The following is a 225,499-nucleotide window of genomic DNA, read 5'->3' as shown; positions in this document are numbered from 1 at the left end:
CCTACGGCGCGCACATCGCCACCGAGCTGGGCTACGGCCTCGCCGATCGGGAGTGGACAGTCCTGTCCGGTGGCGCGTTCGGCATCGACGCCGCGGCGCATCGCGGGGCGTTGACAGCGGGCGGGCGCACCGTCGCCGTGCTCGCCTGCGGCGTGGACCGCCCGTACCCGATGGGCAACGCCGCGCTGTTCGACCGCATCGCCGACACCGGCCTGCTGGTGAGCGAGTGGATTCCCGGCGCGGAGCCGCTGCGCCCACGATTCCTCATCCGCAACCGGGTCATCGCCGCGGCGACGAACGGCACGGTGCTGGTCGAGGCCGCCGCCCGCAGCGGCGCCACCCAGACGCTCAACCGGGCGCTCGGCCTGCACCGCCCGGCGATGGTGGTGCCGGGCCCGGTGACCTCGGCGATGTCCGTCGGCGGGCACGAGGTGCTGCGGGAACACCCACGGGCCCGGCTGGTCACGAACGTCGCGCACGTGCTGGAGGAGGTGGGGCGCATCGGGTACGACCTGGCCCCGCCCGCCCGGGCCCCCGAACGTCCACGGGACCGGCTCGACGAGGAGGCCACCCAGGTGCTGGAGGCGCTGCCGCGCCGCCGGGCGCTGGACCTGGAGAGCGTCGCGGCACGCGCCGGCGTGGACCTGCGCACCGCCATGCGCAAGCTGTCCATGCTGGAGGAACTGGCGATGGTGGTACGCCGCGACGACGGCTACGCGCTCGCACCCCCACCGGCCGCCCGCACGTGACCGCCTCAGTCGCCCTCGAACCGGATCTCGGCGTCGCGGCGCTCGGCACATCGGCGGACGAGCCGGGCCAGCCGGTGCACGTGGTCGACCTCCGCCTGCGCCCGGGCCACCTCGGCCAGGCACCGCAGCTCGGCGAGCAGGTGCGGCATCCGCTCGGTGCCCACTGTCAGCTCACCGAGCGGGTCGACGCGGTCCAGCAGCGGGGTCCGGCCACCGCCGCGCACACGCTTGAGCAGGTCGAGCAGCAGATCCTGCGGATCCGCCACGACCTCGATCGAGACGTACGCGGGCCGGCGACGGCTGTCGCCCGCCGACACCTGCCGGTAGAGGACGGCGTCCACTCCCACTCTCGGCCCTCCTCGTAGCGGCGTCACCGACGCGGGGACGCGTTCGTCTGATCGCGGCCGGATCGACCTCCGTCGGGGCCGGTCCGGGCCACGCTGCCCGCCGGTCGCCGCACCGGAGCGTGCCGCAGCATGAGTTTCCCCTGTCCAGACCCGCTTTTGCCACCCCACTCAGCGCGTCGGCGGGTAATCCACGCCGGGAAGAAGCGGACGGCAGTGGCGGACGGCACAACGCACGGGCGACGGCCCGGCCCACCGCGAGGACGGAAACGGTAGCCGGGCGGCACGGCGAGCGGCGGGGCGGCGGCACGGCGAACGTGGGCGCTCCGGCCTTACGCTGGGGCGGTGATCGCTGTCCGCCACCGCCGCCGCGACCGGGTGCGCCCGGACCGGACGCCGCGATGAGTCAGCGGCGGCGTGGCACGCGGGACGCGCACGAGGAGCTGCCCGCGTCGATGCGCGAGGCGGTGGACGACTTCGCCGACCACCTGTCACGGGTGCGCAACCGCTCCGTCCACACCGTCCGGGCGTACGTCACGGACCTCGTGTCGCTGCTGGATCACGCCGTCCGGATGGGCTGCGCCGACCTGCCGGAGCTGGACCTGGCAATGGTGCGTAGCTGGCTGGCGAAGCAGCGGACCATGGGCGCGGCCCGGACGACCATGGCGCGGCGTGCCGCCTCGGTCCGCACGTTCAGCGCCTGGGCGCACCGGACCGGCCTGCTCGCCGACGACGTGGCCGCGCCGCTGGCCAGCCCCCGGGCCCGGCGGGAACTGCCCACAGTGCTGCGGGCCGACCAGGCCGCCGTCCTGATGGAGGCGGCCCGGCCCGCGGACGCCCCGCAGCCCGTGGAGACGGCGGGTGCGGACACACCCGCTGCGGTGCTGCTGCGTGACCGGCTGCTGCTGGAGCTGCTCTACGGCACCGGGGTACGCGTCAGCGAGGCGTGCGGCCTGGACGTCACCGACGTCGACCAGGCCCGCCGGGTGGTACGCGTGCTGGGTAAGGGCGGGCGGGAACGCTCGGTGCCCTACGGGGTGCCGGCCCAGCGGGCGCTCGACACCTGGCTGCGCGACGGCCGGCCCGTTCTGCTGACCCCGGGCTCGGGCCGGGCGCTGCTGCTCGGGGCTCGGGGCGGACGGCTCAACCCGACCACGGCGCGACGGATCGTGTCCGGCTGGGCCGGTGCCGCGGGGGTGCCGCGGGTGACGCCGCACGGGCTGCGCCACTCCGCCGCGACGCACCTGCTCGAAGGGGGCGCGGACCTGCGGGCCGTGCAGGAGTTGCTGGGGCACTCGTCGCTCGCCAGCACCCAGATCTACACGCACGTCTCGGTGGAGCGGCTCCGCGCCGCGTACCGCCAGGCGCACCCCCGCGCCTGACCGCAGAAAGCGTCGGTGGAACGTCATGGGTGTCCGCGGGGCCGGGAGACACCCATGACGTTCCACCCGAGCGGGCGAATCCGGCCGGGGCATGATCCATCCCGGGCTAGGATCGGTGGATGACGGTGCCGCAGCCGCCCGAGCCGATTCCCGGGGCTCGGCTGCTCTTCTCCCTCGATCCCTCCGTCAGTCACCTCAACCACGGCTCGTTCGGCGCCGTACCGATCGCCGTGCAGCGCGCCCAGCAGCGCCTGCGCGACGAGATGGAGGCCAACCCGCTGCGGTTCTTCACGCAGGGCCTGGTCGACCGGATCGCCCACGCACGGCGGCACCTGGCCGCGTTCCTCGGCGCCGACCCGGACGGCACCACGCTCGTCGGCAACGCCACCGCTGGCGCGGCCGTGGTGCTGCAGTCGCTGGCCCTGCGCCCCGGCGACGAGATCGTGACCACCGACCACGGGTACGGCGCGGTGGCGCTGTCCGTCGCCCGGGAGTGCGCCCGCACCGGTGCGGTGTCCCGCACCCTGCCGGTGCCGTTGACCACCACCGACGAGGAGGTGGTCGAGATCATCCGCGACGGGCTGCGCCCCGGGCGCACCAGGCTGCTGATCGTCGACCAGCTCACCTCGCCGACCGCCCGGCTGTTCCCCACCGCGGCGATCGTCGCGGTGGCCCGGGAGCAGGGCGTGCCGGTACTGGTCGACGCCGCCCACGCACCGGGCATGCTGCCGGCCACCGTCGCCTCCGTCGGCGCCGACTTCTGGGTCGGCAACCTGCACAAGTGGGCGTACGCGCCACGCGGCACCGCCGCGCTCGTGGTGGCCCCGCAATGGCGGGAGAGGATCCAGCCGCTCGTCGTCTCGTGGGAGCAGGACAGCGGCTTCCCGGTCCGGGTCGAGTGGCAGGCGACGCTCGACTACACCGGCTGGCTGGCCGCCCCGGTGGGCCTGTTCACGTTGCGCAGCCTCGGCGTGGACCGGGTACGCGCACACAACGCGGCGCTGGCCGCGTACGGGCAACGGGTCGTCGGGGACGCACTCGGTGTGGCGCCCGAGCGGCTGCCGGAGCCCGGCGGGCCTGCGGTCGCCATGCGGCTCGTGCCGCTGCCGCCCGGTGTCGCGACGACGCTCGACGCGGCCCGGGAGCTGCGGACCCGGATCGCCGAACGGCTCTCCGCCGAGGTGTCGATCGCCGGCTGGAACGGGCGCGGCTACCTGCGGCTGTGCGGCCAGGTCTACAACACCCCCGACGAGTACGACCGGCTGGCCGTCCGGCTGCCCACGCTGCTCGCCCAGGGCTGAGCGATACACCCGATCACCCGGCGGGGACGGGGTGCAGCGGGAGCAGCCGGACCCGACCGAGCCCGAGCAGGGCCAGCGGGTCGAGATATTCGGTGTCGCGTCGCAGTCCCCAGTGCAGGCAGGCCGCCCCGGCGCAGCCCTGATGCCCGGCGAGCAGGTCGCCGACCGGCGCGCCGGCGGCCACCGGCGTGCCGGCGGTGAGCCGGGAGCGGACCGGTTCGTATGTGGTGCGCAGCCCGTCGGAGTGGCCGACGGTGAGCACCGGCCGGCCCGCGACGATGCCGGCGAACAGGACGGTCCCGGCGCCGGCAGCCAGCACCGGCGCGCCGGGAGCGGCGGCGAGGTCGACGCCCCGGTGCCCGGACAGCCAGGGCTGCGGCGGCGGGTCGAACCGCCGCACCACCCGCGGCGCACCCGTCAGCGGCCACCGGAACCGCCCGCCGGGCGCACCCCGAAGTCCCGCAGCCGATCCGCCCGCCGCCGAAGCCCCGGAGCCCGGGACAGCCGCAGGAGACCCCGGCAACGGCCGGACCGAGGACGACAGCGCCGCCCGGGACGGCACGGAGACACCCGGCAGGCAGACGACGAGGCACAACACCACCAGCCCGGCCCTGCCCGCTACAGAGATCGAGGAACGCACGCCGACCACCCTGCCGCCCCGGGCACCGTCCCGCGAACCCCACCCGGCCGCCCTGTGGACGGCGCACCGCCTGTGGACGAGCGCCGAAATCGGGGCCGATCTGCTAGGCCCTGGACGCCTATGCTGGCCGGGTGACGAAGGACTGGTACGCCTGGCACAGCGACTACGACCAGCCCGAGTCCGCACTGGCGCGGCGGCTCGCCGAGGTGCGGCAGCGTGTCTCCGACGCCCTCGACGCGGCGCCGCCCGGTCCGCTGCGCGCGCTGAGCCTCTGCGCGGGTCAGGGGCGCGACCTGATCCCGGTGCTGGCCGCCCACCCCCGGGGGCGCGACGTGACCGCCCGCCTGGTCGAGCTGGACCCACGAAACGCCGATCCGGCCCGCCGCGCCGCCGCCGACGCGGGGCTCACCGGCGTGGAGGTGGTGACCGGGGACGCCTCGCTGACCGACCGCTACGCCGATCTGGCCCCGGCGGATCTGGTACTGGTCTGCGGCATCTTCGGCAACATCGGCGACGACGACATCCGGGCCACGGTGCGGCACTGCGCCTCGCTCTGCGCCACCGGCGGCACCGTGCTGTGGACGCGGCACCGGCGCGAGCCGGACCTGGTGCCGGTCATCTGCGAGTGGTTCGCCGAGGAGGGCTTCGAGCCGGTCGCTGTGGGCAGCCCGGCCGACGGTGTGGGCGTCGGCGCGCACCGCTTCACCGGCACGCCGCGCCCGCTGGCGCCGGGGGTGCGGATGTTCACGTTCGTGGGCTACGACGTGCTGGAGCGGACGGAGCAGGAATGACCACAGTGGACGATGTCAGTCTGCCCTCCCGGGTGGCCGGGCCGGACGAGGCGATCAGCGTCGAGGAGCTTCAGCTCGCCGCGCGCAACCACGGCATCCCACTGGAGGCCCTGCGGTACGACGTGACCCCGGCGGGCCTGCACTATCTGCTCATCCACTACGACATCCCGGACGTCGACCCGGCCGCGTACGCGCTGGGCGTGTCCGGCGCGGTCGAGCGTCCACTGCGGCTGGACCTGTCGGCGCTGCGCGAACGGCCCCGGGTGACCCACCGCGTGACGCTGGAGTGCGCCGGTAACGGCCGGGCGCTGCTGCGTCCCCGCCCGGTCAGCCAGCCCTGGCTGGTGGAGGCGGTGGGCAACGCCGAGTGGACCGGTACGCCGCTGGCGCCGCTGCTGCGCGAGGCCGGCATGTCCGGCGACGCGGTCGACGTGGTGTTCACCGGCGCGGACCACGGGGTGGAGCGCGGTGTCGAGCAGGACTACCAGCGGGCGCTGCCGGTGGCCGACGCGCTGCGCGAGGAGGTGCTGCTGGCGTACGAGATGAACGGCGCTCCCCTGCTGCCGCAGCACGGGGCGCCGCTGCGCCTGATCGTGCCCGGGTGGTACGGCATGGCACACGTGAAGTGGCTGCGCGACATCACTGTGACGACTGAGCCGTTCGACGGCTACCAGAACGCGGTGGCCTACCGGCTGCGGCGCGACGCCGACGACCCGGGCGTGCCGGTGACCCGGATCGAGCCGCGCGCGCTGGTGCGTCCGCCCGGCTTCCCGGACTTCATGTCCCGCACCCGGGTGCTTCGTCCGGGACAGTGCACTCTGGACGGTCGGGCCTGGTCCGGCCACGCGCCGGTGACCTCGGTCGAGGTGACGGTGGACGGCGGCGAGACGTGGACACCGGCGCTCCTCGACGAGCCGGCCGCCGGCGAGTGGGCGTGGCGCCGCTGGTCCGTGAGCTGGACGGCGACGCCGGGGCGCTACGTGCTCGGCGCCCGGGCGACCGACGCCTCGGGGCGCACCCAGCCGGTCGAGCAGCCGTGGAACCGGGGCGGGTTCGCGAACAACCTGGTGCAGCGGGTCGAGGTGGTCGTGCCGGCGGAGTGAGCCGGGGGCGTTGCGCCGCCTGCGGTCAGCTCCCGAATCCGGAATCTGCGGGAAGCGAGATGTCGGGCTTTTCGAGCTCTTCCACATTGACGTCCTTGAACGTCATCACTCGCACATTCTTGACGAAACGGGCAGGACGGTACATGTCCCACACCCAGGCGTCGTGCATCTCGACCTCGAAGTAGACCTCGCCGTCGGAGTTGCGCACGTGCAGGTCGACCTGGTTGGCCAGGTAGAAACGGCGCTCGGTCTCCACCACGTAGGAGAACTGGCGGACGATGTCCCGGTACTCCCGGTAGAGCTGCAGCTCCATCTCGGTCTCGTACTTCTCGAGATCTTCCGCGCTCATCGCACTCCGCCTTCCATGACCACATCTTCCCCCACCGACGCCGGAGGTCGCGGCTGCTCGCCCAACGCCACGCCGACGGTACCCCCTGACACGCCGCAGCGCCCCATCGGCTCGTCCGGGCGGCCGGCGAACGCGCCGGGCGACAGCCCTGGCAGCCCGGCCACGGGCTCGGATGGCGCCCCGTCGGCGCCGGCACCCGCCGGACGGCGGGCGCGGGGAGGCCGGCCGTCCCGCCCGGAGACGGCGGCCACGTTCACGTACGAGAAGCGGTGTTCCCGGCAGGGCCCGAGCGCGCGCAGCGCGGCGCTGTGCTCGGCGGTGATGTAGCCCTTGTGCTCGGCGAACCCGTAGCCGGGGAACCGCCCGTCCAGCTCCACCATGATCCGGTCCCGGGTGACCTTCGCCAGCACGCTCGCCGCCGCCACACACGCGGCCACCCGGTCGCCCTTCCAGACCGCCAGGCCCGGCACGTCCAGCCCGTCGACGCCGAAGCCGTCGGTCAGCACGTACTCGGGGCGGGTGGTGAGCGAGGCGAGCGCCCGGCGCATCGCGGCGAGGTTGCACACGTGCAGTCCGCGCGCGTCGACCTCCTCGGCCGGGATGACGACCACGGCGTACGCCAGGGCCCGTGCCACCACCTCGTCGTGGACGCGCTCGCGGGCGGCGGCGGTGAGCAGCTTCGAGTCGGCCAGTTCGTCGATCTCACCACGCCGGCCCTCGGGCAGGATCGCGGCGGCGGCCACGAGCGGCCCGGCGCAGGCGCCGCGACCGGCCTCGTCGGCGCCCGCCACGTGCCGGAAGCCGCGCCGTTGCAGGGCCCGCTCCAGCGCGTAGAGGCCGCCGTCGCGGCGGACCACGGTGCGCGGCGGGGTCAGCACGCGCCACCTCCGGTCAGTACGGCGCCGAGCCGGCCGGGCAGGTCCGGCGGGTAGTAGCGCTCGGTGCAGGCGGCCAGCTCGGCGACCGGCCACCAGCGGTGCCCGTGCACGCTCGCCCGCTCGACGTCGTTGAAGCCCGCGGTGTCGACCTCCCAGCCCGGCACCCGGACCAGGTAGAACTGCTGCTCCTGGCGGTACCAGACGCCATCGAACGGGAACTCGACGATGTCCGACCAGACCGGCGTGCCCAGCTCGGCCGGGGCCAGCCGCAGACCGGTCTCCTCGGCCAGTTCCCGGGCGGCGCCGTCGGCCGGGGCCTCCCCCGGCTCCAGCCCGCCGCCGGGCGTGAACCAGTAGCGGTGGCCCGGCCGGGCCGGATCACTGCCCTCGAACAGCAGCACCCGGTCGGACGCGTCAACCAGCAGCACCCGGGCCGCGCGACGAGGGGTGTAGACGGTCACCGGACCAGCCTGCCAGACGCCTGTGACGAACGACCACGCCCTCCCGCCGCCGACGCCGGGCCGGCGTGCCGGAGCGTGGCGCGGACCCGCTCAGGGATTGGGGATCCCGTCGAACTGCTCGGGCACGGTGAGCCAGGTCGCACGGCTGACCGGCCAGAAGATGGTGAACGCCCGGCCGACGACCTCGCCCTCGGGGATGGTGGCGACGTTGATGTCCTCGCCCGACTGCTGCCAGTGCTCGAGCGAGTCGCCGGACGCCTCCCGGTGGTCGCCCATGACCCACAGGCGCCCCTTCGGCACGGTGATGTCGAAGTCCTGGTCGGCGGGCTTGTTGCCGGGGAAGATGAACGGCTCGTCGATCGGCTTGCCGTTGATGATCAGCCGTTCCTGGCCGCCGGTGCGGTCGCAGCAGACCACGTGATCGCCGCCGACGCCGATGACCCGCTTGATGAAGTCCTCGCCGTCGGGGTTGCCGCTCCACTCGGTGGGGGCCTTGAAGACGATCACCTCGCCCCGGTGCGGCGACCGGAAGTCGTAGACCAGCTTGTTGACAAGCACCCGATCGTCGATCTTGAGGGTGTTCTCCATGGACGGCGACGGGATGAAGAAGGTCTGCAGCACGAAGGCACGCACCAGCACCGCGACCAGGATCGCCACGCCCAGGAGGATGGGCAGCTCCTTCCAGAAGGAGCTGCGGGGCTTCTCGGTCTGCTCGTCGATCACGGGAGGAGCCTACGTCGCCCGGTGCGGCGCGGTCGCCCCGAACCCGCCAGAACGGTGAGCGTCGCCGCGACCGGAAGGATCAGGACGACTCCGCCCACCGGGTCGGGATCGACCGGGACCGGCCCGGCCGGCGCGGCCTCCGCGCGCGGCACGCTGGTGAACGTCTCCGGTACGGGCAGTGTGGTCCACCGCTGCGACGGCCAGACGATCATGAAGGCGCGGCCGACCACGTTCTCGATCGGCACCGGCCCCTGACATCGGGCGTCCTGCGAGACGAGCCGGTGGTCACCCATCACGAAGATCTGCCCCGGCGGCACCACCACCTCGGTGAACTGCCGCGACCGGCACTCCTTGGGGTTCGGCGGCAGGTCGACCGGGGAATCTTCGGAGACGTACGCCTGCTCGTCCAGCGGCACCCCGTTGACCACCACCCGGCCGTCGTCGCAGCACCAGATCTTGTCGCCCGGTACGCCGATGACGCGCTTGATGAAGTCCTTCTCGCCAGGGCGGCTGACGCCCACCAGGTCGCCGAGCGTACGGCCGACCCGGCCGGCGAAGTTCGTCGGCGGCGCGGGCGCCTCCTGGGCGACCCAGCGGTCGGTGCCCCGGAACACCACCACCTCGCCGCGGACCGGGTCGCGGACGTCGTAGACGACCTTGTTGACGAGCACCCGGTCGCCGACGAGCAGCGTGTCCTCCATCGACCCGGAGGGGATGAAGAACGCCTGGAGCAGGAAGGTGCGGATCAGCACCGCGAGGCAGAACGCCACGATCAGCAGCAGCGGCAGCTCCTGCCAGAGCGGCATCTGGCGGCGGCCACGCCGGGCTCGCCGGCGCCAGGGATCGACGGCACCGTCCTCGTCAACCATCTGCACCATGCCACTCTCCGGTCCGCGGAAACGACACTACCGCCCGGGAGTCCCCTCGGAGACCCCACGGGCGGTAGTGGACCGTTTCGCACCGTCCGGTCGCGCCCGTACCGACCAGAGTAATGCGATCCGGTCGATACGACATCCGCGCAGCTCGGGCGGCGTGGCGAACGAAAGTCAGTTCGCCGGCTGCTTCTCCCGCAGCTCCTTGATCTTGGCCTTCTTGCCGCGCAGCTCACGCAGGTAGTAGAGCTTGGCGCGACGCACGTCACCGCGGGTCACGACCTCGATCCGGTCGATGCCGGGGCCGTTGAGCGGGTAGGTCCGCTCGACGCCGACGCCGAAGCTGACCTTGCGGACCGAGAAGGTCTCGCGCAGACCGTCACCCTGGCGGCGGATGACGACGCCCTGGAAGATCTGGACCCGGGACCGGTTGCCCTCGACGACTCGCGCGTGCACCTTGACGGTGTCACCGGCACGGAAGTCGGGCAGGTCGGTACGCTTCGACTGGGCGTCAAGGGCGTCCAGGATGTTCATCGCTGCGTCCTCGTGAGGCTCACGGCGCATCGTCAGTCGATGCGCGAACGGGTGATTCTGACCCCCGGGTGGTGACCGGCGAGGCCGGCCCCGGTCGAGGGTCCTCGCAACCACCCACGGCGTGGACGGATGCGGCAACCCCTCTACTTTGCCACATGCTCCGGTGGCGAGGAAAATCCGCCCCGGTCCAGCGCCGCCCGGTCCCGCTTGTCGAGCGTCTCCGGGGGCAGCGCGCCGATCATGTCGGGGCGGCGCTGCGCCGTGCGCAGCAGCGACTCGTCGCGCCGCCAGCGGTCGATCCGGGCGTGGTCGCCGGAGCGCAGCACCTCGGGCACGTCCAGCCCGCGCCAGCTCGCCGGCTTCGTGTAGAGCGGGGCCTCCAGCAGGCCGTGCGCGTGCGACTCCTCGTCCAGCGAGCCGGCGTTGCCGAGCACACCGGGCAGCAGCCGGGTGACCGCCTCCAGGATCACCAGCACGGCCACCTCGCCGCCGAAGAGCACGTAGTCGCCGAGGGAGACCTCGGTCACCGGCATCCGGGTCGCGGCGTGGTCCAGCACCCGCTGGTCGATGCCCTCGTACCGGCCGCAGGCGAACAGCAGGTGCGACTCGGCGGCCAGCTCGTGCGCAAGGGCCTGGGTGAACGGGACGCCCGCGGGCGACGGCACGAGCAGCCGGGGCAGCGTGTGCCCGTCCGGGCTCAGCTCGTCCGGCGCCAGCGCGTCCAGCGCCTCGCCCCACGGCTCCGGCCGCATGACCATGCCGGGACCGCCGCCGTAGGGCGTGTCGTCGACGGTGCGGTGCACGTCGTGGGTCCAGGTCCGCAGATCGTGTACGGCCAGCCGCAGCGTGCCGTTCGCGCGGGCCTTGCCGATCAGCGACAGGTCCAGCGGGGCGAAGTACTCGGGGAAGATCGACACGATGTCGACGCGCATGCGGTGGGCTCCAGCTAGAGGTCGAGCAGGCCACCGGGCAGGTCGACGACGACGCGACCGCCGGCCAGATCCACCTCGGGCACTATCGCCTTGACGAACGGGACCAGCGCGGTACGCCCCTCGGGCCGCCGCAACACCAGCATGTCGGACGCGGGCGCGTGGTCGATGCGGGCCACCTCGCCCACGTGCTCCCCGTCCCGGGTGACCACGGCGAGGCCGACCAGCTGGTGGTCGTGGAACTCCTCCGGGTCCTCCGGCGGGGCCACGTCGGCGCTGTCCACGCCGAGCAGCGTGTTGCGCAGCGCCTCGGCGACGTCGCGCCCCAGCACGCCCTCGAACACGACGAGCAGGCGGCCCTGATGCCAGCGGGCCGACTCGACGGTGAGCGTCGGCGGCACCCGCCAGGCGCCGGGCTCCGACGGGGTCACCCCCGGCTCGGTGGTCAACACCGAACCGGGGGCGAACCGTGCTTCGGGCTCATCGGTGCGCACTTCCACGGTGACCTCACCGCGGATGCCGTGCGGCTTGCCGATCCGGCCGACGACGAGAAGCATCAGTACGAGTCGACGATGTCGACGCGTACCCCACGCCCGCCGATGGAGCCGATCACCTGGCGCAGCGCCTTGGCGGTCCGGCCGGACCGCCCGATCACCGTGCCGAGGTCCTCGGGGTGCACGCGGACTTCGAGGCGCTTGCCCCGACGGGAGTCGACCATGCGCACCCGGACGTCGTCCGGGTGGTCGACGATGCCCTTGACCAGGTGCTCCAGGGCGGGACGCAGTGCCATGTCAGGCCTGCTCGCCGGACTCGGCACTGGCCTGCTCCTCGGCCTTGGGGGCCTCGGCCTTCGGCTCCTCCGCCTTGGCGGCGGCCTTCTTGGCCGGCTTGGCCGGGGTGTCCGCCACGCCGGCGGCGGCCTTCGCCTCGGCCTCGTACGCCGCCTTGCGGTCGGCCCGCTCGGGGGCGACCTTCAGCGGCGGCGGCGCGGGCAGGCCCTTGAACTTCTGCCAGTCACCGGTCAGCTCCAGCAGGCGCTGCACGGCCTCGCTCGGCTGGGCGCCGACCGAGAGCCAGTACTGGACCCGCTCCGACTTGACCTCGATCACCGAAGGGTCTTCCTTCGGCTGGTACACACCGACGAACTCGATCGCGCGACCGTCACGCTTGGTACGCGAGTCGGCGATGACGATACGGTACTGCGGGTTGCGGATCTTGCCCATCCGCAGGAGCCGGATCTTTACGGCCACAGTTGTTTCGCTCCTGTTGCGATCTCACCGGCCCGTACGGGCGGTGTGGCGGGTGAGCGCCGACCGGCACAGTGGGGTTTGGGCCGGAGACTGCTCGGTGAACTGGCGACGCGCCCGGGTTAGAGGGCGCCGGACGCGCGCCGGATACCAGCGACCCATTCTGCCAGATCCGGCCCCGAACACTCACACCGGACCCGGGCACCACGCCCGGGGCGGGCCGGGTCGTGACGGAGGACACCGGTTCAGCGCACCGGCGGGCGGTCCCACCCGGGCGGAAATTCGTTCGGTACGTCCCATTCCGCGGGTGGGGTGAAGTCGCACCAGGTGCCGTCGAACGGGAACTCCCCCGCCTCGGCGATCCGGATCACCCGCTCGCCCTCGGCGCGTACCGCCTTCTCGTCGGTCACCCAGTAGTGCTCCGGGAACGCCAGCCGCTCGGCGAACTCGTCCTCGTCCTTCCACTCCCAGCTCAGGTCCGGGTGGACCACGACGTCGAGGTCCTGGTCGATCATGTCGACGCCGGCCACCGCGCTGTCGTCCCAGCGGACGCCGGGCTCCTCCAGGTTCACGTACCAGTTCTGGAAGCGGCCGTCGGCGTCACGGAACCACCAGACCGAGTGGGCCGCGCCGGTGGGCAGGAACTTCAGCACCGGCGGGCCGTTCCACCGCCCCCGGGAGAGCCGGTAGGACGACGTCACCCACTCGGCGAACGGCACGGCGCGCATGCCCAGGCCGGCCGCTGTCACCTCGTACGCGACGGGCGTGCCCCGGGGCACCCAGAGCAGCAGCCCGCGCTCGTCGTCGGAGACCACGCGGGCCGACCGGACCCAGCCGATCCGGCCGTGCCGGACGTTCCGGTGCATGATCAGCCGCCCCGGCTCGAACCGCACACTCACCCCCGCCGTCGTGTTAACAAGGGCCCCCGCCTATGCAGAATGCGTTAAGAGGGGGCCCTTCCTTACACCTCAGTACGCGCGGGCGAGGATCGCCACCAGGTCGGGCTCGTCCTCCGAGTCCGGCACCGAGCCGTCGGCGCGCACCAGGCAGCGGACCGTCACGCCCTGGCCGTTCGCCTCGGCCTCACCCTCGACGCCGACCGCCGACCACGGCACCCGCGCCCAGCCGGTGGCGGACGCCTCGATCGCCTCGGCCAGCGTCGACACCTCGACGGTGCGGGACCGGCGGAACTCCAGCGCCTGGTCGTGCAGCGCCCGTTGGTCGGCCTCCAGCGCGGCCACCACCGCGCCGACCAAGTCGGCGACCGGCGTCGGGGCCTTCGAGCCGTCCGTACGCCGGACCACGACCGCGTTGCCGGCGGCCAGGTCACGCGGGCCGACCTCGACGCGGACCGGGTAGCCGCGCAGCTCGGCGTCGACGGCGCGGCGGCCGAACGCGGTGTCGGTGCGGTCGTCCAGCGCCACCCGCACCCCGGCGTCACGCAGCGCGTCGTGGAGCTTCCGGGCCGCCTCGGCAGGGCCGCCCGGGCCCTCGCCGTCCTTGACGACCATCACGTACGCCTGGACCGGCGCCAGCTTCGGCGGCACCCGCAGCCCGTTGTCGTCGCCGTGGCACATGATCAGGCCGCCGAGCATCCGGGTGGACGTGCCCCAGGAGGTCGTCCACGCGTGTTCCCGGCCACCCTCGGCCGAGGAGTAGCTGATGTCGAACGCCTTGGCGAAGTTCTGGCCCAGCTCGTGGCTGGTGCCCAGCTGCAGCGCCTTGCCGTCGCCCATCATGCCCTCGCACGTGTACGTGGCGGTGGCGCCGGCGAAGCGCTCCCGGGCGGTCTTCAGGCCGACCACCACCGGGATGCCGAGCACGTTGACCATCAGGTCCTCGTACGCCTCGTGCAGGATCCGCCGCGCGTAGGCGCGCGCGTCCTCGCGGGTGGCGTGCGCGGTGTGCCCCTCCTGCCAGAGGAACTCGCTGGTACGCAGGAAGATCCGCGGGCGCAGCTCCCACCGGACCACGTTGGCCCACTGGTTGAGCAGCAGCGGCAGGTCGCGGTACGAGTCGATCCACTTGGCCATGAACTCGCCGATGACCGTCTCGCTCGTGGGGCGCACCACCACCGGCTCGGCGAGCTGCTTGCCGCCACCGTGCGTGACCACCGCCAGCTCCGGCGAGAAGCCCTCGACGTGCTCGGCCTCCCGCTTGAGGTAGCTCTCCGGGATGAACAGCGGGAAGTACGCGTTCTCCGCGCCCGCCGCCTTGATCCGGGCGTCCATCTCGGCCTGCATCCGCTCCCAGATGGCGTAGCCGGCCGGTCGGATCACCATGGTCCCCCGGACCGGGCCGTTGTCGGCCAGCTTCGCCTTGGCGATCAGGTCCTGGTACCAGCGGGGAAAGTCCTCCGCACGGGGAGTGAGCACGCGTGCCATGACCGCACATCCTATGCGTCCCGTGACGGGCCGGCGCAGCCGGGCGCGCCCCCCACTACCATCTGCCGTCATGCTCCTCCCCACCCCCGACCCGGCGCCGGTCCTGGCCCCGCTCGCCGCCCGCTGGGTGGCCTGGGTGGCCGCCCACCGCCAGCCGGTCAACCCGCTCAAGGACACCACCGGCCGGCACGGCGGGCGTCACCAGCCCGACGACGTGTGGTTCCTCGCGGGCACGCAGGGCGGCGGGGTCGCCCGGCGTTGCGTGGTGCCGGCGGGCCGCCCCCTGTTCTTCCCGGCGATCTGCTGCTGGCGGGTCGGCCGCCGGGACGACCCGGTCCCGCCGATGCCCCATGCCGAAGGGCACGCCGAGCTGGACGGGGTCGCGGTGCCGGTGCACCCGGCGGGCTCACCCGCCTCGTTCCCGGTGCGGGGGTTCTTCAACAACGTCGTCACCGCGTGGCCGTGGCCGGTACACGTCTCCTGCTGGGGCCTGTGGGGCCTGGTGCCGCCGCCCGCGCCGGGGACGCACCACCTGACCTTCGGCGGCCACGACGGCGGGCCGTTCCGGGTCGAGGCGGAGTACGAACTCGTGGTGCGCTGAGCGGCGACCGTAGACTTCGATCATCATGCCTAAGCCGAGGAACGTCACGCCGGTGCGTGGCACGATCGTCGACGCCGCACGGTCGCTGACCGTCACGACGGGTTGGGCCGGGGTCCGGATGGGTGCGGTCGCGAGCGCGGCCGGGGTGAGCCGGCAGACGGTCTACAACGAGTTCGGCACCAAGGCGGGCCTGGGCGAGGCGCTGGCCCGGCACGAGGTGGACCGGTTCGTCGGCCAGGTCCGGTCCGCGCTGGACGAGCACGACTCCGACGTGCGTGCGGCCGCGTACGCGGCGATCCACCGCACCCTCGCCTCGGCCGCCGAGAACCCGCTGGTGAGGGCGGTCCTGACCAGCACGCCGGGCGGCTCGGAGGAGCTGTTGCCCTATCTGACCACCCGGTCCGAGCTGGTGCTCGCCGAGGCCGCGAGGGCGCTGCTGGAGTGGACCGGTGAACGCCTGCCCGACGCCGACCCGGCGGCCCTGGCGTTCGCGGCGGACAGCGTCGTACGCCTGGTGGTGAGCCACATCGTGCTGCCCGGCGGCCCGGTCGACGAGACCGCCGACCGGCTGGCCGGCCTGGCGGTCCGCCTGTTCCTGACGGCGGCCACGACCCGCTAGGCCGGCCGACGGCGGCAATCGGCCAGCGGACGGCCGGCCCGTCAGCGGACGACGCGGCCGCGCAGCACGATCCGGCTGGGTGCCCGGACCACGCGCAGGTCGCGGCGCGGATCCTCGGGGTAGACCACCAGGTCGGCGAGGCCGCCCTCGACCAGCCCGGGGAAGCCGAGCCACTCCCGGGCCCGCCAGGAGGCGGCGGCGAGCACGTCCGGGGCGGACATGCCGGCCTGCTCGTGCAGCAGCATCATCTCCTCGGCCGCGAGCCCGTGGTCGATGCCGCCGCCCGCGTCGGTCCCGACGTAGATCGGCACGCCCGCCTCGTGCGCGGCGCGCACCACCTCGGGGAAGCGGTCGCGTAGCGCGAGCATGTGGTCGGCGTACCCGGGGAACTTGGGCCGGGCCTGCTCCGCGATGTGACCGAACGTCCGAATGTTGATCATCGTGGGGACCAGCGCGGTGCCCTGCCGGGCCATCAGGTCGATCAGGTCGAGGCTCAGCCCGGTGCCGTGCTCCACCGAGTCCACCCCGGCCCGCACCATGATCTCCACGGCCGACTCGGAGAACGTGTGCACCGCCGCGCGTACCCCGGCGGCGTGTGCGGCGGCGACCGCCGCGGTCATGGTGTCGGCGTCCCAGGCCGGCGCCAGGTCGCCCACTCCCCTGTCGATCCAGTCGCCGACCAGCTTGACCCAGCCGTTGCCGGCCGCGGCCTGCGCGGCCACCGCCGCGGCGACCTCCGCCGCGCCGACCTCCACGCCGATGTCGCGCAGGTAGCGCTTCGGCGGGGCGACGTGGCGGCCCGCGCGGGCCAGTCGCGGCAGGTCCGGCTCGTCCTCCAGTTCGGGGTACGGGTACGGCGACCCGGCGTCCCGGATCGCCAGCACGCCCGCGTCCCGGTCGGTCCGGGCCAGCTCTCGCGCCTGGTCGAGGGAGGTGATCGGGCTGCCGCCGCGGGCGATGCCGATGTGGCAGTGCGCGTCGGTCAGGCCGGGCAGCACGAAGCCGCCGTCGGCCACCGTCTCGGCGCCGGGCACCGGTTCGAATGTGACCCGGTCGCCGACCAGCCAGACCTCCCGGACCTCGTCGTCGGGAAGGAACACACCGCGCACGTGCAGAGCAGCCATGTGCACAGTCCTACCCGATCAGTCCTCCTCGCCGGCGAGCAGGTCGTCGCGGCGCGCGGTCAGCGCCGGCAGGTCGACCGAGACCTTCCAGGGCCGCTCGGTGACGAACAGGTCCTCGGCCTGACTGACCTGCTTGTACTCGCGATTGGCGCCGAGCACGTACTCGGTCAGCGTGATCTTCTCCTTGACCGGGTCGAGCACCCAGTAGGAGCGGACACCGGCGTGCGCGTAGACCCTGGCCTTGTCGTACATGTCGCGGAAGGTGGAGGTCGGCGAGATGACCTCGACGGCGAGCACAGCGTCCTCGACCGGCAACGGGCTCCGGTTGGCGTTACCCCGCACGACCGCGACGACGTCCGGCCGAGGCTCGTTACGGCGGTCGACCCGCATCGACAGATCGATCCCGACCTGGTACTCCTTCGGGCAGTTCACGCGGAGCGCGAGCAGCAACTCGACGCACATGTCCTGGTGCAGCAGAGTGGGCGACGGCACGATCAACCTTCCGTTGATCAGTTCGTACGGAAGGTCCTTGGGCAGCTCGCCCAGGTCGTCGACCGTCCACTCGTGCCGCTCCGGCAGGATCGGGGCCGCGGTCATTGACATCTCCTTCCAGGGGGCGGCATCACTTTAAGAGACAGCGATGTCGCCCACCGTCACCGACACGCTAGCGAGGGCCCTTGTCGCCGCCCTTGCCCAGCTTGTTGAAGTCGATCTTCGGGAGCTTGAAGCCCGGCGGCAGGCCCTGCCCACCGGCCAGGTCGCCCGGGTCCAGGCCCGGCGGCAGCTGCGGCATCCCGCCCGGGAAGCCGCCCGGCATCCCGGCGCCGGTACGCGGCCGTCCGCCGCCCTTGGTGCCCTTACGCTTGTTCTTCGGCGACTTGGTCGCCTTGCGCCGGCCACCGCCGGGCAGGCCCATCATGCCGCCCATCTGCTTCATCATCTTCTGCGCGTCGGTGAAGCGGTTGAGCAGCTGGTTGACGTCCATGACGGTGACGCCGGAGCCGTTCGCGATCCGGGCCCGGCGGGAGCCGTTGATGATCTTCGGGTTGGTGCGCTCGGCCGGGGTCATCGACCTGATGATCGCGGTGACCCGGTCGAAGTGCTTGTCGTCCAGCTCGGCGAGCTGGTCCTTCATCTGCCCCATGCCCGGCATCATGGCCAGCACGTTGGCGATCGGGCCCATCCGCCGGACCGCGATGAGCTGATCGAGGAAGTCCTCCAGCGTGAAGGTCTCCCCGCCCATCAGCTTGGCGGTCATCTTCTCCTTCTGATCGGAGTCGAAGGCCGCCTCGGCCTGCTCGATCAGGGTGAGGACGTCGCCCATGCCGAGGATCCGGCTGGCCATCCGGTCCGGGTGGAAGACGTCGAAGTCCTCCAGCTTCTCGCCGGTGGAGGCGAAGAGGATCGGCTGGCCGGTCACCTCGCGGACGGAGAGCGCGGCGCCACCGCGGGCGTCGCCGTCGAGCTTGGACAGCACCACGCCGGTGATGCCGACGCCGTCGCGGAACGCCTCGGCGGTGCGCACCGCGTCCTGGCCGACCATCGCGTCGATGACGAAGATGACCTCGTCGGGCTGGACCGCGTCGCGGATGTTCGCGGCCTGCTGCATCATCTCGGTGTCGATACCGAGCCGGCCGGCGGTGTCGACGATGACGATGTCCCGGGCGGCGCGGCGGGCGTGCTCGATCGAGTCGCGGGCCACCTGCACCGGGTCACCGACGCCGTTGCCGGGCGCCGGGGCGTACACCTCGACCCCGGCCCGGCCACCGAGCACCTGGAGCTGCCCGACGGCGTTGGGACGCTGGAGGTCGGCGGCGACGAGCAGCGGCTGGTGGCCCTGGCCCTTGAGCCAGCGGGCCAGCTTGCCGGCGAGCGTGGTCTTACCGGAACCCTGGAGGCCGGCCAGCATGATCACGGTCGGCGGGTGCTTGGCGAACTGGAGCCGCCGTCCCTCGCCGCCGAGGACCTTGATCAGCTCCTCGTTGACGATCTTGACGATCTGCTGAGCCGGGTTGAGCGCCTGGGAGACCTCGGCGCCGCGCGCCCGCTCCTTGACGTTCGCGATGAAGCCCTTGACCACCGGCAGGGCGACGTCGGCCTCCAGCAACGCCATCCGGATCTCGCGCGCGGTGGCGTCGATGTCGGCGTCGGTGAGCCGGCCCTTGCCGCGTAGCTTGGTGAAGATCCCGGACAGGCGGTCACTCAAGGTGTCAAACACGCGAACATCCCGTTTGTCGTTTTCGGCGGGCACATGCTGCCGGGCCGGTGGTCCAGCCCACCGTTAGGGTAGCCCGCCGCCCGCACCCCCGCTCCGGCCCGGCCGTCCACGGGCCCGCACCGCTCGTCGGCGGGGTGTTAACAGGGGCCCCTTCCTCTACCGGAGGCGTTAACAGGGGGCCCTTCCTTACACGGAGCCCAGCACGGCGGCCTCGATCCGCGCCCGTTCCTCGTCCGGGGGCCAGCCGCCGACCAGGTAGAACGCGTCCACCACGTCGCCGCCGAGCGTCGAGATCCGGGCCGCCCGCACCTGGGCGCCGGCCTCGTCCAGCGCGCAGGTCACCCGGTACAGCAGCCCGGCCGCGTCGGCGGCCCGCAACTCCAGCAGGACCGCGTCGGTGGCCGCCTCCCGGTGCCACACCACCCGGGGTGCGGCGCCCTGGCTGCGGGCGGCCAGCGCCCGGCCACGCAGCCGCTGGATGACCGAGACGTCGCCGCCGACCGCGCGGCGCAGGTCGGCGCTGAGCGCGATCGGGTCCGGGGCCAGCCCGTAGCGCGGCTGCACCCGGCACTCGACAAGGGCCCGGCCGTCGACTGTGGCGGCGTCCGCGGAGATCACCTCCAGGCGGTGCAGCGCCAGGCACCCGGCCACCGTCGCGAGCAGCCCGCGCCGATCGGCGGCGGCGACCGACACCCGATCCTCCCGCAGGTGTACGACAGGCAGCGGCCCGGCCACGAGCACCGGGTCCGGGGCCGGCGGGGCGGGCACCACGCCGGTGTCCAGCGTGGTCCGCACCCGGCTCACCAACTCGGCGATCAGCCGGCCCTTCCAGCCGGACCAGGCGGCCGGGCCGGTGGCGGCGGCGTCGGCGCGAACCAGGGCGTGCAGCAGTTCCAGCGTGCCGGTGTCACCGACGCGCTCGGCGACCCCGGCGACGGTCTTCGGGTCGGACAGGTCGCGCCGGGTCGCCACGTCGGGCAGCAGCAGGTGCAGCCGGACCAGCGTCCCGATGAGCGCCGCCTCGTCCGGCGGCAGCCCGATCCGGGTGGCGACCGCCTCGGCCAGCGGCGCACCGACCACGGAGTGGTCGCCTTCCAGCCCCTTGCCGATGTCGTGCAGGAACGCGCCGAGCAGCAGCAGGTCGGGGCGTTCCACGTCGCGGGTGTGCCGGCTGGCCTCGTACGCGGTCTGCACCAGGTGCCGGTCGAGCGTGAACCGGTGCACCGGGTTGTGCTGGGGCAGGCTGCGCATCCGGGTCCACTCGGGCAGCCAGCGGTCGATCAGCCCGTACCTGTCGCAGGTCTCCCAGGCGGGCACCAGGCCGGGACCGGCGCCGAGCAGGGTGATCAGCGCGGCGCGGGCCGCGGGCGGCCAGGGCGCGGGCAGCGGCGGGCAGTACGCGGCCAGCCACTCGCAGGTGGCGCGCGCGATCGGCAGCCGGGTGGTGGCGGCAGCGGCGGCCACGCGCAGCGACAGGCTCGGGTCGGGGCGGGCGCCGATGGCGGTGCGGGCGAGCACCAGTTCCCCGTCCTGCTCCACCACGTCCCGGGCGACCGGGCGGCGCAGCGGACGGCCGGGGGCGGCGCGGTGCCGGCCGGAGCGGAGCCGGTCGGCGGCCCGCCAGGCGTCGTCGAGGGCGTGGCTGACCGTGCGGGCGTCACCGGCGACCAGCCGCAGCAGCGCGTCGCCGTCCTCGGCGCCGAGCAGCCGCGCCACGCCGTCGCGTTCCTGGGCGACCAGGCGGTCACCCCGGCGGCCCACCTGCTGGTGCAGCGCGTCGCGGGTGTCGAGCAGCCGCCGGTGTGCCGCGTACACGGCCGGGCGGAGCGCGTCGGTGACCCCGGCGGTGGCGATGGCGCGCAGGATGCCCACGTCGCGCAGCCCGCCGGCCGCCTCCTTGAGGTCGCCTTCGAGCAGGAACGCCAGTTCGCCGTGCGTCTCCCAGCGCGCGGCGGTGATCTCGCGAAGGCCGGGGAGCTGGCGGATCGCGGTCCGCCGCCAGTGGTCGGCGGCGGTGCGGGCGAGCTGGTCGGTGAGCGCCGGGTCGCCCGCCATGTGCCGCGCGTCGAGCAGTCCGAGGGCGACTTTGACGTCGTCCTGGGCCACCGACAGCGCCTCGGCGACGGTACGCACCGAGTGGTCCAACCGCAGCCCGGCGTCCCAGATCGGGTACCACAGGGACGCGGCCAGCTCGTCGATGCCGGGCACCCCGGCGTGCAGCAGCACCAGGTCGAGGTCGCCGTAGGGGGCGCACTGGCGGCGGCCCAGCCCGCCCACCGCGACGAGCGCCACCCCGTCCCGGTCCGGGAAGGCCCGGCGCAGCCAGGCGTCGAGCGCGTCGGCCCGCGCGGTCCGGGCCGCCGCGCCGATGCCCGCGGGAACGCCGGCGACCTCGTTGACCACCGCCGGCCCCCCGGAGGGGCCGGTGGCGGTGGTCAACGAGGTCACGTCGGCGGATCCGGCGCTCAGAGGGCGTCGAGCCCGCGCTCGCCGGTACGCACCCGGACGACCTCCTCGACGCCGGTCACCCAGACCTTGCCGTCGCCGATCTTGCCGGTCCGTGCGGCGCCGACGATCGCGTCCACGATCTTGTCGACGTCCATCTCGTCGGTGAGCACCTCGACCCGGATCTTGGGCAGGAACTCGACCGTGTACTCGGCACCCCGGTAGACCTCGGTGTGCCCCTTCTGCCGGCCGTAGCCCTGGACCTCGCTGACGGTCAGCCCGGCCACGCCGAGCGCGTGCAGGGCCTCCTTCACCGCGTCCAGCTGGTACGGCTTGATGACCGCGGTCACCAGCTTCATGTCCAACCCCTCCATCCCAGGAACGTTAACCGGCGACCTTCTCGCTTACCGGCGCGGACTCGTCGGCCTCGACGGCGGGCTCCGAAGCCGGCTTGCCGGCGCCGATCCCGGCCATCGCGAACGCGCCACCGCTGCTGCCCGTGGTGGGCGACAGGTCGTAGCCGCTCTCGGCGTGCTCGGCGATGTCGATGCCGTCGACCTCGGCCTCGGCGGAGACCCGGAAGCCGATCGTCTTGTCGATCACGAAGCCCAGGACGAAGGCGACCACGAAGGAGTAGACGGTCACGATCAGCGCGCTGATCGCCTGCTTGCCGAGCAGCGTGGCGTCGCCGCCGACGAACAGGCCGTCGGTCTCCACCAGCGAGCTGACCGACGCGGTGCCGAACAGGCCGATCCAGAGGCAGCCGATCCAGCCGCCGACGAAGTGCACGCCGACCACGTCGAGCGAGTCGTCGTAGCCGAGGCGGTACTTCAGGCCGACCGCGAGGGCGCAGACCGCGCCGGCCACCACACCCAGCAGCACCGCTGCGGCCGGGGTGATGAACGCACAGGCCGGGGTGATGGCGACCAGACCGGCGATGGCGCCGGAGGAGGCACCGACCAGGGTCGGCCTGCCGTCGCGCACCCACTCCACCACGATCCAGCCGAGCAGCGCCGCGGCGGTGGCGACCTGGGTGTTGATGAACGCCAGCGCGGTGACCCCGTCGGCGGTCAGCTCGGAGCCGGCGTTGAAGCCGAACCAGCCGAACCACAGCAGCGCGGCGCCGAGGGCGACCATCGGGACGTTGTGCGGCTTCATGCTCTCGCGCGGCCAGCCGACCCGCTTGCCGAGCACCAGCACCAGCGCGAGGGCCGCGGCACCGGCGTTGATGTGCACGGCGGTACCACCGGCGAAGTCGAGCGCGCCGATGTCGCCGCCGATCAGCCCGCCGCCCCAGACCATGTGGGCGACCGGGAAGTAGACCAGGGTGGCCCAGCCGAACGCGAACAGCAGCCAGCCGGCGAACTTCGCCCGGTCGGACAGCGCGCCGCTGATCAGCGCCACGGTGATGATCGCGAACATCATCTGGAAGGCGATGAAGACGTAGATCGGGATGCCCGTCTCGCCCCACAGGTCGTTCTCGCCGACGAAGGTCTTGGTGCCCAGGTACTGACCCAGGTCACCCCAGAACTTGCCGCCCTCGCCGAAGGCGACGGTGAAGCCGTAGAAAAGCCACAGGATGCTGACGAGCCCGATGGACGAGAAGCTCATCATCATCATGTTCAGAACGCCCTTGGACCGGTTCAGGCCGCCGTAGAACAGCGCGAGACCGGGGGTCATGAGCAGCACGAGGGCAGTCGAGACAAGCAACCAGGCAGTGTTCCCGGTGTCGATCTCCACGCTGCCTCCTCTCGTTGTCGTATTCCTCCCTCCGACTGAAGACCTGGCAGCATCGCCCGTCAGCCGGTTGCGCGGAAGCTTTGTCGCCGGCTGTTTCCTTCAGCGACACCGCGCGATTTCCGACGCGTGACGGGTTGTTTCCGGCGTGTGAAGAACGCCGATCTTGCTCAGCGGAGCGCGGCCTCCAGCTGGTGCCGCTCGTAGTCGAGCAGCCGCAGGTCGCGCATGGGACGACGCAGGTGACCCTTGTGGACGATCCGGACGAACGCCGGCTCACCGGCCGCGGCCATCCGCCGGATGCCCTCGACGTGGTCGACGATGCGCTTGCGGATGGTCCGGATGAGGCGGTGCCGGTCGCGCGGGATCAGCCCGTACGCGTCGGCGAACAGCCGCAGCCGGCGCGCCCGGTCCGGGTGCTTCCAGCCGAGCGTTATCGAGTCGCGGTCGGAGAAGATCGGCACCCAGGTCCAGGCCGCGTACGCCACGTCGTAGATGCGGGCACCCGGCGAGGCGAGGTCGAAGTCGATCAGACCCAGCGTGCCGTCCGGCCGCCAGATCACGTTGTGCGGCGCGGCGTCGTGATGGCAGATGACCTCGGTGTCCGGCGGGGGCGGCCCGAACGAGCGCCAGACCGCGCCGGGCGGCGGGGTGAAGCCGTATTGCGCGTCGTGGAACATCCGCAGCATGGTGGCCACCGTGACCAGGGCCTCGTCGGTCACCCAGTGCGGGGCCAGCGGGTACTCCCCGCACTCCCCCTCCAGGTACGACAGGACCTCCCGGTTGCGCTCGTCCATGCCGAGCGCCCGGGGAGCGCCGGTGAAGCCGACGTACTCCAGGTGGCGCAGCAGCGCGTGCACGGAGGGCGTCCACGGGCCGGCGTTGCGCCGGACCGTGTCTCCCACACGGACCACGGTGCTCACGTTCCCGCCGTGCAGCGGGATCTCCTGCGAAGTCACGTACGGTCTCCCGAGGCGTGGCGACGGGTGGCTGGGGTCGCGCCACCCCGCGTAGGCGCGATCGTCAGTCGTCACGGGAGAGGCTACGCGTCCCGGGCGAGCGGCTCGGTGCCGAGCAGCGCGTCGACGAACTGTGCCGGGTCGAACGGGGCGAGGTCGTCCTTGCCCTCGCCGAGGCCGACGAGCTTGACCGGGATGCCGAGCTTGCGCTGCACGGCGATCACGATGCCGCCCTTCGCCGTGCCGTCGAGCTTGGTCAGCACCACGCCGGTGACGTTCACCGCCTCGGTGAAGACCCGCGCCTGCTCCAGCCCGTTCTGGCCGGTGGTGGCGTCGAGGATCAGCAGTGTCTCGTCGATCGGGCCGTGCTTCTCCACCACCCGCTTGACCTTGCCCAGCTCGTCCATCAGGCCGACCTTGTTCTGCAGCCGGCCGGCGGTGTCGATGAGCACCGTGTCCACGCCGGTGTCGATGCCGCGCTTGACCGCGTCGAACGCGACGCTCGCCGGGTCGGCGGCCTCGGGCCCGCGGACCGTCTCGGCGCCCACCCGGCCGCCCCAGGTCTCCAGCTGGTCGGCGGCGGCGGCCCGGAACGTGTCGGCCGCGCCGAGCAGCACGCTGCGGCCGTCCGCGACGAGCACCCGCGCGATCTTGCCGCAGGTGGTGGTCTTGCCGGCGCCGTTGACGCCGACCACGAGCACCACCGCCGGGACGCCCTCCTTCGGCGCGGTGCGCAGCGAGCGGTCCAGCGTCGGGTCGAGCGCGTTCACCAGCTCGGCGGCGAGCAGCGCCCGCAGTTCGTCACCGGTACGGGTGCCGAGCACCCGGGTCCGCTCGCGCAGCCGGTCGACGATCTCCCGGGTGGCGTCGATGCCGACGTCGGCGGTGATCAGGCTGTCCTCGATCTCCTCCCAGGTGTCCTCGTCCAGCCGGTCGCGGCTGAGCAGGCCGAGCAGGCCCTTGCCGAAGACGTTCTGCGAGCGGGACAGCCGCGACCGCAGCCGGACCAGCCGGCCGGCGGTCGGCTCCGGCACCTCGACCGGGGGCGCCTCGACCGGAGGGGCGGGCGGCGCCTCGACCACCACGCCGGTGGTGAGTTCCGCCTCCGGGGCCTCGACCGGCGGGCCGGCCAGGTCCTCCTCCGTCCGGGTGTCGACCTCCGTGCGCGGCAGCGGCGGCTGCGGGCGCCGGCGCAGCCGGGGCACCACGAGGCTCAGGCCGCCGATGATCAGCACGCCGAGCAGGGCGAGAGCGACGAGGAGGTATTCCGTCATGCCCGAAATCCTGTCAGATGGCGGCGACGGCGTCCCACTCACCGCCTCGGCACGCGAACAACCTGCGGGTACGCTCGCACCGGAAGGCGTACCGCAACCGCCGGCCGGGTAGGGAACAGCCGAAACGATCTTGTCGGAGGTGGATGTCGTGCCCGGTTCCCGCCTGCTCATCGGCCCGTTGCTGCGCCGGGTCGTCGACACGCGGGCGACCGTCTGGGTGGAGACCAGCTCGCCCGCCGTGGTCACCGTCCGCACGGCCGACGGCGCCACCGGCAGCGCGCCCACCTTCTCCGCGTACGACCACCACTACGCGATCGTCGTGGTGACCGGGCTCACCCCGGACAGCGCCACGACGTACGAGGTGCTGATCGACGACGAGGTGGCGTGGCCGCTGCCGGACTCGTCGTTCCCGCCCAGCGTGATCCGGACCCGCGCGCTCGACGACGCCGACCAGCCGGTGCGCCTGCTGTTCGGCTCCTGCCGGGAGACCACCCAGCACTCCACCGCGCGCAAGCTGCCGCCGGACGCGCTGGACGCGTACGCCCGGCGGGTGATGGCCGCGCCCGAGCAGGCCGTGCTGCCCGACCTGCTGGTGCTGCTCGGCGACCAGGTGTACGCGGACGAGACCTCGCCCACCGTGCGGCGGCTGCTCAAGCGGCGCCGGAAGCGGCCGAAGGACGCCCCGGCGACGCAGGTGGTCAGCTTCGACGAGTACACGAAGCTCTATCTGGAGTCGTGGCGCGACCCGGAGATCCGCTGGCTGCTCTCCACCGTGCCGAGCGTGATGATCTTCGACGACCACGAGGTGATCGACGACTGGAACACCTCGCAGTCGTGGCGCGCGGACATGCGCGAGCAGCCGTGGTGGGCCGAGCGGATCCGCAGCGGCCTCGCCTCCTACTGGGTCTACCAGCACCTGGGCAACCTGAGCCCGGACGAGATCGCCGCCGACCCGGTGTACGCGAAGGTGATCGCCGCCGAGGACGCCACCGGTGTGCTGCACGAGTTCGGCGAGCGGGTCGACAAGGAGGCCGACCTGGCGCACGACACCGAGCGCTGGCGGGCCGTGCAGTACCAGTGGAGCTACGCGCTGGACCTGGGCCGCACCCGCCTGGTCATGCTGGACAACCGGTCCAGCCGGGTGCTGCTGCCCGGCAGCCGGGCGATGCTGCCGCCGGGCGAGTGGTCGTGGTTCCTCGACCAGGCGCACGGCGAGTACGACCATCTGGTGGTGGGCAGCTCGCTGCCGTGGCTGCTGCCGCCGGGTATCCACCACGTCGAGGCGTGGAACGAGCGCCTGGCCGACTCCAGCCGGCAGTGGGTGGCCCGGCTCTCCGAGCAGATCCGCCGGGCCCTGGACCTGGAGCACTGGGCGGCGTTCCGGCGCTCGTTCGAGGCGCTGGGCGAGCTGTTCGCGCGGCTGGGCAGCGGCACCGCGCCGCGCACCGGGGCGCGGGTGGGCGCCGGGCCGGCGTACGCGCGACCGGCGTCGATCAGCGTGCTCTCCGGCGACGTGCACCACTCGTACGTGGCGCGGGCCCGCTTCGCCGACCGCGACGTCCGCACGCCCGTGCACCAGCTCACCTGTTCGCCGATCCACAACCAGGTGCCCGCCGGCATGCGACCGCTGATGACGCTGGGCTGGAATCCGGGGCCGGCCGGGGCAACCCGGGCGCTGGCGCGTTCGGCCGGGGTACGCCGCCCGCCGGTGCGCTGGCGGAAGCTGGCCGGGCCCTATTTCGGCAACGCGGTGGCCACGCTGACCCACCAGGGGCGCAAGGCGGCCGTGGTGATCGAGGGCACGACCAGCGACGGCGAGCTGCGGCCGGTGGCGCACCAGCAACTCAGCGACGGGGACTGAGTACCCTCTGAGCGTGGACGAGACGCTGCGCGCCGTGGAGCACGAGTTGACCGCGTTGCTGCGCAGGGGCCGGGCGTTGTCCTGGGAGATCGCCCGCGAGGTCCACCCGAACCTGGAGCCCAACGCGTACGGCCTGCTGCTCTGGCTGCGCCGCTCCGGCTCGATCCGGCTCACCGACCTGGCCGCGAAGCTGGGCATCGGCAAGGGCACGCTCAGCCGCCAGATCGGCGGTCTGGAGGCGCTGGGCCTGGTCAGCCGCGACCCGGACCCGACCGACCGGCGGGCGGCCCAGCTCAGCCTGACCGACGAGGGCACCCGGCGGTTCGACGCGGCCCGGGCGGCCCGACTCGGACAGATACGACGTTCGCTGGAAAGCTGGCCGCAAGAGGACGTGGCGGCCTTCGCCCGGCTGATGCACCGCTTCAACGAGTCGTTCTAGCCCCCGGCGGGAGGGAACAATCCCGGCCCGGCCCTGGTTGTTGCTCAAGGCAACGACTTCGGTTGCCCGAGGCAACCTTCTCCCCCATACGGAGGCAACCCACGATGACCCAGGCGACCGCGCCCGTGCGGGCGACCGCCGTCGACATGTCCCACCGGCAGATCCTGGAGGCGCTCTCCGGCCTGCTGCTGGGCATGTTCGTCGCGATCCTCTCCTCCACCGTCGTCTCCAACGCGCTGCCACGGATCATCACCGACCTGCGCGGCGGCCAGTCCGCGTACACCTGGGTGGTCACCTCGACGCTGCTCGCGACCACCGCGACCACGCCCATCTGGGGCAAGCTGTCCGACCTGTTCAGCAAGAAGCTGCTGGTCCAGATCTCCCTGGTGGTGTTCGTGCTGGGCTCGGTGCTCGCCGGGCAGGCACAGACCACCGGCGAGCTGATCGCCTGCCGGGTGGTGCAGGGCGTCGGCGCGGGCGGCCTCACCGCCCTCGCCCAGGTGATCATGGCGACGATGATCGCCCCGCGCGAGCGCGGCCGGTACAGCGGCTACCTCGGCGCGGTGATGGCAGTCGGCACCATCGGCGGCCCGCTGATCGGCGGCGTGATCGTGGACACCTCCTGGCTCGGCTGGCGCTGGTGCTTCTACGTCGGCGTGCCGTTCGCCGTGCTCGCACTGATCGTGCTCCAGCGGACGCTGCGCCTGCCGGTAGTCAAGCGCGAGGTGAAGATCGACTGGTGGGGCGCCACGCTCATCACCGCAGCCGTCTCGCTGCTGCTGGTCTGGATCACCCTGGCCGGTGACCGGTACGACTGGATCTCCTGGACCAGCGGCGCGATGGTGGCCGGTGCGGCGGTGCTCGGCGTGCTCGCCGCCCGGGTCGAGACGCGTGCCGCGGAGCCGATGATCCCGCCGCACCTGTTCCGCAACCGCACCATCACGCTCGCCGTGATCGCCAGCATCGCGGTCGGCGTCGGCATGTTCGGCGCCTCGGTGTTCCTCGGGCAGTACTTCCAGATCAGCCGCGGCGCCAGCCCCACCATGTCCGGCCTGATGACGCTTCCCATGATCGGCGGCCTGCTGGTCTCCTCGACGGTGGTCGGCCGGATCATCACCGCCACCGGCCGCTGGAAGAGCTGGCTGGTCATCGGCTCGGTGCTGCTCACCGCCGGCTTCGCGCTGATGGGCACCATGCGCGCGGACACCCCGTACTGGCGTCTCGCCGTGTTCATGGCGCTGATCGGCCTCGGCGTCGGCATGAGCATGCAGAACCTGGTGCTCGCCGTGCAGAACACGGTCCGCCCGGACGAGCTGGGCGCCGCCAGCTCGGTGGTGGCGTTCTTCCGCAGCCTCGGCGGCGCGATCGGCGTGAGCGCGCTCGGCGCGGTGCTCGGACACCGGGTCACCGGCTACCTGGCCGACGGCCTGAGCCGCCTCGGCGTCCCGGCCTCCGGGTCCGGTGGCGGCGGGCTGCCGGACGTGCACACGCTCCCCGGCCCGGTCCGCACTGTGGTCGAGGCCGCGTACGGGCACGCCGCCGGTGACATCTTCCTGGCCGCCGCCCCGTTCGGGCTGCTCGCCCTGATCGCCGTGGTCCTCATCCGGGAGGTGCCGCTGCGCCGCAGCAACGCCGAGCCGGTCCCCGCCGTGCGGGAGACGGCCGAGGTCGTCCCGGCCGGAACGAAGGACTGACGATGGACGCCGCGGAACGCGAACGGTACGGCCCGCGGACCCGTCCGCTGCCCTACGAACGGGGTACGGACGGGCCACGGGTGGTGCTCGTCGGCGTGGACGGCAGCCGCACCTCGATGCGTGCCGCCGCGTACGCCGCCGGACTGGCCCGGCGGCAGGGCGCCACGCTCGTGGCGGTGTTCGTCAGCTCGCCGGCCACCTACAGCGCGATGCTCTCCGGCGTGGTGGCCGGGGCGGTCCAGCAGACCCACGACGAGCTGGCCGACGAGCTGCGCGCCGAGTGCCGACGCGGGGCCGAGGAACTGGACCTGCCGGTGACGTTCCTGTGCCGGCGCGGCGACGCCTACACCGAGCTGTGCCGGGCCGCCGACGAGCACCGGGCCGACATGGTGGTGGTCGGCTCGTCCGAGCAGGCCGGGCACAAGCTGGTCGGTTCGGTCGCCACCCGGCTGGTGCGTACCGGCCGCTGGCCCGTCATCGTGGTGCCCTGAGGGTGTAAGGAAGGGCCCCCCGTTAACGCCTCGCGTTGTACAGGGGGCCCCTCTTAACATCTGCGCCCATGACCTGGACCGTTCCTGAGATCGACCGCCGCCACGAGCCCTACGTCGCCGACGAGCGCACCATGCTCGAAGGCTGGCTCGACCACCATCGCGACACCCTGGTGCACAAGTGTGCCGGGCTGACCGCCGAGCAACTGCGTACCCGAAGCGTGGAGCCCTCCGGGCTGACGCTGCTCGGCCTCGTCCGGCACATGGCCGACGTGGAGCGCTGGTGGTTCCGCGTCCGCGCCACCGGCCAGGAGCTGCCCGACCTCTACGACTACGACGCCGACCCGGACGCGGACCTCAACCATGTCGCCGACGCCGACCCGGCCGAGGCGTTCGCCACGCTGCGCGCCGAGATCGAGGCGGCCCGGGCGGCAGTGGCCGGCCTGCCGCTGGAGCACACCTTCCACCACCGCCGGGGCGACGCCACGCACGAGATCAGCCTCCGCTGGGTGTACGTCCACATGATCGAGGAGTACGCCCGGCACAACGGCCACGCCGACCTGATCCGGGAACGCATCGACGGCGTCACCGGCGCCTGACCCGGCTCAGTACGCCAGCGCCGCCCGCAGGTAGCGCAGGTCGGCCGGGCCGCTCCACCGGTGCGCGGACAGGCCGGCCACCCGGGCGCCCGCCACCGCGCGGTCCTCGTCGTCGACGAACAGCACCCGCCCCGGCGGCGTCCCCAGCGCCTCGCAGGCGGCCTGGAAGTACTCCTTGGCCGGCTTGTGCACCCCGACGACCGAGGAGTTCACGATCACGTCCAGCTCGCCGGTCAGGTCCAGCGCGGCCAGGTCGGCGTCGAGCAGGTCGGTGGCGTTCGTGCCCAGCCCGACCCGGATGCCGCCCGCCCGCACCTCGCGGATGAACGCCAGCACGTCCGGGTCGACCTCGCCGCGGTAGCTCTGCCACTCCTGGACCGCGGCGCGGGCCCGGTCCGCGCCGACCACGGGGGTCAGCGCGTCGGCCACGCTCACCATCCACTGGGCGTGGCTGACCTGGCCGGTCAGCACCGGCTGGAGCAGCCCCCAGGACATCGCGATCTCACCGAGGACCCCCTCGGTCAGCCCGTACTCCCGCTCGACGCCGGCGGCCACCGCCGGATCCCAGCGGCGCAGCACGCCGTCGAAGTCCACCAGGAGCGCCGTGGCGCGTTCCCGACTCACTCGCTCGTCACCTGTTCCTCGTCGTCGGCCCGGTTGAGCCGCTGGCTGATCACCTGGGTCACGCCGGCGCGCATGGTCACCCCGTAGAGCGCGTCGGCGATCTCCATGGTCCGCTTCTGGTGCGTGATCACGATCAGCTGGCTCTTCTCCCGCAACTGTGCCAGCAGCGTGATCAGGCGGCCCAGGTTCACGTCGTCGAGCGCCGCCTCCACCTCGTCCATGATGTAGAACGGGCTGGGCCGAGCGCGGAAGATCGCCACGAGCATCGCCACCGCGGTGAGCGACCGCTCCCCGCCGGAGAGCAGCGAGAGCCGCTTGATCTTCTTGCCCGGCGGACGGGCCTCGACCTCGACACCGGTGGTGAGCAGGTCCTCCGGGTCGGTGAGCACCAGCCGGCCCTCGCCGCCGGGGAACAGCACCGTGAAGACCTGCTCGAACTCCCGGGCCGTGTCCTCGAACGCGCTGGCGAAGACCTCGAGGATCCGGTCGTCCACGTCCTTGACCACGGTGAGCAGGTCGCGCCGGGTCGCCTTGAGATCCTCCAGCTGCTCGGAGAGGAACTTGAAGCGCTCCTCCAGCGCGGCGAACTCCTCCAGCGCCAGCGGGTTCACCTTGCCCAGCAGGGCGAGTTCCCGCTCCGCCTTCGCGGCCCGCTTCTCCTGCACCGGGCGCTCGTAGCGCACCGGGTCCGGCACCGGACGGCCGTCTTTCTCGGCCAGCGCCACGTCCGCGTCGGTGGGCGGGACCGGCCGGTCCGGGCCGTACTCGGCGACGAGCGTGGCCACGTCGAGGCCGAAGTCCTCGGCGGCCTTCGCCTCCAACTGCTCGATGCGCATCCGCTGCTCGGCGCGGGCCACCTCGTCACGGTGCACCTGGCTGGTGAGCCGTTCCAGCTCGGCGGCGAGGCGCTTGGCCGCGCCGCGTACCTCGGACAGCTCGGCCTCGCGGGCGGCGCGTTCGCGGGCGACGGCGTCGCGGTGCTCCTCGGCCCGGGCGATCGAGACGGTGAGCCGGCTCAGCGCCTCCCGGGCGCCGCCGACCACGGCCCGGGCGATCTGGGCCCCGCGGGTGCGGGCCGCGCGGCGGGCGGCGGCGCGCTCCCGCGCCGCCCGCTCGGCGGTGGCCTGCCGGGCCAGCGAGTCGGCCCGCCCGGCGATCGAGGCCACCCGCTCCTCGGCGGTACGCACGGCGAGCCGGACCTCCATCTCGTTCTGCCGCGCCTGCGGCACCATGGCGGCGAGCTGGTCGCGTTCCTCGGTGGACGGTTCGGCGTCGATCGGGGTCGCCTCGGCCAGCCGCAGCCGTTCCTCCAGCTCGGCGAGCGCGGCGAGATCCCGTTCCCGGGCCGCCTCGGCGCGGGAACGGGACTCGCCCAGCCGGTCGGTCTCCGCCTTGGCCGAGCGGGCGGCGGCGCCCAGTTCGGCGAGGCGGCGCGCGGCGGCGTTGCGGTGGCTCTCCGCCTCCCGCTTGGCGGCGGCGGCGTGCTGCACGGCCTCCTTGGCGGTGGCCACCTCGGCGCGCGCCTCGGCCAGTTGCTCCCGCAGCTCGGCGGCGGTGCGTTCGGCGGTGGCCCGGTTGGCCCGCGCCTCCTCGACGGCGGCCTGCACCTCGATGAAGCTGGGCGCCTTGGCCGACCCGCCCGCAGCCGCGTACGCGCCGACCACGTCGCCGTCCGGGGTGACCGCGCGCAGCTCCGGGTTCGCCGCGACGAGCGCGGACGCGGCGGCCAGGTCGTCGACGAGCGCCACGTCGCGCAGCGCCCGGTGCACGGCGGGGCGGATCGCGGCCGAGCACTCCACCAGGTCGGGGGCCCAGCGGGTGCCCTCGGGCAGCTTCGGGCGCAGCGCGTCGGCGGAGCCGTCCATGCCCGGTCCGGCGGGGCTGCCGACGAGCAGCCCGGCCCGCCCGGCGTCGGAGATCTTGAGCAGCCGCATCGCCTCGACCGCCTCGTCCACGCCGCTGACCGCCACCGCGTCGGCCAGGCCGCCCAGCGCGGCGGCGAGCGCCGCCTCGTCGCCGGGGGCGACGGTGAGCAGCCCGGCGAGGCTGCCGAGCAGGCCGGGCACCTGGTCGGCGCGGGCCAGCAGCTCACCGGCACCGTCCTTGCGGCGCAGGCCCATGGCGAGCGCCTCCTCGCGGGCCTTCCAGGTGGCGGCGTCCTTCTCGGCGGCGCGCTCCCCGTCGGTCAGGCTGCGCACCGCCGCCTGGGCCCGCTCGTGCACGGCCACCGCCTCGTCGTGCCGGGCGTCCAGGTCGGCGTTGTCCCGGTCGGCCTCTGTGGACTGCTCGGCGACCGCGTCCAGGTCGGCCTGCGCCTTCTCGGCGCGGCCCAGCGCGTCGGTGTGCGCGGCGGCGAGCCGTTCGATCTCCTCACCGGCGCTCGTGGTCCGCGCGCGGGCGGAGTTGACCTGGCCGGTGAGGCGGGCCAGCCCTTCGCGCCGGTCGGCGATCGCCTTCGCGGCGGCGACCAGCTCCCGCTCTGCGGCGGCGAGCTGGCGTTCCAGCTCCTGTCGGTGCTCGACCGCCTCGGCCAGGCGGATCTGGTCCTCGGTGAGCGCGGCGCGCAGTTCCTCCTCCTGCTCGCGGATCCGCCGCGACTCCGCCTCCAGCTGCTCCGGGTCGCGCCCGGGGCGCTCGTCGTCGCCGGCGGCGCTGAGATGACGCAGCCGCTCCCGGGCCAACTGCTCGATCGAGCGGAACCGCTCCTGGAGCGCGGAGAGGCGGTACCAGGTGTCCTGCGCCGCCGCGAGCAGCGGGGCGTCCTCGGCCAGCGCCGCCTCCAGCTCGCCGAGGCGGCCCTGCACCTCGCCGTGCTCGGCCTCGATCAGCTCGCGCCGCTCGCGCAGCGCGGTCTCGTCGGCGATCTCCTTGTCCAGCGTGGTCCGCAGCGTGTGCAGGTCGTCGGCGAGCAGCCGCAGCCGGGCGTCGCGCAGGTTGGCCTGGATCGCGGCGGCGCGGCGGGCCACCTCGGCCTGCCGGCCCAGCGGCTTGAGCTGGCGGCGCAGCTCGGCGGTGAGGTCGGTCAGGCGGTTGAGATTCACTTGCATCGCGTCGAGCTTCCGCAGCGCCTTCTCCTTGCGCTTGCGGTGCTTGAGGACGCCCGCCGCCTCCTCGATGAACGCCCGCCGGTCCTCCGGCTTGGCGTGCAGCATGCCGTCGAGCCGGCCCTGCCCGACGATGATGTGCATCTCGCGGCCGATGCCGGAGTCGGACAGCAACTCCTGGATGTCCAGCAGGCGGCAGGAGTCGCCGTTGATCTCGTACTCGCTCTCGCCGGACCGGAACATCCGGCGGGTGATGGAGACCTCGGTGTACTCGATCGGCAGCGCGCCGTCGGTGTTGTCGATGGTGAGGGTGACCTCGGCCCGGCCCAGCGGCGCCCGCCCGGCGGTGCCGGCGAAGATGACGTCCTCCATCTTGCCGCCACGCAGCGCCTTCGCGCCCTGCTCGCCGAGCACCCAGGCGATGGCGTCGACGACGTTGGACTTGCCGGAGCCGTTCGGGCCCACCACGCAGGTGATCCCGGGCTCCAGCTTCAACGTCGTGGCAGAGGCGAAGGACTTGAAGCCCTTCACCGTCAGGCTCTTGAGATGCACCTTCTCGATCCTCGTCCGGTGGCCGCCGTACCGTCGCCGGCTGCGCGGACCTGGTGAACCCGCAGACTAACCCGGGACCGCGACGTCGCCGCGACGCGACCCACCCGACGCCCGCGGTGTCCGTTTTCCGCCCGGCCGTCGCGGAGGGAACGGAAATGCATGATCACAATTACCGGGCGCAATTCCGGGCGGTTCGCAAGATCGAGAATTACGGCGGGAACCACGAAAAGGGGTACGCACATGGCTGCGCGCCGGCACTTGAGTGTCGGCGCGCTTTTCGGTGTGGTGCGATTCAGTTTTCCGGCGACTGGAGATCAGGTCAGCGCGGGCTCGGCAAGACGGAGGAGGTCGTCGGCCTCCGCCGCTGCCGCCGCGAGCCGATCGTTGTCGGCACGCAGACGCGTGATCTCGAACTCCAGTGCCTGAACCCTGGCACGCAGACGGGTGACCTCGTCGAGCAGACGCCGGTCGGGCGCTGCACTTACGTGGCCGTAGAGGGCCTTCGCCATGCTGAACTCCTTGATGTGCGCTGCCGGAAAGGCCGGCCAACGCGCGCCCATGATGTTCGCGGCTGCCATTCCCGTTGCATCGGGGCATGACTGGGCGCGACTGGCGACACCTACATATTGAGCCGAAAACCCCTCCGGCGTCAAGTTGACCAAGGCCGTAGATCATCTCCACGTCGGCCGGTCCACTCGTCAGGGGGCTGCCAGAAGGCGCGGACACGCTCTGTCCGGACGCCTTTACTGTACGCCCGGAACGCGCGAACGCCGCACCCTCCGAGCCCGCTTCGCCTTAACTCTTTCTTAGCCACGTTGCCGCAGCTCCGGACGCGCCCGTAGCGTCACCCCGGCCCGCAACCGACCCGTGGAGGGGACAGGCGTGTACCGCTGGAACGACCCGATCGACCCGGAGGGCACCGCCCGACGCCCCGAGCAGCCGACCGACGAGGGTCCGGCGTGGCTCAGCGACCGGCCCGAGCCGCGGTCGTCGTACCTGTTCGGCGACGGTACACAGCAGCCGCCCCGCGACCGCTGGAACGGCGAGGAGCAGCCCACCGCCGCGTGGCAGGGCGAGCAGCCCGCGTGGCAGGGCCGGCAACAGCCGGCGGTGTGGCAGGGCCAGGAACAGCCCACCGCCTGGCACGGTCACGAGCAGCCGGCCGCCTGGCACGGTCACGAGCAGCCGGCCGGCGGCTGGGAGCAGCCCACCGCGACCTGGCAGCCGGCCACCGACACCCCGGCCGACGAGCGGCGGCGCCCGAAGCGGCGCCTGTCCCGGCCGCTCGTGATCGGCGGGGCCGCCGCCGCGGCGACGCTCGTGGTGAGCCTCGGCGTGGGCGCCGTCCTGCTGCCCGGCGGCGACCAGGGCACGAAGCGCACCTCCGCCGACGCGCCGGTGGCCGCCGCGCCGCAGGGGCCCGAGGGCACCGAGGAGGCGCCCGCCGACGTGCTCGCCCCGGAGCCGGCCAGCCCGTCCGCCGTACCGACCACCGCCGCGCCGAGCCCGACGAAGAAGGCCACGCCGAAGCCGAGCCGCAGCACCGCGCCGTCACGGCAGCAGGAGCGCAGCAGCGCCCCGGGCGGCGGCTCGTCGAGCGGCGGCACCGGGGGCACCGGCACCAAGGCCGCCGCCACGACCGGGCTCAGCGCCGAACTCCAGCAGGTCGTCACGATCGTGAACCAGGAGCGGGCCAAGGCCGGCTGCAAGGCACTGACCGTGAACGCCAAGCTGAACCTGGCCGCCCAGCGGCACAGCCAGAACCAGGCCGACCACAAGAAGATGGACCACACGGGCAGCGACGGCAGTCAGCCCTGGGACCGGGTCAAGGCCGCCGGTTACTCGTACAGCATGGTGGGCGAGAACGTGGCCTGGAACTACCAGACCCCGGCCGCGGTCATGGAGGGCTGGATGAACTCCGAGGGCCACCGGAAGAACATCCTCAACTGCTCGTACACCCAGATCGGGGTGGGCGTGGCGCGCAGCAACGGGCCGTACTGGACGCAGGTCTTCGCCACCCCGCGCTGACCGCGCGTCGTGACCGACCCGGCGCTCGTTGACCCATCGGGGGCGGCGCCGGGCCGCCCGCGTCCGGGGAGCTGTCGATGCGGATCCGGCCGGTGTGGGCCGTGCCGCGCCCCCGGCCGGCCCGCGTCCGCCGACGTGGTCCGCGCCGGGGCGTGGCGCTCGCGCTGACCGCCCTGCTGCTGGTCCCGGTGCCGGCCTGCCGCCGGCCGATCACCCCGCCCGGCGCACCGACGCCCTGGCCGGCCGCGCAGGCCGACAGCTGGCGGTGGCAGTGGCAGCTCACCACGCCGGTGGAGGTCGCTGTCGACGCCGACGTCTTCCTCCTCGACCCGGTGGCGGCCACCTCGGCCGAGACCGCCGCGCTGCGCGGGCGGGGCCGCCGGCTGGTCTGCCACGTCCGGGTCGGCACGTACGCCGCCGATGACCCGGACGCCACCCGCTTCCCCGCCGCCGTGCGCGGCGCCGCGGTGCCGGGGCGGCCGGGGAGCCGGTTCCTGGACGTACGGCGCTGGGACGCGCTCGCGCCGGTGCTGGCCGACCGGTTCCGGCTGTGCCGCGGCAAGGGCTTCGGCGCGGTGGCCCTGGCCGACGCGGACGGCTACCGGCACCGCACCGGCTTCCCGCTGGACTTCGACGACCAGCTGCTGTTCAACCGCCGGCTGGCCGGGCTGGCCCGCGAGCTGAGCCTCTCCCCCGGCCTGGTCGACGACGTGACACAGGTGGCCGCGCTGGCCCCCGACTTCGACTTCGCGGTCAACCAGGAGTGCGTACGCCGCCGCCAGTGCGCGAAGCTACTGCCGTTCGTCGACGCCGGCAAGCCCGTCTTCCACGTCGAGTACACCGGCGAGCCGGCGGACTTCTGCGTCACCTCGGTCGGCTACGGCTTCGCCTCGATCCGCAAGGATCGGACGCTGGACGCCTGGCGGGAGCCGTGCGCGCTGCCGTGACGCCTCGGCGTGTTCCGCGCTCAGCGGGGTGGCCAGGTCCTCCGGCGGCCTGCCCTCGGCCTCGACGCAGCCTCCCGGCCGGGCAGAAGTACGGAAGCCGTATGCCTGAGAGTCATGATTATGACTCCCAGGCATACCCGCCACATGTGGATGCCGTCTCGGCGGGCGGCACGGGCCGGACCGGGTGTCGAGCCACCCCGGCCGGCCGGGTCAGCGGGCGCCGACCAGCTCCGGCGCCGGTGCGGGCGGCGGCTCGACCGCCGGGGCGGCGGTACGGCGGCGCATGAAGCGCGGCGCCCACCAGTTCGCGTCGCCCAGCAGCGTCATCACCGAGGGCAGCACGACCGCGCGGATGATCGTGGCGTCCAGCAGGATCGCCGCCGCCAGGCCGATGCCGAGCTGCTTGAAGTCGATCATGCTGAGCGTGGCGAAGATGGAGAACACCGCCACCATCACCACCGCCGCGCTGGTCACCACACCGGCCGAGGAGGTGATGCCGTGCGCCACCGCCTCCCGGTTGGGCATGCCCCGGTCGACCGCCTCGCGGATCCGGCTGACCACGAAGACGTGGTAGTCCATGGACAGTCCGAACAGCACCACGAACAGGAACAGCGGCAGCCAGGTGACGATCGCGTCCATCGAGGTGAAGCCGAGCAGCCCCTCCGCCCAGGTGCTCTGGAAGACCAGCACCAGCAGCCCGTACGCGGCGCCGGCGGAGAGCAGGTTCAGCACGATCGAGGTCAGCGCCACCACCACCGACCGGAACGTCCACGCCATCACCAGGAACGTCAGCGCCAGCACGAACGCCGCGACGACCGGCAGCTTCGCCCAGATGTGTGCGGCGTAGTCCTCGCTGGCGGCCACGCCGCCGCCGACCGCGTACTCCACGCCCGGGATGCCGCCGAGCGTGGCGGGCACCAGGTCCTCGCGCAGCTCGTGCAACGACCGGGACGCCTCGTCGGAGCGGCTGGCGTGCGGCGTGGCCACCTCCAGCACCGACACCCGCCGGTCCGCCGACACCTGGATCTCCGGGCCGTCCCCCTCGGCCGGCGCGAAGAGCGGGTCGGCGGCGGTACGGCCGGCCAGGTCGGTGAGCGCGGCCCGCACCCGGTCGGCCTGCTCGGCGGGCGCCCGCACGGCCACCGTGTGGCTGGTGCCGTTGCTCGGGAACGCGGCGGTGAGCCGGTCGTACGCCTGCATGGCGGCGGTGGTGCGTGGCACGTCCTCCGCGCCGGGGAACTTCAGCTTCATGCCGAGCGCGGGCGCGGCGAGCGCGAGCAGCAGCGCGACCGAGATCAGCAGCGTGGCCACCGGCGCGCGCAGCGCCGGCTTGAGCACCGCCGGCCAGAACCGGGGCCGGGCCGGCTGCCCGTCCCGCCCGTCACGCGGGGCGGTGAGGCGCCACAGCAGCGGCACCCGCGGCCGGTCCACCCAGCGGCCCAGCTTCGCCAGCAGCGCCGGCAGCACGGTGAGCGAGCCGATCACCGCGACCGCCACCACCAGGATCGAGCCGACCGCCAGCGAGGAGAAGATCGCGTCCTGGGCGAGCAGCAGACCGCCCATCGAGATGATCACGGCGGTGCCGGAGACCACCACGGCGTGCCCGGAGGTCTCCGCCGCGATCTCCACCGCGTCCAGGCCGGACCGGCCCTTCGCCCGTTCCTCCCGTTCCCGCCGCACGTAGAACAGCGAGTAGTCCACGCCGACCGCCATGCCGATCAGCAGGATGACGCTGGCCGTGGTGTCGGTGGCCGGCACCAGGTGCGAGGCGAGTGTGGACAGACCCATCGCCGCGGCCACCGAGGAGAGCGCCAGCAGCACCGGCACCCCGGCGGCGATCAGCGCGCCGAACGCGATGATCAGGATGGCCAGCGTCACCGGCAGGCTGAGCAGCTCGGCGCGCTTGAAGTCCTTGCCGAGCGTGTCGTCGAGCGCCTTGTCGATGGACGGGCCGCCGACCTGCTCCACCCGCAGTCGCGGGTGCGCGTCCTGCACCTTCGCGGTGGTGTCCCGCAGCGGCTGCACCCGGTCGCCGGCGGTGCCCGGGTCGCCGGACATGGTGATCGGCACCAGCAGCGCGCTGCCGTCGCGCGACGGCATCGGCGTACCGATCGAGGCCACGCCGTCGACCTGCCGCAGCCGGTCCGCCGCGTCCTGCGCCGCGGCCTTCGCCGCGGCCTGGTCGAGCGAGCTCGAGCGGGCGGTGATCAGCACGTTCTCGGTCGCCGGCCGGTCGAACCCGCCACTGTCGACGATCAGCTGTGCCTGTCCGAACTCGCCGATCGCCTGATCCTCGTCGGTCGCCTCGTTCAGCCCGGCGGCGCTGCCGCCCACGAAACACACCGCCACGAAGACCACCCACAACGCGATCGCGCGCCACGGATGCTCCGCACTCCACCGTGCCAGCCGCACAGTAACCGGTCGCCTGCCCATGTCCCGGGTTCCACCCTCCTGATGCCGGCCCTGTGCCGACCCCAGATGACGCTAGGCAGCAGGCGGGGCCCCGGCATCGGGGAACGGCCCCCGCTCGTCCCCGATCCGGCGGGAGCGGTCCGAGCGGCCGGAACCGGCCGCGCGGACCGGGCGGAAAAGGGCATCTCCGGGTACGCTCCGGCGCGTCTCCGGGGACCGTCCGGCGATGCACACCGGTGCAACCCCGAACCGGCTCGGGGTCATCCCCGGAGGGTGCCCCTGGGCCGGGGCTGGCATCGCGGGCAGCTGTAGGAGGAGCGGTTCATGAACGCCTCCCGCCGGATCGGCGCGCCGCAGCGCGGGCAGGGCTCCCCCTCCCGGCCGTACGCGTTCAGCGACCTGTCGAAGTAGCCGCTCTCGCCGTTGACGTTGACGTACAGCTCGTCGAAGCTGGTGCCGCCCTGCTTGATCGCCTCGGCGAGCACGTCCCGGACGTGCCCGAGCAGGCGCAGCGCGGCCGGACGGGTGAGCGCGTCGGCCGGGCGGGTGCCGTGCAGCTTCGCCCGCCACAGTGCCTCGTCGGCGTAGATGTTGCCCACCCCGGAGATCAGCGTCTGGTCGAGCAACGCGCGTTTGATCTCCGTACGCCTGCGGCGCAACGCCGCCACGAACGCCTCGTCCGAGAACTCCGGGTCCATCGGATCGCGCGCGATGTGGGCGATCTCGGCGGGCAGCTCCGCCCCACCGGCGGACACGGACAGCCCGCCGAACGTGCGCTGGTCGACGAAGCGCAGCTCCGGCCCGTCGTCGGCGAACCGGAACCGGACCCGCAGGTGCAGCTCGTCGGCCGCGCCGACCGGCTGCAACAGCAGCTGGCCGGACATGCCGAGGTGGCCGATCACCGCGTCGCCGCTGTCCAGCGGCAGCCAGAGGTACTTGCCCCGGCGCCGCACGCCGGTGACCGTCCGGCCGGCGAGCACGTCGGCGAAGTGCGCGCCACCGGGCGCGTGCCGGCGAACCGCCCGGGGGTGGCGCACCTCGACGGCGGCGATCCGCCGGCCGATCACCCACTGCGCCAGCCCCTGCCGGACGGTCTCGACCTCGGGCAGCTCAGGCACGGCCGGCGCCCGCCTCGACGTCCGCCGCCTCGTCCCGGGCCGCGGCCTCGGCCCGCGCCGCCGCCTCGGCCTCGGCCTGCTCGTTCAGCGTCCGCCAGGCCGACTCGGCCGCGCGCTGCTCGGCCTCCTTCTTGCTGCGTCCCTCCGCGCCGCCGTAGCGGTTCCCGGCGACCACCACCCAGGCGGTGAACGTCTTGAGGTGATCCGGCCCGGTGCCCTCGATCCGGTACTCGGGCACGCCGAGCCCCAGCGCGGCGGTCAGCTCCTGGAGGCTGGTCTTCCAGTCCAGCGCCGCGCCCCGGCCCGCCGACTCGGCCATCAGCGGGTCGAACAGCCGGTGGATGACGATGGCCGCGGTGTCCAGGCCGTACTGGAGGTAGATCGCGCCCAGCAGCGCCTCCAGCGTGTCGGCCAGGATGCTCGCCTTGTCCCGTCCGCCGGTGGCCTCCTCGCCCTTGCCCAGCAGCAGGTACGCGCCCAGCCCGTCCGGGCCCAGGCCACGCGCCACGTCGGCGAGCGCCCGCATGTTGACCACGCTGGCGCGCAGCTTCGCCAGCTGCCCCTCGGGCAGGTCGGGGTGGTTGTGGAACAACGCGGTGGTGATCACCACGCCGAGGACCGAGTCGCCCAGGAACTCCAGCCGCTCGTTGGTGGGCAGGCCGCCGTTCTCGTACGCGTACGAGCGGTGGGTCAGCGCGCGTTCCAGCAGTTCCGGGTCGAGCGACACCCCGAAGGCCGCCTCCAGGTGGCCGACGGGAGCACGCCGCCGCTTGTCGTTGGTCATGGTGCTACCTCGGTGTCGTGTCGGTCAGGTGCGAGATCGTGCGGGATGCCGGCGAGCAGCGTGCGGACCGTCCCGGCGGCGTCGCGGCGCCACAGGTGGGCGGCCAGCGCGATACCGGAGGCGACGTCCTCGGAACCGGCCGCGCCGTGGCACACGACCACGGTGCCGCCCACCCCGAGCAGGGCCGCGGCACGCGGGGCGCCACCGCGCGACGGCGGGCCGCCGGCCATGGCGTACGCGCCCTCGATGGCCTTGAGCAGGACGTTTCCGGTGAAGCCGTCGGTCACCACGACGTCGGCGCGGGCGCCGAGCGAGATGTCGTACCCCTCGACCAGGCCGACGTAGCGGCCGTCGCAGGGCAGCGGCGCGGCGGCGAGCGCGGGCGCGGCGACCCGGCGCAGCCGGTCGCCCTTGCCGGTCTCGTGGCCGACGGAGAGCAACCCGACGCGGGGTGCGGTGACGGCGTGTGCCACCGACGCGTAGGCGGCGCCGAGGAGGGCGTGCCGGGCCAGCGTGGCGGGGCCGGGTTCGAGCGTGCCGCCGACGTCGAGCAGCACCACAGGTCCCTCGACGGCGGGCAGCGTGGCGGCGAGCGCGGGGCGGCGGATCCCGGTCCAGCGGCCCAGGCCGAGCGCGGCGGCGGTGACAGTGGCGCCGGTCGAGCCGGCCGAGACGACCGCGTCGGCGAGCCCGTCGCGGACGGCCTGCACGGCGGTGCGCACCGTGCTCTCGCCACGGGCGGCGGTGGGGTGGTCGGCCATGCCGACGGCGGTCCGCACCGGGCGGACCGTGACCCGGGCGCGCTGGGCCGGTTCGAGCGCGCCGATCAGCTCGTCGGCCACCTCGATCGGGCCGACGAGCATCAGGTGCAGGGCGGGGTCCGTGCGTACCGCTCGCAGAGCGCCGTCAACCACGACGGCGGGAGCATCGTCCCCGCCGAGGAGGTCGACGGCGATCCGCGCGGTGCCCGGCTCCGACGGTCCGCCGGCCGGAAGCCGGTCGGCGGCGCAGGGAGCCGGGGCACCGGGCGAGAGCCTTGGTGCGCGCGTCACCCGACCGGTGGTCGGGGACGTCACTCGGCAGCCGCGTCAGACCTCGAGGACCTGACGACCGTTGTAGGTGCCGCAGACGGAGCAGGCGGCGTGCGGCAGCTTGGCCGACTTGCACTGCGGGCAGGCCACGGTCGCCACCACCGAGGCCTTCCAGTTCGCCCGGCGGGCGCGGGTGTTGCTGCGCGACATCTTGCGCTTGGGGACGGCCACGGTTCTTACTCCTCTGTACGGGTCAGTTGCGTCAGGCTCGCCCAACGCGGGTCGACCTGCTGATGGCTGTGGTCGGCCGGCAGATCGTCCCAGTGCACCCCACACTCGGGGCACAGCCCTGGGCAGTCCTCCCGGCAGAGCGGGTTGGTCGGCAGTGCCAGCACCACCGCGTCCCGCAACGCCGGCTCCAGGTCGATCAGATCGCCCTGCATCCGGCCCACCTCGTCGGTGTCGGTCGTGTCGTCCGTGGCGCTGTTCTCGTACGCGTACAGCTCCTGGATCGTCACGGCCAACGAGTCGTCGATCTCGCGCAGGCAGCGCCCGCACTCGCCCTTGACGGGACCGGTGACGGTCCCGGAGACGAGCACGCCCTCGGACACCGACTCCAACCTCAGGTCGAGGTCGAGGTCCGCGCCCTCCGGCACGCCGATCAACTCCACGCCGAGGTCCGCCGGTGCCGGCACGACCCGCTTGTGCGTACGCAACGCACCAGGTCGGCGCGGCAGTTCCCTCGTGTCGAGGACCAGCGGCGACCTGGGGTCGAGTGTGCTTGGCGAGTGTTTGGGCATAGTCAGACTCCGGCCGTCGAGAGGCCGACAAAGAAGGTTACCTGCCAGACGGGCGAACCGTCGAACCGGGGGTTCACCTCCGGCCCGACGGCAGCCGGCTGTCGGCGACCGGCCCGCGCGCCGCTCAGAAGGGTAGCGGGCGGTCCGCCTCGTCCCCGCCGAAGGTGCCGATCTCGCGCAGCGCGTGCATCTTGTCCCGGCCGCGCTCTATCGAGGCCAGCGCCCGGGTGAGGAACTGCTCGAAGTTGGCCAGCGCGGTGTCGACGTAGTCGTCCACCTCCTCGCGGAGGCGCTGCGCCTCGGCCCGCGCCTCGGCGATGATCCGCGCGCCCTCGTGCTCGGCCGAGACGGTGATCTCGTTCACCGAGACCAGCCGGGCGTGTTCCGCCTCACCCTCGCTGATGATCCGGTCGGCCTCGCGCTTGCCGGCCTCCATGATCTTGTCCCGCTCCTCCAGCAGCGCGGCGGCGCGCCGCAGGTCGGCGGGGAGCTCCGCGCGCAACTCGTCGAGCACGGCGATCATCTCGCCCCGGTCGACCATGCAGTTGTTGCGCGACATCGGGACGGAGCGGGCCTGCTCCACCATGGCGATCAGTTCGTCGATGCGATCGAGCGGGTCCACCGGTACCTCACTCCTGTCTTCGTCGGCCGCCCTCCATCATGCGGCCTGCGCCCGGTCTCGGCGCTGCCACACATCATGTCGCGCCCGAGCCACAAGCACCCCACCCGCCCCACCCGGCGCGTCGTCCTCCCCGCCCATCGCCCTCGCCCCCGTCGCCCGCCCCCGTCGCCCGCCCCCGTCGATCTTGCACTTTCGGCCCGGCGCTCGCCCCTTACGGGAGGAATGTCCGGGCCGAAAGTGCAAGATCGCGTGGGCGGGGGGTGGGGGTGGGTGGGGTCAGGGGCGGAGGCGAGCGGAGAGCTGCTCGCGGACCAGGTCGGGGACGTGTGCGGAGATGTCGCCGCCCCACTTCGCCACGTCCTTGATCAGGCTGGACGAGATGAACGAGTAGAGCGGGTTGGTCGGCATGAACAGGGTCTCCACGCCGGCCAGGCCGATGTTCATCTGGGCCATCTGCAGCTCGTAGTCGAAGTCGCTCACCGCACGCAGGCCCTTGATCAGCACACTCGCCTGCTGCGCGCGGCAGAAGTCGACAAGCAGGCCGCGGAACGACTCCACCCGCACGTTGTCGTACGAGGCGGTGACCTCCTGGAGCATGGTGATCCGCTCCTCGACCGTGAACAGGCCCTGCTTGGACTGGTTGACCAGCACTCCGACGATCACCTCGTCGAAGAGCCGGCTGGCCCGGCCGATGATGTCGAGGTGTCCGTTGGTGACCGGGTCGAACGAGCCCGGGCAGACCGCACGTCTCATGATCGGCGACCGTACCAAAGAGTGGTCTCGCCGTAACGCCTGCTGCGCTCCGGAGTGACACCTTCCACCCACGTGACCGGTCCGGTACGGCTGGACCGCTCGACGATCACCAGGGCGTCCGGGGCGAGCCAGCCGCCGTCGACGAGCGCGGCCAGATTCGCGGTGATCTCGGAGTCCGGCACCGCGTACGGCGGATCGGCGAAGACCACGTCGTACGGCTCCCCGTCCGGGCCGGCCGCCAGCACGGTGGCGACCTTGCCGGTGACCAGGCGCGCGGCCGGCGCGGCGCGGAGCGCGGCGATGTTCTCCCGGATCACCCGGGCGGCCCGCGCGTCGGACTCGACGAGCAGCACGTGGGCCGCGCCCCGGGACAGCGCCTCCAGGCCGACCGCGCCGGAACCGGCGTACAGGTCGGCGAAGCGTGTCCCGTCCAGGTCGACGTGCGAGTCCACGGCGCTGAACAGCGCCTCCCGCACACGGTCGGAGGTGGGCCGGGTGCCGGCACCCGGTGGCGCGGCGATCCGCCGGCCGCCGAGCGTGCCGGCCACGATCCGGGTCACCGTCGCTCCCTGCGCATGCCCCGACGCTACGCGACGCCGCGAGGCGGGCACGACGTACCCGGCGCGTCGTGGTGGCCCGTCGCCGCCGGATCCGCTTCACCGCCTGACCCGCACCGAGGGCGCGTCGACCACCCGGCCGGCGCGAGCCTGGGCACGCCACGCGCGTGCCGCTGCCCCGCGACGGCGCCGGCCCGCCGTCAGCCCTTCTCCAGGTATTCGGCGCGTTCCTCGTCGACGAGCGCGGCGACCGACGCCGCCAGCGCCGGGTGCCGGGACAGATCCGGATCGTCCTCGACCAGTTCGATCGCCTCGGCCCGCGCGTCGCGGATCAGCTCGGCGTCGCGTCTCAGCGACAGCAGCCGCAGGTGCGAGCGGCGGCCGGACTGGGTCGCGCCCAGCACGTCACCCTCCCGGCGCTGTTCCAGATCGAGTTCGGCCAGCTTGAAGCCGTCGGTGGTGGAGGCGACCGCGTCCAGCCGCTCCCGCGCCGACGAACCCTCGACCGCCTCGGTGACCAGCAGGCACAGACCGGCGGCCGAGCCCCGGCCGACCCGGCCGCGCAACTGGTGCAGCTGGGAGACACCGAACCGGTCGGCGTCCAGCACGATCATCACCGTCGCGTTCGGCACGTTCACGCCGACCTCGACCACAGTGGTCGCCACCAGCACGTCCAGCTTGCCGTCGGCGAACGCGCGCATCACCGCGTCCTTCTCGTCCGCCGGCAGCCGGCCGTGCAGCACCCCGATCCGCAGCCCGTGCAGCGGACCCTCGGCCAGCAGCGGGGCCACCTCGGTCACCGCCAGCGGCGGGCGCCGGCCGTTGTCGTCCTCTCGCGGCGCCTCCTCGTCCGACACCGGCCCTTCTCCGATGCGCGGGCACACCACGTACGCCTGGTGGCCCTTGGTGACCTCCTCGCGCAACCGGCGCCAGGCCCGGTCGAGGAACGCCGGCTTCTCGGCCGCCGGGACCACGTGCGAGGCGATCGGCGAGCGGCCCTGCGGAAGCTGGGACAGCGTGGAGGTCTCCAGATCGCCGTAGACGGTCATGGCGACGGTGCGCGGGATCGGGGTCGCGGTCATCACCAGCACGTGCGGCGGCTGCTCGGCCTTGGCGCGCAGCGCGTCGCGTTGCTCGACACCGAAGCGGTGCTGCTCGTCCACCACCACCAGGCCGAGGTCGTGGAAGTCGACGCCCTCGTAGAGCAGGGCGTGCGTGCCGAGCACGATGCCGGCGCGGCCCTCGGCCACCTCGGCCAGCGCCCGGCGCCGGGCCGCCGCGCCGAGCGAGCCGGTGATCAGCTCCACCCGTGTGGCGTCGTCGGCGGCGCCCAGCTCACCGGCCCGGCCGAGCGGCCCGAGCAGGTCGAGGATGCCCCTGTGGTGCTGGGCGGCGAGCACCTCGGTCGGCGCGAGCAGCGCGGCCTGCCCACCGGCGTCGACCACCTGGAGCATGGCGCGCAGCGCCACCACCGTCTTGCCGGAGCCCACCTCGCCCTGGAGCAGCCGGTGCATCGGGTGTGCCCGGGTCAGGTCGGCGGCGATCTCCCGCCCGACGACCTGCTGGCCGGAGGTCAGCTCGTACGGCAGCCGGGCGTCGAACGCGTCGAGCAGGCCGCCGGCCTTCGCCGGGCGGGCCCGTCCCGGCGACGCCGCCGCCCGGTGCTTGCGCTGCACCAGCGTGAGCTGCACGGCGAACGCCTCGTCCCACTTCAGCCGGCGGCGGGCCCGGTAGAGCGCCTCCTTGCTGGTCGGGCGGTGGATCTCGCGCAGCGCGGTGCCGATGTCGGCGAGGTTGCGGGTGGCCCGCACGGTGGCCGGCAACGGGTCCTCCGGCGGGGTGAACGTGTCGAGCACGACGCGGACGCAGCGGGCGATCACCCAGGTCGGCACCGCCGCCGCAGCCGGATAGACCGGGATCATTGCCCCGGCGAACTCCTCGACCTCCTCGTTTGCGGCCGCCTCGCCCTCGCCACCCTCGCCGAGCAGGACGTACTCCGGGCCGTTGAGCTGCCGCTTGCCCCGGAACTCGGTCACCTTGCCGGCGAACAGCCCCCACCGGCCGGGCCGCAGCTCCCGCTCCCGCCACGCCTGGTTGCCGAAGAACGTGCAGGTGAGCACGCCGCCGGAGCCGTCGCCGACGGTCACCTCCAGCAGGTTGCCGCGCCGCTGGCGCATCGGGCGCACGGCGGTGCGCTGCACCTGGGCGAGCACTGTGACCTGCTCCCCCACGTCGAGCGAGCGGATGTCGGTGTGCTCGCCGCGCTCGTCGTACCGGCGCGGGAAGTGGTAGATCAGGTCGCCCGCGGTGTGCAGGTCGAGGTGCCCGGCCAGCGCCTTCGCGGTGCGCTCGCCGACCAGCTTCTTCAGCGGCGTGTCGACAGTGGCCGCTTCACCAGTCATTCGACCCCCACCAGGAGCGGATAGTGCGGCTGACCGCCCTCGTACGCCTGCACCTCGACGAACGGCCACGCCCCCTCGACGTGCGCGCGGACCCGGTCGGCCAGCCCGGCCGGAGCGTCAGCGCCGCAGAGCAGCGTGACCAGCTCACCGCCGCCGCCGAGCATCCGGTCCACCACTGCGGTGCAGGTGTCGACCAGATCCTGCCCGATCAGGTGCACCTCGCCCTCGACCAGGGCCAGCACGTCGCCCGGGCGGGCCGGGCCGGCGACGGTGAGCGCCTCCCGGGCGGCGTGGCAGACCTCGGCGTACCGGCAGGCGCCGGCCGCCTCGGCCATCGCGATCACGTCGTCCTCGAACCGCCGCTTCGGATCACGCACGGCCAGCGCCGCGAGCGCCTGCACCGGCGAGCGGGTCGGCACCACGCTCACCTTCACGCCGAGGCCGTGCGCCTCCCTGGCCGCCGCGCTCGCCACCGACTGGGTGTTCGGGTCGTTCGGGAGCACCACCACCCGGGCGGCGCCGGTGGCCCGGATCGCGTCGAGCAGCTCGCCGGTGGACGGGTTGGCGGGCACCACCACGGCGCCCTCGGCCGCGAACAGCTCCGCGATGCCCGCGCCCGTGGCCACCACCACGGCGGCCCGCCCCTCGGGCAGCGGCGCCCGCGGTCCGGGCGCCGGGGCGGCCTGGTCGGCGAAGCGGGTCACGTTGATCCGGTGCGGGCGGCCGGCGACCACGCCCGCCTCGACCGCCGCCCCGATGTCGTTGACGTGCACGTGGACGTTCCAGGTGCCGGCGCCGTCGCCGACGATCGCGAGTGAGTCACCGAGCGCGTCCAGCTCGGCGCGCAGCCGGGCCACCGCCTCGTCGGTGGCGTCGAGCAGATACTGCACCTCGTAGGCGTACGCGTCGGAGCCGCTCTCCCGCACGGCGGTGGCCGGCGCGCGGCGGGTGGGCGGCTCGGACGCCGGCTGCGCCAGGCTCTCCCCGGTGATCACCTCGACCAGCGCGTCCAGCAGCAGGCACAGGCCGCGCCCGCCGGCGTCGACCACGCCCGCGCGGGCCAGCTCCGGCAACTGCTCGGGGGTACGCGCCAGCGCGTGCGCCGCCGCCTCGGCGGCGGCCCGGGCCACGGCGCGCAGGTCGTCGGTGTCCGCCCGGCGGGCGGCGTGCGCCGCGGCGGAGACCACGCTCAGCAGCGTGCCCTCGACCGGCCGGGCGACGGCGGCGTAGGCGGCGGTGGTGGCGTCGGACAGGGCGTCGGCGAGCTGTCGCCCGCGCACCGCGGGCACGGCGGCGAGCGTGTCGGCGAGGCCACGCAGGATCTGCGAGAGGATCACCCCGGAGTTGCCGCGCGCCCCGAGCAGCGCGCCCCGGGCCATCAGCCGCAGCGCGTGGCCGTGCGGGGTGTGCCCGTCGTCGGGAAGCGTGCCGAGGTCCATGGCCAGGGCCTGCTGGGCCGAGGTGAGCGTGAGCACCAGGTTGGTGCCGGTGTCGCCGTCGGGCACCGGGTAGACGTTCAGGTCGTCGATCTCGCCCTGGTGGGTGCGGAGGGCGGCCAGCCCGCTCGCGCACCAGCGGCGTACCGCTGCGGCGTCGAGGGTCTCCAGCACGTCGGGAAGCCTACTGGCGCGCACCGACACGCGCCGGGGTCGTCCACCGCGTGTCCGCCCCGGCGGACGGCCCGGCCGGGACGCCGGTACGCTGGGTGGGCTCGCGAAAGGGCCGGTTGGGCGTACCGACTGTCATCGGGTAACCTGACCAGGTTGCCCGGGCAGCGCCTGGCGGCGACCTCATGAACGTTTCAATCCCAGGAGTATCCCGTGGCTAGCGTGTGCGACGTCTGTGGCAAGGGGCCGGGCTTCGGCCACAACGTGTCCCACTCGCACCGGCGGACCAACCGCCGCTGGAACCCGAACATCCAGTCGGTGCGTACCCCGGCCGGTGGCGGCACCACCAAGAAGTTGCAGGTCTGCACCTCGTGCATCAAGGCCGGCAAGGTCACCCGCGCCTGACGCGGTAGCGCCACCGGAACATCGTCGGTCGCCGGCGGATCCCTTCGGGGTCCGCCGGCTTCTGTCGTGTCCGGCGACCGCCGTGCCCACCGGCCCGGTATCGGCCGACCCGCCCCCGCACCCCTGACCGACCGTACGGCGACCGCCTCGATCCGGCCGGTTAGGGTGCTGCTGCGCCGGCCGTCCCGTTCCGGCGCGAGCCGTGGGGAGGGTGACCGGTGGACCTCGATCTGGGTCGCGAGCAACTGGTGGTGGTGGGCGCGTCGTTCGGCTCGCTGAGCTGGTTCGACCAGGAGCTGCCGCCCGGCAGCGTGGTGCTGGTCGAGGAGCCGGACGTGATCGCCCGCCGCGACCTGGCCCGGTTCGCCGAGCGGCTGCCGATGATCGGGCGCCTCGTCGCCGCCGAGTACCAGACCGGCTTCGACCCCGACGCCCTGCTCGCCCGCGAGCCCGGCCTCGCCGACGCCCGGCTGGTCCTGCCCGGCCTGGAGTACGCGGTCGGCGCCACCGCCCGGCTCGCCGAGCGGCTCGGCCTCCCCGGCGCCGGAGTCGAGGCCGCCGACGTCTTCTCCGACAAGCACCGGATGCGGCTGCTCGCCGACCGGATCGGGCTCGCGAACCCGGCGTACGAGCTGGTCGACGACCCGGCGCGGGCGGTGGAGTTCGCGCGGGCGCACGGCGGCCGGTGCGTGCTCAAGCCCACCCGCCGCTCCGGCAGCCTGGGCGTGCAGCTGATCACCGACCCGGCCGAGGTGCCGGCCCGCTGGGCGGCAAGCGCCACCCCGCCCGACCCGGCCGAGGCGACCGAGCGCGGCCTGCCCACCGGCGTGCTGGTCGAGGAACTGCTGGTCGGCTCCGAGCACAGCGTGGAGCTGCTGGTGGCCGAGGGCGACGTGGTCTTCGCAAACGTCACCGACAAGCGGATCGCCGGTGGCCGGTACCCGGTCGAGACCGGCCACACCGTGCCGTCCGCGCTGCCCGCCGCCGCGCACGACGCGCTGCGCGCCGCCGCGGTACGCCTCGCCGAGGCGGCCGGCTTCCGCAGCGGCATGCTGCACAGCGAGTGGATCCTGGTCGACGGCGTCCCGACGCTCGTGGAGTGCGCGGCCCGGATGCCCGGCGACATGATCACCGCGCTCATCTCGATCGCCTACGAGCGGGACGTCATCGAGGCGTACCTGCGGATCCTGCGCGGCGAACGGCCGGCGCTGCCGGCGCGGGCCAGCGGTGCGGCGGCGATCGAGTTCCTGATCGCGCCGCCCGGCCGGGTCACCGCCGTGGACGGCCGGCGCGACGCGCTGCGCGTGCCGGGCGTGCTCGACGTGCGGGTGGAGACGAAGGTCGGTCAGACAGTGCCGGAGCTGCTCTCCTCGGCGCACCGCAGCGGGCACCTGATGGCCTGGGGCGCGACACCGGACGAGGCGGCGGACGCCGCCCGCCGCGCCGCCGGGACGATCCGCATCTCGGTGGACTAGAGGATACGGCCGTACGACAGGCAGCCCGGGGCGTCCTTGTAGAAGCCGAAGTTCGGGATCCGCTCGTAGCCGGCCGAGGTGTACATGGCGATCGCCTCGGGCTGCTTGTCGCCGCACTCCAGCACGATCCGCTTGCGGCCGTGGTCGCGGGCGGACCGCTCGACCGCGGCGAGCACCGAGCGGGCCACGCCCCGGCCCCGGGCTGCCGGGTCGGTGTACATCCGCTTCATCTCGGCCGTGTCGCCGTCCTCGCCGTGGCTGCGCCAGCCGCCGCAGCCCACCGGCCGCCCGTCCAGGTAGGCGACGAGGAACGCGCCGTCCGGCGGGGTGAACTCGGCCGCGTCGACGGGGGTCTCGTCGCCGCTGCCGCCGTACCGGGCGCCGAGGTCGGCCAAAGCCGCCCGGATCAGCGCCCGCGACTCGGGCGCGTCGAAGCGCCGCTCCCGGATCTCGATCTCGCTCACCGTGCCAGGTTACGACCGCCACCGGCCCGGCTTCGGGCGGCCGGCCCGGGGTCGGACGCAGATCACTCCGGCCCGCTGGTCCGCCGCGCGACCCGCTGGCCCGCCGTCCGGCGGCCGTACCCGCTAGTCCGCCGTCCGGCGGCCGTACCAGCTAGTCCGCCGTCCGGCGGCCGTACCAGCTAGTCCGCCGTCCGGCGGAAGTGGTCCCAGCCGCGCGGGCCGCTGTAGGCGCCGCCGTCGACGGTGACACCGGCGCCGTCCGCCACCCGCCCGACCGGCCGCCAGCCGTCGGGCAGCGCGGCGTCCGCCGGGAAGGTCGCCGCCAGCGCGTGGTCCTCGCCGCCGGCCAGGATCCAGGTGTACGGGTCGACGCCGAGCGCCTGCGCCGCGTCCCGCATCTGCCGGGGCACCTCGAACGCGTCGCGGTTCAGGTCGATCGCCACGCCGCTGGCGGTCGCCACGTGCCCGAGGTCGGCCAGCAACCCGTCCGACACGTCGATCATGGCGGTGGCCCCCGCCGCTGCGGCAGCCGGTCCGGCGGCGTACGGCACCTCGGGGCGGCGGAACGCCTCGACCAGCAGCCGGGGCGTGCGGAAACCCCGGGACAGCACCGTGTAGCCGGCCGCCGACCAGCCGGTGCGCCCGGCCAGCGCCACCACGTCGCCGGGGCGGGCGCCGGAGCGGACCACCGGGTCGCGGCCGGCCAGGTCGCCGAGCGCCGTCACCGCGATGGTGAGCGTCGGGCTGCCGGACATGTCCCCGCCGACCACGCTCGCGCCGACCAGTGCCGCCTCCGCGCCCAGCCCGTCGGCCAGTTCCTCGGCCCAGGCCGGGTCCAGCTCGGCCGGCATGCAGAGCGCGACGAGCAGCGCGGTCGGGGTGGCGCCCATGGCGGCGATGTCGGCGAGGTTGGCCGCCGCCGCCCGGTGCCCCACGTCCCGCGCCGACGACCAGTCCCGGCGGAAGTGCCGCCCCTCCACCAGCACGTCGGTCGAGGCGACCACCCGCCGGTCCGGCGCGGCCACCACCGCGCCGTCGTCGCCGGGGCCGAGCAGGCAGTTCCGTCCCTGCGCCAGCCGGGCGGTCACCCGGCCGATCAGGCCGAACTCGCCGACATCAGTGACAGTCATTCCGTCCCCTCGCTCCGCTGCGTCGTTCCGCACGTTCCACCCCTACCCGTACCGGCGTGTGCTCGCTCACCGCGTCCGACCGGCAACCGATAGGGATCACAGCCGCTCAGTACGGTAGTTTCACCCTTCGGGTCGCCCGGAGGCGACGGACGGAGGTCGAGTCGTGGTACAGGCGTACATCCTCATCCAGACCGAGGTCGGCCGGGCGCGTGACGTGGCCGGTCTGATCGCGGATCTGGCCGGCGTGGTACGGGTCGACGCCGTCACCGGGCCGTACGACGTGGTGGTGCTCACCGAGGCGAACACCGTCGACGAGCTCGGCAAACTCATCGTCAGCAACGTGCAGATGGTGCCCGGCATCACCCGCACGCTCACGTGTTCGGTGGTGCGGCTGTAAGTGGACGAGAAGGACACCTCCTCTCCCCGCCGGGACGGCGGCACCCGCCGTGCCGCGCTCTGGGCCACACTCGTCGCGGTGCCGGTGACCGTGGCGGTGGCCGCGTTCACGTTCGCCAAGCTGGCCCCGGAGTCGCCGGAGGCCGAGCCGAGCGCGTCGGCGAGCCCTCGGGCGCAGTCCAGCGCGCCGGTCGAGATGCCCGCTCCGGCGCTGGCCGAGCGCCCGACAGTGCTCTGCCGGGCCCTGATGTCGCAGCTTCCGGACCGCGTGCGTGACCTGCCGCAGCGCCCCGTCACCGCGGGCCCGGAGCAGAACGCCGCGTACGGCGATCCGGCGCTGACCGTTGCGTGCGGCGGCAGCCCGGCGCAGTTCCCGCCCACCGACGAGGTGTGGACTGTCAACAAGGTCTGCTGGCACGCGGCCGAGGAGGCCGACGCCACGGTGCTGACCACCGTCGACCGGGAGACCCCGATCCGGGTCCGGGTACCGAAGTCGTACGAGCCGCCGCTGCAGTGGGTGACCTCGATCTCCGACACGATCGTCAGCTCGGTCCCCTCGGCGAAGCAGGCCCCCTCGGGCTGCTCCGCCTGACGCCCGCCGGCCGGCCGGCGGCCGGCGCGGCGGGACAGGCGGTCAGCGGCCGGTGTGGCGGTGCAGGGCGGTACGGATCAGCCGGTTCACCAGCTTCGGGTACTCCAGCCCGCTGGCCGACCACATCCTCGGGAACATCGACGTCGGGGTGAAGCCCGGCATCGTGTTGATCTCGTTGAGGTAGACGTCCATCTGCGGGGTGACGAAGAAGTCGACCCGGGCCAGGCCGGAGCAGTCCAGGGCCGTGAAGGCCCGGGTGGCGTAGTCGCGCACCTGCCGGGCCACCGGCTCGGGCAGGTCGGCCGGTACGTCGTACTCGCAGACCTCGTCGGCGAAGATGTACTTGGCCTCGAAGTCGTACCAGTCGCGGTCGCCGATCATCCGCACCTCGGCGAGCACCGATGCCTCAGGTGCGCCACCGGCTTCGCCCTCCAGCACGCCGCACTCGATCTCGCGGCCCACCACGGCGCCCTCGACGAGCACCTTGCTGTCGATCTCGCGGGCGGTGACGAGCGCGGCGTCCAGGTCGGCCCAGTCGTCGACCTTGGTGATGCCGAACGAGGAGCCGGCCCGGGAGGGCTTGACGAAGACGGGCAGCCCCAGGCGCTCCTTGTCCTCCTCGCTGAGCGACATGCCGGCGCGCAGCACCGCGTACGGGCCGACCGGGATGCCCTCGGCGGCGCAGAGCTTCTTGGTGAACTCCTTGTCCATGGCGGCGGCGGAGGCGAAGACGTTCGCGCCGACGTAGGGGATGTCGGCCATCTCCAGCATCCCCTGGATCGTGCCGTCCTCGCCGTACGCGCCGTGCAGCACCGGGAACACCACGTCCACGTCGGCCAGTGCCACCGGCCCCTGGGCGGGGTCGAGCACCATCAGGCCGCCGACGGCGGGGTCGGCGCGCAGCACCAGTTCGGCGCCGGAGCCGGCGGTGATCTCGGGCAGTTTGCGGTCGGCGATGGCGAGCCGGCTCGGGTCGCCGCTGGCGAGCACCCACTGGCCCTGCCGGGTGATGCCGACCGGGACCACCTCGAACTCGTCCGGGTCGAGGGCGGCCAGCACGCTGCCCGCGCTGACGCAGGAGATGCCGTGTTCGGGGCTGCGGCCGCCGAAGACGATCGCCACGCGGGTCTTACCTGGGGTGGTCATTGTCACCTCATCGTTCGCGACTGCGGCTGGCCGTGCTCGCCGGTGGCGCTCACCCGACTGACCTTACTGTGCGTTGCCGCAAGCGGTGGCCGTTACCCGGGGAGACACGGAGTCGCGTGGCAAACGGTCAGGGTGACATATACGGGGAGTAACGGAACGGTGGTGCTCAGCAGGCCGGATGCCGGGGCCGGCGGCCGACCGCGATGACCTTCACCCGCTGCCGTCCGGCCCGCACCATGCCCAGCGCCATGAACGCGCCGGCGATCCGGTCGGCCGCCTCCCGGCTGCTCGCGCCGACCACCTGACGGCGGCGCTCGGGGCTGGTCCGTTCGTCGCGCCACATGCCTTGGCGCACGTCGGTGAGGACCACGAGGAACCTGGTCATCGCGGCACCCCTCCCCGTCTCGTGGACCGGCAGGGCACGCGACGGCCGGATCGTGGGGGAGTAAGAATCCGACCGCCGCGCGCCCCATCCCCTCCGGTCGCTCACCACCACCGTCGCCACGACAACCGGCGGTGAGGACGCCGTCACACATTGACATGTTTATGAGCATGAATGCAACTCTCATCGACTTTCTCTCACGCCCGCATTCCCAAGAGATGTGCGATCATCGATGCATGGCGCCGAAAACCGCCCGGGCCCGACGGCTCGGCATCGCCCTGCGAACCCACCGCGAGGCCGCCGGGCTCACCCTGGAGGCCGCGGCCGACGAGATCAACAGCACCCGGAGCACGCTGTCCCGTTACGAGAACGCCCAGACGCCAGTCAGTCCCGCCACCGTGCGCGCGCTGCTGACCAGTTACGGCGTCGGCCCGGCCGACATCGCCGCGGCGGTGGAACTCGCGAAGGACGCCCGCAAGCCGGGCTGGTGGGTGTCCTACTCGTACCTGCTGGACCGCCGCACCATCGACTTCATCGCGCTGGAGGCGGAGGCCACCGGCATCGCGAACTTCGAGCCGTCGGTGGTGCCCGGCCTGCTCCAGACCGCCGACTACATCCGCGGCGTGATGCGCGGCGGGCCGCACACACTCAGCGACGAGCAGGTGGAGCAGCGGGTCCGGCTACGGCTGGACCGCCAGCAGCGGCTCTCCGGCGCCGAGCCGCCGATCCTCGACGCCATCATCGACGAGGCCGCGCTGCTGCGCCCGGTCGGTGACCGCTCGGTCATGTCCGGCCAGCTCCGGCATCTGCTCAAGACGACCGAGCTGCCGAACGTGACGGTGCAGGTGATCCCGCTGGCCGCCGGCTACCACCGGGGCACCCGGGGATCACTGCACATCCTGGAGTTCGCCGACCCGGCGGATCCGATCATCGCCTCGGTGGAGACCGTCGCCGGGCAGATGATCCTGGACCGGCCGGGTGACCTGCGTACCTGCGTCAAGATCATGGAGCATCTGCGGACCGTGGCGCTGAGCCCGGCGGCCAGCCGGGACCAGCTCCTCCGCCTGGAACGAGAGGTGACCAGATGAACGGCACGAACCGCGTCGCACCGGCGCCGGCCGGCTGGCGCAAGAGCAGCCACAGCGGCGACGAGGGCGCCTGCGTGGAGATGGCCCCGCTGACCGGCGCGGTGGCGGTCCGCGACTCGAAGGATCCGGCCGGCCCGGTGCTGGTGTTCCCGCCGCACGCCTGGGCCGCGTTCACCGCCGCGCCGCCGCGCGCCTGAGCGGCCCGGCCTCAGCCGAGCGGGGCGGCGGCGGTGAGGGTGCCGCGTACCGCCTCCAGCGCCGCGATGGCCACCCCGCGCGCCCCGGCCATGTCCCGGTCCGGCACCAGCGCGAAGGTGGCCACCGCCCGCTGCTCCTCCCGGAGCACCGTGTGCTCGGCGACCGTGGCGAGGAACCAGTCCCGGAACTCCGGCGCCGCCTCCACCACACCGCCGCCGACGAAGTACGCGTGCGGATCGGTGAAGTTGGCCGCGATGGTGAACAGCCGGCCCAGCGCCTTGGCCTGCTGGGTGAACACCAGGCGGGCCAGCGGGTCGCCCCGCTCGCCGTAGCCGCGCAGCAGCTTCGCCGCCCGGTCCGGCTCCTCCGCCGCGAGCGGATGCTCCGGGTGCCGGGCCAGCCAGTACGGCAGCAGGTTACGCCGGATCGCGGTGAGCGAGGCGACGCTCTCCGCGTCCCCGGTGAAGCCGCAGGCGCAGACCGGCGCCGCCTGGTCCGGCTCGACCAGGCCGTCCAGCGGGATGTGCACGTGCCCGAACTCGCCGGCCATGCCGGCCGCGCCGCCGACCACCCGGCCGGACTCCACCACGCCGCCGCCCAGCCCGGTGCCGACGATCGCCGACACCGACGACCGGGCCATCGCCTCGGCGCCGAAGTGCACGTGGTGGGCGTAGAGCGCGGCGGCGTTGCCGTCGTTCGCGTACACCACCGGCAGGCCGAGCCGCCGCTCCAGCGCGCTGCGCACGTCGAAGCCCCGCCAGGCGGGCTGGGAGAAGTTCGTCGAGCCGCGCGAGGAGATGACGCCGGTGGCGCTGGCCGGGCCGGGCGTGTCCAGCCCGACCGCGCGGACCAGGTCACGCGGCACACCGGTGTGCGCCAGCACGCCGTCGAACGCCCGCGCCAGCGCCTCCACCGCCGCCTCCGGGCCGGCGCCGACCTCGCTCGGGATCTCCAGTAGCCCGTCCACCAGGAACCGGCCGTCGACGGTCAGCACCGTGGCGTTGTCACTCGTGCCCCCGTTGTCCAGCCCCACCACCACCGGCACCCCTGCGCTGCCCACCGCCACCGCCTCCCGCCGCGCCTGACCCGAGGCTAGTTCCCGCCCGGGCCACCCGCCACGCCCCCGCGCGGACTCCCCGTGGCGGTCAGCCGGGACGGCGGGCGGTGACCGCCGTGGCCTCCCACTCCTCGTCGCGTACCACGTCCGGGTCGAGCCCGGCGGCGGTGAACACGGCGCACAGTTCCGGGGCCTGCGCGACGCTCGTCTCGACCACGACGTGCCCGCCCGGGGCGAGCCATTCGGCCGCGCCGGAGGCGACCCGGCGCAACACGGCCAGGCCGTCCGCGCCGCCGTCAAGGGCCACCGGCGCCTCGTACAGGCGTGCCTCGGCCGGCAGCGAGGACACCGCGGCGGTCGGCACATACGGCGCGTTCGCCACCACCAGGTCCAGCCGCCCACGCCGGCCGGCCGGCAGCGCGTCGAACAGGTCGCCCTGGTAGACCGGGACACCGAGTGGTTCGAGGTTGCGCCGGGCGCAGGCCACCGCCACCGGGTCGATGTCGGCGGCGGCCAGCCAGCGGGGCGCGAGCCGCTCGTGCAGCACCACCGCGGCGGCACCGGAGCCGCAGCACAGGTCGAGCACCGCCGGCGCCGGCCCGGCCAGCGCCGCCGCCGCGTCGACCAGCAGCGCGGTACGACCCCGCGGCACGAAGACCCCCGGGTGTACGGCGATCCGCCGGCCGCAGAACTCGGCCCAGCCGAGCAGGTGCTCCAACGGCAGGCCGGCGACGCGACGGTCGACCAGCCGGGTCAACGCCTGCGCCGAGTCGGCGGCGGCGATCAGCAGGTCCGCCTCGTCCTCGGCGAAGACGCAGCCTGCGGCGCGCAACCGCCGGACGAGGGCCGGACGATCGGAGGTGAACACGGTGGATGCCATGGCAAGCCTTTCGGGAAGCGCTCGTCGGCGCCCCCGGCGTCGCCTCAGCCCCGAGGCGACGCGGACTCGAAGGGAGCGCCGGTCCTCTGCTTGTGGATCGGACTCACCTCCTCGGGTCGGGGCCGCACGGGCCGTGGCTGCCCGTCACGATAGCCCAGCGGCCGGTACGCCGTCAGCCCGCCGCGTCCAGCGCGGCGGTCACGTCGGCGAGCAGGTCGGCGGTGTCCTCGACGCCGCAGGAGAACCGTACGAAACCCGGTGTGGTGGCGTCGCCCCACTGGGCCCGCCGGTCGGCAGTGGTGTGCAGCCCGCCGAACGAGGTCGCGGCGGCCACCAGCCGGGACGCGCCGAGGAAGCGGGCCACCCGGCCCTCGTCGCCCAGGTCGAACGAGAGCACGCCCGGCACGCGCCGCATCTGTGCCGACGCGACCGGGTACGCCGGGTCGTCCGGCCGGCCGGGCCACCGCACGCCGGTGACGTCCGGGCGGGCCGCGAGCACGTCGGCCAGCGCCCCCGCGTTCGCGGTCTGCCGGGCCAGCCGCAGGTCCAGCGTGGCCAGTGACCGGTGGGCGAGCCAGCAGTCGAACGCACCCGGCACCCCGCCGGTGGCGTTGCGCCAGGTGGTCGCCGCGTCCCGCAGCCCGGCGTCCCGGGTGGCCAGGTAGCCCAGCAGCAGGTCCGAGTGACCGGTCAGCGCCTTGGTGCCGGAGGCGACCACCACGTCCGCGCCGAGCTCCAGCGGGCGCTGCCCGAGCGGCGTGGCGGTGGTGTTGTCCACCGCCACCAGCGCGCCGGCGGTGCGCGCGGCACCGGCCACCGCCGCGACGTCGACGACGTCCAGGCCGGGGTTCGCCGGGGTCTCCAGCAGGACCAGCCGCACACCCTCGAGCGACGGGTACGGCCCGGCGGTCGGCACGAGCACCACGCGTACGCCGAGCCGTTCCAGGGTGTCCGAGGCGAACGAGCGCACCGCGTAGTAGCCGTCGGCGGGCAGCAGCACGGTGTCGCCGGGGCGCAGCACTGTCAGCAGCAGCCCGGTGACGGCGGCCTGCCCGCTGGCGAAGACGCGGCAGTCGCCGCCCTCCAGCTCGCCGATCGCCGTCTCCAGCAGCCGCCGGGTGGGGTTGTCCGGCCGCCCGTACCCGTCCGCCGTCGCCGACGGGCCGCGCTGCGGATCCAGGTGGTACGGCGCGGCGAAGACCGGGCCGGGCAGGAACGGCTGCCCCGGTACGGCGTCCGGCAGGCCGGCGTGCACGCTGCGCGTCCCGTCACCCCAGTGCTCGCTGCTCATCCCGGCTCCGCTCACTCGTACGACTCCGGCTTGGCGGTACGGCTCATCAGCGCGTCCACCGCCAGGCGCGGATCCATCCCCTCGTGACAGATCCGCTCGATCTGCTCGGTGATCGGCATCTCCACCCCGTGCGCCCGGGCCAGGTCGCGGATGGCCAGGCAGCTCTTGACGCCCTCGGCGGTCTGCCGGGTGGCCGCCTGGGCCTGCTCCAGCGTCTCCCCCCGGCCCAGGTGCTCGCCGAAGGTGCGGTTGCGGGCCATCGGCGACGAGCAGGAGGCGACCAGGTCACCCATGCCGGCCAGCCCGGCGAACGTGATCGGGTCGGCGCCGAGCGCCACGCCCAGCCGGGCGGTCTCGGCCAGGCCGCGGGTCATCAGCATGGCCCGGGTGTTGTCGCCGAAGCCCATCGCGGTGGCGATGCCGTACGCCAGCGCGATCACGTTCTTCACCGCGCCGCCCAGCTCGCAGCCGATCACGTCGTCGTTCGTGTACGGGCGGAAGTACGGGGTGCGGATGGACGCCTGCACCAGCGCGGTCCGCCGGCTGTCGGTGCCCGCGACCACAGTGGCGGCCGGCTGCTCGGCGGCGATCTCCGGAGCCAGGTTGGGCCCGGAGACGACCACCACCCGGTCTGCGGGCACCCCGGCGGTCTCCGTGATCACCTGGCTCATCCGCTTGGTGGTGCCCAGCTCGATGCCCTTCATCAGCGACACGAGCGTGGCGTCCGGCGCCAGGTACGGCGTCCAGTCGGCGAGGTTGCCGCGCAGCGTCTGCGAGGGCACCGACAGCACCACCACCTCGGCGCCCTCGATCGCCTCGGCCGCGTCGCCGGTGGCGGTCACCCGCTCCGGCAGCCGGATCCCCGGCAGGTACTCCGGGTTGTGCCGCCCGGTCCGGATCGCCTCGGCCACGGCGACCCGGCGGGCCAGGACCGTGACGTCCCGCCCGGCGTCGGCGAGGATCTTGGCGAACGCGGTCCCCCAGGAACCGGCGCCCAGCACGGCGACGTGCCCGCTCATTCGGTGACCTCCCGGGTGCCGGTGCGGGCGGGCCGCTGCCAGAGCGGCGGTGGCGTGCCGCCGCGGATCTCCGCGACCAGATCCCGGATGCGCAGCATGATGGTGTCCGTCATCTCCTCCAGGATCGGCCGGGTCGGCGTGGCGCCGGCCCAGGGGCTCAGGTCCACCGGCGGTCCGGCGATCACCGTCACCGGGGTACGCGGACGCAGCCCGAACCGGGCCGTACGCGGGTCGAACATCCGTTCCGGGCCGACCATGGCGATCGGGACCACCGGGGCGGCGGTGGCCAGCGCCAGCCGGGCCGCGCCGGTCTTGCCCTTCATCGGCCACAGGTCCGGCTCGCGGGTGGTGGTGCCCTCCGGGTAGATCACCACCGCGCCCCCCTCGGCCAGCGCGGCGACCAGCTTGTCCAGCGACTTGACCGCCTCGACGGTGCCGCGCTCGACCGGGATCTGCTGGCACCGGTGCAGGATCCCGCCGACCACCGGCACCCGGAACACGCTCGCCTTGCCGAGGAAGCGCGGCCAGCGCCCGGCGTCGTAGATGTAGTGCGCGACCACCAGCGGGTCGGCGTGCGAGATGTGGTTGGGCACGAGGATCACGCCGCCGTCGTGGCGCAGGTGCTCCATGCCCCGCCAGGTGCGCCGGGTCCAGACCGTCATCAGCGGTTTCACCAGCACCACGGCGAGTCGTCGCCAGAACCCCAGCCTCCGCCGTGCCACTGTGCCTCCTCGATCCGCCCACGCGCCCCGGCACAGAATCATGCCTGTTCGCCCCCGCTGCGGCCAGTGCGGGTACCGGCGCTCTCCGCTGGCAGGATGGTCGGCGTGTCTGAGGCCCGCTGGACCGTGGTGACGCCGGTGAAGCGCCTGGCAGCGGCGAAGAGCCGGCTGCGGGGCGCGCTGCCCGGCGTACCCCATGAGGAGCTGGCCCTGGCCCTGGCGGCCGACACGCTGCGCGCGGTGCGGGCGTGCCCGGCGGTCGCCGGGGTGCTCGTGGTCACCGACGACCCGTTGGTGGGCGCGGTGGCGGGCGCGGCCGGCGCCCGCGTCGTCGGCGACCCCGGCGGCGGGCTGAACGCGGCGTTGCGGCACGGCGCGGCAGTGGCCGGGCCGCGCGCCGCCGTGGCCGGCCTGACCGCCGACCTGCCGGCGCTGCGACCGGCCGACCTGGCCGCCGCGCTGCGGGCCACCCAGGGGGTACGCGGGTTCGTGGCGGACGCCCCCGGCGCGGGCACGGTGCTGCTCGCCGCGCCGGCCGGGGTGCCGCTGGCGCCGGAGTTCGGGCCGGGCTCGGCCGCCGCGCACGCGGCGAGCGGGGCACTGCCGCTGGCCGGTGACTGGCCCAGCCTGCGCCGGGACGTGGACACCCCGGCCGACCTGGCCGACGCCGCCGGGCTGGGCGTGGGGCCGCGCACCGCGGCGCTGCTGGACCGGGTCGCCGGAGCGTTCCGGTACGGTGCTGGCATGCAGGGCACGGTGGCGACCTACGACGCGTCGACCCGCAGCGGTGTGCTGCTGCTCGACGACGGCACCGAACTGGCGTTCCCGGCCCGCGCGTTCGACGCCTCCGGGTTGCGGCTGCTCCGATTGGGGCAGCGTGTCCGGATCGAGCGGGACGCCGACGGCGAGGTGATCCGGGTGACCTTGCCGACGATGGCGTGAACAACCTGGCCCGAGTTCATTTTCCGTTCACCCTCTTCGGGGAATCATGAGGTGGTGAGCACCCCTCGCGAGCACCCCGACGGTCCGCCGCCGATCCTCGACCCCGGCACGCCCCGCAACGGCCACCCCACCCGGGGCCCGGACGGGCGGTTCCGCCAGACCCGGCCCCCGGAGGAGCGCCTCGGCGCCGACCCGGACGCGGCCGGCGCGACCGGGCTGGACGAGCCGCTCGACCCGGTCGAGGGCCCGGCCGACGAGTCCGACGCCGCCCCGCCGGCCGTGCCGCCGCTGCCGGAGGACCGCTTCCTCAACCGGGAGCTGTCCTGGCTCGACTTCAACGCCCGGGTGCTGGCGCTCGCCGAGGACCCGCGCACCCCGCTGCTGGAACGGGCGAAGTTCCTGGCCATCTTCGCCAGCAACCTGGACGAGTTCTACATGGTCCGGGTGGCCGGGTTGAAGCGGCGGCTCTCCGCCGGCCTGCCGGTACGCGGCGGTGACCGGCTGCCGCTGCGCACCCAGCTCGAACTGATCACCGAGAAGGCGGCCGGGCTGGTCGCCCGGCACGCCGCCTGCCTGGTCGACGACGTGCTGCCGAAGCTCGCCGCCGAGGACATCCGTATCCTGCGCTGGAGCGACCTGGACGACGCCGAGCGGGAGCGGCTGCGCACCTGGTTCCGGGAGCACATCTTCCCGGTGCTCACCCCGCTGGCCGTCGACCCGGCGCACCCGTTCCCGTACATCTCCGGCCGGTCGCTGAACCTGGCCGTGTCGGTACGCGACCCGGACGGCGGCCCGGAGCTGTTCGCCCGGGTCAAGGTGCCGAACAACGTGCCCCGGTTCGTCCGGGTGCACCGCGACCAGCCGGGCGTGCGGTTCCTGCCGGTCGAGGACCTGATCTCGGTGCACCTGGGCCAGTTGTTCTCCGGCATGCAGGTGGTCGAGTGCCACCTGTTCCGGGTGACCCGCAACGCCGAGGTGGAGGTGGACGAGGACCGCGACGAGGACCTGCTCCAGGCGCTGGAACGGGAACTGGCCCGGCGCCGGTTCGGCCCGCCGGTACGCCTGGAGGTGGCCGCCTCCATCTCCGACCACATGCTGGAGCTGCTGGTCCGCGAGCTGGACATGGACGGCCACGACGTGCTGCGGGTGCGGGGCCTGCTCGACCTCTCCGCGCTCTGGCAGCTCTACGGTGAGGCCGACCGGCCCGACCTGAAGGACCCGCCGTTCGTGCCGGCCACCCATCCGCGGCTGGCCGAGGGCGAGGTACCGCGCAGCGTCTTCGCCACACTGCGCGACGGCGACGTGCTTGTGCACCACCCGTACCACTCGTTCGCCACCAGCGTGCAGCGCTTCGTCGAGCAGGCGGCGGCCGACCCGAACGTGCTCGCCATCAAGCAGACGCTCTACCGCACCAGCGGCGACTCCCCCATCGTGGACGCGCTCGTCGACGCCGCCGCCGCCGGCAAGCAGGTGGTGGTGCTGGTGGAGCTGAAGGCGCGCTTCGACGAGGTGGCGAACATCGGCTGGGCGCGCACGCTGGAACGGGCCGGCTGCCATGTGGTGTACGGCCTGGTGGGGCTCAAGACGCACTGCAAGACCGCACTGGTGGTACGCCAGGAGGGCAACCAGATCCGCCGCTACTGCCACATCGGCACCGGCAACTACCACCCGAAGACGGCCCGGCTCTACGAGGACTTCGGCATGCTCACCGCCGACCCGGAGATCGGCGCCGACCTGACCGACCTGTTCAACGTGCTCACCGGCTACAGCCGGCAGACCGCGTTCCGGCGGCTGCTGGTGGCGCCGCAGGGCATCCGCAGCGGCCTGATCGAGCGCATCGACAGGGAGATCGAACACGTCCGGCTGGGCATGCCGGGGCTGGTGCAGTTCAAGGTGAACTCCCTGGTGGACGAGGAGATCACCGACGCGCTCTACCGCGCGTCGCGGGCCGGCGTGCACGTGGACCTGCTGATCCGGGGCATGTGCACGCTGCGGCCGGGTGTGCCGGGGCTGTCGGAGAACATCCGGGTCCGTTCGATCCTCGGCCGGTTCCTGGAACACTCCCGGATCTTCCGGTTCGGCAACAACGGCGACGCCGAGTTCTGGATGGGCTCGGCCGACCTGATGCACCGCAACCTGGACCGCCGGGTGGAGGCGCTGGTGCAGGTGAGCGACCCGGTGGCCCGGGCGGAACTGGACCACGTCCTCACCGCCGCGTTCGATCCCGACGTGGACGCGTTCGAGCTGGCCCCGGACGGCACCTGGCACCGCCGTACCGGGGACGGCCACACACCGCTCACCCACCTGCAGGATCTGTTGCTGCGCCGGGTCGGCGGACGGGCGGACTGAGCGGGCCGTGGCGCGTGGCGGGCGGGCATACGGTGAGCGGGTGAGCGACGGCGAACCGGTACGGATCCGGGCCGCGGGCGGCGTGGTGTGGCGCCCGGGTCCGGCCGGCGTCGAGGTGTGCCTGGTGCACCGCCCCCGGTACGGCGACTGGTCGCTGCCGAAGGGCAAGCTGGACCGCGGCGAGCACCCGCTCGTGGCCGCCGTCCGGGAGGTGGCCGAGGAGACCGACGTACGCGCCGTGCCGCAGGCACGCCTGCCCACGGTCCGCTACCGCAGCGAGGGCCACGCCAAGGCGGTCGACTACTGGTCCATGCGGGCCGTCGGCACCGGCGGTTTCCAGCCCGGCACCGAGGTCGACGACGTGGCCTGGTTCCCGGTCGACGACGCGGTACGCCGCGTCAGCTACCCGCACGACGCCGAGGTGATCGCCGCGTTCGCGCCGCTGCCGCCGGTCACCGCGACGGTGCTGCTGGTCCGGCACGCGCACGCCGGCAAGCGCGGCACCTGGACCGGCCCGGACCACGGCCGCCCGCTGGACGAGCAGGGCTGGGCGCAGGCGCGGGCGCTGGTCCCGCTGGTCGCGCTGGTCCGCCCGGCGCACCTGTTCTCCGCCTCGGCCCGGCGTTGCGTGCAGACGCTGGACCCGGCGGCGGCCCGGCTGGACCTGCCGATCGAGGTCTGCGGCGACTTCGACGAGCCGGTGCCGGGCCAGCAGGCCGAGGAGTGCGCGCTGGCGGCCGCGGCGCGGCTGACCGCGCTGGCGCAGGCCGCCGGGACGGTGGCGGTGTGCAGCCAGGGCAAGGTGATCCCGGGCGCGCTGGAACGGCTCACCGGCCGCGTGGACGACGACTTCACCACCGCCAAGGGCGGCGGCTGGCTGCTGCCGTTCGCCGGTGACCGGCTGGTCCTCCCCGACCGGTTGTGAGACCTGCCGCGGCCGGCGCCGGTGGTGGCGGCCCTCAGGGCAGCGTGACGGTGAGCGTCACCGGGAGGTGGTCGCTGGCCTCGGTGCGCGGTGCGCGTACCTCGGTGGCGGTCAGGCCCGGCGAGACGAAGACGTGGTCGATCTGGGTGCGCGGATCGTCGGCCGGGCTGGTCCGCAACGGCCGGGCCGGCCCCAGCGCGTCCACCAGACCCGCGCGGGTGAACTCGGCGAACGCCGGGTCGTCCGGCTCGGTGTTCAGGTCGCCGCCGAGCACCAGTGGACGGCCGTTCGCGTACCGGCCGGCGAACGCGGCCACCTCGCCCGCCTGCTCGACCGGATCCCGGCCGGGCGGCGGTTGCAGGTGCGTGGCCACCACTGCCAGTTCCCGGCCGCCGAGGTCGAGCGTGACGCCGAGCGCCTGCGCACCGGTCGGCGCACCGTGCGCGGTCAGCCGCCGGGTCTGCCCGGAGCGCGCCGGGAAGCGGCTGAGCACCGCGTCGCCCCAGACCGGGTCGGCGGCGGGCGCGAAGACGTACGGCATCCCCAGCCGCCCGGCCAGCGACGCCAGCGTGTCGTGGCCGCCGTTGAGCCACCAGCCCCGGTCGACCTCGCTGAGCAGGATCACGTCCGCGCCGCGCAGTTCCCGGGCCACCGCGTCCAGGTCCAGCCGGCCGTCCAGGCCGAATCCCATCCGGATGTTGTACGCGGCGACCCGCACCGCCGCCGGGGTGGTGGCGGCCCGGGCGGTGGTGGGCGGCACGTGCAGCGTGGCGGCGAGCCCGGCCAGCGCCGTCAGGCCGCCCAGGGCCGCCACCCGGGCCGTGGTGGGCAGCGCCGGGGCGGATGACGTCACGCCGGGCCGGAGGGACGCGCCGACCGCCACCAGAGCCACCAGGACGGCCGTGGCGACCGGTGCCCACCCGTTGGGGTACCCCAGGTCGTAGGCGGCGTAGTAGGCCACCGTGGCCACCGCGAACACCAGCATCCCGAGCGCCGCCGCCCGCCCGCGCCGCGCCCCCGCCCGCCCGTCGTCGGCGGCCCGGTCGTCGTCGGCGGCCGAGTCGGTGAGCGCCAGGCAGCCGCCGAGGCCGGCGGCGGTGAGCAGGTACGCCGGGACGAGACGCCCGGCCACGAACAGCACCGAACCGGCGAGCAGCGCCAGCGGCCACACCACCCGGGCCAGGCGCATCGGTGCCCGGAACAACGCCGTCGCCAGGAACAGCAGCACCGCGAGCGCGCCCGGCAGGGCGCCGTTGCCGGGGCGGGCCAGGCCGGGGAAGTCGGGCGATCCGCCACCGGCGGCGGCGCTCCACAGCGCCGGGACGAGCGCCACCTGGCCGGCCAGCAACAGCGCCGGCCCGCACAGCAGCCAGGCCCGGCGGCCCGGGGTGGGCGCGCGCGGCCCGGCGTCGCCGTCCACCACATCCGCCGCCGGGGCGGCCGTCCGCTCCCCGTCGCTCACATCCGCCGGCGCGGCCGTCCGCTCCCCGTCCCTCACGTCCGCCGGCGCGGCCGTCCGCTCCCCGTCCCTCACGTCCGCCGGCGCGGCCGTCCGCTCGCGCCGCGCCGCAGTGGACGCGGCCAGGAACGCCGACACCAGCAGGACGCTCAGGCTCCAGCCGAGCGTCCCGCCGCGCCACACCAGATCCTCGGTGCCCAGCAGGGCGTGGCCGACGGCGTTGCCGGCCAGACCGAGCGCCAGCCCGGCAACCGGTCGCGCTGCCGACGCGGCGACAGCGGCGAGCCAGACCAGGCCGGCGAGCAGTCCGGCGCAGGCCAGCCAGAGTTGGGCCGGGCCGCCCGGTTGCGCGGTGAGCGCCAGCCGGGCCGCCGCCAGCACACCCGCGGCGACGAGTCCGACCGGGCCGGCGCCGACGCGGCGTACGAGCGTGGGCGCGGCGAGGGCCAGCAGGAACCAGCCGAGCGCGAACGCGCCGAGCAGCTCGGCGGGCGTCTCGGCGGCCCGCCCGAACAGGGTGATGACCGACGGCAGCCAGACTCGCAGCACGTCCAGCAGAACCGCGATACCGAGCGCGAGCGTGAGGGTGGAGAGGTGACGGTGCCGCACGGGCGCCTCTTCTCGTGACCGACGGGGGTTTTCGGCACGGCGATTCTGCGGCGCGCGACGGCGGGTGGTCAACGCGTACCCGTGCGAAAGGGCGCCCACCGCGAACGGTGGGCGCCCTTTGCCGGGTCGTCCGGTCAGCGCCGGGTGGCGGCCTTCTTGGCCGGCGCCTTCTTCGCGGGGGCCTTCTTCGCCGCCGTCGTCTTCTTGGCCGTGGCGGACTTCGCCGCGGTCGTCTTCTTGGCGGCGGTGGTCTTCTTCGCCGCGGTGGTCTTCTTCGCCGCGGTGGACTTCGCCGCCGTGGTCTTCTTCGCCGCCGTGGTCTTGGTCGCGGCGGCCTTCTTCGCCGGCGCGGCCTTCTTGGTCGCGGTGGTCTTGGTGGCCTTCGCCGCCGTGGTCTTCTTCGCGGCGCCGGTGGTCTTCGCCGCCGTCGCCTTGGCGGCCCCGGTGGTCTTCTTCGCGGCGGCGGTGTCCTTCGGCACCTTGCCGCTGGCCACCATCTCCTTGAAGCCCGCGCCGGCCCGGAACGTCGGGACGGAGGTCTTCTTGACCTTCACCGCCTCGCCGGTTCGCGGATTGCGCGCTGTTCGGGCTCCCCGGACGCGCTTCTCGAACGCTCCGAAACCGGTGATCGCCACCTTCTCGCCCTTGGTGACCGCCGCCTGGACCTCAGCGAGAACCGCGTCGAGCGCGGCCGTCGCCGTCTTCCGGTCCCCCAGGCGAACGGCGAGCGCCTCGATGAGCTCGGCCTTGTTCACGACTTCCTCCCGATTGTGCAACTGACTCGACGCGAGCCATTCTGCGCGCACGGTATGCCCTGTGCTGCCTGGACACAAACATTCGGTGGAAAAAAGCCCTTGTGTCGCAACGGATTCGCCCCCACCGGATACACCGGTGGGGGCGAGAAGCCGTCTGCGGTCAGGCTACCGACGGCAGGAACGACGGCCGGGACGCCTCGAAGGCACTGATCTCGGCCTGGTGCCGGAGGGTGAGTCCAATGTCATCCAAGCCCTCCATCAACCGCCAGCGGCTGTGGTCGTCCAGCGGGAAGGCCCAGGTGGCGTCCCCGGCGCGGACCTGGCGGGCGGCGAGGTCGACAGTGATCGGAGTGCTCGGCTCCGATTCCACGAGGCCCCACAGTTCCTCGACGGCTTTCAATTCCAGCTCTACCGGAAGGAGTCCTTCCTTGAGCGCGTTGCCCCGGAAGATGTCGCCGAAGCGAGGCGAGATGACGGCCCGGAAGCCCCAGTCCCGCAGCGCCCAGACGGCATGCTCCCGGGAGGATCCGGTGCCGAACTCGGGACCGGCGATCAGAATCGACGCGCCCGAATGAGCCGAATCGTTGAGCACGAATGCCGGGTCCTCCCGCCACGCGCTGAACAGCCCGTCGGCGAAACCGGTCCGGGTCACCCGCTTGAGGTACACCGCCGGGATGATCTGGTCGGTGTCCACGTTGGATCGGCGCAGCGGCACGGCCGTGCCGGTGTGGGTGGTGAACTTGTCCATCTCTCGGCTGCCCTTCTACAGGTCGGCGGGAGCGGCCAGGCGGCCGACCACCGCGGTGGCGGCGGCGACCGGCGGGGACACCAGGTGCGTACGCCCGCCCCGGCCCTGCCGTCCCTCGAAGTTGCGGTTGGAGGTCGAGGCGGAGCGCTGGCCCGGCTTCAGGGTGTCCGGGTTCATGCCCAGGCACATCGAGCATCCGGCGAAGCGCCACTCGGCGCCGGCGTCGGTGAAGACCTTGTCCAGCCCCTCGATCTCGGCCGCCTCCCGGACCGCGGCGGAGCCGGGGACCACGAGCATGCGTACGCCCTCGGCGACCCGCCGCCCGCGCAGCACCTCGGCGGCGGCCCGCAGGTCCTCCAGGCGGCCGTTGGTGCAGGAGCCGACGAACACCACGTCCACCGCGAGGTCGCGCAGCGGCGTGCCCGGGGTGAGGTCCATGTACTCCAGGGCCCGCCGGGCGGCTACCTGCTCCGGCTCCGTGACGAAGTCCTCCGGGCTCGGCACGGCGGCGCCCAGCGGCACGCCCTGCCCGGGGTTGGTGCCCCAGGTGACGAACGGCGTGATCCGGCTCGCGTCCAGCGTGACCTCGGTGTCGAAGGTCGCGCCCTCGTCGGTGGGCAGCGTCCGCCAGTACTCCAGCGCCGCGTCCCAGTCGTCGCCCTGGGGAGCGTTGGGCCGCCCCTTCAGGTACGCGAACGTGGTCTCGTCCGGCGCGATCATGCCGGCCTTGGCGCCCCACTCGATGGACATGTTCGCGATCGTCATCCGCCCCTCCATCGAGAGGTCGCGGATCGCCTCGCCCCGGTACTCGACGATGTGTCCGCGCCCGCCGCCGGTGCCGACCTGCGCGATCAGCGCGAGCACCAGGTCCTTGGCGGTGACGCCGGGCGCCAGCTCGCCGACGACGTTCACGGCCATGGTCTTCGGGCGGGCCTGGGGCAGCGTCTGCGTGGCCAGGACGTGTTCGACCTCACTGGTGCCGATGCCGAACGCCAGCGCCCCGAACGCGCCGTGGGTGGCGGTGTGCGAGTCGCCGCAGACGATCGTCATGCCGGGCTGGGTGAGGCCCAGCTGCGGGCCGATGACGTGCACGATGCCCTGGTTCTCGTCGCCCAGCGGGTGCAGGCGGATGCCGAACTCGGCGCAGTTGCGGCGCAGCGTCTCGATCTGGGTGCGGGAGGTGGGGTCCGCGATCGTGAGCAGGTCGCCGCGCCGGGAGCGGAACGCCGGGTCGTCGTACCCGGTCGGGGTGTTGTGGTCCTCGGTCGCGATCGTCAGGTCGGTACGGCGGACCCCGCGCCCGGCCAGACGCAGCCCGTCGAACGCCTGCGGGCTGGTCACCTCGTGCAGCAGGTGCAGGTCGATGAAGAGCAGGTCCGGCTCGCCGTCGGCGGAGCGGACCACGTGTGCGTCCCAGACCTTCTCGGCCAGGGTCCTCGGTTGAGTGACTCCCACCATCTGGACATCCTAAATTCTGGGAGGTAAATTTCGGCTTGTGGGACACAGTATGAGCGGTGTCGGCGTTCTCGACAAGGCGGTGGTCATCCTGGCCGCCTGCGTCGACGGCGCCAGCCTGGCCGAACTCGTTGAACGCACCAAGCTGCCCCGGGCCACCGCGCACCGGCTGGCACAGGCGCTGGAGATCCACCGGATGCTCGTCCGGGACACCCAGGGGCGCTGGCGCCCGGGTCCACGCCTGGGCGAGTTGGCGAACGCGGCCCCGGACGTGCTGCTGACCGCCGCCGAGCCGCTGCTCGCCGCGCTACGGGACGCCACCGGCGAAAGCGCCCAGCTCTACCTGCGCCGCGCCGACGAGCGGATCTGCGTGGCCGCCGCCGAGCGCGCCAGCGGCCTGCGGGACACCGTCCCGGTCGGCTCGGTGCTGCCGATGACAGCCGGTTCGGCGGCGCAAATCCTGCTGGCCTGGGAGCCCCCGGAGGCGGTCATGCCGCTGCTCCCCCGCTCCAAGTTCACCGGCCGCACGCTGGCCGAGGTGCGGCGGCGTGGCTGGGCCCAGAGCGTCGCCGAGCGGGAGGCGGGTGTGGCGAGCGTCTCAGCGCCGATCCGCGACCGCACCGGCCGGGTGATCGCCGCGATCAGCATCTCCGGCCCGATCGAGCGCCTCGGCCGCCGCCCCGGCGAACGCCACGCCATGGCCGTCGTCCGGGCCGGCCAGCGCCTCTCCGGCCTCTAACCCCGGCTGCCCGGCTGCCCGGCTGCGAGATCTTGGTACGAAACGGCCCCTGGAGGGGCTGTTCAGTCCCTGGAGGGGCCGTTTCGTACCAAGATCTTCGCTTGCCCGGAACGGCGACACGCCCACCCCTCCCCCCGCCCCTGATCAAGGAGTTTGCGGCGTATCGGGGCGGCAAGGGTGACCCAAACTCCTTGATCACCGGGGGGAGGGCCGGGGCGGGGCCGGGGCGGGCGGGGGTGGGAATGCGGAACGGCCCGCCTCGCTCGACGCGAGACGGGCCGTTCGATGACGTAGCCCCGACCGGATTCGAACCGGCGCTACCGCCTTGAGAGGGCGGCGTCCTGGGCCGCTAGACGACGGGGCCAGGCACTTTTCGTGCTTCACCGCCCTGCCGGGCGGCGTGGCAGTAGTCTAGCGGCATCCGTCCGGCGTCACGCGGAGGGGGTCACCCCCTTGCGCACGGGGGCCGGACAGCAGAAAGCCCGCCCCGGACAACGGGACGGGCTGTCGGTGCTGTAGCCCCGACCGGATTCGAACCGGCGCTACCGCCTTGAGAGGGCGGCGTCCTGGGCCGCTAGACGACGGGGCCAGAACCTTCATTGCACTCCGCCAGCGGTGAGCTGCCGGAATCCAGCGTCCGAGGGTTCTTGCGAACCCTCGGTTGCGCTGGGGTACCAGGACTCGAACCTAGACTAACTGAACCAGAATCAGTCGGGCTGCCAATTACCCCATACCCCATTGGCCCCTTGCGGCGCCGGGAATGAACTTTACCCTCCCGGTGCCGACAGGCCAAATCCAACCCCTCGAACCCCATCTGACCAGCGGAAACGAGGCATCGGACCGAATCAGGCGACCGGGACGACAGGGTTGCTGAGCTCCCCGATCCCCTGGATCCGCACGGTGACCGTATCCCCCTCGGTGAGCGGGCTAACCCCCGCCGGCGTGCCGGTCAGGACCACGTCGCCGGGCAGCAGCGTCATCACGTGCGAGATGTACGACACCAGCCCCGGTACGTCGAACACCATGTCCTTGGTCCGGCCGATCTGGCGTACCTCCATCTCCTCCGGGTTGCGGCCCACCTCACAGCGGATCTCCAGATCGCTGACGTCGAGCCCGGTGGTGATCCACGGCCCGATCGGGCAGAACGAGTCGAAGCCCTTGGCGCGGGTCCACTGCCCGTCGGAACGCTGGAGGTCCCGCGCGGTGACGTCGTTGGCGCAGGTGTAGCCGAAGATGGCCCGTTCGGCGGCGGCCCGGTCGGCCCGGCGGGCGCCCGGGGCGCCGATCACCACGGCGAGTTCCGCCTCGTGCTCGACCTGCTTGGAGAAGATCGGCAGACGGATGGCGTCGCGTGGGCCGATCACCGAGGTGGACGGCTTGAGGAAGAGCAGCGGCTCCTTCGGCACCTCGCTGCCGTGTTCGGCGGCGTGTTCGGCGTAGTTGCGGCCGACACACACCACCTTGCTGGGCAGGATCGGCGACAGCAGCCGGACGTCGGAGAGCGCCCAGCGGGCGCCGGAGAACTGGATCTGTCCGAACGGGTGGCCCTCGATCTCGGCGATGGTCAGGCCCTGCGGCCCGGCCTCCGGCTCGCCCTCGACGACCCCGAACGACATTCCCTTGGCATGAGCGAAACGAGCGATACGCACCCGGCCAATCTATCCCCGCCCGGCCGCAGCCCGGCGGACACCGGCAGGCGGCGTGCCCGGCCGCCGCGCGGCCCACCCGCACCGGCAGCCGCCGGCCTCCACACGGCGACGTCGCGGCAGGGTACGCGCGATCGCGCCGGACGGGGCGGGAATGGCGGCTTCGTACCCGCCCGGCGGTCCCCGGCCCATAGCTTCGGGTCCGGAGGTTCGTTGGTATGCCTGCATCGAGACGACACCACAGGGCCCTGGCAGTGTTCGTGAACTGCCTCGGCGTCATCGCCGCCGTACCGGCGCTGTCCCCGGCGACGCCCCGCGCGGCCGCCGCCCCCGCCCATCCGGCCCCGCCCGCGGCGGTCATCCCCGGTGCCGCGGCCACCCCGATCCCGACCGGCGTGCCGGCGGTGCCCCCGGCGGTGCCGACCACCGGCCCGGCGCAGGTCCGGCCGACGATGCCCCCGGTAAGCGTGGCGGTGGGCGCGTCGGGTACCCCGGCGCCGGGGTACCGGATCGAGGTCCGCAACGCCGGCACGGCACCCGTCGACACGATGGTCCGGCAGGAGTTGCCGAACGGGTCGCGGGCCACCGCTGTGACAGGCGGTGGCCGGGCCAGCCGGCCCGCCGGGGCGAGCGCCGGTGAGGTGACCTGGCGGCTGCGGCTGCCGGCCAAGAGCACCACCACGGTGCACACCGCGCTGTCGGTTCCCGGCCAGGGCCGGTCGGTGACCGCGCCCACCTGCGTCTACGGCACGGACGGCACCCGCCCGTTCGACTGCGCCACGGCGACCTGGGTGGGGGCCGCGACGGCTCCGGCGGCCCAGATCACCGCCGCCCCGGCCTGGCGGCGGCCGCCCGTGCTGCTCGCCGCGTTCACCGCGCTGCTGGTGGTCACCGCCGGCGTGCTGTGGTGGGCCGTGCGGCGCCGCCGGCGCGCGGCGGCGGGAAGCGCCGCGCCCGGCGTCATGGTCCGCGGCGGGACGACACCTGCCGGGGGTACGCCCGGAGGCGGCGCGACACCCACCGGCGCCCCCGGAGGCGGTGCCCGCCACACCGGCGTCGTGCCCGGCCTCGGCATACCCGGCGAAAGCGGGCCGGGCCAGGCCGGATCGGCCCAAGGCGGACCGGGTCAAGGCATGCCGGGTCAGGGCGGACCGACCCAAGGCGGACCGACCCAAGGCATGCCGGGTCAGGGCATGCCGGGTCAGGGCATGCCGGGTCAGGGCGGACCGGGTCAGGGCATGCCGGCCCGAGGCGGTCCGGGTCGAGGGCCGGTCGAGCGGGGCACCGTCTATCCGCGGACGTCCGTACCGTCGCCCGCGAGCCGCCGTCGGAGGCCGCCGGTCTGGCTCGTGGTCGGCGTGGCCGCGGCCGTGCTCGCGGGTGTGGTCGGCGCGGCGGCCTGGTCGGCCACGCAGCGGGTGGCCGCGATGGACACCACCAAGCAGCCGACGAGCGGCGCGTGGGTGGGCACCAGCGTCACCGGCGCGCTGGGCCAGCCACTGCGCGAGAACGCGTTCGAGTTCACCGTCTACCGGCTGAGCTGCGGCGCCGACGTGCTGCCTCCGGCGCCCGGTGGCGGCCGGCCGTGCCTGGCCACGATCGGGGTGCGCAACCTCACGTCCGAGGACCAGACGTGGCACGGGCAGTTGCAGCGCGCGTACCTGCCGAGCGGGAACTGGGTGGCCGCCGACGAGGACGCGACCCGGGTGGCGAACCTGGGCCGGGACGTCTTCACCCAGCCGGTGGCAGCCGGGCGGCGGGTGCTGCTGCCGCTGGTGTTCACCATGCGTGGGGACGAGCCGCCGAAGCGGCTGGAGCTGCGCAGCGGCGTCTTCTCCGCGGGCGTGCGGGTGGACGTGACGTGATCCGGGCACGGGCGGCGGTCGTACCCTGGGGTGTGTGACCGCCGCCCTCGCCCCCGCACTCGACCGGGCCGACTGGCAGGCCCGCCGGCAGGCCCACGAGGCGCGGGTGGACGCCTGGCTGACGCCGCACCTGGCCCGCCGTCGCACCGGGGTGAAGCACCCGGTGGAGGACTTCCTGTTCACCTACTACTCGCACCGCCCGGCGCAGTTGCGCCGCTGGCACCCGGGTGCGGGCGTGGTGCTGCGCGACGCCGAACCGGCCGCCTTCGGCCCGGACTACACAGCGGGCGCCGCCGGGCTCACCCTGGACACCGACCGGGTACGCGCGCGCCGCGCCGAGTCGATCGCCTGGATCCGTACGCTGCTCGCGGCGACCGCCGCACGCCCGGCGCACTTCGGCTGTTTCGGCATGCACGAGTGGGCGATGGTCTACCGGCAGACTCAGGAGCAGGTGCGGCACAACGCCTGGCCGCTCCGGCTGAGCCCGGCGGCGACGGCGGCTGTGGTCTCCGAGCGCGGCGTGCGGTGCAGCCACTTCGACGCGTTCCGCTTCTTCACCGCGCCGGCCCGGCCGCTGAACGTGCTCCAGCCGACCCGGGAGGGTCAGCACGCGCTGGAGCAGCCGGGCTGTCTGCACGCCAACATGGATCTCTACAAGTGGGCCTACAAGCTGTCGCCGCTGGTCCCGTCGGAGCTGGTGGCTGACTGTTTCGCGCTGGCCCGGGAGATCCGGGCGCTGGACATGCGGGCCAGCCCGTACGACTTGGCCGATCTGGGCTACCCGCCGGTGCGGGTGGAGACGCCGGAGGGCCGGGCCGAGTACGCCGCCGCCCAGCGCGAATTCGCCGAGCGGGCCGCCGGGTTGCGGGCCCGGCTGCTGGCCGCGCTGGACCGCGCGACGCCGGCCGACCACCGCTGAGCGCGGGGCCGGCCGGCGCGGCCGGTCAGTTCGCGGCGCAGGTCACCGTCGGCGCCGGGTTCGGGGCGGCACCGTCGGCCAGGAACCCGAACGTGGTCTGGGCGGCCGGGGCCAGGGCGCCGTTCCAGCTCGCGTTCCGGGCGGTCACAGTGGTTCCGGTCTGCGTCACGTCGGCGCTCCACGCCTGGCTGATCCGCTGGCCGCCGGCGAGCGGGAAGCGCACGGTCCAGCCGGCGATCGGCGCGGTGCCGTCGTTGCGCACGGTCACCTCCCCCTGGAATCCGCCCGGCCACTGGCCGGCGAGGCGCCAGGTGGCGGTGCAGCCGCCGGGCGTCGACGTCGGGCCCACGGTGGGCGACGGGCTGAGGCTGAGGCTGACGGTCGGCAACGGCGTGGGGCTCGTTGTCGGGCCGGGCGTGGTGCGGCCGAGCGCGGCGACCAGCGCGGGGTACCACCTGTCGGACATCTTCTGGTCCCCGGCCGCGTTGGGGTGCACTCCGTCGTAGGTGTCGGTGGCGGTGCTGAACCCGGTCCACTGGTCGACGACCACGATCGGTGAGGCGGCTGTGGTCTTCCCGGCCGCCCAGCCGTCGATCAGCGCGTTGAGCGCCACGGTCCGCTGGCCGCACTCGGGGCAGCTCGCCGGGTTCATCGGGATGATCTTCGCGACCAGCACTGTCGTGGCCGGGTTGGCGGCGCGCATCTGGTCCACCAGTTTCGAGTACGCGGCCAGGATCGTGGCGGGCGCGATGTTGCTCCACACGTCGTTGGTGCCGAAGTGCATGAGCACGACGTCCGGGCGGGTGGCGGCCAGCCAGCCGGGCAGCAGGTTCTGGTTCGCCACGTTCGTCGCGAGGTAGCCGCCGTGGCCCTCGTTGTCGCCGTCGTAGGGCACGCCGCAGCCCTGCGGCCCGAGCGTGCCGACGAAGTCGACGTCGGTGTGGCCGGTGGACTGGAGGCGGTTCCAGAGCAGCGCCCGCCAGCAGCCGGGCGACCCGGTGATGGAGTCGCCGAGCGGCATGACGCGGATCGGGGTGGCCGCCGCGGCGGCCGGGGGCGGGGTGGCGGTGAGGGCGAGGCCGAGGGCGAGGACCGGCAGCAGCGCGGCGAGTGCGGTCAGCGCGGCGCGCAGGGGGTTTCGGGACATGCGGAAGGGACTCCTGTCACTGTGACGTGGTGGTCGGTGACGGCCCTGACGCTCCCATACGCATTGAAGTGCTTCGACGCCTTCGGCTCAACCCTCCGGGTGGCCCCGGTGCTCGTTCCACTCCGGGGCGAGAATCGACATGACCGTGGCGTCCACCCAGTCGTCGCCGTCGCGCAGCACCTGCCGCAGCGTCCCCTCGGCGACGAAACCCACCTTCTCGTAGGCACGCCGGGCGCGCGGGTTGAACGCGAACACCTCCAGGCCGATGCGGTGCAGGCCGAGCTGTTCGAAGCCGTACCCGACGACGAGCCGGACCGCCTCGGTGCCGAGGCCGCGGTCGCGGCCGCCGGGCCCGATCAGCGTGCGGAAGTTGCAGCTGGCGTTGGCCCGGTCCCACTCGTTGAGCACCACCTCTCCGACGCAGGTGCCGCTCACCCGGTCCACCACCGCGAGGTCGAGCCGGTCGCCCTGGCTGTTGCGGGTGCCGTACCAGGCGCGCAGCCGGGACGGCTCGAACGTCTCGCCGGCCGGGCTGCCGGTCAGCCGGGCCACCTCCGGGTCGGCCAGGATCTCGGCGAGCGCCGGCAGGTCGTCGTCGTGGAACGGGCGCAGCACCACGCGCTCGCCGGTGAGCGTGGGCTTGACGGAGAAGTCGATCACGGAGCGGAATTCTCCGGGCGGCGTGCGCGACGGCTCAACCGGATTTCGGTCAGTCGCCGTCCACCCGGCGGTCGCGTTTGCGCTGGGACTGACGTTTCTTCTCGGCCAGGCGGCGTTCCTTGGCGCCGCGCGACGGGCGGGTCGGCCGGCGCGCCTTCGGCGGCGGGGCGACCGCGTCGCGCAGCAGCGCGGCCATCCGCTCGCGGGCCGCCTCCCGGTTGGCCAGTTGCGCGCGGTGTTCGCTGGCTGTCACCGTCAGCACACCGCCGACCAGGCGGCCGGCCAGCCGGGCCAGCGCCCGTTCCCGCAGCGCCTCCGGCACGCTCGGCGAGCCGCCCAGGTCGAAGCTCAGCTCCACCCGCGAGTCGGTGGTGTTGACTCCCTGCCCGCCGGGCCCGGATGACCGGGAGAACCGTTCCCGCAGTTCGGCTGCGGGCAGCACGAGCCGGTCGGTCACCCGCAGTCCGTCGTCCACGCCCCGAGGCTAGCGCCCGGCGCGGTGACTCGGGGTGGGGGTGGCGCTCGGCGTGGGACCGGCCCGCTCCTCGCCGCCGCCGGCCGCCGCGTACGCGGCCGCGCCGAAGAGCAGCAGGGCGATCACGGCGAGCTTGACTGCCACGCCCCGGATCGCCAGCCAGGCGTTGCGCCGGGCGGTGGGGACGGTGGTCCGGGCCGTCCGGTAGTCCGTCCAGCCACGCTTCGCACGCGCGTAGGACGCGCCGACTCCGGCGCCGATGATCAGGCCCACCAGGAGGAGGGCCGCGATGACAGCTTGCTCCACCTCCGCCAGTATCCATACTCAGCGTAATATTTCTATGCTCGGATGATTTCGCGCCGGATATCCGACACTTCGTACCGATCTTGCACTGCTTGTGCAGGTCAGCGCGGGCGGCGGGCCGCCCGCGCGGGCGGCTCAGCCACCCCGGCCGATGATGGTGTCGGCGGTCTGCTGGACCTGGTCGATCGGGATGGCGAAACCGATGCCGATCGAGCCGCTGCCGTCGATGGTCGCGATCGCCGTGTTCACGCCGACCACCTCACCGCGCGCGTTCACCAGCGGCCCACCGGAGTTGCCCGGGTTGATCGAGGCGTCGGTCTGCACCGCCGTGTGCCGGCCGTTGCCGATCCGCACCTGCCGGTCCAGGGCACTGACGATGCCCGCGGTGACGGTCCCGGCCAGCCCGAGCGGCGACCCGACCGCCAGCACCGGCTCCCCGACCCTCGTCGAGTTCGCCTTCGCGAGCGGCAACGGCGGCAGCCCGGCCGACGCGGGCACCTTCAGCACCGCGAGGTCGCTGCCCGGCTCCCGGCCCACCACCTCGGCCGGGAAGCGCCGCCCGTCCGAGGTCTCCACAGTCACCGCGCCGGCGCCGCCCCGGGCCAGGATGTGGTCGTTGGTGACGATGTGCTGCTCGTTGTCGATGGCGAACCCGGAGCCGGACGCGGACGCGCCGGAGCGGCCCCCCACCATCACCGAGACCACCCCGGGCACCGTCTTGCCGGCGGCGGTGACCAGTTCGGCCGGCACCGGCGCGGCGGACGCCGCCGCCGGTCCCGGCGCGCCCCGGTCGGCCGCCCAGGTGCCGGCCGCCGCGCCGGAGACGGTGGAGAGCGCCACCACCGCCGCCACGCTCAGCAACCGGTGCCGGAGGCTCCGCCGCCCGGCCTCCGGCCCGCCCCCGGGTACGTCCCGGTAGCCGCGCCCGTCCGGGTCCAGCTCCGGCGAGACGAACCACGGGCCGCGTGGCTCGCCGAGTCCGGTCTGCACTGCCATGCCTGGCTCCTCACGTGTCGTGCGGTAGTGGTGTGCGGGTCAGGGCAGCCGGGAGAACCACCGCAGCGAGCCGGCCGCGGCGCCCATCGCCAGGACCAGTCCGAGGCCGATGAAGCGGGCCGAGACGTCCTGCCGCTCGGTGCGGTAGCCCACCGAGGTGCCGATGTCCTCGTAGACGTCCTTCAGCTCGGCGCTGGTGGACGCCTCGTGGAAGCCGCCGCCTGTCGCCTCGGCGACCGCCCGCAGCGTCTGGCCGTCCACCGGCACCTGGATCGCCCGGCCTCCCCTGTCGACCGAGCCACCGGGCGTGCCGAAGGAGATGGTGTGCACCGGCACCTTCGCGGCGACCGCCTGGTCGGCGGCCTCCATCGGGTCCATGCCGGAGGTGTTCGCGCCGTCGGAGAGGATGATGATCCGGGCCGGCGGCGGGTCCTTGGCGGCGGTGGCGTCCAGGCTCTTGACCGCGCCGAGCGAGGTGCTGATCGCCTCGCCGATGGCGGTGCCCTGCACGCCGGTGATGCCCTCGGCCAGCCGCCCGATGCCGTCGTGCAGCGCCTCCCGGTCGGTGCTCGGCGGCACCAGCACCGCCGCGCTGCCGGCGAACGCGACGAGGCCGACGTTGAACTCGTCGGGCAGCCCGTCGACGAACCGCCGGCCCGCCTCCTTGGCCGCCGTCAACCGGTCCGGGTCCACGTCACCGGCGAGCATCGAGGTGGAGACGTCCACCGCGACCATCACCGTGGCCCGCTCCCGGGGCACCCGCACCTCCGCCTCGGGCCGGGCGAACCCGACCACGAGCAGCGCCAGCATGGCGAGGAACAGGCCCGCCGGGACGTGCCGCCGCCAGGCCGGGCGGCGCGGTGCGACCCGGTCGAGCAGGCGCAGGTTGGTGAAGCGCACCGCGTACCGGCTCTGCCGCCGTTGCAGCACCAGGTAGCCGGCGACCAGGGCGACGACGGCGAGCAACAGCCAGAGGCGGGCGGGTGACTGCCAGGTCATGCGACACCTCCGCGGGCCGCGGCCGGCACGGTGGCCAGCCGGCGCTGCTCGTGCACGTACCGGACGACGTCCGCGCACCAGTCCCGGTCGGTGCGCAGCGCCAGGTGGGTGGCGCCGGCCCGGCGCAGCGTGCGGCGTACCTGGTCGCGCTGCTCGGCGGCGGCGTGCGCGTACCGCTCGCGCAGGGCCGGGTCGCCGGTCCACACCTCGCGGTGCCGGCCGCTCTCCGGGTCGACCAGCGTGACCAGGCCGACGTCCGGCAGCTCCAGCTCACGCGGGTCGGTCACCTCGACCGCGAGCACCTGATGCCGGACCGCGAGGCGGCGCAGCGCCGCGGCCCAGGGCGGCGGCGCGGCGTCCGGGTCGTCGGGCAGCTCGTCGAGGAAGTCGGAGACGATCACCACGAGACCGCGCCGGGTGGCCACGCGCTGGAGGCCGTCCAGCCCGTCGACCAGGCCCGGCGCCGCGTCCGTCCGGCCCGCGCCGGCCGCGCCGACGCCGTCGGAGTCCGGCAACTCGCCGGTACGCGGGGCGCCGAGCAGCGCGCGGAGCAGCCCGAGCAGATGGGTACGCCCGCTGCGGGCCGGGAACCGGCGCAGCCCGTCCGGGGTGAGCACCTGGGCGCCGAGCCGGTTGCCGACTCCGGCGGTGAGGAAGCCGATCGCCGCCACGGCGGCCACCGCGAGTTCCCGTTTGTCCAGCGTGGACGTCCCGTACTCCATGCTGGGGCTGGCGTCGACGAGCAGCCAGGTGGTCAGTTCCCGGTCCGCGTCGACCTCCCGTACGTGCGGAACCGTGGTCCGGGCGGTGACCGCCCAGTCCATCCGGCGTACCTCGTCCTCACCGGGCCGGTACTCGCGGCTGCCGGCCGCCTCACTGCCGGGACCGGGCAGCAGGCCGCGATAACGGCCGTGCAGCAGGCCGTCGAGCCGCCGGGTCACAGTCAGCTCCAGCCGGCGCAGCCGCTGGTCCGGGGCGAGATCGGCGAGCCCGGGCTCGGCCGCGCCGGTCATGCCGCCGCCAGGTCGGACACCGTCTCCGTGGGCCCGTTCACCAGCCGGGGCGGCGGCACCGCCTCGATCACCCGGCGCACCACGTCCTCGCCGGAGATCCCGTCGGCGATGGCGTCGAAGGAGAGCACGAGCCGGTGCGCCAGCACGTCCACAGCCAGTTCCCTGATGTCCTCGGGGAGCACGTAGTCCCGGCCGTGGATGAGCGCCTGGGCGCGGGCGGCGGCGACCAGGCCGAGCGTGGCCCGGGGGCTGGCCCCGTACGCCAGCAGGGGCACGACGTCGGCCAGGCCGAAGCGCTGCGGGTCGCGGGTGGCGAGGATGAGGCGGACCACGTACTCGGCGAGCGCGTGGTGGACGAAGACGTCGGTGGCGCGGCGCTGGAGGTCGCGCAGCCGGACCGGATCGAGCACGGTACGCGCGGTGGGTCGCGCGGTGCTCATCCGGTAGAGGATGGCCAGCTCGTCGGCGTCGCTCGGGTAGTCGACCACGACCTTCATCAGGAAGCGGTCGCGCTGTGCCTCGGGGAGCTGGTAGACGCCCTCGGACTCGATCGGGTTCTGGGTGGCCAGGACCAGGAACGGGTCCGGCACCGGCCAGCTCCGGCCGGCGATGGAGACCTGCCGTTCGGCCATCGCCTCGAGCAGCGCCGACTGCACCTTGGCCGGGGCCCTGTTGATCTCGTCGGCGAGCACCAGGTTCGCCATGATCGGCCCCAGCTCCACGTCGAACTGTTCGGTGGAGGCGCGGTAGATGCGCGTGCCGACGATGTCGGAGGGAACCAGGTCGGGGGTGAACTGGATGCGGGAGAACGTGCCACCGACCACTGTGGCGAGCGTCTGCGCCGCCAGCGTCTTCGCCACCCCCGGTACGCCCTCCAGCAGGCAGTGCCCGTCGGCGATCAGGGCGGTGAGCAGGCGGTCGACGAGCCGATCCTGCCCGACGATCACGCGTTTGACCTCGGCGAGGGTCTGTTCCAGCTCGACGCCGCTCGCGTCGGCATCGACCGGGCTGGGCACGCTGGCGCGGGTGTCCGAGATGTCCGTCACGGTGCTTGCTTCCCGTGCCGGACCGGCGACAAACGTCGGATTATCGGCCCCTGGGCGGTGGTCGCCGGGCCGGACCGGCAGCATCTCCCCAGCCGGGGCGCAACGGCACGAACCGGCGCGGCACCGGCCGGACCGGCACGGAACACACCGGCCCCCGCCGGAGCGGGGGCCGGTGCGGGGTGGGGCCTGTCAGTTGGCGATGACCAGGTGGAACGGCCGGTCCGCGGCACCGCCGGTGGAGTTGCGCGTCTGCACGAAGACCGCGTTCGGGGTCAGCGTGCGGGGCGCGACCGACACCTCACCGGCCGGCGGCACGTTCGCCGTGTCGTTGGTGCCGATGGTCGCCACGTACGCCTTGGCGGACACGTTGTAGTCCAGCAGCACCTGGTACTGCCCGGGGGACACCCCGGTGCCCGGGGCGAACCGGAACGCGGACACCACGTTGCCGGAGTGCTGCAGCAGCGTCCCGTTGGCCGCGACGACGGCCCAGGCGACCTGCCCGGCGGCGGGCGGGGCCAGGGTGGCCCGCATGGCGGTGCGGGCGGCCTGCCGCTCGACGGCGGTCACCGGCGGCTGCGCCGTGGCGTGCCGGACGCCGGGCTGCGGCTGCGGCTTCGCCTCCGGCTGGGCGGCCGCGGCGATCCCGCCACCGGCCAGGCTGAGCGACAGCGCGGCGAGCGCCACCACCGTCGCCTTTCGCTTGAAGAATGTGGCCATGAGTTCTCCCTTGGTAGGCCGTGGTGATACGGCGACTGCGCGCGTCGAATTGCGGATCATCGGGATTCCGCCGGGAGCGCACCGCTTGTGAGCTGGCCTTACTGCAGAGAGTCGCGACATCTCAATCAGGTGGGACCTAGCACCGGAAAATGCGGGGGGTCAATAGCGTCATTGCGTGTCCGAGCCACGGGAAAGATGCGCAAAATTGCGAGGAACAATTCGCGAAATTGTTTCGGAGGGCGTCGCGCCGGCGTCGCCCCGGGTAGTCTGACCGCCATGATCACCATGTCGGGGCCGCCTCGGGGCGGACGCCCGGCCACTGCCGCGTGCTGGCTCGCTGTCGCGCCGGTCGCCGCGTGGGCGCTGATCCGCCTGACCGGGCTGGAACGCGGTCCGCTGGTCCAGGCGATCGCCTTCACGCCGTACGTGGCCGCCACGGCCCCGGTGGTGGCGCTGGCGGCGCTCGCCCTGCGGCGACGTGCCCCGGCGGCGGTAGCGGTGCTGGCCGCGCTGGCGCTGATCGGCGCGGTGGCGCCCCGCGCGATACCCGGCGACCGGCCCGCCGCAGACGGGCCGACGGTACGTCTGCTCACCGCCAACCTGCGCCTCGGCTCGGCCGATGCGGCCGCACTGGTGGACCTGGTCCGCACGCGGCGGGTGGACGTGCTCACGGTGCAGGAACTCACCCCGCCGCTGGCCGCCGAGCTGGACCGGCTCGGCCTGGCCACGCTGCTGCCGCACCGGTCGTCGAACCCGGAGGTCGGCTCGACCGGCTCGGGCGTCTACGCCCGCCACCCGCTGCGCGACGGCGGTCACCGCCGCAACCAGGGCTTCTTCTTCACCCAGGCGTACGCGACTGTGGCGGTGCCCGGTGCGCCGCCGCTTCGCGTGGAGTCCGCGCACCCGGCCGCGCCGTACGCCCTCGACGTGGTCCCGGACTGGTGGACCGACCAGCGCGCCCAGCCACCGGCCACCCCCGACGGCGGGCTGAGCGTGCTGGCCGGGGACTTCAACGCCACGCTCGACCACGCGGCGCTGCGGAACCTGATCGCCACCGGCTACACCGACGCGGCGGACGCGGCCGGAGCCGGGTTCGGCGGCACCTGGGGCCCGTACGACGGCGACCCGATCCCCCCGATCACCATCGACCACGTCCTGGTGGACCGGCGCGTCGCGGTGGTCGCCGCCGGCACCTTTCCGGTGCCCGGCAGTGACCACCGCGCGCTGCTGGCCGAGCTGCGCCTGCCGGCCGGCTGAGTCAGGCGGCCGTACCGCCCGCCACCCGGGACCGGTCCAGGCCGTAGGTGAGCGCGTCGACGAGCGCGTGCCAGCTCGCCTCCACCACGTTCGGGTGCACGCCCACTGTGGTCCAGTCCCGCCCGACGCCGGCGGTCTCCACGAGCACCCGGGTGACCGCGCCGGTGCCGTGGGTGCCCTCCAGGATGCGCACCTTGTAGTCGGCCAGCTCGAACTCGCGCAGCTCCGGGTAGTGCCGGGCCAGGCCCACGCGCAGCGCCTCGTCCAGCGCGTTCACCGGACCGTTGCCCTCGGCGGTGGCGATCACCCGCTCGCCGCGTACCCGGATCTTCACCGTCGCCTCGGAGACCACCGCGCCGTCCTCGCGGTGCTCGACGATCACCCGGTACGACTCCAGCGCGAACGGCCGGGCCGGCGCGGCATCGGGCAGCTCGGAGCGGACCAGCAGCTCGAACGAGGCGTCGGCGGCCTCGAACGACCAGCCGTCGGCCTCCAGCTCCTTGACCCGCCGGGTGACCTGGGACAGAGCGTCCGGATGGCCGGCCAGGTCCAGACCGAGCTCGCGGCTCTTGAGCTCGATGCTGGCCCGGCCGGCCATCTCGGTCACCAGGATCCGCATGTCGTTGCCCACCACAGCGGGTTCCACGTGGTTGTAGAGCAACGGGTCGACCTTGATCGCGCTCGCGTGCAGCCCCGCCTTGTGAGCGAAGGCGGCGGCCCCGACGTAGGCCTGGTGGGTGTCGGGGGCGATGTTGGCGATCTCGGCGATGGCGTGCGAGACCCGCACCATCTGTTCCAGGCAGCCCTCCGGTAGGACGGGCATGCCCAGCTTGAGCTGGAGGTTGGCGACGATCGCGAAGATGTCGGCGTTGCCGGGGCGCTCGCCGTACCCGTTGGCGGTGCCCTGCACGTGCCGGACGCCCGCCTCGACTGCGGCGATCGTGTTGGCGACCGCGCAGGCGGTGTCGTTCTGCGCGTGCATGCCGAGCAGTTCCGGCGCGATCCCGGTCCGCGCCACCAGTCCCTCGATCACGGCGGTGACCTGCGACGGCAGCATGCCGCCGTTGGTGTCGCAGAGCACGAACCGCTCGGCGCCGGCGGCCAGGGCGGTCTCCGCCACCGCTGTGGTGTAGCCGGGATCGAACCGGAACCCGTCGAAGCAGTGCTCCCCGTCGACGAAGACGCGCCGCCCCTGCGCCACCAGGTGCGACACGGTGTCGCGGATCATGGCGAGGTTCTCCTCGGCGGTGGTGCGCAGCGCGCGCTCCACGTGCCGCAGGTCCGCCTTGGCGACCAGGGCGACGGCCGGGGTCTGCGCGTCGAGCAGGCCGCGCACCTGCGGGTCGTCCTCGACGGCGAGGCCGGCCTTGCGGGTGGCGCCGAAGGCGACCAGGATCGCGTGCCGCAGCTTCAGTTCGGTGCGGGCGCGGCGGAAGAACTCGGTGTCCTTCGGCACCGCGCCCGGCCAGCCGCCCTCGATGAAGCCGACTCCGAGGTCGTCCAGCAGGCGGGCGACCGCCAGCTTGTCGACCACCGAGTACGTGAGCCCTTCGCGCTGCGCGCCGTCACGCAGCGTCGTGTCGTACACCTGGAACGTCATCGGAGTCCTCTTCTCGTGCCCTGGGGAGCAAACAAAAAGACCCCCCGCGGGATGCGGGAGGTCTGCGCGCTCGGCGAGGGAGAGCCGGCGCGCTAGCTGCTAATGATCAGGACGAAGCTGGTCACGACACGTACTCTGCCACCCCACCCCGGTTTTTGGGAGGCCTAACCCATATTTCGGGACGACGACCCGGCCGGTGATCACCTTCACACCCGGCGACGCCCGCCACGAGCACGAACCGCGCTCCGGAAGAATCTTGAACTGATCCAGTTACTGGCCCGGCGGTATCGCCGGGCCACGCTCAAGGAGGACCCGTGCTCACTGTCGGTGACCACTTCCCCGAGTACGAACTCACCGCCTGCGTGTCGCTCGACGCCGACAAGGCGTTCGAGACGATCAACCACAAGTCCCACGAGGGCCAGTGGCGAGTCGTGTTCTTCTGGCCGAAGGACTTCACCTTCGTCTGCCCGACCGAGATCGCCGAGTTCGGCCGCCTCAACGGCGAGTTCGCCGACCGCGACGCCCAGGTGCTCGGCGTCTCCGTCGACAACGAGTTCGTCCACTACGCCTGGCGCAAGGACCACCCGGACCTGCGCGAGCTGCCCTTCCCGATGCTCAGCGACATCAAGCGTGAGCTGACCTCCGCCTGCGGCGTGCTCGGCTCCGACGGTGTCGCCCAGCGGGCCACCTTCATCGTGGACCCGAACAACGAGATCCAGTTCGTCATGGTGACCGCCGGTTCGGTCGGCCGCAACGTCTCCGAGGTGCTGCGGGTACTCGACGCGCTCCAGACCGACGAGCTGTGCCCGTGCAACTGGAACTCCGGTGGCGCGACGCTCGACGCCAACGCGCTCCTCGCCGGCGCCGGGGCCTGACCATGGGTCTGGACGCGATCAAGGCGGGCCTGCCGGAGTACGCCAAGGACATCCGGCTCAACCTCGGCTCCACCATCACCACCTCGACGCTGAAGCCGGAGCAGGCCTGGGGCACCGCCCTGGCCTGCGCGGTGGCGGCCCGCAACCCGGTGGTGCTGCGGGAGATCGCCGCCGAGGCGGCCGGTCACCTCACGCCCGAGGCGGTCACGGCGGCCAAGGGCGCGGCCGCGGTGATGGCGATGAACAACGTCTACTACCGGGCCAAGCACCTGATCGGCGACGAGCAGTACGCGTCGCTGCCGGCCCGGCTGCGGATGCAGATCATCGCCCGGCCCGGCGTGGAGAAGACCGACTTCGAGCTGTGGTGCCTCGCCGTCTCGGCGATCACCGGCTGCGGCGTCTGCCTGGAGTCGCACGAGAAGACGCTGCGCGCCGCCGGGTTCAGCCGTGAGCAGGTGCACGAGGGGCTGCGGATCGCCGCCGTCGTACACGCCGCCGCGGTGACCCTGGACGCGGAGGCCGCCCTGGCCTGACCCACCGGCCCGCGCGGCCCGACCGGTCACCGCGCGGCTGACGGCCCGAGGGTCCGGCGTCACCACCGTGGCGCCGGCCCCTCGGCGTCGGCGGGTCGGCCGCCGGCGGGTTGGCGCCCGGACAGGGTGGGTAACCGTCCCGACTGACGACGGCGCCGCGACGGCCGCGGCCCTGGGGACGGGAGGCGGCACATGGACGGACTGGACCCACGCAGCACGCACGGCGGCACCGAGCCGATCCTCGACGACGGCCGGGGCGCGGTCGCCGGGGGCGCTCCGGCGGGCGCCTTCGACCCGTGGCGCTACCGCGACGAGGCGGGCGTCGCGAGCGCCGACCTGACCGGCTACAAGGTCGAGGCCACCGACGGCGCCATCGGCAAGATCGACCGGGCGAGCCACGAGGTGGACGACAGCTACCTGGTCGTGGACACCGGGCCGTGGATCTTCGGCAAGAAGGTGATGCTCCCGGCCGGCACCGTGAACCACGTCGACCACGACGCCCGCACCGTGCACGTCGACCGGGAGAAGGACCAGATCAAGGCCGCCCCGGAGTACGACGAGTCCAGCCACGCCGACCCGGGCTACCGGGACCGGCTCGGCGGCTACTACGGCGAGAGCCACTCGGCGCTGCCGCCGGACGTACCGCCGCGCATCTGACAGCTCGGCGACGGCCGGCGGGGACGTGCTGACGCCCGCCGGCCGTTACCGTGTCGGGTGTGGACGCCCCGCAGAGCCCCTTCCCCACCCTGTTCAACTTCCGCGACGTCGGTGGGTACGCCGCTCGCGACGGGCGCACCGTGCGTCGCGGCCGCCTCTACCGCTCCGACTCGCTGCACCGCATCGACGAGACCGACCGGAGCGCGTTCACCGCGCTCGGCATCCGCACGGTGATCGACCTGCGCCGGCCGTCAGAGGTGGAACGCGACGGCCGGGTGCCCGCCTACGACGGGCTGGCCTACCGGCACATCCACCCCGAGCACGCCGACTGGGGCGCGAAGCGGTTCGGTGACTCCGGCGTCAGCCTGGCCCGCTACCTGGCCGACCGGTACGCCGACCTGGCACGCACCGGCACGGCGGGGCTCGCCGAGGCGGTCGGGCTGATCGCCGACAGCGCCAACGCGCCGGTGGTGGTGCACTGCGTCGCCGGGAAGGACCGCACCGGCATCGTCTGCGCGCTCACGCTCTCCGTGCTCGGGGTGCCCGACGAGGACGTGGTGGCCGACTACGCGCTCAGCACCGCCGCGTCGCGGCGCTTCACCGAATGGGTCCGCGCCACGCTGCCGGACGCGGAGGAACCACCGCCGCCGTTCCTGGAGTCACCGGCCGAGACGATGGAGCTGTTCCTCGCCGAGTTGCGCACCGGCTACGGCTCCGTCGAGGGCTACCTGGCCCACGCCGGCGTCACCGAGACGCAGCTGGAGTCCCTCCGCACCCACCTGCTGGACTGACCGCCGCGCCGCCCCGACCCTGCCCAGCGGTGATCAAGGAGTTGGTGTCCTCGTCCGCGCCGGAACCGGACGCAAACTCCTTGATCACCGCGGGAGGACAGTCAGAGGACGCGGGTGACCCAGCCGTGCCGGTCCTCGGCGCGGCCGCGCTGGATGTCCACCAGCTTCTGCCGCAACGCCGTGGTGGCCCGGCCCGGCTCGCCGCCGCCGATGAGGAACTCGCCGTCCGGGAAGCGCACGCCGCCGATCGGGGTGATCACGGCGGCGGTGCCGCAGGCGAACACCTCACGCAGCCGCCCGCTCGCGGCGTCCGCCTGCCAGTCGTCGAAGCTGACCGGCGCCTCCCGCACCTCGTGCCCGGCCTCGGCGGCCAGGGTGAGGATCGCGTCGCGGGTGATGCCCGGCAGGATCGTGCCGCCCAGCGGCGGGGTGACGATGCTGCCGTCGTCGTAGACGAAGAAGACGTTCATGCCGCCCAGCTCGTCGACGTACCGCCGCTGCACCGCGTCCAGGAACACCACCTGGTCGCAGCCCGCCTCGATCGCCTCGGCCTGCGCCGCCAGCGAGGCGGCGTAGTTGCCGCCGCACTTGGCCGCGCCGGTGCCGCCGGGCGCGGCCCGGGTGTAGTCCGGCGAGACCCACACCGTCACCGGCTTCACGCCGCCGGCGAAGTACGCGCCGGCCGGCGAGGCGATCACGCAGTAGAGGTATTCGTTCGCCGGGCGGACGCCGAGGAACACCTCGCTGGCGAACATGAACGGACGCAGGTAGAGGCTGGCGTCCTCGTGCTCCGGGATCCACGCCTGGTCGATCTCGACCAGGCGGCGCAGCGAATCCACGAACGCCGCCTCCGGCAGCTCCGGCATGGCCAGCCGGCGGGCCGACGCGACGAACCGGGCCGCGTTGGCCTCCGGGCGGAACATCGTCACCGCGTCACCGGTGCGGTACGCCTTCAGCCCTTCGAAGATCTCCTGCGCGTAGTGCAGCACCGCCGCGGCCGGGTCCATCGGGATCGGCGCGCGCGCCTCCAGTCGGGCGTCGTACCAGCCCTTGCCCTCGGCGTAGCGGATCGTGACCATGTGATCGGTGAAGACCCGGCCGAAGCCCGGGTTCGCCAGCAGGGCGGCCCGGTCGGCGGCGGATACCGGCGCGGGATTCGGACGGATCTCAAAATCGAGCATGTCACCACCGCTCATCGCGCTGACCTCCCTGCGGGTTCCCGGCGTGCGGGATCGCACGCCGACGTCACTGGTGCCAGAAACTTACCCCGAACGGTCGTTCAGCGGATAGCGCCGCCCCGGCGGACGCGACGCGCCGGACGGTCGGGGTGGGCCCGGTGACGGGTCTGGCGGCCCGGTACCGGGCCGCCAGGAGGGTCGGCCCGGTCAGGCTACGGCGTACGCGGCGAGCCGGTCGCCGACCTCCTCGGTGCGCAGCGATGCCCCCGGCGTACGCCCCGCCAGCTCGGTGCCGACCGCGGCGGTGACCCGGGCGGCGGCGTCGGCGTGGCCGAGCTGGTCCAGCAGCAGCGCGGCGGACAGCACCGCGGCGACCGGGTCGGCGACGCCCTGGCCGGCGATGTCCGGCGCCGAGCCGTGCACCGGCTCGAACATCGACGGGTAGCGCCCCTCGGGGTTGATGCAGCCGCTGGCCGCCAGCCCGATGCCACCGGTCACGGCGGCGGCGATGTCGGTGAGGATGTCGCCGAAGAGGTTGTCGGTGACCACCACGTCGTAGCGGGACGGGTTGGTCACCAGGAACATCGCGGCGGCGTCGATGTGCTGGTATTCCGTGGTCACATCCGGGTGCTCGGCGGCCACCGCGGCGAAGGCGCGCGCCCAGAGCGACCCGGCGTGGGTGAGCACGTTCGTCTTGTGCACGAGCGTGACCTTGCGGCGCTCCCGGCGGCCGGCGCGGGCGAACGCGTCGCGGATCACCCGCTCGACGCCGTGCCGGGTGTTCAGGCTCTCCTCGGTGGCCACCTCGGCCGGGGTGTCCCGGTGCAGCGCGCCGCCGGCGCCCGCGTACAGCCCTTCGGTGCCCTCGCGGACCACCACGAGGTCGACCTCGCCGGGCTTGACCGCGGCGAGCGGACCGGCCACGCCGGGCCAGAGCCGGGACGGGCGCAGGTTGACGTACTGGTCGAAGGCGAACCGCAGTTTGAGCAGCAGACCGCGCTCCAGCACACCCGGCGGCACGGTCGGGTCGCCCACCGCGCCGAGCAGGATGGCGTCGTGACCGGCCAGCTCGTCGAGGACGGAGTCGGGCAGCACCTCGCCGGTGCGGTGATAGCGCGCCGCGCCCAGGTCGTACTCGGTGGCCTCGATCCCGGGCACCACCGCGTCGAGGACCTTGCGGGCCTGCGCGACCACCTCGGGTCCGATGCCGTCGCCGGCCACCACCGCGATGTGTGCCACCTGACGCTCCTCGTCTCGTCGTTAGGCGCCACGGTAGCCGTCGTCCCGGCTCCCGGTACGAATCGTCCACCATTCGGGAATCCTCAATCACAGGATGCTCCCAGCCGGCACTCATGGTGTGGTCATCTCCACTGCTTAGGGTCGGGTTCACCGGGTCGACGAAGCCCGGGACCGGCCACCGCCGTGACACGGCGGCGACCACGAGGGGGCAGGTGTCATGCGGATCGAGCACCGGCGGGCCCACTGGGCGGACCAACAGCCACGCACCCGCTGGGTCGACCAGTCCGCCTTCCGCCCGGTCCGCCCCGACCTGCACCTGGGCGCCAGCAGCCACCGCGTCGAGCGGCCCGGTGCCGGCGCGTCCGGCCGGATCAGCGTCCGGCACACGGTCAGCACCTCGACCGCCGACTACACGTTGCTGCTCAACGCGCCCGAGTGGCTGGGGCACCGGGTGGTCGGCGAGGCGCTGCGCGACGCCGTCGCCGAGCTGCGCGCCATCGACCTGACCTACGGCCCGAACCGGCCGGAGAGCCTGGTCTCCCGGCTGCGCCGCGACGAGATCAGCCCCGACTCGTACCCCCCGCTGGCCGACCTGGTCGACCTCTGCGCCGCCATGCGCGCCGCGACCGACGGCTGGTTCGACGCCTGGGCCGTGCCCGGCGGCTTCGACCCGGGCGGCCTGCTCGGCGGCTGGGCGGTGGAGCGGGCCGCGGCGCGGTTGCGCACCGCCGGCATCGACGACTACGCCGTGCTCAGCGGCGCCGACCTGACGGTACGCGGGCGCGCGGCGCACGGCGGGCCGTGGCGCGTCGCGGTGCACCACCCCACCGACACCAGGCGTACGCCGGTCGTGCTGGAGATGACGTCGGGCGCGGTGGGCACCTCCGGTGTCACCGGGCGGCGGGGGCACGTCGTCGACCCGCACACCGGCGAGCCGACCGATCGCCTGTCGGCCGCCACCGTGATCGGTCCGGACCTGGCCGTCGCCGACGCCTACGCCACCGCCCTGTACGCCGCCGGACCGGCCGGGCTGGCCTGGTTCCGCCACGACTGCGAATACCGGCCGCTGTTCGCGCACCACCGGCGCTGATCTGCTGCCTGCCCGCACGACACCGGCGGGGAGCGCGATCGGCCCCCACGGTCTCGGCAACGACCGTGAGGGCCGGTCAGCGACGAGTGCGCGTGGCTCGCGCAATCGAGGGGTGCGGGCCGAGGGGCCGGGTGCCCGGCCGCGCCACCCGAAGACGGGCCGGGAATCGACTCAGCGGTAACCGCACCGGTACGCTAGCGAATCGACGCAACTCGACGCAAGAGTCTCCACAGCGGACGCCGGGTGAACGAAGTCGCGGATCAGCGGTGAACGCACGGTGGGGCAGAGGTGACGGGCGCGGGCCCGGGATGGCACGCTGTCCGCCGTGAGTTTCGATCTGAGCGTGTGGGCCCTGTCGAACGGGGCGACACCGGAGCAGGTGCGGGCGGCGGCGCAGCAGTGCCGCGAGGGCTGGCACGGCAGGCAGCAACCCGACCCGAGGTTGGTCGCGTTCTACCGGGAGATCACGGCGAGCTACCCCGACGGTCCGGCCCGGCCGGGCACGCCGTGGGAGGCGCCGCTGCACACGGCCGCCGACCACATCGAGATGAACCTGAACCCGGCCTGCCCCGATCAGGTCCTGCTGGACATCGAGCGGCTGGCCGGCGAGCACGACCTGATGCTCTTCGACGCCCAGGACGGTTCGGTCTACCCGCCACCGGCCCGCGTCCGTTCCTGACCCACGGGGACGACGAAGGGCCCGGCCGATCCGGCCGGGCCCCGATCTGTCCTGTCCGGACTACACGTCGCGCAGGTCGGCCGCGCTGGCCGCGACCGCCCCGATCGAGTCGGCGGCGGAGGTGAGCAGGTCGGCGCCGAGCGCCTGGTCGACGGTGAGCGTCATCAGCGTCTCGCCACCGGCCTCGCGGCGGGCCACCTGCATGGCGGCGATGTTGACGCCGGCCTCGCCGAGCAGCGTGCCGACGGTGCCGACCACGCCGGGCCGGTCGGCGTAGCGCAGGAAGACCAGGATGCCCTCCGCGCCGATCTCCACGTCGAAACCGTCCACCTCGGTCAGCTTGAACACGTCGCGGGTCCCGGTGTGCGCCACAGTGCCGGAGACGCGGACGGTACGCCCGTCCGGCAGCGCCCCGCGCACGGTCACCAGGTTCGGGTGGTCCACGGTCTCGCCCGGCGTGGCGAGCGTGACCTCGACGCCCCGCTCGGCGGCCAGGTGCGGCGCGTTGACGTAGGTGACCTGCTCCTCCACCACGGAGCTGAACAGCCCCTTGGTCGCGGCGAGCTTGAGCACCGACACGTCGTGGGCGGCGATCTCACCGCGCACCTCGACGGTGACGCTGGCGGCCACCCCGCCGGCCAGGGCGGTGAACGCCCGGCCCAGCCGCTCGGCCAGCGGCAGCAGCGGACGGACGTCCTCGGCGACCACGCCGCCGGCCTGCACGTTCACCGCGTCCGGGACGAACTCGCCCTGCAGCGCCAGCTTGACGCTCTTTGCCACCGCGAGACCGGCCTTGTCCTGCGCCTCGTTCGTGGAGGCGCCCAGGTGCGGGGTGGCCACCACGTTGTCGAAGGCGAACAGCGGCGAGGAGGTGCACGGCTCCTTGGCGTACACGTCGACGCCGGCACCGGCGACCCGGCCCTCGGCGATCGCGTCGGCGAGCGCCTGCTCGTCGACCAGACCGCCCCGGGCGGCGTTGACGATCCGGACGCCCGGCTTGACGATCGCCAGCTCCTTCTCGCCGATCAGGCCCACCGTCTCCGGCGTCTTGGGCAGGTGGATCGAGATGAAGTCGCTCTCCCGCAGCAGCTCCTCCAGCCCGACCAGGCGGACGCCGAGCTGGGCGGCGCGGGCCGGCTGGATGTACGGGTCGTACGCGATCAGCCGGGTGCCGAACGCGGCGATGCGCTGCGCGAACAGCACGCCGATGCGGCCGAGGCCGACCACGCCCACGGTCTTGCCCTGGATCTCGACGCCGGTGTACTTGGACCGCTTCCACTCCCCCGCCTTGAGCGCGGCGCTGGCGCTGGCGGTGTTGCGGGCCACTGCCAGCAGCAGCGCGACCGCCTGCTCGGCGGCGGAGACGATGTTCGAGGTGGGCGCGTTGACGACCATGACGCCCCGCGCGGTGGCGGCCGGCACCTCGACGTTGTCCAGGCCGACGCCGGCCCGCGCGACCACCTTCAGCCGCGGCGCGGCGGCGATCGCCTCGGCGTCGATCTGGGTGGCGCTGCGTACGATCACCGCGTCCGCCTCGGAGAGGGCGGAGAGCAGGGCGGGGCGGTCGGTGCCGTCCACGTGGCGCACGTCGAAGTCGTACGCGAGCACCTCGATGGCGGCGGGGGCGAGTTCTTCGGCGATCAGTACGACAGGATTCATCGGTCCTCGTAGACGCTCGGTAATGGTTCGGCCTGGGACGCCGGGGCGCCGCACTGCGCCCTGCGCCGATCCGTGCCACGGCCGTCGGGTGCGCTCGGGCACCACACCAAGGATGGTAGGTGGCCGCCCGCCCGGCGTGTCCCGGACTGCGGGGTGAGGGCCCTCACACAGGCCCGTCGCACGCCTGTCATCCCCCGTTCACCGGGGACGGCACGGCACGAGGTGTTACTCACCGTGTCCCAGCACGTGAACGGATGCGGCCCGCGGTCCGACGCCGGGGAGAGCGTCGGGCCACGGGCCGCACGGGGGAGAAAATCAGGCGGTCTCGGTGATCGGCCGGTCGACCCAGCTCATCATGCCGCGCAGCTTCTGCCCGGTCTCCTCGATCGGGTGCGCCGCGCCCTCGGCCCGCCACTTGGCGAAGTTCGGCCGGCCGGCCTCGTCCTCGGCCACCCACTCGCGGGCGAACTCGCCGGACTGGATCTCCCCGAGGATCTTGCGCATCTCGTCCTTGACCCGCGAGTCGATGACGCGCGGGCCCCGGGACAGGTCGCCGTACTCGGCGGTGTCGGAGATGCTGTAGCGCATCCGGGCGATGCCGCCCTCGTACATCAGGTCGACGATCAGCTTCAGCTCGTGCAGGCACTCGAAGTAGGCCACCTCGGGCGCGTAGCCGGCCTCGGTGAGCACCTCGAACCCGGTCTGCACCAGCGCCGCCGCGCCACCGCACAGCACCGCCTGCTCGCCGAACAGGTCGGTCTCGGTCTCCTCGGTGAACGTGGTCCGGATCGCGCCGGCCCGGGTGCCGCCGATCGCCTTGGCGTACGCCAGGGCCAGACCGAACGCGTTGCCGCTGGCGTCCTGCTCGACCGCGACCAGGCACGGCACGCCCTTGCCGTCGACGTACTGGCGGCGGACCAGGTGACCGGGGCCCTTCGGGGCGACCATCGCCACGTCCACGTCGGCCGGGGGCGTGATCAGGCCGTACCGGATGTTGAAGCCGTGCCCGAAGAACAGCGCCTTGCCGGCGGCCAGGTTCGGCGCGATGGCCTCGGCGTACAGGCCACGCTGGGCGGTGTCCGGCGCCAGGATCATGATCACGTCGGCCTCGGCCGCCGCCTCGGCGGGCGTGAGCACCCGCAGGCCCTGCTCCTCGGCCTTCGGCCGGCTCTTAGACCCGGCGGGCAGGCCGATCACCACGTCGACGCCGGAGTCGCGCAGCGACAGCGCGTGCGCGTGGCCCTGGCTGCCGTACCCGATCACGGCGACCTTGCGGCCCTGGATCAGGCCCAGGTCGGCGTCGTCGTCGTAGAACACCTCAACGCTCATTGACTTCCCTTTCGTACGGCGGTGCCCGTCGGCCCGTCGAAAAACTTGTGGGTACGGATCAGGCGGCGCGCAGGGACGGTCCGGCGGTGATGGCCCGCGAACCCCGCCCGATCGCCACGGTGCCGGACTGGACCATCTCCTTGATGCCGAACGGCTCCAGGTCGCGCAGCAGCGCGTCGAGCTTGTCCGGTGTGCCGGTGGCCTCGATGGTCAGCGTGTCCGGCGCGACGTCGACCACCCGCGCGCGGAACAGGCCGACCGTCTCCAGCACCTGGGCGCGGGCCGCGCGGTCCGCGCGGACCTTGACCAGCAGCAGCTCGCGCGCCACCGACACCTGCGGGTCCAGTTCCACGATCTTGAGTACGTTGACCAGCTTGTTGAGCTGCTTGGTCACCTGCTCCAGCGGCGAGGACTCGGCGTTGACCACGATGGTGATGCGGGAGACGTCCGGGTTCTCGGTCTCGCCCACGGCGAGGCTGTCGATGTTGAACCCGCGCCGGGAGAACAGCCCGGAGACCCGGGCCAGGACACCCGGCTTGTTCTCCACCAGCACGGACAGCGTGTGCATAGTCATTTAGAGTTCGTCCTCGTCGAACGCGGGGCGCACACCCCTGGCGAACATGATCTCGTCGTTGCTGGTGCCGGCGGCGACCATCGGCCACACCATCGCGTCCTTGCCGACCACGAAGTCGATGACCACCGGCGCGTCGTTGATCGCCATGGCCGCCTCGATGGTCTTGTCCACGTCGGCGGCGTTCTCGCAGCGCAGCCCGACGCAGCCGAGCGCCTCGGCGAGCTTGACGAAGTCCGGGATGCGGTGCTTGTGCGTGCCCAGTTCGGTGTTGGAGTAGCGCTCCCCGTAGAACAGGGTCTGCCACTGCCGCACCATGCCCAGGTTGCCGTTGTTGATCACGGCGACCTTGATCGGGATGCCCTCCAGCGCGCAGGTGGCCAGCTCCTGGTTGGTCATCTGGAAGCAGCCGTCACCGTCGACCGCCCACACTGTGGTTTCCGGCTTGCCGACCTTCGCGCCCATCGCGGCCGGGACGGCGTAGCCCATGGTGCCCAGGCCGCCGGAGTTGAGCCAGGTGTGCGGCTTCTCGTACGAGATGAACTGGCTGGCCCACATCTGGTGCTGGCCGACGCCCGCCACGTAGATCGCGTCCGGGCCGGCGATCTCGCCCAGCCGCTTGATCACGTGCTGCGGGGAGAGGGTGCCGTCGGCCGGCTCCTCGAAGCCCAGCGGGTACCGCTCGCGCAGGTCGTCGAGCTGGGCCCACCAGTCGGTCAGGTCCACCGACGGGTGGGCGGCCTGCTCGGCGGTGACCGCCGCGATCAGCTCGTCGATCACGTGCCGCGCGTCACCCACGATCGGGACGTCGGCGTGCCGGTTCTTGCCGATCTCGGCCGGGTCGATGTCGGCGTGCACCACCGTCGCGTCCGGCGCGAACGAGTCCAGCCTGCCGGTCACCCGGTCGTCGAAGCGGGCGCCCAGCGCCACGATCAGGTCGGCCTTCTGCAGGCCGTACACAGCGGCGACGGTGCCGTGCATGCCGGGCATGCCCAGGTGCTGGCGGTGCGAGTCGGGGAACGCGCCCAGCGCCATCAGGGTGGTGACCACCGGGATGCCGGTCTGCTCGGCCAGCTTGCGCAGCCCTTCGGTGGCGTCGGCCTTGAGCACACCGCCGCCGACGTAGAGGACCGGACGGCGGGCGCCGGTCATCAGCCGGGCCGCCTCGCGGATCTGCTTGCCGTGCGGGTGCAGCGTGGGCCGGTAGCCGGGCAGGTCGAGCGTGGGCGGCCAGGAGAAGGTCGCCGGCGCCTGGAGCACGTCCTTGGGGATGTCGACGAGGACCGGGCCGGGGCGGCCGGTCGCGGCCAGGTGGAACGCCTCGGCCAGCACCCGGGGGATCTCGTCGGCGGTCTGCACCAGGAAGTTGTGCTTGGTGACCGGCAGCGTGATGCCCTGGATGTCCGCCTCCTGGAAGGCGTCGGTGCCGATCGACGGCCGGGCCACCTGCCCGGTGATCGCCACCATCGGCACCGAGTCCATGTACGCGTCGGCGATCGGGGTGACCAGGTTCGTCGCGCCCGGTCCGGAGGTGGCGATGCACACACCGACCCGGCCGGTGGCCTGCGCGTACCCGGTGGCGGCGTGCCCGGCGCCCTGCTCGTGGCGGACCAGGATGTGCCGGACCGTGGAGTCGTAGAGCGGGTCGTAGGCGGGCAGGATCGCGCCACCCGGAATGCCGAAGACCACGTCGACGCCGAGCGCCTCGAGCGACCGCACGAGCGAACCGGCGCCCGAGACCTGCGCGGTGGCGGTCTCCCGTACGGGCGTCTCGGCGTGCGCGGCCGCCGGAACGGCACGGCCGGGGCGGGCGGCGGGGTCGGAGTCACCGGCCGCGCCGGTGCCGGAGCGGGCCCGGCGGGCGGAGTGGGCGAGGGTCTCTGGCGTGGGTCTCGTCATGGCGGTTCAAAGCCTTCGGAAGTGAGTGGGTGACGCGCTTCTCAGGATGGGACGCGGAGGTCCCTCGGTGGTCCGACGGCAACAAAAAAGCCCTCGTGCAGGTTGCACGGGGCCAGCGCACTCTCGGTGGGAGAGTGCGCTCAGGTAAGTACTCGCGGCGACCGGTTCGACGACATGCGGCTAAGCCTGACGCATCTCACGCGATGAGTCAACTGATCCCACATTCTGGTTCACGGACGTGGGCGTGTCGCCCGCCGGCACCCCCTCCGCGCCCGGTGCCACCTGCGAAGATCCCCCCATCGGGGGACGCGGGGCGGGTGGGTTGTCGCGCAGCCGGGGTAACAGCGGAGACGGGGTGCGCGCCGGCGGGGCGGGCGGCGCCGGCGGCATCGCCGTGTGCCGGTTACCGGGCGCCGTCGCCGCCTCCAGCATCGCCTCCAGGTGCTCGGCCGGTACGCCCCAGCCGAACAGCGCGCCCTGACCGAACCGGCAGCCGGCGGCCACGACCGCGGCCAGCTCGGCCGGGTTGGTGACGCCCTCGGCGATCACCTCCAGCCCGAGCTGGTGGCCCAGGCGCATGACGATGTCGACCATCGGGGCGAACGCCGGGCCGTCCCGGCCGACCGGCCGGACCGGCTCGTGCTCGGCCACCAGACTGTGATCGATCTTGAGGATGTCGATCGGCAGCCGCCGGAGCTGGCCGAGCGACGAGTAACCGGCGCCGAAGTCGTCCAGCGCGATCCGCACGCCGGTCAGCCGCAGCGCGGTGAGCCGCCGGATCAGCTCGTCCACGTCGGTGGCGACGGCATGCTCGGTCACCTCCAGCACCAGCCGTTGCGGCGGTACGTGGTGCGCGCGCAGCGCGTCGGCGACCTGGACCACGTACTCCGGGGCGTGCAGCTCGCGCGGTGAGACGTTCACCGACACCCAGACGTCGTGCCCGTCGGCCAGCCAGCGGGAGAGCTGGTAGCAGGCCTGGTGCAGCACCCACGCGCCGAGCTTGGCGATCATCCCGCACTCCTCGGCGAGCGGGATGAACTCGTCCGGCCGCACGTTGCCCAGCTCGGGGTGCCGCCAGCGCAGCAGCGCCTCCGCGCCGACCGGCCGCACCGACGGCAGCGAGGCCACCGGCTGGAAGACCAGCCGCAGCTCGTCGCGCTCGATCGCGCCGCGCAGCTCGTGCTCCATCCGGGTACGCCGGCTCAGCAACTGGTCGTACGTGGCGTCGTAGCGCTCGATCCGGTTCTTGCCCCGCTGCTTGGCGTAGCGCAGCGCCAGGTCGGCGTTGCGCAGCAGCAGCTCGACGTCCTGCTCCCCCTGGCCGGCGGCCACCCCGATGCTCACCGAGAGGAAGACCGGCCCGTCCCCCTGCTCGTACGGACGGCCGAGCACCCCGAGCAGGCGGTCGGCGACCGGGCCCGGATCGGCCGGCCCGGGCATCAGCACCGCGAACTCGTCGCCACCGAGCCGGGCGGCCAGGTCACCCGGGCGCAGGTTGCCCCGCAGCCGCCGCCCCACCTCGATCAGCACCGCGTCGCCCACGTCGTGCCCGCGCATGTCGTTGACGTTCTTGAAGCCGTCCAGGTCGAGCCCGAGCAGCACGCACGGGCGGCCCGACTCGGCGCAGCGGTGCAGGGCACGCAGCAGCCCGCGCCGGTTCGCCAGCCCGGTGAGCGGGTCGGTGTGCGCCAGCTCGCGGAAGTGCGCCTCCCGCTCGGCCAGCCGGATGGCGTAGCCGCGTACGTCGCCGAGAGCGAGATACTGCCGGGTCACCAGGGCGAAGCCCTCGACGGTGCCGGCCACGATGGCGTACCCGTCGAATCCGCCGCCCTGCACCAGGTGGTACATCGCGGAGGCGGCCATGGCGAACATCGGCACGAAGGCGTACTCGCCGTCGCGGCGGATGAAGTCGACGTCGAGCTGCGTCAGGTCGGCACGGCGCCCGGCGACGGCGGTGGCCAGCAGGCCGGCGGCGGTCAGCACGGCGCCGGTGAGCACCGTGCCCGGGCCGGCCTGGCAGAGCCCGGCGGCCACCGCCAGCCCACCGGCCGCCACCGCTGTCGCCCCGGCGGCGAGCAGCGTCAGCCACCCGCGCCGCGGCGCGACCCGCAGCACGACGATCACGGTGAGCCCGATGGTGAGCGCCGCGCTCACAGTGGCCAGCACGATCGGCAGGCAGGCGACCGGGGTGGCGTCACCGAGCAGCCGGGTCGGCTCGCTGACCGCCACCCAGCCGACGAACCAGAGCGCGCTACCCATGATCAGGCCGTCGAGCAGCAGCCGGGCGGTGGCGGCCCGGGTCGCGGTGGCGCCGGGCAGCCGCAGCACGGCGGCGCCGAGACCGAGCGCGGCGAGCGTCGTGCCGACGGCGACGAGGACCGCCCACGCGGTCCGCTGGCCCTGCCGGTGCGCCCAGTGGTCACCGGCGGCCAGCAGGCCGCCGAGGCCGATCAGCAGGCTGAGCAGGGCCGCCCCGGCGGCGCACGCCAGCAGCAGGTGGGCCGGCCCGCGAGGGCCGGTGCGGCGCCGCGCGGACACGGCGAGCAGCACCGTGGCGGCGGTCGCGGCGACCCCGCTCAGCGCCGCGACGGTGACCATCCCCGGGGACGACTGCACGGGTCAACTCTGCCGGATGAGCGCCTCTTGTGGGGCACCGGGTGTGCAACTGTTGGGACACAGGGCGCGCGCCGCCGGATCGCCGCGCGGATGGTGTCAGACTTGTCCTCATGCCTGAGCTGCGGTCGAGGACCTCCACCCACGGTCGGACGATGGCCGGCGCCCGGGCCCTCTGGCGGGCCACCGGGATGACCGACGACGACTTCGGCAAGCCGATCGTCGCCATCGCGAACAGTTTCACCCAGTTCGTACCCGGTCACGTCCACCTCAAGGACCTCGGCGGCCTGGTCGCCGACGCGGTGGCCGAGGCCGGCGGCGTCGGCCGGGAGTTCAACACCATCGCCGTGGACGACGGCATCGCCATGGGCCACGGCGGCATGCTCTACTCGCTGCCCAGCCGGGAGCTGATCGCCGACGCGGTGGAGTACATGGTCAACGCGCACTGCGCGGACGCCCTGGTCTGCATCTCCAACTGCGACAAGATCACCCCGGGCATGCTCCTGGCCGCGCTGCGCCTCAACATCCCGACCGTCTTCGTCTCCGGCGGCCCGATGGAGGCCGGCAAGACGGTGGCGATCGAGGGCGTCGTCCACTCCAAGATCGACCTGATCGACGCCATGATCGCCTCCTCGAACGAGGCGGTCACCGACGACCAGCTCGGCGAGATCGAGCGCTCCGCGTGCCCGACCTGCGGCTCCTGCTCCGGCATGTTCACCGCCAACTCGATGAACTGCCTCACCGAGGCGATCGGCCTGGCGCTGCCCGGCAACGGCTCGACGCTGGCCACCCACGCCGCGCGGCGGTCGCTGTTCGTCGAGGCCGGGCGCACGATCGTGGAGATCGCCAAGCAGTGGTACGAGAACGACGACGCCTCGGTGCTGCCGCGCTCGATCGCCGGCCGGGAGGCGTTCGAGAACGCGATCGCCCTCGACGTGGCCATGGGCGGCTCGACGAACACCGTGCTGCACCTGCTCGCCGCCGCCCGCGAGGCGGAGCTGGACTTCGGCGTGGCCGACATCGACGCGATCTCCCGCCGGGTGCCGTGCCTGGCCAAGGTCGCCCCGAACTCGCCGAACTACCACATGGAGGACGTGCACCGGGCCGGCGGCATCCCGGCCATCCTCGGCGAACTGGACCGCGCCGGGCTGCTGCACCGCGACGTGCGGTCGGTGCACTCCCCCAGCCTCGACAAGTGGCTGGCCGACTGGGACGTGCGCGGCGGCGCGGCCCGGCCCGAGGCGATCGAGCTGTTCCACGCCGCCCCGGGCGGCGTGCGCACCACCGAGCCGTTCTCCACCACCAACCGCTGGTCGTCGCTGGACACCGACGCGGCCGGCGGCTGCATCCGCGACGGGGAGCACGCGTACAGCGCGGACGGCGGCCTGGCCATCCTGCACGGCAACCTCGCGCCGGCCGGCTGCGTGGTGAAGACCGCCGGTGTGCCCGAGGAGTGCCTGACGTTCCGCGGCCCGGCCAAGGTCTACGAGTCGCAGGACGACGCGGTCACCGCGATCCTCGCCAAGGAGATCGTCGCCGGGGACGTGGTGGTGATCCGGTACGAGGGCCCGAAGGGCGGCCCCGGCATGCAGGAGATGCTCTACCCCACCTCGTTCCTCAAGGGCCGAGGGCTGGGCCGCTCCTGCGCGCTGCTGACCGACGGCCGGTTCTCCGGCGGCACCTCCGGCCTGTCCATCGGGCACGTCTCCCCGGAGGCGGCCTCCGGTGGGCTGATCGCGCTGGTGCGCGACGGCGACGAGATCGTCATCGACATCCCGGGCCGGTCGATCGAGCTGAACGTGCCCGCCGACGAGCTGGAGGCACGCCGGGTCGCCGAGGAGAAGCGGGACCGCCCGTACACCCCGCTCGACAGGCAGCGCCCGGTGTCGGCGGCGCTGCGCGCGTACGCGTCGATGGCGACCTCGGCCAGCGACGGCGCCTACCGCCGCGTCCCCGAGTGACGTAAGGAAGGGCCCCCTATTAACGCCTCCGGTAGAGGAGGGGGCCCTTCTTAACGCCCGCGCGCCGGTAACGTCCGGCGGCGTGGAGACGACGGTGAGCTACGCGCGACTGGTCCGGCCGGCGATCGACCGGGTGTACGTGGGCACCCGCTGGGCAGCCCGTGCCCGGATGGAGGCGTTCTACGCCGAGCGGGGCTGCACACTCGGCGCGGAGAACAGCTTCTTCTCCGGAGTGCTGGCCCGCCCGATGCCCGCCGAGGCGCTGACCGACGGCCTGATCTACACCTCCGGCAGCATGGACGAGGAGCTGGCGCGGGGCGTCGTCGTCCGGGACGACGAGGGCGCGTGGCACCTCACCGACCTGGGCCGGGAGCTGACGCTGTTCGCGCAGCGGGCCACCGGCGAGGCCGCCGAGGAACTGTGGGCCATGCTGCCCGGGGTGCTGCCCGGCCTGGGCATCGTGCCCCGGCTCACCGAGCTGGTCGGCCGGGTGCTGGCGCATGCGCAGGCCACCGGCGGGCCGGTGTTCCGGGCGATGTCCCCGCCGTACGAGCCGGAGGACGCCTCCCCGGCGCTGCTGCTCGTCACCCGGCTGGGATCGTTGCGGCACCACCGCGCGGACGCGCACCGGGCCGCGTGGCGGGCCGCCGGGCTGACCGCCGACGAGATCCGGGCGCTGCCGGACGGGCCGCACCGCGCGGCGATCGAGGCGGACACCGATCGCCGCGACGAGCCCGCGTACGCGATCCTCACCGAGGCCGAGCGGTGGGAGCTGCTGGCCGGCCTCGCCGCCCTGCCGAACTAGCGCCGGCCGGTGGAACGTCATGGGTGTCACACGCGCCCGCAGACACCCATGACGTTCCACCGACGCGCACACCGCTGACGGCGGCGGGCGCGTCAAGGACGGGGCGGATCTTCCTGGGCCGGGGCGGTGCCGTCGATGGGCAGGCCGAACTCGGCAGGCGAGTTCTCGTCGGTGCCGTCCAGGTCCGCGTGCGGCTCGTCCGGGGTGACGTCGTCGGGGTCGGCGCCTCCGGCGTGCAGTTCGGACAGCTCAACCGGGTCAGTCATGTCGTCCTGGTACCCGCGCGACGCCGCCTGAACCCGCCCGGGCGTCAGCGCGGCAGGTGCCGCTCCAGGCCGTCGAAGAGCAGGTCGAGGGTGAACTCGAACTCGGTCTGGCTGTCGCACCAGCCCAGCGTCGGATCCGCCGCGTCGTGCGTCTCGGCGGCGACCATGGCGGCCAGGTGCGGCAGCTGTTCGGCCAGCGCCGTCATCTCGGCCTCCGCCGTGTCGGCCTCCCCGCCCGCGTCCGGCCGGAACACCTCCTGTGCGAAGCCGAGCGCCATACTGCCGAACGCGTGCAGCGCCCGGTGGGCGATCCGGTACGAGAAACCGCCGTCGACGAGCGTGGCGAGGATGGCGTCGTAGTAGGCGTACACCCCGGCGGGGACTGTGGGGCGGGAGCTGAGCAGCGCGGGGGCCCACGGGTGCCGCAGCATGACCGCGCGCGCGGCGAGGAAGCGCAGCCGCAGCCGGGTACGCCAGTCGCCACCGGGCGCGTCCGCCTCGGCCCGTTCGGCGGCTGAGGTGATCTCGGCGGCGACCGCGTCCACGAGGCCGTCGAGCAGTCCGGCCTTGCCGGGTAGGTGGTGGTAGAGCGACATCGCCTCGACGCCGAGTTCGGCGGCGAGCCGGCGCATGGTGAGCGCCGCCATCCCCTCGGCGTCGACCAGGGCGATCGCGCTGGCCAGTGCCCGCTCACGGCTGAGCGGTTCCCGAGGTTTCCGCGCTCCCATCCGGCTCTCCATCTCCCTTGACCTTACAACGTATGGTTGGCCTTACGACGTAAGGCAACAAGTCACGGACCGTCGATCACCCCCAAGGAGCCGCCATGCCACAGCTGATCCGTACCGCCCGGGTGACCGGGCTGTTCTACCTCGGGCTCGCCGTCACCGGCGCGCTGGGGTTCCTCACCGTCCGGCCGATGCTCTTCGACGCCGACGACGCGGGCGCGACACTGGCCAACCTGGTGGCCCACGAGTCGCTGGCCCGCGCCGGCATCGCCCTCGAACTGCTGGTCGTCCTCACCCAGGCGCTCACCGCCGTCTGGTTCCACCGCCTGTTCCGTACTGTCGACAGCACCGCCGCGGGCAGCATCGCCGCCTTCGGGCTGGTGAACGCCGTCGCGATCCTCGGCAGTGCCGCCGTGCTCGGGACGGCCCTGCGGGTCGCGACCGGCGGGCCGGGCGACGCCGACACCGTCCAGCTGCTCTACCTGGTCAGCGGGAACCTGTGGGAGGTGGGCGGCCTCTTCTTCGGCCTCTGGCTGGTGCCGATGGGCTGGTGCGTGCTCCGGTCGGGCTGGCTGCCCCGGCCGCTGGGCTGGATCCTCGTCGCCGGTGGCGTCGGCTACGTGCTCATGACGTTCGTCGCGTACCTCGCCCCCGGCGCCGGCATCGCCGGCGACCTGCTGGTGCTGCCCGCCACCGTGGGCGAGGTCTGGATCCTCGGCTACCTGATCGTCTTCGGCGTGCGGAAGCAGGCCGGGGCAGGCGCAGGCGTGCGGAAGCAGGCAGGCGCAGGCGCGCAGGAGCGGGCGGAGGTGGGCGCCGGCGCGACCGCAGCCTAGGCCGGGCTCGCGGCGAGGGCGACACCCCGGGCGTACCGGATGGCGGCCGGGGTGTCCGCGAACACCAGGCCCTCGCGGCGCAGCTCGTCGGCGACGCCGAGCGTGCTGAGCACCTGGTCGTGGCCCGGGGTGATGCCGGAGAGCAGCACGGTGATCCCCCGGGCGCGCAGCCGGGCGACGGCGTCGCCGAGCACCTGGGCGCCCGTGGCGTCGATGGTGGAGACGCGGGACATCCGCAGGATCACCACCCGCACGTCGGCCACCTCGGCCAGCTCCAGCAGGAAGGTGTGCGCGGCGGCGAAGAAGAGCGGCCCGTCCAGCCGGTACGCGACGATGTGCTCGGCGAGCAGCGCGTGCTCCTCGTCGCTGTGCTCGCCGGTGTCCAGCGGCACCTGCTCCAGCTTGGCGCTGCGGGCCACCGCGCGCAGCGCCAGCACGACCGCGACGGCGAGACCGACGACCACAGCCGTCACCAGGTCCCAGATGACAGTGACGGCGAACGTCAGCACCAGCACCACCGCGTCGGCCCGGGTGGCCCGCATCAGCGCCAGCAGGGAGGCCGCCTCCACCATCCGGATGGTGGTGGCGAGCAGCACCCCGGCCAGCGCGGCCAGCGGGATGCGCCCAACCAGCGGGGCGGCGGCGAGCACGATCGCGGCGAGGGCGACCGCATGGGTGAGCGCGGCGAGCTTCGAGGACGCCCCGGCGCGCACGTTGACAGCGGTACGGGCGATGGCGGCGGTCGCCGGGATGCCGCCGAAGACCGGGGAGGCGAGGTTGGCCAGGCCCTGGCCGAACAGTTCCCGGTCCGGGTCGTGCCGCTCGCCGACGGTCATGCCGTCCGCCACCGTCGCGGAGAGCAGGCTCTCCAGGGCGGCGAGCGCGGCCACTGCCAGGGCGCTCGGCACCAGCACGCCCAGCGCGCCGAGGTCGACGAAGTCCAGCGACGGCGCGGGCAGCCCCTGCGGCAGCTCGCCGATCCGGGCCAGGTCGATCGGGGCCAGTTCGGCGAGGATCGTCGCGGCGGCCACCCCGACCAGGGAGAACGGCACGGCGGGCCGCCACCGGCCGCCGAGCAGCATCAGCGCGGCCACGCCGAGCGCCACGACGATCGCGGCGGGCCGGGGCTGCGCGGCGAACCGGGCGACCGCGTCGGCGGCCACCGCCCACACCTTCTCGCCGTGTGCCCCGGCGACGCCGAGCGCGGCGGGCACCTGTTGCAGCGCGATCACCACGGCGATGCCGGCGGTGAAGCCCTCGATCACCGGGGCGGGCAGGTAGCGGACGTACCGGCCGAGGCGGGCCAGCGCGAGCGCGATCAGGATCAGCCCGGCCAGCGCGCCGACCATCAGCACGCCACCGGCGCCGAACTGCTGCACCACCGGCACGAGCACGACTGTCATCGCCCCGGTGGGGCCGGAGACCTGGAGGTTGGAGCCGCCGAAGACGGCCGCGACCGCTCCGGCGACGACCGCGGTGACCAGGCCGGCCTGCGCGCCGAGCCCGGAGGTGACGCCGAAGGCGAGCGCCAGGGGCAGCGCCACCACGGCGACGGTGAGCCCGGCGAGCAGGTCGCGCCGGGGTGAGCGGCGCACGGCGGCCCAGTCGGCCCGGCCGGGCAGCAGCCCACGGAACAGCCGGCCCGCCTGCCGGAGGACGTCTCTCGCGCGGAGGACCGCCGCCGCGCTCACCGGTCCGTCCCGGAGGCCCGCAGCTCGTCGAGCAGGGCGTCCCGGTCGGTGAGGACCGCGCCGAGGATGCGCCGCCCGGCGGCGAGCAGGTCGGCCACGTCGGGGGTGCTGAGCGCGTACATCACCAGCGGACCGTCCCGGTACGAGGTGACCATGCCGGCCCGGCGCAGCACGGCGAGCTGCTGCGAGAGGTTCGACGCCTCCACGTCGATGGCGGCGAGCAGGTCGCGTACCGGCAACGGCCCGTCCTGGAGCAGTTCGAGCACCCGGATGCGGACCGGGTGCCCGAGGGTCCGGAACAACTCCGCCTTGGCCTGGTACAGCGGCACCGACATGACACACCTCCGACGACTCTGAAGACTTTAACACTTGCAGAAATCTTCAAATCGATGGAGATGTGGGTGACCGTCTCAGGCCAGGTCGTTGACGCAGCGCAGCACCGGGCGACGGGTGAGCGCGTCGGCGTCCAGCGGGCCGGGCGCGTGCACGACGAACGTCGCGCTCTCCCCCGGCAGCAGCGTCACCAGGGCCCGGTCCACCCGCGCGGCCGGGTCCAGGCGATCAGGGAACAGCGTCAGGTCGCGCAGCACCGTCCGCGCGGTCACCCGCACCCGCCATCCGCCGCCGACCGGCTCGACGCTCGCGTCCCACTCCGCCCTCGGCCACCGCACGTCGCGGTCCTCGGCGAAGAACCACAGCGCCCGCTCCGCGCCGTCCCCGGCGCCCGCGACGAGCAGTTCGGCCCGGCCGTCGTCCGGCCGTGCCACCTCCGCCGGCAGCGCCAGCACCACCGAGGAGTACGCCGGGACGTCGAGGTCGACCGAGGTCTTCGCCCTCGGCTCCCCGGTGAGGGTCAGCCGGGTGACGGTGGCCGGACCGGTCCACGCGTCGGCTGTCTCGTTCACCGCCACCAGCGCCGGCCCGCCGTCGCGCGGCTGCACCGTCAGCAGCCGGTCTGCGTAGGCGCGGCGCAGCGCGTACCACAGGGGTTTGCGGCGGCCGTCGCCGTCGATCGCCGCCCAGGAGGTGACCGGCCAGCAGTCGTTCAGCTGCCACACGACGGTGCCGGCGCAGACCGGCCGGTGCGAGCGGAAGTGCTCGACGCCGAGCTGGATGGCGCGGGCCTGGTTGAGCTGGGTGAGGTAGTGCCAGTCGTCGAAGTCGGCTGGCGGCGGCAGGTGCGCGTCGAGCCCGCGCCGGAGTTTGCGGTCCCCGTCTGCCGCCTTCTGGTGATGAGCCATGCCGGGCGAGTCGGGCGCGAGCGGATCGTCCGAGAGGGCCCGGCGCAGCGTCGCGTACGCGGGCGGCGCCTGGTAGCCGAACTCGGCCACGAACCGGGGCACGTAGTCCCGGTAGCGGGTGTAGTCGTCGGTGTTCCACACGTCCCAGATGTGGGTGGTGCCGTGCGCCGGGTCGTTGGGGTGGAGCTCCTCGCTGCCGGACCACGGGCTACCCGGCCAGTACGGCACCGTCGGGTCCAGCTCGCCGACGATCGCCGGGAGCAGGTCCAGGTAGTAGCCGCGTCCCCAGGTGCGCCCGGCAAGCGGCTCCTGCCAGTCCCAGTCGTGCCAGCCCCAGATGTTCTCGTTGTTGCCGGTCCACAGCACCAGCGACGGGTGCCCGGCCAGCCGGGTCACCTGTTCGCGCGCCTCCGCCTCGACCTCGGTGCGGAACGGCTCCTCCTCCGGGTACGCCGCGCAGGCGAACAGGAAGTCCTGCTGCACCAGCAGACCGAGGGCGTCGGCGAGGTCGTAGAAGTCGTCCGACTCGTACCGGCCGCCGCCCCAGACACGCAGCAGGTTGACGTTCGCGCCGGCTGCCTGCGCGAACCGCCGCGCCAGGCGGTCGCGGGTGACCCGGTTGGGGAACGCGTCGTCGGGGATCCAGTTGACGCCTCTGACGAACACCGGGACGTCGTTGACGTGCAGGGCGAACGGGGTGCCGTGGGCGTCGGGCGTGGTGTCCAGCCGTACCGAGCGGAACCCGATCCGCCGGGATGCGGTGTCCAGCTCCCGGCCGTCGGCGCCGAGCAGGCTCACGTCGAGGTCGTAGCGCGGCTGGTCGCCGTACCCGATGGGCCACCACAGCGCGGGGTCCGCGACGGTGAGCGTCACGACGGCGGTCCGCTCCCCCGCCGGTACGGCGACCTCGGCGGTGACCCCGGCGACGGCGGCGCGGACGGTCAGCGGCTCGTCCGACGTCCGCTCGACCTCGGCGCACAGCTCGACCCGGCCGACTCCGTCGGCCACCGTGACGAGCGGCCGCACCGACGCGAGCCGGGCGGTGGACCAGGCGTGCAGGCCGATGTCGCGCCAGATGCCGGCGGTGACGAGGGTCGGTCCCCAGTCCCAGCCGAAGTTGCAGGCGGTCTTGCGGATGAAGTGGAACGGCTCCGGGTACGCGTTCGGCCGGTCGCCGAGCCGGTCCCGGTGCGCCTCGGCGTACCGGTACGGGGAGTCGAAGCGTACGGCCAGGGTGTTGCCGTCCGGGCGCAGCAGCGCGCGGACGTCGAAGCGGTACGAGCGGTGCTGGTTCTCGGTGCGGCCGACCTCGACGCCGTTGAGCGTCACTGTGGCGACCGTGTCCAGACCGGCGCAGACCAGGTCGACCCGGTCCTCGTCACCGGGCTGCCAGGCGAACGTGGTCTCGTAGGCCCAGTCGGTGCGGCCGATCCAGGCGAGGCGGTTCTCGTTGTCGTCCAGGTACGGGTCGGGGATGAGCCCGGCCGCCAGCAGGTCGGTGTGCACACAGCCGGGCACCGTGGCCGGCACCGCTGCCCCGGCGATCTCCGGCGGCACCGCCGGGCCGCGCTCGGCCCGCAGCGTCCACCCCTCGTGCAGCAGTGTTCGACGGCTCACGACTTCACCGCGCCTTCCATGATTCCGCGGACGATCTGACGTCCACCGACGAACAGCATGACCAGCAGGGGGACGGTGGCGATGAACGCGCCCGCGAGCACCCGCCGGTAGATCACGTAGTTGCCGCTGGCCAGGTCGGAGACCGCCACCATCGACGTCGGGTAGTCGGTGCCGCTCAGCGTGATCAGCGGCCACTGGAAGTCGTTCCAGGTGGCCACGAACGTGAGCAGGCCGAGCACCGCCAGCGCCGGGCGGATCGCGGGCAGCACTATCGTCGCGTACACCCGCATGGTCGTGGCACCGTCGACCCGGGCCGACTCGATCAGCTCGTCCGGGACGGTGTTCACGATGAACTGCCGCATGTAGAACACGCCGAACGCGGTGACCAGGCCGGGCGCGATGACCGCGAGCAGCGTGCCGTTCCAGCCGAGTTTGCCCATCACGATGTAGAGCGCGACGATGCCGAGCTGGTTGGGCACGGTGAGCGTGAGCACCACGAACAGCATCAACGCACGGTTGCCCCGGAAACGCAGCTTGGCGAAGGCGAAGCCGGCCAGCGAGCAGAAGAACAGCACCGAGGCGGTCACCACCGCCGAGACGATCACGCTGTTGACGAGCGACGCGGCGAAGTAGACGTCCTGGAGGGAGAAGACCTCGTCGACGTTCGTGAGGAACCGGTCGCCGGGGATCACCGCCGGTGGCAGCTTCGCCAGCGCCTCGTCGTCACTCGTGGCGATGACGAACATCCAGTAGAGCGGGAACGCGGCGAACAGCATGCTCACCGCGAGCAGCAGGTAGGTCCAGAGCCCGGCCGGGGTGTCCTGTGGCGCCCGGGCCACCACGCGTCGCGTCGTCACCGGCGGCCTCCGGAGAGTCGGTTCGTCAGCAGGTAGTTGAGACCGGCGACGACCAGGATGATCAGGAACAACGCCCAGGACATCGCGGCGGCGTAGCCGAGGTTGAGGTCCTTCCAGCCGACCTTGTAGATGAGCTGCGCGATGGTCTGCCACTCGCCGTCCGGCCCGCCGGTCGCGGCCTGGGCGTTCGGGTCGAACAGCATCGGCTCGGTGAACAACTGCAACCCGCCGATGGTGGAGAGGATGACGGTGAACAGGACCACCGGCTGGATCATCGGCACGGTGATGCGCCAGAGCTGCTTCCACTGCCCGGCGCCGTCGATCGCCGCCGCCTCGTAGACGTCGCGCGGGATGGACTGCATGGCGGCCAGGTAGAGCAGCGCGTTGTAGCCGATCCACTTCCAGTTGACCATGGTGGCGATGGCGATCCAGGCGTGCAGCTTGTCCGCCCGCCAGTCGATCGGGTCGTCCGGGCCGCCGATGCCGAGCAGGCCGAGCGCCCAGTTCGCCATGCCGAAGTCGCGGGAGAAGAAGACGCTGAACACCATCGTCGAGGCCACGATCGGTGTCACGTACGGCAGCAGCACGCCCACCCGCCACCAGGTCTGCGCCCGCAGCTTGCGGTTGAGCAGCGACGCGACGAGCAGCGCGAGCAGCAGTTGCGGGACCGTGGAGAGCAGGAAGATGCCGAACGTGTTGACCAGGGCGTTCCAGAAGTCCTCGTCGGCGAACAGGCGGCTGAAGTTCTCGGTGCCGGCCCAGTACGGCAGCGTCGGGTCGTCCAGCCGGTAGTTGCGCAGCGACACGACCGCGTTGAACAGCAGCGGGAACAGCCCGAACACGACGAAGAGCAGGAAGAACGGCGCGATCATCAGGTACGGCATGTAGCGCATGTCGAAGCGGTACAGCCGGTCCCGCCAGCTCATCCGCCGGTCGCCGGCGCCGGTACGGCCGGGCTTGCGCGCGGGTGGGCGGCCGGGCGGCGCGGGCGCGGCACGGGTGCTGGACATCTGTTCACTCCAGGGCCGGGAGATCGGACGACGACGGGGCGGACCGGGCCGCCCCGTCACCGCTGACACGTCAGGACTTGGCGGCCTTCTCGGCCTCCTTGACCGCCTCGGACCAGGCGGCGTCGGACTTGAGCGAATTGTTCTCCACCCGCCGGATCACGTTCTCCACAGCCACCCGGGTCGGGCCGTTCTTGCGGCCCAGGTACTGCGGGGTGAGGCCCTGCGCCATCTTCGGGAAGATCTGGCCCACCGGGGCGTCGTTGAAGAACGGGTTCTTGAAGTCGGCGATGGCCGGGTCGGTGTAGAGCGCCGGCTGCGACGGCAGGTTCCCCACCTTCTTGAAGATCTCGATCTGCTGCTCCGGCGCGACCAGCCAGGTCAGCAGCTTGTACGCCTCGTCGACGTTCTTGCCCTGCTTCGGCAGGGTCAGGAAGGAGCCACCCCAGTTGCCGCCGCCACCGGGTACCGCGGCGATGTCCCACTTGCCCTGGGTGCCGGGCGCGGTGTCCTTGATGTGGCCGAGCATCCACGCCGGGCAGGCGAGCACCGCGAACGCGCCGCTGGTGAAGCCCTTGTCCCAGTCGGCCTGGAAGCTGACCAGGTTGGCCGACAGCCCGGCGCCCACGGCCTTGACCGTGTAGTCGAACGCGACCTTCGGGCCCTGCTCCATCCGGAGCTGGTCCTGCTCGTCGTAGAAGCCGACCGGCTGCTGGCCGAGGATCGGGTTGAACAGGTTGGTGCCGGCGTCGATGAACTTCTTCTTCGTCGTGGCTGTGTACTGCTGACCGACCTCGATGAACCTGTCCCAGGTGGGCCAGAGCGCTGACACCTTGTCGCGTTCGGTGGGCAGGCCGGCGGCCTTGAACAGGTCGGTGCGGTAGCACATGGCCAGGCCGCCCACGTCGGTGCCGAGGCCGATCTGCGTCTTGCCGTCGGCCGACAGGGACTGCTTCCACTTCCAGGGCAGGTACTTGCTCTCGTAGGAGCCGGCGCCCTTGTCGAGCAGGTTGACGAACTTGTCCGACTGGCTCCGGAACTGGACCATGAAGCCCTCGTCGATCGCCGCGATGTCCGGCGCGCCGTTGCCCGCCACGAGCTTCTTCTGCAGGTCCTCGTGCTGGGCGTTGTACTCGCCCGAGTTGAGCTGGATCTTGACGTTCGGGTGCTCGGCCTCGTACTTGGCCTTCAGGTCCTGGAGCCCGAAGTCGCCCCAGAAGTTGATTTTCAGCGTCACCTGACCACCGGCCGAGTCCGAGCCGCCGGTGGTGCTCCTGCCGCTGCAGGCGGCGACCATGACCAGGCTGACGGCACCGACGGCGGCCACGCGCGCCAGGTGCGTCCAGGACCGTCTCATCTCATCCTCCGCGCCGAATGGGAACGCTCCCGACATCGAGGAACGTTGACTGAACCGGATAAGTGACGCCACCGTACGGTCCTCATTCATGACTGTCAACGGGCGGTTACCGATGTTCTCGTCCGGCAATCTCACCGCCGCTCACCACGGTGGTTCGGCCGTTCACGGCAGGGCGGCCGGCGATCGGCCCTCTAGGCTGAACCGCGCAAGCGGCGAGCGCCGTAGGCCGCCCGCCGCCACCACCGGTGGCACCCCGGCCCGGCGCGGCGTGCAGTAGCGTCACCAGACGCCGGTGATCCGGCGACCGCAAGTGCCCGCGAGGGCCGGACACAGTGGAGGAACGCTTCGGTGAAGCGGCCGACCATCGCCGACGTCGCCCGGCGTGCCGGGGTCTCCAAGGGCGCGGTGTCGTACGCGCTCAACGGCCAGCCCGGGGTCTCCGAGGCGACCCGGCAGCGGATCCTCGCCATCGCCGCCGAGATCGGGTTCCGTCCCAGCAGCGCCGCCCGCGCGCTGTCCGGCGCCACCGCCAAGGCGGTCGGGCTGGCGCTGTGCCGCCCCGCCCGGATACTCGGCATCGAGCCGTTCTTCATGGAACTCATCAGCGGCGTCGAGGCCGAACTGTCGGCCCGCTCGTACGCGCTCACGCTCCAGGTGGTCAGCGACCAGGACGCCGAGATCGCCGTCTACCGGCGGTGGTGGGCCGAGCGCCGGGTGGACGGCGTGCTCGTCTGCGACCTGCGCACCGACGACCGGCGGGTGCCGGCGCTGGAGGAACTGCAACTGCCGGCGGTGGTGATCGGCGGGCCCGGGCACACCGGCGGCCTGGCGAGCGTCTGGGCCGACGACGCTGCGGCCCTCGTCGAGACCGTGGAGTACCTGGTCGCGCTCGGCCACCGGCGCGTCGCCCGGGTCGGCGGGCTGCCCTCGCTGCTGCACACCGAGATCCGCACCGAGGCGTTCACGGCCGTGTGCCGCCGGCTCGGGCTGGACGAGGCGGCCACCGTCTCGTCCGACTACACCGGGGAGGAGGGCGCGCGGGCCACCCGGCGGCTACTCAGCTCCCCCGGCCGGCCGACGGCGGTGATCTACGACAACGACGTGATGGCGATCGCCGGGCTCTCCGTGGCGCAGGAGATGGGCCTGAGCGTGCCCGGCGACCTGTCCATCGTGGCCTGGGACGACTCGCCGCTCTGCCGGCTGGTGCACCCGCCGCTCACCGCGCTGGGCCGGGACATCCCGGCGTACGGCGCGCACGCCGCCCGCCGGCTCCTCGCGGTCATCGCGGGCGAGCCGGCCGCCGCCGTGCAGGACGAGACGGCGCACCTCACGCCGCGCGGCAGCACCGCCCCACCGCGTACGAGCGCTCGCTGAACCGGTTCAGCTCAGCGCGTGGTGGACGGGTACTCCTCGAACCACGCCTCGACCCGCTCGGCGGTCGCCGGGCGGGCCAGCGCGAACCCCTGGCCGTACCGGCAGCCCGCCCGGCGCGCACCTGCCACCTGCCCCTCCGACTCCAGCTCCTCGACCACCAGCTCCACCCCGAGCCGGTCGGCCAGGTTCGCCACCACGTCGATCAGCGGGCGCTGCCCGTCCCCGCCCGCGCCGACCAGGTGCGGGCCCACCTTGATCAGGTCGATCGGCAACCGGCGCAGCTGCGCGAGCGAGGCGTGCTCGGCCCGGAAGTCGTCGAGCGCGATCCGCACGCCGATCGACCGCAGACCGGCCAGCCGGGGCACCACAGTGGACAGCTCGGCGCCCACCACCGGCTCGGACACCTCCACCACCAGCCGGTCCGGCACCACGTCGTACGCGGCCAGCGCGGTGGCGGTACGCGCCACGAAGTCCGGCGCGGCCAGCTCCCGCGGCGTCACGTTCACCGCCATCCACAGCTCGCGACCGCCGTCCGACCACGCCGCGAGCTGGCGGCAGGCTCGATCCAGCACCCACCGCCCGATCTCACCGGTCAGGTCGAGATCGGCCGCCACCGGCAGCAGCTCGGCCGGCAGCACCGTGCCCAGCGCCGGGCTGCGCCAGCGCAGAAACGCCTCGGTGCCCACCGGCATCCGGTCCGCGAGCGCCACCACCGGCTGGTAGACCAGGTCCAGCTCACCGCGCGCCACCGCACCGGGCAGTTCCCGCTCCAGGTCCAGGCGGCGGACCAGTTGCTCCTCCAGGTAGGCGTCGTACCACTCGACCCGGTCCCGGCCGAGCTGCGCCGCCCGGCGGCGGGCCAGGTCCGCCTGGCGCAGCACGTCCTCCGGATCGCCGCCGCTGGTCTCGGCCAGCCCGACGCTCACCTCCAGCCGGACGACCCCGCCGGGCCGGGGGCACGGCTCGGCCAGCGCCGCCAGCAGCCGCAGACCGAGCGCGTACGCGAGCACCGGACCGAGGTCGGTGAGGACCGCGTACTCGGTGTCGCCGAGCCGGGCGACCAGATCGTGCGTCTCGGAGCCCGCCCGCAGGCGACGCGCCGCCTCGGTGAGCACCGGCCCGTCCGGCACGGCGCCGCCCGTACCGTGCAGGTCGACGACGAGCAGCGCGCCGCCGCTGCGGTGCGCCATCACCCGGACCAGATCGGCGCGCGTCAGCAGCACGGGCCCGGCCGTCCCGGCGGCCGGTCCGAGCCGGCGCCGCAACCACGCCTCGCGGGCGGCGAGCCGCTGCACCCGGCGGCGCTGGTCGGCGGCGGCGAGCAGTTCACCCACCATGATCGGCGGTATGACGGCCAGCCCGAGTGCCATCGCGCCGGTGCTGAACTCCCCGGCCGCGCCCAGGTGGATCCCGGCGGCGAGCCCGGCGATCCCGGCCGGCGCCGTGAGGCGCGGCCACGCGGCAGACGCCACGTCCCGATCCGGCCGTTCCCCGCCCGAGGTACGCCGGACACCGGCGACTGTGAGCAGCGCCCCGGCCACCAGCGGCGCCGCGACGACCGGCAGCGCCCGGTCCGGCGCGTCGTACGCCAGCAGCACCACAAGCAGCGTCAACCCGCCGATTGTCAGCGCGGCCCCGGCGTGGCAGCGCGCGGCACCCGGCCGGCGGCGGCGTTCGGCGACCGCCACCACAGTGAGCACGGCGAGCACCACCGCGCCGCCCGTCGCAGCGGTCGCGGCGACGGCCGGGACCGGGCCGCCCGGCAACAGCATCCAGCCCGCGAAGACCAGGCTGACGCCGAGCGCGAGCACGTCGACGGTACGGCGCACCAGCTCCGGACCGGACAGCCGCGACCGGCCGGGCAGGCGCAGCAGGGCCGCCACGTGCAGCGGACCGGTGAGGGACAGCCCGGCCAGTGCGATCGGCAACCGGTGCGCGGGGTCGCTCAGCGGCAGCACCGCCACGGTGAGCCCGGCGGCCAGGACGGCGGCGTCCAGGAACGCGGCGACCCGGCGCGACAGCGCGGCCCGGCGAGCCCGCCGCCCGGTCACGGGCCGATCCGTCGGCGCATGCTGGTCGTTCAACGCGGGCAGGTTGTTCGACGCGGGGCGGGCGGTCGGCGCAGGCAAGCCGTTCGACGCGGAACGGCCGGTCACTGCGGGACCGTCGGCAGGTGCGGGATGGTCGGCCGGCGCGGCGGCTCCGGCCAGCCAGGCGAGCCGGACGCAGGCGAGCGCGAAGCCTCCGGCGACGGCGAGCGCGGCGGCGGCCGGGCCGGGCAGGGCACCGGCGACGCCCGCCAGGAGGAAGGCCGCGCCGATGAGCGACACGGCGACATCGTGCAGGGCTGATCGCCGACGGGGGGCGACGGGAGGGGGGACGGGCACGGCGATCGCCTTCGTGAGGGGGCACGGGGGCGGTGCGGTTGCGGTACGCGGTACGACGTGCGGGTTGTCGGGGCTGGCGGGGCGCATCGGCGGGGACCACTGCGGCCACGCCTAGAAACGATCCCGGAAGCGCCCCGCAACGTCACCCAGCCAGTGACATCCGTCACACCGCCCCTCCGCAGTGCCGGCTCACGATCGCCTGAAAGCCGCTCACTCCCGCCGATCCCCCCGGCCCACCAGATCTTGGAAGCAAACGGCCCCCCAAGAGGCCCAACGCTTCCAAGATCTCCGACCCGCGCAGATCTTGGTATCGAACCGCCCCGGGAGCGGAGCCGTACCAAGATCGTCGGTGGGCACCGGCTACGCGGTGCGGCGGCGGCTCGGACGGGGTGGCTCGCACGGCGGGGACTCGGACGGAGGGTGGCTCGGACGGGGGGTGGGGACGCCCGCGGGGTGGGGTGGGCTGGGCGGGTGGAATCATCGGGGGGTGAGCCGCGCCGATACCGTACGTTTCCGTCACAACCAGGCCATCCTGGTCGCCGCGATCGTCGCCACCATCGGCGCGCTTCCAGTGGCCAGTGCCCGCTGGTGGCTGCTCTGGGTGTTGCTCGTGCCGCTCGCCGTCGTGGTCTGGGCGTGGCGCGCCGGCACCGACGCCGACGCCCGGGAGCTGCGACTGCGGGCGCTCGCCGGGCAGCGCCGGGTGCCGTGGAACCGGGTCGCCGAACTCGCCGGTGATCGCAAGGGACGGGCCGTCGCCCGCCTCGACGACGGCGAGGTGGTGGTGCTGCCGGCGGTACGCGCCACCGAACTGCCCCGGCTGATCGCCGTCACCGGGCAGGAGCTACCGGACGCCGAAGCCGATCGGTGAGCAGGGGTCAGTAGCCGTCGACCACCCGGTTCGTCAGCTCCGCCCCGGCCACGTACCGGCGCAGTTGCTCCCCCACCAGCCGGTACGCGCGCGGCAGCAGTCCGCGTACGGAGCCGCCGACGTGCGGGGTGAGCAGCACGTTCGGCAGCTCCCACAGGGGATGGTCGGCGGGCAGCGGTTCCGGGTCGGTGACGTCCATCGCCGCGCGCAGGCGACCCGAGGCCAGCTCGGCGACCAGCGCCGAGGTGCGGGCCACCGGACCGCGGGCGGCGTTGACGAGCAGCGCGCCGTCCGGCATCGCGGCGAGGAAACGCTCGTCGACCATGCCCCGGGTCTGTTCGGTCAGCGGCACCAGCAGCACCACGACGTCCGCCTCGGGCAGCAGCGCCGGCAGCTCGTCGACGCCGTGCACGCCCTGGCCGGGGCGCGGCGTACGGGCCACCAGCGTGAAGCTCACCTCGAACGGGGCGAGCCGATCGCGTACCGCGGTGCCGATCGAGCCCGCGCCCACGATCAGCACCCGCTTGCCGGCCAGCTCGTCGGTGGGCGCCACCTCGTCGTACGCCCACTCGCGCCGCGCCTGCGCGCGGGCCAGCGGCGCGAACCCGCGTAGCGAGGCGAGGATCGCGGCGACCACCCATTCGGCGGTGGGCGAGTCGTGCACGCCCCGGGCGTCGCAGAGCGTCACGCCGTCGGGCATCCGTCCCGCCCAGGCGTCCGCGCCGGCGGAGAGCAGTTGCACCACCTCGACGTCGGGCAGCTCGGCCAGGAGCGCGCCGGCGTCCGGGCCGGACAGGAACGGCGGAACCCAGAACCGCATCCCGGCCGGGGACGACGGAAGCCGCCGGGGGTCGTCCAGCACCTCCACGGTGACGCCGGGCGGCAGCTCGCCGAGCAGTCTGCGGCCCTCGGGGTGCGGGATCCATGCCTTCACGACCGCCGACGATATCGGCCCCGGGCCGGCCGGCGCGGCGTGACCCGTGACGAACACCGCGCCGGGAATGGAGTGGCGGCCCAGCGGGGTATAACCGAGAGCGGGATGCCGCTCGGGTGTTCCGCTTGCCGAGGGCGGTGGCGATGAGCGAGGACGGCCGGGGACGGGTGTCCGTGCCGATTCCGGCGCTCGCCGATCCCGACCGATTGCGCTCACTCGACGAGACCCGGCTCGACGCCGTACCGGACGAGGCGTTCGACAGGTTCGCCCGGCTGGTCGGCGACCTGCTGGACGTGCCCGTCGCGCTCGTCTCCCTGGTGGACGCCGACCGTCAGTTCTTCCCCGGCGCGACCGGGCTGCCGGAGCCGTGGGCGGCCCGCCGGGAGACGCCGCTGACCCACTCGTTCTGCCAGCACGTCGTCGACGTCGAGATGCCGCTGGTGCTGCCCGACGCCCGCCTCTCCCCCCAGGTACGCCTCAACCTGGCCGTCGAGGACCTGGGCGTGGTGGCGTACGCGGGCATGCCCCTGACCGACCTGGACGGGCGGGTGCTCGGCTCGCTCTGCGCGATCGACAGCAAGCCCCGGGCCTGGACCGGGGAACAGTTGCGTACGCTCGCCGACCTGGCCGCCGCGTGCTCCTCCGAGCTGCGGCTGCGCATCGCGGTCCGGGGTGCCGAGGAGGCGCGCCGCCGCGCCGAGGAGGCGCACGACCGGCTCGCCATGCTGGCCGGGATGAGCGAGATGCTCGGCGGCACGCTCGACGTGGCCACCGCCGTCGACCGGCTCGGGCGCGCGATGGTGCCGCTGCTCGCCGACTGGTGCCTGATCACGCTCGTCGACCCGGCCGGCCGGCCACGCACGGTCACCGGCCTGCACCGGGACGCCGAGCGCGCGGCCGACATGACCCGCTTCGCCGGGCTGCTGACCACCGGGCTCAGCGCGGAGTCGCAGATCCGGTCGGTGCTGCGTACCGGGCGGCCGGCGGTGCGGGCCACGGCCGACCTGGACGACGTGGCGCGCGGCACCACACGCCCGGAGCTGGTGCCGCTCGCCGACCGGCTCGGCATCGGTCCCCACCTGACCGTGCCGATCACCGCCGTCGGGGACCGGGTGATCGGGGCGGTCACGCTGGTCAACCGGCCCGGACGGCGCGGTTTCGACGCCAGCGACCTGCGCACCGCGCAGGACATCGGGGTACGCGCCGGACAGGCGGTCGGCAACAGCCGCCTCTACGGGGAGCAGCGCCACGTCGCCGAGGTGCTCCAGCACAGCATGCTGCCGAGCCTGCCGGCCGTGCCCGGGATGGAACTGGCCGCCCGCTACCTGCCGGCCGCCGACCGGGTCGAGGTGGGCGGCGACTGGTACGACGCCTTCGTCCAGCCCGACGGCGAGGTGGTCGCCGCGATCGGTGACGTCGCCGGGCACGACATCGAGGCGGCGGCCACCATGGGCCAGCTGCGCAACCTGGTGCGGGGCAACGCGTACGGGCGGGACGATCCGGTGGAGGACCTGGTGACCCACCTCGACCGGGCCATGGGCGGGCTGCGGGTGCCCACCGTCGCCACCGCCGTGCTGGCCCGGGTCCGCCCGGCCGCCGGCGGGCTGGTGGTCTCCTGGTGCAACGCGGGACACCCGCCGCCGCTGCTGGTCCGCGCCGACGGTTCGGTAGCGGTGGCGGACGGTCGCGGGCCGCTGCTCGGCCTGGCCCGCCCGCCCCGGCGCACCGGCCGGACGCTGACCCTGGCTCCCGGCGACACGCTGCTGCTGCACACCGACGGGCTGATCGAGCGCCGGGACCAGCCGATCGACGAGGGGCAGGCCGAGCTGCTCGCCCATCTCGGCACCGCCGGGCCGGGCGTATCGCTGGACCTGCTCTGCGACCGGCTGCTCGCCGCCGCACACCAGCGGGAGGACGACGTCGCCCTGCTCGCGCTGCGGGCCGGTTGAACAGCACTCCCCCGAACGGGCCGGGTACGGGCCGCCGTCCGCGCGACGCGCCCGGTTCGCCGGTCCGCCCGGCTAGGCTGGGGCGGGTGAGCCCGCGTCTTGCGTACCCCCGTGTCAGCCGCCTCCGGACGGCGCTGGCGGCGTCCTGCGCGGCGCTGCTCCTGGGCGCCGCCGGCTGTGCCCTCGGCGAGCCCGAGCCGGATCCGGCCGGCGCCCCGCCCAACCTGCCCACACCGTCGAGCACCGCGAGTCCCGGCGGGGCCGGCCAGCAGGCGGTCGCCACGGTGCTGGCCAAGGGGCTGGAGGTGCCGTGGGGCATCGCGTTCCTGCCCGACGGCGGCGCGCTGGTGACCGAGCGGGACAAGGGGCGGATCCTCCAGGTCGGCCCGGAGTCCGGCCCGGAGGGCCTGGCGGTGCGGCCGGTGCAGACCGTGCCGGACGTCGCCGCCGGCGGCGAGGGCGGCCTGCTCGGCATAGCGGTCTCCCCGGCGTACGAGCGGGACCGCACGGTCTTCGTCTACTACACCGCCGAGAACGACAACCGGATCGCGAAGATGCAGCTCGGGCAGGCGCCGAAGCCGATCCTGACCGGCATCCCGAAGTCCGGCACGCACAACGGCGGCGGGCTGGGCTTCGGCCCGGACGGCCACCTCTACGCGAGCACCGGGGACGCCGGGCGCACCGAGAACGCCCAGGACGCCAAGAGCCTCGGCGGCAAGATCCTCCGGATCACCCCGGACGGCAAGCCGGCGCCGGGCAACCCCACCGCCGGGTCGCCGGTCTGGTCGACCGGCCACCGCAACGTCCAGGGCTTCGCCTGGACGCCGGACAAGAAGATGTACGCGGTGGAGTTCGGCCAGAACACCTGGGACGAGATCAATCAGATCAACAAGGGCGGCAACTACGGATGGCCCCGGGTCGAGGGGCGTGGCGACGACAAGCGCTACGTGAACCCGATCACGCAGTGGCCCACCGGTGACGCGTCCTGCTCCGGCCTGGCGGCGGCGGACCGCGTGCTCGTCGCCGCCTGCCTGCGCGGCCAGCGGCTCTGGCTGGTGGAGCTGGCCGGCAACGGCACCGTCCTCGGTCAGCCACGCGACCTGCTCACCGGCCGGTACGGTCGGCTACGGGCCGTCGCGGCGGCGCCGGACGGCTCGCTGTGGGTGAGCACCTCGAACCGGGACGGCAGGGGCACCCCCACCGCCGAGGACGACCGCATCCTGCGACTCGTGTTCGCCGACGGGGGCGCCGGCCGGAGCTGATCCGGGCCGGGCGGGTTTGTCAAGATCGCGCAAGGGGCAGGTCAGGATCTCAGCATGGACGGCCACGAGAACGAACAGCACCGCACCGGGGACGAGACGTCTCCGGAGCGCGGGCGTGCCCGCCGCGTGACGGCGTGGCGGCCCGGTAACCGGCTGCGCCGGCTGGGCGTCGTGCTGGCTCTGCTCGCTGTCACACTCGGCGGCATCGTGATCGGCACGTACGCGGGCGGCCACGTCGGCACCGACATCGGCCCGTTCCGGGCCGAGCTGAAGCTCAGCCCGTCGCTGAGCGGCGGCACCACCGTCGACATCCCTCCGCTGGGCGCGCTGCTGCTGGACAGTCACGACGGTCCGGCATACCTCACCGTCGAGGTGGGCTCGCTGGACCAGGGGCGCACCGAGGCGCTCCTCGACGACCCGGCCAGCATCAGCCGGGCCAGCCAGTCGGCGGTCCAGGACGTCCGCGACGGCGTGATGCGGCTCGGGCTGCGTACGCTCGCCTCGGTGGTGCTGGCCACGCTGATCCTGGCGGCGCTCGTCTTCCGGGACGTCCGGCGTACCGCGTGGGCCGGCGGTATGGCGCTCGTCATCACGGCGAGCAGCCTCGGGACGGCGGCGAGCACGCTGCGCCCGCAGGCCATCGAGGAGCCCCGGTACGAGGGCCTGCTCGTCAACGCGCCCGCGATCGTCGGTGACGCGCGGCGGATCGCGAACGACTACACCAAGTACGCCGAGCAGCTCCAGCGGCTGGTCGGCAACGTCAGCAAGCTCTACACGACCGTCTCGGCGCTGCCGGTGGTGCAGCCGTCGCCCGGCACCACCCGGGTGCTGCACGTGTCGGACATCCACCTCAACCCGACCGGCTGGCAGTTGATCCGTACCGTGGTCGAGCAGTTCGGCATCGACGTGGTGGTCGACACCGGCGACATGACCGACTGGGGCAGTGAGCCGGAGGCGTCGTTCGTCGGCTCGATCGGCCTGCTCAAGAAGCCGTACGTGTTCATCCGCGGCAACCACGACTCGCCGCGTACCGCCGCCGCGGTGGCGCAGCAGCCGAACGCGATCGTGTTGAACAACTCGGTCACCACAGTCGGTGGGCTGACCATCGCCGGCCTCGGCGACCCCCGCTTCACCCCGGACAAGGAGACCTCACCGGCCGGGAGCGGCCTCACTTCGGCCGTGGCCGACCAGGTGATCGGCGCCGGCGAACAGCTCGCCGCCACGATCGAGAAGTCGCCGCGCAAGGTCGACATCGCGCTCATCCACGATCCCGCCTCGGCCGGCCCGCTCTCCGGCACCTGCCCGCTCGTGCTCTCCGGGCACACCCACTCCCGGCAGGTGTCGAAGCTGCCGCAGGTGGAGGGCAAGCAGCCGACCACGCTGATGGTGCAGGGCTCGACCGGCGGGGCCGGGCTGCGCGGCCTGGAGGGCGAGAAGCCGACTCCGCTGACCATGACGGTGCTCTACTTCGACCAGCAGAAGCTGCTCCAGGCGTACGACGACATCACAGTCGGCGGCACCGGGCAGTCGCAGGTCAACCTGGAGCGGCACGTCATCCGCGACCCGGCAAAGGGTGACCAGGTGCCGGTCACCCCAACCCCCACCCGCGGCCCCTCCGAGTCGCCGTCGCCGGGTACGACCACCCTGAGCCCCACCCCCACGAGCTGACCGTCCCGGATCCTCGCCTTCCTCGCGGCCACGCCGGGCGCCCCGCCGCGTGACACCCGGTCACTCCGCGTTATGAAGCCGTCCGGCACCGGGATGTCCCACCGCCGCCTTTGCTCTGCACCCATCGGCGCGGCAGGCACCGAGAGTCACCGCGCGGATGGGTGCAGAGCAGCGAGCGATCCATTCCGCCCCAGCTCAGTGCGGTGCTGCGGATATGGCTGCAGAGCAAAGGCGGCACGAGGCCATACCTCCGACCGCCAGAGGCAGTCACTTTCCGCAACCGAAGTCGCTTATGACTTTCCGTTACGGCAGCGGGCTGTCGTGCCATCCGGACCGGCCGGCAGCGACCGCCGTCGTCGCGAGCCGGCGCAGCCGCGCAGCCGACAGACCGGGCGCGAGCCGGCGAGCCAGCGAGCCGACCGACCGGGCGCCAGCCGTCAGCGCAGCGCGATCGCGGCCAGCGCGGCGTTGACGATGCTGCCGGGCAGCAGGTCGTGCAGCTCGTACAGCTCCCGGACGCTGCCGGACTGGCCGAACTCGTCCACGCCGAGCGGCACCGCCGGGGCGCCGACCGCCGAGCCGAGCCAGGCCATCGCGTGCGAGGCCGCGTCGTGCACGGTGACCACCGGCACCCGGTCGGCGAACGCCGACCGCAGCGCGCCCGGGACGCTCGGCACGGTAGCGGTCCGCACACCCTGGCGCAGCGTCCGCTGCCACGCCCGGTAGAGCCGGTCCAGGCTGGTCACGTCGACCACGTGCGCGGCCACGCCCTCCTCCGCCAGCTCCGCGGCGGCGGCCAGGACCTCCGGCAGCACCGCGCCGGAGGCGGCGAGCTGCACGACCGGGGCATCAGCCAGATCGGGGTACGCCTGGTGCGCGTCGACGAGCCGGTACGCGCCGGCCACCACCTGCCGCCGCAGCACCGCGTCCCCGAGCCGCGCCCGGGCCGCCTCGAACGGCGCCTGGTCGACCGGCCGGGTGCTGAGCCGGAAGTAGTACGCCCCGTCCTCGGCCGGCGCGGCTGTGGCGGCCGGTGCGGCACCACCGGCGATCTGCCCGAGCGCGTCGCAGAGCAGCCAGTCGAGGCTGCCGGCGTACGCGGGCTCCAGGAACGTCACCCCCGGCAGCTCCAGGCCGACCGACGCGGTGATGGTGGACTGGTGCGCCCCGCCCTCCGGGGCGAGCGTGATGCCCGACGGGGTGCCGGCCACCACGAACCGGGAACCGGAGTACGTCCCGTAGAGGAACGCGTCCAGACCGCGCAGCACGAACGGGTCGTAGACGGTGCCCACCGGCAGCAGCGGCTGACCGGACAGGTCCCAGGACAGGCCGAGCTGGCCCAGCAGCAGGAACAGGTTCATCTCCGAGATGCCCAGCTCGATGTGCTGCCCGGCGGGGCTCTCGGTCCAGCGCAGCATCCGGTCCTCGGTCCAGGAACGCTGCTCCGTCGGGGCGAACACGCCCGTCTTGTTGATGAACCCGGCCAGGTTGGTCGAGGTGGCCACGTCCGGCGCGGTGGTCACCAGGTAGGGCGCGACCTGCGGATCGCGGGCCAGGTCGACAAGCACCCGGCCGAAGGCCTCCTGGCTGGAGACGGGCTTGTTCGCGCGTACCCTCGTGGTCTCCGGAACGGTGACGCCCAGCGCACGCTCGCGCGGCGGGCGGGACAGCGCCTCCCGGCGCTCGCCGGCCCGGATACCGGCCGGGGACGCCGGGTCGAGGCGGTCCCACTCGGTCTCCGGCGTCAGGCCGTGCGCGGCGCGCAGCGCGTCGACCTGCTCGGTGGTGAGCAGCGCCGAGTGGTTGCGCGGGTTGCCGGCGATGGGCAGGCCCCAGCCCTTGACCGTGTACGCGAACACGACGCTGGGCCGGTCGGTCACCGCGTCGCACTGGGCGTACGCGTCGAGCATGGCCTGCGCGTCGTGCCCGCCCAGGTCGGTGACGAGCGGGCCCAGCTCGTCGTCGCCGATGTCGGCGACGAACGCGGCCACCTCGGCCGGGGCGCCGTCCAGGAACTGCTTGCGCAACGCGGGCCCGGCCAGCCCGAACAGCGACTGGTACTGCTCGTTGGGCATCCGGTCGATCCAGTCGCGCAGCGCCGCGCCACCCGGCCGGGCGTACGCCTCGGCGAGCCGACGGCCGTACTTGACCTCCACGACGTGCCAGCCGGCCGCCTCGAACTGGCCGCGCCACTGGTTGATCCGGATGCCGGGGACGACCCGGTCCAGCGACTGGCGGTTGAAGTCGACGAGCCACATCACGTTGCCGAGCCCGGTGGTGGCCGGGTCGGCGACCGCCTCCCAGATGTTGCCCTCGTCCAGCTCGGCGTCGCCGATGAGGGCGACGAACCGGGAGTGCGGGCGCGGGCCGAAGTGCGCGTCGACGTAGCGGCGGGTGACGGCGGCGAACAGCGGCGCGGCGGCGCCCAGGCCGACCGAGCCGGTGGAGAAGTCCACCTCGTCCGGGTCCTTGGTCCGCGACGGGTACGACTGGAGCCCGCCGCGTGCCCGCAGCTTCGGCAGGTACGACCGGTCGAGGTTGCCCAGCAGGTACTGGATGGCGTGGAACACCGGCGAGGCGTGCGGCTTCACCGCGACCCGGTCCTCGGCGTCCAGGTGCTGGAACCAGAGCGCGGTCATCGCGGTCACCAGCGAGGCGCTCGACGCCTGGTGGCCGCCGACCTTCACCCCGTCACCGGTGTCGCGGTCGTGGTTGGCCGCGTCGACGATGCGGGTGGCGAGCCAGAGCACCCGGCGCTGGATCTCGTCGAGGACGTCGAGGTCGTGCTGGTTCACGGTGACTCCATCCGGGCGTCGCCGTTGACGCCCCGTGAGTGGGGTGAGGCGTTAGGAAGGGCCCCTTCCCATGCACCAGGCGTTAAGAAGGGGCCCTTCCTTGCACGTCAGGCGCCGAGGCGCGCCAGGATCAGCTCGCGGACGGTCTTCGCGTCCGCCTGGCCGCGCGTGGTCTTCATGACCGCGCCGACCAGCGCGCCGGCCGCCGCGACCTTGCCGCTGCGGATCTTGTCGGCGATGGCCGGGTTGGCCGCGATCGCCTCGTCCACGGCGGCGGTGAGCGCGCCGGTGTCCGAGACGACCTCCAGGTTGCGGTTGGTCATGATCTCGGTCGGCGAGCCCTCGCCGGCCACCACGCCCTCCAGCACGGTACGGGCCAGCTTGTCGTTGAGCTTGCCCGCGTCGACAAGGCCCTGAAGCTCGGCGACCTGAGCCGGGGTGGCGCCCACGTCGGCCAGCTCCACGCCGGTCTCGTTGGCGCGGCGGGACAGCTCACCCAGCCACCACTTACGGGCCGCCGCAGGGGTCGCGCCGGCAGCCACAGTCGCCTCGATCAGCTCCACCGCGCCCGCGTTCACCACCGACTGCATGTCGAGGTCGGACAGGCCCCAGTCCTGCTGGATCCGCTTGCGGCGCAGGCGCGGCAGCTCCGGCAGGGCGGCCTTCAGCTCGGCCACCCACGCGGTGTCGGGGGCGAGTGGCACCAGGTCCGGCTCCGGGAAGTACCGGTAGTCGGTGGCGGTCTCCTTGGACCGGCCCGACGTGGTGTCGCCGGTGTCCTCGTGGAAGTGCCGGGTCTCCTGCGTGATCCGGCCGCCGGCCTCCAGCACCGACGCCTGGCGCAGCATCTCCGAGCGCACCGCCCGCTCGACCGAGCGCAGCGAGTTGACGTTCTTCGTCTCGGTGCGGGTGCCCCACTCCTCGCCCGGGCGGTTCAGCGACGTGTTGACGTCGCAGCGCAGCGAGCCCTCCTCCATCCGCACGTCGGAGACGCCGAGCGAGCGGATCACGTCGCGCAGCTCGGCGACGTACGCGCGGGCGACCTCGGGCGCGAGCGCGCCGGTGCCGGGGATCGGCTTGGTGACGATCTCCACCAGCGGGATGCCGGCCCGGTTGTAGTCGACGAGCGACTCGGTGGCGCCGTGGATGCGACCGGTGGCGCCGCCGACGTGCAGCGTCTTGCCGGTGTCCTCCTCCAGGTGCACCCGCTCGATGCCGATGCGGACCAGCTCGCCGTTCACCTCGACGTCCAGGTAGCCGTCGAAGCACAGCGGCTCGTCGTACTGGCTGATCTGGAAGTTCTTCGGCATGTCCGGGTAGAAGTAGTTCTTCCGGGCGAACCGGCACCACTCGGCGATGGAGCAGTTCAGCGCCAGCCCGATCCGGATGGTCGCCTCGATGGCGGCCTTGTTCGCCACCGGCAGCGAGCCGGGCAGGCCCAGGCAGACCGGGCAGACCCGGGTGTTCGGCTCGCCACCGAAGTCGGTCGGGCAGCCGCACCACATCTTGGTGTTCGTGCCCAGCTCGACGTGGGTCTCCAGGCCGATCACCGGTTCGAAGCGCGCGACGACCTCGTCGTACGCGGGCAGTGTCGTCGTCATCTGAGCTCCAGGCGCGATCCGGACAGAACCGTTCCAGCCTAATCGGCTGGCCCGGCCACCCCGCTGCCGGGCTTCGAGATCACCGCGTGGACCGCCCCGACGCCCCGGCCCGGCCCGGGCGTCACTCGGGTGGGGTGAAGGTCCGACGACGGTTGTACGCCAGCACGAGCAGGATGCCGCCGATGGAGAAGGCCACGACGCTCAACAGCAGCAGCACGAGCGGCGAACCCGGCCCGGTGGCCGGCAGCCACGTGCCACTGGCCTTCGACGGTGACGGCGTCGGCTGGGGCGCCGCCGGGCTGCCCTCCGACGGCGTGGCGGCCGGATCGCTCGCGGTCGGCGTGGCCGTCGGGTCGGTCGGGGCGGGCGTCCAGCCGGTCGGGGACGCCGTCGGGGTGCCCGGGTTGCGGGCGGCGACGGTCAGCGACACCTGCTTCGTGGCGCTGGTGCTGTGCCCCTTCGCCGCGACGGTGAAGGTGAACGTGCCGGCGCTGCCCGGTGTGCCGCTGAGCCGGCCCTTCTCGTCGAGGGTGAGGCCGTCCGGCAGGGCCCCGGCGGCCAGGGCGAACACGATGTCCGAGTCGCCGTCGGCGGTGAACCGGAAGGAGTAGTGCTTACCGACTGTGGCGGCGGGCGGTTCGCCGGAGGTGAAGGCGGTCGCCGCCACGGCGACGACGACGGTGGCGTCCTGCTCGTCGAAGAGGCCGTTCTTGTCGGTCATCCGCAGCGTGAACGTGTACGTGCCGGCTGTGGTCGGCGCACCGCCGAGCGACGTACCCACCACCAGCATCCCCGGCGGCAGGCTGCCCGAGACCACCGACAACCCGTACGGCGCGGCGCCGCCTGTCGCCTCGACCGTGTGGATCGCGTACACCCGGCCGAGGTACATGGGAGACCGGGGCTTGCCGGACGTGATGACGACCTTCGGCTGGCGTACCTCGATCGTCGCCGTCTGCTCGTCGAAGAGGTCGTTCTGATCGGTCATCCGCAGCGTGAACGTGTACGTGCCGACTGTGGTCGGCGCGCCACCGAGCGACGTACCCACCACCAGCATCCCCGGCGGCAGGCTGCCCGAGACCACCGACAACACGTACGGCGCGGTCCCGCCTGTCGCCTCGACCGTGTGGATCGCGTAGACCTGCCCGATGACCATGACCGACCGGGGCTTACCCGAGGTGATGGTGACGGTCTCGGTGGCGGCGGTGACCGGTTGCGCGGTGGCCGGCTGGGCGACACCCAGCAGCAGCGCGACGGCCATCGTCAGGGCCATGACCGGGCGAAGTGTCCCCATCGCACATCCAGGTCTCGATCGGAGCCGCTCGCATCCGCCAGCGGACCGTAGTCCAGTCGATCCAGCAGCCTCGAATCCTATTCGACCAGTGCCAGTGACAGGTGGCAATCCGCTGTTCGGTGATCACCGTGTCGGTACGGAGGCGGGTGGCCCGCCTCCGTACCCCCGGTTTCTAGAGCGTCGGCGGGGTGAGCGTGCCGACGGCGTTCTCCAGCGCGGCGGCGACCCGGTACATCCGGTCGTCGGCCATGGTCGGCGCCATGATCTGGAAGCCGACCGGGAGCCCGTCGGACAGGCCGCACGGCACCGAGATGGCCGGGCCGCCGTACAGGTTCGTCGGGATGGTGAACAGGTCGGCCAGGTACATCTGGTACGGGTCGGCGGTGCGCGACCCGATCGGGAACGCCACGAACGGCGTGGTCGGCGAGATCAGCGCGTCGACCTGCTCGAACGCGCTGGTGAAGTCCCGCGTGATCAGGGTGCGGACCTTCTGCGCCTGGCCGTAGTAGGCGTCGTAGTAGCCCGACGAGAGCGCGTACGTGCCGATCATGATGCGGCGCTTGACCTCGGGGCCGAAACCGGCCTCGCGGGTCAGCGACATGACCTCCTCCAGCGACCGGTTGCCGTCGTCGCCGACCCGCAGGCCGAACCGGACGCCGTCGAACCGGGCCAGGTTGGAGGAGCACTCGCTCGGCGCGATCAGGTAGTACGCCGGCAGCGCGTACTTGAAGTGCGGGCAGGAGACCTCGACGATCTCCGCACCCAGCTTCGCCAGCGCCTCGGCCGCGTCGCGGAACGCGGCCATCACGCCCGGCTCCGCGCCCTCACCGGTGAACTCGGTGACCACGCCGAGCTTCACGCCGGTCAGGTCGCCGGTGGCGCCGAGCCGCGCCGCGGCCACCACGTCCGGCACCGGTGCCGGGATCGAGGTGGAGTCGCGCGGGTCGTGACCGCCGATCACCTGGTGCAGCAACGCGGCGTCGAGCACGGTACGCGCGCACGGGCCGGGGGTGTCCAGCGACGAGGAGAACGCCACAAGGCCGTAGCGGGAGGTGCCGCCGTAGGTGGGCTTCGCGCCGACGGTGCCGGTGACCGCGCCGGGCTGGCGGATCGAGCCGCCGGTGTCCGAGCCGATCGACAGCGGCGCCTCGTACGCGGCCAGCGCCGCCGCGCTGCCACCGCCCGAGCCGCCCGGGATCCGCTCCAGGTCCCACGGGTTACGGGTCGGCCCGTACGCCGAGTATTCGGTGGAGGAGCCCATCGCGAACTCGTCCATGTTCGTCTTGCCGAGCATCACCGTGCCGGCGGCGCGCAGCCGCTCGACGATCGTCGAATCGTACGGCGGGCGCCAGCCCTCCAGGATCTTCGACCCGGCGGTGGTCGGCACGCCCTTGGTGGTGAGCACGTCCTTCACCGCGACCGGCACACCGGCCAGCGGGCCCAGCTCCTCACCGGCGGCGCGACGCTCGTCCACCGACCGCGCGGCGGCGAGCGCACCCTCGGTGTCGACGTGCAGGAACGCGTGCACCCGGTCGTCGACGGCGCCGATCCGGTCCAGGTGCGCCCGGGTGACCTCGACGGCGGAGGTCTCGCCGCTCGCCACCAGCCCGGCGATCTCGACGGCGCTCAACTTCGTCAGGTCGGTCATGCCGGCACTCCCGCTGCGCTCGCTCATGAGGCCACATCCTCGTCCAGGATCCGCGGGACGCGGAACCGCTGCTCCTCGGCGTCGGGGGCGCCCGACAGCGCCTCCTGCGGGGTCAGGCCCGGCCGCACCACGTCCTCGCGGAGCACGTTCGTCAGCGGCACGGAGTGGGACGTCGGCGGGATGTCCGCCGCGGCTACCTCGCCGACCTGCGCGACCGACTGGAGGATCACATCCAGCTGGCCGGCGAAGGTGTCCAACTCCTCCTCGGTGACGGCGAGCCGCGACAGTCGCGCGAGGTGCGCGACCTCCTCGCGGGAGATGGCGGCCATCGGTGCCCCCTTCGTGGCTGTCCTGAGACGTCTGGCGGTGGGCCGGCCGCGCGTACGGGCGTGCTCGATGACGCGCGGTGACCGGAGCGAGTCTATTGTCCCGCCGTCACGACGACGCCTTCGACTCCCCCTCCGGCGCCGGAGCTCCACGGCTGCCCGCCTCGGCCGGGCGCACCGGACGGTAGCGGGACAGCCAGGCCACCAGGTCCTCGGCCGGCATCGGCCGGGCGTGGAACCAGCCCTGCGCCACGTCGCAGCCGGCGGCGTGCAGCAGCCGCCAGGTGCGCTCGTCCTCCACGCCCTCGGCCACCACGCGCAGCCCGAGCGCCCCGGCCAGCTCGATCATCGAGCGGACGATCGCCGCGTCGTCCGGGTCCTCGGCCATTCCGAGGACGAACGACCGGTCCACCTTCACCTCGGACAGCGGGAGCCGGCGCAGGTGTTGCAGCGACGAGTAGCCGGTGCCGAAGTCGTCGAGCGCGATGCCGACGCCGATCCGGTGCAACTGCGTGATGCTGGCGAGCACCCGCCGTGGGTCGGCCATCAGCGCGCCCTCGGTGATCTCCACCTGGAGCCGCTGCGGCGGCACGCCGTACCGGGTCAGCCGGTCGGCGATCTGGTCGGCGATCTCGCCGGTGTGCAGGTCGCGGACGCTGACGTTGAGCGCGGCACGCAACGTGAGCCCGGCCGCCGACCACTTGGCGAGCTGCTCCACCACGTCGTCCACCACGCGGCGGGTCAGCAGCCGCATCACCGCGCTCTGCTCGGCGACCTGGATCAGCTCGCCCGGGTCGACCATGCCCCGGCGCGGGTGCCGCCAGCGCAGCAGCGCCTCGACGCCCACCACCTCGCCGGTGGCGATGGCGATCTGTGGCTGGTAGTACATGGTGATCTCGCCCGGGTGCCCGGCCTGCTCCTCCGGCCCGCCGGCGGCGCTCCCGTCCGCGGTCGGCCCGATGACGCCCGGCGCACCGGTGCTGACGGCCACCTGCGCGTCGTGCGCGGCGTCGGTCCCGTCGGCACGGTCCGGCGTGGCTTCCCCGCCACCGACCACGAACGGCGTGACCACCGGCCCGGCGGCGGCGCCACCGGGAGCGGCCCGGCGGCGGATCGGGTCGGCGCCGGTGAGGATGCGCTCGATCAGGTCGTCCTCGTGCCGCTCCTGCGCGCGGTCCCGGCGGCGCCGCAGCCACCGGTTCGACCCGTCGCCGGACCGTCCCCCGCCCGCCCGTCCGCCGCCCCGGCCTCCGTCGCGCGCCGGGCGCTGGTTGCGCGACGGCCGCTCGGCCCGGGCCGGTCGCGCGCCCGGCAGCGCCGGCTCCAGCGCCGCTCCATCACCCCCGCGTACGCCCACCGTCTCCCCGGCCGACGCGGACGGGCCGGACTCCAGCACCCGCCGCAGGTCGGCCAGCAGGCTCAGCCGCTCGGCCGAGTTGTGGTCGGACTCCGGCGCGTAGACCGCCACCGTGTCGTTGCGGTGCTTCGCGTCGTACATGGCCACGTCGGCGTGGCGCATCAGGGTCGCGAAGTCCTCGCCGTGGTCGGGGTAGAGCGCGATGCCGATGGCACCGCCGACGTCCAGCGGCAGCCCGTCCAGCGGCACCGGCTCGGCGAGCGCGGCGACCACCCGGTCGGCCCGCTCGCGCGCCTGGTCGATGTCGGTGAGCCGGGGCACCACGATGGCGAACTCGTCGCCGCCGAGCCGCGCCACCATGTCGCCGCCGCCGACCGCGCCCATCAGCCGGGCGCTCACCTCGACCAGGAGGCGGTCTCCCACCGCGTGCCCGAGCGCGTCGTTCACGTGCTTGAACCGGTCGAGGTCGAGCAGCAGCAGCGCCAGGTGCGCGTCCGGCGCGCCCCGGGCGGCCCGCTCGCCGTGCAGGTGCACCTGCTCGGCCACCTCGGTCAGCAGCGCCTTGCGGTTGGGCAGGCCGGTGAGCGGGTCCACGTCGGCGAGATGTTCCCGTTCGTCGGAGAGCCGGGCCATCCGGTAGACCGCGAACAGCGGCACCAGCACCAGCGGGATCAACGCCGCGCTGGCCCGGGCGGCGGCCACCAGGACCGGGGCCAGCAGCAGCAGCGAACCGGTGGCCAGCAGCTCGTAGGCAAGGCCGCTGCGGAAGCTCGGCCACCACCGGTCCCCGAAGCGCAACCGGACCGCGGAGCTGACCAGCCCGTAGTTGACCACGAACCAGGCCACCGTCGCGCCACCCACCGCCGCCACGTCGGTCCAGCGCAGCCCGCCGTCGTCGAACAGCTCGCCCGGGCCGAGCCGGGTGACTGCGTACGCGGCGGCGAGCGCGCACGCGTACTGGGCGGCGTTGAAGCCGGTGCGCCAGGGGGCGTACCCGAGCCGCCAGCCGCTGACCGCGACCGCCACGGCCTGCACCGCGACGGCCGGACCGAGGCCCCAGCCGAGCAGGATCGCGAAGGTGAAGCAGGTCGACGGGAACACCGCCGAGGTCTGCCGCCGGCCGGGCGGGACGAACGGGCGCGCGTCGCAGGCGACGGCGAGCGCCGCCATGGTCCAGAAGGCCGCCGGCAGCTCGGTCAGCCGGTCGGCGAGCCTGACGAGCGGCACGGCCGACACCAGTAGGGCGACCGCGCCGATCGCGCCGACGAAGCCGAAGAACGGCCCGCTCCGCCCGGGCGGGACGGAGTTACGCGGATCGCCGGTCTCCATCGCACCTCCCGGGGGAACGTCCTGGCGCGCGCCGTCACGCGTCGTACGCCAATGAAACGCCCTCCGAGGCGGTTTCCCCGACACGACAGTCACGAATCGGTCGTAGTCGTAATTAACTTGGTATCCGCCGGCGTTCGCCGTGACCAGCCCGTCAGCCCTCCACCCGGGCCACCTCGCGGGCGGCGTCGGGGCCGGAGTCGAGCAGAACGCGGAAGCCGTCCTCGTCGAGGATCGGCAGTTTCAGGGTGGCGGCCTTGTCTGCCTTGGAGCCGGGATTGTCGCCGACCACCACGAAACCGGTCTTCTTGGAGACCGAGCCGGTCACCTTGCCGCCCCGGGCCTGGATCGCCTCGGCCGCCTGGTCGCGACTGAACCCACTCAACGTGCCGGTGACCACCACTGTGACGCCGTCGAGCGGTCGCGGACCCTCGTCGGCGGCCTCCTCGGCCATCCGTACGCCCGCCTCGGCCCACTTGCGCACCACCTCGCGGTGCCAGTCGACGGCGAACCACTCCTTCAGGCTGGCCGCGATCGTCGGGCCGACGCCGTCCACCGAGGACAGTTCCTCCTCGCCCGCGGTCTCGATCGCCGCGATGGAGCGGAAGTGCCGGGCGAGCGCCTGCGCGGCGGTCGGGCCGACGTGCCGGATGGAGAGCGCCACCAGCACCCGCCACAGGTCGCGTTCCTTGGCCTCGGCGAGGTTGTCGAGCAGTTTGGTGGCGTTGCTGCCGAGGCTGCCGTCCTTGTTGACGAAGAACGGCGACCGGCTCAACTGCTCGGCGTCGAGCTGGAACAGGTCGCCCTCGTTGGTAATGATCTCGGCGTCCAGCAGCGCCGCCGCGCCCTTCTCGCCGAGCACCTCGATGTCGAGCACCTTGCGGCTGGCCAGGTAGAAGACCCGCTCGCGAATCTGGCCGGGGCAGGCCCGCCCGTTGGGGCAGCGGATGTCGACGTCGCTCTCCTTGGCCGGCGCGAGCGGTGTGCCGCAGGCCGGGCAGGTGGTCGGCATGACGAACGGGCGGGCGTCGGCCGGACGCAGCTCGACCACCGGGCCGAGCACCTCGGGGATCACGTCGCCGGCCTTGCGCAGCACCACCGTGTCGCCGATGAGCACGCCCTTGCGCTCGACCTCACGGGCGTTGTGCAGGGTCGCCAGCGCGACAGTGGAACCGGCCACCCGGACCGGTTCGAGGACGGCGAACGGGGTGACCCGGCCGGTGCGCCCGACGTTGACGTCGATGTCGAGCAGCTTGGTGTTGACCTCCTCGGGCGGGTATTTGAAGGCGATCGCCCAGCGGGGCGCCCGGCTGGTCGAGCCGAGACGGCCCTGGATGGAGACCGGGTCGACCTTGACCACCACGCCGTCGATCTCGTGCTCGACGTCGTGCCGGTGCTTGCCGTAGTAGGCGATGTATTCCGCCACTCCGGCCAGGTCGTCCACCACCTTCCACCTGTCACTGGTGGGCAGTCCCCACGCCTTGAGCGCCGCGTACGACTCGGACTGCGCGGCCGGGCGGTAGCCGGTGCGGGCGCCGATGCCGTGCACCACCAGGCGCAGCGGGCGGGAGGCGGTCACCCGTGGGTCCTTCTGCCGCAGGCTGCCGGCGGCGGCGTTGCGCGGGTTGGCGAACGGCGCCTTGCCCTGCTCGACCAGGCTCGCGTTCAGGTCGGCGAACGCGGCCACCGGGAAGTAGATCTCGCCGCGCACCTCCAGGAACTCCGGCACGTCGGGGAAGCCGTCGGCCGGGGTCAGCCGGGCCGGCACGCCCTTGATGCTGCGCACGTTGGCGGTGACGTCCTCGCCGGTGCGGCCGTCGCCCCGGGTGGCGGCGCGGACCAGCCGGCCCTTCTCGTAGGTCAGGTTGATGGCGAGCCCGTCAACCTTCAGCTCACACAGGTAGGGCACCGGGCCGCCCGCGTCGCGCTCGACCCGGTCGGCCCAGGCGGCCAGCTCCTCGTCGGCGAAGGCGTTGTCGAGCGAGAGCATCCGCTCGGCGTGCGCGACCGGGGTGAAGTCGGTGGAGAAGGTGCCGCCGACCCGCTGGGTGGGCGAGTCGGGGGTGCGCAGCGCCGGGTATTCCGCCTCCAGCGCCTCCAGCTCCCGCAGCTGCCTGTCGAACTCCGCGTCGGTGATGGTCGGCGCGTCCAGCACGTAGTAGCGGTATTGGTGCTCGGTCAGCTCCTGGCTGAGCGTGGCGTGCCGCTCCCGCGCGGCCGGGGTCGGCTCGGCCCCCGCCGCCGCCTCCTGGGCCGCGTCGGCCGCTGTGGGAACCACTTCTTCGGACACGCCGCCGCCTTCGGACACCGCTGTCGACCTCCCGTGTCGGTGCTACCCGAGAACCGTAGCGGTCGGGACTGACAGTCGTCCGGCCACCCGCGCCGAGCAGGGCGGACCGGCACGCGTCGCGCCACCCGGGCGGGGCGGCCCCCGGCGTGCGACGATCGCGTCGGCGGCACTGGGCGGCAACGGTCGGGAGGCGGGCGGCGGATGCGCGACGGGGTGATCTGGGCGCTGGTGATCGTGGCCTGTGTCGCGGCGGGCTGGTTGTGGAACGAGTGGCGCCGCCGGGCGGCCGAACGCGCCGCCGGGACACGTGGCCGGTCCGACGGGCGGCGGCCGGGCACCGGTCGTGGCAGCCGGACCGGCGGACCGGGCGGCGGTCGGACCGGCACCGACCGGCCCGGTGGTGGACGGCCCGGCGGCGCGCGTCGCGGCGACCGGGCCGGCGCCGGGTCACGTGGTGACCGCACCGCGGCGCCGCCGCGGCCACGTGCGGCCGGGCGGGCGGACCGGGACGAGCCCCGGCCCGGGGAGATCTGGTGGGCCGACGTGCCCTACGCCGACGGGACCGGCTCGAAGGTGCGCCCCTGCCTGGTGCTGCGGGTCGACGGCGGGGACGCCGAGGTATTGAAGATCACCAGCCAGGACAAGTCGGATCGGGACGACCACCTGCCGATCCCGACCCGGGACTGGGATCCGGACGCCGACCACGACAGCTTCCTCGACGTCAGCGAGCCGATCCCGGTGCCGCTCGACGCGTTCGCCGACCGGGCCGGCACCTGCGACCCGGACCTGTGGCGGGGTGTGCGCCGGCTGAGCCACCTCACCGGCTGAGCGAGCCGCCCCCGGCCCGGCCGCACCCGCGACGAACCCGGGCAAACCGCCGTGTCGGTCGACGACTGCCGGAACCCGGACCGGTTGCGCGCCACGCGGGCGATCCCCCCGATCGCCGCCGTGTCACCCCGCGCCGGGCGTATCCCCCTCGAACGCGGCGGCGAGCGCGGTGAGCTGGCCCGCGTACTCGATCCGGCCGGCCCATCCGGCAGGCCAGGCGGCCGTGCCGTACGCGGCCCCGACGAACGCGCCGGCCAGTGCGGCGATGGAGTCCGAGTCACCGGCGGTGGTGGCGCCCCGGGCCAGCGCGCCGACCGGGTCGTCGCTGTGGCGCAGCGCGCAGAGCAGCGCGGTGGCCAGCGCCTCCTCGGCGATCCAGCCCTCGCCGGTGAACCGGCACGGGTCGCCGCCGTCGTCCGGGCGGGCCAGCGCCGCCTCCAGCCGGCCCAGCACGTGCAGGCAGTCGTCCCAGCCCTGGGCGACGAACCCGGCCGCGCTGCTCTCGCCGGACCGCTGCCACAGGTCACCGAGCCAGTCGTCCCGGTAGACGGTGCGCTGCTCCCGGGCCCGCTCGGTGAGCAGGCCCGGCAGCTCCGGCAGCGCCGCGCCGTCGCGCAGCAGCCGGACCGCGTACGCGGTCAGCTCGCTGGCCGCCAGCCCGGTCGGGTGGCCGTGGGTGAGACCGGCCTGGAGCTGGGCCAGCCCGGCCATGGTGTCCAGGTCGACGTCGAGCAGCCCGACCGGGGTGACACGCATGTTCGCACCGCAGCCCTTCGAGCCCGCCACGGTGGCCTCCTGCCAGCGGGTGCCCCGGGCCAGTTCGGCGCAGGCCCGCAGGCAGGTCATGCCGGGGGCACGGTTGTTCTCCGGGCTGACCGACCAGTCGACGAAGCGCTGCCGCAGCAGCGGCTCCACCGCCCCGGCCGTGTACGCGGGCGCGTCGTGCAGCGCCCACGCCACGGCCAACGCCATCTGGGTGTCGTCGGTGACCAGGGCCGGATCGCCGGTCAGCTCGCGCGGACCGGCCGGACCGTAGCGCCGGACGATCTCGGTGACGGTGAGGAACTCGGTGGGCTTGCCCAGGGCGTCGCCGTAGGCCAGGCCGAACAGCGAACCGGCGGCGCGGCCGGTGGCGGTGGAGGCGGTCACGCCGGTGATCATGCCTCCGCCGCGCAAGTCGCGGAAGATCAGTCCCAGCAGAGGCAGAACGGGTGGCCGGCCGGGTCGGCGTAGACCCGGAAGCCCTCCCCCTCGCCGGGCAGCCGCCGCGCGCCCAGCGCCAGCGCCGCCTTCTCGGCCGCCTCGATGTCGTCGACAGTCACGTCCAGGTGGAGCTGCTGCGGCCGGGCCGGGTCGGGCCAGTCGGGGGCGCGCAGGCCGGGCGCCTTCTGGAAGGCCACCCGCGGTTGGTGCCCGGGCGGGCCGCCGAGCACCACCCACTCGTCGCCGTCGGAGTTCTCCTCCACCACGGGCAGGCCGAGCAGCTCGGCGTAGAAGGCGGCGAGCGCACGCGGATCGGGGCAGTCGATCACTGTGGAACGCAGTCGTCCAATCATGCCGGTCATCGTGCCCGGCGGGTACGACGGAAAAACGTCAGTCCTCGGCGAGACGCCGGCCCGCGTCGCGGCAGGCGGTCAGCACCGCGCGGGCGTACCCCGGGGTGGCACCGGCCAGGCCGCACGCGGGGGTGACCACCACCTGCTCGGCCAGCCGGCGGCGGGGGAAGCCGAGCTGGTCCCAGACCCGGCGGACCCGGTCGGCGACCTCGGCCGACGTCGGCGCCCGGCCGGACGGCGGCGGCAGCGTCGGCGCGGCGCCGGCCAGCAGCCCGAGCCCGGCGTCGATCGCCTCGCCGAGCGGGTCGATCTGGGTGACCAGCGACAGGTCGAGGGCGACGCCCACCGCCCCGGCGGAGCGGATCAGCTCCAACGGCACGTCCGGCGCGCAGCAGTGCACGAGCGCGGGTACGCCGGCCGCCTCGATCACGTCACGCAGCAGCGCCCGAGCCACCTCCGTCTCGACCGGGCGGTGGGTGCCGAAGCCGCTCTCGGTGGGCACCCGGCCGGCCAGCACCGACGGCAGGGACGGCTCGTCGAGCTGGAGCAGCACCGAGGCGCGCGGCAGCCGCCGGGTCACCGCCTCGACGTGCCCGCGCAGCCCTTCACCGAGTGAGCCCGCGAGGTCGCGTACCGCGCCCGGGTCGCGCAGCATCCGGCCACCGATCGGCAGCTCCAGCGCGGCGGCCAGGGTGAACGGGCCGGCGGCCTGGACCTTCACCGGGCCGGCGTACTCCTCGGCCTGCTCGGCGAGCTGGTCGAGATCGCGTTCCATCAGGTCGCGGGCGCGGCGCAGATCCCGGCCGGGGCGCGGGGCGATCCGCCAGCGGGCCGCGTACAACTCGACAGGCAGTTCGACCAGCAGGCCGGCGGTGCGGCCGACGAGGTCCGCGCCCGGCCCCCGGGCGGGCAGCTCGGGCAGGTGCGGGAGGGCGGGCAGCTCGCCGAGCACGATGCGCTGCGCCTCGGCGATGTCGGTGCCGGGCAGCGACCCGATCCCCGTCGCCGCACCGGTGGGCCAGGGCCACGCCTGCTCAGTCACCGCCGCAGCCTATCCGCTGCCCGTCGCCGGTCAGGCAGCGGTGATGGTGGCGGAGCCGAGCACCACGTCGCCGGCCGGGTCCGGCCGGTAGGCCACGATCGCCTGACCGGCGGCGACACCCCGGACCGGGCGGCGCAGCGACGCGCGCAGGCCGTCGGCGTCCACCTCGACGGCGGCCGGCACCACGTCGCCGTGGGCCCGCAGCTGCACCTCGCACTCGACCGGCCCCTCCGGGCGCGGCCCGCCGGTCCACACCGGGCGGACGGCGCGCACGTCGGAGACCTCCAGCGCCTCGGCCGGGCCGACCGTCACCGTGTTCGTGGTCGGGGTGATCGACAGGACGTAGCGCGGCCGGCCGTCCGGCGCCGGGCGGTCCAGGTGCAGCCCGCGCCGCTGCCCGACGGTGTACTGGTAGGCGCCGCTGTGGCTGCCCACCACCGCGCCGGTGAGCGCGTCCACCACCTGCCCCGGGGCCTCGCCGAGGCGCTCGGCGAGGAAGCCTCGGGTGTCGCCGTCGGCGATGAAGCAGATGTCGTGCGAGTCGGGCTTGCCGGCCACGGCGAGGCCGCGCCGGGCGGCCTCCGCGCGCACGTCGGCCTTCGTCGAGTCGCCGAGCGGGAAGATCGACCGGTCGAGCTGCGCGCGGGTCAGCACCGCCAGCACGTACGACTGGTCCTTGGCGAGGTCGACGCTGCGCCGCAGCAGGCCGTCCGGGCCGAGCCGGGCGTGGTGGCCGGTCACCACCGCGTCGAAGCCCAGGGCGACCGCCCGGTCCAGCACCGCTGCGAACTTGATCTTCTCGTTGCAGCGCAGGCAGGGATTCGGGGTACGCCCGGCGGCGTACTCGGCCACGAAGTCGTCCACCACGTCCTCGTGGAACCGGTCGGCCATGTCCCAGACGTAGAACGGGATGCCGAGCACGTCGGCGGCCCGCCGGGCGTCCCGGGAGTCCTCAAGCGTGCAACAGCCCCGGGCGCCGGTGCGGTACGTCTGCGGGTTGCGGGCCAGCGCCAGGTGCACGCCCGTCACGTCGTGCCCGGCCTCCACCGCCCGTGCCGCCGCGACGGCGGAGTCCACCCCGCCCGACATCGCCGCCAGAACCCTCACCGGCCCACTCCCCTCGTCCTCACCGAGCGTATCCGGGTCAGCGGGGCGTACGCAGAGCGGCCGCGCGGCGGGCCCGTTCCACCGCGGCGGGCAGCGCGGCGATCAGCGCGTCCACGTCCGCGCCGGTGCTGGTGTGCCCGAGCGTGAAGCGCAGCGAGGACCGGGCCCGGTCGTCGTCGGCGCCCATCGCCAGCAGCACGTGCGAGGGCTGGGCCACGCCAGCCGAGCAGGCCGAGCCGGTCGAGCAGGCGATGCCCTGGGCGTCCAGCAGCAGCAGCAGCGCGTCGCCCTCGCAGCCCGGGAAGGAGAAGTGCGCGTTGCCGGGGAGCCGGTCGGCCGGGTCACCGTTGAAGATCACCTCGGGGACCGCCTGCCGCACCCGCTCGACCAGCTCGTCGCGGAGCGCGGCGACGCGTGCGGCGTACTCCTGCTGGCCTTTCACCGCGGCCTCGACGGCGACAGCGAACGCGACGATGCCGGCCGTGTCGAGCGTGCCGGAGCGCACGTCGCGCTCCTGGCCGCCGCCGTGCAGCAGCGGGGTGGCCGCCACGTCGCGGGCCAGCAGCAGCGCGCCCACGCCGGTCGGCCCGCCGAGCTTGTGCCCGGTCACGGTGAGCGCCGACACACCGCTGGCGGCGAAGTCGACAGGCACCTGCCCGACCGCCTGGATGGCGTCGGTGTGGAACGGCACACCGTGCTCGGCGGCGACGGCGGCCAGCGCGGCCACCGGCTGGACGGTGCCCACCTCGTTGTTCGCCCACATGGCGGTGACCACAGCGACGCGCTCGCCGTGCTCGGCCAGCTCGGCGCGCAGCCGTTCCGGATCGAGCCGCCCAGCGGCGTCGACCGGAAGCCGGCCGGCCCGCGCGCCCTCGTGCTCGACCAGCCAGTCCACCGCGTCCAGTACGGCGTGGTGCTCGACCGCGCTGGAGACCACCCGGACCCGCTCGGCCCGGTCGGCGCGACGGGCCCAGAAGATGCCCTTCACGGCGAGGTTGTCGCTCTCCGTACCGCCGCCGGTGAAGATCACCTCGGAGGGGCGGGCGCCCAGCACGGCCGCCACCCGCTCACGGGACTCCTCCACCCGGCGCCGGGCCCGGCGTCCCGCCGCGTGCAGCGACGACGCGTTGCCGACCTCGCGGGCGACGGCGACGTACGCCTCGAGTGCCTCGTCCAGCATCGGGGTCGTCGCCGCGTGATCAAGGTATGCCATCACGGTTCAGCCTAACGGCCTGCGCACCCGGAGCCGGGGGCCGGACCGCCCCGTCCCACCCGGGGCGGTCCGGCCCGCTCACGCGGGAACGGCCACGATCACGCGGGAACGGCCGTGACCACGATGTTGTCCCGGTAGCTGCGGGTCTTCGCGTCGAACGGCCCGCCGCAGGTGATGAGCGTGAGGCGGGGCTTGCCGTCGCGGGCGAAGTACCGCTCCAGCGGGATCTTCGACTTCCGGTACTCCTCGCGGGCGACCACCCGGTAGGCGCGCTCGCGGCCGTCCGAGCCGGTGGCGGTGAGCTTGTCCCCCTGGTCCAGCTCACGCAGCCGGAAGAACGCCCCCTTGCCCTGCTCGGCGCTGTCCACGTGCCCGGCGATCACCACCGACCCGGCGCCGGCCTCCAGGCCCGGGCCGTAGCGGTACCAGCCGACCCGGTCCACGCTGGGCGGCACCTCGAACTCGTCGGTGCGCTCGTTGACGCCCACCGGGTTGACAGTGGCGGTGACCCGGATCGGCGGGATGCTCAGCTTCACCGGCGGCACGATCTCGTTGTCGGCGGGCAGCGTGCCCGGGTTCACCGGGACCGATCCGCCGCCGCTCGCCGCAGCGGCCGGTGTGGGTGTGGGCGTGGCGCCGGACAACGCTGTCACCTCGTCGCCACCGACGTCCTCGGCGCTGCCGGACCCGCACGCCACCACACCCGCCAGGGTGAGCGCGGCGGCGCCGGCGGCCATCGCCGCCAGCGCCCCGCGGTTGCGCACCGTCACCGGCGACCGGCCCGGGCGGTTGCCGCCACCCGCGCCGAGCCGCCGACCAGGAGCAGGACGCCGGCCCCGGCCAGCACGTACCACCAGGTGTCCACGCCGGTGCCGGCCTGACCGCCGGTGCCGCTGGGCACGCCGCCCGGCGCCGAGTGCAGGCCGTTGATGGTCTGGGCGACCACGCTCAGGTTCTTTGCCTCGGCCGAGCCGATCGCGTAGACGATGGTGGCGGTGCCCTCCTTCAGGTTCAGGTCGGCCGGGCCGATGGCGACGGTGTCGGTGCCGGCGAGCACCACGTCCGCCTTGACCGAGCCGGCGGCCACGTCCGCCTTGGCCTCCTTCGGGTTGGTCAGGTCCTCGAAGACCGGCGTGCCGCCGGCCCGCACGTCGACGGCCGGGGCGGCGGCGGTGTGCCGGACGATCAGCCGGGCCTTGCCGGCGCCCACCTTGGACACGTCGTTGACGAACGGGGTGATCCGCGGCTTGCCGTCGGCGCTCAGGTGCGCGGCGAGGCTGATGTTCGCCCCGCCCGGCACCTCGGCGTCGTCCACCTTCAGGATCGCCTTGTCGATCGCCTCACCCGGCTTGGTCAGGGCGATGTCGTACTCCCCCTCGGGCAGGGTGAGCGGGCCCGCGACGTCGCCGGGCTTGAAGTTGTCAAGCGTCTTCTCGCCGTTGACGTACACGTCGACAGGGGTGTCCGGGATGCCGTGGACCACGGAGACCTTCGACGAGGCGGCGTAGGCCGGGCTCATGGTGGCCGCGCCGACGCCGGCGAAGGTGAGGGCGGCCACCGCGCCGCCCGCGGCGACCCGACGGAACATCGCGTACTGCATTGTCTGCCTCCTGGTGGTTGATGCTGATTCGTCAGGCCTGGCTTGCAGAACGGGTTACGCCGGCTCCGTCGCACCCGGATGCGCCCGGATCGGATTTCTTTTTCCCGTCTCCGGGCGCATCCGCCGGACCCTCCGGCGACGAAGGAGAGGTGACGAGGGTCGTGACCGACACACCGGGAGAGTGGGGCGGGGGCTGTGGGAGTTACAGTCGGGCATGCCCCACGGAAGGCGAGCCGCCCGGTGACGGCGGCGAGGCAGGGCCCCGAACCGCCGGGCGAGGACGACCTCGCCGTCCGGTTCCGCGACGGCGACGAGGCCGCCCTGCGAGAGGCGTACGACAGGTTCGGCCGAGCGGTGCTGCACCTGGCCACCACGACGCTCGTGAACCGCAGCGACGCCGAGGACGTGACCCAGGCGACGTTCGTCGCCGCCTGGCTGGGCCGGGAGACGTTCGACCCGGCGAAGGGCTCACTGGTCGGCTGGCTGCTCGGGATCGGGCGGCGCAAGGTGGTCGACCGGATCCGGGCCGCGGCCCGGGAGACCCGGGTGGTCGAGACGGTGAAGCAACTGCCCGAGCCGGTCTCCACCGGCCCCGACCCGGACACCGTGGTCGACCGGCTGGTGGTCGCCGACGAGCTGGCCCGGCTCCCCGACGACCAGCGCCGGATGCTGGAGCTGGCGTTCTACGACGACCTGACACACCAGCAGATCGCGGCCGTGACCGGAGTGCCGCTCGGCACGGTGAAGAGTCACATCAGACGCGGCATGCAGAGCCTGAAACGCAGATGGGAGGTGGACGGTGCAGCACCTGGACCACGACCGGCTGGTCTTTCTGGCGCTCGGTGAGAGCGAGGCGGCTGACGGTGAGGCCACCCATCTGGACACCTGCGACCACTGCCGGGGCGAGATGGAGACGCTCCAGCACGTCGCCGGGCTCGGCGCGGGCACCCAGGGCCTGGCCGACCTGCCCGACCCGCCGGAGCACATCTGGCAGGGCATCGTCGCCGAGATCCGGGCCGCCGAGGAACTGCCGGCGCTGACCGACAGGCGCCTGCCGCGCCCGGCCGACCCGGTGGAGCGGGCCGCCGTACCCGCCGTCGCAGGTCGTTCGCGCCGCAGCCGGCGCTGGCCCGCCTGGGCGACCACAGCGGTCACCGCCACCGCCGCCGCGGTGATCGGCGTCGCCGGCACCGCAGCGGTGCTCGGCGGCGGCGGCGAGCAGGCCGATCCCCAGCCGCAGGTGGTGGCGAGCGCGCCGCTCGCGGCGTTCGGGTCGACGCCGAAGGACGCCTCCGGCGACGCCCGGGTGCTCGGCGACAACCGGTTGCATCTGCACGTCGCGAATCTCCCGAGCGTTCCGGGGTACTACGAGGTCTGGCTGATCGATCCGAAGACGATGGAGATGCTCTCCGTGGGTACGCTGAGCAACGGTTCGGGGGACGCTCTCCTGCCGATCCCCGGCAACATCGACCTGCGCACCTACACCGTCGTCGACATCAGCGCGGAGCAGTACGACAACAACGCCCGTCACTCCGGCGACAGCCTGCTGAGGGGCACCCTGACGGGCTGATCGGCGGGCCGGCTCAGCTCCCCGGCCCGCCGATCAGCTCCCCACGAGGAAAGGCCGCCGCCCGGTGATCCGGGCGGCGGCCTTCTCGCACGCGACGCTCACTTGCGCTTGCGGATCTCCTCGGCGGCCTGCGGGACGACCTTGAACAGGTCGCCGACCACGCCGTAGTCGGCCAGCTCGAAGATCGGCGCCTCGGCGTCCTTGTTCACCGCGACGATGGTCTTCGAGGTCTGCATGCCGGCCCGGTGCTGGATCGCGCCGGAGATGCCCAGCGCGACGTAGAGCTGCGGGGAGACCGTCTTGCCGGTCTGGCCGACCTGGAACTGGTGCGGGTAGTAGCCGGAGTCGACCGCGGCGCGGGACGCGCCGACCGCGCCACCGAGCAGGTCGGCCATCTCCTCGACCAGCTTGAAGTTGTCGGCGTTGCCGACACCGCGACCGCCGGAGACGACGACCGACGCCTCGGTCAGCTCGGGGCGGGAGCCCTTCTGCTCGGCGACCCGCTCGACGACCTTGGCGAGCTTGTCCGCGTCGGTGACCGACACGGTGAGCTGCTCGACCGCCGGGGTGGCCGCGGCCGGGGCCGGGTTGAGCGAGTTCGGCCGGACGGTGACCAGCGGCAGGCCCTTGGTGACCTTGGACTTGACGATGGTGGAGCCGGCGAACGCCACCTGGGTGGCGGTGCCGTCGGCGGCCAGGCCGACCACGTCGGTCAGGATGCCGTTGTCCAGCTTGACCGCGAGGCGGGCGGCGATCTCCTTGCCCTCCTGCGAGGAGGCGAGCAGCACGGCGGCCGGCTGGACGCGCTTGACCAGCTCGGCGACCACTGTGGCCTTGGGGGCCACCAGGTAGCCGTCGATCTCCTCACCCTCGGCGGCGTAGATCTTCTCCGCGCCGTACTCGCCCAGCTTGGCGCTCAGCGCCTCGGCGGCGCCGGCGCCACCGAGTACGACGGCGCTCGGGGTGCCCAGCTCGCGGGCGAGGGTGAGCATCTCCAGGGTGACCTTCTTGACGCCGAATTCCTTCGTGGCTTCGACGACGACGAGAACCTCAGACATGTCCCAGACCTCTCACACGAACTTCTCGGTGGCGAGGAACTCGACCAGCTTCACGCCGCCCTCGCCCTCGTCGGTGATCTTCTCGCCGCCGGAGCGCGGCGGGCGCTTGGAGTGCTCGACCACGGCGCTGGTGGCGCCGTCGAAGCCCACCTCGGCCGGGGCCACGCCCAGGTCGCCCAGGGAGAGCGTCTGCACCGGCTTCTTCTTGGCCGCCATGATGCCCTTGAACGACGGGTAGCGCGGCTCGTTGATGGTGTCCCAGACGGAGACCACGGCCGGGGTCGAGGCGGTGACCACCTCGTAGCCCTCCTCGGTCTGCCGCTCGACGGTCAGGTTCGCCCCGTCGACGGTGAGCTTGCGCGCGCCGGTCAGGGCGGCGACGCCCAGCCGCTCGGCGATCATGTGCGGCATGACCTGGACCCGGCCGTCGGTCGACTCGGCGCCGCAGATGACCAGGTCGGCGTTGAGCTGCCCGAGGGCGGCGGCCAGCACCTTCGAGGTGGCCACCGCGCAGGAGCCGTGCAGGGCGTCGTCGACGACGTGGACGGCCTTGTCCGGGCCCATGGAGAGCGCCTTGCGGATCGACTCGGTCGCCCGGTCCGGACCCATGGTCAGGATGGTGACCTCGCCGCCGTGCGCCTCCTTGATCTTCAACGCCTCCTCGATGGCGTACTCGTCCATCTCGTTGATGACGTTGTTCGCCGAACCGCGGTCGACGGTGTTGTCGTCAGAACGCAGGTTGCGGTCCGCGCCCGAATCGGGCACCTGCTTGACGAGTACGACGATGTTCATCGCGCTTCGACGACCCTCCTGTTTGGTGTAGCGATCACTCGCCCGGTCACGGGCGCAGCCTCCCGCGTGACGCAACGTGGGTCAACCGCGGGTTGCTGTGCACTTCCCCACGAGGCAATGTTACCCGCAAGTAGCATGCCCACCCCGGCGGCCCGGAGTGACGCAACTCACGACCGTCAGGCCGCCTCGCTCAGCGCCTGCCGGATCTTCTCGATCGCCGCCGCCTCGGCCGGCTCGATCCCCCGGTGCGCCAGTGCCACCCGCTCCGCCGCGGCCAGCACCACCGAGCGGTACGTCTCGACGTCGCCCGGCGACTTGGTGCGCAGGATCTCCACCGACCGGCCGAGCGCGGGCAGCACCACCGACTCGACCTCCAGGGCCGAGTCGCGGGGGATCTGCGGCAGCGGACCGGTGGTCAGCGCCTCCTTGACCACGCCCCCCACCTCGGCGAGCGCGCCCGAGGCGGCGAAGCTCTCCCGCACCATGGCCAGCACGCCGGGTACGGCGTTGGAGACCAGGAACACGGCCCCGAACGCACCGGTCTTCAGGGTGAGCCGCTCGTCCGCCGTCAACCGTTCCATGATCACGGAGTGTAGACGTACGGCGTGGAGGTGGTGACCGCAACGAGTCCGAGCCGCTCCAGAATGGGCCGGCTGTCCGGGGAGCAGTCCACCTGCAGGAGCGTCTTGCCACGCTGCTGCGCCAGCCGCGCCCGGTACGCCACCAGCGCCCGGTAGACGCCCTTCCGGCGCCACCGCGGCAGCGTCGAGCCGCCCCAGAGGCTGGCGAAGCCGGTGCCGCGCTGGTAGCGGACCCAGCCGGCGCTGACCACCGTCCCGCCCGCCTCCGCCACCACGATCGTGATCGACTGCGGGTCGGCCTCGATCTCCCGGGCCAGCCCGTACACCAGGTGACTGCGGTCGGACTGCCAGACCTCCTCCTCCATGGCGGCGATCCGCTCCAGGTCGGCCCGGCCGGTGACCTCGCGCAGGCGTACCCCCTCGGGGAGCACCGGGACGGCGGCGGCGAGCGGCGCGACCGGGCCGACCACGACCGTCTCCTGGTCCTCCGGCACGAAGCCGGCCGCGCGCAGCCGGTCGCCCAGGTCGGCCGGCTCGTCGTGACCGGCGAGCTTCCACTCGACCGACTCGCCCCGGGCCCGGAAGAACTCGACCTGCCGGGCGATCAGCGCGTCCAGCTCGGCACCGGCCAGGCCGTCGAGCGTCCGGTAGGTGAGGAAGCCACGGTGGTCCAGGCCGAGCACGCGGAACAGCGGGCCGTCCCGCTCCACCGTCACACCGTCCGGCAGCGGGTCCGGCAGCTCCGGTCGGATCTGGGCGTCGTAGGCGTCGCGCAGCCCGCGCGCGTCAAGATCGGTCATCCACCCAGGCTAGGCGCGGGGTAAAGCGGATAATCGGCAGCGTGTGGGAGTCGATCAAGAGCTGGTTCGACCAGGGTGAGCTGCGTTCGGTCGGCACCCCGCCGGACTACCGCTTCTCGCTGGCGAACGAACGGACGTTCCTGGCCTGGCTGCGGACGGGTCTCGCGCTGGTGGCGGGCGGGCTGGCCGCCGCGCAGTTCCTCCCGCCGCTGCGCCTGGCCCACCTGCGCGAGGCGCTCGCCGTCGCGCTGCTGCTGCTCGGCGCGACCGTCTCGATCCGGGCGGTCGACCACTGGGCACGCACCGAACGCGCCATGCGGCTGAACGAGGAGCTGCCCGCGTCCCGCTTCCCGGCCGTCCTGGCGCTCGTCGTCGCGGTCGGCGCGCTGGTGCTGGTGGCGGCCGTGCTGCTGGGCGGCGCGGGGTGACCCGCGACCCCGGCCTGCAACCCGAACGCACCCGGCTGGCCTGGCGGCGGACGCTGCTCACGCTCACCGCGGTGCTGCTGCTCCAGCTCCGGCCGGCTTTCCACGGCCGGGCCGTGGACGCGGCACTGACCGGGGTCGCGGTGGTGATCTGGCTCGCCGTGCTGGTGGTGACGTGGCACCGGGCCACCGGCACCGGGCCACGCCGGCTCGACAGCTGGTCGGTGCCGCTGACCGCGCTCGGCGCGGCCGGACTCGCGGTGCTCGGCGTGGCGCATGTGCTCGGCGGGGTGCACTGACGTGTCCGGGTGAGCCATCATGGGGCATGCCCCGCCTCTTCGTGCTGCTGTTCCTGGCTCAGGTCGTCCTTGCCGTCGTCGCGCTGATCAGCTGCCTCTCCGCCGACGAGGAGAAGGTCAAGGCGCTGCCCCGGATGATCTGGGTGCTGATCATTCTCTTCTTCCCGCTGGTCGGCTCGATCGCCTGGTTCCTGGTGGGCCGCGAACGCCCGGCCGGGATCGCGGGCGTCGCCGGCACGGCCGGCACCCCCGCTCCGGCTCGCCGCCCGCTCGCCCCCGACGACGACCCGGAGTTCCTCGCCTCGCTCGCCGAGCGGTCCCGCCGCGAGGACGAGGAACGGCTGCGGCTGTGGGAGAAGGACCTGCGCCGCCGCGAGGAGGAGCTGCGCGGCCGCCCGGACGACAGGGACCGCCCCGAGGTCTGACACGCGCCGCGGGCCGCCCGCCGGTCACCCGGCCGACGGCCCGCACGCGCCGTGTTCAGGCCAGGTTCGACGAGCGGGGGTACGCGTCGGCCGGGTCGGTCAGCACGTTCACCAGGTACGGCACGCCCGAGTCGAACGCGCGCCCCAACGCGGGCCCGAGGTCGGTGGCCTTCTCCACCGTCTCGCCCGCGCCGCCGAGCGCCTCGACCACCTTGTCGTAGCGCAGCCCCGGCTGGAGGTCGGCGGCCACGTCGTAGCCGTACATCGCCCGCATCGGGTGCTTCTCCAGCCCCCAGATGCCGTTGTTGCCGACCACGATCACCACCGGCAGCTTCTGCCGGGCCAGCGACTCCACGTCCATCAGCGAGAAGCCGGCCGCGCCGTCGCCCATCAGCACGCAGATCTGCCGGTCCGGGTGGCTGACCCGGGCGCCCATGGCGTAGCCCATGCCGGTGCCGAGGCACCCGTACGGGCCGGGGTCGAGCCAGGTGCCGGGCTGGGCCGGCTCCAGGTACCTCCCGGCGTACGACACGAAGTCGCCGCCGTCGCCGATGGTGATGGCATCGGGTGCCAGCGCCCTGCGCAGCTCGCCGTAGATCCGGGCCGGCCGGATCGGGTCGGTCTCGGCCGCCATCTCCTCGGCGTCGCGGGCCTTCGCCGCGTCCTCGGCGGTCCGCAGCTCGGCGATCCAGTCGGCGTGGTCGGCCCGGTCACCGGCGTGGTCGGCGAACGCGCCGAGGACCAGCCGCAGGTCACCGGCCGGCGCGGCGGCCGGCTGGACGTGCCCGGCCCGCTGGCTGGGCGCGTCCACGACGTGCACGACCTGGGCGTCGCCGAAGTCGCCGAAGGAGAGCCGGAAGTCCAGCGGGGTGCCGATCACCACGACCACGTCGGCGCCCTTGAGCGCGACCCGGCGGGCCTTGGCGAAGGCGAGCGGGTGCTCCGGCGGCAGCGCGCCCCGGCCCATGCCGTTCGTGAACACCGGCACCCGCAGCGACTCGGCGGCGGCACGAAGCGCCTCGACCGCGTCGCCCGCGTACACGTCGGAGCCGGCGATGATCACCGGCCGGGACGCGCCGGCGATCAGACGGGCCGCCTTCGCCACCTCGTCCGGATCCGGCTCGATCGGCGCCGGCGGCGTGACCGCCGGCAGGTCGGCGTCGCCGACGGAGAAGACCGCCTCCAGCGGAAAGTCCAGGAACACCGGGCCGCGGTGCGGGGTGAGCGCGGTGGTCAGTGCCGCCGAGACCGCGCGCGGGATGTCGTCGGCGCTGAACACCGTCTCGGCGTGCTTGGTGACCGGCGCGACCAGCGGCAGGTGGTCCATCTCCTGGAGGCTGCCCGAGCCCCAGCGGAACTGCGGGGCCCGGCCGCCGAGCACCAGCACCGGCGAGGCGTTGAAGAACGCGCTCGTCAGGCCGGAGACGCCGTTCGTGACGCCGGGGCCGGCGGTGAGCACGGCCAGGCCGGGGCGGCGCTGGAGCTTTGCCACCGCCTCGGCGGCGAACACGGCGGACTGCTCGTGCCGCACGTCGTAGAGGGGGAAGCCCGCCTTGTGCGCGGCGTCGTAGAGCGGGAAGACGTGCCCGCCGGAGAGCGTGAACATCTCCCGTACGCCGTGCGCGCGTAGTGCCGCGAGCGCCAGATCGCCGCCGTGGCCCTCGACCCGTTCCGTCATGCCATTCCCCTTCATCGACCGACCGGGGTCACGCTACTGGCCGGTAGCGCGGATGTGAACAGCTCTCGCGTCAGCGGCCGGTGAAGCCCGGCTTGCGCTTCTCCACGAACGCGGCCATGCCCTCGCGCCGGTCGTCGGTGGCGAACAGCGCCGCGAAGAGCTGGCTCTCCCAGGCCAGGCCCGAGGTGAGGTCCATGTCCAGACCCGCGTCCACGGCCGCCTTCGCCGCGCGCAGCGCCTGCGCCGGCCCGGTCAGGAACGGCTTCACGTACGCCACCGCGGCGTCGTAGACCTCGGCGGCGGGCACCACCCGGTCGGCCAGGCCGATCCGCAGTGCCTCGGCGGCGTCGACCATCCGCCCGGTCATGATCAGGTCCTTGGCGCGGGCCGGGCCGACCAGGCGGGCCAGCCGCTGGGTGCCGCCGGCGCCCGGAATGATGCCGAGCTTGATCTCCGGCTGGCCGAGCTTGGCGTCCTCGGCGACGATCCGCCAGTCGCAGGCCAGCGCCAGCTCGCAGCCGCCGCCGAGCGCGTACCCGGTGATCGCGGCGACGACCGGCTTGGGGATGCGGGAGATCGCGCCGAGCGCGCTGGACAGGTCGGCGGCGCGCTCCGCCATGTCCACGTAGGACATGTCGGCCATCTCCTTGATGTCCGCACCGGCCGCGAAGACCTTCTCGCCGCCGTACACGATGACGGCGCGGACCTCGGCGTCGGCGGTGGCCGCGGCGGCGGCGGCGCGCAACTCCTCCTGCACCTGGGTGTTGAGCGCGTTCATCGGCGGCCGCTCCAGCCGGATGGTGCCGATGCCGTCCTTCACTTCCAGCCTGACGAACTCGCCCACGCTGCCCTCACTTCCTCGTCGAAGTCGCGTGCCAACCTTACGACTCGCCTCGTTGGGGTAGACAGTGTGGTGTCGGCGGCTCCCAGGTCGCCGCGCCGCAGTCGCCGCCGGCCCGCCACCGGGAGTGAGGCCATGATCACCTACTACGACGACCGTTCCGTCCAGGTCACCTCCACCGCGGTACGGGTGGACGGGCGCAGCTACCCGCTGGCCGAGCTGGCCACCGTGTGGCACCGGCAGGGCGACCGGTCCTGGCGGGTGCTCGCCGGCCGCGGCGCGATCGGCGCCGCGCTCGCCGGGCCGCTGGTGACCGCCGTGCTGGGCATCGGGCTGGCCGTGTGGCTGCAACGCTCGGCGGTGGTCACCATCGCCATCGTGGGCGTCTCGGTGCTGGTCGGCCTCGCCGTCGGGCCGCTCGCCGACTTCCTCTTCGAGCACCTGGACCGCTCCTACGCCCGGGGCAGCCGGGAGATGGAGATGTGGGCCCAGTGGCGGGGTCAGACGGTGCGGCTGCTGCACACCCGCGACGCGATGCGCTTCGGGCAGATCTACCGGGCGGTGCAGCGCGCCATGGAGAGCCTGCCCGCCGCGCCGGGTCGTCCCGCCTCCGGTCAGAACGTGATCGGTCCGTCCGGCAGCAGGCCGAGCCCGCGCAGCAGGCCGTAGGTGTCCTGCTCACCCCAGAACTGCACGATCCGGCCACCGGCCAGGCGGTACATCTTGCAGGCGCTCTGCACCGTGGTCGCCCCTGTCGCGTCCCGCCGGTACGTCTGCGCCAGCGACACCACCACCCGGTCCCCGGCCGCGAAGATCTCCCGGATCTCCTGGTCGAGCACTGTCAGGCCGGGTGAGGAGACGGCGGCCTCGGGATAGCGCCGGCCGCGTACCGCCGTGCCGGATCCGTAGATCTCCACGTCCTCGTCGACCACCTCGGCCAGTTCGGCGAGGTCCTTCGTGACGAAGGTGCGCAGGTAGCGCTTGACCACCTCGACGTTGCGCGCCTGCTCGTCGCCGCCGGTTCCGGCCCCGTTCCGGTCCGTCATGCCCAGCAGCCTACGGCGCACGCGTCGCCGGCATCGACACGCGCGGTTAGGCTGATTCATGGTCCTCTATTACCGGGACGACGCCGTGCAGGTCACCTCGGAGGCGATCCACGCGGGCGGGCAGGTCGTCGCGCTCGCCGACGTCACCTACGTCTGGCACGCGCGCGGCACCACCACACTCGCCGTCCGGGGACGGGTGCTGGGCCGGGGCGTGCTGGTCCTGCTGCTGTCGCTGCCACCACTGGTCGCCGTGGTCTGCGTGCTCTCGCTGGCCTGGTCCGCGCAGGACCGGGGCGAGTGGAAACTGGCCCTGATCATCCTGGCCGCGTTCGTGGTGGTGGGCCTGGCACTCACCCCGTTCCTGGAAGTGCCGCTCGGCTGGCTGGACCGCTCCTACGAACGCGGCAACCGGGTGCACGAACTCTGGGTGCAGCACCACGGCCGGGAGACGATGCTGGTCCGTACGCCGGACGCGCTGCGGTTCGGGCAGATCTACCGGGCCGTGCAACGCGCCGTGGAGCAGCAGACCGACAGCAGATAGACGGCGTCGGTCAGGCCAGCGGCAGCGTGGTCGCCATCGGCCAGGCCAGCACCACCGCCCCGACCAGCGGCGGCAGCCACCACGGCGCCGCCCGGCGGCGCAGCACCGCGGCCCAGGCCGCCTGCCAGGCCACCAGCGCCGCGAACAGCGGCACCACCAGCAGCACGAACCCGGGCGCCAGTCCGAGCACCGCCGCGACGGCCAGCACCAGCACGGCGATCCCGCAGGTGGCCGCGTAGCGGACGCCGTCGCCGTCGACGAGCCGCTGCGCACCGAGCAGGAAGACCAGGCAGCAGAGCGTCACCAGCGGCAGCAGCCACCACCGGGCCCCGACCGGCACGGTCGAGGTGAGACCGAGGTGAATCGGCAACGCGACCGCGAGCACCGCGTACCCGAGGAGCACGACGGCGACCACGGCGATTCTTGCGGCGCTCGCGTCCGCCGGTGGCCGCGCGACGGGCCGTGCGGGGCGCACGAGGTGCCGCGCGCCGGCCAGCAGCACGCCGGTGAGCAGCAGGAACACCGCGACGTATCCGCCCACGGCGAGCGGCAGCCGAGCGGTCGGCAGGAGCGCGGCCAGCACCGCGGCCAGCCCGGCCGCCGCCACCGTCGCGGCGAGCCACCGGCCGGTGTCCGGGCCGTCACCCGCACCGGCGCGCGGACCGCCGGCACCCGCCCCGGTCCGGCGCGGCAGCAGCGCCGCCAGCGGCACGAAGCCCAGCGCGAGCCCGGCCAGCAGCAGGGCTGCGGCACCCGGCCGGGTCGTCGGGGCCGGCGACGGACCGCCGGTACGACGCGGAAGCGCGTCCAGCACCGCGACGTGGGTACGCGGCGCGAACAGCACCGACACGTGCTCGGTGCCGGGTGCCACCACCCGCGTGCGGGTGCCCGGTGGCGCGTCCCGCGTCGCCACGTCGACCGCCTGGCGGAACCCGGCGAACTCCAGCCCGCCCACCACGAGCGTCAGCCTCCCCGGCCACCCGGCCGGCACGTCGCCGCCGTCGGGCAGCGAGATCGCCACGGTCCGGTCGATCTCCGGATGCGCCACCGCGTACCGGGTGACCGCACCGGCGCCCATCGAGTGCCCGACCAGGACGATCCGGTCCGGGTCGACGCCGGGACGCCCGCGCAGCCACGCGACGGCGACGTCCAGGTCGTGCCGCAGCAGCGCCCGGGTGCGTTCGTCGTCCCGCCCGGCGCCCGGCAGCCGGGATCGGCTGGCGCCGTGGCCGGCGAAGTCGAGCAGCACCGCGATCCCGCCCTGGCGGGCCACCGAGTCGGCGATCGGCCGCATCAGCCGGGCGGACCCGGCGAAGCCGTGCGCGATCACCACCCCGGGCCGCCGGTCACCGCCCACCCCGTCCGCCCGGACCTCGGTCAGCGGCACCCCGGCCACCGTCGCCCGCCCGGTGCTCAGGCCGGCGTCGGCGCGGGCCAGGAGCAGCGCGCCGAGGAGGACGGCGAGCAGCGCGACCACGCCGCAGGCGAGCAGTCGCCGCGACGCCGGGCCGGGGGTGGGCATGCCGGCACCCTACGCTCCGCCGAGGGTCCGGCGTGACCTTCGCCGCCTCGCCGCCGCCGGGCGGCACTGGCCCCGACGCCGCACACTGGATGCCATGGCGATCCCTCTTCCCCGGCCCGGCGCCGTGCTCGGCCTCACCCGTACCGCAGTGGACCAGGCGCTCGGCTCGGCCGGCGCGTTCGCGGCGGTGCCCGCCCGCGCGTTCGCCGTGCTCGACGAAGTGGAGGCGCTGCTGCGGCGGATCAACGGGGTGGTGGACCGGATCGAGGGCACGCTCGACCGCACCGACCGGGTGCTCACCGACGCCGAGACGGCGGTCCGCGAGGTGGCGGTGATCAGCGCCGCCGCCACCGCGGCGATCGACACGGCGACCGAGGTGGCCGCCGCCGCGACTGTCGTGGTCGGCGAGGCGCAGCGGGTCTCCGAGGCGGCGGCCACAGTGGTCGGCGAGGCCGACCGGGTGGCCCGCAGCGCGGCCGGTGTGGTGACCGAGGCGGAGACGGTGACCGCGCGGGCGGCGGGCACCCTCGCCACCGCCGAGAAGGCGACCGGCGTCGCGAACGAGCTGCTGTCCGCGTACGAGGCGACGCTGCGCCGGGCCGCGCCGATGGCGGCGCGTTTCGTGGAGCAGCTCAGCCCGGAGGAGGTCACCGCCGCGATCCGGCTCGTCGACGAGCTGCCGAAGCTCAAGCAGCACCTGACCTCGGACGTGCTGCCGATCCTGGCCACGCTCGACCGGGTCGGCCCGGACCTGCACGACCTGCTGGACGTCACACGCGACCTCAAGCTCGCGGTCGCCGGCATCCCCGGGCTCGGCATGCTGCGCCGTCGCGGCGAGCGCCGCACCGACGAGGTGTAAGGAAGGGCCCCTTCTTAACGCCTCCGGTAGAGGAAGGGACCCTTCTTAACACTCGCCGAACAGCTCGTCGATCTCCGCGCGGTGCGGCAGCGCCACCGAGGCGCCGAGCTTGCGTACGCACGCCGCACCGGCGGCCGCCGCCCAGCGCACCGCGTCGGCCAGGTCCCGCCCCTCGCCCCAGGCCACCGCGAGCGCGGCGGTGAACGCGTCCCCGGCGGCTGTCGAGTCGACCACGTCCACCGGCACCGCCGGCACGTGTGTCGCCGGCTGGTCCCGGTCGACGTACCAGGCGCCGTCGCCGCCGAGCGTCAGCACCGCCCGGGGCACCAGGTCCAGCAGCGCCGCCGGCTCGTCCCGGCCCCGGCCGGTCAGCGCCTGCGCCTCCGGCTCGTTCACCACGAGCAGGTCGGTGGCCGCCAGCAGCTCGGCCGGCACCGGCCGGGCCGGCGCGGCGTTCAGCACCACCCGGGTGCCCGCCGACCGGGCCGCCAGCGCCGCCTCGGTCACCGTCTCGACCGGCACCTCCAGCTGCGCGACAAGCACGTCGGCGTCGCGTACGGCGGACAGCTCGTCGGCGGACAGCGACGTGAACGCGGCGTTCGCCCCCGGGGTGACCAGGATGGCGTTCTCCCCCGCGCCGCCGACCATGACCAGCGCGACGCCGGACGGGCCGTAGACCACCCGCAGGTGGCCGGTGTCCACGCCGGCGGCTGTCATCCGGGCCCGCAGCGTCACCCCGAACGAGTCCGAGCCGATCGCGCCGAGGAAGACGCATGACGCGCCGGCGCGTACCGCCGCGACCGCCTGGTTGGCGCCCTTGCCGCCGGGCAGCATGACGAAGTCGTCGCCCAGCACGGTCTCGCCGGGCCGGGGCAGCGCGGCGCCGATGCCGACGAGGTCCATGTTGGCGCTGCCGACGACGGCGACCCGGGTCTGCGGCACTGTTTCGTCCCGTCGCTCAGGCGGCGCGGGCGGCCCAGCGGTCGCCGGACCGCGTGACCACCAGCGGCAGGCCGAACGTCTTCGACAGGTTGTCGGCGGTGAGCACGTCGGCGAGCAGGCCCTGCGCCACCACGCCGCCCTCGCGCAGCAGCAGCGCGTGGGTGAAGCCGGGCGGGATCTCCTCGACGTGGTGGGTGACCAGCACCATTGTCGGCGCGTCCGGGTCGTACGCCAGCTCGGCCAGCCGGGCCACCAGGTCCTCGCGCCCACCCAGGTCGAGCCCGGCGGCGGGCTCGTCGAGCAGCAGCAGCTCCGGGTCGGTCATCAGCGCGCGGGCGATCTGCGTCCGCTTGCGCTCGCCCTCGGACAGCGTGCCGTACACGCGGCCGGTGAGGTGGCCGACGCCGAGCTGGTGCAGCAACGCGGCGGCGCGGGCCTCGTCGGTGCGGTCGTAGCTCTCCCGCCAGCGGCCGACCACCGACCAGGCGGCGGTCACCACCACGTCGACGACCCGCTCCTCGGCGGGGATCCGCTCGGCGAGCGTCGCCGTGGACAGGCCGATGCGGGTACGCAGCTCGTTGACGTCGGTACGGCCGATGCGCTCGCCGAGCACGTGCGCGACGCCGCTGGTCGGGTGCAGCCGCCCGGCGGCCAGATTGAGCAGCGTCGTCTTGCCCGCGCCGTTCGGACCGAGCACCACCCACCGTTCGTCCAGCTCGACCTGCCAGTCGACGTCGTGCACCAGCGCCGTGCCGGAACGCTTGACGCCGACCCCGTCGAGGCTGACCACCAGATCCGCGTCCACGGTCGAGGGGGCGAGGGCGCCCGGGGCGCCGGGGATCAGGTCACCAGTCACCGCTCCATCCAATCACGCACCCGGCCCGGCGCCCCCCACGGGCGGCGCCGCCGCCATAGGGTGGGGCGCCGTGTCGTTGGTCACCGCTTCCGGAAGGACACCCATGACCGACCGCTGCCGGGAGGAGCGCGGATGAGCCCGGTCATCGAGATCGCCGGTCTACGCAAGACGTTCCACACGCTGCGTCAGGGCCGCCGGATCGCCGTCGACGACTTCGACATGCTGGTCGAGGCGGGTCAGGTGCACGGCTTCCTGGGGCCGAACGGGTCCGGGAAGACCACCACGCTGCGCGCGCTGCTGGGGTTGGTCCGGCCGGACGCCGGGCGGATGCGCGTGCTGGGCGCCGAGTCACCCGAGCGCCTGCCGGACGTGTCCGGGCGGGTCGGCGCGATCGTGGAGAGCCCGCAGTTCTTCGCCAACTTCACCGCGCGCCGGACGCTGCGGCTGCTGGCGCTGGCCGGGGGTGTGCCGACCATCCGGGTGGACGAGGTGCTGGAGCAGGTCGGGCTGCGCGAGCGGGGCGACGAGCGGGTCAAGGGCTACTCGCTGGGCATGAAGCAGCGGCTGGCGGTCGCGTCGGCCCTGCTGAAGAGCCCGGAACTGCTGATCCTTGACGAACCGGCGAACGGGCTGGACCCGGCCGGGATCCGGGAGATGCGCGACCTGACCCGGTCGCTGGCCGAGGCCGGGGTGACGGTGCTGCTGTCCAGCCACATCCTCGCCGAGATCCAGCTGATCTGCGACCACGTGACGATCGTGAGCCGGGGACGGCGGGTCGCGTACGGGCCGGTGGCGCACGTGCTGGCCGGCTTCGACAAGCACCAGTGGCGGGTACGGGTGGCCGCCCCGGAGCAGGCCGGGCAGGTGCTGGGCCGGGCTGGCCTGTCGGTGTCCGTCGAGCCGGACCACCTGGTGGTGACCGGTGTGGTGGATCCGGAGACGATCAGCCGGACGCTCGGCGAGCAGGGCGTGTGGGTACGCGAGCTGGTCCCGCTGCGGCCGGACCTGGAGAGCGTCTTCCTGGAGCTGACCGGCGGCGACGAACACGTGGCGGTGCCACGGCAGGTCGACGGCGCGCCACCGCGCGACGGAGTGATCGATCTCGACGTCCGGGAGATCCGGGAGGTGGACGCGTGAACCTGGTCCGGGCCGAGCTGGAGCGGCTGGCCGCCCGGCGTTTCGTGCAGCTCATGGTGGTGCTGCTGGGTGTCGCCTTCGCGGTGACCGTGGTGACCACGCTCGCCGGTTCGCACCGGCCGAGCCCGGCGGAGCTGAGCCGGGCCCAGGCGCAGGCGGCGGAGAGCGTCCGCCAGATGGAGATGACGTACGACCGCTGCCTGCGAATCCGGGAGGGCTCGCTCCCGCCGAGCGAGAACGACTACCTGCCGCGCGACTGCGCCCAGATCGACCCGGCGCAGATCGAGGAGCTGCCGAGCGCGGCCGACTACCTCAGCGGCGTCTTCGTCTTCGCCAAGGAGGCCGAGCCGCTGCTCTACTTCCTGATCGCGTTCCTGACCCTGTTCGGGTTCCTGGTCGGCGCCTCCTACATCGGGGCCGACCTGACCTCGGGCGGGGTGGTCAACCTGCTGCTGTGGCGGCCCCGGCGGCAGACGGTGCTCGCCACAAAGCTCGGCACGCTGCTGGGCGGCCTGCTCGGCCTGTCGGTGCTGGCGTCGGTGGCGTACCTCGGGGCGTTCTGGTTGATCGGCCAGGCCTCCGGGCTGGTCGGGCGTACCAGCGGCGACTTCTGGCCGTCGCTCGCCGCGATCTGGGTACGCGGGCTGGTGCTGGTGCTGCTCGCCGCGGCGCTCGGGTTCGCCGTGGCCACGCTGGGCCGGCACACCTCGGCGGCGCTCGGCACGGTGGCCGCGTACGTGGTGGTGTGGGAGCTGGGGGCGAGGCTGGTGTTCCAGATCCTTCAGGTGGGCCGGCCGGACCGGTACATGCTGTCCAGCTATCTGACGGCGTGGCTGTCCGGTGAGGTGCGGCTCTGGGACAACAACTCCTGCGGTCCCGGGATCTCCGGCTACTGCGACGGTTCCTACACGCTGACCTGGCCGTCAGGGCTGGTGGTGCTGCTCGGGCTCACCGGCGCGCTGGTGACGGCGGCGTTCACCGTGTTCCGCCGCCGCGACCTGATCTGACAGACGGACGGCGCCCCGACCCGGCAACTCCTTGCGAACCCTGACGCCATGATGAAGGATTCCTTCACATGGCGCCAGGGTGCACGACGCGGTCAGCCGACCGTCGAGCCGAACACCTCGTCACGCACCGCGTCCAGCGCGGTACGCAGCGCGCCGCGCAGGATCGGCTCCTCGGTCAGCCCGGTGGTCACCACCCGGGGCCGGACCAGCGTGATCGCGGCGACCTCGTGCTGCACCCGCTCGGCAAGCGCCGCGCCGCCGGCCTGTCCGACCGCGCCGGCGAGCACCACGAGCGGCGGGTCGAGCACCACGCAGGTGCTCGCCACACCGAGCGCCAGCCGCCGGGCCAGCTCGTCGAGCATCGGCCCACCGGCGGTGCCGGCGGCGATGGCCGCGCGTACCACCTCGGCCGCCCGGGCCGCCGCGACGCCCTGCTCCGCCGCGTCCGGGCTGGCGAAACCGTGCTCGGCTGCCACCGCGCGTACCGCGTCGGCGCCGACGAGCTGCTGGAACGCCGGCTTGGCCCGCTTGGACACGTCGCGCGGGATGGGTGCGCCCGGCACCGGCAGGTAGCCGATCTCGCCCGCCGCGCCGCTGCTGCCGTGGTGCAGCCGCCCGCCCAGCATGATCGCCAGGCCGACGCCCGCGTCCACCCAGACGAGCACGAAGTCGGCTGTGCCCCGGGCCGCGCCGGACTGCGCCTCGGCCACCGCCGCCAGGTTCACGTCGTTCTCGAAGACGACAGGGGTGTCCAGGTCCTCGCGGAGCGCGGCGAGCAGGCCGCTGTGCCAGCGCGGCAGGTTGAACGCGAACGTGATGTCGCCGGTCTGCGGGTCGACCAGGCCGGGGGTGCCGAGCACGACGCGCCGGACGGCGGACAGCTCCGCCCCGGCGCTGCTGGCCGCCTGGACGACCGCGTTGTGCACCACGCCGACCGGGTCGTCGGTGTCCTTGGTGGACTGCTCGACCCGGCCGGCCACGGTGCCGGTGATGTCGGCGCAGGCCGCCACCACCCGCTCCGCGCCCACGTCCACGCCCACCACATACGCGCTGCCCGGCCGGACGGCGTAGAGCTGGGCGTTCGGGCCCCGCCCGCCGGCCTGCTCGCCGACCCGGGCGACCAGGCCGCGCTCCTCCAGCCGCTCGACGAGCTGGGACGCGGTGACCTTGGACAGCCCGGTCAGCTCACCGATCCGGGCCCGGGTCAGCGGGCCGCGTTCGAGCAGCAGCTCCAGCGCCGCACGATCGTTGAGCGCCCGCAGGAGTCGGGGGGTGCCGGGCAGCCGGGTCGCACTCATGCCAACGTCCTCAATTTTCAGTAAAGTTTTCTAACCACAAAACGCCTGCCGAGGGGTGCCCGTTAGCGTATCGGCCGCCCCCGTCCGCAGCGGTCGGACGACCCGGCAGGGAAAGGGGATACTCGTGGGTCTGGATCCAGGACTGCGCCGGCTCGCGCTGGGCACGCTGCTGGCCGCGTACCCGGGACCGGTCCCGCCGGACTGGGCGGTCGACCTGCTCGCCGACGGGCTCGCCGGGCACACCCTGTTCGGCACCAACATCCACGACCCGGCCCAGGTGGCGGCGTCCACCGCGGCGCTGCGCGCCGGCCGCTCCGACGTGATCCTCGCGATCGACGAGGAGGGCGGCGACGTCACCCGGCTGGCGCACGCCACCGGCAGCCCGTACCCGGGCAACGCCGCGCTCGGGGCGGTGGACGACCCCGGCCTCACCCGGCAGGTGTACGCGGCGATCGGCGCGGAACTGGCCGCTCTGGGCATCACCGTCGACCTGGCACCCACTGTCGACGTGAACACCGCCGACGAGAACCCGGTGATCGGCACCCGCTCGTTCGGGGCGGACCCGGAACGGGTGGCGGTCCACTCCGCCGCCGCCGTCGCCGGTCTCCAGTCGACGGGCGTGTCCGCCTGCGCCAAGCACTTCCCCGGGCACGGCGCCACGGTCGCCGACTCGCACCACGAACTGCCCACAGTCGACGTGCCGCCGTCGGTCCTTCGGCAACGCGACCTGCCGCCGTTCGCCGCCGTGGTCGACGCGGGCGTCCGCGCGGTGATGACAGCGCACATCCGGGTGCCGGCGCTGACCGGCGACGGCCCGGCCACGTTCAGCCGCGCGGTCCTGCACGACCTGCTGCGCGTCGAGTACGGCTTCACCGGCGCCGTCATCACCGACGCGCTGGAGATGAAGGGCGCGGTGCTCGCCGCCGGCGGGGTCGGTCCGGGCGCGGTCCGGGCCCTGGCCGCCGGCGCGGATCTGCTCTGCGTCGGCGCCCGGGTGGACGCCGAACTGGTCGAGTCGGTCGCCGCCGAGATCGTCGCGGCGATCGGCGACGGCCGGCTGGCGCGTGAGCGGGTCGAGGAGGCCGCCGGCCGGACCGCGGCGCTCGCCGCCGCCACCGGCCCCGCCGCCGCCCGGCCGCCCGCCGTCGCGGGCCTCGGCTACGCCGCCGCGCTGCGGGCGGTACGGGTCGAGGGCGACCTCACCCGCGCCACCGCGCCGCTCGTGGTGCAGGTGCACGCCACCTCCACCATCGCCGAGGGCCGGGTGCCGTGGGGGCTCGGCCCGCACCTGGCCGCCGGGGTCGAGCAGGCCCGCGCGGTGGCGGGCGAGACCGACCCGGAGCAGGTCCGGCGGCTCGCCGGTGACCGGCCGATCGTGCTCGTCGGACGACACCTGCACCGCCTGCCCGGCGCGCGCGAGCTGGTCGAGGCGCTGGCCGCCACGCATCAGGTGACGGTGGTCGAGATGGGCTGGCCTGGTGCGTGGCGGCCGGCGGGCGCGCGCGCCTTCGTCGCCACCCACGGCGCCAGCCACGCCAACGGCCGGGCCGCCGCCGAGGTGCTCCGCCTGACGGCCTGACCCACTCCCCACTCCCGGCCCGCTGTTTCCCGAACGGCGGGCCGCACTATTGAACGCATTCAAAATATGTCGTACGCTCAGGCCCTGAATTTGAACACGTTCAAGAGGGGCGACGGGGGATGGACGCGAAGGTCTGGATGTACCTGGCTTACCTGACGGTGAGCATCGGTCTGACCATCTGGGTGGCGCGGGCGCTGTCCCGCAACGGGTTGGTGTTCCTGCAGGACGTGTTCGCCGACAGCCGGCTGGCCGAGGCGGTGAACAGCCTGCTGGTGGTCGGGTTCTACCTGCTCAACCTCGGCTACGTCACGGTGGCCATGAAGGAGTCCGACCCGGTCGGCGACACCAGCCAGGCGCTGGAGCAGCTCTCCATGAAGGTGGGGCTGGTCCTGCTGGTGCTGGGTGCGCTGCACTTCTTCAACGTCTTCGCACTCGGCCGATACCGGCGCGGCCGCCTGCGCCAGCAGGCCACCCACCCGCCGCTGCCGCCGGTCAGAATGCTCCCGCCGCAGGGCGGACCGGTACCGGCGGGGCCGAACCCGCCGGCCCGGTGACGTCCGCCGCGGGCGGGCACCAGCAGGATCCCACCGGGCACGGGGCCGGTGGGATCCGCTGGTTCACCGTCCTGTACGACGCGGGCTGCCCGATGTGCCGGGCCGCCAAGCGGTGGCTCGCCTCGCGTGCCCAGCTCGTACCGCTGGAGTTCGTGCCGGCCGGGTCCGCCGAGGCCCGGCGGCGCTTTCCCGGGCTGGACCACGACGCCACGTTGCGCGATCTGACGGTGGTGGCCGACACCGGCGCGGTCTACCGCGGCGACGGCGCCTGGTTCGCCTGCCTCTGGGCGCTCGCCGAACATCGCGGCACGGCCGAGCGGCTGGCCCGCCCGCACCTGCTGCCGCTGGCCCGGCGGGTGGTGGCGACCGCCTCCGCGGTCCGCGAGCGGATCCGGGAACCGGGATACGGTGACGACGATGACCGAGCAGAGTGTGCCGACGACCGCTGCGAGCGGGTCGACGGCCCGGGGTGAGCAGACCCGCCAGCTGATCCTGGACACCGCGATGCGGCTGTTCCGCGAGCGCGGATACGCGCGCACCACGATGCGCGCGGTCGCCCAGGAGGCGGGCGTGGCGGTGGGCAACGCCTACTACTACTTCGACTCCAAGGAGCACCTGGTCCAGGAGTTCTACGCGGGCACCCAGCGCGAGCACCGGGCGGCGGCCGACACGGTGCTCGCCCGGGAACGGGACTTCGGCCCGCGACTGGCCGGGGTGCTGCACGCGGGCATCGACGTGCTGAGCCCGTACCACGCGTTCGCTGGCGCCTTCTTCAAGACGGCGGCCGAGCCGACCTCCCCGCTCAGCCCGTTCTCCGCCGAGTCGTCGGCCCCCCGGGACATGTCGATAGCGCTGTTCCGTGAGGCGCTGACCGGTTCCACCGCCAAGCTCGACGCCGAGCTGCGTGAGGCCCTGCCCGAGCTGCTCTGGCTCGGCTACATGGGGGTGGTGCTCTACTGGGTGCACGACCGCTCGGACGGGCAGGTGAAGACCCGGCAGCTCATCGACGGCGTGGTGCCGCTCGTGGACCGGCTGGTGGCGCTGTCGCGGCTGCGCGTGCTGCGCCCGGTCACCCGCCAGACCCTCGCCCTGATAAGCACGCTGCGTCACTGACCCGACTGACCCAGTGACTGACGATCCCGCAGGTGAGAGTCCATTACCGGACAGCGACGCACCCCTTGTTCACCACCGGCTCTAGCACATAGCGTTACCGATGCCGGGGCCTGGGAGGAAAGCTGCGGACCGTGGATCCGGCCCGGGATCCACGGTCCGCGCCGGACCGGTCAGCGGGAATCCGCCGGCTCGGCGGCAGCACCGGCTCAACGGGGGAAGACGCCGAACGCGGTGAAGCCCCGATCCGGGAATCCGGCCGCCTCGGCCACCCGCGCGGACGCGGCGTTTCCCGGGTCGTGCAGATAGGTGGGGATCGCCCCCTCGTCCAGCACCCGGCGCGCGGCCTGCGCGACCAGCCGCCGGGCCAGGCCGCGCCCGCGCGCCGCCGGCACCGTGCCCACCGCCAGCTCGTGCCCGTACGCGTCGTGCCGCTTGATCCCCACGCCGGCCCGGTACGCGCCGTCAGCGCCCCGGACCACGAGCACCTCCCGGTCGAACAGCCGCAGCCACGGCGGCAGTCCGGGCAGCGTGGGCGGCACCCACTCGCCCACCTCGGGCAGCGGCGCCGGGTCGGTGCACCAGCGCAGGACCGAGGTGTGCGCGATGAACTCGGGTGTGCCGACCGCGCCCGGCAGAGCGGGCAGCCACTCCCCGATCGGCCGGTCACGCACCAGCGCCCGTACCGCCTCCACCCGGTCCGCGGCGACCGAGAGGACGGTGCTGCCGTCCGCCGTCACCGCGACGGCTGGGCGCAGCCGCCCGTCCCAGGCCGGACGGGCGCGGCGGTAGGACCGGACGACGTGCAGCCCGGGGCCCGCCGGCCACTGTCCCAACCAGGTCGCCAGATGAAGGAAGACCCGCCGGTCGAGCATAGTGATCATGGTACGCCGTGCCGCCGCGCCCGTGCCCGCGGAATCGGCCGATCGCACCGGGGTTGAGACGCGCGGCCGATGGGTAGAGGGTCGGCACGCCAGCGACGGGTGCCGATTCCCGCTTCCGCCACCGGCCGCAGGATTCCGGCGCTTCGCGGAACCGAAGGCATCGACCCTGCGTCACATCCATTTCCATACATGTACAAGTTTCTCTGGGACGGTAGTGGTCATGCCTCACGAACCGAATGACCGATTCCAGCAGGACGCGGAGCGCGGCTGGCGGGTTGCGGCGGACGCCGGACGATTCCCGGCGCAGCCGGCGTACCGTGAGCGCCGCGACCGGGCCACCTCCTGGGCCGAGGTGAACGCCCAGCCGGCCGCCGCCTCGCGGCAAGGCCTGACCCCGCTCTGAAAGGGCGGGCGACGACACACCGGCCCGGGCGGCGTACCGGCCTTCGCACACCTGTGCGGTAGCGTCTTGTGGTCCGATTTCCGGCCTACGACAGGAGAAGCTCCGCGCATGGGCAAGAAGACGATCCACGTCTCCGACTTCACCGGCCGGGTGCTGAGCCCCGACGACGAGGTGGTCAAGGTCGTCGTCCTGGAGCATCCGGATCTGGTCGCCGGCCCCGTGCAGCTCGACGCCACCCCGGTCGAGGTGGAGAGCATCGACGACGCGGCGCTCGACGTCGCGGTGGTGGAGATCCACGACCGGCACGGCCACGGCGAGCCGCGTCGCGTGGTGCTGACCGCGAGCGAGTTCGACGCGATGGCGACCGACGTGCCGATGGCGCGACTGCTGCGTACCGCCGAGCGGGTCAAGCCGCCGAAGGCCCGCCGTACCACCGAGAAGATCGACTACGGCACGATCGAGCACGCCGGGCGCCCGCATCGCGGCCGGGTCACCGAGGAGGAGGCCCGGCTGGTCCGGGAACACCTCGACGAGGTGAACAAGCGCCTGGCCGACGCCGGCATCCGCCAGGTCGACCCCGCCGACCCGGAGCACGCCGCCCGGTACGGCTTCCCCACCGCCGCCTGACACCCCGCCTCCCGGGCACGCGCCCTCGTGACGCGTGCCCGGCGCGGGGTCAGGCCCCTTTCCGGGTGATCTCGGCCAGCGCCGCCTCGAACGCCGATTCCAGCGCGGGCTTCTCCAGGCCGAGCCCGCGCAGCACCCCGTCGTCGCCCTCCTCCTCCAGCAGGGCGAGCAGGATGTGCTCCGTACCGATGTAGTTGTGGCCCATCCGCAGCGCCTCCCGGTACGTCAGCTCCAGCGCCTTCTTGGCACGCGCGTCGTAGGGGATGACGTCCGGAACCCGATCGGCCTTCGCCGGCAGCGCCGCGGTGACGGCCTCCCGCAGCCGTTCCAGGGGTACGCCCCGGGCCACGATCGTCGCGGCGGCGAGCCCTTCCGGCTCGGCGAGCAGCCCGAGCGCGAGGTGTCCCGGGGCGACCTCGGCGTTGCCCGCCGCCCGCGCCTCCTCCTGCGAGGCCAGCACCACGTTGCGGGCGCGCGGGGTGAACCGGCCGAACCCGGAGTTCGGGTCGAGCGTGGCGGCGGTCTCCGCCTTGGCGGCGGAACGCTTCTGGGCGGCCTGTTTGGTCACGCCCATGCTGCGGCCGATCTCCGTCCACGAGGCGCCGGAGCGGCGCGCCTGGTCGACGAAGTGCCCGATGAGGTGGTCGGCGACGTCGCCCAGGTGGTCGGCGACGAGGACCGCGTCGGCCAGCTGGTCGAGCGCGTCGGTGTGTGCCTTCTTGATGCCGTCGATGAGGTCGTCGAGGCGTACCGGATGGGTCATCTTGTGCGGTTCGGTCTCCTCCATGCGTCAACCATAGGTTGACGATGTGTGGCGGTCAACCCTCGGTTGACGATGCGATCGAGGTTCCACCCCTGCGGGTCAGCCGCGCACCCACCGCTGGTTGCTGCCGCCGTTGCAGGTCCAGATCTGCACCGCGGTGCCGTTTGTGGTGCCCTGCCCGTTGACGTCCAGGCAGAGACCCGAGCCGACCCCGACGATGGTGCCGTCGGCGTTGAGCCGCCACTGCTGGTTGCTGCCGCCGGTGCAGGTCATGATCCGCGCACGGCTGCCGGACGCGGCGCCCGGGACGTCGAGGCACTTGTTGCCGTACACGGTGAGCTGGTTGCTCGTGCCGACCGTCCACTGCTGGTTGGGCCCACCGTTGCAGTCCCAGATCTGCACGACCGCGCCGTCGGCCTGGCTGGCGCCGTTGACGTCGAGGCAGCGGTTGGCGCTCGCGCTGCGCACCTCTCCGGTCGGGCCGCTGGAACCGTCGCCCGGCGTGATCGCGAGGTTGTCGAACTGGGCGGTGACGCCCTGGCCGGTGCCGTACCCGATCTGGCCGGCCACCCAGGCGGAGTCCGACACGGTGCCGACGGTGGTGCCGTCGATCGCCGCGGTGAGGGTGCTGCCGTTGAGCTTCAACGAGAGGTTGTGCCAGCGCCCGGTGCCCAGCGCCGCGGTGTTGCCGCTGGCCAGGGTGCGCCAGTTGCCGCTGGTGTTGTTGCTCCGGATCGACCAGGCCCCGCCGTCGGTGACCCGGAAGTAGTAGCCGTTGAGGTTCTGCGGGCCCTGGTGGTTGTAGGTGTTGCCGCGGCCGATGAGCTGGGCGTAGCCGGGCTTCTCCAGCAGCACGTCCGAGGAGACCGTGTAGTTGCGCCAGGTCAGATCGCCCAGCAGGGCGTACGGTTCGGCCTGGCCGGACGTCCAGTAAATCGGCGCCTGCTCGGACATCTGGCGGACGCACTGTCCGGTCCGGCCGCCACCGCAGCCGACGATCTCGAACGAGCCCTGCTGGTCCATCAGGTACCGGGCCTCGCGCCCGGTGGCGTAGCTGTCGAAGTTGTCGCGGTACGGCAGATCCAGGGTGCCCTGGACCGGGCTGACAGCCGTGCCCTTGCCCTGCCCACTCGTGGTGGTGATGCTGTAGACGTAGCCGGGCTGGACGGTGAGCGAGAAGCGCCCGCCGTTCGGTGTGATGTCGGCGCCCCGGACGAAGTGGTCGGCGCTGTTGTTGGACCTGAGGTTCGTCGCCCACACGCGCACGGTGCCGGCGGAGAGCCCACCGGTGACGGTGACGTCGAGCTGCTGGGCCGAGCCGGCGTCCTGCGTCTCGATGACGGTGCTCCAGTCACTGTTGTTTGTGGACTTCAGCGAGACATAGCTGCCGTTGCCGCGGTTGCCCCCGAGGTAGCCGCTGGACGAGTCGAGATAGCGCCAGCCCGGCGCCGTGAACTGGGTGGTGTGCGCCATCACCCAGGTGCTCTTGCCGATCGAGTAGGCGCCGGACCACGGCTGCTGCGCCACCGCCACACCGGTGGTCGCCCACGGGATGTTGGGGGTGATGGCGGCGATCACCGGCCAGTTGATGTACCCGGTCATCCTGCCGTCGAGGTAGCCGCGGTTGATGCCCCGGGCGAGGGCCGGCGCGCCGGCGTTGTAGTCGTCGGAGCCGTTCTCACTGGCCCACAGCTGCTTGCCGGTGGAGATCGCATTGGCGGAGCTGGGGCAGCTGGTCTGGGCGCTGCGGTAGCCGCAGACGTAGTGGCTGCCGAAGACCTGCACCGCGTTGGCGAACGCCGGGTCCCGCAGCGAGTCGTCGGCGGCGCCCCACCCGAAGTCGTCCGAGGCGACGATCTTCACGTTGCCGTAGCCGCGGGAGTTGAGCGTGGAGCGCAGGTTCTTGTACCAGGTGGTGTTGTAGCCCTTCTCGTTCCACCCGCCGAGGTAGTTGATGGTCAGCCCGTGCGTCGCCGCGCAGTCCAGCCACCCGACGAGGTAGTTGATCGAGTCGGTGGACCAGAAGTTGCCGTTGCCGATCCAGCCGGGCGCTCCCCAGGCCAGACCGACCAGGGCGATGGCGGGGTTCCGCGCCCGCGCCTGCTCCATCAGCCACCACTCGTAGCCCCGGTTGCAGTTCACGCCGCCCCGGGTGTGCTCGTGGCTGGGCTCGGCGCCGGAGGTGGAGTTGGTGTCGCCGCCGATCTCCACCTTCATCAGCTGCATCGCGGCGCCGTAACCCGGCTTGAACAGGTAGTCGAGGATGTCGCTGCGCTGCGGCTCCGGGTAGTCGATCAGGAGTCTGCTGTTTCCGCCGCCGCCGCTGACCGCACCGACCCCGTCGAGCGCGCGCCCGCCGGAGGCGCCGTTGACGGTGAGGGCGGTCGCCGCCCGGGCCGGCGCGGCGGGGACGGTCAGCGCGAGCGCCGTCACCATCGCGGCCACCGCCGCCGACGCCATCCGTCGCCACGCCACATGTCCTCGGCTCATCCTGCTGGACACCGACCCACCTCCAGATAGACACACGTCTATCAAACGTTTGGCATGTTAGCGTTCACACCACGGGTTGGTCAACGCCTCGCCGGCCCGGCCCCCACCCCACCGAACGACGCTCGCGAAAACGGGTAGGGTCGGTCGGGGTGAGCACCCATTCGACGCTGCTGTTCGTGCTCGCCGCCGTCGCGATCGTCATCGCCGTGCGGTGGATCGCGGCCCGCACCGGCCTGCCGGCGGCGGCGCTCCTGCCGCTCATCGGCATCGCGTACGCGCTGCTCCCCGGCCCCAACGTCGGCCTCGATCCCGAGCTGGTGCTCATGGTCGTGCTGCCACCGTTGCTCTACAGCGCCGCGCTGGACTCCTCCCTGCTCGACATCCGCCGCAACCTGCGGATCGTAGTCAGCCTCTCGGTGGTGCTGGTGCTGCTCACCGGACTGCTCGTGGGCGTCGGGTTCCACCTGTTCGTGGCCGGCGCGACGCTGGCGGCCGGCATCGCCGTCGGCGCCGCGGTCGCCCCGCCCGACCCGGTCGCCGCCCTGGCTGTCGGCCGGCGGGTCAACCTGCCGCCGAAGATGGTCACGATCATCCAGGGCGAAGGGCTGCTGAACGACGCCACCGCGCTGACCATGCTCAGCGTCGCTGTCGCCGCCGCGGTGGGCGGCGAGTTCTCGTTCCACGCCGCGGTCGGGCAGTTCGTGCTGGCGGCGGCGGGCGGGATCGCGGTGGGCGTGGTCGTCGCCCGGGCGAAGCGGCTGCTCCGCCCGCTCACCGCGGACCCGCTGCTGTCGAACGCGATCTCGCTCGCGACACCGTTCGTGGCCTACCTGCTGGGCGAGGCGCTGCACGTCTCCGGCGTGCTGGCCGTGGTGGTCGCCGGCCTGATCGTCGGCCACCAGACGCCGCAGTTCGGGTCCGGCGCCGCCCGTCTCCAGACCAACGCCGTGTGGCGGCTCGTCGACTTCCTCCTCGAAGGCTTCGTCTTCCTGCTGATCGGCCAGCAGCTCCCCGCCGTCGTACGGGGCCTGCGCCAGTACGAGACGTCGACCATCATCATCGCGGTCGCCGTGTCGGTCGGCGTGGTGCTGCTCCTGCGCCCGGCCTGGCTGGTGCTGACCCAGTGGCTCCCCCGTTCGCTGCACACCCGGCTCGGTGGCGTCTCCGAACAGGACGACACCGACGAGCCGGACGCGGCACGGCGGCTCGGCGGCGTCGACCGCGACGCCCGCGGGCTGACCGCCCGTGAGGTGGTGGCGCTGAGCTGGTCCGGTACGCGCGGCGTGATCAGCCTCGCCGCGATCTTCACGCTGCCGCTGACCACCCGCGACGGAGACCCCTTCCCGGACCGTGACCTGCTGCTGTTCTGCACCTTCGTGGTGGTCCTGGTGACGCTGGTCGGGCAGGGTCTGACCTTCGCGCCGCTCGTGCGGATGCTCGGCCTGCGCGCCAACGAGGCCGACCAGGCCCGGGTACGCAACGAGGCCCGCTCGGCCGCTGTGGAGGCCGCGCTGGCCCGCCTCGACACCGTCGCCACCGAGGAACCGGACAGCCGGGTCGCCGTCGACACCACGCGCGCCCAGTTGGAGACCCGGCTGGCCCGCTACCGGGGGCGGCTCGACCTGATCGAGCAGAGCGGATCGTCGGAGCTGCCCACCTCACCGGAGTACGAGACGGCGCTGCGGGTCCGCCGGACCGTCCTCGAAGCGCAGCGCGAGGAGTTGCTGCGGTGGCGCGACTCCGGCCGGCTGCCGGACGAGGAACTGCGCGTGCTGGAACGCGAACTCGACCACGAGGAGCTGCTGCTGCCGAAGCGGGCGCCGAGCTGAATCCTGTGCCCGGCGCCCGCCGGCCGCCTCACAGCTGGCGCAGGATCACCGGATCCTTGATTTTCTTGTCGGCGGCCAGCAGCAACGCCTTGCTGATGATCTCGGTGAGCCGGCTGTCACCCTCGAACGGCAGGAACATCTCCGGCTCCTTCACCTTCGCCGAGTCCGGGATGACGCACAGATACCGCTCGTCCGGGGCGATCAGGATGTTGCCCGAGCCGCAGTGGATGCGATACGTGTGCAGGTCGCCGCGTACCTCGAGGAACCTGTCGGTGACAGTGCAGCGGCCGGCGATCGCCAGCCGGGGGATCAGCTCCGCCAGCACGTCCCGGCGCGTCCGGCCGGTCGGGGCCAGCTCGCCGAAGCTGCTCTGCGCCCAGTAGTCGCGATGCCGGCCCGCCCGGCCGCCGTCGTACCAGTCCGGGTCGGATCCGACCCCGGCGGCGGCCACGAACAGGTCGACGTCGCGCATCACCTCGCTCAGCACGACCGGCGGAACCTCCACCAGCGGAACCGGCAGGCGCTCTCCCCGGATGAAGAACAGCTGGTCGGTCCCCATCGTGTCGAAGACGAGGTCGTCGCCCCGGTCCTCGATCCCGGCGACACCCAGTTCGGCGCGCAGCCCCCAGTCCGGGAGGGCCAGCCGGGGCAGGTTGTACGAGGCCCCGTCGTTACGGTGCTGCACGTACGACCAGCCGCGCCGGGACAGCAGCGCGTTGAGCCGGTGCTGACGCACGATGTGCGCGGCGAACCGGTTGGAGTACGTGCCGGTGGCCCGCTCCGCGTCGGTGAGCAGGTACTGCTCCCGGTGCGCCTGCTTGAACGGCTGGGTGATCCCGTGCCGGGTGAGGAAGTCGCGCCACGGCCCCACCGCGTCGGGGTCGAGCACCGGATGCCACAACCGGACCGTAGCGTCGTCGGCCGGCTCGAACACGGTGTCGTCCACTGTTCGCAGCGCCGCACCGGCCCAGCAGCAGGCGACGCCGTCGACGGTCCAGACGAGCCGCCGGGCCAGGGTACGGGCCAGCGGATGGTCCAGGAACCGTTCGCGCCACTGCTCGACGGTCCACGAACGGTCCCGCCGCAGCAGCCCTTCCAGCCGGTCGCGGGTGGCGACGAGCGTCGCGGCGACGTCGGCGACAGTCGCCTTCAGCTCCTTCACCTCGTCGCCGTGGTCCCTGCGCACCTGCGCCGGTGGCGTCTTGACCACCTTGGCGTCGGCGTTGCGCCACACCACTACGGCGTCGACACCGCGCACCTCCAGCTCGTACGAGCAGTCGCCCAGCTTGTCCGCCAGCGGCAGCCCGAAGCCGGGCAGGGCCATCTCCTCGACGTCCTCCCGGCTGATGCCGCGCGCCTCGGCGTGCCGGGCCAGCCCCTTCTCCACCAGGCGCAGGGTGCTCTTGTAGGTCAGCCGCGAGGACAACCGGGCCAGCTGGGCGAGGGCGGCCGGGTGATCGGTGTCGACGAGCGCCGCGACCGCTACGTTCGCCAGTTTCGGGCTCGCCGGGCCGTGGCCGGAGATCTTGCGGGCGGCCCGTTCCGCGATCTGGCCGAGGCTGCGCAGGGTCACTTCGGACGGCGGGCACATCGCCCGCGTCCAGATCAGGCCCCACAGCAGCCCGACGTTGTAGCGGTCGATCATCCGTGGTGGCATGTCCTTGATGTGGCCGGGGCAGCATGTGGTCATGCGCAGCGGCAGGCTGCGCGCCTGCCCGACGAGCGGGAGCCAGTCGTCGAGCCGGGCGGTGAACTCGTCCACGCCCACCGCGTCGAGCAGCGACCGGGCCTGCTTGCGCCAACCGGCCGTCGGCTTCGCCTTGTCCACCTCGACCGGGCAGTGCACCAGCAGCGCCTCCCACGCGGACCGGCGATCCGCCGGCATCGCCTCGATGTCCGCGACGGCGCGGTCGGCCCACTGCTCACCGACGTTGGGGATCGGCCACATCCGGTCGGCCTCGTCGCTGATGTCGCTCAGCGAACGTTCAAGCCGGGTCCGACGCCAGGCCGCCAGCGCCGCCGGATGCGTACGCCCGGCCGCCTCTGTCGCCTTGATGGACTCCCAGGTGAAGCCCTGGAGCTGCGAGCTCCAGTAACCGAATCCCAGCCAGGCCTGACCACCGAGCCGATCGAGCCAGACGGCGCCGTCGAGCCCGCCACCGGAGCGCGCGGCACGGATCAGCTTGCCCCGGCCGTCGCTCTTCTCCCCCGGCACCGTGAGCGCGTCGAACACCACCTGCCGCACCGGCACCGGTTGTGCGGCCAGGAGTTCTGTCGTCCGGCGCCACGCCTCGCCCCGGGCCCGGTCCAACGGCTTCTCGTGCTGGTACGGCAGGTCCGGCAGACTGTCGATCAGGGCGGAGGCGGCAGCGACCCGCCTGTCGTGATCCGCGTCGTCGCCGGTCAGGTCGGCCACGGCGGCGGCGACCGACTCGACCTTCCGGGTGGCCTCCGGCAGCAGCTCGACCAACGGCGCAGCGAGATCGTAGGGCCCGTGCGGATCTTCGAGCGCAGCGAGCAGCGACGGAGCCGTCCCCGCCGGCGCCCAGCCGCACACCGCCACCACCCGGTCGACGAATTGCTGCTTGCCGGTCTCGTTGAGGTTCTCGGCGCTCGGGCCCCACCACTTCTTGGCGGTGGCGGCCACATCGTGCAGGGCCGACTCGGGGTCGTACGTCGTCATTCAGCCACCCACCAGCGGGACGAGTTTGAGGAAGGTGACCCGGGATCCCGCGTGCAGGCGGATCTTCTCGTCAAGGGCGGTGACCTGACGGTCGTCGACGAGCACCACGAAGGCGTTGCGGCTGAACGCGTCGAGCGTCGTCCGGGTGCGCTCCTCCGGGTCGACGTCCACGCCGGACTCGGCGATCTCCAGGAAGACGCGTCTCCGGATCAGCTCGTCGAGCCGCAGCTCCTCCTCGAAGACCTCGATGGTCCACGCCGGTCCACTCGGCGCTCCGACGACCTCGTCGGTGACTGTGATCAATGGCATGGCGGAGAAGATAGCGCTCGCCTCCGACACCGCACGCATTTTGTGTGACCTGACCGCGTACCGGACAGTCTCCACCTTGTACGAGATCGTTTCCGTGAGGCAGGTGGTGAGCGTGTCCTATCCCGCGTACCCGAGCAGGGCCGGCATGTCGGCGGTGGTCGACGCGGCTCGACGCGGCGACCGGGCGGCGATGGACGAGCTGGTCTCGCACTGTCTGCCGCTCGTTTACAACATCGTGGGCCGGGCCCTGAACCGGTCGGCCGACGTCGACGACGTGGTGCAGAACACGATGCTGAGCGTCGTCCGCGGTCTGCCGGGCGTACGCGAGCCGCAGCTTTTCCGCTCGTGGCTGGTGGCCGTCACCATGAACGAGATCCGCACCCACACGCAGCGCCGCCCCACCACGCCCGCGCCGCCGGAGGACATCGACAACGTGATCGACCCGCGCGCGGACTTCGAGGACCTGACGCTGACCCAGCTTCGCCTCTCCGACCAGCGCCGGGAGGTCGTGCTGGCCACGCGCTGGCTGGACGACGACCACCGCCGCCTGCTGTCGCTGTGGTGGCTGGTCGAGGCCGGTCACCTCACCCGCGCCGACCTGGTCGACGCGCTCAACCTGGCCCCTCATCACGTGACCGTCCGGGTGTCCCGGATGAAGGCGCAGCTGGACACCGCGCGGCTCGTGGTGCGGGCCCTCACCGCCCGGCCCGGCTGCGCCGCCCTGGCCGACACGGCCGCCGGCTGGGACCGCCGGCCGGAGCCGGTGTGGCGCAAGCGGTTCGCCCGCCACATCCGGGACTGCCCGCACTGCCCGGACGCCGCCTCGGACCTGGTTCCGGCCGAGCGACTGCTGGCCGGCCTGGCGCTCACCCCTCCCCCGGCCGCGCTCGCCTCGGACGTCAGCCACACCGTGCAGGCGGTCGCCGCCCGGTCCCAGGCCTCCCCGCCCGGCGGGCACGCCGTGAGCGCCGGAGCGAGGTGGGCGCTCCCGGTGTCCAAGACCATGGTCGGCGTCGTGGCCGCCGTCGCCGTGCTCGGCGGGGGCGGGCTCGTCCTCGCCAACTATCCGGACGAGCCGAACCGGCAGCCGGCGAGCGCGGCAGCCGCGCAGCCCTCGGCCGCGACCGCCACACCGGCGCTCACGCCCTCCCCGACCGCGGTGAAGCCGTCCCCGACGGCGGGGGAGCCGTCCCCGACCACCGCGCGGCCGAGCCCCGCCAGGTCGGTGAAACCGTCCAGGTCGCCGAAGCCGACCCTGTCGCCGTCCAAGGCCGCCGGCACGTCGACGGGGGTGTCCGCCGCGGAACGGCGACTGCTGGTGCTGCTCAACGAGCGGCGTCGCGCGCTCGGCCTGACCGAGGTCAAGCTGGGCGCGGCGCAGCACCGCGACGCGGAGACATGCGTACGGCAGAACCTGAACGCGGGCAGCGGGTTGACGCACTGCGGGCACGAGGTGCTGTTCGCGTCCTCCGGCACCGCCACCCCGGAGCAGATGATCGAGGCGTGGTTCAACAGTCCGGGCCACAAGACGGCGCTGACGTACGCGAGCTCCCGCTTCGCCGGCCCGGCCATCGTCTCCAACGGCAGCCGCCAGATCGCCGCCATCAACATCGACTACTGAGGGCCGCCGGAACCGGAGGCGTCAGAGCACGGCGAGCCGGTCGACAAGGAGCTCGATCCTGCGCTCGGTGTCCTCCGGCGGCAGTCGCCGCGCCCGGGTCAGGGTGGCCAGCCCGTGCAGGGCAGCCCAGAACACCTCGGTGAACAGCCCGGGGTGGACGCCCTCCCCGGCGACCTCGCCGAGGCTCTCGGACAGGGCGGCGAAGGCGTCCTTCAGCGGCTCCGGTGTGTCCGCCTCCGCGAATGCCAGGCCGCCGTCGAGCTGGAACATGGCGTCGTAGACCGCCGGGCTGCGCGCGGCGAAGTCGAGGTAGGCGCGAGCGAGCGCGGCCACCCTGGCGCGCGGGCCGTCCGCGGCGGAGGCCGCCGCCCGCAGTGCCGCCGCCATCTCGGCGGCGCCGTCGAGGGCGACCGCCCCGATGATCTCGCGCTTGCCGCGGAAGTGGCTGTAGAGGACCGGCTGGCTGTATTCGATGCGCTCGGCGAGCCGGCGGGTGGTGACGGCGTCCCAGCCCTGCCGCTCGGCCAGTTCGCGGGCGGTCGCCACGATGAGACGCTCCCGCTCCGCCCGCTCCCGTTCCTTACGTCGCTGTACGGACATGATCCGATTCTAGCACCGCTAGGCAGTAGAGCATCGACAGTGCTAGCGTCGACTCAATATCTAGCGTCACTAGATTCCAGGGAGCCAGTCATGCTCAGCGCACTCCAGGTGCTCACCCTCGTGGTCGTCGGCGTCATGGTGGGAGTGGAGTTCGCCGTCGCCTTCGTCCTCAACCGGATCCTCAACGCCCTCCCCGGCGACGGCGGCCAACTCGGTCGCGCGCACGGCGGCCGGATGCTCGGGGCCGTGATGCCGTTCTGGTACATCGCCGCACTCGTCCTCGTGGCGATCTGGGCGGCCGCCGGGTGGGGCCACCACGGGAACGGCCGTACCGTCACGGCCGGCGTGCTGCTGATCGTCAGCGTGCTGATGTCGGCCCTGCTGCTCGTGCCGATCAACAACCGGGGCAAGACGTGGACACCGGACAACCGGCCCGCCGACTGGAAGCAGCAGATGAGCCGTTGGGACCGCCTGCACTACGTCCGGGTCGCGATCATCATCGCGGCCTTCGCCCTGCTGGCCGCCGCCCTTGTCTGACCCGAGCCGGAGATGGAGAAGGCCCCGACCCGGTGTGAACCGGGGCGGGGCCTTGCTCGTCCGTGCGCCGCCAGGGACTCGAACCCCGAACCCGCGGATTAAGAGTCCGCTGCTCTGCCAGTTGAGCTAGCGGCGCTCACCGACAACGGGACGGAACGTTAGCAGCCCGCGCGTCGAACCCGGCACGCAGGGGGTGGTCACGTTCCGGACGTCGCGGCGAGGGCTGCGAACCGTCACCCAGCGACCGCGAAGTGATTGACCATTGTCGAAGTCTGGCGGCATAATCTGACCCGGAGCCGGGCTGGCCACTGGGCGATCGACCGTGACAACCGACAGGACATCGCCGCCAGCGCACCGCCGAGACGATGCGGACCGGCGGCTGCCCCGACCCGACCTTCGCGTCGCCGGATGATGCTGGCGGCGGCCGCCACCCTCCTGACCGCGGTGGCCTCCGGGGTGGCCGTCACCGCCGCGCCCTCGATGGCCGCCGCGAGCACCGGGTACGTGGCGCTGACCCAGCACATCCCCAAGGAGCACAGATGCGACTCACGCGTACCCGGCTCCGGTCGGCCGCTGCGGTGCTCACCGCAGCCGCCGTCGCCGTGGCCGCCGCACTCACGTCCGCGGTCTCCGCGCAGGCCGCCGCCGGCTGCCGGGTCGCCTACACGGTGACCAGTCAGTGGCCGGGCGGCTTCAGCGCGAACGTGGACGTCACCAACCTCGGCGACCCGCTGACCGGCTGGCGGTTGACCTGGTCGTTCACCGCCGGGCAGGTGGTCGGGCAGGCATGGAACGGCACCGTGTCCCAGTCCGCCGGACGCGTCACCGTCACCAACGCCGCCTGGAACGGCGGCCTGGGCACCGGAGCCACCACTCAGTTCGGCTTCGGCGGCTCGTGGAACAACGCGTCGAACCCGGCGCCTACCGACTTCACGCTGAACGGCGTGCCGTGCACCGGTCGCCCGGCCCCCACCACGACCGCGCCGCCCACGACCGCGCCGCCCACCAGCCCGCCACCGACCAGCGCGCCGCCCACCAGCCCGCCGCCGGCCGGCGTGCTGGAGCAGACGCGCACGGTGGGACGGGTGCGGACGGTCGGCACCGGCGTCCAGTACACCTGGCCGGGCATCTATTTCGAGGGCCGGTTCCGTGGGACCGGCGTCGGGATCGTCCTCAACGACGCCCAGAACGACTACGCCGTGCAGGTCGACGGGGCGACCGTCGCCACGCTCGTGACCCCCGGACAGACCACCTACTGGGTCCGCAACCTCGCCGACGCCGAACACACCGTCCGGCTCGTCAAGCGCACCGAGAGCCCGTGGGCCGCAGGCGAGTTCGGTGGTCTCGTAGCCGCTCCCGGTGGCGCGATCCTGGCCCGGCCCGCCGCCCGCAGCCGCCAGATCGAGTTCATCGGCGATTCGTGGACGGCCGGCTACGGCAACATGTCGACGACCCGCGACTGCACCGGCAACGGTGGCGTCACACGCAACTCCAACGCCGACGTCACGTTCGGCGCCCTGACCGCGCAGAGCCTGAACGCCGACTACCAGCTCATCGCCTGGTCCGGCCTGGGCATGGTCCGCAACTACAACGGCCAGGGCACGGACACCTTCCGCACCTACTACGAGACGGACCTGCAGGCGCTGTGGAACAGCACTGTGTGGCAGAACCCGGGCACCTGGAAACCGCAACTGGTAGTCGTCGGCCTCGGCATCAACGACTTCTCCACCGCGCTCAACGCCGGCGAACGGTGGACCACCGCCGAGCAACTCGCCGCCGACTTCCGGAACGCGTATCTGGGCTTCCTCGACAAGCTGCGGACCCGGTACGGCCCGGACACGTTCATCGTGCTCACCTACCCGGATCTCCCCGGCACCCTCCTCGCCGCCTCGGTCCAGCAGGTCGTCCGGACCCGCACGGAGGCGGGCGACACCCGCGTCCGCTCGCTCTACTACGACGACAACGCCCTGGGCCTGGACAAGCTCGGCTGCGACTGGCACCCGTCCCGGCGGGACGACCAGCTGCTCGCCGGGGCGCTCACCCGGTTCCTCGGTACCCTGCCCCTGACCTGGTGAGGCCGAACCGGCGGACGGCCGGCCTCCGCGGGGTCCGTCGGAGGCCGGTCGGAGCCGTATGCTGCCGGTGATGGATGTCTTCGGCACGGTGGCCGACCTGTACGAGCGTGTGCGCCCCGGGTATCCGCCGGAGATCGCCGAGTCGATCCTCGCCTACCACGGCGGCACACCGGCGTCGGTGGCCGAAGTCGGCGCGGGCACCGGGAAGGGCACCGAGGTGCTGGCCCGCCTCGGTGCGCCGCTGACCTGCGTGGAGCCCGATCCGCGGATGGCGGCCCGGCTCGCCGAACGATTCCCGGACGCCCGCATCGAGGCGACGACCTTCGAACGGTGGTCGCCGCCCGCCGGCGGCGTGGACGTGCTCGCCTGCGCGATGGCCTGGCACTGGCTGGACCCGGCCACCCGCAACGCGCATGCCCGGCGCGCGTTGGCGCCGGGCGGCACCCTCGCCGTCTTCGGGCACCGCTTCGACTACGCCGACGCCGCCCAGCAGGCCGCCGTACGGGCCGCGCTGCGATCCGTCGACCCTACCGTCCGGGAGCGGCCCGTCGACTGGTTCCACCGGGACGTCCTCGACAGCGGACGGTTCGACGACGTACGCCGGGAGGTGTTCCGCCGGGAGCTGCCGCTGGACAAGGAGCATTACCTGGCGCTGATGCGCACGTTCGGGCCGTACCTGTCGCGTACCCCGGAGCAACAGCGACGCGGTATCGCCGCGCTGGACCGGCTGGTGGACGAGTTCGGCGGCACCGTCGTGCTCGACCTGCGGACCACGCTGGTGCTCGGCCGGGCCGATGCTCGGTGACCGGTGGGGCGTGTCCGACGAGGAGACGCTGCGCCGCTACCCGTGCGACGACATCGTGCCCGCACCCACGTTGCGGGCGTGGCGCGGGGTGAGCGTGGACGCGTCACCGGCGGCCGTGTGGCAGTGGGTCGGCCAGATCCGCCTCGCGCCCTACTCGTACGACTGGATCGACAACCTCGGCCGCCGCTCACCGCGACGGTTGGTGGGCCTTCCCGAGCCGGTGGTGGGCGAGCCGTTCACCACGGCGGGTGGGCGGCGGCGCGGCCGGGTCCTCGCTGTCGAACCGGGGCGGCACTTCACCGGCGAGATCATGGGCGCGGTGCTGTCGTACGTCCTGGTGCCGGAAACCGGGGGCGGCACCCGCCTGCTGCTCAAGGTCGTGATGCGGACGAACCCGGTGATCGCCCCCGGCGGATGCCTCGGTGACCTGGTGATGGCCCGCCGGCAGTTGCTGAACCTCAAGCGGCTCGCCGAGTCCCGGTGACGGGCCGGCGCGGTGAGGGACCGCATTCGCGGACGGACCGGGACGGGTTCGCCACCTGGACTGCGGCGATGGCCTTCGGTCGATGGGTTCTCCTGGCCCTGATGGCGCTCCTCGGTCCGCTGCTGTGGTGGAGCGGCGTGGCGCTCACCACGTCCGCCGCCTACGCCGCTCTCCCGTCCGGCGATGCGCGCCTGCCGGATCTCGCGGCCGCGTACCGCAGCAGCGCGATCGTAGTCATGATTGTCTTCGTCCTGCTGAACCTGGCGCTGGTGCTGATCGCCGTGCCCTCCGAACGGGAGGTGCGACAGGGCCAGGGCGGCACGATCGTCCGCGCGGTGGTGGGAACGGTGCTCGTCACCGCCCTGGTGTGGTTCGAGTACCGGTTCAGTCCGGCGGGCCACGACTGGAGCGGTGACCCCGACGCCCGGAGCGCGGGCCGGGATCACCTGCACCCCTGGCATCCGGCGGCCGGGGGCTCTGGGTCGCGGTGCACTCTGCGGTGGCGGCCTCGATCGGCGTACGGGCCGGGCAGTACCGGCACCGCCGGCGGATCGTGGATGCCCTCAGGAAGAGGGTGCAGGCGCAGCGGGTGAACGCGGAACCGCACCCTTGACGGCGGCACGCTCGATCACGCCGGTCGTCGCTCGACCGGCGCGCTGCTCAGTACGCCGTCCGGCCGGACCTCCTGACGCAGGCGTGCCAGGTCGACGAACCGGTCACCGTCGGGCGGGACGGCGTCGAGCAGGCGCAGGACCACCGTGCAGTACTTGGCCATGGTGTTGCGGCCCGGCATGAAGATGGACAGCTCGTCGTGGGCTTCCGGCGTCCGCACGATCAGGTCGGCGGGCAGGGGCGGCAGCGTCTCCGGGGTGCCCTCCACCGCGACTTTGACCGTCCAGAACGGCCCGACACCGTCGAGCACGCGCCGGTCCTGGTCCGGCGTCTCCAGCGCCAGCGTCCGCCACGGCTCGCCCAGGCAGGTGACGCCGGCCTGCCGCACGGTGGTGACCAGTCCGGCCGCCGCCGACGCGATGACCTCCTCGGCCCGGTCCCACTCCTGCGTGTCCCGGCCCAGCGGCGTGCCGGGCACGAGCCGCGCCACCACAGTCACCGCCGGCACGTGCCGCGACCGCGGTTCGGGCTGCGCCTCGAAGACCGCGCGGGCGGCGGCTATCGCGTCGGCCTGCGCCTGGCGTTGCCGGGCGACCTCGTCGCTGTGCCGGTCGAGCAGCGCGAGGGCCTGGTCCGGTTCGTCGAGGGCCCGCCGGACGAGCTTGACGCTCATCCCGGTGTCCCGCAGCAGGGTGATCAGCATCGCGCGTTCCACCTGGTCGAAGGCGTACGAGCGGTGGCCGGTCCGGCCGTCGACCTCGGCGGGCACGAGCAGCCCTTCGGCGTGGTAGAAGCGCAGCGCCTGCGGCGACAGGTGGCACATCTGGCTGAACTCGCTGATCGACAACATGACCAAAGACTGCCCCCTGCGGTAACCGCAAGGGCAAGTGACATCGCCTAACGCCTGTCGTCGTCGCGCCCGGCCTGGGGCAGCCCGGCAGCCGCCGCGATGGCCTCGACCGCCTGTTCCAGCCCGGTACTTTCCGGGAGGACGAGCTCGCCGGGCCAGCCCAGGACGTCGTGCGCGGCGTACCAGCCGCTCATCTGCTCGGCGGTGAAGTCACCGGCCTGTGGGCGGGTCAGGTGCCGGCGCAGCGTCTCGGCCAGCGACACGTCGAGGTAGCAGAACAGCGATCGCCCCCGGTGGCCGTCCCGCAGCGAGGTCAGCACGTCGCGGTAGCGGCCGGTGTACAGGATGCCCTCCAGGACCACGTGGTAGCCGTGGTCGACGGCGAACCGGGTGGTCTGCTCGATCAGCGCGGGCGCGACGCCGCCGGGCTTGTCCCGTTCGAGCAGGACGACGCGGCGCAGATAGTCCTGTTCGACGAGGGCGCAGCCCCGGCCGTGCCGGCGTCGTAGCTCGCGGGCGATGCTGCTCTTGCCCGAACCCGAGTTGCCCCTGATACAGACGAGGATCGTGTCCGGGCTGCCGGCGGGTGCAGCGCGCACTGTCCCTCCCTGGCCGCGAGTATCCCGAAGGCGCCACCCGGCCGCACCTCGGTGGAACGCCATGGGTGCTTCACACCGGTCATCGCCGACGCTGTGCACCCTCCTGGACGCGGGTCGCGCTCACCATGGGTATCAGCGAACAGGCGGCGCAGAAGAGGTTCTCATCAAACCGGTCTCATCGGGAGTCGTCCCAATCGCCGGTCCGCATGAAACGCCTCAGGCGTAGCGTGGGCTCGGTGAGGTCCCAGCGCTTTCCGGCGACCCACTCGTCGTCGTAGTAGGAGCGACGGTACGGCTCGGCACCATCGGCGGCCACGATGACCACCGCCCCCGACTCGCCCGCCTGACTCATACGGTTCGCCAGGTGACAGGCGCCCCAGAGGCAGGCGCCGGTGGACGGCCCGGCCGCCACGCCGCCGGCCGTGGCGAGGACTCGCATGGCGGCCACGCTTGACGCGTCCGGCACCGGAATGACCAGGTCGACGACGTCGGGATCGAAGGCCGGCTCCAACCTCGGCCGCCCGATCCCCTCGATGCGCGACGGCATTCCGGTCGCGTAGTCCCGGCACTCGGTGGCCCAGCCGGGAAAATACGCCGAGTTCTCCGCGTCGACGACCGCCAGCCGGGTGGCGTGCCCGTGCCGGCGCAGGTAGCGGCCGATCGCGCGAGAGGTGGCCCCGGTGCCGGCGCCGGTGACGATCCACGCGGGCTCCGGTCGGCCCTGGGCCGCGAAGTCGCGCAGGATCTCGTCGGGCAGGCCGGGCACGCCGTCGTCGAGGTCCGCGTCGATGGCCGGACCGAGCGTGGCCAGGCAGTCCAGGTAGTACCCGTTCCACTTTCCGGCCAGCCGCTCGGCGTTTTCGTATACGGCCAGCGGCGGGTCGACCCGGTAGGTGGCCCCACCCTGCTCGGAGATTCGGGCGATGCGGTCCGGCGACGACTTAGCGGGCACCACCGCGGTGAACGGCAGCCCCAGCACCCGGGCGAAGTGCGCCTCCGCGACGGCCATGTTCCCGCTGGTCGCCTCCACCAGCCGCGTCTCCCGACGGATGACGCCGCGCGAGAGCGAGTGAAGAAACAGGCTGCGCGCGAAGCGGTATTTCACACTTCCGGTGGGGCGCGCCGACTCATCTTTCACGAAAATCGCCACAGACGATTCGCCGGGGAAGGGTAGACGAATCAGGGGCGTCGCTTTCTCGACGTTCCGATCGGCTTCCAGAACAGCCGTGGCTCGGCGACCCCAATCATCTCCCGAGAACTCCGGATGAAGTCCCGTCAATGCCATCCGAATCCCATCAGCCCTCGTAGGACAAGATTTCCGACAACTGCGTGAGGCGATCCCGGACCGAGCTCACCAGGACGCCGCCGCTCGCCTCGTCCCGCCGCAGTTTGCCGCGCTTGACAAGATCATGGACGCCCTGCCGGGTGATGCCGAGCATCGCGCTCGCCACCGTCAGCGAGACCGCCTCGGCTGACGGATGGCCGAACCGGCGCGCCACGAGCGCCCCGAACGGCGTGCGCCACCACTCGAACGGCGGCGCGAAGACGTCGCCGGACTGGTAGATCTCGGCGGTCAGGCGCCGGACGGTCTCGGCGGCGAGCCGTTCGTCCGGGCCGAGCACCTGCGCCGCCCACACCTCGGCGGCGATCTCCAACTGCCGGCGAAGCGCCGAGGAACCGGGTGGATCGTCGCCGTCCGTCCCCAGCAGCCGGTCGAGCGGATCGAGCAGGCGTGCCCCGACGTCGCACACGAGCTGACGGACGATGGCCACATGAACCGCGGTCGACACCTCGCCCCAAGCGGGCCTGTCGTCCACGAGGCCATTGCTACCTGCCGGTTCGCCGTTCATCAGTCCACCTCCACGCTCGCGACCGAGTCTAGCAGGCACTTGACACCGACGGTAAAGTCGCCGGGACCCTCCGCGCGATGATTGTCAAGAGTTCAAATAACTTTGCGTCCCACACCCTGCTTAACGGCTTGACAGGCTTCGTTAAGCGCGCAACGATAGCCATTGGCGTCGATTTGCTACGGGGGTAGCGCAATGGATGTTGGCGTTCGCCAAGATTTTTCGGCCAATCCGTGCAGCTCGTCAGGTGAGGCGTCGGCGGGCCGTGCGAGCACCCGCATACCCAAACCGTGGTTTTGGGGCCGATTTTGGAGATCACTGTTCAGTGAATCAGCCGAAGAGCTGAGGACAGAAGGCGCGGTACGGTCAAATCAGGCCGCTATTAGTTGATCTTCACGATCGGCACCGCCCTGCAGCACTGATCTTCAGAGGGCGCGACAAGCCCGTCCCGATTCGGCGATGACGCGCCTACGCACCAATCGGATGATTACCTTCAGTAACGACAGTAGAGGGATCGTTGCCGCGTATTGCTTCAGGAACGGGCTATGGGCCGAGGGCGAGCCCGTAGGGTCGGTCGCGTGGCCGAGACGCAGACAGAACTGGACCTCTCCTACATCGCCAGCGTGACTCGGGTCCGCGCGGCGGCCGGCGTGCTCCTCCGCGATCAGACCGGCCGGGTACTGCTGGTTCACCCGGCCTACAAGGACGTGTGGGAAGTTCCCGGCGGAACGGTGGAGCCGGACGAGTCCCCGGCGGACGCCTGCACGCGCGAGATCCGGGAGGAGCTGGGCCTGTCGATACCCGCAGGGGCGCTGCTGTGCGTCGACTGGGTTCCGCCGAGCCCGCCGTGGGACGGCGGGCTCATGTTCGTCTTCGACGGCGGGGTCCTGACAGCGGACCAGATCGCGGCAATGCGGCTGTGCCCCGACGAGCTGGACGGCTTCGCCTTCATCGAGCCGGGACGCCTAAACGAGGTGTTGATCCCCCGACTGGCTCGGCGGGTCACCGCAGCGGTCGCCGCGATCGAGCATGGTGGTGTCTACCTCGACGATGGGGTCGCGATCTCGAACAGTTAGTCGATCGGCCCCCATGGCCTTGGTCCCGTAGTAGGTCGGTTGGCGGAGCTGCGGGGTTGCCTCGAAGGCGAAGGCGACGCTAGTCGCGGCCTGCTGCAGGATTACCGTTGGCGTCTCTCGGCCGCGGACGCCGGCAGGGGCTCCGTGCTCACCCAGGAAGCCTATTGTCACGACTCCTCGCGGGTTATGTCGGCGCCGAGGGCGGTGAAACGGCCGGTCAGGTCTGCGTGGCCTCGGTCGATCATGGCACCGTTGCTGATGACGGTTTCGCCGTCGGCGACAAGTCCGGCCAGCACGAGGCCGATGCCGGTCCGCAGGTCGCGGGCGATGACTTCGGTGCCGCGCAGCGGCGCACCGCCGTGGACGACGGCCTTCTCGCCGTTGACGGTGAGGTCCGCGCCGAGCTTGGTCAGCTCATCGGCGAGGGCGTAGCGGGCGTCGTGGATGCGCTCACGGAAGTAGCTCGTTCCGGGTGCTTGGGTGGCGAGGGCCATTAGCGGAGGCTGCAGGTCGGTGGCGAACCCGGGGTGGGTGTCGGTGATGACGTTGATCGAATGCAGTTGACCGAGTCGGGTGACGGTGGTGACCGCCCCTGCGGGGGTGAGTTCGATGCCCATCTGTCGGAGCTTGTGCGCGGCGACTCCGAAGTGATCCAGCACGGCGTCACCGACGAGGTTGACCGCGCCACCGGTGATGGCAGCCGCGATGGTCAGTACGCCGGCGTCCATGCGGTCCGGCATGATCGTGTATTCGACCGCGTGGAGCTCGTCGACGCCGGTGACGACGATGCGGCCGGTTCCTGCGCCGCTGATCTGGGCGCCCATGGCCGTGAGCATTGCGACTACGTCGAGGACTTCGGGTTCCAGCGCGGCGTTCTCGATGACGGTCCGGCCGGGCGTCAGGGCCGCGGCCATGATGAGGTTCTCGGTGCCCGTATGGGAGGGCGTGTCGAGGTAGAGGTCGGCGCCGCGCAGGTTGCTGGCCTTGATGCTGATCGTGGTGCCCTGTTCCTCGATGTGCCCACCGAGGCGGGCCAGGCCCCGGTAGTGGAAGTCAAGCCCACGGGTGCCAAGGGCGCAGCCGCCGGCACCCTCGAAGATCACCTCGCCTCGGCGATGCAGCACCGAGGCGAGGAACAACACGCTGCCCCGAAACAGGCGGGTGAGATCGGCTGGTAACCGCGAGCTGGTGATCTCGGTGGCGTCGATGACGAGCAGTCGGTCGCTCGGGTGGTACTCGACCTGAGCGCCGAGAAACCGGGCGAGGTCGACGGCGTGCTGGACATCGGTGATCGCGGGGACATTGCGCAGCACCGTCTGACCGCGTCGGGCGAGCAGCGCGGCACCGATCATGGGCAGGGCCGCGTTCTTGGCGCCCTGCACGACGACGGTGCCGTTGAGCGGGCCGGCGGGGCGGACACGATAAAGAACTTCGGTCATGTGACGTTCCTTCAGCAGAGGAAGTGGTTGAGCAGGCGCGGGCGAGACAGCTGCCGGTGGTGGTCGGCGGTCACGCAGTCAGGAACAAGCCGTTCGGTCCTTGGCGGTAGAGCCGTCCGCAGACGGGGCAGATGAGGTTGTCGTCGAGGCGGTGTCCGCACCTGCAGGCCCAGCCGAGTCGCCGGGCCGGGTTGCCCATGACGAGGCCGTGGTCCGGCACGTCGTGTCCCACGACGGTGCCGACCGCGACCATGGCGTACTGGCCGATGGTGACGCCTGGGGCGATGACCGCGTTGGCACCGATGGTGGCTCCGTAGCGAATCGTCACCGGTTCCCGCCGCCAGTCATCGCGGCCCTTCAGGTGACCGGCGGGGTTGATGGCTCGGGGTGCGGGGTCCTCCAGCAGGTAGACCCCGGGGGCGAGCATCGCACCGTCTTCGATGGTGGCTCCGAACACCCCGCATCCGTCCTGGATCTTGACCCGGTTGCCGATGACCGCTGCCGAGGCCACATGAACGCCTTTGCCGAGTACGCAGTCCTCGCCGATCCGGACGTCCCCGTCGACCTGAGCGTGGTGCCAGATCCTGGTTCGTGCGCCGACGTGAGCTGCGTCGGCGACCTCGGCTGACTCGGCGATGAAGGGCGCGTCCGACGTGCGCCTGGCTGTCGGTGCTGGCGTCTTGGTCATGTCGAACGCTCCGCAGGTCTCAGCAGCCGTTCCAGGTCGTCCAGGGTCCGGACGCTTATCAGCTCGTCGTCGGATAGGGGACGACCGGTTCGTTCCTCCAGCAGCACCGCGAGCGTGAGCCGGTCGAGCGAGTCCAGACCGAGTTCGGACAGCCGCGTGAAGGCGGTAATGGTGTTGGTGGGCCAGCCGCTGATCTCTGCGAGGGCCTGTTGGGCCACGGTCTGTTGACCCAGAGCGTGCGTGCTCATCGGATCCGCCCGGCGGCGTCGAGCAGCAGCGGCAGGCACTCGGCCATGGGCGCACGCTGCCAGAGTCTGCGGACGGCGACCGCCCTGGTCGAGGTGCCGGCGGCGAGTTCGTGCAACGCCGCTTCGAGGAACCGCTCCAGCATCTCGTGTGTGCCCGGCGGGAGGTTGCCACCCGGTTGGCAGAGCATGTCCACCAGGCCGCGGGTCGCGCCGTCGATGAGGTCGTCGAGTACCGGTAGGTGCATCGCGCGCCGAGGGCTGTAGGGATGGGTGGCGGTCGAACCGGGAGCGGTGATCCCGTCGGCGACGATGACAGCGGCGTGCGGAGCCAGCAGCACGCCGCACCGGTAGGTGCCGGTCGCAAGGTGGATCATCGGGTGTCCCGTCCGGCCGAACAGCGGCAGGTGATCGAGGGTGACCGGCCGGTGCCCCACCCGGACCTCGATCAACGCGGCATCGCGCAGATGAGTGTTGAGCTCGGCACTCGCGTCATGGATCAAGGTGGCGATCTCGTCCAGAGCGGCGGGTTGGCTGTAGTCGGGTTCAGTGGAGAGCCGATTCGTCGCCCCCAGATAGATGGTGCCGTCGCCGCGCGGGACCATGTGGCTGCCACAGGCGAAGCCCCGGTTCGGGGTTCGCACGGCAGCGGGCAGCGAGAACGGGACGCGGGCCAGCAGCGACACGCCTCGCCCGGACCGCAGCGGAGGTGCTTCGACCTGCTTGGCGAGCGATGGGGCGAGCAGACCCGTGGTCCCGGCCCCGGCGGCGAGCACCAGGTGGGCGGCCAGGACAGTGCTGCCGTCAGCCGCGTCAACGGCTACATGCTCGCCGCGCTCGCTGACGGTCGTCACGGTGGTATCGAGCCAACGACAGCGGGGATGGGCGGTCAGCACTGTGGCCAGGGCCTCGACCAGGGCCGTCGGGTCGACGCTGGCCTCATCCGGCAGCCACAGTGCCTCGTGCGCGCGCACCTGCGGTGCCAGCCCCGGTACGGCGCTCGGCGACGCGAACTCGGCGCGGCACCCGTGGGTCTTGGCGGTCTCCGCGATGGCCCGAAGGTTCGCGGCGTCGTCCGGCCCGTAGCCGTTGCTGATCACCCACACGCCTGGGAGAAGCCGTAGTGCCCGCTTGCTGGCCGTGCCGATGCGGTCCAGCCAGGCTTCGTACCCGGTCCGGGCGGCCAAACGTTCGCCGACTTCGAGGCTGACGCGCTGGGGATCATGGCTCGCCTCGACCTCGCTGAACACGGTGAGCATCGCGCCGGCGGCCCGGGATGCTTGCCCCGCGTGGTCGCCGGTCCGAGGTCCGACCACGGTGACGTCCAGGTCCCGGCTGAGCAACTCGAACGCGGTGGCGAGCCCCAGCAGGCCGGAGCCTGCCACCACGACGTCTGTCACGAACTGGTTCATGTCACTCACCTGATCCGTCCAGGGAATCGATGCGGGTGGCGGCGAGGGTGTGCACCTCGAACCGGAGACCACGGAATGCTGCCCGTCCGGCGGCCCGGAGCGGATACAGCCGCGACAGCAGCACGTCGCGGTGCATCGCGTAGCGGCGCAAGGGGATGTCCAGCTCGCAGATCTGCACAGTGCGGCACTCGTATCCGCTTCGTCGTAGCGTCTGGCGAGTGCGGGGGATGTCGGTCAAGGAGGAGTGCGTCAGCAGCAGCGTCCCGCCCGGCGCGAGCAGCTCGTCGAGGCGGGCGAGCAGGACGTCGTACAACGCCCGCCCGTCACTGCCACCGACCAGCGCGGTCTCAATGCCGTCGTCGACGGCGTACACCGGATCGTGTGGGAAGTGCGGAGGGTTGCAAACGACTAGGTCCCAGGGTTCGGGGACTGCCAGCTCGGCGAGGTCCCCGACGATCGTGGCCACCTGGGCGGGTGAGATGCCGTTGCGGGACGCGTTGTCGCGGGTCACCTCCGCACATGCCGGATTGACGTCCAACGCGGTCACATGTGCCGCGCCCGCCGAGGCCAGGGCCACCGTGTACAGGCCGGAGCCGCACCCGATGTCCAAGACCCGGGCACCCGAAAGAGGCAGGCCGGGGTTGGCGTTCAGCGCGCTCAGCAACGTGAGCCCCACGTCGGTCGGGAAGAGGACCGGGCCGTCCTCCGGCGTCTCGATCTCGATCCGCCGGCCGAGTACCTCCACCGTGGCCGAGATGGTGCCGTTACGTGTCGGCCCCAATTGGCAGAGTGCATGCGCCGCTCCTGCCGGGACCCTCACCCGGACCGTCTGCGGCGGCACATTGATGACGTCGGTGCTGCTCATGAAGATTCCTCCTCATCATCAGAAGAAGCCCTGCTGGAGAGCCGGTAGGAGCGGGTGTGCCGGGCTGGCCAGCCGAGGAAGCGGTCGAAGACATGGGCGGTGCTGCCGGTGTCGCTGGGCCGGAGCTGGTGCAGATCGTCGATCGCGTCATGCAGGCAGCTGGCCAGATAGAGGAAGAGACTGACCAGGCTGTCCCTGTACTCCGTCAGAAGGGCGACCTTCGCCGCGCCGCAGGGCCACGGCTGGCCGCACCGTCGGCACAGCCACAGTGGCCGCATCGGCACGTGCGGCAGGGAGTGCTCGTTAGGGGCCGTCATACCGACCGCGCCAGCGGACGCAACCGTAGATGCGCCAGGGGCGCAGGCGTCCCGATCTCCGCGTAGAAGCCCCGGTCGCTGCTCATCGAGCCTCACGCTCCCGCGTCTGCCGCTCGAAAACGATCTGCCAGACGTACGTCAGCAGAGGCGGATCGACCGACGCCGGTCGCAACGCTTGAGCCGCTGCCGGGCGGCCTCTTGGCGGGTCGCCCATCGTCGCGTTGCGCGAGAGGTAAACGGTCATGGCTGGCCCCCGCTCGGGTCCGCCGCCTGAGTGCGGTGAGCTTGCCGGCGTACCGGCAAGCCCACCGCCGTCGGCCAGCGGCGGGGAGCAGACCGCCGGTCACCCGCCCACACAGCCTCGCTGGCGGTACGCGAACGGGGAGTCACTCGTACGGTCGACGGAGTGCCCGGCGCGAGCACTTGCCGGTGCGTCGGGTCGCATTCCGACCTGTCGCCGATCGACACGTCCATCTGGTTCTCCCTGGCGTGACATTGCCGCTGACCCGTCGGCGCCATGGGATCAGGATCGTCCTGGACCGTTCCGCCGACGTGTTCCTGACGTCCACGATCGCGGGCGGCACGGGCGCGAGACAGACCCAGCGTGGTGGGCCACGGTGGGCCTCGCTGTGGTCGGCCCCGACCGATGCGAGGAGGACAGGCGGTACTACGCCGTCCCTACAAGACTCATTTCAGAGGATGTGCCAGCGGCGGAGTTCCGGCCCGCCGTGGACAAGTCCTGCGATCCGGTGGTGCACCTCGTCGGCGGCCTCGGTCCCGGGGCGGGACTTTCGGGCGTTGGTAGCGATCATCTGCAGCTCGCGAAGCTGGCACAGCTCCTCGAACCCCGGCCAGCAGGTGGCATCCCAGCCGTAGGCGGCGGTGAAGTTGGCGAAGGCATCGGAGCCGGGCGGATCGAACCGGCGGCAGTGGACAGCGACCGTGGCGATGTCCCACTCGCGGGGCCCAAGGGCGGCGCCGTCCCAGTCGGCGAGTACGGGCGTACCGTCGAAACGCCGGAGCGCGTTGCGAACCTGCGGATCTGACTGGATCAGGCTCGTGCCACGGGGAAACCGCATCGCCTCCCAGCCGGCGGCCAGCGTCTCGAGCCGGCCCAGCAGCAGATCCTGTTCCTTGCCGTTCAGGATCTCCGAACGGGTCACGGATAGCTCGATCCCATGGATCGGCCGCAGCACGGGCAATGGCAGCTGCGGAACAGGCAGGGAATGCAGATCCCGGAGAAGGCTTCCGAGTTCGGAGACGGTGATGGGATGGTCGTGTGCGGGATCCAGACGCTGCCAGACAGTGACGGCGTGCCCGCCCACCTCCAACGGCTGGGACAGGCCCGGGTGAAGGCCGACCGTGGGGAACTCTCGGTCCACCAGCCAGTCGACCACGGCCACCATCGCGCGCACCCGGTTCAGGTCCTGGTCGCCAGGGGCGATCTTGATGACGACGTCCCCGACGGCGTAGACGGCGTTGGTGTGGTGCCGCAGCAGAGCCGCGTCCGAGTCGGGGTAGCCGAGGAGACGACATACCTCGGCGAGCACCGGCCGAGTGCGCGCCTCGACGAACATGGGGCTCCTAGGGACCGAGTGCGGCTGTGGTCCCAAGCCTACGGGCGCGCTCGCGGCAGGCCCGTAGGTAGTCCGTCAAGGTGGCGACCTCACCCCGCTGGCTCTCTCCAGGAATCGCCGTGGACACGTCGCTGGCCCGGGTCAGGATGATCTCCGTCCGCTGCGTCTCGGGCAGGTCCGCGACCGCGTCACGCGCGGTTACCAGTGCCTCGGTCACCCGCCGATCCCGCGCGAGACACATCGACCGGTCCAGGGCAATGAGCGCCGCATCGATCGGCACGGCCGGAGCCGTGCCATAGAGCCGCAACGCCTCGTCCTGAACCCGGTACGCCTCCACCGTGTCACCGAGCCAGGTGTACGCACCGGAGAGGTACAACAGCAGCCGCTTCGCCGGAAACCTGAACGCCACGTCGGTGTCCTCGTCGCCAGCCTGATCGAACAGCCGGCGTGCCTGATCGACGGCCGACCGCGCCTGCTCGGTGGCACCGATTCTGGCCAGGGCACGCGCCCTGCCCGCAGCCGCCAGGGCACTCGACGACGATGCGGCCGGAGTGACCGCCAGAGCCGCATCAGCCAGAGCGACGGTCTGGGCGGGATCCCCGAAGTAGTACGGCAGCATCGCCGCCTGGGCCCGCACGAGCACCCTGAACCGAGCCTCCCCGCTGTCGTCCGCCGCGTGGATCGCTGTGCCGTACCACCGTCGAGCCTCGGCAACATCCCCAAGCCTCATCAACGCGTCAGCGCACATCGTCGCCAGCAGCGCCGCCACCCCGGACAGCCGGGCCTGGACCGCCGCCGGCTGGCGCCGAAACGACAGCATCTGCACCTCTCGGCAGTCGGCCGCCAGCAGCGCCAGCATCGTCTGTGGCGAAGCCGAGGGATAGACCCGCAGGTGCTCGCCAGCGCTTTGCTCGATCAGCTCAAGCTGCCGAGGGGCGACACTCGACGCCGCCAGAGCCTCGTCCAGTCCCAGACGGAGTCTGACCAGACCTCCGGCCTCGTTGCTCCCCATACGGGCAGGCGACCGATCCGCTTCACCGGCCACGGTCTCGATGCTGACGTCACGCGGCATAGCGCTGTCCTCGGCGCGGCCGAGCCCCATGACCGGACGCGGAATGTGAAGACCCACGGCGATCCGTTCCAGCACCTCGTACGCCGTGACCTGCCGGACGCCTTTGGCGATCTCCGTAGCGCGGTGAGGCGAGAGGCCTACGAGAGCGGCGATCCTGCCGTAGGACACGCCTCGGGCGTGAAGGAAGCGGAAGACCGCAGTGATGTCGCGCCGCTGAAGAAACTCGCTGATCGGTCGGCCGTTCCACAGCCCCGAACTCCACCACTCGGGATCCACCTGCGCGGCCACGATCACCTCCGATCGGACGACGACCACCCGACAGCACAACGCATCCGCGCCAACACATCAAGTCAATGACGGTCGAGTCGACAGCCCAACCAGAGTCGACGCTCGGGGTGGCATCCGGAAGACCCACGATGAGCCCTCAGCGTGTCCCCTCCCGGGATCAGCGCAGCCTCCGGAGCGCCATGACCTGTCCAGCCCGAGCCTTGTCGCCGGTCTGGGATGGAAGCGAGTGATGCAGATGAGGAAAGAGCCGTCTATCAATAATCCGTCGCAGCCCAGCGGATGAAGCAGATCTATAGGCTCCCACCAGGCAGAACGCCTGCAGAAGGTGGAGGCCCCGAGTCGAGCTGCCCCGACCCAGCCACACATCCATTGGCATCCATCATTGCCTGACATAGAGTCACTGGCTAGTCACATTGAGCGCAAACGACCGGGCGGCGACTTGCGGATGATGACCAACACCCACAGAGCCAACTGCGCAAACGCCCAGAGGCCGGGCTGCACATGCTCCGGCTGCGGGGGCTCCCAACACGGCTGGCAAGGATGGACATCTCTGGCCGCCGACCGGCCAGAGAAGCGCGACGACCGGCGGCGTGAACTCAAGGAGAAGGTGGAGGAAGACAGACGATCCGGGCGCCAGAAGTTCAACGCCCACAACCGGGAAATCTACTTTGACCTCGCACGCCTGGACATCACCGACTACCTGTGGGCCGCCGACGGCCGAACCAGAATCAACGGCCGACTGCCACGCGATGTTGAGCCAACATCGATGTCATCAGACCTTGGCCGGATGGACACCCTTGCCCACCAGGTCATGGAGAACCCGTGGGACGAGATCTCAGCCGGCATAGACAGCCTCGTCCGGAATAAGGCTGACGCCAGGGAGGTCAAGAAGCGCCTGGCTGATCACACATGGTGCGGCCTGCTGGTGGCCCTGATCCAGTTGATCGAAAAGATCAACAAGACCGTCGAACTGCTGACGGATACCGCCAAGCAGTTCATCACCGACGCGTTGTCGCGGCGGTTCGATTCGGGGCTGCCCCGGCTGGTGACCGACGCCGTCATCCGCCTTGTCGTGGACAAGGTGTGGTCAGCCCTGGCGAGGCTGCTGGAGGCTCACTTTCCCCTCCTCGGAACAGACACCCTGCGCGTCTTGAGGATGCTGGCCATCTTCACCTGCCCCTCGGTCGAACACCATCCAGAGGTCTACAAGCACGCCGTCCGGCCGCTCATGGGCGACGGGCACGAGATCATCACGGACGAGATCAAGACGCACGTGGTCACCCTCTTCAGCGCGTGGTGGCGGCGGCGCGCCCCGGAAGCTCTGGCCTGACGCGCCCCGGACACGCCCGGCCCCATCAAGCCCGGAAAAGAACCAGCGGTGCGCGCCGGATGTACACGAGACCCGCGTTCAGTCCGGGCAACACCGGCCCGGTCCAACGGCTCCCGAGCACCCACCGAGCCACCACCCACTCTCGGCGTACGCGAAAAAGGCCCCGACCCGGTGAAAACCACCAGGTCGGAGCCTTGATCGTTGGTGCGCCGCCAGGGACTCGAACCCCGAACCCGCGGATTAAGAGTCCGCTGCTCTGCCAGTTGAGCTAGCGGCGCTCGCTGACAACGGGAAGAAGATTAGCACGCCCGCCGAGGCGGGTTCCAATCCGATACCGGGGTCCACCCTTCGGACGAGCTTAACCGGCGAAAGCGGCCAAAACGGCCATCTGATCCGGCGCGGGGGCGGGCACGGGAGCGTCGATACGGCACGATGTCCGCCAGGCACGCGAGGACAGGGGTGGGCATGGGCAGGTTCGCGCGGGCCGGGGCGACGGTGGGCGCCCTGGTCCTGACGGCGTCGCTGGCACTGACCGGGTGCGGCGGCGACGACGAGGGGAAGGCGCCGGAGTTCGTGCCCGGCCAGCAGCAGGTCGGCGGCGTCTCGTCCGCCGCGCCCGCGGACCCGAGCGCCTCGCCGAGCGACAGTGCCGCCGCGCCGCCGCTGACGGTGAGCCCGGCCGACGGCGCGAACGCACGGCCGGTCAGCACCGAGATCAGCGCCCGCATCCCCGGCGGCGGCACCGTGTCGAAGGTGGTGCTCGCCACGGCCGACGGGACCGCCGTCGCCGGGCGGATGCGGCGCGACGGGTCGAGCTGGGTGCCGTCGGCCGCGCTCAAGTACGGCACCAGGTACACGGCCACCGTCACCGGCGCCGGCAAGGACGGCCAGACCTACCAGGGCACCAGCACGTTCACCACGATGGCCAAGCCCAAGTCGATGATCGGCTCCGGCCTCTACATGTTCAGCGGCAAGACCTACGGGGTGGCGATGCCGGTGGTCGCCGAGTTCTCCCCCGGCATCCCGAAGAAGGACCGGGCCGCGGTGCAGAAGCGCATGTTCGTGCAGACCGACCCGCCGCAGCCCGGCGCCTGGCACTGGGTCGACAACGGCACCCAGGCGTACTACCGCGCCCCGGAGTACTGGAAGACCGGCACCACGATCACGGTCCGGCTGGCGCTCGCCGGGATCCCGCTGAGCAACGGCCGGTACGGCAACATCGACCGCGGCGCCACCGCCAAGATCGGACGCGCGTTCGAGATGACCGTGGACAACGCGACCAAGCAGATGACGGTCTCCGAGAACGGCACGGTGATCCGTACGCTGCCGGTGAGCCTGGGCAAGAAGAGCACCCCCTCCTCCAGCGGCACGATGGTGGTGATGGAGAAGAAGGAGTCCACCGTCTTCGACACCCGCAGCGAGCCGGACCCGGCCAACCGCTACGTCACGGAGATCGACTTCGCCCAGCGGATCACCTGGGGCGGCGAGTACATCCACGCGGCACCCTGGTCCGAGGGCGTGCAGGGGCGCCGCAACGTCTCGCACGGCTGCGTCAACGTGTCGATGGCCAACGGCCGCTGGCTGTTCGGCAAGACGATGGTGGGCGACCCGATCACGGTGAAGGGCACCGAACGGCGCCTGGCCCCGGGCAACGGCTGGACCGCGTGGAGCATGAGCTGGTCGCAGTTCGTCGCGGGCAGCGCGCTGCCCGTTCCGCAGGGCGGACAGCCGGCGCCGTTCTGACCGGCGTAACGTGGTCGGACACGCCACCTCCGACGAAGCGTCGGACGCTCATGGAATCGTTACACCCGCGCGGGGTGTTCCGGTTCACGTCCGGCAACGCGTACCCGCTCCGGCGCGTCTGACCAGAGACGACGGGGAACGGCATCACCTTGTGAGGGAGTCATGCGAGCTGGCCAGGACGAACCGATCCGGGGCGTGAGCGCCCGACGCGTCGGGCGCCGCCGTGCGCTGGCGGCCGGGCTGCTCGCCGCCGCGATGGCCCTGACCGCCTGCACCAGCGGTGGCGGCGACAAGCCGTCGAGCTGGCAGGGCGGCGGCGACAGCGACGGCGGCGAGAAGGCCCCGAAGGCGGCGGCCACCATCAGCGAGCCCGCCGCCGACGCCAAGGACGTGCCCGCGTCCACCGGCGTCACCTTCACCACGACCGAGGCGCAGGAGACCACTGTCGAGCTGAAGGACGCGGCCGGCAAGGTCGTCGACGGCACGCTCGCTTCGGACGGCAAGAGCTGGTTGCCGTCCTCGGCCCTGGAGTACGGGCAGACGTACACGGCGACCGTGACGGCGACCGGCGACGACGGCAAGCCCGCCACCGCCACCAGCACGTTCACCACGATGGCGAAGCCGGCCAAGCAGATCCGGGTCACCAGCTTCCTCGGCGACAACCAGGTCGTGGGCGTGGCCATGCCGCTGATCGTGAAGTTCGGCCGGGCCATCCCGGAGGACTACCGCGACGACATCCAGCGCCGGATGACAGTCACCGCGAAGCCGGCCCAGGAGGGCATCTGGCACTGGGTGAGCCCGACCGAGGTGCGTTACCGGCCCAAGACGTTCTGGAAGCCCAACAGCACCGTCAGCTACAAGGTGCAGGCGGGCGGCCTGCCGCTGGGCGGCGGCTGGTACGGCCGGTCCGACCTCAGCGTCGACCTGAAGATCGGCCCGTCGTTCGTGATGACTGTCGACAACCGCACCAAGCGGATGACAGTCACGCGTGACGGCAAGGTGGTCAAGACCATCCTGGTGAGCCTGGGCAAGAAGAGCACCCCCTCCTCCAGCGGCACCATGGTGGTGATGGAGAAGCTCCGGCACACGGTCTTCGACACCATGGAGGAGCTGGGCCCGGAGGAGGGCTACCGCACCGAGATCGACTACGCCCAGCGGCTCACCTGGGGCGGCGAGTTCATCCACGCCGCGCCCTGGTCCGAGGGCGTGCAGGGCCGATCGAACGTGTCGCACGGCTGCGTGAACGTCTCGATGAAGGACGGCAACTGGCTGTTCGCCAACACCCGCCTCGGCGACCCGATCACCGTCAAGGGCACCGAGCGCAAGCTCCAGAACGGCAACGGCTGGACCGACTGGAACATGAGCTGGGACGAGTACGTCAAGGGCAGCGCCCTGCCGTACGAGCCGCCGTCGGACGACACCACGCCGGACGCCGGCACTCCGAGCGTCGAGCCGACCCCCTGACCCCGCACACGACGAAGCCCCCTCCCGGAGGAGGGGGCTTCGTGTTTGGGGTGACTGATGGGAATTGAACCCACGACAACCGGGACCACAACCCGGTGCTCTGCCAACTGAGCTACAGCCACCATGCTCGCCGCTCCGGTCGCCCGGGGCGGTGCGCGGACTAATCATAGCCACACTCCGGCCGGCCCCGTCCACCGGGTTCGGCGCGGGCGTCAGAGCTGGGCGGCGATCGCCTTCGCGGCCTCGACGTCCGGGCCCGGCAGCGGCACGAACACGGTCCGCCGGTAGTACTCCAGCTCGCGGATGCTCTCCCGGATGTCGGCGAGGGCCCGGTGGGCCAGGCCCTTCTGCGGCTGCCCGAAGTACACCCGCGGGTACCAGCGCCGGCACAGCTCCTTGATCGAGGACACGTCGATCATCCGGTAGTGCAGGTGCGCGTCGAGCCGGGTCATGTCGCGGGCCAGGAAACCCCGGTCGGTGGCGATCGAGTTGCCGCACAGCGGCGCGGTGCGGGGGTCCTTCACGTAGCTGGTCACGTAGTCGAGCACCATGTCCTCGGCCTCGGCCAGCGTCACCGTGGAGCGGCGTACCTCCTCGGTGAGCCCGGACTTGGCGTGCATGGTGCGCACGATCTCCGGCATGCCGTCGAGCGCCTCGTCGTCGGCGTGGATCACCACGTCGACGCCGTCACCGAGCACGTTGAGGTCGGGATCGGTGACGAGCGCGGCGACCTCGATCAGGGCGTCGCGCCGCAGGTCGAGCCCGGTCATCTCACAGTCGATCCAGACGAGAAGATCAGCCACCGGGACAGACTACGCGCCGCCGACCCGCCCGCGCCTCGGCCCGGCGGCCGAGGTGGACCGCTAGGGTTTCCTGCGTGCCAGCCGAACCCGTCGCCTCACCCGCCGTCGCCCGTGACGGCGCGGGCGCGCGTACGGCCCGCCGGGTGCTGACGGTGCTGGCGCTCGTCGCGATCCTGCCGGCGCTCTACCTGCCCAACCTGCGGCACAACTTCTACGACCAGAAGATCTACATGTCGGCGATGGACTGGTGGACGTCCGGGCATCCGCTCTACGACTACGTCCAGCCGGACCGGGTGCAGGGCGCGCTCTACTTCACCTACCCGCCGTTCGCGGCGCTGCTGCTGGCCCCGTTCGGGTACCTGCGGCTCGGTGTGGCTGTCGCCGCGTTCGCGGTGCTGACCGTGGCCGCCGTGGTGGTGACCACCCGCTGGCTGGTGCTGCCGGTGCTGCGGCGCCACGACCTCCCGCGCGGGTTCGGCCTGACGGTCGCCGTGCTGCTGGTGCTGGCGATGGAGAGCACCCGGGAGACGCTCACGCTCGGGCAGATCAACATGCTGCTCGTGGTGCTGATCCTCGGTGACCTGCTGTTCGCCGTACCGCAGGGTCGGCGCTGGGCCGGTGTGGGCGTGGGGCTGGCCGCGGCGCTCAAGCTCTTCCCGGGCATCTTCGTGCTCTACCTGCTCGCCGCCCGCAAGTGGCGGGCGGCGACGGTGGCCACGGTGACCGCCGCGGTGGCCACGCTGCTGGCAGCGGCGCTCGCGCCGGGCGACTCGTGGCGGTTCTGGACCCACGAACTGTGGACCACCGACCGGGTCGGCCGCACCGACTACACCGGCAACCAGTCGCTGTTCGGACTGCTCAGCCGCCTGTCCCCGACGGCCGAGGCGGGCCGGCTGCCGTGGCTGCTGCTCGCGCTGGCGGTGGCCGCGTTCGGCCTGTGGCGGGCGGCGCGCGCGGCCCGGGCGGGGGACGCGCTCGTGGGTCTCACCCTGACCGGCCTGGTGGGCGGGCTGGTCAGCCCGATCACCTGGATCCACCACCTGTACTGGTTCATCCCCGCCGTGGTGGTGCTCGTCGACGCGGCGTTGGACGCCGATCCGGCGACGCCCGCCGGGGCCCGCCGTCGCGGCGGCCTCTTCGCGCTGGCGGCCGTCGTGGGCCTGCCGATCGTGTACGGCCTGGTGTCGTTCCAGGACTGGGGCACCGCCATCGTGCACACCGACGACCCTGTCGATTTCGTCGTCCGCAACCTGTACGTGCTGCTCAGCCTGCTGTTGCTGGCGGTGCTCCCGATCCGTCATCACCGGGACGCGTCGCCGACGACCCGGACTGAACGGACACATCTCGCAACAAATGGCGATAAGCGCTAATCTGGTCGCAACTACCTCAGTTTTCTCCCAGGTAGCACCGATCCCCCGGTGAGAACGGCCCTCCGCGTCGGCAGCGCGGAGGGCCGTTCGGGTTCTCCGCGTCAGTCCTCGTGGTCCTCGCACCGGCCGGGCGGTGCGGCGATCGCCGCGCGGCCCCGCCCGCCGCACCCGGAGCCCACTGCCACCAGGTGCCGCTCGGGGCGCGACGCCGGGCCCGGCTGCCGGCCCAGCCCGCTCAGCGAGGTGACGCCGAGGCGACCGGCCAGCACCGGCACCTGGTCCGGTTCGACCACGAAGACCACCTCACGGGGCCGCAACGGGCGCAGCAGCAGCACGACGGCGAGGACCACGAGCAGCGTCCCGCCGGCCGGCAGCGCCCACGCCAGCCCGGGGAACCATCCGGCCCGCAGCTCGGCACGCATCCGCAGGTCGAGGCCGGCCGCACCGTCCACGCGCAGCACGACCAGGCTCAACGACCGGTCGGCCAGTTCCGCCGGGCTCCACTCCAGGGAGCCGACGCCCTGGCGTACCCAGAAGGGCTCTGTCATCGGCGCGACGTCGCCGGCACCGGCGGTGGCCGGGTCGAGGTCGACAGGTAGCGGGCCCCGGGTGACGGCGACGCGGCGCACCGTGCTGTGCGGGACGTCGGCCAGCCACTGTCGCACCTGGTCGGCCGGGGCCAGGCCGAGGAAGACCGGGCCGCCGTCGTCCCGCGCGGTCAGGCGCAGCCGGACCTGACCGGTGCGGGCGAGCGGCGCGTCGGCGCGCAGCAACGCGTCCACGTCGGTCACCAGCACCGCCCGGGCGGGCGTGCGGACCGGCTCGAACCGGGCGTCGAACCCGCCGTCCGGGCCGGCGTGCCGGGCGGCGAACCAGAGGCCGCCGCCCGCCAGCAGCGCCGGAACCCCAAGCGCCAGCAACACCATGCCGGCGATCGTGCGTACGAAACGCATTCGCGTCGTCCCTCTCGGTAGCCGAATACCCGGCCGACCTTACCGACGCGCGTCGGCCGACCGCCGGATATCGGCAGCACCGGCCCGGGACGGCAACCGGCCCGGCGGATCGGTCCGCCGGGCCGGTGCGTCGCTCACGTTCGCTACGACTTCGCGGCGGGCTCCCGCCGGGTACGCGCGAACGCCAGACCGCCCAGGGCCAGGCCGCCCAGTCCGGCGACCAGGCCCGCCACACCGAGGGCGGTGGCCACGCCGGAGTCCTCGTCGTCATCGTCGTCGTCAGCGGCGGCAGCGGGCGCGCTCGCGCCCGGCGAGGCGGGCGCGGCCCCGGCCAGCTTCAGCACCGGCGCCGGGTTCTCCGGCTCCTCCGCGCCCGGCGTGGGCTCCTCGATCCACCGGGAGACGTTGCCGTCGGAGTACGTCTGGAGCACCTTGAACACCATCGTGTCGGCCTGCGGGAGCGGGCCCATCGACACCGGGAACTCCTGGAACTCGCCCGGCTTCACGCCGCCGCCGGGCGCGGCGGTGAAGGTCAGCTTGGAGACCGCCTCGGTGAGCTGGCTGCCGTGCACCTCGATCGGCGGGTCGACCTTGCGCTTCTCCACCGCCACCGTCCAGCCCGGCACCGGCATGGTGGAGACCGAGCCGACCGGGGCGTTCTCCGGCAGGTTCACCTCGACCTTGACTGTCGACGCCGTGTCGCTCTCGTTCGGCACCCGGAACGCGAACCGGCCGTAGCCGCCCTGTGTGCCCTCGGCCGGGTTGATCGTGACGTGCGCCGAGGCTTGCCCGGCCAGGCCGAGTACGGCCGTGGCGACGGCGGCGAGGGTCAACGCGGCGACTGTCGCGGGACGCCGGAGACGGATCATGGGGGACCTTCCGTTACTTGATCGGCACGGTGGCGGTCACCGTGGCCTGGTCGATGTCGGTGGTACGGACGGTGATGCGCAACTGCCAGTCGCCTCGGGCCGGCAGGTTGACCTCGCCGGTGGCGTGGTTGTCGCTCAACGGCAGCAGCGGGACGGCGATCGGCTCGATCCCGGCCGACGGCAGCGCGGCGGTCACCTTCCACTCCTGCACCGGCTGCGGGCGGCTGTCCTTGGTGTAGGCGTACAGGTGCAGCGTGTTGTTCCCGGTCTCGGCCGGGTCGAACTGGACCTCCAGCGAGTAGATCGGGCTGCTCAGCGTGGCGGAGAAGTAGCCCTGCTCGGCACCGGCGACATTCGCGGTCGCGGTGCGCGCCGGGGTGGTCTGCACGAGCGTCGCGGACACGCCGAGCACCACCGCCGTGATCACCAGCTCGGCCACCACGGCCCGCCGCATCGCGCCCGGCCGGCCGGCGGCCACCCGCCGCCGCACCAGCGCCCGGGAGTACGCGGCCACGCCGATCACCAGCGCGAACAGCGCGATCTTGGCGAGCAGCAGCCGGCCGTACGTGGTGTCGAACAGCGCCCCCAGGCTGGCCACCTCGATGAGCCCCTGCACGGTGCCGGCCAGCAGCAGCGCGGCCACCGCGAGCGCGGCCCACCGGGACCAGATCGGCAGGATGGCGTCCAGCTCGCGCTCGTCGGCCCTGCGCAGCAGGAACACCGCGAGCATGACCAGACCGCCCAGCCAGACCGCCATGCCGCCCAGGTGCACCGCGTCCACCATCACGGAGACCGCCGGCGCGGGCGAGGCCGCGGCGTGCCCGGCCAGCGGCCAGGTGAACAGCGCCGCGCCGCCGAGGACGGCCAGGATGATCCCGTCGGTACGGCCGATCGGACCGGCGAACAGCGGCCGGAGCAGGAACGCGGCGGCGGCGAGCAGGCCCAGCCGGACCAGGTGCGTGGTGCCGTAGGCGCTGCCCAGCACGTCACCCAGGCCGGAGCCGGTCACGTCGAACAGGCCGCCGCCGTTGACGTACGGCACCTGGAGCCACACCTCGGCCACCGTCGCCACCGCCAGCAGGCCCAGCCCGGTCCAGGCCAGCCGCGCCGGCCCCCGGCGGGAGAGCCGGCCCGGCCAGAGCGCGGCCAGCACCAGCGCCGGACCGACGAGCAGCAGCAACCCGACGTAGCCGGCGTACTTCGCCACCTTCACCGCGGTCTCGGTCACCGGGTTCGCCCGGTTGTCCGAGCCGCTGTCGGTGGGCGGCTCGGACGGCGCCCCGACCGAGTAGGTGAACGCGCCGGAGACCGGGTGGCTGTCGGCCGAGATGACCCGGTAGCTCACCAGGTAGGTGCCGCGCCCCCCGGAGGGGTCCACCGGGATGGTGACCTCGGCGCCCCGGAAGGTCGGTTCGCCGCGGTCGGCGCGCGAGCCGTCGGGGGCGATCACCCGTACCTTCCCCGGCACCTTGCGGACGCCCTCACTGAACGTGATCACCACTTGCGCGGGCGCCTCGGGAACCACGGCGGAGGCGGCCGGGCTGCTGCTCACCAGGACCGCGTGTGCGGCGGCCGGGGTGGCCGGGACGAGGAGCAGGGCGACCAGCAGGAGCAGCAGCCCGGCGACGGCACCGGAGCGGGCGGCGACGACCCGGGACGGGCGGCGTACGGCAGCAGTCATGCCGCCATGGTTCCCGAACCGGGCCGGGTCCGGCGAGCCGGTCTCCGGTGGGCGTGGCCGGGCGCGCGGCCGCCTCGACGGCACGCGCCACGCCGGGCCTGCTCGGATGTCATGGGTGGGTAGTCGGACGGCGGCGGGAAAAAGTTCCCGGCGTGTGCGGGACCACGGAATGGGTCGAAGGACCCTGTCCCGTCCGGGTACGCCGCGTAACCTCGGGTGACGTGATCCCCGGCCCGCGCGACACCGCCGCCGACCGCCCCGACGCCGCTCGGGACGCGGCCACCGGCTGGGCGCTGGCCGCCCGCGACGGGGACCGCGACGCGCAGGCCGCCTTCGTCCGGGCCACCCAGGCCGAGGTGTGGCGCTTCGCCGCCGCGCTCGTCGACCCGGACAGCGCGGACGACCTGACCCAGGAGACCTACCTGCGGGCGTTCCGGGCGCTGTCCGGCTTCGAGGGGCGCTCCAGCGTGCGTACCTGGCTGCTCGGGATCGCCCGGCGGGCCTGCGCCGACCACCTGCGGACGGTGGTGCGCCGCCGCCGGCTCGACGCGCGGCTCGCCGCCCAGGCCGCCACCGACCGCCCGTACCCGGACCCGGCCGGGCAGCTCGGCGCCACCGACCTGGTCCGCCGGCTGCCCGCCGAGCGGCGCTCCGCGTTCGTGCTCACCCAGCTGCTCGGCCTGTCGTACGCCGAGGCCGCCGACGTGGAGGGGGTGCCGGTGGGCACCATCCGCTCCCGGGTGGCACGCGCCCGCGACGAGCTGGTCGGCGCCGTCGGCGACACGATGACCGGATAGCGGGAACCTTTCATGGCGCTCGGACGACGAATGACTGTGACCCCCTCCCCCTCCCCCCGGGCCGGCGGCTGGCACGCCCTGCGCCCCTGGCTCGGCGTCGCGGCCCGCCTCGGACTCGCCGCCGTGTGGCTGATCGCCGGCGGCACCAAGGTCGGCGACCTGGCCGCCTCCGGCCGGGCCGTGAACGCGTACCAGGTGATGCCGTACGACGTGGCCACCGTGATCGGCGCGGCGCTGCCGTTCGTCGAGCTGGCCCTGGGCGTACTGCTGCTCGTCGGGCTGGCCACCCGGGTCAGCGCGGGCGTCTCCGCGGCGCTGCTGGTGGTCTTCATCGCCGGCATCGCCTCGGCCTGGGCCCGTGGCCTGGCCATCGACTGCGGGTGTTTCGGCAGCGGCGGGCAGCTCGCCGCCGGCCAGACGCCCAGCTACCTCCCGGAGATCCTCCGGGACATCGGGTTCCTGGCGCTCGCCGGGTTCCTGCTGATCTGGCCCCGCACCCCGTTCTCGGTGGACGGGTGGCTGGCGGGCGACGACACGGTGGAGGACGACGATGAGCAGTCGTAAGGGGCGCAGGGACGCGGCCCGGGTGGTACGCGAGCAGATCGCCCGGGAGAAGCGGCGCAAGCGGACGCTCTGGACCTCGATCGCCGCGGTGCTGGTGCTCGTCATCGCCGGTGGCATCGGCTGGGCCGCCTACTCCAGCCAGAAGTCCGACGATTTCACGGCCCCGCCCGGGGCCAACGACGCCGGCACCGGCATCGTGCAGGGCACCGGACCGGTCACCATCGACCTGTACGAGGACTACCTCTGCCCGGCCTGCAAGCAGTTCCAGCAGATCAACGGCGAGACGCTCAACCAGCTCGTCACCGACGGCAAGGCGAAGCTGGTGTTCCACCCGGTCGCGTTCCTCAACCGCTTCTCCACCACCGAATACTCGACCCGCTCCTCGGCCGCCTCCGGCTGCGCCGCCAAGGGCGGCAAGTTCCGCGAGTTCACCGAGCAGCTCTTCGCCAAGCAGCCGCCGGAGGGCGGCGCCGGGCTCAGCAACGACGAACTCGTCGACGTCGGCGCGGGCGTCGGGCTGAACCGGGACGAGTTCGCGTCCTGCGTCTCCGACGGCACGTACCGGTCGTGGACCGAGCACGTCACCGACGAGGCGAGCAAGGCCGGCGTGACCGGCACCCCGACCATCAAGATCAACGGCAGTGAGCTGCGGGACCGCAGCCCCGAGGGGATCAAGGCAGCGGTGGAGGCGGCCGGCAAGTGATCGCACCCCTGCGCCGGGCCGCGCTGGTGCTCGCCGTCGCGGCCACCGCACTGCTCACACTCGCCGGCCCGGCCGCCGCACACGGCGCGGACGCGCCCGACGGCACCGACTACCGCGCCACGATCAGCGGCGTCGACCCGGACCGCCCCGGCCTCACCGCACGCATGGTGGAGGCCGGCGCGCGGCTGGAGCTGACGAACGACACCGGCGCCGACGTGACGGTGCTCGGCTACTCCGGTGAACCGTACCTGCGCATCGGCCCGGGCGGCGTGTACGAGAACACCCGCTCCCCCGCCACGTACCTGAACCGGACGCTGGCCGGGGAGACCCGGCTGCCCGCCGAGGCGAACCCGGCCGCCGCGCCCGACTGGCGGCGGATCGACGACGGACCCACCGCCCGCTGGCACGACCAGCGCACGCTGTGGCGGGAGGACGCCCCGCCGGCCGCCGTCGCCGCCGACCCGGACCGGGAACACCGGGTACGCGACTGGACGGTGCCGCTGCGCGCCGGTGACACCACCGGAGCGGTACGCGGCACGCTGGACTGGGTACCGCCGCCCGACCCGTACCCCTGGTGGGTGGCCGCCACGCTGGGCTTCCTGCTCATCGGCGCGGCGGGACTGGCGCCGGGCGGCACCGCCGCCGGGGTACGGGCGCTGCGCGCGGTCGGCGCGCTGCTCGCCCTGGGCGGCGCCGCCACTGTGGCGCTCACCGTCGCCCGCGCGCTGGACACCGGCGCTCCCGGCGTCGGTGGGACGCTCGCCGAGCTGGTCACCGGGCAGATCTGGACGCTGCTCACCGGGCTCGGCGCGCTCGCCGCGGGCGGGTACGCGCTGGCCCGCCGCCCGGCCGCCGACTTCGTGCTGGCGCTCGCCGGCGCCTGCCTCACGCTGTTCGCCGGGGCGACGAACCTGGCCGCGCTGTCCCGCGCGATCCCACCGGCCGCCGGCCCGGCGGTGCTGGTCCGGGTGCTGGTGGTGGTCGGCCTGGCCACAGGCGCCGGCGCGGTGGCGGCAGGCCTGCTGCGCCTGCGCACCGCCGCAAGAGCAGCCCGCCCCACCCCGCACCCAGCCCCCGTGCCCTGACCCGAGCCGCCCCTCCCCCGGGTCTGGCCCCGCGATCTTGCAGTTGCTGCCCCTCGGGTGCGGCTTTCGCACTTTCTGCCCGGGCAGAAAGTGCAAGATCGCCGCAGACGGGGTGGGCGGGGGGAGGGACGGCTCGGGTCAGGAGGGGCGGGGGGCGAAGCCGTAGGGGAGCTCCAGGCGGTGGGCGGCCAGCAGCGCCTCGTCGGACAGGAGTTCTGCGGTGGGGGCGTCGGCGACGATCCGGCCGCCGTCCAGGATCACCGAGCGGGGGCACAGCTCGGCCGCGTACGGCAGGTCGTGCGTGACCATGAGCAGCGTCACCGGCAGGGCGCGCAGGATCTCGGCAAGCTCCCGCCGGGCGGCCGGGTCGAGGTTCGACGACGGCTCGTCCAGCACCAGGATCTCCGGGCGCATGGCGAGCACGGTGGCCACCGCCACCCGGCGCCGCTGCCCGAACGACAGGTGGTGCGGCGCGCGGTCCCGGTGCTCGCTCATCCCGACGGCCGCGAGCGCCTCGTCGACCCGGGCGGCCAGCTCGGCCCCGCGCAGGCCCAGGTTGGCCGGGCCGAACGCGACGTCCTCGGCGACAGTGGGCAGAAAGAGCTGGTCGTCCGGGTCCTGGAAGACGATGCCGACGCGGTGGCGCACCTCGGCCAGCGTGTCCCGGTCGCGGGTGACGGTCAGGCCGCCGACGCTCACCGTGCCCTCGGTGGGGGTGAGGATGCCGTTGAGGTGCAGCACGAGCGTCGTCTTGCCGGCACCGTTGGGCCCGAGCAGCGCCACCCGCTCGCCGCGCGGCACGGTCAGGTCCACGCCGTGCAGGGCGACGTGACCGTCCGGGTACGCGTACCGGACGCCGTCGACGTTCAGGGAGGGTGGCTGCCGCACGTACCCGATCATTGCAGGACGAGCGCGACGGCGGCGATGGTGGCCGCGATCGCCGGCACCGTCGCGGCGGCCGCCCACTGGCCGGCGGTGGCCGCGCCCGCGCCCTGCCACACCGCCGGCATCCGGCCGGTGTAGCCGCGGGAGAGCATCGCCAGATAGACCCGCTCGCCGCGCTCGAACGCGCGCAGGAACAGCGTGCCGACCCCGGCCGCGAAGCCGCGCAACTGCCACAGGAAGCGTGGGTCGTCCCCGCGCGACACCCGGGCCACCCGCATGCGCCGGGCCTCGCCGACGAGTACCTCCAGATAGCGCAGCATGAACGTGGCGATCTGGGTGAGGATCTGCGGGCACCGCAGCCGGTCCAGGCCGAGCAGCAGGTCACGCGTCGTCGTGGTCGCCGCCAGCAGGAGCGACGCGAGTACGCCGAGCGTACCCTTGGCGAGGATGTTGAACGCGCCGTGCAGCCCGTCGACGGACAGGGCGAGCCCGGCCACCTCGACCCGCTCCCCGGCGCCGAGGAACGGCAGCGCGAACGCGAACAGCACGAACGGCAGCTCGATGAGAGCCCGGCTGAGCAGCCAGCGCGGGCCGACCCGGGCCAGCGCGGCCACCACGGCGACCAGGAGCGCGTACCCGCCGAAGGCCCAGTACGCCTCCCGGGGCGTGGCCACCACCGCGATGGTGAACAGCACCATCGCGGCGATCTTCACCTCCGGCGGGAGGCGGTGTACCGGCGAGCCGGACTCGCGGTAGAGCACGTGCGCGTGCCCGGCGCCCATGCTCAGCGGGTGCCGCTGGACGGGGTCGCGGCCCCGTCCGCCGCGTCGGCGCTCGCGGTGGTCGCGGCGGGCGCGGCGGGCGTGGCGGGGCCGCGGCGGCGGGCCAGCCAGAACAGGCCGCCGCCGAACGCGAAGGTGAGCAGCACGCCGAGCACGCCGGACAGGCCGGTGGAGACGAAGTCGTTGCCGATCCCGCGTACGCCGTAGTCGGCCAGCGGGCTGTCGGCCAGCTCGTGGTCCTTCGCCTGCTGGGCCGGGCAGCTGCCGCCGGTGATCTCGTCGTCGGCGTTCACCGTGCAGCCCTTGAGCAGCGACGAGTCGAGCCCGTCCGGGTGCGACGAGGCGTAGTTGCTCACCACGCCGGCAAGCACCAGTGCCACCAGCAGGCCGCCGAGCAGGAACGGCCAGTGACGCTTGTTCATCGGGCACCTCCGGCGACCGGGACGGCGGGAGCCGGCGTGGCCGGCTTGAGGGCGCGCAGCGCGTACACCAGATCGGGCCGGACCTTCGCGACGGTGACCACCGTGGTCGCGGTGATCAGGCCCTCGCCGATGCCGATGAGCAGGTGGGCGAAGGCCATGGTGCCGGCCAGGCCGGCGAGGTTACCGCCGAGGTCGGTGGTGCCGCCCAGCCAGTACTGGAAGACGAATCCCTGGGACGCGACCACGACGCTGACGAGCGCGGAGACGAACGCGGTGACCGCCAGCCCGGCCGGGGTACGCGGCAGCACCCGCAGCAGCAGCGCGACCAGCAGGTACGCGGCGGCGGTGCCGAGAAGCGCCATGTTGGTGATGTTGAGGCCGAGCATCGCCACCCCGCCGTCACCGAAGACCAGCGCCTGCACGATCAGCACCACGGCGACGCAGAGCGCGCCGACCCAGGGCCCGACGAGCAGGGCGGCGAGCGCGCCGCCGAGCAGGTGCCCGCTGACCCCGGCGGTGAAGATCGGGAAGTTGAGCATCTGCACGGCGAAGATGAACGCCGCCACCAGACCGGCCATCGGGGCCAGCCGGTCGTCGAGGTCGGCTCGGCCCCGCAGCACGCAGAAGGCGAGCGCGGCGAGGGCGAGAGCCGCGAAGATCGCGGCGACCGGACCGTTGATGATCCCGTTGGAGATGTGCATCGCCAGGGTGTCCACGCGCTCAGCGTATTTCCAGGAAGGCGCTGTTGCCAATATCTTGCAACAACCTCATGATGGCCGTCACCGCGCCCGCGCGTCGCCGCCGGCCGGCCGTACCGGCCCGGCGGTATCGTCAGCGCCATGACCGACCGCCTCAAGCCCGGCGACCCCGCCCCCGACTTCACCCTGCCCACCGACGACGGCGGCACGCTGTCCCTGGCCGGCCTGCGCGGCCGCAAGGTCATCCTGTACGCCTACCCGGCCGCCATGACGCCCGGCTGCACGAAGCAGGCGTGTGACTTCCGGGACTCCCTCGCCTCGCTCCAGGCCGCCGGATACGAGGTGGTGGGCGTCTCGCCGGACAAGCCGGCCAAGCTCGCCAAGTTCCGCGACCGGGACGCCATCACGTTCCCGCTGGTCTCCGACGAGGACAAGGCGGTGCTGACCGCGTACGGCGCGTTCGGCGAGAAGCAGATGTACGGCCGCACGGTCACCGGCGTGATCCGTTCGACGTTCGTGGTGGACGAGGACGGCAAGATCGAGCACGCGTTCTACAACGTGCGGGCCACCGGCCACGTCGCCAAGCTGCGCCGGGATCTCGGCCTCGACTGAGCCGTACGCGCGGGCGGGCCGGCCTCGGTGGCTCCGGATGTGGTCTACGATCCGGAGGCTGTGACACCGACCGGCTTCCGCCCGGCTTCCGATCGCGGGCGCCCGCCGCGTCGGCCGCAACGGCCGTGGAGGACTACGGTGTTCACCATGGAGGGGCCGTAGCCCAACGGCAGAGGCATGCGGTTTAGGTCCGCACCAGTGCGGGTTCGAATCCCGCCGGCCCTACCATTCGTCCACCGGCGACTGTCACGAAGGTCACGAACGCGGGTCCCGGCCGCACTGCCGCGCGCAGGATTACGGGCGTGGACCTGCGCTTCGTACTCGACCCCGACCTGACCCCTGAGCTGCGCGAACAGATCGTCGCGCTCTGGGTGGACGTGACGAACGCCGGCGGCGCCGTCGGCTTCGTCGCCCCGGTGACGGCCGACGACGTGCGCCCGCTCGCCACCTCGACGCTCGACGAGATCGCGGACGGGCCGGACCGGCTGCTCGCCGGCTACGAGGGCGGCCGACTGGTGGCGGTCCTGATCATCGCCGACAACCGGTTCCACCTCAAGACGCACTGGCGGGTGCTCAAGCGCGTCATGGTGCACCCCGGCACGCAGGGGCGCGGCCACGGCGCGGCGCTGATGCGCGAGGCCGAGCGGATCGCCCGAGGGCTCGGCCTGGCGGCGCTGCACGTGACGGTCCGCGACGGCCTCGGCCTGGACGGCTTCTACAAGCGCCTCGGCTACCGCGAGGTCGGCCGCCTCCCCGCCGCGCTGCGCCTGTCCCCCACCGACGCCCGCGACGAGATCCTCATGTGGCTCCCCCTCCCCTGACCCCGCCGCCCCCCCCACCCACCCCACCTCGTCGATCTTGCACTTTCCGCCCCCGCAAAAGCCACATCCAGGGCAGAACAAGGGCCGCAAGTGCAAGATCGACGCGCGAGGCGAGGGTGGGGCGGGGTCAGGAGCAGGGGGCGGGGGCTGCCTGCACGAGGGGGGCCGTGCCGGCTGGGGCGGGGCTGGAGGACGAAGGCGTCGTCGTCAGGGAAGGGGTGGGGGTAGGGGTGGGGGTCCGGCTGGGGGTGGGTGTGGGGCTCGGCTTCTTCGGGGCGGGGGTACGGGCTGCGGGTTTCGCGCCGTACATGCGGGTCGTGCCGCGCTGCACCTGACCGGGGAGCATCCGGATGCCGGCGGCTGTCGCGCGGTGGCCGTACACGTCGGTGACCCGGATCTCGTACGGGCCGGGGCCGGCCCCCGATTCGATCAGCCAGTAGTTGTAGTCCTGCCGCTGCGCCGTACGCCACGAGCCGTTCTGCCGCACCTCGACCGAGCGCAGTGGATTGCCGTGGTCGCCGACCAGGACGGCGAACCACCACTGCGAGGAGCCCTCCTTCATCCGGAAGGTGAGCGGCCCGGGCAGCGACGGGTTCACCACCGCGCGGTAGGTGACCTTCACCACGCCCCGCACCGGATCGGCGATCCGGGCGAACGCCTCGGCGGAGAGGTCGAGGTGACCCGGCGCGCACTCGGGGCACTGGTCCATCACCAGCACCCGGACCGTGCCACGCGGGCCGGTGACGTCGAGGAACCCGCCGCAGGAGGCGCCGGAGGCGTACTCGCCCGGGCCGAGCGCGACGTACAGCCGGTCGGTGGGCGCCGCGGGCCGGGAGCAGTTGCCGCCGGCGCCCTCGGAGTCGTAGAAGGTGGCCTTGCCGCTGTGCGTCGCGCCGCCGACGGGCGGAGCGGCGGCCACCGGCAGGGCGGCGCCGGGCGGGAGAGCGGCCACTGGTGCCATTGCGGCGCGCGGAGGCGGTGCGGCGCAGGCGGGGGCGGCGCCACCGCGTACCGCGAGGGTCACCGCGACCGCGGCGGCGGCGGCGACGAGACCGGCGGCGGCGAGCCGGCGGCGGCCGGTGGCGGTGCGGCGCCGGCCGTCCGGGGCCGCGGATCCGGGCGCGTCGCCGGTGGTCGGCGGGTGGGGTGGGGTGCCGTCGGTCACGCCGGTCGATGCTGCCGGACCGGCGAGCCGCCGGACAAGCGAGCTAAGCGAAAGCTAATCCGGGCGCGGCGCGCAGGCGGGGCGACACGCTCCGCGCGGGTCCACACAGTACGACGCGACTCAGTAGCATCGCGGCATGTCCGATCGCCACCAGCTCACCGACCCCGACGCGCGTTCGCAGGGCTCCGACGTGGAGCCGGGCGCGCCGGCGGAGGAGAAGGCGCCCCGGCGCCGCCGGGGCCGGCGGATCGCCCTGATCGTGCTGCTCGTCGCGGTGCTGCTCACCGGCGGCACCGCAGTGGCCGGTGGCCTCTACTACCGCTCGGTCGACAAGTCCATCGAGCGGGTCGACGCCTTCGAGGGCGTACCGGAGGAGTCGCGGCCACAGGTCGAGGCCAAGGGCGCGATGAACATCATGATTCTGGGCAGCGACTCCCGCGACCCGGAGAGCACCGGCGGCTCGCGCAGCGACACGATCATCCTGGCCCACCTGCCGAAGGACCGGGCGAGCGCCCAGCTCATCTCGATCCCCCGGGACACCTGGACGGCGATCCCGAAGTCGAAGGAGGGCCGCGGCGGCCGCGACGCGAAGATCAACGCCGCGTACGCCTGGGGCGGCGTGCCGCTGATGGTGCAGACGGTGGAGAAGTTCAGCGGCGTACGTGTGGACAACGTGACGATGGTCGACTTCGCCGGATTCAAGGAGATCATCGACGCGCTCGGCGGTGTCGAGATCGACGTGGAGAAAGGCTTCACCACGAAGTACTCGCTGATCGGCACCCGGACGTTCAAGCAGGGCCGGCAGACCATGGACGGCGCCGCCGCGCTGGACTACGCGCGGGAGCGGCACGCCTTCCCCGACGGCGACTTCGCGCGCATCCGCCACCAGCAGCAGGTGATCAAGGCGATCCTGGACAAGGCCGCGTCGGGTGGCGTGCTGACCAACCCGGCCAAGCTCAACTCGTTCGTCCGCGCCACGTCCGACTCCGTGGCCGTCGACAAGTCACTGTCGCTTGTGGATCTCGCGATGGAGATGCGCGGCCTGCGCGGCGGCAACCTGACGTTCTTCACCTGCCCGGTGAAGGGGACGGGCCGGGTCGGCAGCGAGAGTGTCGTGTTCCCCGATCCGGCGCGCTCGAAGACGCTGTTCGACGCCGTCCGCCGCGACTCGGTCCCCGAGATCCTCGCCGTCAGCGGAAAGTAGGACGTCGATCTGCCATGCCGGTGCTGGCGGCGGGGCGGGGCCGCTCGTATCCTGCGATCGCCGTCGGTCTCTGTATCCGGGCCGGGGGCGTCACGGGGAAGGATCGACAATGCCACGCCTGCCGGCGTACGAGCATCCGCCCGCACCGCCGTCCAGCACGGCCATGAACGCGCCGATGGACAGCGGCATGGACACCACGACGGTGCTGCCGTACGCGGGGTCGCGGGCGTCGACGCGTACCCGATGGTTGCGGGCCTGGATGGTGACCGCGCCCATCGACGTCGCGGCGCTGCTCACCCCGTTGCTGCTGACTCAGGACTACTGGCGTGGCACGTTGTTCAACGCCGCGCTGACCCTGGGCCTGTTCGCCGCGGGCGGGCTCTACCGGCCGCGGCGGCACATCAGCATCCTCGACGAACTACCGAGCCTCGGCGGCCGGCTGCTGGCCTCCGGCGCGGTGGGGGCGATCATCGCGGCGCTGCGGCACGACTCGGTGCCACACGTCAGCGGGTTCATGCGCGGCGTCGCGCTCTCCGCCGGCCTGGTGATCGTCGGCCGGGCGCTGAACAGCCGGCTCATCCTGCTGGCCCGCAGGCGCCGGTGGGTGGAGCACAACGCGATAGTCATCGGCGGCGGGCCGATCGGCGGCGAGCTGGCCCGGCTGTTGCGCCGCTACCCGCAGTACGGGCTGCGGTTCGTCGGCGCTGTCGACGCCCGGTCACGGGCGCGGATCGGCTCGCTTCCGCTCATCGGCACCATCGACGAGCTGGAGAAGCTCGTCGACATGCTGGAGTGCGAGGTCCTGGTGATCGCGGACCCGGACTGTCCCGAGGCCGACCTGATGGAGGCGCTGCTGCGCCCGGCCAGTTCCCGCTGTGACCTGTGGGCGGTGCCGCGCCTGTGGGGGTCGCGGTCGCAGGGCGGCTACCCGGACCACATCGGCGCCATCCCGATCATCAAGATCGGCGACACCACGCTCACCGGTCCCCGGTGGCGGCTCAAGCGCGCCTCCGACGTGGTGTTCGCGGTGACCGCCCTGGTGGCGCTGAGCCCGCTGCTGCTGCTCTGCGCCGTCGCCACGTTCCTCGACGGCGGCCGGGGCGTGTTCTTCCGCCAGGAGCGCATCGGGCGGTACGGCAAGCCGTTCCACGTGGTCAAGTTCCGGTCCATGCGCCCGTCCGACGAGCACGAGTCGCAGACCACCTGGTCCATCGCGCACGACGAGCGGGTCGGGCCGATCGGGCGGTTCATGCGGCGCACCTCGCTGGACGAGCTGCCGCAGCTGTGGAACATCCTGCGCGGTGAGATGAGCGTGGTGGGGCCCCGGCCGGAACGGCCGTACTTCGTGGAGAAGTTCACAGTGGAGTACCCGAGGTACGCGATGCGGCACCGCGTCCCGGTGGGGCTCACCGGGCTGGCGCAGGTCAGCGGCCTGCGCGGGGACACGCCGATCTCGGACCGGGCGCGGTTCGACAACTACTACATCGAGAACTGGTCGCTCTGGCTCGACATCAAGATCGTGCTGCGTACCGTGACCGAGGTCTTCCGGGGCGGCGGCCGCTAGCCGCAGTCGCCGGCCAGCGCCCGCGCCAGATCCGCGCGCCAGTCCTCCGGCGGCGGCAGCTTCGCGGCGGCCCACCGGCCGTGCGCCAGCACGCTGTAGTGGGGGCGCGGCGCCGGGCGCGGGAAGCGGTCGGTAGTGGTCGGCCGGATCCGCTCCGGGTCGAGGCCGCGCAGGGCGAAGACGGCGCGGGCCAGGCCGTACCAGGTGGTCTCACCCGCGGCGGTGCCGTGGTACGTCCCGGGTGCCGCGTCGCCGGCGAGCGCCGCGTCGGCGAGCGCCACGAGGCGCTCCGCGAGCCGGTACGACCAGGTGGGCTGGCCGCGCTGGTCGTCCACCACGTCGAGCCGGTCGCGTTCAGCTGCCAGCCGCAGCATCGTGGTGACGAAGTTGCGCCCGTGGGGGGCGTAGAGCCAGGCGGCACGGACGACGTACCCGGTCTCGGGCAGCAGCCGGGCCACCGCCTGTTCCCCGGCGAGCTTGCTGCGCCCGTACGCGTTGACCGGGCCGGTCGGCGCGTCCTCCGGGTAGGGCTCGGTGGCGTCCCCGGCGAACACGTAGTCGGTGGAGACGTGCACCAGGCGCGTGCCGGACCCGGCACACGCGCGGGCCAGGTGGGCGACCGCGTCGCCGTTCACGGCTGTGGCGTCCCGCTCGCGTGTCTCGGCGCCGTCCACATCGGTCCACGCGGCGGCGTTGAGCACCACGTCGTGCCCGCTCACCGCGTCCCGGACGGCATGGGCGTCGGTGACGTCGAGGTCGGCGCGGGCGGCGGCGGTGACCGACAGGTCCGGCCGGGTCCGCAGCACGGCGAGCAGGTCCCGCCCGAGCATCCCGCCCGAGCCGGTGACCAGCACCCGGGTCACCGGTGGCCGGTCGCGTCGCCGCCGGTGACGCCCGGCAGCATCCACACGTGCTCCGACCCGATGAAGCCGGCGCCGCCGGTGACGAGGATCCTCACGGGACGTGGAGTCTACGCCGCACCGACGGCGCGGCGTGGCACGTCGACGGGCCACGGGGGCGGCTGCGGCGCGGGTAGTCTCCCGCGGGTGCGTGGAATCCTTCTCGCCGGCGGCACCGGTTCCCGGCTCTGGCCGATCACCCGGGCCGTCTCGAAGCAACTGATGCCGGTGTTCGACAAGCCGATGGTCTACTACCCGCTCTCCACTCTGGTGATGGCCGGGGTACGGGAGATCCTGGTGGTGACCACGCCGGAGGACCGCGCCCAGTTCGAGCGGCTGCTGGACGACGGCAGCCAGTGGGGGCTGAGCCTGGCGTACGCCGAGCAGCCCCGGCCGGAGGGCATCGCGCAGGCGTTCCTGCTCGGCGCGGACTTCATCGGCGCCGAGTCGGTGGCGCTGATCCTCGGCGACAACATCTTCCACGGCGCCGGGCTCGGCCGGCAGCTCGCCGATCACGGCGATCCGGCCGGCGGCCGGGTCTTCGCGTATCCGGTCGCCAATCCGCAGGACTACGGCGTGGTCGAGTTCGACGAAGCCGGCCGGGTGCTGTCGATCGAGGAGAAGCCGGCCCGCCCCCGCTCCCGGTACGCGGTGCCGGGCCTCTACTTCTACGACAACCGGGTGGTCGACATCGCCCGCAAGCTGACCCCGAGCGCCAGGGGCGAGCTGGAGATCACCGCGATCAACGAGACGTACCGGGCGTGGGGCGAGCTGACGGTGACGGTGCTCGACCGGGGCACCGCGTGGCTGGACACCGGCACCTTCACGTCGATGATGCAGGCCGCCGAGTTCGTCCGGGTGATCGAGGAACGCCAGGGCATGAAGATCGGCTGTGTCGAGGAGGTCGCCTGGCGGTCCGGGCTGATCGACGACGGGCGGTTGCGGATGCTGGCCCACCCGCTGACCCGCAGCGGTTACGGTGACTACCTGCTGGGCCTGCTGGCCGAGCGGTCCGGTTCGGGGAGCGCGTCGTGAAGATCCGTCCGTTGAGCATCGAGGGCGCCTGGGAGGTGACCCCGCAGCAGCACGGCGACCCGCGCGGCCTGTTCCTGGAGTGGTACCGCTTCGACCGGCTCGCCGAGGCGGTCGGCCACCCGCTGCGGCTGGCGCAGGGCAACGTCTCCGTCTCCGCCCGGAACGTGGTGCGCGGCATCCACTTCGCCGACGTACCACCCGGCCAGGCCAAGTACGTCACCTGCGTACGCGGGGCGGTGCTGGACGTGGTGGTGGACGTGCGGGTCGGCTCGCCGACGTACGGCCGGTGGGAGGCAGTACGCCTCGACGACACCGACCGGCGGGCCGTCTACCTGGCCGAAGGGCTGGGGCACGGGTTCTGCGCGCTCACCGACGACGCGACGATCAGCTATCTCTGTTCGGCCACCTACAACCCGGCGGCCGAGCACACGGTGCACCCGCTGGACCCGGTCCTCGGCATCGACTGGCCGGCGACGACGCCGCTGCTGTCCGAGCGGGACGCGGCGGCCCCCCGCCTGGCCGAGGCACGCGCGGCGGGCCGGCTGCCCGGCTACGACGCCTGCCGCTCCTTCACGGCAGCGCTGGACACCCGGCCGTTCGCCTGATCCGGCGCCGCCGCGCCGGCCGGGCGGCGGCGCACGACTGTCGTCCAGAACGTCCGCACGTCCGCGCCCACCGGGGTGCCGGCCCGGCGGTAGCCGAGCACGAGTGCGACACCGACCCCGGCAGCCAGGCCGCCGAGCGCGCCACCGGCGGCGTGCCACTGCCACCGCACCGGCTCGGGACGCCCCGGCGGGGTGGCGGCCCGGACCACGGCGACGTGGGCCTTGAGCCCGAGCCCGGCGGGCGGCAGGTCGCGCTCGGCGATCCGTTGCAGCTCGGCGGCGAGCGCCGCGGCTATCGCCGCGGCGGTGCCGGCTGACCGGTCGGTTACTGCCACGTCGATCGCCAGTGAGTCGACAGTGGAGGACGCGACGACGCGGCCGGCCAGGTCGTCGGTGGTGTACGGCAGCCCGAGCGAGTCGATCACCGGGCGCGTCAGCCGGGGCGTGTTCATCATGGTGGCGTACGTCTTCACCCGCCGCTGCATCAGCCGGCCCGCCTCGTCGGCCGGTGGGCGGGGCTGCGGCGTGGCGGACTTCTCGGCGGCGAACGTGACGACCATCTGGGTCTCGGCCCGGTAGGCCGGCGGCCGGCGTTCGGCGAGGACCCCGGTGAGCGCGCCGCACAGCAGCGTCAGCGCCAGCACGATCGGCCACCGCCTGCCGATCGTGTCGCGGAAGTGGGCCAGGTCCACGACGCGACACCCTACCGGCGAGCTGCCGCAGTGGGCGCACCCGTCCGCCGGTCATTGCGCTGCGCAGCCCCGGTCGGGTAGAACAGGCCCGCACACATCCGCGCATCTTGGGGGAAGACGAGTGGATTACGCGTGGCCGGCTCGCGGCCGACACCGGCGCCTGGGCGCCGGGTGTTAGGCCGGGTCCGGCGGATCGTCTCCCCCGAGCGTCTCTATCTGGTCGCCCTGGGCCTGACCGGCCTCGCCGCGCTGGTGTCGGTCACGCTGCCGGCGGCGGAACGCGGCGAACTCGCGGCGAACATGGTCAGCGCCACTGTGGGCGCGGCACTCGGCGGCCTGTCCGTCGACACGTTCCTGCTGTCCCGGCCGGCCGGGTGGATCATGTCGCGGGGCCGGGTGTGGATCGCCGGCATCCTCGCCGTCTCGCTCGGTCTCACCGCGCTGGCCGCGGCGCTGCTGACCACGCTGGCCGGGCTGGGCAGCCATCCGGTGGGCATCGGGGCGGGCTGCGCGCTCACCGTGTTCAACACTGCGGCCTCGCTCGGCCTGCGCCTCAAGCGGTTCTGGTTCGTCTACACCATGCGGGCGCTCGGCGGCGCGGTGCTGGTGGCCGGGTACGGGCTGCTCTGGCTGGGTCACCGGCTCGACGGTGGCCTGTGGAGCGTGCTGTGGCTGGGCGTGCAGGTCGCCACCGCGACAGTGCTCGGGGTGGCGGTGCTGGGCTGGGCGCGGCGGTTCGGGCCGGGGCCGGCGGCGACGGCGGGACGCACCGAGTACCGCGCCGACCTGCTCGCGGTGGGTCGGCTGCACGTCGGGGTGTGCGCGCAGATGCTGACGTACCGGCTGAGCCAGGTCCTGGTGGCCCGCTTCGCCGGCGCGGGCGCGCTCGGCGTGTTCGCGCTGGCGGTGGCGGCGCTGGAGTTCGCGCAGTCCGGCGCCGTGGTACGGGCACAGCGGATCCTGGCCGAACGCGACCCGGACGCGATCCGCGACCACGGCCGCGACGTGGTGAAGTCGGCGCTGCCGATCGCCGCGCTCGCGGTGATCGGCCTGGCGGTGCTCGGCGTGCTGGCGACCGACTACCGCGACGCCTGGATCTTCGGGCTGCTCCTGCTGCCCGGCACGCTGGCGTTGTCGGCCGGCAAGACGTGGAGCGCGGCGCTGCTCAAGCGCGCGGGCGAGCAGGCCACCACAGCAGTGGCCCTGGTCACCATGTCGGTGTCGGTGGTGCTGTACGTTCTGCTCATCCCGTGGGCCGGCGCGCTCGGCGCCGCGGTCGCGTCGTCTGTCGCCTACGGCGTCTACGCGTTGCGCACCCGGCAGCGACTCCAGCGGTCCACGCACCTCCTCGTCAATCGGATGGCCTAGCGGTGGACGTCTCAATCGTCGTGTTGACCTGGGAAGACTTCGAGCGCACCGACGGCTGCGTCCGCTCGCTCCCCGAGGGTGTGGAAACCGTCGTGGTGGACAACGGCAGCGCCTCCGAGATCAGCGACAGGCTGCGGGCGATGTGCGCCGAGACGGGCGCCCGGTACGTGCGCTCGGAGACGAACCTCGGCTACGCCAAGGGCATGAACCTCGGTGTGCGGCACAGCACCCGGTCCCGGGTGGTGCTGTCGAACAACGACATTCTCGTCCGGCCGGGCGCGATCGAGCGGCTGGCGGCCGAACTGGACGAATCCACTGTGGGTGCCGCGTTCCCCAAGGTGCTCGACGCGGCCGGCCGGGACCAGACCGCCGCCGGCCGCTTCCTGACGGTGGGCACCGGCGTCGCGCACGCCACCGGGCTCAGCCTGCTGTTCCCGAGGCTGCGGATCGTCGCGCCGCCGGAGCGGGGCGACTGGCTCTCCGGGCCGTTCGTGGCGATCCGGCGGGAGACGCTGGACCGGATCGGCGGCGTGGACGAGTCGTCGTTCTTCTACTCGGAGGACCTGCGGCTGTGCTGGGCGGTGCGCCGGCTCGGGCTGCGCCTGGCGTACCTGCCGGACGCCGTGGTCACGCACGAGGACGACGCGAGCGCGAAGCGCCGGTGGGCGGCCGAGGAGATCTCGCGCCGGCAGACCCGCGAGTTCATCCGGGCCAGCCGTGAGCTGGCCGGGTGGCGGGGCACAGTGGCCTGTTCCGCGTACACCCTGGGGGTGCTCGCCCGGGCGGCGGTGGGCGGCGGGACAGCGCGGCGGGCTATCGCCCGCGGCGCCCTGGAAGGCATGGGCGTCCGATGAGGGTGCTGTTCGTCTGCACCACCGGCGGGTCGGGGCGGCGGCAGCTCGGCGGGGCCGAGCGCTTCCTGATCGAGATGCTGCCGGCGCTCGCGGCCCGCGGCGTCGACGTGGTCGCCGCCACCCCTGACGACGAGGTCGCGGCGGCGTTGCGGGACGCGGGCGCGCCGTGGCGTCCGCTGGGCGCGGCCAAGCGGGTGGACCTCGGGTACGCGCGCGGCATCCGCACGCTCGTCGAAGAGCTGCGGCCGGACGTGGTCAGCGCGCACCTGCTCTCCGCCGCGATGCACGCCCGCGCCGGACTGGGCGTTCGGGGCCGCCGCACGCCGCTGGTGGTGACGCTGCACAACAGCCTCTGGCAGTACCGCGACACGGCCGAGACGTGGCGCGCCAAGGCCGCGGTGCAGGCAAACATCAGCACCGACCTGATGTTCCGGCGGCTGCGGCCGCACGCGACGGTGGCGGTCTCCGACTTCGAGGCCCACGAGCTCCGGGTACGCGGGCGGATCCGCGACGTGCGGGTGATCCCGAACCCGCTGCCCGCCATCTGGCCGCAGGTGGCCGACACCGGCCGCCTCGCACCGGACGGCCCGGTGCGGGTCGGCTTCCTCGGCCGGCTGGAACGGGAGAAGGGCGCCGACCTGCTGGCGGACGTGGCAGCGGCGCTGCCCGACGTGGAGTTCCTGGTCGCCGGCGCCGGCGCCGTCGAGGTCGCGGAGCGGCCGAACCTGCACCTGGTCGGGCGGGTCGACGCCGCGCCGTTCCTGCAACGGCTGCACTGCCTGCTGGTGCCGTCCCGGGTGGAGGCGTTCGGGCGCAGCGCGCTGGAGGCGATGTCGCTGGGGGTGCCGGTGGTGCACTCCGGCGCGGGCGGCCTGACCGAGGTGACAGCCGCCGGTGACGGCGTGCTCGCGTACCGGGCGGAGCTGACGCCGCAGGCGCTGGCCGCCGCCGTCCGGACGGCCACCGACCCGGCCGCGTGGGACGGGCGGCGGCGCGAGCTGGCCCGGCGGTACGCGGACCGGCACTCGTTCGACGGGTGCGTGGACGCCTGGCACGACCTGTACCGGACGGTCGCCAGTGACAGCCGCTGAGCGACGCCTCTGGTCGGTCGGGATCCCGTTCGCGCTCGGTGCGGCGCTGCTGCTGGCGACGCACGACGCCGGGATCGCCGTCGCGCTCGCGCTGGCCGTCGGCACGCTGCTCGCCGCGCGCCTGCGGATGTGGGCGCTCGCCGCCTGCGCCGCCGTCTGGACGGCCGCGCTGCTCGCCGTGCGGGTGCTACCCGGCCCGTACGACTCCTGGGCGGGTCGTGGGGTGCTGCCGGTGCTCGCCGGATACGTGACGGTCTTCCTGCTGGCCTGGGCGGTCGGGCGGCGGCTGATCGACAGGAGGGACGAGGACGGCGACCGCACCCGACCGGCGCTGTCCTGGCCGTCCGAGCGCCGCCTGCTGACGTACTTGTTCGTGCTGCTCGGTATCGCTGTGGTGACCTCGGCGATCCGGTTCCGGGGCACCGTGCCGCCGCTGCTCGCCGACAACCCGGACGCTGCCCGGCAGGTGCTGCGCGAGCAGGCGAACCTGGTCGTCGGGCTGCTGTCCGAGGCGTGGACGCTCGGCATGGCGGTGTCGCTGCTGCGCGCGTTGTCCGCGCGCGGCCGGGTGCTGCCGCTCTACTACGCGCTGGCCGCGCTCTTCACCGTCGGGGCGGCGCTGGGCGCGAGCAAGAACTCGGTGCTCGTGGGCGTCGCGCCCGCGCTGATCGCGGCGCTGTCGGTCCGGCGTACCCGGGGACGGGCCGCGTCGTTCCTGGCCGCGCGCACGCCTGTGGTGCTGCTGATCGGCGCGGTGGCGCTCGGCGCGGCGGTGTTCCTCGGCGGGCAGCGCACCATGGCCGGCACCGGCGCGTTCGAGACCGAGTTCCGGGCCCGCTACGGCAGCAACGCGCTGACCAGCAGCGCCGGATCGCTTGACCTGTCGCTGAGTTCGTCCACCGAGACGTTCGGGCGGGTCTGGTCGCAACGGGAGCACCTGGAACCCCGGTACGGCACGTACTCGCTGACGTTCCTCGGCTCCCGGGTCGAGCCGATCGTCGGCAAGGCGGACCTGTACGGGCTGACGTCCCAGCTCAGCCAGCCGTACCTGATGAACACGGCGACGTTCGTGGCCATCCCGCTGCTCGACTACGGCCCGCTGGGCGCGGTGTTCTTCCTGGCCGCGCTGGGGCTGGCGGTGGGCGCGACCGAGCGGTGGTTCGAGTTCTCCCGGGCGCCGGCCGGGCAGCTGGCGCGGGCGTTCGTCGTCTACTTCGCACTGTTCGGCGTCTACGAGCTGTATCCGCTGATCTATCCGACCTGGCTGAGCCTGGTGCCCGGCCTCTGGGTGCTGCACCGGCTGGGCAGGAGCGCGGCATGACGTTCGACGGGCTCACCGTGGTCACCGTCCTCTACCGGTCCGCCGGCATGCTCGCCGAGACGCTGCCGACCTGGGTACGCAGCGCCGGTGACCTGCCGGTCCGGTTCGTCTTCGCGGACAACTGGCCCTCCGACGGGTGCGCCGAGGTGATCGCCGGGCACCTGCCCGCCGACCGGTACGCCTACCTGCCCGACGCCACGAACCCGGGCTTCGCGGCCGGCTGCAACCGGGCGGTGGCGACGGTGACCACGAGCCACCTGCTGCTGCTGAACCCGGACGTGTGGCTGCCGGACGACGCGCTGGCCCGGATCTGCGCCGCCGTCGCCGCCGAGCCGGACGCCCCGCTCGCTGTCGGCCTGGCCATGCACGGCGGCGAGTACGTGGGCATCGACCTCAACCCGGTGTCGCTGTTCATCGACAGGCGGGCCACCGCCGGCCGTACGCCGCTCGGACCGTCCGGGGGCGCGGCGGTCTTCCCGGCCGCGCTGTACCGGCGCTTCGGCGGCTTCGACGAGCACCTGTTCGCCTGGGGCGAGGACGCCGACCTGGCGTTCCGGCTCTACGCCTCCGGGCTGCGCACCCGGGGGCTGGACGTGGTGCTGCCGCACGCCGGCGGGCACAGCGTGGACGGCGACGACCGGTTGCAGGGGTTCCGGGCGTTCCTGCTGGCCCGCAACCGGCTGCTGGTCGCCGCCCGCACGTTCACCTGGCCGCTGCTGCTCGTGGCGGTGCCGGTGCTCGCGCTGGCGCACCTCGCGCTCGCCGCCCGGCGGGCCCGGCAGGGCCTGCTGCGCCCGTTCCTGCGCGGCATCGGACGCGGGCTGGCCGAAGGACCGGCGGCCCGCCGCCGCTGGACCGGGCGGCGGTTCGGGTTCGCGTCCCTGTTCGGCTACCTTTCCGCTCGGAGGGCGTGATGACGGCACAGCCGTGGACCGTGGTGACAGTCACCTACCACTCGGCGGACACGCTGCGCCGCTGCTGGCGCGGCCCGAAACCGTACGAGTGGCTGGTGGTCGACAACGCCTCCACAGACGACTCGGCGGCGGTCGCCGAGAAGCTGGGCGCGCGGGTGATCCGGCTGCCGGAGAACGTCGGCTTCTCCCGCGCCAACAACGTCGCGCTGCACCAGGCGACCGGCCGGTACGTGCTGTTCGCCAACCCGGACCTTGAGGTGCGCCCGGACGGGCTGGGCGCGCTGGCCCGGCACCTGGACACACACGGTGGGCTGGTCGCGCCGCAACTGCTGGCCACCGACGGCACACCACAGGCGAACGGGCGCGGCTTCCCGTACGCGACGGCGAAGCTCGGCAACCGCAAGGTGTGGCCGCTGTCCCGGCTGCACACCTCGTACCGGCTGGTGGCCGCGCCCGGCGAGACACGCCACGTCGCCTGGGTGATGGGCGCGG

218 protein-coding genes, 7 tRNA genes and 1 pseudogene (2 of these 226 only partly in view) are annotated in these 225,499 nt (G+C 73.2%); 88 read left to right on the top strand and 138 right to left on the bottom strand.

The window, feature by feature from the left end:
- A protein-coding gene (locus AB0B20_RS01680) for a DNA-processing protein DprA (RefSeq protein ID WP_357382328.1) crosses the window boundary here: on the top strand, positions 1-749 show its 3' portion. It extends 430 nt beyond the left edge of the window; the window shows 749 of its 1,179 coding nt (coding positions 431-1,179); its start codon lies beyond the left edge, outside the window; the stop codon is at positions 747-749.
- 5 nt (positions 750-754) lie between these two features.
- On the opposite strand, the gene AB0B20_RS01675 is transcribed toward AB0B20_RS01680, so the two are convergent.
- Positions 755-1,096 carry a hypothetical protein gene (locus AB0B20_RS01675; protein ID WP_357382326.1) on the bottom strand — a complete coding sequence of 114 codons (342 nt, stop codon included), beginning with the start codon at positions 1,094-1,096 and terminating at the stop codon, positions 755-757.
- Positions 1,097-1,494: 398 nt separating this feature from the next.
- Between AB0B20_RS01675 and AB0B20_RS01670 the strand changes: the two genes are divergently transcribed.
- On the top strand, positions 1,495-2,475 hold the full coding sequence (locus AB0B20_RS01670) for a tyrosine recombinase XerC (RefSeq protein WP_357382324.1): 981 nt from the start codon (positions 1,495-1,497) through the stop codon (positions 2,473-2,475).
- A 119-nt stretch (positions 2,476-2,594) separates the two neighbouring features.
- Positions 2,595-3,776, top strand: a complete 1,182-nt coding sequence (locus AB0B20_RS01665) for an aminotransferase class V-fold PLP-dependent enzyme (protein WP_357390574.1) — start codon at positions 2,595-2,597, stop codon at positions 3,774-3,776.
- 13 nt (positions 3,777-3,789) lie between these two features.
- On the opposite strand, the gene AB0B20_RS01660 is transcribed toward AB0B20_RS01665, so the two are convergent.
- Positions 3,790-4,320: a M23 family metallopeptidase gene (locus AB0B20_RS01660; RefSeq protein WP_357390578.1), complete on the bottom strand. Its 531-nt coding sequence runs from the start codon at positions 4,318-4,320 to the stop codon at positions 3,790-3,792.
- Between the two features lie 227 nt (positions 4,321-4,547).
- Here AB0B20_RS01660 and AB0B20_RS01655 point away from each other — a divergent pair, with 227 nt between their 5' ends.
- Together AB0B20_RS01655 and AB0B20_RS01650 are read left to right on the top strand one after the other, a co-directional pair.
- Entirely contained in the window at positions 4,548-5,207 is a 660-nt protein-coding gene (locus tag AB0B20_RS01655; RefSeq protein ID WP_357390572.1) for a class I SAM-dependent methyltransferase, read from the top strand.
- Positions 5,204-6,310, top strand: a complete 1,107-nt coding sequence (locus tag AB0B20_RS01650; RefSeq protein WP_357467288.1) for a sulfite oxidase — start codon at positions 5,204-5,206, stop codon at positions 6,308-6,310. Before AB0B20_RS01655 ends, AB0B20_RS01650 begins: the two co-directional genes overlap by 4 nt.
- A gap of 25 nt (positions 6,311-6,335) precedes the next feature.
- On the opposite strand, the gene AB0B20_RS01645 is transcribed toward AB0B20_RS01650, so the two are convergent.
- The 12 genes from AB0B20_RS01645 to proS all read right to left on the bottom strand — a co-directional run bounded on the left by AB0B20_RS01645 (position 6,336) and on the right by proS (position 14,687).
- Positions 6,336-6,659 (bottom strand): DUF2469 domain-containing protein, encoded by a 324-nt coding sequence (locus AB0B20_RS01645; RefSeq protein ID WP_011905215.1) that lies wholly within the window; start codon positions 6,657-6,659, stop codon positions 6,336-6,338.
- Positions 6,656-7,537 (bottom strand): ribonuclease HII, encoded by an 882-nt coding sequence (locus tag AB0B20_RS01640; protein ID WP_357390568.1) that lies wholly within the window; start codon positions 7,535-7,537, stop codon positions 6,656-6,658. The genes AB0B20_RS01645 and AB0B20_RS01640 overlap by 4 nt, the downstream gene beginning before the upstream one ends.
- On the bottom strand, positions 7,531-7,998 hold the full coding sequence (locus AB0B20_RS01635; RefSeq protein WP_357390566.1) for an NUDIX hydrolase: 468 nt from the start codon (positions 7,996-7,998) through the stop codon (positions 7,531-7,533). The genes AB0B20_RS01640 and AB0B20_RS01635 overlap by 7 nt, the downstream gene beginning before the upstream one ends.
- Before the next feature lie 90 nt (positions 7,999-8,088).
- On the bottom strand, positions 8,089-8,721 hold the full coding sequence (gene lepB / locus AB0B20_RS01630) for a signal peptidase I (RefSeq protein WP_357390564.1): 633 nt from the start codon (positions 8,719-8,721) through the stop codon (positions 8,089-8,091).
- Positions 8,718-9,599, bottom strand: coding sequence for a signal peptidase I (gene lepB, locus AB0B20_RS01625; protein WP_357390562.1), 882 nt, complete (start codon positions 9,597-9,599; stop codon positions 8,718-8,720). The genes lepB (AB0B20_RS01630) and lepB (AB0B20_RS01625) overlap by 4 nt, the downstream gene beginning before the upstream one ends.
- Before the next feature lie 168 nt (positions 9,600-9,767).
- A complete protein-coding gene (rplS, locus tag AB0B20_RS01620; protein WP_013284591.1) occupies positions 9,768-10,127 on the bottom strand; it encodes a 50S ribosomal protein L19 in 360 nt (119 codons plus the stop codon).
- 143 nt (positions 10,128-10,270) lie between these two features.
- A complete protein-coding gene (gene trmD, locus AB0B20_RS01615; RefSeq protein ID WP_357390559.1) occupies positions 10,271-11,059 on the bottom strand; it encodes a tRNA (guanosine(37)-N1)-methyltransferase TrmD in 789 nt (262 codons plus the stop codon).
- Positions 11,060-11,073: 14 nt separating this feature from the next.
- Positions 11,074-11,613 carry a ribosome maturation factor RimM gene (gene rimM / locus AB0B20_RS01610; RefSeq protein WP_357390557.1) on the bottom strand — a complete coding sequence of 180 codons (540 nt, stop codon included), beginning with the start codon at positions 11,611-11,613 and terminating at the stop codon, positions 11,074-11,076.
- Positions 11,613-11,873, bottom strand: coding sequence for an RNA-binding protein (locus AB0B20_RS01605; protein ID WP_030500803.1), 261 nt, complete (start codon positions 11,871-11,873; stop codon positions 11,613-11,615). The genes rimM and AB0B20_RS01605 overlap by 1 nt, the downstream gene beginning before the upstream one ends.
- Positions 11,848-12,306, bottom strand: coding sequence for a 30S ribosomal protein S16 (gene rpsP / locus AB0B20_RS01600; protein WP_357390555.1), 459 nt, complete (start codon positions 12,304-12,306; stop codon positions 11,848-11,850). Before rpsP ends, AB0B20_RS01605 begins: the two co-directional genes overlap by 26 nt.
- A 242-nt stretch (positions 12,307-12,548) precedes the next feature.
- On the bottom strand, positions 12,549-13,196 hold the full coding sequence (locus AB0B20_RS01595) for a DUF402 domain-containing protein (protein ID WP_357390576.1): 648 nt from the start codon (positions 13,194-13,196) through the stop codon (positions 12,549-12,551).
- Between the two features lie 75 nt (positions 13,197-13,271).
- Positions 13,272-14,687 (bottom strand): proline--tRNA ligase, encoded by a 1,416-nt coding sequence (gene proS, locus AB0B20_RS01590; protein WP_357390553.1) that lies wholly within the window; start codon positions 14,685-14,687, stop codon positions 13,272-13,274.
- A 70-nt stretch (positions 14,688-14,757) separates the two neighbouring features.
- Here proS and AB0B20_RS01585 point away from each other — a divergent pair, with 70 nt between their 5' ends.
- Positions 14,758-15,288, top strand: a complete 531-nt coding sequence (locus AB0B20_RS01585; protein WP_357390551.1) for a hypothetical protein — start codon at positions 14,758-14,760, stop codon at positions 15,286-15,288.
- A gap of 25 nt (positions 15,289-15,313) precedes the next feature.
- Entirely contained in the window at positions 15,314-15,907 is a 594-nt protein-coding gene (locus AB0B20_RS01580; RefSeq protein ID WP_357467281.1) for a TetR family transcriptional regulator, read from the top strand.
- 41 nt (positions 15,908-15,948) lie between these two features.
- On the opposite strand, the gene AB0B20_RS01575 is transcribed toward AB0B20_RS01580, so the two are convergent.
- From AB0B20_RS01575 to ftsY, 8 genes are all read right to left on the bottom strand, one after another.
- Positions 15,949-17,031: an amidohydrolase family protein gene (locus AB0B20_RS01575; protein WP_357467277.1), complete on the bottom strand. Its 1,083-nt coding sequence runs from the start codon at positions 17,029-17,031 to the stop codon at positions 15,949-15,951.
- Positions 17,032-17,049: 18 nt separating this feature from the next.
- On the bottom strand, positions 17,050-17,628 hold the full coding sequence (locus AB0B20_RS01570) for a Uma2 family endonuclease (RefSeq protein WP_357390546.1): 579 nt from the start codon (positions 17,626-17,628) through the stop codon (positions 17,050-17,052).
- A gap of 67 nt (positions 17,629-17,695) precedes the next feature.
- On the bottom strand, positions 17,696-19,249 hold the full coding sequence (ffh, locus tag AB0B20_RS01565) for a signal recognition particle protein (protein WP_357390544.1): 1,554 nt from the start codon (positions 19,247-19,249) through the stop codon (positions 17,696-17,698).
- Between the two features lie 186 nt (positions 19,250-19,435).
- Positions 19,436-21,697 (bottom strand): [protein-PII] uridylyltransferase, encoded by a 2,262-nt coding sequence (locus tag AB0B20_RS01560; RefSeq protein ID WP_357467272.1) that lies wholly within the window; start codon positions 21,695-21,697, stop codon positions 19,436-19,438.
- 17 nt (positions 21,698-21,714) lie between these two features.
- Positions 21,715-22,053 (bottom strand): P-II family nitrogen regulator, encoded by a 339-nt coding sequence (locus AB0B20_RS01555; protein ID WP_013284578.1) that lies wholly within the window; start codon positions 22,051-22,053, stop codon positions 21,715-21,717.
- A gap of 25 nt (positions 22,054-22,078) precedes the next feature.
- Entirely contained in the window at positions 22,079-23,434 is a 1,356-nt protein-coding gene (locus AB0B20_RS01550) for an ammonium transporter (protein ID WP_357390540.1), read from the bottom strand.
- A 167-nt stretch (positions 23,435-23,601) separates the two neighbouring features.
- Positions 23,602-24,465, bottom strand: a complete 864-nt coding sequence (locus tag AB0B20_RS01545; RefSeq protein ID WP_355015018.1) for an aminoglycoside phosphotransferase family protein — start codon at positions 24,463-24,465, stop codon at positions 23,602-23,604.
- An 8-nt stretch (positions 24,466-24,473) separates the two neighbouring features.
- Positions 24,474-25,664: a signal recognition particle-docking protein FtsY gene (ftsY, locus tag AB0B20_RS01540; RefSeq protein ID WP_357390537.1), complete on the bottom strand. Its 1,191-nt coding sequence runs from the start codon at positions 25,662-25,664 to the stop codon at positions 24,474-24,476.
- A 148-nt stretch (positions 25,665-25,812) separates the two neighbouring features.
- On the opposite strand from ftsY, the gene AB0B20_RS01535 reads away from it, so the two are divergent.
- The 5 genes from AB0B20_RS01535 (at position 25,813) to AB0B20_RS01515 (ending at position 30,745) form a co-directional block, all read left to right on the top strand.
- The gene (locus AB0B20_RS01535) at positions 25,813-27,525 is read left to right on the top strand and encodes an alkaline phosphatase D family protein (protein ID WP_357390535.1); all 1,713 of its coding nucleotides are present in this window, start codon (positions 25,813-25,815) and stop codon (positions 27,523-27,525) included.
- A 13-nt stretch (positions 27,526-27,538) separates the two neighbouring features.
- Complete coding sequence (locus AB0B20_RS01530; protein ID WP_357467268.1) at positions 27,539-27,964, top strand: MarR family transcriptional regulator; 426 nt, start codon at positions 27,539-27,541, stop codon at positions 27,962-27,964.
- 104 nt (positions 27,965-28,068) lie between these two features.
- Complete coding sequence (locus AB0B20_RS01525; RefSeq protein ID WP_357467264.1) at positions 28,069-29,658, top strand: MDR family MFS transporter; 1,590 nt, start codon at positions 28,069-28,071, stop codon at positions 29,656-29,658.
- A gap of 2 nt (positions 29,659-29,660) precedes the next feature.
- Positions 29,661-30,149 carry a universal stress protein gene (locus tag AB0B20_RS01520; protein ID WP_357390529.1) on the top strand — a complete coding sequence of 163 codons (489 nt, stop codon included), beginning with the start codon at positions 29,661-29,663 and terminating at the stop codon, positions 30,147-30,149.
- 68 nt (positions 30,150-30,217) lie between these two features.
- Positions 30,218-30,745, top strand: coding sequence for a DinB family protein (locus AB0B20_RS01515; RefSeq protein ID WP_357390527.1), 528 nt, complete (start codon positions 30,218-30,220; stop codon positions 30,743-30,745).
- Between the two features lie 6 nt (positions 30,746-30,751).
- Here AB0B20_RS01515 and AB0B20_RS01510 read toward each other — a convergent pair whose 3' ends face one another.
- The 3 genes from AB0B20_RS01510 to AB0B20_RS01500 all read right to left on the bottom strand — a co-directional run bounded on the left by AB0B20_RS01510 (position 30,752) and on the right by AB0B20_RS01500 (position 35,474).
- Positions 30,752-31,369, bottom strand: a complete 618-nt coding sequence (locus AB0B20_RS01510; RefSeq protein WP_357390525.1) for an HAD-IA family hydrolase — start codon at positions 31,367-31,369, stop codon at positions 30,752-30,754.
- Positions 31,366-34,965 (bottom strand): chromosome segregation protein SMC, encoded by a 3,600-nt coding sequence (gene smc / locus AB0B20_RS01505; protein WP_357467258.1) that lies wholly within the window; start codon positions 34,963-34,965, stop codon positions 31,366-31,368. The genes AB0B20_RS01510 and smc overlap by 4 nt, the downstream gene beginning before the upstream one ends.
- A 314-nt stretch (positions 34,966-35,279) precedes the next feature.
- Entirely contained in the window at positions 35,280-35,474 is a 195-nt protein-coding gene (locus tag AB0B20_RS01500; protein ID WP_013284566.1) for a hypothetical protein, read from the bottom strand.
- Positions 35,475-35,847: 373 nt separating this feature from the next.
- Here AB0B20_RS01500 and AB0B20_RS01495 point away from each other — a divergent pair, with 373 nt between their 5' ends.
- Together AB0B20_RS01495 and AB0B20_RS01490 are read left to right on the top strand one after the other, a co-directional pair.
- Entirely contained in the window at positions 35,848-36,993 is a 1,146-nt protein-coding gene (locus AB0B20_RS01495; protein WP_357467253.1) for a CAP domain-containing protein, read from the top strand.
- A gap of 77 nt (positions 36,994-37,070) precedes the next feature.
- Complete coding sequence (locus tag AB0B20_RS01490; RefSeq protein WP_357390109.1) at positions 37,071-37,940, top strand: endo alpha-1,4 polygalactosaminidase; 870 nt, start codon at positions 37,071-37,073, stop codon at positions 37,938-37,940.
- Between the two features lie 210 nt (positions 37,941-38,150).
- Here AB0B20_RS01490 and AB0B20_RS01485 read toward each other — a convergent pair whose 3' ends face one another.
- From AB0B20_RS01485 to AB0B20_RS01435, 11 genes are all read right to left on the bottom strand, one after another.
- On the bottom strand, positions 38,151-40,373 hold the full coding sequence (locus AB0B20_RS01485; RefSeq protein WP_357390107.1) for an MMPL family transporter: 2,223 nt from the start codon (positions 40,371-40,373) through the stop codon (positions 38,151-38,153).
- A 239-nt stretch (positions 40,374-40,612) separates the two neighbouring features.
- A complete protein-coding gene (gene mutM / locus AB0B20_RS01480; RefSeq protein ID WP_357390105.1) occupies positions 40,613-41,470 on the bottom strand; it encodes a bifunctional DNA-formamidopyrimidine glycosylase/DNA-(apurinic or apyrimidinic site) lyase in 858 nt (285 codons plus the stop codon).
- The gene (rnc, locus tag AB0B20_RS01475) at positions 41,463-42,254 is read right to left on the bottom strand and encodes a ribonuclease III (protein ID WP_357390103.1); all 792 of its coding nucleotides are present in this window, start codon (positions 42,252-42,254) and stop codon (positions 41,463-41,465) included. Before rnc ends, mutM begins: the two co-directional genes overlap by 8 nt.
- Entirely contained in the window at positions 42,251-43,210 is a 960-nt protein-coding gene (locus AB0B20_RS01470) for a phosphate acyltransferase PlsX (protein ID WP_357390119.1), read from the bottom strand. The genes rnc and AB0B20_RS01470 overlap by 4 nt, the downstream gene beginning before the upstream one ends.
- Before the next feature lie 132 nt (positions 43,211-43,342).
- A complete protein-coding gene (rpmF, locus tag AB0B20_RS01465) occupies positions 43,343-43,516 on the bottom strand; it encodes a 50S ribosomal protein L32 (RefSeq protein ID WP_073830392.1) in 174 nt (57 codons plus the stop codon).
- A gap of 5 nt (positions 43,517-43,521) precedes the next feature.
- Positions 43,522-44,085 (bottom strand): YceD family protein, encoded by a 564-nt coding sequence (locus tag AB0B20_RS01460; RefSeq protein ID WP_013474351.1) that lies wholly within the window; start codon positions 44,083-44,085, stop codon positions 43,522-43,524.
- 124 nt (positions 44,086-44,209) lie between these two features.
- Complete coding sequence (locus AB0B20_RS01455; protein WP_262014767.1) at positions 44,210-44,707, bottom strand: hypothetical protein; 498 nt, start codon at positions 44,705-44,707, stop codon at positions 44,210-44,212.
- Between the two features lie 276 nt (positions 44,708-44,983).
- A complete protein-coding gene (coaD, locus tag AB0B20_RS01450; RefSeq protein WP_357390100.1) occupies positions 44,984-45,460 on the bottom strand; it encodes a pantetheine-phosphate adenylyltransferase in 477 nt (158 codons plus the stop codon).
- Positions 45,457-46,020 (bottom strand): 16S rRNA (guanine(966)-N(2))-methyltransferase RsmD, encoded by a 564-nt coding sequence (gene rsmD, locus AB0B20_RS01445; RefSeq protein ID WP_357390098.1) that lies wholly within the window; start codon positions 46,018-46,020, stop codon positions 45,457-45,459. The genes coaD and rsmD overlap by 4 nt, the downstream gene beginning before the upstream one ends.
- Before the next feature lie 197 nt (positions 46,021-46,217).
- Positions 46,218-48,419 (bottom strand): ATP-dependent DNA helicase RecG, encoded by a 2,202-nt coding sequence (gene recG / locus AB0B20_RS01440; RefSeq protein WP_357467249.1) that lies wholly within the window; start codon positions 48,417-48,419, stop codon positions 46,218-46,220.
- On the bottom strand, positions 48,416-50,029 hold the full coding sequence (locus tag AB0B20_RS01435) for a DAK2 domain-containing protein (RefSeq protein ID WP_357467246.1): 1,614 nt from the start codon (positions 50,027-50,029) through the stop codon (positions 48,416-48,418). Before AB0B20_RS01435 ends, recG begins: the two co-directional genes overlap by 4 nt.
- Positions 50,030-50,239: 210 nt before the next feature.
- On the opposite strand from AB0B20_RS01435, the gene rpmB reads away from it, so the two are divergent.
- Together rpmB and AB0B20_RS01425 are read left to right on the top strand one after the other, a co-directional pair.
- Positions 50,240-50,431, top strand: a complete 192-nt coding sequence (gene rpmB, locus AB0B20_RS01430; protein WP_013284551.1) for a 50S ribosomal protein L28 — start codon at positions 50,240-50,242, stop codon at positions 50,429-50,431.
- A 218-nt stretch (positions 50,432-50,649) separates the two neighbouring features.
- On the top strand, positions 50,650-51,906 hold the full coding sequence (locus tag AB0B20_RS01425) for an ATP-grasp domain-containing protein (RefSeq protein ID WP_357467243.1): 1,257 nt from the start codon (positions 50,650-50,652) through the stop codon (positions 51,904-51,906).
- On the opposite strand, the gene AB0B20_RS01420 is transcribed toward AB0B20_RS01425, so the two are convergent.
- Complete coding sequence (locus tag AB0B20_RS01420; RefSeq protein ID WP_357467238.1) at positions 51,903-52,370, bottom strand: GNAT family N-acetyltransferase; 468 nt, start codon at positions 52,368-52,370, stop codon at positions 51,903-51,905. The genes AB0B20_RS01425 and AB0B20_RS01420 overlap by 4 nt on opposite strands.
- A gap of 179 nt (positions 52,371-52,549) precedes the next feature.
- Positions 52,550-53,500 carry a thiamine-phosphate kinase gene (locus AB0B20_RS01415; protein WP_357467235.1) on the bottom strand — a complete coding sequence of 317 codons (951 nt, stop codon included), beginning with the start codon at positions 53,498-53,500 and terminating at the stop codon, positions 52,550-52,552.
- Between the two features lie 163 nt (positions 53,501-53,663).
- Between AB0B20_RS01415 and AB0B20_RS01410 the strand changes: the two genes are divergently transcribed.
- Together AB0B20_RS01410 and AB0B20_RS01405 are read left to right on the top strand one after the other, a co-directional pair.
- Entirely contained in the window at positions 53,664-53,897 is a 234-nt protein-coding gene (locus AB0B20_RS01410) for an Lrp/AsnC ligand binding domain-containing protein (RefSeq protein ID WP_088646044.1), read from the top strand.
- The gene (locus tag AB0B20_RS01405) at positions 53,898-54,488 is read left to right on the top strand and encodes a DUF3515 domain-containing protein (RefSeq protein ID WP_354865851.1); all 591 of its coding nucleotides are present in this window, start codon (positions 53,898-53,900) and stop codon (positions 54,486-54,488) included. It abuts the gene before it with no gap.
- Positions 54,489-54,530: 42 nt separating this feature from the next.
- On the opposite strand, the gene AB0B20_RS01400 is transcribed toward AB0B20_RS01405, so the two are convergent.
- Both AB0B20_RS01400 and AB0B20_RS01395 read right to left on the bottom strand, forming a co-directional pair.
- Positions 54,531-55,634 carry a D-alanine--D-alanine ligase family protein gene (locus tag AB0B20_RS01400; RefSeq protein WP_357390084.1) on the bottom strand — a complete coding sequence of 368 codons (1,104 nt, stop codon included), beginning with the start codon at positions 55,632-55,634 and terminating at the stop codon, positions 54,531-54,533.
- A gap of 166 nt (positions 55,635-55,800) precedes the next feature.
- The gene (locus tag AB0B20_RS01395; RefSeq protein ID WP_357390082.1) at positions 55,801-56,019 is read right to left on the bottom strand and encodes a hypothetical protein; all 219 of its coding nucleotides are present in this window, start codon (positions 56,017-56,019) and stop codon (positions 55,801-55,803) included.
- A 233-nt stretch (positions 56,020-56,252) separates the two neighbouring features.
- On the opposite strand from AB0B20_RS01395, the gene AB0B20_RS01390 reads away from it, so the two are divergent.
- Positions 56,253-57,104 (top strand): helix-turn-helix transcriptional regulator, encoded by an 852-nt coding sequence (locus AB0B20_RS01390; RefSeq protein ID WP_357467229.1) that lies wholly within the window; start codon positions 56,253-56,255, stop codon positions 57,102-57,104.
- Positions 57,101-57,301: a DUF397 domain-containing protein gene (locus AB0B20_RS01385; RefSeq protein WP_357467226.1), complete on the top strand. Its 201-nt coding sequence runs from the start codon at positions 57,101-57,103 to the stop codon at positions 57,299-57,301. Before AB0B20_RS01390 ends, AB0B20_RS01385 begins: the two co-directional genes overlap by 4 nt.
- 11 nt (positions 57,302-57,312) lie before the next feature.
- Here AB0B20_RS01385 and AB0B20_RS01380 read toward each other — a convergent pair whose 3' ends face one another.
- The 5 genes from AB0B20_RS01380 to AB0B20_RS01360 all read right to left on the bottom strand — a co-directional run bounded on the left by AB0B20_RS01380 (position 57,313) and on the right by AB0B20_RS01360 (position 62,271).
- On the bottom strand, positions 57,313-58,362 hold the full coding sequence (locus AB0B20_RS01380; protein ID WP_357467223.1) for an ROK family protein: 1,050 nt from the start codon (positions 58,360-58,362) through the stop codon (positions 57,313-57,315).
- An 85-nt stretch (positions 58,363-58,447) separates the two neighbouring features.
- Positions 58,448-59,239 carry a putative protein N(5)-glutamine methyltransferase gene (locus AB0B20_RS01375; RefSeq protein WP_357467220.1) on the bottom strand — a complete coding sequence of 264 codons (792 nt, stop codon included), beginning with the start codon at positions 59,237-59,239 and terminating at the stop codon, positions 58,448-58,450.
- 172 nt (positions 59,240-59,411) lie between these two features.
- Positions 59,412-60,530 (bottom strand): cystathionine gamma-lyase, encoded by a 1,119-nt coding sequence (locus AB0B20_RS01370; protein WP_357467217.1) that lies wholly within the window; start codon positions 60,528-60,530, stop codon positions 59,412-59,414.
- Positions 60,531-60,541: 11 nt separating this feature from the next.
- Positions 60,542-61,549 (bottom strand): NAD(P)H-dependent glycerol-3-phosphate dehydrogenase, encoded by a 1,008-nt coding sequence (locus AB0B20_RS01365; RefSeq protein ID WP_357467213.1) that lies wholly within the window; start codon positions 61,547-61,549, stop codon positions 60,542-60,544.
- The gene (locus AB0B20_RS01360) at positions 61,546-62,271 is read right to left on the bottom strand and encodes a lysophospholipid acyltransferase family protein (RefSeq protein ID WP_357467209.1); all 726 of its coding nucleotides are present in this window, start codon (positions 62,269-62,271) and stop codon (positions 61,546-61,548) included. Before AB0B20_RS01360 ends, AB0B20_RS01365 begins: the two co-directional genes overlap by 4 nt.
- Positions 62,272-62,367: 96 nt before the next feature.
- Here AB0B20_RS01360 and cofC point away from each other — a divergent pair.
- From cofC to AB0B20_RS01340, 4 genes and pseudogenes are all read left to right on the top strand, one after another.
- Positions 62,368-62,976: pseudogene (gene cofC, locus AB0B20_RS01355) on the top strand (2-phospho-L-lactate guanylyltransferase); the annotation flags it as partial.
- 39 nt (positions 62,977-63,015) lie between these two features.
- Entirely contained in the window at positions 63,016-63,213 is a 198-nt protein-coding gene (locus tag AB0B20_RS01350) for a cold-shock protein (protein WP_357390117.1), read from the top strand.
- Between the two features lie 216 nt (positions 63,214-63,429).
- The gene (locus AB0B20_RS01345; protein WP_357467563.1) at positions 63,430-65,562 is read left to right on the top strand and encodes an RNA degradosome polyphosphate kinase; all 2,133 of its coding nucleotides are present in this window, start codon (positions 63,430-63,432) and stop codon (positions 65,560-65,562) included.
- 7 nt (positions 65,563-65,569) lie between these two features.
- Positions 65,570-66,487, top strand: a complete 918-nt coding sequence (locus tag AB0B20_RS01340; RefSeq protein ID WP_357467206.1) for an NUDIX hydrolase — start codon at positions 65,570-65,572, stop codon at positions 66,485-66,487.
- Positions 66,488-66,521: 34 nt separating this feature from the next.
- On the opposite strand, the gene AB0B20_RS01335 is transcribed toward AB0B20_RS01340, so the two are convergent.
- From AB0B20_RS01335 to leuC, 4 genes are all read right to left on the bottom strand, one after another.
- Complete coding sequence (locus AB0B20_RS01335; protein ID WP_357467203.1) at positions 66,522-68,555, bottom strand: endonuclease/exonuclease/phosphatase family protein; 2,034 nt, start codon at positions 68,553-68,555, stop codon at positions 66,522-66,524.
- 134 nt (positions 68,556-68,689) lie between these two features.
- Entirely contained in the window at positions 68,690-69,310 is a 621-nt protein-coding gene (locus AB0B20_RS01330; RefSeq protein ID WP_357388141.1) for an HU family DNA-binding protein, read from the bottom strand.
- A gap of 160 nt (positions 69,311-69,470) precedes the next feature.
- The gene (gene leuD, locus AB0B20_RS01325; protein WP_357467198.1) at positions 69,471-70,058 is read right to left on the bottom strand and encodes a 3-isopropylmalate dehydratase small subunit; all 588 of its coding nucleotides are present in this window, start codon (positions 70,056-70,058) and stop codon (positions 69,471-69,473) included.
- Positions 70,059-70,073: 15 nt separating this feature from the next.
- Positions 70,074-71,516, bottom strand: coding sequence for a 3-isopropylmalate dehydratase large subunit (gene leuC / locus AB0B20_RS01320; RefSeq protein ID WP_357388145.1), 1,443 nt, complete (start codon positions 71,514-71,516; stop codon positions 70,074-70,076).
- A 49-nt stretch (positions 71,517-71,565) separates the two neighbouring features.
- On the opposite strand from leuC, the gene AB0B20_RS01315 reads away from it, so the two are divergent.
- Positions 71,566-72,252, top strand: coding sequence for an IclR family transcriptional regulator (locus tag AB0B20_RS01315; protein ID WP_013284529.1), 687 nt, complete (start codon positions 71,566-71,568; stop codon positions 72,250-72,252).
- 291 nt (positions 72,253-72,543) lie between these two features.
- On the opposite strand, the gene AB0B20_RS01310 is transcribed toward AB0B20_RS01315, so the two are convergent.
- The 4 genes from AB0B20_RS01310 to AB0B20_RS01295 form a co-directional block, all read right to left on the bottom strand.
- Positions 72,544-72,616, bottom strand: a tRNA-Glu gene (locus tag AB0B20_RS01310).
- Positions 72,617-72,768: 152 nt separating this feature from the next.
- Positions 72,769-72,841 (bottom strand) — tRNA-Glu (locus tag AB0B20_RS01305).
- Between the two features lie 77 nt (positions 72,842-72,918).
- Positions 72,919-72,990: transfer RNA gene (locus tag AB0B20_RS01300), tRNA-Gln, on the bottom strand.
- A 107-nt stretch (positions 72,991-73,097) separates the two neighbouring features.
- Positions 73,098-73,901 (bottom strand): fumarylacetoacetate hydrolase family protein, encoded by an 804-nt coding sequence (locus AB0B20_RS01295; protein ID WP_210898861.1) that lies wholly within the window; start codon positions 73,899-73,901, stop codon positions 73,098-73,100.
- A gap of 215 nt (positions 73,902-74,116) precedes the next feature.
- On the opposite strand from AB0B20_RS01295, the gene AB0B20_RS01290 reads away from it, so the two are divergent.
- Complete coding sequence (locus AB0B20_RS01290) at positions 74,117-75,763, top strand: hypothetical protein (RefSeq protein ID WP_357467188.1); 1,647 nt, start codon at positions 74,117-74,119, stop codon at positions 75,761-75,763.
- Between the two features lie 34 nt (positions 75,764-75,797).
- On the top strand, positions 75,798-76,682 hold the full coding sequence (locus tag AB0B20_RS01285; protein WP_357388152.1) for a 3-methyladenine DNA glycosylase: 885 nt from the start codon (positions 75,798-75,800) through the stop codon (positions 76,680-76,682).
- Between the two features lie 25 nt (positions 76,683-76,707).
- On the opposite strand, the gene AB0B20_RS01280 is transcribed toward AB0B20_RS01285, so the two are convergent.
- The 9 genes from AB0B20_RS01280 to AB0B20_RS01240 all read right to left on the bottom strand — a co-directional run bounded on the left by AB0B20_RS01280 (position 76,708) and on the right by AB0B20_RS01240 (position 84,038).
- On the bottom strand, positions 76,708-77,829 hold the full coding sequence (locus AB0B20_RS01280) for a cellulose binding domain-containing protein (protein ID WP_357388154.1): 1,122 nt from the start codon (positions 77,827-77,829) through the stop codon (positions 76,708-76,710).
- An 87-nt stretch (positions 77,830-77,916) separates the two neighbouring features.
- Entirely contained in the window at positions 77,917-78,489 is a 573-nt protein-coding gene (locus AB0B20_RS01275; RefSeq protein ID WP_357467183.1) for a GNAT family protein, read from the bottom strand.
- A gap of 49 nt (positions 78,490-78,538) precedes the next feature.
- On the bottom strand, positions 78,539-78,964 hold the full coding sequence (gene arfB / locus AB0B20_RS01270; RefSeq protein ID WP_357388158.1) for an alternative ribosome rescue aminoacyl-tRNA hydrolase ArfB: 426 nt from the start codon (positions 78,962-78,964) through the stop codon (positions 78,539-78,541).
- Positions 78,965-78,973: 9 nt separating this feature from the next.
- Complete coding sequence (locus tag AB0B20_RS01265; protein ID WP_357388160.1) at positions 78,974-79,270, bottom strand: hypothetical protein; 297 nt, start codon at positions 79,268-79,270, stop codon at positions 78,974-78,976.
- Positions 79,271-79,402: 132 nt separating this feature from the next.
- The gene (locus tag AB0B20_RS01260; protein ID WP_357388162.1) at positions 79,403-80,263 is read right to left on the bottom strand and encodes a trypsin-like peptidase domain-containing protein; all 861 of its coding nucleotides are present in this window, start codon (positions 80,261-80,263) and stop codon (positions 79,403-79,405) included.
- 39 nt (positions 80,264-80,302) lie between these two features.
- On the bottom strand, positions 80,303-81,262 hold the full coding sequence (locus AB0B20_RS01255) for a VWA domain-containing protein (RefSeq protein ID WP_357388164.1): 960 nt from the start codon (positions 81,260-81,262) through the stop codon (positions 80,303-80,305).
- Positions 81,259-82,275, bottom strand: coding sequence for a DUF58 domain-containing protein (locus AB0B20_RS01250; RefSeq protein WP_357467176.1), 1,017 nt, complete (start codon positions 82,273-82,275; stop codon positions 81,259-81,261). The genes AB0B20_RS01255 and AB0B20_RS01250 overlap by 4 nt, the downstream gene beginning before the upstream one ends.
- Positions 82,272-83,321, bottom strand: coding sequence for a MoxR family ATPase (locus AB0B20_RS01245; RefSeq protein ID WP_357388168.1), 1,050 nt, complete (start codon positions 83,319-83,321; stop codon positions 82,272-82,274). Before AB0B20_RS01245 ends, AB0B20_RS01250 begins: the two co-directional genes overlap by 4 nt.
- A 189-nt stretch (positions 83,322-83,510) precedes the next feature.
- Complete coding sequence (locus AB0B20_RS01240) at positions 83,511-84,038, bottom strand: hypothetical protein (RefSeq protein WP_357467173.1); 528 nt, start codon at positions 84,036-84,038, stop codon at positions 83,511-83,513.
- Positions 84,039-84,314: 276 nt separating this feature from the next.
- Between AB0B20_RS01240 and AB0B20_RS01235 the strand changes: the two genes are divergently transcribed.
- Positions 84,315-85,295 carry an endonuclease/exonuclease/phosphatase family protein gene (locus AB0B20_RS01235; RefSeq protein ID WP_357467170.1) on the top strand — a complete coding sequence of 327 codons (981 nt, stop codon included), beginning with the start codon at positions 84,315-84,317 and terminating at the stop codon, positions 85,293-85,295.
- A 1-nt stretch (position 85,296) separates the two neighbouring features.
- Here the strand turns inward: AB0B20_RS01235 and cimA are convergent, their stop codons facing one another.
- Entirely contained in the window at positions 85,297-86,895 is a 1,599-nt protein-coding gene (gene cimA / locus AB0B20_RS01230; protein ID WP_357467167.1) for a citramalate synthase, read from the bottom strand.
- A gap of 314 nt (positions 86,896-87,209) precedes the next feature.
- On the opposite strand from cimA, the gene AB0B20_RS01225 reads away from it, so the two are divergent.
- The 4 genes from AB0B20_RS01225 to AB0B20_RS01210 all read left to right on the top strand — a co-directional run bounded on the left by AB0B20_RS01225 (position 87,210) and on the right by AB0B20_RS01210 (position 89,751).
- Positions 87,210-87,770, top strand: coding sequence for a peroxiredoxin (locus AB0B20_RS01225; protein ID WP_357467161.1), 561 nt, complete (start codon positions 87,210-87,212; stop codon positions 87,768-87,770).
- Between the two features lie 2 nt (positions 87,771-87,772).
- The gene (locus AB0B20_RS01220; RefSeq protein WP_357467158.1) at positions 87,773-88,303 is read left to right on the top strand and encodes a carboxymuconolactone decarboxylase family protein; all 531 of its coding nucleotides are present in this window, start codon (positions 87,773-87,775) and stop codon (positions 88,301-88,303) included.
- Positions 88,304-88,495: 192 nt separating this feature from the next.
- Positions 88,496-88,960 (top strand): PRC-barrel domain containing protein, encoded by a 465-nt coding sequence (locus AB0B20_RS01215; RefSeq protein ID WP_357388178.1) that lies wholly within the window; start codon positions 88,496-88,498, stop codon positions 88,958-88,960.
- A 50-nt stretch (positions 88,961-89,010) separates the two neighbouring features.
- A complete protein-coding gene (locus AB0B20_RS01210) occupies positions 89,011-89,751 on the top strand; it encodes a tyrosine-protein phosphatase (protein WP_357467140.1) in 741 nt (246 codons plus the stop codon).
- Positions 89,752-89,852: 101 nt separating this feature from the next.
- Here the strand turns inward: AB0B20_RS01210 and AB0B20_RS01205 are convergent, their stop codons facing one another.
- Entirely contained in the window at positions 89,853-90,947 is a 1,095-nt protein-coding gene (locus AB0B20_RS01205) for a branched-chain amino acid aminotransferase (RefSeq protein WP_357388182.1), read from the bottom strand.
- A 189-nt stretch (positions 90,948-91,136) separates the two neighbouring features.
- Positions 91,137-92,168: a 3-isopropylmalate dehydrogenase gene (locus AB0B20_RS01200; protein WP_357388184.1), complete on the bottom strand. Its 1,032-nt coding sequence runs from the start codon at positions 92,166-92,168 to the stop codon at positions 91,137-91,139.
- A 217-nt stretch (positions 92,169-92,385) separates the two neighbouring features.
- On the opposite strand from AB0B20_RS01200, the gene AB0B20_RS01195 reads away from it, so the two are divergent.
- Together AB0B20_RS01195 and AB0B20_RS01190 are read left to right on the top strand one after the other, a co-directional pair.
- Positions 92,386-93,258 carry an FAD:protein FMN transferase gene (locus AB0B20_RS01195; protein ID WP_357388186.1) on the top strand — a complete coding sequence of 291 codons (873 nt, stop codon included), beginning with the start codon at positions 92,386-92,388 and terminating at the stop codon, positions 93,256-93,258.
- A gap of 325 nt (positions 93,259-93,583) precedes the next feature.
- Positions 93,584-93,937 (top strand): hypothetical protein, encoded by a 354-nt coding sequence (locus AB0B20_RS01190; RefSeq protein ID WP_357388188.1) that lies wholly within the window; start codon positions 93,584-93,586, stop codon positions 93,935-93,937.
- A gap of 60 nt (positions 93,938-93,997) precedes the next feature.
- On the opposite strand, the gene serA is transcribed toward AB0B20_RS01190, so the two are convergent.
- The 5 genes from serA to AB0B20_RS01165 form a co-directional block, all read right to left on the bottom strand.
- Positions 93,998-95,596 carry a phosphoglycerate dehydrogenase gene (gene serA, locus AB0B20_RS01185; protein ID WP_357388190.1) on the bottom strand — a complete coding sequence of 533 codons (1,599 nt, stop codon included), beginning with the start codon at positions 95,594-95,596 and terminating at the stop codon, positions 93,998-94,000.
- 315 nt (positions 95,597-95,911) lie between these two features.
- A complete protein-coding gene (gene ilvC / locus AB0B20_RS01180) occupies positions 95,912-96,925 on the bottom strand; it encodes a ketol-acid reductoisomerase (RefSeq protein WP_357388192.1) in 1,014 nt (337 codons plus the stop codon).
- 58 nt (positions 96,926-96,983) lie between these two features.
- On the bottom strand, positions 96,984-97,499 hold the full coding sequence (gene ilvN / locus AB0B20_RS01175; RefSeq protein ID WP_357388194.1) for an acetolactate synthase small subunit: 516 nt from the start codon (positions 97,497-97,499) through the stop codon (positions 96,984-96,986).
- Positions 97,500-99,395, bottom strand: coding sequence for an acetolactate synthase large subunit (locus AB0B20_RS01170; RefSeq protein WP_357388196.1), 1,896 nt, complete (start codon positions 99,393-99,395; stop codon positions 97,500-97,502).
- 180 nt (positions 99,396-99,575) lie between these two features.
- Positions 99,576-102,011 (bottom strand): bifunctional diguanylate cyclase/phosphodiesterase, encoded by a 2,436-nt coding sequence (locus tag AB0B20_RS01165; protein ID WP_357467135.1) that lies wholly within the window; start codon positions 102,009-102,011, stop codon positions 99,576-99,578.
- A 110-nt stretch (positions 102,012-102,121) separates the two neighbouring features.
- Here AB0B20_RS01165 and ilvD point away from each other — a divergent pair, with 110 nt between their 5' ends.
- Positions 102,122-103,969, top strand: a complete 1,848-nt coding sequence (gene ilvD, locus AB0B20_RS01160) for a dihydroxy-acid dehydratase (RefSeq protein ID WP_357388200.1) — start codon at positions 102,122-102,124, stop codon at positions 103,967-103,969.
- 82 nt (positions 103,970-104,051) lie between these two features.
- Positions 104,052-104,774, top strand: a complete 723-nt coding sequence (locus tag AB0B20_RS01155; protein WP_357467132.1) for a hypothetical protein — start codon at positions 104,052-104,054, stop codon at positions 104,772-104,774.
- A gap of 92 nt (positions 104,775-104,866) precedes the next feature.
- Here the strand turns inward: AB0B20_RS01155 and AB0B20_RS01150 are convergent, their stop codons facing one another.
- Both AB0B20_RS01150 and AB0B20_RS01145 read right to left on the bottom strand, forming a co-directional pair.
- A complete protein-coding gene (locus tag AB0B20_RS01150) occupies positions 104,867-105,040 on the bottom strand; it encodes a hypothetical protein (protein WP_357388203.1) in 174 nt (57 codons plus the stop codon).
- A 44-nt stretch (positions 105,041-105,084) separates the two neighbouring features.
- A complete protein-coding gene (locus tag AB0B20_RS01145) occupies positions 105,085-105,780 on the bottom strand; it encodes a TetR/AcrR family transcriptional regulator C-terminal domain-containing protein (protein WP_357388205.1) in 696 nt (231 codons plus the stop codon).
- 83 nt (positions 105,781-105,863) lie between these two features.
- On the opposite strand from AB0B20_RS01145, the gene AB0B20_RS01140 reads away from it, so the two are divergent.
- On the top strand, positions 105,864-106,601 hold the full coding sequence (locus tag AB0B20_RS01140; protein WP_357467128.1) for a DUF4386 domain-containing protein: 738 nt from the start codon (positions 105,864-105,866) through the stop codon (positions 106,599-106,601).
- On the opposite strand, the gene AB0B20_RS01135 is transcribed toward AB0B20_RS01140, so the two are convergent.
- From AB0B20_RS01135 to AB0B20_RS01110, 6 genes are all read right to left on the bottom strand, one after another.
- Entirely contained in the window at positions 106,598-108,292 is a 1,695-nt protein-coding gene (locus AB0B20_RS01135) for a SulP family inorganic anion transporter (RefSeq protein ID WP_357467125.1), read from the bottom strand. The two genes, AB0B20_RS01140 and AB0B20_RS01135, sit on opposite strands and share 4 nt — an antisense overlap.
- A complete protein-coding gene (locus tag AB0B20_RS01130) occupies positions 108,289-108,627 on the bottom strand; it encodes a metalloregulator ArsR/SmtB family transcription factor (RefSeq protein ID WP_091419334.1) in 339 nt (112 codons plus the stop codon). Before AB0B20_RS01130 ends, AB0B20_RS01135 begins: the two co-directional genes overlap by 4 nt.
- A 75-nt stretch (positions 108,628-108,702) precedes the next feature.
- Positions 108,703-111,150 carry a glycoside hydrolase family 2 protein gene (locus AB0B20_RS01125; RefSeq protein WP_357467122.1) on the bottom strand — a complete coding sequence of 816 codons (2,448 nt, stop codon included), beginning with the start codon at positions 111,148-111,150 and terminating at the stop codon, positions 108,703-108,705.
- Positions 111,147-112,007 (bottom strand): carbohydrate ABC transporter permease, encoded by an 861-nt coding sequence (locus AB0B20_RS01120; protein WP_357467119.1) that lies wholly within the window; start codon positions 112,005-112,007, stop codon positions 111,147-111,149. The genes AB0B20_RS01125 and AB0B20_RS01120 overlap by 4 nt, the downstream gene beginning before the upstream one ends.
- Positions 112,004-113,017 (bottom strand): sugar ABC transporter permease, encoded by a 1,014-nt coding sequence (locus AB0B20_RS01115; RefSeq protein ID WP_357467116.1) that lies wholly within the window; start codon positions 113,015-113,017, stop codon positions 112,004-112,006. The genes AB0B20_RS01120 and AB0B20_RS01115 overlap by 4 nt, the downstream gene beginning before the upstream one ends.
- 70 nt (positions 113,018-113,087) lie before the next feature.
- Positions 113,088-114,371 (bottom strand): extracellular solute-binding protein, encoded by a 1,284-nt coding sequence (locus AB0B20_RS01110; RefSeq protein ID WP_357467112.1) that lies wholly within the window; start codon positions 114,369-114,371, stop codon positions 113,088-113,090.
- Positions 114,372-114,719: 348 nt separating this feature from the next.
- On the opposite strand from AB0B20_RS01110, the gene AB0B20_RS01105 reads away from it, so the two are divergent.
- Entirely contained in the window at positions 114,720-115,745 is a 1,026-nt protein-coding gene (locus AB0B20_RS01105) for a LacI family DNA-binding transcriptional regulator (protein WP_357388219.1), read from the top strand.
- 11 nt (positions 115,746-115,756) lie between these two features.
- Here AB0B20_RS01105 and AB0B20_RS01100 read toward each other — a convergent pair whose 3' ends face one another.
- Positions 115,757-118,075, bottom strand: a complete 2,319-nt coding sequence (locus AB0B20_RS01100; RefSeq protein ID WP_357467109.1) for an EAL domain-containing protein — start codon at positions 118,073-118,075, stop codon at positions 115,757-115,759.
- A gap of 544 nt (positions 118,076-118,619) precedes the next feature.
- Here AB0B20_RS01100 and AB0B20_RS01095 point away from each other — a divergent pair.
- Complete coding sequence (locus AB0B20_RS01095; protein WP_357388223.1) at positions 118,620-119,003, top strand: PH domain-containing protein; 384 nt, start codon at positions 118,620-118,622, stop codon at positions 119,001-119,003.
- A 7-nt stretch (positions 119,004-119,010) separates the two neighbouring features.
- Here the strand turns inward: AB0B20_RS01095 and AB0B20_RS01090 are convergent, their stop codons facing one another.
- Entirely contained in the window at positions 119,011-119,937 is a 927-nt protein-coding gene (locus tag AB0B20_RS01090) for a 2-hydroxyacid dehydrogenase (protein WP_357388225.1), read from the bottom strand.
- 143 nt (positions 119,938-120,080) lie between these two features.
- Here AB0B20_RS01090 and AB0B20_RS01085 point away from each other — a divergent pair, with 143 nt between their 5' ends.
- The 3 genes from AB0B20_RS01085 to AB0B20_RS01075 all read left to right on the top strand — a co-directional run bounded on the left by AB0B20_RS01085 (position 120,081) and on the right by AB0B20_RS01075 (position 124,816).
- Positions 120,081-121,886: a SpoIIE family protein phosphatase gene (locus AB0B20_RS01085; protein ID WP_357467106.1), complete on the top strand. Its 1,806-nt coding sequence runs from the start codon at positions 120,081-120,083 to the stop codon at positions 121,884-121,886.
- An 86-nt stretch (positions 121,887-121,972) separates the two neighbouring features.
- The gene (locus tag AB0B20_RS01080) at positions 121,973-123,148 is read left to right on the top strand and encodes a PQQ-dependent sugar dehydrogenase (protein WP_357388229.1); all 1,176 of its coding nucleotides are present in this window, start codon (positions 121,973-121,975) and stop codon (positions 123,146-123,148) included.
- A gap of 54 nt (positions 123,149-123,202) precedes the next feature.
- Positions 123,203-124,816 carry a metallophosphoesterase gene (locus AB0B20_RS01075; RefSeq protein WP_357467103.1) on the top strand — a complete coding sequence of 538 codons (1,614 nt, stop codon included), beginning with the start codon at positions 123,203-123,205 and terminating at the stop codon, positions 124,814-124,816.
- Positions 124,817-125,253: 437 nt separating this feature from the next.
- On the opposite strand, the gene AB0B20_RS01070 is transcribed toward AB0B20_RS01075, so the two are convergent.
- From AB0B20_RS01070 to ligA, 7 genes are all read right to left on the bottom strand, one after another.
- Complete coding sequence (locus tag AB0B20_RS01070) at positions 125,254-127,611, bottom strand: pyruvate dehydrogenase (RefSeq protein WP_357467100.1); 2,358 nt, start codon at positions 127,609-127,611, stop codon at positions 125,254-125,256.
- 107 nt (positions 127,612-127,718) lie between these two features.
- Positions 127,719-129,212 (bottom strand): Asp-tRNA(Asn)/Glu-tRNA(Gln) amidotransferase subunit GatB, encoded by a 1,494-nt coding sequence (gene gatB, locus AB0B20_RS01065; protein ID WP_357467097.1) that lies wholly within the window; start codon positions 129,210-129,212, stop codon positions 127,719-127,721.
- A gap of 121 nt (positions 129,213-129,333) precedes the next feature.
- Positions 129,334-130,482, bottom strand: a complete 1,149-nt coding sequence (locus AB0B20_RS01060; RefSeq protein ID WP_357467094.1) for a putative Ig domain-containing protein — start codon at positions 130,480-130,482, stop codon at positions 129,334-129,336.
- A gap of 193 nt (positions 130,483-130,675) precedes the next feature.
- On the bottom strand, positions 130,676-132,151 hold the full coding sequence (gene gatA, locus AB0B20_RS01055) for an Asp-tRNA(Asn)/Glu-tRNA(Gln) amidotransferase subunit GatA (protein ID WP_357467561.1): 1,476 nt from the start codon (positions 132,149-132,151) through the stop codon (positions 130,676-130,678).
- Between the two features lie 23 nt (positions 132,152-132,174).
- Positions 132,175-132,480, bottom strand: a complete 306-nt coding sequence (gatC, locus tag AB0B20_RS01050; protein WP_013284468.1) for an Asp-tRNA(Asn)/Glu-tRNA(Gln) amidotransferase subunit GatC — start codon at positions 132,478-132,480, stop codon at positions 132,175-132,177.
- Between the two features lie 106 nt (positions 132,481-132,586).
- Complete coding sequence (locus AB0B20_RS01045; RefSeq protein WP_357388237.1) at positions 132,587-135,163, bottom strand: EAL domain-containing protein; 2,577 nt, start codon at positions 135,161-135,163, stop codon at positions 132,587-132,589.
- 151 nt (positions 135,164-135,314) lie between these two features.
- Positions 135,315-137,468: an NAD-dependent DNA ligase LigA gene (gene ligA / locus AB0B20_RS01040; RefSeq protein WP_357467089.1), complete on the bottom strand. Its 2,154-nt coding sequence runs from the start codon at positions 137,466-137,468 to the stop codon at positions 135,315-135,317.
- A 183-nt stretch (positions 137,469-137,651) separates the two neighbouring features.
- Here ligA and AB0B20_RS01035 point away from each other — a divergent pair, with 183 nt between their 5' ends.
- Complete coding sequence (locus AB0B20_RS01035; RefSeq protein ID WP_357467086.1) at positions 137,652-138,278, top strand: type II toxin-antitoxin system PemK/MazF family toxin; 627 nt, start codon at positions 137,652-137,654, stop codon at positions 138,276-138,278.
- Between the two features lie 123 nt (positions 138,279-138,401).
- Here AB0B20_RS01035 and AB0B20_RS01030 read toward each other — a convergent pair whose 3' ends face one another.
- From AB0B20_RS01030 to AB0B20_RS01000, 7 genes are all read right to left on the bottom strand, one after another.
- Positions 138,402-139,439: an ADP-ribosylglycohydrolase family protein gene (locus AB0B20_RS01030; protein ID WP_357388243.1), complete on the bottom strand. Its 1,038-nt coding sequence runs from the start codon at positions 139,437-139,439 to the stop codon at positions 138,402-138,404.
- A 26-nt stretch (positions 139,440-139,465) separates the two neighbouring features.
- Positions 139,466-139,834: a VOC family protein gene (locus AB0B20_RS01025; protein ID WP_210898758.1), complete on the bottom strand. Its 369-nt coding sequence runs from the start codon at positions 139,832-139,834 to the stop codon at positions 139,466-139,468.
- A 37-nt stretch (positions 139,835-139,871) separates the two neighbouring features.
- Positions 139,872-140,876, bottom strand: a complete 1,005-nt coding sequence (locus AB0B20_RS01020) for a methionine synthase (RefSeq protein WP_357467081.1) — start codon at positions 140,874-140,876, stop codon at positions 139,872-139,874.
- Positions 140,877-140,906: 30 nt separating this feature from the next.
- Positions 140,907-141,983 carry a tRNA 2-thiouridine(34) synthase MnmA gene (gene mnmA, locus AB0B20_RS01015; RefSeq protein ID WP_357467078.1) on the bottom strand — a complete coding sequence of 359 codons (1,077 nt, stop codon included), beginning with the start codon at positions 141,981-141,983 and terminating at the stop codon, positions 140,907-140,909.
- Positions 141,984-142,020: 37 nt separating this feature from the next.
- Positions 142,021-143,196, bottom strand: a complete 1,176-nt coding sequence (locus AB0B20_RS01010; RefSeq protein WP_357467073.1) for a cysteine desulfurase family protein — start codon at positions 143,194-143,196, stop codon at positions 142,021-142,023.
- 98 nt (positions 143,197-143,294) lie between these two features.
- Entirely contained in the window at positions 143,295-143,966 is a 672-nt protein-coding gene (locus tag AB0B20_RS01005) for a class F sortase (protein WP_357388251.1), read from the bottom strand.
- Positions 143,963-144,796: a DUF4397 domain-containing protein gene (locus AB0B20_RS01000; protein WP_357388253.1), complete on the bottom strand. Its 834-nt coding sequence runs from the start codon at positions 144,794-144,796 to the stop codon at positions 143,963-143,965. The genes AB0B20_RS01005 and AB0B20_RS01000 overlap by 4 nt, the downstream gene beginning before the upstream one ends.
- 240 nt (positions 144,797-145,036) lie before the next feature.
- Here AB0B20_RS01000 and AB0B20_RS00995 point away from each other — a divergent pair, with 240 nt between their 5' ends.
- Together AB0B20_RS00995 and AB0B20_RS00990 are read left to right on the top strand one after the other, a co-directional pair.
- Positions 145,037-145,642 (top strand): sigma-70 family RNA polymerase sigma factor, encoded by a 606-nt coding sequence (locus tag AB0B20_RS00995; protein WP_357388255.1) that lies wholly within the window; start codon positions 145,037-145,039, stop codon positions 145,640-145,642.
- A complete protein-coding gene (locus tag AB0B20_RS00990) occupies positions 145,596-146,366 on the top strand; it encodes an anti-sigma factor (protein WP_357388257.1) in 771 nt (256 codons plus the stop codon). Before AB0B20_RS00995 ends, AB0B20_RS00990 begins: the two co-directional genes overlap by 47 nt.
- A 98-nt stretch (positions 146,367-146,464) precedes the next feature.
- Here AB0B20_RS00990 and AB0B20_RS00985 read toward each other — a convergent pair whose 3' ends face one another.
- The 4 genes from AB0B20_RS00985 to AB0B20_RS00970 all read right to left on the bottom strand — a co-directional run bounded on the left by AB0B20_RS00985 (position 146,465) and on the right by AB0B20_RS00970 (position 149,597).
- Positions 146,465-147,424, bottom strand: coding sequence for an electron transfer flavoprotein subunit alpha/FixB family protein (locus tag AB0B20_RS00985; RefSeq protein WP_013474293.1), 960 nt, complete (start codon positions 147,422-147,424; stop codon positions 146,465-146,467).
- Positions 147,425-147,436: 12 nt separating this feature from the next.
- Complete coding sequence (locus AB0B20_RS00980; RefSeq protein WP_120571331.1) at positions 147,437-148,216, bottom strand: electron transfer flavoprotein subunit beta/FixA family protein; 780 nt, start codon at positions 148,214-148,216, stop codon at positions 147,437-147,439.
- Positions 148,217-148,392: 176 nt separating this feature from the next.
- A complete protein-coding gene (locus tag AB0B20_RS00975) occupies positions 148,393-148,797 on the bottom strand; it encodes a hypothetical protein (RefSeq protein ID WP_357388260.1) in 405 nt (134 codons plus the stop codon).
- Between the two features lie 2 nt (positions 148,798-148,799).
- Entirely contained in the window at positions 148,800-149,597 is a 798-nt protein-coding gene (locus AB0B20_RS00970) for a GNAT family N-acetyltransferase (protein ID WP_357467069.1), read from the bottom strand.
- Positions 149,598-149,638: 41 nt separating this feature from the next.
- Between AB0B20_RS00970 and AB0B20_RS00965 the strand changes: the two genes are divergently transcribed.
- The 3 genes from AB0B20_RS00965 to AB0B20_RS00955 are packed head-to-tail and all read left to right on the top strand — an operon-like array spanning position 149,639 to position 150,746.
- Positions 149,639-150,025, top strand: coding sequence for a DUF202 domain-containing protein (locus AB0B20_RS00965; RefSeq protein ID WP_357388264.1), 387 nt, complete (start codon positions 149,639-149,641; stop codon positions 150,023-150,025).
- Positions 150,022-150,321, top strand: a complete 300-nt coding sequence (locus AB0B20_RS00960; protein ID WP_357388266.1) for a DUF202 domain-containing protein — start codon at positions 150,022-150,024, stop codon at positions 150,319-150,321. The genes AB0B20_RS00965 and AB0B20_RS00960 overlap by 4 nt, the downstream gene beginning before the upstream one ends.
- A gap of 26 nt (positions 150,322-150,347) precedes the next feature.
- Entirely contained in the window at positions 150,348-150,746 is a 399-nt protein-coding gene (locus AB0B20_RS00955) for a PLD nuclease N-terminal domain-containing protein (protein WP_357467066.1), read from the top strand.
- Positions 150,747-150,801: 55 nt separating this feature from the next.
- Here the strand turns inward: AB0B20_RS00955 and AB0B20_RS00950 are convergent, their stop codons facing one another.
- Both AB0B20_RS00950 and AB0B20_RS00945 read right to left on the bottom strand, forming a co-directional pair.
- Positions 150,802-152,424 (bottom strand): acetolactate synthase, encoded by a 1,623-nt coding sequence (locus tag AB0B20_RS00950; protein WP_357467061.1) that lies wholly within the window; start codon positions 152,422-152,424, stop codon positions 150,802-150,804.
- A 70-nt stretch (positions 152,425-152,494) separates the two neighbouring features.
- Positions 152,495-153,268 carry an enoyl-CoA hydratase-related protein gene (locus AB0B20_RS00945; protein ID WP_357467056.1) on the bottom strand — a complete coding sequence of 258 codons (774 nt, stop codon included), beginning with the start codon at positions 153,266-153,268 and terminating at the stop codon, positions 152,495-152,497.
- Between the two features lie 132 nt (positions 153,269-153,400).
- Between AB0B20_RS00945 and AB0B20_RS00940 the strand changes: the two genes are divergently transcribed.
- On the top strand, positions 153,401-153,934 hold the full coding sequence (locus AB0B20_RS00940) for a DUF6232 family protein (protein WP_357388274.1): 534 nt from the start codon (positions 153,401-153,403) through the stop codon (positions 153,932-153,934).
- Here the strand turns inward: AB0B20_RS00940 and AB0B20_RS00935 are convergent.
- Positions 153,880-154,311 carry a nuclear transport factor 2 family protein gene (locus AB0B20_RS00935; protein WP_357388276.1) on the bottom strand — a complete coding sequence of 144 codons (432 nt, stop codon included), beginning with the start codon at positions 154,309-154,311 and terminating at the stop codon, positions 153,880-153,882. The genes AB0B20_RS00940 and AB0B20_RS00935 overlap by 55 nt on opposite strands.
- Positions 154,312-154,369: 58 nt before the next feature.
- On the opposite strand from AB0B20_RS00935, the gene AB0B20_RS00930 reads away from it, so the two are divergent.
- On the top strand, positions 154,370-154,852 hold the full coding sequence (locus tag AB0B20_RS00930; RefSeq protein WP_357388278.1) for a DUF6232 family protein: 483 nt from the start codon (positions 154,370-154,372) through the stop codon (positions 154,850-154,852).
- Between the two features lie 10 nt (positions 154,853-154,862).
- On the opposite strand, the gene AB0B20_RS00925 is transcribed toward AB0B20_RS00930, so the two are convergent.
- Positions 154,863-156,374 carry an alpha/beta fold hydrolase gene (locus tag AB0B20_RS00925; protein WP_357467051.1) on the bottom strand — a complete coding sequence of 504 codons (1,512 nt, stop codon included), beginning with the start codon at positions 156,372-156,374 and terminating at the stop codon, positions 154,863-154,865.
- A gap of 94 nt (positions 156,375-156,468) precedes the next feature.
- On the opposite strand from AB0B20_RS00925, the gene AB0B20_RS00920 reads away from it, so the two are divergent.
- The gene (locus AB0B20_RS00920) at positions 156,469-157,233 is read left to right on the top strand and encodes a hypothetical protein (protein WP_357388282.1); all 765 of its coding nucleotides are present in this window, start codon (positions 156,469-156,471) and stop codon (positions 157,231-157,233) included.
- Positions 157,234-157,278: 45 nt separating this feature from the next.
- On the opposite strand, the gene AB0B20_RS00915 is transcribed toward AB0B20_RS00920, so the two are convergent.
- On the bottom strand, positions 157,279-158,175 hold the full coding sequence (locus AB0B20_RS00915; RefSeq protein ID WP_357467048.1) for a ribokinase: 897 nt from the start codon (positions 158,173-158,175) through the stop codon (positions 157,279-157,281).
- Between the two features lie 16 nt (positions 158,176-158,191).
- On the bottom strand, positions 158,192-159,043 hold the full coding sequence (locus tag AB0B20_RS00910; RefSeq protein WP_357467045.1) for an ABC transporter ATP-binding protein: 852 nt from the start codon (positions 159,041-159,043) through the stop codon (positions 158,192-158,194).
- Between the two features lie 120 nt (positions 159,044-159,163).
- On the opposite strand from AB0B20_RS00910, the gene AB0B20_RS00905 reads away from it, so the two are divergent.
- Positions 159,164-160,168: an ATP-binding cassette domain-containing protein gene (locus AB0B20_RS00905; protein ID WP_357390236.1), complete on the top strand. Its 1,005-nt coding sequence runs from the start codon at positions 159,164-159,166 to the stop codon at positions 160,166-160,168.
- Entirely contained in the window at positions 160,165-161,175 is a 1,011-nt protein-coding gene (locus AB0B20_RS00900; protein WP_357390238.1) for an ABC transporter permease subunit, read from the top strand. The genes AB0B20_RS00905 and AB0B20_RS00900 overlap by 4 nt, the downstream gene beginning before the upstream one ends.
- Before the next feature lie 92 nt (positions 161,176-161,267).
- Here the strand turns inward: AB0B20_RS00900 and AB0B20_RS00895 are convergent, their stop codons facing one another.
- Positions 161,268-162,473, bottom strand: coding sequence for an ROK family transcriptional regulator (locus AB0B20_RS00895; RefSeq protein WP_357390240.1), 1,206 nt, complete (start codon positions 162,471-162,473; stop codon positions 161,268-161,270).
- Positions 162,474-162,597: 124 nt separating this feature from the next.
- On the opposite strand from AB0B20_RS00895, the gene AB0B20_RS00890 reads away from it, so the two are divergent.
- From AB0B20_RS00890 to AB0B20_RS00875, 4 genes are all read left to right on the top strand, one after another.
- Entirely contained in the window at positions 162,598-164,052 is a 1,455-nt protein-coding gene (locus AB0B20_RS00890; RefSeq protein WP_357390242.1) for a glycoside hydrolase family 3 N-terminal domain-containing protein, read from the top strand.
- 119 nt (positions 164,053-164,171) lie between these two features.
- Entirely contained in the window at positions 164,172-164,606 is a 435-nt protein-coding gene (locus tag AB0B20_RS00885) for a hypothetical protein (RefSeq protein ID WP_357390244.1), read from the top strand.
- Complete coding sequence (locus AB0B20_RS00880) at positions 164,603-165,079, top strand: DCC1-like thiol-disulfide oxidoreductase family protein (protein ID WP_357390246.1); 477 nt, start codon at positions 164,603-164,605, stop codon at positions 165,077-165,079. The genes AB0B20_RS00885 and AB0B20_RS00880 overlap by 4 nt, the downstream gene beginning before the upstream one ends.
- Positions 165,024-165,719 carry a TetR family transcriptional regulator gene (locus AB0B20_RS00875; protein WP_357390248.1) on the top strand — a complete coding sequence of 232 codons (696 nt, stop codon included), beginning with the start codon at positions 165,024-165,026 and terminating at the stop codon, positions 165,717-165,719. The genes AB0B20_RS00880 and AB0B20_RS00875 overlap by 56 nt, the downstream gene beginning before the upstream one ends.
- Before the next feature lie 206 nt (positions 165,720-165,925).
- Here AB0B20_RS00875 and AB0B20_RS00870 read toward each other — a convergent pair whose 3' ends face one another.
- Positions 165,926-166,591, bottom strand: coding sequence for a GNAT family N-acetyltransferase (locus AB0B20_RS00870; protein WP_357390250.1), 666 nt, complete (start codon positions 166,589-166,591; stop codon positions 165,926-165,928).
- Between the two features lie 229 nt (positions 166,592-166,820).
- Between AB0B20_RS00870 and AB0B20_RS00865 the strand changes: the two genes are divergently transcribed.
- Positions 166,821-167,003, top strand: coding sequence for a DNA repair protein (locus AB0B20_RS00865; RefSeq protein WP_357390252.1), 183 nt, complete (start codon positions 166,821-166,823; stop codon positions 167,001-167,003).
- A gap of 108 nt (positions 167,004-167,111) precedes the next feature.
- Positions 167,112-167,630 (top strand): hypothetical protein, encoded by a 519-nt coding sequence (locus AB0B20_RS00860; RefSeq protein ID WP_357390254.1) that lies wholly within the window; start codon positions 167,112-167,114, stop codon positions 167,628-167,630.
- A 49-nt stretch (positions 167,631-167,679) separates the two neighbouring features.
- Here the strand turns inward: AB0B20_RS00860 and AB0B20_RS00855 are convergent, their stop codons facing one another.
- Together AB0B20_RS00855 and AB0B20_RS00850 are read right to left on the bottom strand one after the other, a co-directional pair.
- Complete coding sequence (locus AB0B20_RS00855; RefSeq protein WP_357390256.1) at positions 167,680-168,417, bottom strand: Clp protease N-terminal domain-containing protein; 738 nt, start codon at positions 168,415-168,417, stop codon at positions 167,680-167,682.
- A gap of 75 nt (positions 168,418-168,492) precedes the next feature.
- Positions 168,493-170,853, bottom strand: coding sequence for a ricin-type beta-trefoil lectin domain protein (locus AB0B20_RS00850; RefSeq protein ID WP_357390296.1), 2,361 nt, complete (start codon positions 170,851-170,853; stop codon positions 168,493-168,495).
- 179 nt (positions 170,854-171,032) lie between these two features.
- Here AB0B20_RS00850 and AB0B20_RS00845 point away from each other — a divergent pair, with 179 nt between their 5' ends.
- On the top strand, positions 171,033-172,712 hold the full coding sequence (locus AB0B20_RS00845; protein ID WP_357467039.1) for a Na+/H+ antiporter: 1,680 nt from the start codon (positions 171,033-171,035) through the stop codon (positions 172,710-172,712).
- 28 nt (positions 172,713-172,740) lie between these two features.
- Here the strand turns inward: AB0B20_RS00845 and AB0B20_RS00840 are convergent, their stop codons facing one another.
- Both AB0B20_RS00840 and AB0B20_RS00835 read right to left on the bottom strand, forming a co-directional pair.
- Positions 172,741-175,395: a DUF4132 domain-containing protein gene (locus AB0B20_RS00840; RefSeq protein WP_357467035.1), complete on the bottom strand. Its 2,655-nt coding sequence runs from the start codon at positions 175,393-175,395 to the stop codon at positions 172,741-172,743.
- Positions 175,396-175,704 (bottom strand): hypothetical protein, encoded by a 309-nt coding sequence (locus AB0B20_RS00835; protein WP_357467032.1) that lies wholly within the window; start codon positions 175,702-175,704, stop codon positions 175,396-175,398.
- A gap of 112 nt (positions 175,705-175,816) precedes the next feature.
- On the opposite strand from AB0B20_RS00835, the gene AB0B20_RS00830 reads away from it, so the two are divergent.
- Positions 175,817-177,325: a sigma-70 family RNA polymerase sigma factor gene (locus AB0B20_RS00830; protein WP_357390264.1), complete on the top strand. Its 1,509-nt coding sequence runs from the start codon at positions 175,817-175,819 to the stop codon at positions 177,323-177,325.
- A gap of 21 nt (positions 177,326-177,346) precedes the next feature.
- Here AB0B20_RS00830 and AB0B20_RS00825 read toward each other — a convergent pair whose 3' ends face one another.
- Positions 177,347-177,925 (bottom strand): TetR/AcrR family transcriptional regulator, encoded by a 579-nt coding sequence (locus tag AB0B20_RS00825; RefSeq protein WP_357390266.1) that lies wholly within the window; start codon positions 177,923-177,925, stop codon positions 177,347-177,349.
- 90 nt (positions 177,926-178,015) lie between these two features.
- Between AB0B20_RS00825 and AB0B20_RS00820 the strand changes: the two genes are divergently transcribed.
- Entirely contained in the window at positions 178,016-178,462 is a 447-nt protein-coding gene (locus AB0B20_RS00820) for a DUF1772 domain-containing protein (protein WP_357467028.1), read from the top strand.
- 63 nt (positions 178,463-178,525) lie between these two features.
- On the opposite strand, the gene AB0B20_RS00815 is transcribed toward AB0B20_RS00820, so the two are convergent.
- Positions 178,526-178,598, bottom strand: a tRNA-Lys gene (locus AB0B20_RS00815).
- Between the two features lie 403 nt (positions 178,599-179,001).
- On the opposite strand from AB0B20_RS00815, the gene AB0B20_RS00810 reads away from it, so the two are divergent.
- From AB0B20_RS00810 to AB0B20_RS00795, 4 genes are all read left to right on the top strand, one after another.
- Positions 179,002-180,537, top strand: coding sequence for a cellulose binding domain-containing protein (locus AB0B20_RS00810; protein WP_357390270.1), 1,536 nt, complete (start codon positions 179,002-179,004; stop codon positions 180,535-180,537).
- A 70-nt stretch (positions 180,538-180,607) separates the two neighbouring features.
- A complete protein-coding gene (locus AB0B20_RS00805) occupies positions 180,608-181,342 on the top strand; it encodes a class I SAM-dependent methyltransferase (RefSeq protein ID WP_357390272.1) in 735 nt (244 codons plus the stop codon).
- 10 nt (positions 181,343-181,352) lie between these two features.
- On the top strand, positions 181,353-181,826 hold the full coding sequence (locus tag AB0B20_RS00800) for an SRPBCC family protein (protein ID WP_357467025.1): 474 nt from the start codon (positions 181,353-181,355) through the stop codon (positions 181,824-181,826).
- 68 nt (positions 181,827-181,894) lie between these two features.
- Positions 181,895-182,419, top strand: coding sequence for a hypothetical protein (locus AB0B20_RS00795; RefSeq protein WP_357467022.1), 525 nt, complete (start codon positions 181,895-181,897; stop codon positions 182,417-182,419).
- Between the two features lie 35 nt (positions 182,420-182,454).
- On the opposite strand, the gene AB0B20_RS00790 is transcribed toward AB0B20_RS00795, so the two are convergent.
- From AB0B20_RS00790 to AB0B20_RS00775, 4 genes are all read right to left on the bottom strand, one after another.
- Positions 182,455-183,288 carry a MerR family transcriptional regulator gene (locus tag AB0B20_RS00790; RefSeq protein WP_357390278.1) on the bottom strand — a complete coding sequence of 278 codons (834 nt, stop codon included), beginning with the start codon at positions 183,286-183,288 and terminating at the stop codon, positions 182,455-182,457.
- Positions 183,289-183,335: 47 nt separating this feature from the next.
- Positions 183,336-183,887, bottom strand: coding sequence for a kinase (locus AB0B20_RS00785; protein ID WP_357390280.1), 552 nt, complete (start codon positions 183,885-183,887; stop codon positions 183,336-183,338).
- A 175-nt stretch (positions 183,888-184,062) separates the two neighbouring features.
- Positions 184,063-185,172: a pyridoxal-phosphate dependent enzyme gene (locus tag AB0B20_RS00780; RefSeq protein WP_357390282.1), complete on the bottom strand. Its 1,110-nt coding sequence runs from the start codon at positions 185,170-185,172 to the stop codon at positions 184,063-184,065.
- Between the two features lie 10 nt (positions 185,173-185,182).
- The gene (locus AB0B20_RS00775) at positions 185,183-185,737 is read right to left on the bottom strand and encodes a hypothetical protein (RefSeq protein WP_357390284.1); all 555 of its coding nucleotides are present in this window, start codon (positions 185,735-185,737) and stop codon (positions 185,183-185,185) included.
- Positions 185,738-186,312: 575 nt separating this feature from the next.
- On the opposite strand from AB0B20_RS00775, the gene AB0B20_RS00770 reads away from it, so the two are divergent.
- Positions 186,313-186,810, top strand: coding sequence for an NUDIX hydrolase (locus AB0B20_RS00770; protein WP_357390286.1), 498 nt, complete (start codon positions 186,313-186,315; stop codon positions 186,808-186,810).
- A gap of 167 nt (positions 186,811-186,977) precedes the next feature.
- Here the strand turns inward: AB0B20_RS00770 and murA are convergent, their stop codons facing one another.
- The 9 genes from murA to AB0B20_RS00725 all read right to left on the bottom strand — a co-directional run bounded on the left by murA (position 186,978) and on the right by AB0B20_RS00725 (position 194,719).
- Complete coding sequence (gene murA / locus AB0B20_RS00765) at positions 186,978-188,249, bottom strand: UDP-N-acetylglucosamine 1-carboxyvinyltransferase (RefSeq protein WP_357390288.1); 1,272 nt, start codon at positions 188,247-188,249, stop codon at positions 186,978-186,980.
- Between the two features lie 70 nt (positions 188,250-188,319).
- Complete coding sequence (locus tag AB0B20_RS00760) at positions 188,320-188,937, bottom strand: DapH/DapD/GlmU-related protein (RefSeq protein ID WP_357390290.1); 618 nt, start codon at positions 188,935-188,937, stop codon at positions 188,320-188,322.
- Positions 188,934-189,185 (bottom strand): acyl carrier protein, encoded by a 252-nt coding sequence (locus AB0B20_RS00755; protein WP_357390292.1) that lies wholly within the window; start codon positions 189,183-189,185, stop codon positions 188,934-188,936. The genes AB0B20_RS00760 and AB0B20_RS00755 overlap by 4 nt, the downstream gene beginning before the upstream one ends.
- Complete coding sequence (locus tag AB0B20_RS00750; RefSeq protein ID WP_357467018.1) at positions 189,182-190,666, bottom strand: FAD-dependent oxidoreductase; 1,485 nt, start codon at positions 190,664-190,666, stop codon at positions 189,182-189,184. Before AB0B20_RS00750 ends, AB0B20_RS00755 begins: the two co-directional genes overlap by 4 nt.
- A complete protein-coding gene (locus AB0B20_RS00745) occupies positions 190,596-191,459 on the bottom strand; it encodes a methyltransferase domain-containing protein (RefSeq protein WP_357467015.1) in 864 nt (287 codons plus the stop codon). Before AB0B20_RS00745 ends, AB0B20_RS00750 begins: the two co-directional genes overlap by 71 nt.
- Positions 191,456-191,737, bottom strand: coding sequence for a hypothetical protein (locus AB0B20_RS00740; protein ID WP_357467558.1), 282 nt, complete (start codon positions 191,735-191,737; stop codon positions 191,456-191,458). Before AB0B20_RS00740 ends, AB0B20_RS00745 begins: the two co-directional genes overlap by 4 nt.
- A gap of 121 nt (positions 191,738-191,858) precedes the next feature.
- The gene (gene amcA, locus AB0B20_RS00735; protein WP_016818147.1) at positions 191,859-192,020 is read right to left on the bottom strand and encodes a multiple cyclophane-containing RiPP AmcA; all 162 of its coding nucleotides are present in this window, start codon (positions 192,018-192,020) and stop codon (positions 191,859-191,861) included.
- A gap of 448 nt (positions 192,021-192,468) precedes the next feature.
- On the bottom strand, positions 192,469-193,353 hold the full coding sequence (locus AB0B20_RS00730; RefSeq protein WP_318332774.1) for a phosphotransferase: 885 nt from the start codon (positions 193,351-193,353) through the stop codon (positions 192,469-192,471).
- A gap of 7 nt (positions 193,354-193,360) precedes the next feature.
- The gene (locus tag AB0B20_RS00725) at positions 193,361-194,719 is read right to left on the bottom strand and encodes a hypothetical protein (protein WP_357467555.1); all 1,359 of its coding nucleotides are present in this window, start codon (positions 194,717-194,719) and stop codon (positions 193,361-193,363) included.
- A gap of 439 nt (positions 194,720-195,158) precedes the next feature.
- Between AB0B20_RS00725 and AB0B20_RS00720 the strand changes: the two genes are divergently transcribed.
- Positions 195,159-196,043 carry a hypothetical protein gene (locus tag AB0B20_RS00720; protein WP_357467010.1) on the top strand — a complete coding sequence of 295 codons (885 nt, stop codon included), beginning with the start codon at positions 195,159-195,161 and terminating at the stop codon, positions 196,041-196,043.
- A gap of 202 nt (positions 196,044-196,245) precedes the next feature.
- Here the strand turns inward: AB0B20_RS00720 and AB0B20_RS00715 are convergent.
- A tRNA-Lys gene (locus AB0B20_RS00715) sits at positions 196,246-196,321 on the bottom strand.
- Between the two features lie 187 nt (positions 196,322-196,508).
- Here AB0B20_RS00715 and AB0B20_RS00710 point away from each other — a divergent pair.
- Both AB0B20_RS00710 and AB0B20_RS00705 read left to right on the top strand, forming a co-directional pair.
- On the top strand, positions 196,509-197,786 hold the full coding sequence (locus AB0B20_RS00710; RefSeq protein WP_357467007.1) for an Ig-like domain-containing protein: 1,278 nt from the start codon (positions 196,509-196,511) through the stop codon (positions 197,784-197,786).
- Between the two features lie 162 nt (positions 197,787-197,948).
- Positions 197,949-199,250, top strand: a complete 1,302-nt coding sequence (locus AB0B20_RS00705; protein ID WP_357385889.1) for an Ig-like domain-containing protein — start codon at positions 197,949-197,951, stop codon at positions 199,248-199,250.
- Positions 199,251-199,296: 46 nt separating this feature from the next.
- Here the strand turns inward: AB0B20_RS00705 and AB0B20_RS00700 are convergent.
- Together AB0B20_RS00700 and orn are read right to left on the bottom strand one after the other, a co-directional pair.
- Positions 199,297-199,372: transfer RNA gene (locus tag AB0B20_RS00700), tRNA-His, on the bottom strand.
- Positions 199,373-199,462: 90 nt separating this feature from the next.
- Entirely contained in the window at positions 199,463-200,053 is a 591-nt protein-coding gene (orn, locus tag AB0B20_RS00695; protein ID WP_013474266.1) for an oligoribonuclease, read from the bottom strand.
- A 74-nt stretch (positions 200,054-200,127) separates the two neighbouring features.
- Between orn and AB0B20_RS00690 the strand changes: the two genes are divergently transcribed.
- Entirely contained in the window at positions 200,128-201,423 is a 1,296-nt protein-coding gene (locus tag AB0B20_RS00690; RefSeq protein ID WP_357467002.1) for a glycosyltransferase 87 family protein, read from the top strand.
- A gap of 101 nt (positions 201,424-201,524) precedes the next feature.
- Here AB0B20_RS00690 and AB0B20_RS00685 read toward each other — a convergent pair whose 3' ends face one another.
- The 3 genes from AB0B20_RS00685 to AB0B20_RS00675 form a co-directional block, all read right to left on the bottom strand.
- Positions 201,525-202,376 carry a hypothetical protein gene (locus AB0B20_RS00685; protein ID WP_357385894.1) on the bottom strand — a complete coding sequence of 284 codons (852 nt, stop codon included), beginning with the start codon at positions 202,374-202,376 and terminating at the stop codon, positions 201,525-201,527.
- A gap of 143 nt (positions 202,377-202,519) precedes the next feature.
- Positions 202,520-203,245 (bottom strand): YcnI family protein, encoded by a 726-nt coding sequence (locus AB0B20_RS00680; protein ID WP_357466999.1) that lies wholly within the window; start codon positions 203,243-203,245, stop codon positions 202,520-202,522.
- 13 nt (positions 203,246-203,258) lie between these two features.
- Positions 203,259-204,926, bottom strand: a complete 1,668-nt coding sequence (locus tag AB0B20_RS00675; protein WP_357385898.1) for a copper resistance protein CopC — start codon at positions 204,924-204,926, stop codon at positions 203,259-203,261.
- Positions 204,927-205,147: 221 nt separating this feature from the next.
- Here AB0B20_RS00675 and AB0B20_RS00670 point away from each other — a divergent pair, with 221 nt between their 5' ends.
- Genes AB0B20_RS00670 through AB0B20_RS00655 form a run of 4 tightly spaced genes read left to right on the top strand, consistent with a single transcriptional unit; the run spans position 205,148 to position 208,075 of the window.
- Positions 205,148-205,723 carry a sigma-70 family RNA polymerase sigma factor gene (locus tag AB0B20_RS00670; protein ID WP_357385900.1) on the top strand — a complete coding sequence of 192 codons (576 nt, stop codon included), beginning with the start codon at positions 205,148-205,150 and terminating at the stop codon, positions 205,721-205,723.
- 30 nt (positions 205,724-205,753) lie between these two features.
- Positions 205,754-206,287, top strand: coding sequence for a MauE/DoxX family redox-associated membrane protein (locus AB0B20_RS00665; RefSeq protein ID WP_357385902.1), 534 nt, complete (start codon positions 205,754-205,756; stop codon positions 206,285-206,287).
- On the top strand, positions 206,274-206,990 hold the full coding sequence (locus AB0B20_RS00660) for a thioredoxin domain-containing protein (protein WP_357466995.1): 717 nt from the start codon (positions 206,274-206,276) through the stop codon (positions 206,988-206,990). The genes AB0B20_RS00665 and AB0B20_RS00660 overlap by 14 nt, the downstream gene beginning before the upstream one ends.
- On the top strand, positions 206,987-208,075 hold the full coding sequence (locus tag AB0B20_RS00655) for a hypothetical protein (RefSeq protein WP_357466992.1): 1,089 nt from the start codon (positions 206,987-206,989) through the stop codon (positions 208,073-208,075). The genes AB0B20_RS00660 and AB0B20_RS00655 overlap by 4 nt, the downstream gene beginning before the upstream one ends.
- Before the next feature lie 138 nt (positions 208,076-208,213).
- Here the strand turns inward: AB0B20_RS00655 and AB0B20_RS00650 are convergent, their stop codons facing one another.
- From AB0B20_RS00650 to AB0B20_RS00635, 4 genes are read right to left on the bottom strand one after another with little or no spacing between them, the layout of a single operon-like run.
- Positions 208,214-208,975: an ATP-binding cassette domain-containing protein gene (locus AB0B20_RS00650; protein ID WP_357466988.1), complete on the bottom strand. Its 762-nt coding sequence runs from the start codon at positions 208,973-208,975 to the stop codon at positions 208,214-208,216.
- Positions 208,972-209,742, bottom strand: coding sequence for a cobalt ECF transporter T component CbiQ (gene cbiQ, locus AB0B20_RS00645; RefSeq protein WP_357385909.1), 771 nt, complete (start codon positions 209,740-209,742; stop codon positions 208,972-208,974). The genes AB0B20_RS00650 and cbiQ overlap by 4 nt, the downstream gene beginning before the upstream one ends.
- Before the next feature lie 2 nt (positions 209,743-209,744).
- Positions 209,745-210,164: a PDGLE domain-containing protein gene (locus AB0B20_RS00640; RefSeq protein ID WP_357466984.1), complete on the bottom strand. Its 420-nt coding sequence runs from the start codon at positions 210,162-210,164 to the stop codon at positions 209,745-209,747.
- Positions 210,161-210,880, bottom strand: coding sequence for an energy-coupling factor ABC transporter permease (locus AB0B20_RS00635; RefSeq protein ID WP_357385913.1), 720 nt, complete (start codon positions 210,878-210,880; stop codon positions 210,161-210,163). Before AB0B20_RS00635 ends, AB0B20_RS00640 begins: the two co-directional genes overlap by 4 nt.
- Before the next feature lie 123 nt (positions 210,881-211,003).
- On the opposite strand from AB0B20_RS00635, the gene bcp reads away from it, so the two are divergent.
- From bcp to AB0B20_RS00620, 3 genes are all read left to right on the top strand, one after another.
- On the top strand, positions 211,004-211,474 hold the full coding sequence (gene bcp / locus AB0B20_RS00630; RefSeq protein ID WP_357385915.1) for a thioredoxin-dependent thiol peroxidase: 471 nt from the start codon (positions 211,004-211,006) through the stop codon (positions 211,472-211,474).
- Positions 211,475-211,626: 152 nt separating this feature from the next.
- Positions 211,627-211,702, top strand: a tRNA-Leu gene (locus tag AB0B20_RS00625).
- A gap of 74 nt (positions 211,703-211,776) precedes the next feature.
- The gene (locus AB0B20_RS00620; protein WP_357466981.1) at positions 211,777-212,295 is read left to right on the top strand and encodes a GNAT family N-acetyltransferase; all 519 of its coding nucleotides are present in this window, start codon (positions 211,777-211,779) and stop codon (positions 212,293-212,295) included.
- A gap of 127 nt (positions 212,296-212,422) precedes the next feature.
- On the opposite strand, the gene AB0B20_RS00615 is transcribed toward AB0B20_RS00620, so the two are convergent.
- Complete coding sequence (locus AB0B20_RS00615) at positions 212,423-213,460, bottom strand: expansin EXLX1 family cellulose-binding protein (protein WP_357466978.1); 1,038 nt, start codon at positions 213,458-213,460, stop codon at positions 212,423-212,425.
- Positions 213,461-213,596: 136 nt separating this feature from the next.
- Here AB0B20_RS00615 and AB0B20_RS00610 point away from each other — a divergent pair, with 136 nt between their 5' ends.
- Together AB0B20_RS00610 and AB0B20_RS00605 are read left to right on the top strand one after the other, a co-directional pair.
- A complete protein-coding gene (locus AB0B20_RS00610) occupies positions 213,597-214,664 on the top strand; it encodes an LCP family protein (protein WP_357466973.1) in 1,068 nt (355 codons plus the stop codon).
- A 109-nt stretch (positions 214,665-214,773) separates the two neighbouring features.
- Positions 214,774-216,228, top strand: coding sequence for a sugar transferase (locus AB0B20_RS00605; RefSeq protein WP_357385923.1), 1,455 nt, complete (start codon positions 214,774-214,776; stop codon positions 216,226-216,228).
- On the opposite strand, the gene rfbD is transcribed toward AB0B20_RS00605, so the two are convergent.
- Positions 216,225-217,091, bottom strand: a complete 867-nt coding sequence (gene rfbD, locus AB0B20_RS00600; RefSeq protein ID WP_357385925.1) for a dTDP-4-dehydrorhamnose reductase — start codon at positions 217,089-217,091, stop codon at positions 216,225-216,227. The two genes, AB0B20_RS00605 and rfbD, sit on opposite strands and share 4 nt — an antisense overlap.
- Before the next feature lie 183 nt (positions 217,092-217,274).
- On the opposite strand from rfbD, the gene rfbA reads away from it, so the two are divergent.
- Both rfbA and rfbC read left to right on the top strand, forming a co-directional pair.
- A complete protein-coding gene (gene rfbA / locus AB0B20_RS00595; RefSeq protein WP_357385926.1) occupies positions 217,275-218,162 on the top strand; it encodes a glucose-1-phosphate thymidylyltransferase RfbA in 888 nt (295 codons plus the stop codon).
- Positions 218,159-218,767 (top strand): dTDP-4-dehydrorhamnose 3,5-epimerase, encoded by a 609-nt coding sequence (rfbC, locus tag AB0B20_RS00590; protein ID WP_357466968.1) that lies wholly within the window; start codon positions 218,159-218,161, stop codon positions 218,765-218,767. The genes rfbA and rfbC overlap by 4 nt, the downstream gene beginning before the upstream one ends.
- Here the strand turns inward: rfbC and AB0B20_RS00585 are convergent.
- Positions 218,713-219,459, bottom strand: coding sequence for a lipopolysaccharide biosynthesis protein (locus AB0B20_RS00585; protein WP_357466965.1), 747 nt, complete (start codon positions 219,457-219,459; stop codon positions 218,713-218,715). The genes rfbC and AB0B20_RS00585 overlap by 55 nt on opposite strands.
- 171 nt (positions 219,460-219,630) lie before the next feature.
- Between AB0B20_RS00585 and AB0B20_RS00580 the strand changes: the two genes are divergently transcribed.
- The 6 genes in view from AB0B20_RS00580 to AB0B20_RS00555 are tightly spaced (at most 2 nt apart) and all read left to right on the top strand, a layout consistent with a single transcriptional unit that may run on beyond the window.
- The gene (locus AB0B20_RS00580; RefSeq protein ID WP_357385930.1) at positions 219,631-220,827 is read left to right on the top strand and encodes a hypothetical protein; all 1,197 of its coding nucleotides are present in this window, start codon (positions 219,631-219,633) and stop codon (positions 220,825-220,827) included.
- Between the two features lie 2 nt (positions 220,828-220,829).
- On the top strand, positions 220,830-221,681 hold the full coding sequence (locus tag AB0B20_RS00575) for a glycosyltransferase family 2 protein (protein WP_357385932.1): 852 nt from the start codon (positions 220,830-220,832) through the stop codon (positions 221,679-221,681).
- The gene (locus tag AB0B20_RS00570) at positions 221,678-222,772 is read left to right on the top strand and encodes a glycosyltransferase family 4 protein (protein ID WP_357385934.1); all 1,095 of its coding nucleotides are present in this window, start codon (positions 221,678-221,680) and stop codon (positions 222,770-222,772) included. Before AB0B20_RS00575 ends, AB0B20_RS00570 begins: the two co-directional genes overlap by 4 nt.
- Positions 222,759-224,093 carry a hypothetical protein gene (locus AB0B20_RS00565; RefSeq protein ID WP_357466962.1) on the top strand — a complete coding sequence of 445 codons (1,335 nt, stop codon included), beginning with the start codon at positions 222,759-222,761 and terminating at the stop codon, positions 224,091-224,093. Before AB0B20_RS00570 ends, AB0B20_RS00565 begins: the two co-directional genes overlap by 14 nt.
- Positions 224,090-225,007 carry a glycosyltransferase gene (locus tag AB0B20_RS00560; RefSeq protein WP_357466959.1) on the top strand — a complete coding sequence of 306 codons (918 nt, stop codon included), beginning with the start codon at positions 224,090-224,092 and terminating at the stop codon, positions 225,005-225,007. The genes AB0B20_RS00565 and AB0B20_RS00560 overlap by 4 nt, the downstream gene beginning before the upstream one ends.
- On the top strand, positions 225,007-225,499 hold the 5' portion of the coding sequence (locus AB0B20_RS00555) for a glycosyltransferase family 2 protein (RefSeq protein ID WP_357385940.1). The gene runs 347 nt beyond the window's last position; the window shows 493 of its 840 coding nt (coding positions 1-493); its start codon is at positions 225,007-225,009; its stop codon lies beyond the right edge, outside the window. The genes AB0B20_RS00560 and AB0B20_RS00555 overlap by 1 nt, the downstream gene beginning before the upstream one ends.

It is taken from the genome of Micromonospora sp. NPDC049151 (assembly GCF_040648395.1).
Taxonomy (GTDB): Bacteria; Actinomycetota; Actinomycetes; order Mycobacteriales; family Micromonosporaceae; genus Micromonospora.
Note: the sequence above shows the minus strand (reverse complement) of the source record. Positions and strands in the feature narration are given on the sequence as shown.

Excerpts from the sequence above, each read along its gene's own strand:
- AB0B20_RS01260 (WP_357388162.1), bottom strand. The coding sequence starts at position 80,263 with ATGGCAGTGCAGACCGGACTCGGCGAGCCACGCGGCCCGTGGTTCGTC.
- AB0B20_RS01580 (WP_357467281.1), top strand. The coding sequence starts at position 15,314 with ATGCCTAAGCCGAGGAACGTCACGCCGGTGCGTGGCACGATCGTCGAC.
- AB0B20_RS01395 (WP_357390082.1), bottom strand. The coding sequence starts at position 56,019 with ATGACCAGGTTCCTCGTGGTCCTCACCGACGTGCGCCAAGGCATGTGG.
- gatC (WP_013284468.1), bottom strand. The coding sequence starts at position 132,480 with ATGGCCGCCATCTCCCGCGAGGAGGTCGCGCACCTCGCGCGACTGTCG.
- AB0B20_RS01250 (WP_357467176.1), bottom strand. The coding sequence starts at position 82,275 with ATGACCGGCGCGGCCGAGCCCGGGCTCGCCGATCTCGCCCCGGACCAG.
- lepB (WP_357390562.1), bottom strand. The coding sequence starts at position 9,599 with ATGGTGCAGATGGTTGACGAGGACGGTGCCGTCGATCCCTGGCGCCGG.
- AB0B20_RS01035 (WP_357467086.1), top strand. The coding sequence starts at position 137,652 with ATGCGCGACGGGGTGATCTGGGCGCTGGTGATCGTGGCCTGTGTCGCG.
- AB0B20_RS00920 (WP_357388282.1), top strand. The coding sequence starts at position 156,469 with ATGGCGATCCCTCTTCCCCGGCCCGGCGCCGTGCTCGGCCTCACCCGT.
- rnc (WP_357390103.1), bottom strand. The coding sequence starts at position 42,254 with ATGACCAACGACAAGCGGCGGCGTGCTCCCGTCGGCCACCTGGAGGCG.
- proS (WP_357390553.1), bottom strand. The coding sequence starts at position 14,687 with ATGGCACGCGTGCTCACTCCCCGTGCGGAGGACTTTCCCCGCTGGTAC.
- AB0B20_RS00975 (WP_357388260.1), bottom strand. The coding sequence starts at position 148,797 with ATGGAACGGTTGACGGCGGACGAGCGGCTCACCCTGAAGACCGGTGCG.
- murA (WP_357390288.1), bottom strand. The coding sequence starts at position 188,249 with ATGACCGAAGTTCTTTATCGTGTCCGCCCCGCCGGCCCGCTCAACGGC.
- AB0B20_RS00790 (WP_357390278.1), bottom strand. The coding sequence starts at position 183,288 with ATGTTGTCGATCAGCGAGTTCAGCCAGATGTGCCACCTGTCGCCGCAG.
- AB0B20_RS01385 (WP_357467226.1), top strand. The coding sequence starts at position 57,101 with ATGAACGGCACGAACCGCGTCGCACCGGCGCCGGCCGGCTGGCGCAAG.
- AB0B20_RS01365 (WP_357467213.1), bottom strand. The coding sequence starts at position 61,549 with ATGAGCGGGCACGTCGCCGTGCTGGGCGCCGGTTCCTGGGGGACCGCG.
- AB0B20_RS00640 (WP_357466984.1), bottom strand. The coding sequence starts at position 210,164 with ATGAACAAGCGTCACTGGCCGTTCCTGCTCGGCGGCCTGCTGGTGGCA.
- AB0B20_RS00740 (WP_357467558.1), bottom strand. The coding sequence starts at position 191,737 with ATGCGGCCACTGTGGCTGTGCCGACGGTGCGGCCAGCCGTGGCCCTGC.
- AB0B20_RS01670 (WP_357382324.1), top strand. The coding sequence starts at position 1,495 with ATGAGTCAGCGGCGGCGTGGCACGCGGGACGCGCACGAGGAGCTGCCC.
- AB0B20_RS00795 (WP_357467022.1), top strand. The coding sequence starts at position 181,895 with ATGGCCTTCGGTCGATGGGTTCTCCTGGCCCTGATGGCGCTCCTCGGT.
- AB0B20_RS00570 (WP_357385934.1), top strand. The coding sequence starts at position 221,678 with ATGAGGGTGCTGTTCGTCTGCACCACCGGCGGGTCGGGGCGGCGGCAG.
- AB0B20_RS01400 (WP_357390084.1), bottom strand. The coding sequence starts at position 55,634 with ATGACCACCCCAGGTAAGACCCGCGTGGCGATCGTCTTCGGCGGCCGC.
- AB0B20_RS00855 (WP_357390256.1), bottom strand. The coding sequence starts at position 168,417 with ATGGAGGAGACCGAACCGCACAAGATGACCCATCCGGTACGCCTCGAC.
- AB0B20_RS01315 (WP_013284529.1), top strand. The coding sequence starts at position 71,566 with ATGAGCGGTGTCGGCGTTCTCGACAAGGCGGTGGTCATCCTGGCCGCC.
- AB0B20_RS00905 (WP_357390236.1), top strand. The coding sequence starts at position 159,164 with ATGAGCCCGGTCATCGAGATCGCCGGTCTACGCAAGACGTTCCACACG.
- AB0B20_RS00710 (WP_357467007.1), top strand. The coding sequence starts at position 196,509 with ATGGGCAGGTTCGCGCGGGCCGGGGCGACGGTGGGCGCCCTGGTCCTG.
- AB0B20_RS00755 (WP_357390292.1), bottom strand. The coding sequence starts at position 189,185 with ATGAGCACGCACGCTCTGGGTCAACAGACCGTGGCCCAACAGGCCCTC.
- AB0B20_RS01375 (WP_357467220.1), bottom strand. The coding sequence starts at position 59,239 with ATGGCATCCACCGTGTTCACCTCCGATCGTCCGGCCCTCGTCCGGCGG.
- AB0B20_RS00730 (WP_318332774.1), bottom strand. The coding sequence starts at position 193,353 with ATGTTCGTCGAGGCGCGCACTCGGCCGGTGCTCGCCGAGGTATGTCGT.
- AB0B20_RS00870 (WP_357390250.1), bottom strand. The coding sequence starts at position 166,591 with ATGCTCGACCGGCGGGTCTTCCTTCATCTGGCGACCTGGTTGGGACAG.
- coaD (WP_357390100.1), bottom strand. The coding sequence starts at position 45,460 with ATGAGACGTGCGGTCTGCCCGGGCTCGTTCGACCCGGTCACCAACGGA.
- AB0B20_RS01025 (WP_210898758.1), bottom strand. The coding sequence starts at position 139,834 with ATGATTGGACGACTGCGTTCCACAGTGATCGACTGCCCCGATCCGCGT.
- AB0B20_RS00775 (WP_357390284.1), bottom strand. The coding sequence starts at position 185,737 with ATGAACGGCGAACCGGCAGGTAGCAATGGCCTCGTGGACGACAGGCCC.
- AB0B20_RS01215 (WP_357388178.1), top strand. The coding sequence starts at position 88,496 with ATGGACGGACTGGACCCACGCAGCACGCACGGCGGCACCGAGCCGATC.
- AB0B20_RS01585 (WP_357390551.1), top strand. The coding sequence starts at position 14,758 with ATGCTCCTCCCCACCCCCGACCCGGCGCCGGTCCTGGCCCCGCTCGCC.
- AB0B20_RS00665 (WP_357385902.1), top strand. The coding sequence starts at position 205,754 with ATGACTGTGACCCCCTCCCCCTCCCCCCGGGCCGGCGGCTGGCACGCC.
- AB0B20_RS01490 (WP_357390109.1), top strand. The coding sequence starts at position 37,071 with ATGCGGATCCGGCCGGTGTGGGCCGTGCCGCGCCCCCGGCCGGCCCGC.
- AB0B20_RS01485 (WP_357390107.1), bottom strand. The coding sequence starts at position 40,373 with ATGGGCAGGCGACCGGTTACTGTGCGGCTGGCACGGTGGAGTGCGGAG.
- AB0B20_RS00820 (WP_357467028.1), top strand. The coding sequence starts at position 178,016 with ATGCTCAGCGCACTCCAGGTGCTCACCCTCGTGGTCGTCGGCGTCATG.
- rimM (WP_357390557.1), bottom strand. The coding sequence starts at position 11,613 with ATGCTTCTCGTCGTCGGCCGGATCGGCAAGCCGCACGGCATCCGCGGT.
- AB0B20_RS01240 (WP_357467173.1), bottom strand. The coding sequence starts at position 84,038 with ATGGCCACATTCTTCAAGCGAAAGGCGACGGTGGTGGCGCTCGCCGCG.
- AB0B20_RS01060 (WP_357467094.1), bottom strand. The coding sequence starts at position 130,482 with ATGGCCCTGACGATGGCCGTCGCGCTGCTGCTGGGTGTCGCCCAGCCG.
- AB0B20_RS01350 (WP_357390117.1), top strand. The coding sequence starts at position 63,016 with ATGCAGGGCACGGTGGCGACCTACGACGCGTCGACCCGCAGCGGTGTG.
- AB0B20_RS01525 (WP_357467264.1), top strand. The coding sequence starts at position 28,069 with ATGACCCAGGCGACCGCGCCCGTGCGGGCGACCGCCGTCGACATGTCC.
- gatB (WP_357467097.1), bottom strand. The coding sequence starts at position 129,212 with ATGACGACGACACTGCCCGCGTACGACGAGGTCGTCGCGCGCTTCGAA.
- AB0B20_RS01460 (WP_013474351.1), bottom strand. The coding sequence starts at position 44,085 with ATGCCCAAACACTCGCCAAGCACACTCGACCCCAGGTCGCCGCTGGTC.
- AB0B20_RS01130 (WP_091419334.1), bottom strand. The coding sequence starts at position 108,627 with ATGTCGGTGCCGCTGTACCAGGCCAAGGCGGAGTTGTTCCGGACCCTC.
- leuC (WP_357388145.1), bottom strand. The coding sequence starts at position 71,516 with ATGGTGGGAGTCACTCAACCGAGGACCCTGGCCGAGAAGGTCTGGGAC.
- AB0B20_RS00850 (WP_357390296.1), bottom strand. The coding sequence starts at position 170,853 with ATGGCGTCGGCGGCGGTGGCCGCGATGGTGACGGCGCTCGCGCTGACC.
- AB0B20_RS01665 (WP_357390574.1), top strand. The coding sequence starts at position 2,595 with ATGACGGTGCCGCAGCCGCCCGAGCCGATTCCCGGGGCTCGGCTGCTC.
- AB0B20_RS00835 (WP_357467032.1), bottom strand. The coding sequence starts at position 175,704 with ATGCCATTGATCACAGTCACCGACGAGGTCGTCGGAGCGCCGAGTGGA.
- AB0B20_RS01145 (WP_357388205.1), bottom strand. The coding sequence starts at position 105,780 with ATGGAGAGCCGGATGGGAGCGCGGAAACCTCGGGAACCGCTCAGCCGT.
- AB0B20_RS00720 (WP_357467010.1), top strand. The coding sequence starts at position 195,159 with ATGATGACCAACACCCACAGAGCCAACTGCGCAAACGCCCAGAGGCCG.
- AB0B20_RS01500 (WP_013284566.1), bottom strand. The coding sequence starts at position 35,474 with ATGGCGAAGGCCCTCTACGGCCACGTAAGTGCAGCGCCCGACCGGCGT.
- AB0B20_RS01085 (WP_357467106.1), top strand. The coding sequence starts at position 120,081 with ATGAGCGAGGACGGCCGGGGACGGGTGTCCGTGCCGATTCCGGCGCTC.
- AB0B20_RS00925 (WP_357467051.1), bottom strand. The coding sequence starts at position 156,374 with ATGCCCACCCCCGGCCCGGCGTCGCGGCGACTGCTCGCCTGCGGCGTG.
- AB0B20_RS00940 (WP_357388274.1), top strand. The coding sequence starts at position 153,401 with ATGATCACCTACTACGACGACCGTTCCGTCCAGGTCACCTCCACCGCG.
- AB0B20_RS00805 (WP_357390272.1), top strand. The coding sequence starts at position 180,608 with ATGGATGTCTTCGGCACGGTGGCCGACCTGTACGAGCGTGTGCGCCCC.
- AB0B20_RS00685 (WP_357385894.1), bottom strand. The coding sequence starts at position 202,376 with ATGCGTTTCGTACGCACGATCGCCGGCATGGTGTTGCTGGCGCTTGGG.
- AB0B20_RS01390 (WP_357467229.1), top strand. The coding sequence starts at position 56,253 with ATGGCGCCGAAAACCGCCCGGGCCCGACGGCTCGGCATCGCCCTGCGA.
- AB0B20_RS01075 (WP_357467103.1), top strand. The coding sequence starts at position 123,203 with ATGGACGGCCACGAGAACGAACAGCACCGCACCGGGGACGAGACGTCT.
- AB0B20_RS00610 (WP_357466973.1), top strand. The coding sequence starts at position 213,597 with ATGTCCGATCGCCACCAGCTCACCGACCCCGACGCGCGTTCGCAGGGC.
- amcA (WP_016818147.1), bottom strand. The coding sequence starts at position 192,020 with ATGACCGTTTACCTCTCGCGCAACGCGACGATGGGCGACCCGCCAAGA.
- AB0B20_RS00825 (WP_357390266.1), bottom strand. The coding sequence starts at position 177,925 with ATGTCCGTACAGCGACGTAAGGAACGGGAGCGGGCGGAGCGGGAGCGT.
- serA (WP_357388190.1), bottom strand. The coding sequence starts at position 95,596 with ATGAATCCTGTCGTACTGATCGCCGAAGAACTCGCCCCCGCCGCCATC.
- ilvN (WP_357388194.1), bottom strand. The coding sequence starts at position 97,499 with ATGACTATGCACACGCTGTCCGTGCTGGTGGAGAACAAGCCGGGTGTC.
- AB0B20_RS00760 (WP_357390290.1), bottom strand. The coding sequence starts at position 188,937 with ATGACCAAGACGCCAGCACCGACAGCCAGGCGCACGTCGGACGCGCCC.
- AB0B20_RS00970 (WP_357467069.1), bottom strand. The coding sequence starts at position 149,597 with ATGACCGATCTTGACGCGCGCGGGCTGCGCGACGCCTACGACGCCCAG.
- AB0B20_RS00780 (WP_357390282.1), bottom strand. The coding sequence starts at position 185,172 with ATGGCATTGACGGGACTTCATCCGGAGTTCTCGGGAGATGATTGGGGT.
- AB0B20_RS01045 (WP_357388237.1), bottom strand. The coding sequence starts at position 135,163 with ATGGAGACCGGCGATCCGCGTAACTCCGTCCCGCCCGGGCGGAGCGGG.
- AB0B20_RS00955 (WP_357467066.1), top strand. The coding sequence starts at position 150,348 with ATGCCCCGCCTCTTCGTGCTGCTGTTCCTGGCTCAGGTCGTCCTTGCC.
- AB0B20_RS01280 (WP_357388154.1), bottom strand. The coding sequence starts at position 77,829 with ATGTCCCGAAACCCCCTGCGCGCCGCGCTGACCGCACTCGCCGCGCTG.
- ilvC (WP_357388192.1), bottom strand. The coding sequence starts at position 96,925 with ATGAGCGTTGAGGTGTTCTACGACGACGACGCCGACCTGGGCCTGATC.
- AB0B20_RS01575 (WP_357467277.1), bottom strand. The coding sequence starts at position 17,031 with ATGGCTGCTCTGCACGTGCGCGGTGTGTTCCTTCCCGACGACGAGGTC.
- AB0B20_RS01650 (WP_357467288.1), top strand. The coding sequence starts at position 5,204 with ATGACCACAGTGGACGATGTCAGTCTGCCCTCCCGGGTGGCCGGGCCG.
- recG (WP_357467249.1), bottom strand. The coding sequence starts at position 48,419 with ATGACTGGTGAAGCGGCCACTGTCGACACGCCGCTGAAGAAGCTGGTC.
- gatA (WP_357467561.1), bottom strand. The coding sequence starts at position 132,151 with ATGACCGACCTGACGAAGTTGAGCGCCGTCGAGATCGCCGGGCTGGTG.
- ilvD (WP_357388200.1), top strand. The coding sequence starts at position 102,122 with ATGCCTGAGCTGCGGTCGAGGACCTCCACCCACGGTCGGACGATGGCC.
- AB0B20_RS01645 (WP_011905215.1), bottom strand. The coding sequence starts at position 6,659 with ATGAGCGCGGAAGATCTCGAGAAGTACGAGACCGAGATGGAGCTGCAG.
- AB0B20_RS00650 (WP_357466988.1), bottom strand. The coding sequence starts at position 208,975 with ATGATCGGGTACGTGCGGCAGCCACCCTCCCTGAACGTCGACGGCGTC.
- bcp (WP_357385915.1), top strand. The coding sequence starts at position 211,004 with ATGACCGACCGCCTCAAGCCCGGCGACCCCGCCCCCGACTTCACCCTG.
- AB0B20_RS00560 (WP_357466959.1), top strand. The coding sequence starts at position 224,090 with ATGACGTTCGACGGGCTCACCGTGGTCACCGTCCTCTACCGGTCCGCC.
- AB0B20_RS01290 (WP_357467188.1), top strand. The coding sequence starts at position 74,117 with ATGCCTGCATCGAGACGACACCACAGGGCCCTGGCAGTGTTCGTGAAC.
- rplS (WP_013284591.1), bottom strand. The coding sequence starts at position 10,127 with ATGAACATCCTGGACGCCCTTGACGCCCAGTCGAAGCGTACCGACCTG.
- AB0B20_RS00675 (WP_357385898.1), bottom strand. The coding sequence starts at position 204,926 with ATGACTGCTGCCGTACGCCGCCCGTCCCGGGTCGTCGCCGCCCGCTCC.
- AB0B20_RS00860 (WP_357390254.1), top strand. The coding sequence starts at position 167,112 with ATGGGCAAGAAGACGATCCACGTCTCCGACTTCACCGGCCGGGTGCTG.
- AB0B20_RS00865 (WP_357390252.1), top strand. The coding sequence starts at position 166,821 with ATGCCTCACGAACCGAATGACCGATTCCAGCAGGACGCGGAGCGCGGC.
- AB0B20_RS00885 (WP_357390244.1), top strand. The coding sequence starts at position 164,172 with ATGGACGCGAAGGTCTGGATGTACCTGGCTTACCTGACGGTGAGCATC.
- AB0B20_RS01110 (WP_357467112.1), bottom strand. The coding sequence starts at position 114,371 with ATGAGACGGTCCTGGACGCACCTGGCGCGCGTGGCCGCCGTCGGTGCC.
- AB0B20_RS01515 (WP_357390527.1), top strand. The coding sequence starts at position 30,218 with ATGACCTGGACCGTTCCTGAGATCGACCGCCGCCACGAGCCCTACGTC.
- AB0B20_RS01140 (WP_357467128.1), top strand. The coding sequence starts at position 105,864 with ATGCCACAGCTGATCCGTACCGCCCGGGTGACCGGGCTGTTCTACCTC.
- AB0B20_RS00680 (WP_357466999.1), bottom strand. The coding sequence starts at position 203,245 with ATGATCCGTCTCCGGCGTCCCGCGACAGTCGCCGCGTTGACCCTCGCC.
- AB0B20_RS00660 (WP_357466995.1), top strand. The coding sequence starts at position 206,274 with ATGAGCAGTCGTAAGGGGCGCAGGGACGCGGCCCGGGTGGTACGCGAG.
- AB0B20_RS01030 (WP_357388243.1), bottom strand. The coding sequence starts at position 139,439 with ATGATCACCGGCGTGACCGCCTCCACCGCCACCGGCCGCGCCGCCGGT.
- AB0B20_RS01555 (WP_013284578.1), bottom strand. The coding sequence starts at position 22,053 with ATGAAGCTGGTGACCGCGGTCATCAAGCCGTACCAGCTGGACGCGGTG.
- AB0B20_RS01520 (WP_357390529.1), top strand. The coding sequence starts at position 29,661 with ATGGACGCCGCGGAACGCGAACGGTACGGCCCGCGGACCCGTCCGCTG.
- AB0B20_RS01150 (WP_357388203.1), bottom strand. The coding sequence starts at position 105,040 with ATGACTGACCCGGTTGAGCTGTCCGAACTGCACGCCGGAGGCGCCGAC.
- AB0B20_RS01000 (WP_357388253.1), bottom strand. The coding sequence starts at position 144,796 with ATGCAGTACGCGATGTTCCGTCGGGTCGCCGCGGGCGGCGCGGTGGCC.
- leuD (WP_357467198.1), bottom strand. The coding sequence starts at position 70,058 with ATGGACAAGTTCACCACCCACACCGGCACGGCCGTGCCGCTGCGCCGA.
- AB0B20_RS01170 (WP_357388196.1), bottom strand. The coding sequence starts at position 99,395 with ATGACGAGACCCACGCCAGAGACCCTCGCCCACTCCGCCCGCCGGGCC.
- AB0B20_RS00840 (WP_357467035.1), bottom strand. The coding sequence starts at position 175,395 with ATGACGACGTACGACCCCGAGTCGGCCCTGCACGATGTGGCCGCCACC.
- AB0B20_RS00985 (WP_013474293.1), bottom strand. The coding sequence starts at position 147,424 with ATGTCTGAGGTTCTCGTCGTCGTCGAAGCCACGAAGGAATTCGGCGTC.
- trmD (WP_357390559.1), bottom strand. The coding sequence starts at position 11,059 with ATGCGCGTCGACATCGTGTCGATCTTCCCCGAGTACTTCGCCCCGCTG.
- AB0B20_RS01370 (WP_357467217.1), bottom strand. The coding sequence starts at position 60,530 with ATGAGCAGCGAGCACTGGGGTGACGGGACGCGCAGCGTGCACGCCGGC.
- AB0B20_RS00745 (WP_357467015.1), bottom strand. The coding sequence starts at position 191,459 with ATGAGCAGCACCGACGTCATCAATGTGCCGCCGCAGACGGTCCGGGTG.
- AB0B20_RS01010 (WP_357467073.1), bottom strand. The coding sequence starts at position 143,196 with ATGGCATACCTTGATCACGCGGCGACGACCCCGATGCTGGACGAGGCA.
- AB0B20_RS00895 (WP_357390240.1), bottom strand. The coding sequence starts at position 162,473 with ATGAGTGCGACCCGGCTGCCCGGCACCCCCCGACTCCTGCGGGCGCTC.
- AB0B20_RS01415 (WP_357467235.1), bottom strand. The coding sequence starts at position 53,500 with ATGACTGTCACTGATGTCGGCGAGTTCGGCCTGATCGGCCGGGTGACC.
- AB0B20_RS00950 (WP_357467061.1), bottom strand. The coding sequence starts at position 152,424 with ATGACGGAACGGGTCGAGGGCCACGGCGGCGATCTGGCGCTCGCGGCA.
- AB0B20_RS01570 (WP_357390546.1), bottom strand. The coding sequence starts at position 17,628 with ATGACCGCGGCCCCGATCCTGCCGGAGCGGCACGAGTGGACGGTCGAC.
- AB0B20_RS01205 (WP_357388182.1), bottom strand. The coding sequence starts at position 90,947 with ATGAGCGGTGGTGACATGCTCGATTTTGAGATCCGTCCGAATCCCGCG.
- AB0B20_RS01195 (WP_357388186.1), top strand. The coding sequence starts at position 92,386 with ATGCGGATCGAGCACCGGCGGGCCCACTGGGCGGACCAACAGCCACGC.
- ftsY (WP_357390537.1), bottom strand. The coding sequence starts at position 25,664 with ATGACGGAATACCTCCTCGTCGCTCTCGCCCTGCTCGGCGTGCTGATC.
- cbiQ (WP_357385909.1), bottom strand. The coding sequence starts at position 209,742 with ATGGGCGCCGGGCACGCGCACGTGCTCTACCGCGAGTCCGGCTCGCCG.
- AB0B20_RS01115 (WP_357467116.1), bottom strand. The coding sequence starts at position 113,017 with ATGTCCAGCACCCGTGCCGCGCCCGCGCCGCCCGGCCGCCCACCCGCG.
- AB0B20_RS00935 (WP_357388276.1), bottom strand. The coding sequence starts at position 154,311 with ATGACGGACCGGAACGGGGCCGGAACCGGCGGCGACGAGCAGGCGCGC.
- AB0B20_RS00705 (WP_357385889.1), top strand. The coding sequence starts at position 197,949 with ATGCGAGCTGGCCAGGACGAACCGATCCGGGGCGTGAGCGCCCGACGC.
- AB0B20_RS00810 (WP_357390270.1), top strand. The coding sequence starts at position 179,002 with ATGCGACTCACGCGTACCCGGCTCCGGTCGGCCGCTGCGGTGCTCACC.
- AB0B20_RS01255 (WP_357388164.1), bottom strand. The coding sequence starts at position 81,262 with ATGACCTGGCAGTCACCCGCCCGCCTCTGGCTGTTGCTCGCCGTCGTC.
- cimA (WP_357467167.1), bottom strand. The coding sequence starts at position 86,895 with ATGACGTTCCAGGTGTACGACACGACGCTGCGTGACGGCGCGCAGCGC.
- AB0B20_RS00930 (WP_357388278.1), top strand. The coding sequence starts at position 154,370 with ATGGTCCTCTATTACCGGGACGACGCCGTGCAGGTCACCTCGGAGGCG.
- AB0B20_RS01235 (WP_357467170.1), top strand. The coding sequence starts at position 84,315 with ATGATCACCATGTCGGGGCCGCCTCGGGGCGGACGCCCGGCCACTGCC.
- AB0B20_RS01220 (WP_357467158.1), top strand. The coding sequence starts at position 87,773 with ATGGGTCTGGACGCGATCAAGGCGGGCCTGCCGGAGTACGCCAAGGAC.
- AB0B20_RS00875 (WP_357390248.1), top strand. The coding sequence starts at position 165,024 with ATGACCGAGCAGAGTGTGCCGACGACCGCTGCGAGCGGGTCGACGGCC.
- AB0B20_RS00980 (WP_120571331.1), bottom strand. The coding sequence starts at position 148,216 with ATGAACATCGTCGTACTCGTCAAGCAGGTGCCCGATTCGGGCGCGGAC.
- AB0B20_RS00605 (WP_357385923.1), top strand. The coding sequence starts at position 214,774 with ATGCCACGCCTGCCGGCGTACGAGCATCCGCCCGCACCGCCGTCCAGC.